Below are 225,235 nucleotides of genomic sequence, written 5' to 3'. Positions count from 1 at the left end.
GGGTCGTCGAGCGCCGCAACACGATCCCGATCCTGTCGAACGTTCTGCTGCGCTCGGAAGGCTCGAGCCTGCAGCTCCGCGCCACCGATCTCGACATCGAGGTTACCGAGGGGGTTCCGGCCGACGTCGCCGACGCGGGCGCCACCACGGTGCCGGCGCATGTGATCTACGACATCGTGCGCAAGCTCCCCGACGGCGCGCAGGTCTCCCTGGAGACCGGCGGCGAGGCTGGCCAGATGACGATCCGGTCCGGCCGCTCGCGCTTCGCGCTGGGCGCCCTGCCGGAAGGCGATTTCCCGGATCTCGCCGCCGGCGAGATGCCCCACGGCTTTGAGATCGCGAGCGGCGACCTCAAGCGCCTGATCGACAAGACCCAGTTCGCGATCTCCACCGAGGAGACGCGCTATTACCTCAACGGCATCTACCTGCACACGCTGGAGACCGAGGCCGGCCCGGTGATGCGGGCCGTAGCCACCGACGGCCATCGGCTCGCGCGGGTCGAGATCCCGGCGCCGCAGGGCAGCGTCGGAATGCCCGGCGTGATCGTGCCGCGCAAGGCGGTGGCCGAGATCCAGAAGCTCCTCGACGATGGCGGCGAGACCGTCGCGGTCGACCTGTCGCCCGCCAAGATCCGCCTGCGCTTCGCCGGCGGCCTGACCCTGATCTCCAAGCTGATCGACGGCACCTTCCCGGATTATCAGCGGGTAATCCCGGCCAACAACGACAAGCGGCTGACCGTGGAGCGCGACGCCTTCGCCAAGGCGGTCGACCGGGTCTCGACCATCTCGTCCGAGCGCGGGCGCGCCGTGAAGCTCGGGCTCGCCGAGGGGCGCCTCGCGCTGTCGGTGAACAACCCGGATTCGGGCAGCGCCACGGAGGAGCTCGACGTCGATTACGAGGCGGCTAACCTCGATATCGGATTCAATGCCCGCTATCTGCTCGACATCACGGCGCAGCTCGAGGGCGACACCGCCCTGTTCAAGCTCGCCGACCCGGGCTCGCCGACGTTGATTCAGGACCGCGAGGGTGCTGCTGCCCTCTACGTGCTGATGCCGATGCGGGTGTAGGGATCCGCTGATCCCTCCCGCTCCCGTCCTCGTCCTGAGGTGCCGGAGCATCGCGGAGGCCTTCACGGAGGCCTTCAGATGGCGACATGGATTCTGGAGCCCTCCTTCGAGGCCCGCCGATGCGGGCACCTCAGGACGAGGGGATTGTACGGGATGGCAGATGTGAGGGGAGCGTTGAGCGCCGTTCGGCTCAGCCCTCCGGGTCGACGATGAGCAATCCCCTCGATCCGGAGATCGAGACGAACGAGCCGGTCCAGCGCATCACCCGCCTGATCGCCCGCGACTTCCGCAACCACGCCGATCTCGAACTGAACCCCGCCGCGCGCTTCGTCGCGCTGGTCGGGGAGAACGGGGCGGGCAAGACCAACCTGCTCGAAGCCATCTCCCTGTTCGTGCCGGGCCGGGGCCTGCGTCGGGCGGATTTCGCCTCCATGGCGCGGACCGGGGGGCCGGGCGGCTTCGCCGTCTCGATCACCCTCGACCGGGACGGCGCCGAGCACCGACTCGGCACCGGGCTGGAGCCCCCCGGGCCGGACGGGCGGGCAGGCCGGCTCTGCCGCATCGACAGCGCGCCGGCCTCCTCGCCGGTGGCCTTCAGCGAGTTCCTCCGGGTCGTCTGGCTGACGCCCGACCTCGACGGGCTGTTCCGCGGCGCGGCCGGCGACCGGCGCCGGTTCCTCGACCGCCTCGTCCTGGCGGTCGATGCCGGGCATGGGTCGCGGGTCTCCGCGATGGAGCGGGCGCTGCGCTCGCGGAACCGGCTCCTGGAGGATCGGCCCGACGACGACCGCTGGCTCGATGCGGTGGAGCGGGAGGTGGCCGAGCTCGGCGTTGCCGTGGCTCTTGCCCGTCGCGAGACCGCCGAGCGGCTCGACCGGCTGATCGCCGAGACCCGGGACGATGCGCAGCCCTTCCCCTGGGCCTCCATCCGCCTGGAGGGGGACCTCGATGATCTCGTCGCGGTCTGGCCCGCCATCGAGGCGGAGGATCGCTTTCGTCTGGCCTTGCGCAACGGCCGCCACCGGGACAGGGCAGCCGGCCGCACCCTGATCGGGCCGCAGACCAGCGACCTCGTGGTCCGCCACGGTCCCAAGGACGTGCCGGCCGGGACGGCATCCACGGGGGAGCAGAAGGCGCTGCTGATCGGCCTCGTCCTGGCTCATGCCCGCCTGGTGCGGGCCATGAGCGGGATCGCTCCGGTGATTCTCCTCGACGAGGTGGCGGCCCACCTCGATCCGCGCCGGCGTGCCGGATTGTTCGAGGCTCTGGAAGCCCTGCCCGGCCAGGTCTGGATGACGGGCGCCGATCCGGCGGCCTTCGCGCAGACCGGCGACCGCACGGAGGTTGTGCGGATCGGCGCGTGAACAGGGCTCTGACAAAAGTCGGTTGAACGCGGCGACCGGCTTTACCCTGGCTGATCAAGAGCGAAACGACGTCATCCCGTCAGCGCCACGTCGAGCGGCGTGGCGCTGACGGGATTGCTTCGCGGTGCTCGCAAAGACACCCCGGCACGACCGAGCTCTCTCTGCGATGTCGGTCTCAGGCTGCCCGAACGGTCGCGAGGAAGCGGGAAACCTCCGCCCCGAGGTGCTCGGACTGGCGCGACAACTCGCCGGCGGCACCCAGAACCTGGGCGGCGGCCGCGCCGGTCTCCTCGGAGGCCCGCGCCACGCCGGTGATGTTGCTCGTCACCTCGTCGGTGCCGGTCGCCGCCTGCGAGACGTTGCGGACGATCTCCTGCGTGGCCGCGCCCTGCTGCTCCACCGCCGCGGCGATCGTGGTCGCGACCCCGTCGATCTCGCGGATCCGCGCCGCGATCATGTCGATGGCCGAGACCGCCTGGCCGGTCACACCCTGAATCTGCCCGATCTGCTGGCTGATCTCCTCGGTGGCCTTGGCGGTCTGCGCGGCCAGTTCCTTCACCTCGGTGGCGACCACCGCGAAGCCCCGGCCCGCCTCGCCGGCGCGGGCCGCCTCGATCGTGGCGTTCAGGGCCAGAAGGTTGGTCTGGCCCGCGATGTTCGAGATCAGCCCGACCATGTCGCCGATGCGCGTGGCCGCCTGGGTCAGCGCCTGGACGAGGTGCTGGGTCTGGTCGGCCTCACCCACGGCGGCCTGCGCCAGGCTGGCCGAGCCGAGCACCTGCCGGCCGATCTCCTGCACCGACGATCCGAGTTCCTCGGCGGCCGCCGCCACGGTCTGGACGTTGGCGGAGGCTTCCTCGGCGGCCGCCGCCACGGTGGTGGATTGCTTGGCCGTCTCGGTGGCGCTGGCCGTCATGGTCTGGGCGGTGGCCTGCAGTTCGGTCGCCGAGGACGAGACCATCCCGACGATGCTCCCGACCGCCCGCTCGAACCCGTCGGCCAGCTCCAGCATGGTGCGCTTGCGCGCGGCCTGGGCGGCCTCATCGGCGAGGCGCCGGACCTCGGCCTCCTCGGCGGCCTTGCGGGACACCATGGCCTTGATGCCTTCGACCGCCTTGCCGACCGCGCCGACCTCGTCCCGACGGTCGGCCTCCTTGATCTCGGCGTCGATCTCGCCCTGCGCCATGCGCTGCAGGACCGACACGAGGCGCGAGAGCGGGCGCGTGATCCCCGTCACCGCGATGAACACCGCCGCGGCGAGCCCGGCGAGCATGCCCAGAGCGCTGAACAGGACCAGGCTGTAGCGGGTCGCGTTCGTCCGATTGGTCAGCTCGTCCGACTTCGCCTTCACATAGGCCCCGAGTCCGTCAGCGATCGCGTTGCCGTTCTCGATCATGGCCGAGAAGGTCGGATCGATCGCCGAGTGGACCAGCGCAATGGCCTTGTCGTTCTGGTTGGCGGTCCCGAGACGCCGCACCTCGGTCACTTCCCGGACGAAGCTCCCGACGCGTTCAGCCTGCTCGTTTATCGCAGCGGCGAAGGTAGGCGCACGGGCACGCATCGCCTCGATCGTCCGCCCCACCTTGGGCAGCGCTGCCTCGAAGCCCTTGTTGGCGCTCTGCATCTGCGCCTCGTCGGTCTCCGCGATGATGCGGTAGACCCAGTAATTCAGCTCGAACATGAGGCGGTTGAGGCGCCGGGCCTCCGTCGCTGCCACCGCCTCGTTGTCGAGGAAGTCGCTATAGGATTGGTCGATCTCGCGCATCTGCCCTTGTGCGTACAAGACGCAGCCGCCAACCATCAGGCCGATCAGGGCGATGACGGCGGCCAACTTAGGCAACACCTTGATGTTCGACAAGCGTAACACGGTCTTCTTGCCCCGGCTTGAAAGGATAGACGGCTGATCTAGACCAGCATCCGAAGGATTGGCTGTGAGGAGTAAAAAACGCATTAATTGGTCTGCTTCGTCAAGGGCTGTCTATCTATGTAGGTAGGACTCGATTTATTTGGATCTGAGGCTTGATGAGATCCGTATTAGGAATTCAATATAAGAATATGACGGAGATATATAAGACTGGTTCCGAAAATACAGTCATTATTCGGTCTTCTATTGTCTCTAAACGCGAACGCCTGTCCGCAGGAAAGGCCGGTCGATCTAAGATTGTTGGGCGCGCTCGGCAGCGTCGATGTTGCGCAGGCCCTCGCGGCGCTTGGTCTTTTCAGATGGTGGTCGGAGCGCCACATGGGTCGGATCCTCAAACTGTCGCCTGCCCACACGGAACCGGAGACGCATGTCCAAGCCCGTCCACGCCATGATCCGGGTGCTCGATGAGCAGCGCGCGCGCGACTACTACGCCCGCGCCTTCGGCCTTGAGCTGTCCGACCGCTACGACTTCCCCGATTTCACGCTGATCTACCTGCGCGACCCGGCCTCGCCGTTCGAGCTGGAACTCACGGTCAACAAGGGGCGCGACACGCCCTATGATCTGGGCGACGGCTACGGGCATATCGCCTTCGTGGTCGATGACGTGGAGGCCGAGCATGCGCGGCACCGGCGCGAGGGCCTCACGGTCACGGATCTGAAGGCGCTCACGCACGGCGAGGACGTGCTGGCGCGGTTCTTCTTCGCAACGGATCCGGACGGCTACAAGATCGAGGTCATCCAGCGCGGCGGGCGCTTCGCCTGACGCGACCGGAGCCGATGCTGCCCGCCCCTCGAGAGACACATCCGAGATCCATGCAGGACAAGACCCGAATCGTCTGCCTCCGCCACGGCGAATCGACGTTCAACGCCGCGCACAGACTGGGGCGCGGCGATCCCGGGCTTCCCGACGCCCGGCTGACCCCGCGCGGCCAGTCCCAGGCCCGGGACGCGCGGGAGCGGCTGCGGTCGATCCCGTTCGATCTGGTGGTGGTGTCGCCGCTGACCCGGGCGATCCAGACCGCCGCGATCGCCTTCGGCGATCATCCGAGCGAGCCCCGCGTGCTGGTCGAGGTGCTGCATCGGGAATGCCAGGAGAGCAGCTGCGACGTCGGCCGCGCGGCCTCGGAGATCGCGGCCGAGTTCCCGCATCTCGATGTCGGCCATCTGCCCGAGATCTGGTGGCATGCGGAAGCCGGTTGCGAGATCGGCGGCTACCCGGTAGAGCCGCGCCCCCTGTTTGACGCCCGGGTCGCCGCATTCCGCACTTGGCTGCGTACCCGGCCGGAACGGACCATCGCGGTGGTCGGGCACGGCACGTTCTTCTATCACCTCACTGGCACGTTCCTGGAGAATTGCGGCACGATCGAGCTCGATCTCGACGCCGCGCCCGCGGCGGCCTGATTAGGCCGGGGCCAGCGCACGCGCCGCGTCGAGCCGCTCCCGGGCGCCGGCCAGGGCGATCTCCGGTGCTTGCCGGCCGAGTGTCAGGGTCGCCTTGAGGATCGCGCAGGCCTCGCTCCAGGTCCCGGCCACGAAGGGCGCGGCCCCTTCGGCGACCTCTGCGGCACAGCGCGCATCGTCGCCTGCGCGCTGCGCGGCCGTCGCCGTACGGGACACCGCCGCGGTCAGGGCGCCCTCGCGCCAGCGCCGCCCCCGGGCTGCCGCCTGGGCGAGCGCCCCGCCCCGCCAGGCCGCCGCCTTCGCGGCCGCCCGCGCGATGGGCCAGTCCGGGGCCCCGGCACAGGCCTCGGCATCCTCGGCCATGCCGGCGAGCGTGCAGAGCGGCGCCAGGATGCGCCGCACGCTCTCCAACGCAAGCCGCTCTGTGCGTGCGGCCTCGACCGCCGGGGCGTCGGCGCTGCCCGAGAGCCGCAGCACGAAGGCCATCAGCTGCGGCCGGACGTCGTCCGGCATGGCGTCGTTGAGGCCGAGGGCGTAGGCGGCGATCGGCCGCGAGAAGCAGGGCGGGCAATCCGCGCTGGAGCGGATCGCCCGGTAGGGCAGGCCGGCCGCCACGATCGCCGCCTCGTTGATGCAGGTACCGCCGTCGGGGCCAGGGAAGGGATGAGACCCGGCGAGCAGGCGCCAATTCAGGATCGTGTCGAAGTCGGGATGCATCGGCGCGCGCTCCGTCTCGGGTGCGCAGCGTGGCACGCCGCGTTCCGGAAGGCGAGAGGCCCCTTCAGCCTCCGAGCCCGGGCGCGAGGCCCGAGAGCATCGCGGTCCCGAGGACCAGCACGAAGGCGGCGGCGACGAGTTCCAGGCCGCCGAGCGCCAGGAGCCCCGCCTGGCCCCGCCCGCCGGCGAGGCGCAGGGCCGCGCGCTTGGCGAAGACCGCGAGACAGGCCAGCGCCGTCGTGGTGAGCGCGGTGCCCAAGGCCATCGCCAGGACAGCCAGCACCCCCGCCCCGGGCACGCCCTGCGACACCGCGAAGACCAGGACCAGCACCGCACCCGCACAGGGGCGCGTGCCCGCCGCCAGGACCACGCCGGCCCGCTCGCGCCACGTGTCATGGGTGTCGAGGGCCTGCGGTCCGGGCAGGTGGCTGCAGCCGGGGCCGCAGCCGGCGCCGAGATGCGTGAGGCGCCCGGCCTTGCGCCACGTCAGAAGCAGCCCGATCAGGGCGACGAGGGCGAAGCTCACGGCCTCGATCAGCGTGCCGGCCCGGGTGATGCTGGCCGCGGTGGCGTTGAGGACCAGCGTGCCGAGGCCGACGATCGCCCCGGCCATGCCGGCCTGGAGCAGCGCGGCGCAGAGGCTCAGCGTCGCGCCGCGCCGCAGCGCCTGCTCGCCCGCCAGGATATAGCCCGCGATCACCGCCTTGCCGTGACCGGGGCCGGCGGCGTGGAACACGCCGTACGCGAAGGCGAGCCCGACCAGCGGGCTCCAGCTGCCGCTGCCCCGGAGCGCGCTCACCGCGGCGTTGAGGCTGCGCGAGAAGCTCGCCTGCAGCGCCAGGATCACGCCGCCGATCCCCGTGGCGGCTGGAGCGGCTTCCCGGAAGCCGATCCCGAACGGCGAGCGCGGCGGCGGCGCGACGATGCCGGGCGCGACGAGCCACGCGATCGCGGCCGCCAGCAGGGCGGCCACTCCGATGGCCAGCGCCATGAGGCCGAGCCTCAACCCCAGCCGCCCAGACTGAGCGGGCGCGGCGACCCCGATGCCTACGGACATGCCACGAGAACCCGGCTGGCGAACTGCACCCCGTAGCTGGAGGCCGCGGTCAGCGCCTCGAAGAACGCCTCGGTCATTCCCGAGGAGCCGGCCTCCGCCGTCTTCGGCTGCTCGGTCTTCGGGCGGGTGACGGTGGCGGCGCAGCCCTGCGGCGCGCCCGCGAGCGTCGCGGCTTCGGGTCCGTCCGCGAACGAGAAGGCCACGAAGTAGGTCGGGTCGTAGACCTCCAGGGCGGCGACGCCCCGCCCCTGCAGGACCGGCGTCTTGAGCGGCAGCAGGAAGGTCATGACCAAAGCCTTGTCCTCCATGCGGGCCGCCGGCTCCCTGGGATCGGCGAAGGCCTGCTCCTTGCCGCCGACCTTCAGCTTCGTGAAGTAGCCGAATTCGGCGAGGTTGGCGGTGTTCTCGGCCGCGAGTCCGGCGAGCTCCTCCGGGCTGAACGTGCCGTCCTTGTTGGTGTCGAGGCCTTGCGTGACGTAGGCCGTGTATTCGGGGTCGAAGCTCCAAGTGTCGCGCACGCCGACGAGCTTGCCGCCCTCGTAGACGAGCTGCGCCTTCGCGGTCACCCAGACATGCGGGTGGGCGGATGCGACCGTGGCGACGCAGGCGAGGGCGGCGGCCAGCGCCAGGGCGTGCGGCTTCGGGCAGTGCGCGGCGATCAGCATGGGCGGAAGCACGCTCGCGGCGGGAGGGAAACGGTCAGGCCGGATCGTCCTCGCGTGCCGGTTGGGCGAAAGCGAGGCACCGGGGCGATCGAGCCTGGCCCTGAGCCGCGCCATTCCGCTCCGTCATTCCGGGACGCCGAAGGCGGGCCCGGCATCCGGAACCGCTGTCGGTGCCAGAGCCGGGCGTGTCGGGGGGGGTGGATCCCGGGCGCCGCTGCGCGGCCCCGGGATGACGCGGCGCATGTGGCGCGCGCCGCTCACTCGCCGGCGTCGAGGCCCATCAGCTGGAAGCTCACGCGCAGGTCATTCGACATCGGGATGTCGAGGCGCTCGCCGTTGGGCAGGCGCTTGAGGAACCAGCGCTCGTAGGTCCAGCGCAGGGCCCGCGACTCGGCGAGCCGCGTGAAGGTCTGCTGCACGAGGCTGGCGAGTTCGGGATCGTCCTTCCGGAACATGATCCCGTAGGGCTCGTAGGAGAGTTTGTCGGGCAGCACCGTGTAATTCGCCCCGTCCTGTGCGTCGGTGGCGATCAGTCCGTAGAGGAGCACGTCGTCGGTGGCGAAGGCGTCGGCCTTGCCGGCCTTGACCATCGCGTAGGAGGCGGCGTGGTCGGGGGCGGTGACCACCTGGGCGGCGATCTTCAGCCGGGCCAGCTGGTCGCGCACGGCCTTCTCGTTGGTGGTGCCGGCGGTGACCACCACGGTCTTGCCGCCGAGGTCGCGGTAGGACGCCACGCCCGATCCCCGCTTCACCAAGAGCTGGGTCGCGCTGATGTAGTCCACCGGCGAGAAGGCGACCTGCCTGCGGCGCTCGGCATTGGCTGTGGTCGAGCCGCATTCGAGGTCGACCTTGCCGGAGGTCACCGCCGCGATGCGGGTCTCGGCGGTGACCGGCGCGTAGCGGATCTTCACCGGCCGACCGATCGCCGCCTGGATGTCGTCGGCGATCTCGCCGCAGAGGTCGATGGCGTAGCCGATCGCCCGGGGGCTGCCGTCCGGGTGCTTGCCCTCCACGAAGGAGAACGGCACCGAGCTCTCCCGGTAGCCGAGCACGATCTCGCCGCGCTCGGCGACGCTCTTGAGCGTGCCGGTGAGCACCTCGACGGCGGAAGCCGGCGTCGCGCCGGCCAGCGCCAGGATCATCACCGCCACGAGCCGCATCGTCATCCTCTACCGTTCGAGGCGCATTTCAAGGTGGCAGCAGAATTTGAAACCGCGGTTGGGCGCAAACGCCCTGAGTGAATGGCGCTTTCCCCCTCCCCTTGTGGGAAGGGGCCAGGGGTGGGGGTGGTGCAGAAGGCACCGCCGATCTCCATTCAGCACAACCCCATCTCGAACTCCTCCCCACAAGGGGCAGGCGAGCGCGTCACCGCCGGTCTGCAACCATCGTAGGCTATGGATTAGGCTCCGCGATGCGACCCTGTCCCCTACTCCGCCGGCGAGGCCACGGTGCCGACATGGTCCAGGCGCTGGTCGGTCGCGGTGAGTTGGCCCTCCCACTTGGCGACCGCCACCGTGGCGACGCTGTTGCCCAGGACGTTTGTGGCCGAGCGGCCCATGTCGAGGAACTGGTCGATGCCGATGATCAGCAGCAGGCCGGCTTCCGGGATGTTGAACTGCGTCAGCGTCGCCGAGATCACCACCAGCGAGGCGCGCGGCACGCCGGCCATGCCCTTCGAGGTGACCATCAGCAGGAACAGCATCGTGAGCTGCTGACCCCAGGTCAGCGGGATGTTGTAGGCCTGGGCGATGAACATCACCGCAAAGGTGCAGTACATCATCGAGCCGTCGAGGTTGAATGAGTAGCCCATCGGCAGCACGAACGAGGTGATGCGGTTGGGCACGCCGAACTGCTCGAGGTTGGTCAGCATCTTCGGGTAGGCGGCCTCGCTCGACGCCGTCGAGAAGGCCAGCACGAACGGCTCCTTGATCAGGTTGATCAGCCTCATGATGCCGCTGCCCCCGAGCAGCAGGAAGCCGACGCCCATCAGCAGCGCCCACAGCACCGCGAGGCCGATGTAGAACTCGATCAGGAACTTGCCGTAGGTGATGAGCACGCCGATGCCCTGCGTGGTGATCGTCGCCGCGATGGCGGCAAACACCGCCACGGGGGCGAACAGCATCACGTAGCCCGTCACCTTCAGCATGACATCGGCCACGCCCTCGATGCCTTTTGCGAGGAAGTGGCCCTTCTCGCCGAGAGCCGCGAGCGCGACGCCGAAGAAGATCGAGAAGACCACGATCTGCAGGATCTCGTTGTTGGCCATGGCCTCGACGGCGCTCTTCGGCACCAAGTGGGTCACGAATTCCTTGAGCGAGAGCGAGGCGGTCTTCAGACCCGTGCCGGCGCCGACATCGGGCAGCGGCAGGTTCAGGTTCACGCCCGGCTGCATCAGGTTGACCAGGATCAGGCCGAGCATCAGCGAGCAGAACGAGGCGCCGACGAACCAGAGCAGGGCCTTGCCGCCGACGCGGCCGACCGCGGCGGTGTCGCCGAGATGCGCGATGCCGACGACCAGTGTCGAGAATACCAGCGGCGCGATGATCATCTTGATCAGCCGCAGGAATATGTCGGAGATCAGCGCGATGTAGCCGGCGATCTCCTTCGCGGTCTGCGGATCCGGCCAGGTGATACTGCAGGCGTAGCCCACCGCGATCCCGAGGAGCATGCCGACGAAGATCATCGTCGTGAGCCGTGAACCTGCCATCGGTACTGCTCCTCGCCAGCGCCCGGGATGAGCGAGCATTAAAGTTCGTTAACGTGAAGCACGAACTACGCCAGACGCAAGCCCATTCAGGCCCGGTTACTGGTGCGGTCGACTGTTTTCACGCGACGCTCGGGCGGCGATGAAACCGGTGGCCGGTTGGCTACGCTTGCGGTACGAGACTTGCGGCGACGAACCGCCCGCGCTCGGCGCGGACGGCACAAGAAAACGAACGCGCGCGGGAGTCCATGGACGTTTTCGTACAGCAGCTCATCAACGGGCTGACCCTCGGCTCGATCTACGGCTTGATCGCCATCGGCTACACGATGGTGTTCGGCATCATCGGCATGGTTAACTTCGCCCATGGCGACGTCTTCATGGTCTCCTGCTTCATCGCATTGATCACCTTCCTGCTGCTGACCGTCTGGCTCGGAATCAGCTCGATCGCGCTGGCCTTCCTCGTGGTGCTGGTGGTCGCCATGGCGCTGACCGCCCTGTGGGGCTGGGCGATCGAGCGTGTCGCCTACCGGCCCTTGCGCGGCTCGTTCCGGCTCGCGCCGCTGATCTCGGCGATCGGCGTCTCGATCTTCCTGTCGAACTTCGTGCAGGTCGTCCAGGGCGCGCGCAACAAGCCGACCCCGCCGATGTTCTCGGGCGGTATCACCCTGTTCGAGCGCGATGGCTACGCGGTGTTCCTGGCCTGGAAGCAGGTGCTGATCATGGCGGTGACTGCCGTGCTGCTCACCGGCTTTTGGTATCTCGTGCAGCGCACGCCGTTCGGCCGGGCGCAGCGCGCCTGCGAGCAGGACCGCAAGATGGCGGCGCTGCTCGGGATCGATGTCGACCGGACGATCTCGCTGACCTTCGTGCTCGGCGCCGCCTTGGCGGCCGTCGCGGGTGTCCTCTACCTCATGTATTACGGCGTCGTGTCGTTCTCTGACGGGTTCGTGCCCGGCGTGAAGGCCTTCACCGCCGCGGTGCTCGGCGGCATCGGCTCCCTGCCGGGCGCGGTGCTCGGCGGCCTGATCATCGGGCTGATCGAGACCTTCTGGTCCGCCTACTTCTCCATCGAGTACAAGGACGTCGCCGCCTTCTCGATCCTGGCGATCGTGCTGATCTTCATGCCGTCGGGCATCCTGGGCCGGCCCGAGGTCGAGAAAGTCTGATGGCGGGTTCCCAGACTGCGCTCCCGGGCTCCGCGATGGCCGGCATCCTTCGCGATGCCGCCCTTTACGCCCTCGTCACCTTCGGCCTCTGCGTGCCGATCATCGCCTACCGCACCGATCCCGGGCCGGGGAGCGAACTGGTGCTTGTGCCGCGCTGGGGGCTCGTGGCGGCGCTCTGCCTGACGATCTTCGTGGCCCGCATCGTCCAGCGGCTCGTGCTCCTGCGCCGCGACGCGCGGCGGGCACTGACCCCCTCCCCGGTCCAGGCCACCGAGGCGGTCCACGGCGAGCCCGACGCCGGCCAGAAGACATCGAAGGCCGGGCTCTACAGTTTCATCGCCATCGCCCTGACCCTGCCGATCCTCGCGGCGCTCGCCACGGGCGGCCTGTCCTCGGCCCGCTACTGGATCGACCTCGGGATCCTGATCCTCACCTACGTGATGCTCGGCTGGGGCCTGAACATCGTGGTCGGCCTCGCGGGCCTGCTCGACCTCGGCTACGTCGCCTTCTACGCGGTCGGCGCCTATTCCTACGCCCTGCTGTCGACCACCTTCGGCCTGTCGTTCTGGATCTGCCTGCCGCTGGCGGGCCTGTTCGCCGGCCTGTGGGGGATGATCCTGGGCTTCCCGGTCCTGCGCCTGCGCGGCGACTATCTCGCCATCGTGACGCTGGCCTTCGGCGAGATCATCCGCCTCGTCCTGATCAACTGGACCGACGTGACCGGCGGCGGTGCCGGCATCTCGTCGATCCCGCGGGCGACCTTCTTCGGGATCCCGTTCACCGCGGGCGATGACGGGTTCGCGGCCACCTTCGGCATCCCGTACGATTCGATGCACCGGCTGGTGTTCCTGTATTACCTGATCCTCGCGCTCGCGCTGATCACCAACTTCGTCACCCTGCGCCTCCGCCGCCTGCCGATCGGGCGGGCCTGGGAGGCGCTGCGCGAGGACGAGATCGCCTGCCGGTCGCTGGGCATCGACACCACCGCCACGAAGCTCACGGCCTTCGCGCTGGGCGCGGCGTTCGGGGGCATCGCCGGCTCGTTCTTCGCCGTGCGTCAGGGCTTCATCAGCCCGGAAAGCTTCAACTTCCTGGAGAGCGCGATCATCCTGGCGATCGTGGTGCTGGGCGGCATGGGCAGCCAGGTCGGCGTCGCCATCGCGGCGGTGGCGATGGTCGGCGGCCCGGAGATGCTGCGCAACCTCGGCTTCCTGAAGGCGGTGTTCGGCGAGGGCTTCGACCCGAGCGAGTACCGCCTGCTCCTGTTCGGGCTCGCCATGGTCGCCATGATGGTCTGGCGTCCGCGCGGCCTGATCTCGGTGCGGCTGCCCTCGGTGTCGCTCGGCGAGCGCCGCGCCGTCTCGGGCGCGCATGTCAGCGAGGGGCACGGCTGATGGCGACGTCGCCCCCCGCCCCGCCGGTGCTCGCGGTCGAGCACCTGACCATGCGGTTCGGCGGCCTGACCGCCGTTTCCGACCTGTCCTTCGAGGCGCGCCGCGGCGACATCACCGCGCTGATCGGCCCGAACGGGGCCGGCAAGACCACGGTGTTCAACTGCATCACCGGCTTCTACAAGCCCACCGAGGGCATGCTGACGCTGGCGCATGCCGACGGCACGGCGCACCTGCTTGAGCGACTGCCCAACCACAAGGTCAACCGCACCGCGCGGGTCGCCCGCACCTTTCAGAACATCCGCCTGTTCCAGGGCATGACCGTCCTGGAGAACCTCCTGGTCGCCCAGCACGCGCCGCTGATGCGGGCCTCGGGCTTCACCATCCTGGGGCTGCTCGGCCTCAAGACCTACCGGGACGCGCAAGAAGCCGCGATCGAGCGCGCCAAGGCATGGCTTGACCGGATCGACCTGATGAAGCGCGCCGACGACCCGGCCGGCGCCCTGCCCTACGGTGCGCAGCGGCGCCTGGAGATCGCCCGTGCGATGTGCACCGATCCGGTGCTGCTCTGCCTCGACGAGCCGGCCGCCGGCCTCAATCCGCGGGAATCGGCGGAGCTGAACGGGCTCCTGCGTCACATCCGCGACGCGCACGACACGTCGGTGCTGCTGATCGAGCACGACATGTCGGTGGTGATGGAGATCTCCGACCACGTGGTGGTGCTCGATTACGGCGTGAAGATCGCCGACGGCTCCCCCGCCGAGGTGCGGGCCGACCCGAAGGTGATCGCCGCCTATCTCGGCGTCGAGGACGAGGAGGTCGAGGCCGTGGAGGCCGAGGTCGGGATCACCGTGCCGCATGCGGACGCTCCTACGGGAGCCTCGGCATGAGCGTCGCCGGCATCAACGTCCTGGTCGAGGAGACGCGGGCGATCCAGGCGGGCAAGAAGCCGCCGCTCCTCGCGGTGCGGGACGTCTCGACCTATTACGGCAGCGTCGCCGCCCTGCGGGGCGTCGATCTCGACGTGGCCGAGGGCGAGATCGTCACGCTGATCGGCGCCAACGGCGCCGGCAAGTCGACCCTGATGATGACGATCTTCGGCAGCCCCCAGGCGCGCTCGGGGACGATCACCTACGACGGCCGCGACATCACCCGGATGCCGACCCACGCCATCGCCCGGCTCGGCATCGCCCAGTCGCCGGAGGGCCGCCGGGTCTTCCCGCGCATGAGCGTCTACGAGAACCTCCAGATGGGCGCCGCGCTCCATGACGGGCGCTTCTTCGCCGAGGATCTCGAGAAGGTCTGCACCCTGTTCCCGCGGGTAAAGGAGCGCCTGAACCAGCGCGCCGGCACCATGTCGGGCGGCGAGCAGCAGATGCTGGCCATCGCCCGGGCGCTGATGAGCCGCCCGCGCCTGCTGCTCCTCGACGAGCCGTCGCTCGGCCTCGCGCCGCTGGTGGTGAAGGGCATCTTCGACGCCATCCGGGAGCTCAACCGCACCGAGGGCATGACAATCTTCCTCGTGGAGCAGAACGCCTACCATGCCCTGAAGCTCGCCCATCGCGGCTATGTGCTGGTCAACGGGCGCGTCACCATGAGCGGCACCGGGCGGGCGCTGCTCGACGACCCGAACGTCAAGGCCGCCTATCTGGAAGGGGGCCATTCCGGCCCGGTCGGCGCATGAGCATGCTGCAGGGGATCCTGTACGAGGAGCCGTCGGCGTGGCTGTTCCTGCTCGTGACGGTGGTGATGGGCGGCTGGGCCGGCTGGATGGCGGCCCGCGGCATCGCCCGGGGCTGGCGGCCGTTCTGGCACTGCGCCCTGGCGCTGCTTCTGGTGGCCGCCGCCGTGCGCTTCATCCACTACGCCCTGTTTTCGGGCACCCTGCTGTCGCTGCATTACTATGCGGTCGACGCGGTCGTCGTCATGATCATCGGCGCGGCGGGCTTCCGCTACACGCGGACGCGCCAGATGACGAGCCAGTACCGCTGGCTCTACGAGAAGACCTCACCGCTGACATGGCGCGCACGCGCGCCCGCGGCCGGCGAGGTCCGATGAGTGCGGCCGGATCCGCACGTGCGGTCCTGACACTTAGGGGAACTACGCGATGAGATCGATTCTGCTGGCCGGGCTCGCCCTCGGCGCGATGGTGGCGGCCGCGCAGGCCGCCGAGGTCAAGCTCGGCGTCGCCGCGCCGATCACCGGCAACAGCGCCGCCATCGGCGCCCAGCTCAAGAACGGCGCCAGCCAGGCGGTCGAGGACCTCAACAAGGCCGGCACCCTGAAGGGCACAACGCTGACCGTCACGGTCGGCGACGACGCCTCGGACCCGAAGCAGGGCGTCTCGGTGGCCAACAAGTTCGCCAGCGACGGCGTGAAGATGGTCGTCGGCGACTACAATTCCGGCGTGTCGATCCCGGCCTCCGACGTCTATCTCGACGCCGGCATCATCCAGGTCACCCCCGCCTCCACGAACGTGAAGTTCACGGAGCGCGGCATGTGGAACACGTTCCGCACCTGCGGCCGCGACGACCAGCAGGGCGCGGTGGCCGGCACCTACCTGGCCGAGCACTTCAAGGGCAAGAAGATCGCGTTCGTCCACGACAAGACCCCCTATGGCAAGGGCCTCGCCGACGAGACCCTGAAGGCGCTCAAGGCCAAGGGCGGCAAGGACGTGATGTACGAGGGTATCAACCCAGGCGAGAAGGATTATTCCGCCCTTGTCTCCAAGCTGAAGTCGGCGAACGTCGACGTGGTCTATTTCGGCGGCTACTACACCGAGGCCGGGCTGATCCTGCGTCAGATGCGCGATCAGGGCCTGAAGGCGCCGATGATGGGCGGCGACGGCATGGTCGACCGCGAGCTGGTGGCGATCGCCGGTCCGGCTGCGGAGGGCACGCTCACCACCTTCCCGCCGGATGCCCGCAAGAACCCGAACGCCAAGGGCGCGCTCGCGGCCTTCAAGGCCAAGAATATCGATCCCGAGGGCTACACCCTGTACTCCTACGCGGCCGTGCAGGTGCTGGCGAAGGCGATGGCCGAGACCGGCTCGAGCGACGGCAAGAAGATCGCCGAGTGGCTGCACCAGGGCAAGCCGGTGGATACGGTGGTCGGCCCGATCGCCTACGACAAGAAGGGCGACATCACCCGGCCCGACTACGTCATGTATGAGTGGAAGAAGGGCGCCGACGGCAAGATCGACTACAGCGGCAACGAGCTGACCAAGTAAGTCGCCGGGGCTTCGAACCACGTCATTCCGGGCCCGCCTGCGGCGCCCCGGGATGACCGGGTGGTTGTTCCGCCGGATCGCTTTCCGATCAGACAATGAAGCGGCGTGATCGGTGAGTCACGGCACGCTGTCGTTCTGTAAGTATTCACCCGACGCCGACCCGAGAGACCGTCCGGGGCGGCGCCGTCGTATTCTATACCGGGGATTCGTCAGCCAAGTTGGCCGATCCGTCTTCCGCACCGCGTGCGTACGCCTAAGAAGTGTGCATGATGCCGCCGGCGCGAGCGTGAGGCCGGCTCAGCGCCCGGGAGGAGGCCATGACGACGGCAGGGATCGCGTCTGCGGGTGTATGCGCGAGCTTGGCCGCAAGGTGTCCGTATTCGGCCGCAGCCCTGCGCGGCCCCGAGACGCGTCTCCCGGCACCATCATTGCACAGGCGTCGCCCGAGCGGGCGGGCCCGCATACCCCGCCGCCAGCCGACGAAGTTCGGCCCGATCCAGGAGTTCCGTACCGATGCAGTCTGATTTCGCGCGCCGCGGCGTTGCCGCCGCGCTGGGCCTGACCCTCGCCCTCGCCCCCCTGAGCCTGCGGGCGCAGGAACTGACCGGCACCCTGAAGAAGGTGAAGGATTCCAACGCCATCGTCATCGGCTACCGCGACGCGTCCGTGCCATTCTCGTATCTCGGCGGTGACCAGAAGCCGGTCGGCTACGCGATGGACATCTGCTTCAAGATCGCCGACGCCGTGAAGGCCAAGCTCAACCTCCCGAACCTGGAGGTGAAGCTGAACCCCGTCACCTCCGCCACCCGCATCCCGCTGATGGCGAACGGCACGATCGACCTCGAATGCGGCTCGACGACCAACAATGCCGAGCGCGAGAAGCAGGTGTGGTTCACCAACTCGCACTTCCTGACCGCGACCCGCTACGTCTCGAAGAAGTCGGCCAACCTGCACACGATCGAGGACCTGAAGGGCAAGACGGTTGTGTCGACCTCGGGCACCACGAATATCAAGCAGATCAACGAGGCCAACACGGAGCGGAAGCTCGGCCTGACGATCCTGCCGGCCAAGGACCACGCCGAGGCGTTCCTGATGGTCGAGACCGGCCGCGCCGCCGCCTTCGTGATGGATGACGTGCTGCTCGCCTCGCTCGCCGCCTCCTCGAAGGACCCGTCGGCCTACGAGATCTCCACCGAGGCCCTTTCGAAGCCCGAGCCCTACGGCATCATGCTGCGCAAGGACGACACGGAGTTCAAGAAGGTCGCGGACGACGCCACCGCCAAGCTCTACACAAGTGCGGAGGGCAAGAAGCTCTACGACAAGTGGTTCACCCAGCCGATCCCGCCGCGCAACATCAACCTCAACCTGCCGATGAGCGCGGAGATGAAGAAGCAGTTCACGACCCCGATCTCGAGCCCCGATCCGGCGGCCTACTGAGATCCGCCCGGTACGCTTTCATGCGATGATGCGCACCGCGGGCTCCGGCCTGCGGTGCGTCTCTTTAAGTTCACATTAGAAGCGGCGCGATGAACTACAACTGGAACTGGCGGATCTTCTTCGACGCCTCGCCGGAGGGCAACGGCACGTATCTCGACATGCTGCTCTCGGGGCTCATGTGGACGATCACGACCGCGCTCTGCTCCTGGGTGATCGCCTTCTTCCTCGGGTCCCTGGTCGGCGTGCTCCGGACATTGCCGTCGAAGCCCGCGAACGCCATCGGCACGGCTTACGTGGAAGTGTTCCGCAACGTGCCGCTGCTGGTGCAGATGTTCCTCTGGTATTTCGTGCTGCCCGAAGTGGTCCCGACTCGGATCGGCGACGCGATCAAGCAACTGCCCGACGCGCCGTTCTACACGGCGGTGGTGTGCCTCGGCTTCTTCACCGCCTCGCGGGTCGCCGAGCAGGTCCGCGCCGGCATCCAGTCGCTGCCGCGGGGCCAGCGCATGGCCGGCACCGCCATGGGCTTCACGACCTATCAGACCTACCGCTACGTGCTGCTGCCCAACGCCTACCGGATCATCCTGCCGCCGATGACCTCGGAATTCCTCAACAACCTGAAGAACACGTCGGTGGCGCTGACCATCGGCCTCCTCGAGCTGACCGCCCGCGCGCGCTCGATGCAGGAATTCTCCTTCCAGGTGTTCGAGGCGTTCACGGCGGCGACGATCCTCTACGTGATCATCAACCTCGTGGTCGTCACGGCGGCGACCTTCCTGGAGAAGGCGGTCGCCATTCCCGGCCAGCGCTGAGGACAGCGCGCCGCCCGATCCTCCGCCGTCCGACGGCCACCGCGAACAGGCCCCGATGCTCTCGAATTTCGATTTCTCCGTCATCGTCTCGTCCCTGCCCTACCTGTTCGGTCAGGGCATGGTCTTCACCGTGACGCTCACCGCCATGGCGGCGGTGGGCGGCGTGATCATCGGCACGCTGCTGGCGATGGCGCGGCTCTCGGGCATTCCCGGCCTGTGGCACCTCGCGAAGGGCTACGTCGAGCTGTGCCGCTCGCTGCCCCTCGTGCTGGTCATCTTCTGGTTCTACTTCCTCGTGCCGTATATCGGCGCCTACCTGACCGGGGGCACGACCCCGATCCAGGTCGGTGCGTTCCCGTCGGCGCTGATCACCTTCATGGCCTTCGAGGCGGCTTACTTCTCGGAGATCATGCGGGCTGGCATCCAGTCGATCCCCAAGGGCCAGACCGCCGCCGCGCAGGCGCTGGGAATGAATTACTGGCAGACCATGGGCAACGTCGTCCTGCCCCAGGCCTTCCGCAACATGCTGCCGCTGCTGCTGACCCAGACGATCGTGCTGTTCCAGGACACCTCCCTGGTCTACGTGCTGTCGCTCACGGACTTCATGGGCGCCGCCTCGAAGGTGGCCCAGCGCGACGGCCGTCTCGTCGAGATGTATATCTTCGCGGCCGTGGTCTATTTTGCGATCTGCTTCTCGGCCTCGTTCCTGGTGCGCCGCCTGCAGCGCCGCGTGGCCATCATCCGCTGACCGACACTGGAGACCGTGTCATGACCTCGTCCCCGATGCCGGCCCCCACCGCCGCCGAACCCCTCGTCGATGCCAGCCACGCACCGAAGGATGCCGGCCTGCAGCCCGGCGGCCTGATCTCCGGCGCGCCCGTCGTGGCGCCTGGCGAGACGATGATCGCCATCGACAACATCAGCAAATGGTACGGTGACTTCCAGGTGCTGACGAACTGCACCACGAAGGTTGCCAAGGGCGAGGTCGTGGTCGTCTGCGGCCCGTCGGGCTCGGGCAAGTCGACCCTGATCAAATGCGTCAATGCGCTGGAGCCCTTCCAGAAGGGCCAGATCACGGTGGCGGGCACCAAGGTCGCCGACAAGGCGACCAACCTGCCGAAACTGCGCTCCCGGGTCGGCATGGTGTTCCAGCATTTCGAGCTGTTTCCGCACCTGTCGATCACCGAGAACCTGACCATCGCCCAGCGGAAGGTGCTGGGCCGTAGCGGCGAGGACGCGAAGAAGCGTGGTCTGGACCTGCTCGCCCGCGTCGGCCTCGGCGCCCACGCGAACAAGTTCCCGGGCCAGCTCTCGGGCGGCCAGCAGCAGCGCGTGGCGATCGCCCGGGCGCTCGCCATGAACCCGGTGGTGATGCTGTTCGACGAGCCGACCTCGGCGCTCGACCCCGAGATGGTCGGCGAGGTGCTCGACGTGATGGTGGAACTCGCCAAGGAGGGCATGACCATGATGGTCGTGACTCACGAGATGGGCTTCGCCCGCAAGGTCGCCGATCGGGTGATCTTCATGGATCGCGGCGAGATCGTGGAGGACGCCCGGAAGGAGGAGTTCTTCGGCAGCCCCCGCTCCGAGCGCGCCCAGACCTTCCTGTCGAAGATCCTGCAGCACTGAGGGCGCGGGCAAATTCGCGCGCGGGCAAAAGGGCCGATGACGGTCGGACGCTAGGCCAGCGCCTCCTGCGCGGCCCGGTATTCCCGGCCGTGCTGGCAGTAGCCCTCGACGATGCGGATCATCATCGCGCGCTTCTCGGCATCGAGCGGCGCTAGGATCCGTGCGGGCCGGCCGCCCCAGAGATAACCGGCCTCCAGAATCTGGCCGGGATCGGTGGTGGCGCCGGCCGCCAGCATGACGTCGTCGGCGATCAGGGTGCCGGACGTGATGCTGGCGCCGATGCCGATCAGGGAGCGCGCTCCGATCCGGCAATCGGCCATGCGGACATTGTGGGCGATCGTGGTGTCCCGCCCGATCACGACGCCCTCGCCCCGGGTGCGGATCACCGTATTATCCTGGATGTTGGTGTCGGCGCCGACCACGATCGGGCCGACCTCGGCATTGAGGTCGCAGCAGAACAGCACGCTCGTACCCGCCCCCAGGCTGACGCGCCCGCGCAGATGGGCGGTGCGCGCCACGAACACGCTGGCCTCGATCTCCGGCGCCTCTCCGGCCGGGAGCGCGGGACCGTCGCCCATCCGCTCGCGCAGCCGCTCGGCGCGCTCGGCGACCTCGTCCGGCCCCACCGGCCGGCTCTGTCGCGCGGGGCTGCCGGCATAGGCGTAGCCGCCGGCCAGGTTCGCCCGCGGGAAGACGGTCGATCCCGCCTCGATCACCGTCCCGTCGCCGATGATCGCGCCGTCGAGGATCACCACGTCGTCCTCGATCACCACGTCGGAGCCGACCGTGCAGGCATGCACGACGCTGTTGCGCCCGACCGTCACCCGGTCGCCGACCTGCGTCCCCTGCGCGAAGGTGGCGATGTGGACGGTCGAGCGGTGGCCGAGCCAGAAGCGGTCCCCCAGGACGACGCTCTGCCCGTCGGCCCGGATCACCGCCTCGTCGCCGATCCAGGCCTGCGCGCCGATCCGGGCCGCGCCGATCACCGTGCTGCCGCGGCCGCACCAGACGGGACGGCTGGCGAAATCGGGCTGGACGCCATCGTAGGGCAGGATCAGGTCGGGGGTCACACGGATTTCCTCCTCCACCGCCGGCCGGATCACGCGCGGTGATCCGGACAACCGCGCACGACGTGCCCGAAACGCGACGACCGCATGGGACGGCATCCTGCGGGGCGGCAGGACGCGGCAGACCGTGTCATATAGGGGCGCGGCCGGGCAGGACAGGCGCGGGGCTGGCCCGCAACGCCGCGAAAACCTATGGATCGCAGCATGAGCGCGACCGTTCCGAGCATCGACATCCAGGCCGAGCCCTTCGACACCGCGGCCGAGATCGCCCGGATCGGTGCCGAACTCGGCGGCCGCGCCGGCGCCGTCGTGACCTTCACGGGTCTGTGCCGGGACGAGGACGGGCGCCTGACGGCGCTCGAGCTGGAGCATTATCCCGGAATGGCCGAGGCGGAGATCCTTCGGGTCGCCGAGGAGGCCGTGGCGCGCTGGCCGCTCCAGGCGCTGCGGGTGATCCACCGGCACGGGCGGGTGCGCCCGGGGGACGGGATCGTGCTCGTGGTCACCGCCTCGAGCCACCGGGTCGCCGCCTTCGAGGCGGCGGACTTCCTGATGGATTACCTCAAGACCCGCGCCCCGTTCTGGAAGCGCGAGCACTTGGCCGACGGCACCACCGGCGGCTGGGTCGCGGCGACCGCCCAGGACGATGCTGCTGCCGGACGCTGGGGCTGAGGCGGCCTACACGATCAGGGCGTTCAGCAGCACGGCCACGGCCGCGCCGGCGACCGCGATACCCAGGATGATCACGCTGCTCAGCTGATCGCCGTTGTCGACCGTCCGGCCGGGGCCGAGGGATCGGATCGGGGTCTCGCCGTACGGGCTGCTCATGTCGGGCTCTCCTGGAGGGCCGACCCCCAGCGGGCCGGCCGTCACGCGGGCGGACAACGCGCGACGGGCCGTCCGGTCCCGCCGCCGCTGCGCACAGGCCGGGCGCCGACCGCACTTGACCCGGGCGGGTCCCCGGCGTTCGTGAGCCCGCGGTGCAGGAGCGATGATGTCAGACGGAAAGATTCAGGATCTCGAAGGCCCGGTCGGGTCCTGGCGCGGCGCGGCGCCGCTCGCCGTGTCGGGCATCGCGGTGGTCTGCTTCGTGGCGGCGCTGGCGCTCGCCTGGATGTCGGTGGGCACGCTCCTGCTGATCTTCGCCGGCGTGCTCCTCGCGGTCTTCCTCGACGGCCTGACGCGCGGGCTCGGCCATGTCCTGCCCCTGCCCAGGGCCGTGCGGCTGACGATCGCCAGCCTGGCTGTCGCGGTCGCGGTGATCGGGTTCGGCAGCTACGGCGGCGCCACGATCGTGCAGCAGGGGCGCGACCTCGGCACCACGATCAAGGATCAGGCCGGCACGGTGACCGGCTGGCTCGCCGAGCGCGGCATCGACGTCCCGAACCTGTCGCAGCAGGGCGGCGGCAAGGACGGCTCGGCCGAAGGCGGCCAGCGCGAGGGGGGCCTCGGCGGCCTCGCCAACGGCTTGCTCAAGGGCGGCAGTTCCATCGTCTCCGACGCGGGCAGCGTCCTGGGCCCGGCGGCCGCGGTGATCCTCGGGCTGTTCGACGCTTTGGGCAACGTCCTGGTGATCGCCTTCCTCGGGCTCGCCTTCGCGGCCGACCCGAAGGCCTACCGCGACGGCGCGGTCCGGTTCGTGCCGCCGCAGGGACGCTGGCGGGCGACCCAGGTCTTCGATGGGGCCGGCGAGACCCTGCGGCACTGGCTGTTCGGCCAGATCATCATCATGGCGGTCATCTTCGTGTGCACCTGGGCGGGGCTGGCCTTCCTGGGGATCGGCGGGGCTCTGATCCTGGGGCTGCAGGCGGGGCTGCTCGCCTTCGTGCCCACGGTCGGGCCGCTGGTGGCCGGCATCGTGATCGTGCTCGCCGCCCTTGCGTCGGGCACCAAGGCGGTGATCGGCGCCGTGGGCGTGTATCTCGCAGTGCAGTGCCTGGAGAGCTACGGCCTGACGCCGTTCATCCAGAAGCGGGCGCTCGACATCCCGCCGGCCACAATCTTTGCCGGGCAGCTGATCCTGGGCGTGATCTTCGGGCTGTGGGGCATCGCCCTCGCCCTGCCGCTGATGGCGGTGATCAAGGTCCTGCTGGAGCAGCTCTACGTGGAGGACACCCTCCACGAACAGCCGAGCAACTGAGCACCGTCATTCCGGGCTCCGCTCCCTGCGGCCCCGGAATGAAGCAGACGACCGGTCAGCCGCGCAGGGCGTCCTCGATCAGCCGGGCGACCGCCAGGGCCCGGCCGTCGTCGCCGAACCGGCCGATCACCTGCACGCCCACCGGCAGCCGATGGCCCGGCACCGGCACGTTCACGCACGGCACGCCCATCAGCGTCCAGAGCTGGTTGAAGCGGGGATCGCCCGTCGAGGCGAGCGTCGCGGGCGCCTGGCCGGGGGCCGAAAAGGTCAGGATCGCGTCGTAACCCGCGAACAGGTCCTTGAGTACCCGCCGGGCGCGATGGGCGTGGCGGCGGGCATCGTCGTACTCGGCGGGGCTGAACGCGTCGCCCGCGTCGAGATGCTCCCGGACCCGCGGCGGCAGCGCGTCGGCCTGGGTGTCGAACTCCCAGCCGAGCGCCAGCCTTCCTTCGTAGTTCTGGATGATCCGGTGGCGCTCCCAGGCCTGCGCCAGCTCCGCCGGCAGCGCGAGGTCGGTGACCCGTGCGCCCGCCCGCTCGGCCGCCTGCCGGGCGCGAGCCAGCGCGGCCTCGGCCTCGGGCTCCGGGGCCTCGGCGAAGTCCTGGCGCACGAAGCCGATGCGGGGTGCCGAGCCGGCCTCGGCGCCGTCGATCTCCGGCCGGCCGGTCACCAGAGCCAGGGCGTGGGCAACGTCCGCGACCCCGGCGGCGAACAGGCCGACCGTGTCGAGCGCCCAGGAATAGGTCTTCACCCCGACAGTCGGGATCAGCCGGAATGACGGCTTCACCGCCGCGCAGCCGCAATAGCTCGCCGGGCGGATCACCGATCCCGCCGTCTGCGTGCCCAGGGCCAGGGGCAGCATCCCGGCGCCGACGGCGGCAGCCGAACCCGCCGAGGAGCCGCCCGGCGTGTGGCCGGGATCGTGCGGATTGACCGTCTCGGTCGGGTCGCTGCTGGCGAAGGCCGTGGTGGTGGTCTTGGCGAGCGCCACAGCACCGAGCCGCTTCAGCCGGCTGACCACGGCGGCGTCGCCGCGCGGGTGCCAGCCCGCGTAGATCGACGAGCCCATCTGGCTCGGCAGGCCGGCGCTGTCGATGATGTCCTTCACGCCGACCGCGATGCCGGCAAGCGGCCCGGCCTCCGGGATCGTAGGTGCCGGGTCGAGGGTGACCAGCGCGCGCAATGCCGGCTCCCGCGCGGCGATCGCGGCGCGACAGAGGTCGATGGCGCCCGCGGGCGTCAGGGTGCCGGCGGCGATGCGGGCGCGGAGGTCGAGGAGTGAAAGCATAATGCATTCAGTCCGCGGTCTGCGGCGCTGTCAACCGAGGCGCCACAGGCCGCGCCATTCCGAAAACGCCGTTGACGAACGCTTTACGCGAAAGTGCGCATCGTCCGTGTCATGTGGCGTGGCGTATCCCTGTTCTCGGCCCTGGCGCTGTTCGGCGCGGGCCTCACCGCGTGCTCGGTCAACCATTTCGAGCGACGCGACCCGTGGCGCGATCAGGCGGAGCAGGTCTGCCTGGCCAAGAAGCTCGTCGAGCCGTCGGAATTCATCACGCCCATCGCGGCGATGGACGGCCCGGGACCCTGCGGCATGCAGCAGCCCTTCCGGGTGACGCGGCTCGCCGGCGGCTCCGTGGTGTTGAAGCAGCGGATGACGCTCGGCTGCCCGGCGCTGGCCGAGGCCGAGGCGTGGCTCGCCGATACGATCCAGCCGGCCGCCAGCCTCTATTTCGGCGTGCCCGTCGCCGAGATCAACGCCGGCTCCTATTCCTGTCGCGGCCGCAACAACCAGCCCGGCGCCAAGCTCTCCGAACACGGCTATGGCAATGCGATCGACGTGATGTCGATCAAGCTCGCCGACGGTCACGTGATCACCGTCAAGGGCGGCTGGCGCGGCACCGAGGCCGAGCAGGGCTTCCTGCGCGAGATCTTCCTGGGCGCCTGCCAGCGCTTCACCACGGTGCTGGCGCCCGGTTCGAACGTCTTCCACTACGATCACATCCACGTGGACCTCGCCCGGCACGACCCGCGCGGGCTGAAGCGGATCTGCCAGCCGCTGATCAAGTTCACGCCGCAGCTCGGCACCGGCGTCGAGCGGCCCCTGTCCCGCCCGGTCCCGCCGACGCGCCAGCCGGCCGCCCCGCAGGCGCCGGTGGATGTCGAGGAGGACGATCCGTACGGCGTCGCGCCGATGTCGAAGGCCGCGAGCCCGACCCAGGTTGCCCGTGCTCCGGCCCGCCTGCCGGCGGCTTCGGCCTACACCTCGGCGCCCCCGGCCCGGCCGGCGCCGCGGGTCGCGACCGTCGCCCCCGAGGAACCCGCGGAGGCGTATGACGAGCCGCTTCAGCTCGGCGCGCCGCCGAGCACCGGGCCGATCTACTGAGACCGGATGCGGTCGCCGGCTGGGGAACGCGGATCGGACCGGCCCGGGGACACTGACGCTCACCGGCCCCGCAATGCTACGCTCCGCGCATGCGGGCGGCGGTGAACAGCGCGGGACGGCGCGGCGGACTTGCCCGCTTCCTGCTCCTGTATGCGGCGCTTTACGGGGCCTATGGCGGCCTGTCACCGATCCTTCCGGCGTTCCTGGCAGCGCGCGGCCTGGATCCTGGCGCGATCGGCGTCCTGCTCGCCGCCGCGGGCGCGATCCGCCTCGTGATCGGCCCCCTGGCCGGCTCCGTCGCGGACCGGCGCGGCTCGGGCCGCCCGATCCTGGCGGCGAGCCTCGCGCTGGCGGGACTGGCCACCCTGGCCCATCTCCCGGGCATCGGCTTCGCCCAGCTGATCGGCCCGGCCCTCCTCTACGCGGCGGGCACGGCCGCCCCGGCGCCACTCGCCGACGCGCTCGCGCTCGCCGCCGCGCGGGGCGGGGCCGCGTTCCAGTACGGCTGGGTCCGTGCCGCCGGCTCGGCCGCCTTCATCGTCGGGACCGGCGCCGCGGGCTGGCTGATCGGGAGCGTGGATCTCGCTGCCGCCCTGGCGGCGAGCGGAATCCTGTTCCTGGCCGCCGCCACGGCGGCGCTGGCCCTGCCCGCGGCATCGGCCGGGCCGGCCGAGACGCGGCCGCCCCTGCGCGGCTTCGCCGATTTGGCCCAGCGCCCGCGATTCCGCCGGACCGTGCTGGCGGCCGCCCTGGTGATCGGCGCACATGCCCTGCATGACGGCTTCGCCATGATCTTGTGGCGCGCGTCCGGGATCGGGGCCGGCACCGCCGGCCTGCTCTGGTCGGTGTCTGTCGGGGCCGAGGTGCTGGTCTTCCTGCTGGTCGGGCCGCTCCTGCTGGCGCGGATCGGGCTTCCGGCCGGTGTCGCGGTGGCGGCCTGCGCCGGCGCGCTGCGCTGGGCGGTGCTGGGCTCGACCACCGACGTGCCGTGGCTGGCCGCCGCGGAGGCACTGCACGGGTTCAGCTTCGCGCTGCTGCACCTCGCCTGCCTCGGCCTGATCGAGGAATCGACGCCGTCCCACCTGCGTGCGACCGCGCTCGCCCTCTACGGGACGCTCGGCCTCGGCCTGTCGGGCGTGCTGGCGACCCTCGCCTCGGGGGCGCTCTACGGATCCTTCGGTGCCCGGGCCTTCTGGGCGATGGCCGCCCTGAGCCTCGCAGCTCTGCCGCTGGTCCCCGGGTTGCGGCGTCGCTGAGGCGGTGGGTTCTTTTCCCGGGCCTGTGGTACGGACCCGGAACGGAGCCGCCCGAAAAGCCCTGCATGCCCATCGTCGCCGAGATCCTGATCCCGCTGGCCCTCGATACGCCCTACAGCTACGTGGTCCCGGCCGGGCTTGAGCTTGCTTCCGGCGACGTGGTGCAGGTACCGCTGGGCCCGCGCGAGATCGTCGGGGTCGTCTGGGGTCTGGCCGGCACCGCCGGCGGCTCGAACCTGCGTCCGGTGACCGGCCGCCTGCCTTACCCGCCGCTCTCGGAGCCGCTGCGCAGCCTCGTCGACTGGATCGCCCGCTACACGCTGGCCCCGAAGGGCTCGGCGCTTGCCATGGTGCTGCGCCTGCCCGACGAGGCGGCCGCCGCCGAGACCGTCCGGGTCGCAGTGCGCATCACCGACAAGCCGCCGAGCCGACCCACGCCCGCTCGGACCAAGGTGCTGGCCGTCGCCGTGGATGGCAGCCTGCGCGGCAAGAGTGCGCTGGCCAAGGAGGCCGGCGTCTCGCTCTCGGTGGTCGACGGGCTCATCGATGACGGCGCCCTAGAGACCGTGGCGGTGGAGCCCGAGCCGGTCGCGCCGCCGCCCGACCCCGACTTCCCGCGGACGCCGCTCTCCCCCGCCCAGGCCGAGGCCGTGGCTGCCCTGGTCGAACCGTTCCCCTGGCGGCCGTCAGCGACCGAAGTTCGGGCCGAGCCTGCGGAGACCGACCTTCGGCCGGTCCTGTTGGAAGGCGTCACCGGCTCGGGCAAGACCGAGGTCTATTTCGAGGCGGTCGCCGGCTGCATCCGGGCGGGCCGGCAGGCGCTGATCCTGATGCCGGAGATCGCCCTGACGGCACAGTTCCTCGACCGGTTCGCGGCCCGGTTCGGGGTGCGGCCGGCGGCGTGGCATTCCGGGATCGGCGGCAAGCGGCGCGAACGCCTGCGGGCCGCGGTGGCCGAGGGCGACGCGCTCGTGGTGGTGGGTGCGCGCTCGGCCCTGTTCCTGCCCTTCGCCCGCCTCGGCCTGATCGTGGTCGATGAGGAGCACGAGACCGCCTACAAGCAGGAGGACGGCGTCCACTATCACGCCCGCGACATGGCGGTCGTGCGCGGGCGGCTGGAGGGCTGCCCGGTGGTGCTGACCTCGGCGACGCCCGCCATCGAGACGCGGGTCAACGCCGCCCGGGGGCGCTACCGGCACGTGCGGCTGCCGGAGCGCTTCGGCGGACGGAGCCTGCCCGACATCGCCGCCATCGACATGCGCCTCGATCAGCCCGAGCGCGGTCGCTTCCTGAGCCCGCCTCTGGTCAGCGCCGTGAAGCACACCCTGGAGCGCGGCGAGCAGGCGCTGCTGTTCCTCAACCGGCGGGGCTACGCGCCGCTGACCCTGTGCCGGGCCTGCGGGCACCGCTACCAGTGCAAGAACTGCTCGACCTGGCTGGTGGAGCACCGGTTCCGCCGGGCCCTCGTCTGCCACCAGTGCGGTTATACCGAGCGCCGGCCCGAGGCCTGCACCGAGTGCGGCACCTTCGACAATCTCACCGCCTGCGGCCCCGGCGTCGAGCGGATCGCCGAGGAGGCCGCCGCCCTGTTCCCCGAACGGCGCATCGTCGTGCTGTCGAGCGATTTCCCCGGCGGCGCCGAGCGCCTGCGTCAGGAACTCGACGCGGTGGCGGCCGGGGAATGCGACGTGGTGATCGGCACGCAGCTCGTGGCGAAGGGCCACAATTTCCCGTTCCTGACCCTCGTCGGCGTGCTCGACGCCGATATCGGCCTGACCTCGGGCGATCCGCGGGCGGCGGAGCGGACCTTCCAGCTGCTCCAGCAGGTGACCGGACGCGCCGGTCGCGGCGAGAAGCCCGGCCGGGCCCTCGTCCAGACCTACCAGCCGGACCATCCGGTGATCGCGGCCCTCCTGTCGGGCGACGCCGAGCGCTTCTACGCCGAGGAGATCGAGGCCCGCGAGGCGGCCGGCCTGCCGCCGTTCGGGCGGCTCGCGGCGCTGATCGTCTCGGCCAGCGAGCGCGCGGTGGCGGAGGCGCACGGGCAGGCGCTGGCCCGCGCCGCCGAGCCGCCCGAGGGCGTGATGGTCCTGGGGCCCGCCGAGGCGCCGCTGGCCCTGGTGCGCGGGCGATACCGGTTCCGGCTGCTGGTGAAGACCGAGCGCAACGTCGACCTGCAAGGCTACCTGCGCGCCTGGATCGCCCGCGGCCCCAAGGTGCGCGGCAACGTCCGGGTCGCCATCGATGTCGACCCGCAGAGCTTTTTGTAGGAGACTTCGCGGGCTTCCCGGCGAAGCCGAATCCGGATCGTCCGCGGGAAGCACCAGAGCAGGGGGGCAGAGCCGTGTCCGTTCGCGGCGCGATCGGGTATGGCTCTTGCCACGGGCGGCGGACCCTGGCCGGAGACCGGCGACGGGACGCGGGCGGTTCCCGGAGGAGCGATCAGTGCTGACCTACACCAAGACGCCGGATTCCAATGTCGCCGAAATCGTGGTCGACGGGAAGATCACCGACGAGGAGATGAACGCGGCGATGACCGCGATGAAGGCCGACCTCGACAAGGGCGGCAAGATCAAGCTGCTGGAGGATATCCGCGCCTTCGAGGGCATGGAGCCGGCGGCCTTCTTCAAGGACCCGCGCTTCGGCTTCTCGATGATGAAGAGCGTCAGCCACGTTGCCCTGGTGACGGACGCACCGTGGCTGAAGGCGCTCGCCGAGACATTCAACTTCGTCTCGCCGACCCAGATCAAGGTGTTCGAGCGCGCTCGCCTCGATGAGGCGCGCACCTGGCTCGCCGCGGCGGCCTGAACGCGGTCAATCGGCCTGCGCGGTGCGGGTGTCGCTGCGCCGCGCGGTCCAGTGGCCGGAGCAGAGGGACGAGACCTTCCAGGTGCCAGCGCCGCTGCCGGCCTGGAGCCGCCCGGTCCCGGTGCCGCTCGCCGTCCCGTTGCTGACGGTGAGTCCGACGCTGCCGTCGGCGCCGACATGCCCGTTCACCCGGGCGCCCGCGCCGCCGGATACGAGCTGCATCTGCCCCTCGCGAATGGCGAGCGCGTAGGTGTAGCGGGCGCTGCACAGGCCGCTCTCCGTCACCAGCTCCACCGACCAGCGCCCATTATGCGTGCCCGGCCCCGCGCTGGCGGGCGTGCATGTCGGAAGGGTCAGGCCGGCGGCGAGGGCCGCGACCGCGGTCAGCTTGATCATACGGGGAAACTCTCGGTGTTGCGCGCGCCGCCTCGTGCAGCGCGCCTGATCAGTCTCGTTGATGGAGTATGACCCGAGCGTGAACGAAAGAAACGGCGAGAGTATGACCGTGAGCAGATCGATGAAGATTGGCGGCGGCCGGCGCAAGGATGCGATGAATAGTCAAGCTCGCGCCGGCCGATGCTGTGTCTTGATCTCGGAAGCCGGACGTTCTTCCACTGCGCACCCGCTCCACATCTCGGGTGCGGTTGCGAGATCCGGTGTTTGAGGCGCGCTCGGCCTAGTCCGTTGGCGGCCGGCGCAGGTGCCAGTCGGTCGCGCGCTGGTAGGCCTGCCCGACCCGCAGGGCCATGGCCTCGTCGTAGCCCCGGCAGACGATCTGGAGCGAGAGCGGCAGGCCGGAGGCGGTGAAGCCGTCCGGCAGAGCCAGGGCGCAGAGATCGAGCAGGTTGCCGAACCGGGTGAAGCGGGACGGCAGATGCGCCTCGTCCACCTCGGACAGAGCGACGGCCGCGCATTCTGTCGTCGGCGTCAGGAGGGCGTCGATCCCGTCCAAGGCCGCCGCATATTGCAGCTTCATCGCGGCGCGGCGATGCAGCGTGCCGAGATATTCCTGCGCCGAGACCTTGGCGCCGGCCAGGATCCGCGCCCGCACGGCGTCGCCGAGCTGCGCGGCCGGATCCTCGGCCAGCGCGCCGTTCACCAAATAGGCCTCGGCATTGGTGATGCCGCTCATCGCCACGCAGTCGCTGAACCGGAACGGCAGCGCGACATCGACGATCTCGGCCCCCTGTGCGGCCAGGATATCCAGAGCCGCGTCGTAGGCGGCCAGCATGTCGGCGGCGACGCCCTCCCGCTCGGTCGCGGGCATGCGCCCGAGCCGCAGGCCGCGCACGCCGCGGTTGAGCGTCGCCCAGGGCGCGTCCGGCTGGATGCCGCGGGTGGTCGGATCGAGGGGATCGGGTCCGGAGATCGCCTCATAGAGGAGCGCTGCATCCTCCACGGTGCGGGCGAGGGGGCCGGGCGAATCCAGGGTGGTCGAGAGCGGCACGATCCCCCAGGTCGAGACGCGCCCGACCGTTACTTTGAGTCCCGTCAGCCCGCAAAAGGCGGAAGGCAGGCGCACCGAGCCGCCGGTATCGGTGCCGATGCCCCAGGGCGCCATCCGGGCCGCGACCGCGACGCCGGTGCCGCTGCTCGACCCGCCGGGCGTGCGCGGGGTCTCGAAATCCCAGGGGTTCCAGGGCGTTCCGAGATGCTGGTTCGTGCCCCAGCCGCCGTAGGCGAACTCCACCGTGTGCGTCTTGCCGAGCACGATCATGCCCTGGCCGATGAGGCGCCGGGCGATCGTGGCCGTGCGCTCGGCCCGGCGCGCCCGATGGGCCGCCGAGCCGCCCATGGTGATCCGGCCTTCCAGGTCGATCAGGTCCTTCAGCACCACCGGGACGCCGTGGAGCGGTCCCACCGCGTGGCCCGACCGGATCGCCCGGTCGGCGCCCTCGGCGGCGAGGCGCGCGTCGGAGTCGAAGACCTCCGTGAAGGCCCGGAGCTTGGGCTCCAGCTGGTCCACTCGCCCGAGCAATGCGTCGACCGCGTCGACGGGCGAGAGACTGCGCGACCGGATCGCCTGGCCAAGCTCGGCCGCGGAGGCGTGGATGGGATCGATATCGGGCATCGGACTTACTGCACGCTGACGAGGGTGAGGTCGACAAACCAGGATTGCGGCGAGACGAAGCCGTGGATCTTCTTCGACATCCCGCGGGGATTGAGGTCGTGGACGACGAACAGCCACGGCGGATTGTCCACGAGGCGCTCGTGGGCGATCTTGGTCTGCGCGTCGATCACCTTGGCGTCGGTGGTCTCGGCCAGCGCCTTGAGGGCAGCGTCGAACTGGTCGTCCTTCCAGGTCGGGAAGTTGAAGCCGTTCGGCGGAAACCGGTCGCCCGCGAAGTAGCGCGCCATGACGGCCGCGTCCGACGAGGGCGAGGACACGTTCAGCGCCATCGCGCCCTGGAGGCTCGGCGCGTCGGGCAGCGCCCGGCCGCCGTTCAGCAGCACCTGCCACTCGACCACGTTGAAGCTGACATCGACGTTGCAGGCCTGCTTCAGGTTCTCCTGAAGGTACTCGTTCATCGGCATCGGCAGCATCTGGCCCGAGCCGGACGAGGAGATCATCACCTTGAGGCTGAGCGGCTTCTTGTCGGTGTAGCCGGCCTCGGCCAGCAGCGCCTTCCCCTTGGCGGCGTCGAACGTGTAGTGATTTTTCGGGCTGCCGAAATTCGGGTCCTTGTCGTTGAGCCAGCCCGAGGCCGGCTCGGCCGTTCCGTTGAGCAGTTCGACGATGCCGGCTCGGTCGATGCAGTAGTTCAGGCCCTGCCGGACGCGCACGTCCTTCAGCGGGCTGTCCTTGGCGCCGATGTTGAAGAAATACGGCCAGACATGCGGGTAGGAGCCCGTGGTGATGGTGAAGCCCGCCTGCTTCAGCGACGGGATCGCGTCGGGCGCCGGGACCTCGATCCAGTCGACCTGACCGGCCCGCAGCGCCGCCACCCGGGCGTTGGCTTCCGGGATCGGCATCAGCCGGACCTTGTCGACCTTGGCCATCCGGTTCGGGTCCCAGTAGCCGTCGTTCCTGGCGAGATCGACCGCCTCCCGCGGAGCGACGCGGGTGATCTTGAACGGGCCCGTGCCGGCCGCCGGCAGCGCGGCCACCTTGCTCCAGTCGCGGCCGGCCTTCTCGAACGAGGCTGGCGAGGTGAACAGCAGGTAGACGACCATGTAGGGGAAGTACGACGCCACCTGCGTGGTGGTGATCTGGACCGTCGCGTCGTCGATCTTCTTGTACGATCCGACCAGCGGCGCCCGGGCGCGGGAGATGCCGGCGCCCTGCGCCTCGAATTGCGGGCTGTCGTTCTTGAAGTAGCGGTCGAGGTTCCAGATCACCGCATCGGCGTTGAACGGCGTGCCGTCATGGAACTTGACCCCCTGGCGCAGGTGGAAGGTCCACACCGTCTTGTCGGTGGAATCCTGCTCCCAGCGTTCGGCGAGCGCCGGGACGATGCCGGCAAGCTTGGTGGTGCTCGTCAGGTCCCACTGCACCAGCCCCTCGAAGATCGGGTAGCCGAGGAAGCGCATGCCCTCGAAGCCGTTGTTGGGCATGCCGGTCGTCGTGGGGATGTCGGACGCCGTCATGGCGATGCGCAGAACGCTCTCGGCGCTGGCCGGCGCGGTCAGAGCGACGGAACCGGCTAGGGCGGCAGCAATCAGGCGGCGAATTGTCATGTGTTTCCATTCGTCGAAGTTGCGGCGCGCCAACCGCAAATCCCGCGCCACGCTCAGGCTTAAGCCTTGCGTCCGGCGAACAGAAGATGCCGGACGTCGCCCCTTGCGCGTGGCGCCGGCTGCGCCACGGTAATACAAAATGCGAGTCACCGGCCGGTTTGGCCGGCGCACGAGGGAGCTGCCCGTGAGCGATGGAACGCCGAGCACCATGAATGGGGCCGAGAGTCTCGTTCGGACCCTCGTGGAGGGCGGGGTCGAGGTCTGCTTCACCAATCCCGGCACCTCGGAGATGCACTTCGTCGCCGCCCTCGATCGGGTCGAGGGGATGCGCTGCGTCCTGTTCCTGTTCGAGGGCGGGGCGACCGGCGCGGCGGACGGCTACGCCCGCATGGCCGACAAGCCGGCCTCGACGCTGCTCCATCTCGGGCCCGGCCTCGCCAACGGGCTGGCCAATCTTCACAACGCCAAGAAGGCGCGCACCCCCGTCGTCAACATCGTCGGCGAGCACGCGACCTATCACCGGGAGTACAACGCGCCGCTGACCTCGGACATCGAAGGCTTGGCCCACCCGATGTCGTCCTGGGTGCGGACCGGAATGAGTGCCGGCGAGATCGGCTCGGACGGCGCCGCCGCCATCGCGGCTGCCCGCACCGCGCCGGGGCAGGTCGCGACCCTGATCTTGCCGGCCAACACCGCCTGGGATCCCGGCACCGGGCCCGCGCCCGTGCCCGACATCCCGGCGCGGGCGAAGGCCGGCGACGACGCGATCACGGCCGCCGTGAAGGCGCTGCAAAGCGGCGAGACGGTGCTCCTGCATCTCGGCGACCGGGCGGTGCGGAACGAGGGTCGCGTCATCGCCGACCGGATCGCCCGTAAGACCGGCGCGCAGATCATGGCGATGACCTCCAATGCGCGGATCGACCGCGGCGCCGGCACCGTGCCGATCGAGCGCCTGCCCTACCCGATCGACCAGGGCATCGCGGCGCTGAAGGACTTCCGCCACATTATCCTGATCGGCGCGACGCCGCCGGTGGGCTTCTTCGCCTATCCGGGCAAGCCGAGCCTGCTGGCGCCGGAGGGCAGCACGACGATCACGCTGGCGACCCCCGAGGAAGACCAGATCGACGCCCTGGAGCGGCTCGCCGAGGCGGTCGCGGCCCCGCCCGCCGAGCCGATGGCCGTCGCGCCCCGCCCGAAGCTTCCGACCGCCGGTCCCCTCGACCAGGACACGATCGGGCAGGTGCTCGGCGCGCTGATCCCGGAGGGCGCGGTGATCTGCGACGAGTCGATCACCACGGGCCGCAACTTCTTCGCCCTCACCCGGGATGCCGCGGCCCACACCTGGCTCCAGCTCAGCGGTGGCTCGATCGGGCTCGGCATCCCGATGGCGACCGGCGCGGCCATCGCCTGCCCGGATCGCAAGGTGATCAACCTCCAGGCCGACGGCAGCGGCCTCTATACCGTGCAGGCGCTCTGGACCCAGGCCCGCGAGCACCTCGACGTGGTGACGCTGGTGTGGTCGAACCGGTCCTACGCGATCCTGCGGGCGGAGCTCGCCAATGTCGGTGCCCTCAATCCCGGCCCGAAGGCGCTCAGCATGCTGAGCCTCGACGAGCCGGCGGTGGATTGGGTGAGCCTCGCCAAGGGCTTCGGGGTCGAGGGGCGACGGGTCGAGACGCTCGCCGACTTCATCGCGGCGTTCCAGCACGCGCTGGCCAATCCGGGTCCGCACCTCATCGAAGTGGCTCTGTGAGCGAGACACGCTACCCGCTCCCCGGCCTCGATGGCCCGGTGGAGATCCGGGTCGATCGCTGGGGGCTCGCGCATATCCGGGCCGGTACCGCGCTCGACGCCTTTCGGGCGCAGGGGTTCAACGCCGCCCGGGACCGGCTCTGGCAGCTCGACCTCTGGCGCAAGCGCGGTCTCGGCCTGCTGGCGGCGGATTTCGGGCCTGGCTACCTTGCACAGGACCGCGCCGCCCGGCTGTTCCTCTACCGCGGCGACATGGCGGCCGAGTGGGCCGCCTACGGGCCGCAGGACACGAAGGCCATCGTCACGGCCTTCGTGGACGGGCTCAACGCCTACGTGGCGCTCACCGAGGCGCGGCCCGACCTGTTGCCGCCGGAATTCGCCCTGACCGGCACCCGTCCGAGCCGCTGGCAGCCCGCGGACGTCGTGCGCATCCGCAGCCACGGCCTGGTCCGCAACGTCCTCTCGGAGGTCGCCCGCGCCAAGGTGCTGGCGCGGGCCACATCCCGCGTGGAGGGACTCGCCGCCGACGATCTGCGCAAGCGGGTCAGCCCGCCGCACGATCCGGTCATCCCGGACGAACTCGACGCGGCGGACTGGCCTGACGATCTCCTCGATGCGTTCCGCCTCGCCACCGCGCCGGTCGGGTTTTCCCCGGAGCGCTCGGCGGCGTCCCGCGACGAAGCCTGGGCGTGGAGCAAGGTCGACGCGCACGGCGCCGTCACGCGGGGCAAGCGGGCGGCGCTGACGGAGCCGGTCGAGGGCTCGAACAACTGGGTGGTCGGCCCGTCGCGCACCGCGACGGGCCGGCCGATCCTGGCGAGCGACCCGCACCGGATCTACCTGCAGCCGTCGCTGCGCTACGCGGTCCACCTCACCGCCCCGGGGCTCGACGTGATCGGGGCCGGCGAGCCGGCGCTCCCGGGCATCTCGATCGGCCATAACGGGCACGCCGCCTTCAGCCTGACAATCGCGCCGATGGATCAGGAGGATCTTTTTGTCTGCGAGACCGACCCGGCCGATCCGGATCGCTACCGCTCCGATAACGACTGGGCGCCGATCGTGCGCATCACGGAAAACATCCCGGTGCGCGGCGGGCCGGACGAGACCGTGGTGCTGGGCTTCACCCGGCACGGGCCGATCATCCGCGAGGCCGGCGGCCGCGCCTTCGCGCTGCGGACCGTCTGGTCGGAGCCGGGCGCTGCCGCCTATCTCGACAGCCTCGCCTATCTGGGCGCCACCAGCCCCGAGGCTTTCGGCGAGGCCCTGCGCCACTGGTCGGCGCCTTCGGTCAACCAGCTCTATGCCGACGCGACCGGCCGGATCGCGTGGTTCATGGCCGGCAAGGCGCCCGTCCGTCCGGCCCATGACGGTCTGCTGCCGGTGCCGGGCGACGGCCGCTACGACTGGGCGGGGTTCCACGATCCGGCCGTGCTGCCCCGCAGCGTCGACCCGGACGCGGGCTGGCTCGCCACCGCCAACGAGATGAACCTGCCGCCGGGTTTCCCCGCGGAGGATTGCAAGGTCGGCTTCGAGTGGGCCGAGCCCTGGCGCGCGCGCCGCATCCGGGCGGTGCTCGGCGGGCAGACCCGGCACAGCCTCGCCGACTCGCAGGCGCTCCAGGGCGACGTCGTGTCCGAGCCGGCCCGGCGTCTCGCCGATCTGATCCGCGCGCTGCCGGCGCCCTCGGATCCCGATGTCGCCTCCGCCCGGGCCCTGCTGGCCGCGTTCGACGGGGCGCTGCATCATGATTCCCCTGCGGCCGCCCTTATCGAAATCCTGTGGGTCCATCACCTGCGCCCGGCGCTGCTCGGCGCGCTGATGCCGGATGCCGGAACCCGCCGCCTGCTGCCGCCGGGCGACACGCAGAGCCTGATCGAGCGCTTGGAGACCGGTCTCGACCCGGCGGCGCGCGATGCGCTGTTGGCGGAGGTCCTGGGGGCGGCGTTCCGGGACTGCCTGGAGCGGATGGGGCCGGACCCCATGGGCAGGCTCGCACCGGAGGCCGAAGCTCCACTCCCTCCCCCCTCTGCGGAGGAGGGTGGCCCCCAATGGGGGTCGGGAGAGGGGAGCGACGGTACGGAAGAAGGCGCTGTCCTTCGTGAAGGCCGCGAACTCCCCGGAAGCCGGGCTCCCCTCTCCCGGCCCCTGCTGACGCAGGGGCCGCCTTCCCCCGCAGAGGGGGGAGGGAGCGATACGGAAACGGTCGCGTCTCGCGAACCCCGCGTCGGCTGGTCCTGGGGCCGTCTGCACCACGCGCTGTTCGCCCATCCCCTGACCGGCCTGACTCCGGAATCCCGCTGGGATGTCGGGCCGCTGCCCGTGGGCGGGTCCGCGGCATCGGTCATGCACGCGGAGTACCGGATCGACACGTTCCGGCTCACGCACGGCGCCTCGTTCCGCATGGTTGTGGATGTGGGGGACTGGGACAGGTCGGTCTTCATCAACGTGCCGGGCCAGTCGGGAGACCCGCGAAGCCCGCACTATGCCGACCTCGCCCCGGTCTGGGGCGCCCAGGACCATGTGCCGATGCTCTACGGCCGCGCGGCCGTGGATGCAGTGACCGAGACGATCATCACCTTGAGCCCGTGCGCCGCCTGACCGGGCCGCCGATACGGATGGGGACAGACCCTTGAAAATCTTCATCGCGGGCCTCGCCACCGAGACCAACACCTTCGCGCCTCTGCCCACGGGCCGATCGGCGTTCCGGGCCGATTATGCCCGCCGCGACGGCACCCGGAACCCGCCGAGCCTCAGCAATATCGGACTCAAGGCTTGGCGCGCGATGGCGGAAGCGGACGGACACGCTGTCGTCGAGAGCCTCTCGACCTTCGCGCAGCCCGGCGGGATCACCCTGCGGGCCGTCTACGAGGAACTGCGCGACGCGCTGCTGGAGGATCTGAAGGCCGCGATGCCGGTCGACGCGGTGCTGCTGTTCATGCACGGCGCCATGGTCGCCGAGGGCTATGACGATTGCGAGGGCGACACGCTGGAGCGGGTCCGCGCCATCGTGGGGCCGGAGGCCACGATCGGCGTCGAGCTCGACCTGCACTGCCATCTCACCGAGACGATGCGGCGAGACGCCGACATCATCGTGATCTACAAGGAATACCCCCACACCGACATCGTCGACCGCGCCCGCGACCTCTACCCGCTGGTGGTGCGGACGGTGTCGAAGGACATCCGCCCGGTCATGGCCTATGCCGATTGCCGGATCATCAACATGTGGCGCACCAGCCGCGAGCCGGTCGCGGGCTTCGTGCGCAGGATGGAAGCGCTCGAGGGGCGCGACGGGATCCTGTCGGTCTCCTTCGGGCACGGCTTCCCGTGGGGTGACGTGGCCGATGTCGGCGCCCGGATGCTCGTCGTTGCCGACGGCGATGCCGGCAAGGCGCAGGCGCTGGCCGACGACCTCGCCGCTGCGGTCTGGGCCATGCGGGAGGAGGCGGCGAGCCGCTGCGACACGATCGACGCGGCGATCGATCTCGCCCTCGCCTCCGACGACCCGCGCCCGATGGTGCTCGCCGACTTCGCCGACAATGCCGGCGCAGGCGCGCCCTCGGACAACACCGCGATCCTCGCGCGCCTCGCCGAGCGGGGCGTGACGGGCGCGGCGCTGGGCTTGATCTGGGATCCCGGCGCGGTCGGCATCTGCCACGAGGCCGGGCTCGGCGCGACCTTCACGCTCCGGATCGGCGGCAAGTGCGGTGTGACCTCGGGTGACCCCGTGGACCTGCGCGTCACCGTGCGCGGCCTGTCGGAGGATCACAGCCAGACCGGGCTGAGCGGCGGCCGGGCCCATCTCGGTCCCGCGGCCTGGGTGGAGGCGGACGGGATCCACGTCGTGTTGACCCACAAGCGCCAGCAGGCCTTCGCGCCCGACGCCTTCACGGGTCTCGGCCTCAGCCTCGACGACAAGCGCATCGTCGTGGTGAAGTCGATGCAGCATTTCTATGCCGCCTTCGCGCCTGTCGCGAGCGAGGTCCGCTACGTCGCCGCGCCCGGGGCGGTGCCGCCGGATTACGGGGCCATCCCCTATACCAAGCGGTCGGACGCCTACTGGCCGCGGATCGCCGATCCCTTCGCCGAGGAGACCGCCCGATGATCCCGGACCTCCACTTCGACGCGCGCGAGATTCTTGCGACCCTGCGCCCCTGGGTCGAGTGCGAGAGCCCGACCCACGATGCGGCGGCGGTGAACCGGATGATGGGCGTGGCCGCCCGCGACCTCGCCCTTTTGGGAGCCACCGTCGAGACGATCCCGGGCCGGATGGGCCTGAGCGACTGCGTCCGCGCACGATTCCCGCACCCCCGGCGGGACGTGCCGGGCATCCTGGTGCTCGGCCATCTCGACACGGTACATCCGGTCGGCACGCTCGGAAGCCTGCCCTGGCGGATCGAGGGCGACCGTGCCTACGGGCCGGGCATCCTCGACATGAAGGGCGGCAACGTGATTGCGCTGGCGGCGCTCCGCGCCCTGGCGGCTTCCGGCGTCGCGACGCCCCTGCCGGTGACCGTCCTGTTCACCGGCGACGAGGAGGTCGGCAGCCCCTCGACCCGCGACCTGATCGAGGCCGAGGCCGCCCGGCACGCCTTCGTGCTGGTGCCGGAGCCAGGTCAGCCCGAGAACGGCGTCGTCACCGGCCGCTATGCCATCGCACGCTTCGATCTGGAGGCGCTCGGCCGGCCGAGCCACGCCGGATCCTCGCCCCACGAGGGCCGCTCGGCGATCCGCGCGATGGCCCGCATGATCCTCGCGATCGACGCCATGTCGGATTCCGACTGCACGTTCTCGACCGGCGTGGTCTCCGGCGGGCAGTGGGTCAATTGCGTCCCGACCGTCTGCCGCGGGCAGGCGCTCAGCATGGCCAAGCGCCAGGCCGACCTCGACCGCGGTGTCGCGCGGATGCTGGCCCTATCGGGCGAGGCGGACGGTGTCCGCTTCACCGTGGCCCGAGGCGTGACCCGGCCGGTCTGGGAACCGGATGCCGGCGGCATGGCCCTCTACGAGCGGGCGCGGACCTTGAGCGAGGGGCTCGGTCACCCCCTCCCCCACCGCAGCGCCGGCGGCGGCTCCGACGGCAACTTCACCGGCGCCAACGGCATCCCGACGCTGGACGGCCTCGGGCCCCTCGGCCAGGGCTACCACACCCTGGAGGAGCACCTGCTGATCGACACGCTGCCCCAGCGGGCTCGGCTGTTCGCGGCGCTGCTGGCGAGTCTGGGCGCAGAGGCTCAGGCCTGAGCCCGCTGCGGCCCGCTTCCGTCAGGCGGGATCCACCGGCATGTCCGGCACCCCGCCGGCCTCGATCGCCGCGCCTGCCGCGAGGCACAAATCCTCCCGGTAGCGCGCGGCGACGAGCTGCACGCCCACGGGTGTGCGCCCGACGAGCCCCGTGGTGACGGTGAGCGCCGGGATGCCGAGCGGCGCCAGGCCGACCTGCAGCAGGTTCGCTTCGAAGGCTCGAGCGATGCCGGCATCGCCGGTGCGGTCGAGCCCATCCGGGAACGGCAGCTCGCCGGAGACCGGCACCAGCAGCACCGGGTTCTCGGCGAGGAACAGGGACCAGTCCCGGGCGAGGGTCGCGCGCCGGGTAAGAGACCGGGCGATCGCGTCGGGCGTCATCGCCTCCGCCCGCGTCCGGAAGCTCTCCAGAAGGCCGATCGCCGCCGGGTCGCCCTCGCGCTCCGCGGCGGCGCGGACGGCCGCGTAGCCGTCGCCCAGCCAGAGCTGGAGCTGGACCTCGCTCGCCTCGCGGATCGGCGGCGTGTCGGCGATCTCCGTGACCGTCCAGCCGGCCTCGGTGAGGCGACGCGCGGCGCCCCGCAGCGCTGCCTCGACCTCTGGGACGACGACGAGACCGCCCGGCCGGACGCAGAGTGTGGCCCGCCGCGGGCATTCCGGACCCACGAGGGGCGCGGGCACCCACCAGGGGTCGCGCGGATCGGGAGCCGCCATGACCTCCAGGCCGAGGCGGATATCCGCGATGCTGCGGGCGAGCGGTCCCGAAACGGCCATGAGCTGCGGCCCGATCCCGCGCTCGGGCGAGGACGGGTTCCAGGCCGGAATGCGGCCGAGGCTCGGCCGAAGGCCATGGACCCCGCAGGCATAGGCAGGATAGCGCACCGAGCCGGCGATGTCGGTGCCGTGGGCGATCGCACCAATACCGGCCGCGACCGCGGCCCCCGCCCCGCCCGATGAGCCCCCGGGCGTCAGCGCCGGGTCGCGCGGGTTCCGGGTCTCGCCGTGCAATTGGTTGGTGGTGAACCAGCGCAACGAGAAGGCCGGCGTGTTGGTCCGCCCGAGCAGCACCGCGCCGGAACGCCGGAGATTGGCCACCACTGGGTTGTCGTCCGTGGCGACCAAGTCCTGCTGAAGGCGCAGCCCGTTCGTCGTCGCGAAGCCGCGCTGATCGACATTCACCTTGACGGTCACCGGCACGCCCGCGAGCGGTCCTGATTCCTCACCGCGCGCCCGCGCCGCGTCGACCGCATCCGCTTGCCTCAGCACGTCGTCGGGACGGTGCTCGACCACGGCGTTGATCCGACCGTTGACCGCGTCGAGCCGCGCGAGGGCATCCTGCGCGACTTCCCGGGCCGAGACCTGACCGGCGCGGATCAGGGCCGCGAGATCGGTCGCCGTCAGACGCCAGAGCTGCATGGGGTTTCCTTTCGCTTGGCCCGGACGGGCCGATCCATCCTGCGATTCGCGGCGCCTCGGGCGCTCGAAGAACCTAATTCAATATGCAAGCGGACGGCCGCTTTTTTATGCAGCCGGGGATCGTCAGGGGCCGCAAGGGTTTGCCGCACTGCAGCAGAATTACTTAAGCATTCGTCCGGATTGAGCCCTTGCCAGCCCGTAAACGACGGCTAACCTCGTCATTGTTCGCGCGTTCGACCCGCCAATCCAGCAAAAAGGACGATCTCCTCAGACGAAAGCAGGCAACCTCTAGAAAAGGCAGGCTTCCATGGCAGAGGTGATTCGTGTTAAGCCGACACATGACGGCACTTACACCGTGTATCGCGGCACACTCGCTCTGATCTGCGGTCTGACACGTCTTCAGGCCGAGCGCTACGAAGCGAGTCTCAGCCGGCAACAGCGCGCCGATCTCGCGGCGGTCGGCGTCTGATCGCGCAAGGATGACCATCGACGATTGTCAGGCCGGCGCGACCGAAGAAGGGGGCCGTGCCGGCCGATCGGCTCAAGCGAGGTCGATAGGCCCGAGGTCGCCCATCGCCCCCGCCGCATCGAGGCCCCGTCGCCGGGCGCTGACCGCGTAGCCGTTTCCGATGGGAGCGATCTCGTACAGCAGGTAGGAGGCCCGTCGCGAGGCGATCGCCCCGTGCCCGTCCGGGCGGGCCGAGGCCGAAGGCGCACCGACGACCGGCACGCCACGTCCGTCCGGACCCGGGATGATCGCGCTGCTGGTGACGTGGTTATGGCCGTGCAGGATCAGGTCCGCGCCCGCTCGCCCGATCATCGCCGTGAAGGCGGCCGCGTCCTTCAGCTCACGCCCCGGCGAGGCCCCCCCCGGTTGCGGCGGGTGATGGATCATCACGACGCGGAACGGGTGGCCCGGCTCCGTGGCCAGCGCCCGCAGCAGCACCTCGGCCGCGGCGAGTTGCGGTGCGCCGAGCCGTCCGGTGGCCACGAAGGGCTTGGTCGGGATCGCGCTGGAGAGCCCGACGAGGGCGAGCGGTCCGCGTCGCCGAAGATAGGGGAACCGTCCCGAAGACCCGGTGTCGTCGCCGGTGTAGCGGCCACAGGCGGCGAGCAGCCCCTCCAGGGAGCCGCGGACATAGGCGTCGTGGTTGCCCGGGACGAAGCTCACCGTTTCGGGAGGGCCCAGGGCTTCGAGGAAGGTCCGCGCCGTCTCCCACTCGCTCGGCAGGCCGATGTTGCACAGGTCGCCCGTGCAGGCGACGTGCCCCGCCCCTTGGCCTTTCAGGTCGGCAACCAAGGCCTCCAGGATGGTCATGTCGTGGCTGCGCGAGCGACCGCGCCGCCAGTTGGCGTAGCCAGTGGCGCGCTTGCCGATGAGCTGATGCAGGCGCACGCGACCGAGGGGGCCGACATGCGGGTCGCTGAGATGGGCAAGGCGGAAGGTCAACGCCGGAGGTCACCCTCGAGACGGCTACGGGACGCGCTCCGCATCGCGGGCGCGGGGCCCGTCGTCAAGCGCTCCCGATGAGGATCCCGGCGGCCAGCACCAGCGCGCCGCCAAGCATCACCTGCATCGCGGCCCGCCAGAACGGCGTCGCCATGAAGCGCGTGCGGATCGCCGCGATGACGATCAACTCGACGGCCACCACCAGCACGGCGAGCGTCGTGGCGAGGAGAAACGGGTTCGGCCAGCCCGCGGGAAGCGTGTCGGGGATCGCGTAGGGCAAGGTGTGGCCGAGGCCGCCGAGTGTCGTCATGACCCCGCAGACGAGACCGCGCATCAGCGGGTCGCCCCGCCCGGTGACGCTGCCGTCGTCCGACAGGGCTTCCGTGAACCCCATGCTGATTCCAGCGCCCACCGAGGCTGCCAGGCCGACTAGGAAGGTCGCGCCATTGTGACCCGTGGCGAAGGCCGCCGCGAAGATCGGCGCCAGGGTCGACACGGAGCCGTCGATCAAGCCGGCCAGGCCAGGCTGGACATAGCGCAGGACGAAGCTGCGATGGGCCTCGGCGGCGGTGCGACTGGTGCTCTCGAGAACGGCTGCCATGCGTCGAATCCCTGTTTAGATGAATTCCAATCTATAGTTTGGAATATCTCTAAACAAGTCGCTGCGCCGTGTTTTTGCCGTGCGACGGGAGCATGCGCGGTCCCGGAACGTCCGACGGAGCAGGCCGATCACATACCTCTGGTTGTGGAGAAGGCCGGTTGTCTCGGCTTCGGCGCGGAGGCTAGACCATGCGCGGACAATTTCGATCCGGACCCGATCGGGCGGCGGCTTTCCGGTCGTCCCAGGCGTGACATGAGCCTCGGCAAGCGTTTCATCCGACATCCCTTCGCGCAGCGCGTTCTCGGGCGCCTCGCGGCCTCCTATCTCAAGCTGGTGCGGCGGACGAACCGCTTCGAGATCCATGCCGGACATGCGCCTCCGGGAGGCGTGGATGCGTGGATGGACGCACACATCCCACTCATCGCCGGGATGTGGCACGGGCAGCACATCATGATGCCGTTCATGAGCCGGCCGAAAGACCGGGTGGCCACGATCATCTCGAAGAATCCGGACGGCAACATCAACACCATCGCGTTAGAGCACCTCGGCGTGCGGGTGATGCGGGCCTCCGGCGCCCGGGGCCGGAGCCGGGCGACGGACCTGCGCGCCAAAGGTGGGGCCGAAGGATTGCGGGGCATGCTCCGGGCCCTGAAGGCGGGGGAGTCGGTCGCCTTCAGCGCGGACGTGCCGAAGATCTCGCGTCGCTGCGACGCCGGGATCCTGACGCTGGCACGCCTTTCCGGGCGTCCCATTGTCCCGGCCGCCGTGGTCACGAGCCGGCACCTGCGATTCGGATCCTGGGACCGTGCCTGTCTCGGCCTGCCGTTCGGGCGCGGCGCGATCGTGCTCGGCGATCCCATCTACGTGCCGCGCGACAGCGAGGGCGACGCCTTCGAGACGCTGCGGCGCTTCGTCGAGGCCGAGATGAACCGCGTGCATGCGCGCGCCTACGCGCTGGTCGGGCGCGCCGACCGCGCGGCGCTCTACCGGGATCCGGCCCCGACCGCCGAGCCGGCTCCGGTGGGAGACGTCGCGTGAGGCGCCCCTCGGTGACCCTGCCGCTCCAGGCCTACCGGGCGGGCCTGCGGATCGGCGAGCCGGCGCTGACCGGGCTTCTTGCGTGGCGGGCGCAGCGCGGCAAGGAGGACCCGCTGCGCCTGCCCGAGCGGCGCGGTCTGCCGGGCCGGGCGCGCCCGGTCGGGCCGCTGGCCTGGATGCACGGGGCCAGTGTCGGCGAGGCGCTGTCGCTGATCGGCCTCGTCGAGGGCATGATTGCCCGCGGCTTCTCCGTGCTGGTGACCACGGGCACGCGTGCGGCCGCCGACTTGATCGGCTCCCGTCTTCCGTCCGGCGCGGTGCACCAATACATGCCCCTCGACGCCCCGCGCTGGATGGCGCGCTTCCTCGACCATTGGCAGCCGGACCTGGCGGTGATCGCCGAGTCGGAGATCTGGCCCAACACGATTCTCGCCCTGGATGAGCGCGAGATCCCGCTGATCCTGGTCAATGGGCGCATGTCGGAGCGCTCCTTCCATGGCTGGGAACGCTGCCCCCGCACCGCAAAGGCGCTTCTGTCGCGGATCGCGATCTGCCTGGCCCAGACGCAGGAGGATGGCGAGCGCTTCGCCAAGCTCGGTGCGCCGCGGGTGAGCATCGCGGGGAACCTGAAGTTCGACGCGCCGGTGCCGCCGGCCGACCCGCAACAGCTCGCCTATCTCGGCGCCATGCTCGCCGGCCGGCCGGTCTGGGTGGCGGCGAGTACGCATCCCGGCGAGGAGGCGATGGTCGCCTATGCGCACGCGGTGCTGAAGGCCCGGTTCCCGCAACTCCTGACCATCATCGCCCCGCGGCATCCGGCCCGGGGCGGCGAGGTGGTCGCGTGCGCGGACGCCCTCGGCCTGCGCAGCGCCCGGCGCTCCGCCGGGGGACGGCCGCACCCGTCCGTGGAGGTCTATGTCGCCGACACGATCGGCGAACTCGGCCTGTTCTACCGTCTCACCGCTCTGGTGTTCCTCGGCGGCTCCCTGGTGTCGCGGGGCGGCCAGAACCCTATCGAGCCGGTGCGTCTGGACACCGTCGTCCTGCACGGCCCGCATACCGAGAACTTCTCGGTGATCTACAGCGCCCTCGACCGCGCGGGCGGCGCCCTGCCGGTGCGCGACGGCGTCGAGCTGGCAACGGTCGCCGGCGAACTCCTGAGCGATCCGGGACGCTTCGCCGGCATGATGCAGGCCGGGCAGAGCGCCCTGCAGCCCTTCGAGGGCGCGGTCGCGCGCACGCTCGCGGTGCTCGATCCGTTCGTCGCGCAGATGAAGCTTCAGCGTCTCGACCGAGGCGGTCCCGTGCGCCCGCTCGCGCGGGTCTGATGCGGCCTCCGGCCTTCTGGGCGGCAGGGCCGGACCATCCGGCCGCCCGCTGCCTCGCGCCGCTGGGAGCTGCCTACGGGGCGCTCGTAGCCCGGCGCATGGATCGGCCCGGCGCACGGGCCGGCTGCCCGGTCCTGTGCCTGGGGAACTTCACCCTTGGCGGCGCCGGCAAGACGCCGGCTGCCCTGGCCCTGGCCGCCCTCCTCGCCGCGCTCGGCCGCAGGCCCGCCTTTCTATCCCGCGGCTATGGCGGCCGAACGGCAGGCCCGGTGCAGGTCGATCTCGACCGGCACGATGCGGTCGCGGTCGGCGACGAGCCGCTGCTCCTGGCCCGCCGGGCCGTGACGGTGGTCTCCCGGGATCGGCCGGCCGGAGCCGCCCTGTGCCGGTCGCTCGGTGCCGACACCATCGTGATGGATGACGGGCTGCAGAACCCGGCCCTCGCGAAGGATCTCGGGTTTGCCGTGATCGACGGTCCCGCCGGCCTCGGCAACGGTCTGCCGGTTCCCGCCGGCCCGCTGCGGGCGCCGCTCGACCGCCAATGGCGACACGTCGCCGGGCTGATCCTGATCGGCGACGGGGCGCCGGGCGAGGCAGTCGCTCGCGCGGCCGAGGGCCGGGGTCTGCCGGTCCACCGGGCGCGCCTTGTCCGGGAAACGGACGATCTGGCGGGCCGGCGCTGCCTCGCCTTCGCGGGGATCGGCCGACCGGACAAGTTCTTCGCGACGCTCGCCGACGCGGGGGCTGTGATCGCGGCGACGCGCCCGTTTCCCGATCACCATCCCTACCGGCGCGGAGACCTGGCCACCCTGGCGGCCGAGGCGCAGCGGCTCGGAGCCGATCTCATCACGACCGAGAAGGACGCCGCACGGCTGCCGCCCGACTTCGCGGCCGGGGTGCGCGTGCTGCGCGTGCGCCTCGCCTTCGACGACGGAGAGGCCGTGCGTCGGCAGGTTTTGGGCGCTCTCGCGGGCGCGCCGTGACGGTCAGGGACGGCCGGTTTCCTTGAGCCGCTTCAGGATCGCATCGGGGGAGACGTAGGCCTCCTGCCGGACCGCGCTCCAGTAGCGCAGGGCGTCGAGCGGGATCGGCTCCCCCGTCACCGCGCACCGCACGAAGCTGCCCGGCTTGACCACCCGCATGGTGCCGTCGCCGTACTCGACGACCGCCTCGCCATTGTTCGCGCGTTCGTAACGACCCAGCACATCCGCCTCCTGATCGACCTTCGCTTTCTACACGATCCGCGCCGGCCGCGCTGCTTCTGAAGAGTCAGGTCAGCATCGACCGGGTTTGATCGCGCCCCAGCACGGCGCGGGCGGCGGACGCATCGATGTGCATCCGCGCAACCAGGGCGTCGGCGCTGTCGAACCGTTCCTCGCCGCGGATGTAACCGACGAATTCGACGGCGATCTCCTGCCCGTAGAGATCGCCGGAGAAATCGAACAGGTAGATCTCCAGGAGCGGCGCGCCGTCGTCGAAGGTCGGGCGGCGCCCGTAGCTCGCCACGCCGTCGTAGAACCGACCGGACCCGAGGCGGACCCGGACCGCGTAGATCCCGTGGGCCAGTCCGCAATCCGGCAGCCTGACATTGGCGGTTGGAAAGCCGAGCTGACGGCCACGCTTGTCGCCGTGCTGGACCGGGCCGAGCACGAACCAGCGATAGCCGAGCAACGCGTTGGCGCGGGTCACGTCGCCGGCGGCAAGCGCCACGCGGATCGCGCTCGACGACACCGGCTCGGTCTCGCCACCGAGGGCGACGGGTTCGACGATCCGGCAACTCATCCCGGCCTCGCGGCAGAGTTCGGCCAGGATCGCGGGTGTGCCCTCGCGGCCACGGCCGAAATGGAAATCGTGACCGACGACCACGCCGGACAGGCCGAGCGATGCTTTGAGGAAATCGAGCACGAAAGCGCGCGCCCCCGTGGCCGCGAGGGCGCCGTCGAAGCGGCGGATGATCAATCCGTCGAGGCCGAGATGGGCGAACACGATCTCCTTGGCGGCGGGGCCGGTAAGGCGGAACATCGGCGCGTCGGGCGTAAAATAGGCTCGCGGATGCGGCTCGAAGGTGAGCACCGCCGCCGGGCGACCGGCCTCGGCCGCCGCCTGGCGCACGCTCTCGACGAGCACCCGGTGACCGAGATGGACGCCGTCGAAGTTGCCGATCGCCGCCACGGCCCCCGCCAGGGCCGGCGGCACCGGCGCATCGGCGCGGCAGATCGTGAAGGGCCGCGCGGCCGTTGCGTCGCCTGAGGCCATCGATGTGGAGTCGGGTGCTGGGAAGGGTCGGATGGGATCGCCTGACATGTCCGCAAGGGGCCCGACGCGGCCGGACCCTGCCCAAAGGCGTCCGGAGGGTCAAGCGAGAGGGCACCTGTCAGCGCGCCGCACGAAGCGAGCCCTCGGGATGGGGCCCTGGAACCGAGCCATGAAACTTGGCCGTGAGTCCGGGTCATGCGCGGGCCGCGCCGATTAACCGCTTCGCAATGCGCGTGCGCTATTTAAAATGTCGTGCCGCGCAGCTAAATTGCCGCGTTAGCGAAGCGTTAATCTATCCGGGAGCCGCCGCGGCTTCCCGCCGGGCAATACGGAGCAGTTGTTCGATGGCTCTCGATTTGAGCATGCCGATCCTCGTTGTCGACGATTACCAGACAATGGTCCGCATTATTCGTAATCTTCTGAAACAGCTCGGGTTCGAGGAGGTCGATGATGCTTCGGACGGTACCGAAGCTCTTGCGCGCCTCAAGGGCCGCAAGTACGGCCTCGTGATCTCCGACTGGAACATGGAGCCGATGACGGGGTACGAGCTGCTCCGGCACGTGCGTGCGGATGAGAATCTTCGGACGACGCCGTTCATCATGGTGACGGCCGAATCGAAGACCGAGAACGTCATCGCGGCCAAGAAGGCTGGCGTGAACAATTATATCGTCAAGCCCTTCAACGCCGCCACGCTGAAGTCGAAGATCGAGGCGGTCTGCGGGAGCTGATCGGCCCCATGCAGCGCTCCCCGCGCCGTCCAGCCGGATCGCCGACGCGCCGCAAGGCACGCGGGACCGGAACAGCCGGCCAGGACGGTCATCGATCCCAGGAGGACAGCATGTCGTTAGCCGTCGCGCGGCAGGTCGATTTGCGGATGCGGGAGCCGCAGGCCGTCATCGCCGAATTGATCGAGATCGCGGACTATATCGCCCACCTGCGCGAGGAGATCGGCGCGCTGCGGGCGAACGAGATGAGTCGCGACCGGATCCCCATGGCGCACGAGGAGCTCGGCAGCGTCGTCGCGGCGACCGCGGGCGCCACCAACACCATCATGGAAGCCGCAGAAGCGATGCTCGGGCTCCCGGACGGCCCGGGCTACCGCGACGCGGTCGAAGAGCGCATCAACACGATCTTCGAGGCCTGCGCGTTCCAGGACATTACCGGGCAGCGGATCGCCAAGGTGGTGGAATCACTCAGGCTGTTCGAGCAGCGCCTCGCCCGGTTCGTCGGGGCCGTGAAGGCCCGCGACACCGGTTCCCTGGACCCGGCCGAGCGCGCCCGCCGCGCCCGGGCGGAAGATCTGCTGCTCAACGGCCCCCAGGCGGTCGAGGCGACACCCTCTCAGGACGACATCGACGCGCTCTTCGCCTGATGCGCCGCGCCGGATCGCCGGTCCGGGCGTCGACTCGGCGGCCGCGCTCCGGTTAGATCGCTGCCCGTACCCGGTTGCCGCACGGCGCCGGCAGGAGGCCTGTGCAGGGAATGGCGGCGCGGCTCTGGTCCGACCTCACCACGCAAGACTTCGCCCATCGTGACATGCGGCGCGCCATCGCGGTGCTGCCGGTGGCCGCCATCGAGCAGCACGGTCCCCACTTGCCGCTCTCGACCGATTGCGACATTGCCGAGGGCTACATCGCCCGCGTGCGCCCGCTGGTGCCGGCACATCTCGACGTGCTGCTGCTGCCCGTGCAGGCCGTGGGCAAGTCCGACGAGCACGACGCCTTCCCGGGGACGCTGTCCCTGGAGATCGGGACGGCGCTCGCGGCCTGGACGGGGCTCGGCGCCGCGGTCAGCCGCGCCGGGTGCCGCAAGCTGGTGATCGTCACGAGCCATGGCGGCAACAGCCCGCTCATCGACCTCGTGGCGGGTGAGCTTCGGTCGCGCTTCGGCATGGTCGTGGTGACGACCTCCTGGGCGCGGTTCGGCTATCCGGAGGGCCTGTTCCCGTCCGAGGAGATCGCCCACGGCATCCACGCCGGCGGCATCGAGACCGCGCTGATGCTGGCCCTGCGCCCCGATCTCGTGCGGACCGACCGGATCGCCGACTTCCCGCCGCGGACCCGCGCGATGATCCGCGAGTTCACCCACCTGCGCGCCGGCCGTCCTGCCGCCTTCGCCTGGAAAGCCGAGGATCTCCATCCCTCCGGCGCCATCGGCGACGCGCGGCTCGGCACGGCCGAAGCCGGCCACGCGGCGCTCGAATACGGGGCGCAGGCCTTCGTGGCGCTCCTGCGCGACGTCGACGCGTTCGAGCTCGACGGGCCGGCACCGGCGTAACCGCCGCCGCCGTGCGGCCGAAAGAGCCGGTACGCCGGGCGTGAAGGCCGGCGCGGGAGCCCCGGCCATGCGTCCTATCCAGCGTCCCATCGTGCTGATCGCCGCCGCCCTGATCTGCGCGGCCGCCGGCCCGACCGCCGCGGCGGAGCGTCCCGTCGTCGTCGAGCTGTTCACCTCGCAGAGCTGCTCCTCCTGCCCGCCCGCCGAGGCGCTGCTCGGCCGACTCGCGCGGGAGCATGCCGATGTCCTGCCGCTCGCGTTCCACGTCACCTACTGGAACCACCTGAACTGGCGCGATCCCTACGCCCTGCCCGCCGCCACCGCGCGTCAGGAGGCTTACGCGGCCCGGCTCGGTGGTGGCGCCTACACACCGGAGGCGGTGATCGATGGCCGGACCGGCCTCGTCGGCTCCGACGAGGCCGGCCTGCGCGGCGCAATCGCGCAGGCCCGGGAGGCTGCGCCGGCAATCCCGGCGACGCTGTCCCGCGAGGGCGACCGCGTCGCCGCGCGAGTCGGGTCGGGCCATGGCGTCGGGCGGGTCCTGCTGATCGGCTTCGATCCGAGCCACACCACCCGGGTGCTGCGCGGCGAGAATGCCGGGCGCATCATCGAGCAGGCCAATATCGTCCGCTCGATCCACGAGCTCGGTCCCTGGTCCGGCGCCGCCGCGACCTTCACGGCCGCCCGGCCCGAGGGCGAGACCGCGGCCCTGCTCCTGCAGGCGGAGGACGGGGGCATCCTCGGGGCCGCCCGACTGGATCGGCCTGGCATCGGGGCGGCCCGGGAGGCGCTGCGATGATGCTGACCCTCCAAGGCAGCGCCGGTGGGGGCGGCTGGGTGCTGGCGCCCGGACCGGAACGCGGGCAAAAGACGGCCCGTGCCGGAGGACGGAACGGCGGAGCCCGGATGGCGCTCGAAGAGGATCTTGCGGCTCTGATGGCCGCGGCGCAGGGCGGCGACGCGGCCGCCTATCGCGCCCTGCTGAAGGCTTGCCTGCCGGTCGTGTCGGCGATCGCCAGGGCCCAGGGCGTGCGCGGCGAGGCGGTAGACGATGTCGTGCAGGATACGCTGATGACGGTCCACCGGGCGCGGGCGAGCTACGATCCGGCGCGCCCGTTCCTGCCCTGGCTGCGCGCGATCACCCAGCGGCGGGTGATCGATCGGCTGCGCCGTTCGGGTCGCCGACCGCGGGAGGTCAACGATCCCCTGGCCTACGAGGCCGAGGCCGACCCCGGCCCGGCCCCCGGGCACGGCCTAGAGGCGCGGGACCGCGCCGCCGCCCTGGCGCGCGCGGTGGCGTCGCTCCCGGAGGGGCAGCGGCAGGCAGTGGAGCATCTCGGCCTGCGCGAGCTCTCGCTCGACGAGACCGCGGCGCTGACCGGCCGGAGCAAGGGGGCACTCAAGGTCAACCTTCACCGCGCGCTGAAGGCGCTCCGGGCCAGCCTGACGCAGGAGAGGGAGTGATGGCCGAACGCACCGGCTGCAGCCTGTCCCGCCACGAGCGGCTCGTCGAGGACCTCGCGGGCAGCCTCGAGCCCGTGCGGCCGCTCCCGGCTCCCGGTGCGCGCGCCGCCCTGTGGCTCGGCTCGGCCCTGCTGATCGGGCTGGTCCTGGCGGCCTGGAGCGGCACCGGCGGCTTCATGCTGCGGATGCGCGTCCCCGATCTCGCCCTGGCGGCTCTGGGCGCCGTGCTGACCGCCGCGGCCGCCGCGTTCGCGGCTTTCTCCACCAGCGTGCCGGGTCGCTCGGCCGGCTGGGCGTTCCTGCCCGTGCCGCCGCTGGCCCTGTGGATCGGGGCGAGCGGTCTCGGCTGCCTGCGCGAGTGGGTCGCGCCGGGAGCCGACATTCCGGGCGCCCACACGGTGACGGGCTGCTTCAGCTTTCTGATCTGCGTGTCGGTGCCGCTCTCGGCGCTGATCGTCGTGATGCTGCGGCGCGCCTGCCCCCTTCGACCGAACCTCACGGCGGCCCTGGGCGGCCTCGCGGTGGCCGCCGCAGCGGCGGCCCTTCTGATGCCGGTTCATCCGCATGACGCGACGGCGACCGATCTCCTGATCCACGCGGCCGCGGTCGCCATCGTCATAGGCATCAACGGGCTGGCCGGGGGCCGGCTGATCGGCCGCGACGCCGGAACCGGCTGAGCGCCTGCCCCGGCCTCAATCCCCATAGGGGTCGCGGGCCGGCCAATCCACGATCCGGTCCGGCAACTCGTCCTCGGAGAATTCCTCCTCATTGCCGGAGAGCCGGCCGCGGACCGAGATCCCGGCCTCATGCACGCTCGCTGCCCGTCCCGAGATCAGGGGATGCCACGGGTAGAGCGGCTCGCCATCCCGGACGAGACGGTAGGCGCAGGTCGGCGGCAGCCACGGGATCGTGCGCACCGCCTCGGGTGTCAAACGGACGCAGTCGGGCACCCGCTTCTGACGGCGCGGATAGTCGCGGCAGCGGCAGGTGAGCCCGTCGAGGAGCGTGCAGCCGACATCCGTGTGGTGGACCTCGCCGGTATCCTCGTCCTCGAGCTTCATCAGGCAGCACCGGCCGCACCCGTCGCACAGGCTCTCCCATTCGGACGGGCTCATCGCTTCCAGGGTCTTGGTCCGCCAGAACGGCTCGACGTCCCCGCGGCGCGGCGCCTCGGGCTTGGGCATCTTTCAGGTCTCTCGATCGGGAGGTGCGTCTCTCTGCCCGAGCCGCGGGATCGCTGCAAGCGTAGCCGCCGGCCACGCCTGCCCCGAGAGTCGGGTCCCAAGAGCAGGCCGGTGCCATGGACAACGAACCCCGTCATTCCAACGCTGCGGAGCAGGGCCGGAGCCCAGAGCCTCCGCCGGAGCCATAGGAGGCGGGCGTCGGCGGTTTTGGGTTCCGCGCTCGCCTTCGGCGCCCCGGAACGACGGGGGGGCGGCTGCGCCCTGCCCAAACGCCGCGATTATCGGCTCACCAGGCGGTCTGCGAGCCCGATCGGCGCCTTCATGCGACCCGATCGCCTCCTGGCGCGTTATGCCCAAGCTCGTCCGCTTCGATACGCGAGACTGCGCAGAGCCTCGCCGACGGTTCCGGATCCTGCTATGGACGGGCGTGCCGCGCGGTGGCCCGGGCGCAGGCTTCGCGCCGGCGGCGCGGCCGCGCCACCATCCGCCGCAGAGGCGCTCGACAAGCCGGGTTCGACATCGTGCGCCTGCCGACGCTCACCGAGATCAAGGTTCGCTTCGAACGCGCCGCCCTCGCGTTCGATGCCTGGGTCAATGCCAGCCTTTACGACGGCGGCCAGTCCACCGGCGAGGCCTACGAGCGCTTCCAGCGCGTCATGAGCCGCTTCGCCGTGCGTGGCTGGAAGCGCGTCGCCCTCGACCTCACCAGCGAGGCCGTCACCCTCGGCACCGGCGGCGCCGTGCTGATGCTGGCGCTGGCGCAGCCCGCGTTCCAGCTCACCAGCGAGAACTGGCTGAAGCAGCAGGACCTCGCCGTCACCTTCCTCGATCGCTACGGCACCGAGGTCGGGCGCCGCGGCATCAAGCACGACGACTCGCTCAAGCTCGACGAGTTTCCCGACATCATGATCAAGGCGCTGGTCTCCACGGAGGACCGGCGCTTCTACGAGCATTGGGGCATCGACCCGATCGGCACCCTCCGGGCCCTCGTGAACAACTCGAAGGGCGGCGGCGGCACGCAGGGCGGCTCCTCGATCACCCAGCAGCTCGCCAAGAACCTTTTTCTGACGAATGAGCGCTCCCTCGAGCGCAAGGTCAACGAGGCGTTCCTGGCCCTGTGGCTGGAGAGCCACCTGACCAAGAACGAGATCCTGAAGCTCTACCTCGACCGGGCCTATATGGGCGGCGGCACCTTCGGCGCGGTGGCGGCGGCGGATTATTATTTCGGCAAGCCGCTCAAGGACATCAGCCTCGCCGAGGCCGCCATGCTGGCGGGGCTGTTCAAGGCGCCGACCAAGTACGCCCCGCACGTCAATCTGCCGGCGGCCCGCGCCCGGGCGGCCGACGTGCTGCACAACATGGTTGAGGCCGGCTTCGTCACCGAGGGCCAGATCCAGACGGCCCTGCGTAATCCGGCGACGCCGGTGACCCGCACCCGCGACATCACCGCCGACTACTACCTCGACTGGGCCTTCGGCGAGATCAAGGGCATGGCCGATGCCGGAAAGCTGCGCAGCGACCGCGTGCTGACGGTGAAGACGCCGCTGGACCTCGCGATTCAGAAGCGCGCCGACGAGGTGGTGGCCGACATTCTGCGCAAGTCGGGCGACGCCATGGATGTCGACGAGGCCGCCATGGTCATCCTCGACCCCGACGGGGCGCTGCGCGCCATGGTGGGCGGCGCCGATTACGGCGAGAGCCAGTTCAACCGGGCCACCGACGCGCTGCGCCAGCCCGGCTCGTCGTTCAAGCCCTACGTCTATTCCGCGGCCCTGGCCTCCGGCCTGTTCAAGCCCGACACGCCGGTCGTGGACAGCCCGGTCTGCATCGGCAATTGGTGCCCGCAGAATTACGGGCGCTCCTACGCCGGCCGGGTGCCGATGTGGCTCGCCGTGGCCAAGTCGATCAACACCATCCCGATCAAGATCTCGATCGCGCTGGGCAAGGCCATGGGCATCAGCCACGAGGCCCGGGCCGCCAAGGCCGGTCGCGCGAAGATCACCGAACTGGCCCACAAGATGGGCATCACCACGAACCTGATCGACACGGTCTCGATGCCGATCGGCTCGGACGAGGTGACGGTGATCGATCAGGCCGCGGGTTACGCGGTGTTCGCCAACGGCGGCTTCCGGGCCAAGCCCTACGCGGCCATGGAGGTGAAGAACTCCTCGGGCGAGGTGATCTACCGGCACGCCGACGAGGCGCCCGAGCGGGTGCTCGCGCCCCAGGTCGTGGCCGACATGAACTTCATGCTCAACAAGGTCGTCGAGGAAGGCACCGGCAAGCGGGCGCAGCTCGAAGGGGTCAAAGTGGCGGGGAAATCCGGCACCACGAACGCCTACCGGGACGCGTGGTTCGTCGGCTACACCGGCAATTACGTCGGCGCGGTCTGGTTCGGGAACGACGACCACACCTCGACCAACAAGCTCACCGGCGGCTCGCTCCCGGCCCAGACCTGGCACGACGTGATGGAGCCGGCGCACCAGGGCATCGAGATCAAGGGGCTGCCGGGCTTGAAGGACAGTTCGCGCGCCGCCCAGCAGCAGGCCTCCGGCGGCCCCACGGCCCCGACCGACCCCAATGCCAGCGCCTACGGCAAGCTCTCGCGCCGCTCCTTCGAGGTGATCAGCGGCCTCAACGGCCTGTTCCGCACGGTCGACCGCGCGCCCGCCGTGGATCCGGCCGCCCGGTCCGGCGCCGCCGATCCGAAGGCCGGAAAGAAACCCGACGACCGGGCATCGGCCGGGCCGGCGGGCCAACCGCGCGCGGTGGCCGACGGTGGCCGCTCGGCCGGCGGCTTCATCGAGGTGCGGTGAGCGCATGAAGCTCGCAATTCCCGAAGCCCTCGGCCGCCATTCGACGGTCGCGGGTGCCCGGCGCAGCGGCGCCGTGCGGTTCATTGCCCGTCTCTGGCGCAAGAGCTCCGTGGCCGGGCTTGCCGTCTACGCCCTCGCGCTCGGCGGCGCCCTGGGCCTCGCCACAGCCGATTGGGCGACGAGCGGGGGCTATCCGTTCGGTGGCGTGCAGGTCGGCGCCTGGACCGCTTGGCCCCGGGCCGGTGCGGCGAGCGCCGATCCCTACACGCGCGCGGTCAATGCCCGGCGGGGCGAAATCCCGCTCGCGGTCGGCGAGGGCCTGCTGATGACGGCGGCCGTGGACGACGCAGGCCGAGCCCTCGATGCCACCTGCACCTATCAGATCGGCGGCGCGACGCCCTCCGCGCGAGCCTGGACGCTCACGGTGGCCGGCCGTGGCCCGCGTGAGCCCGGTCGCGCGCCGGTGCGCGAGGGGTTCACTTCGACGGAGGTCCTGCGGACGCCCGACGGCCGGTTCACTGTGATGCTCGGACCCGATGTCCAGCCAGGGAACTGGCTCCCGTCTCCCCGTGCGAGCGGCCCGGTGCGGTTGGCGCTGCGCCTCTACGACACACCGGCCGCCGCGAGCGTCGGATCCCTCGACCGCACCTCGGTGCCGGCCATCACCCGCCTAGGGTGCGCCTCGTGAACCTGCGATTCGTTTACGCTACGCTGCTCGGCCTCGTGATCGCCGGCATCGTCCACATCGCGGCAGTGCTGGCCATCCCCCACCTGTCGGACAAGGATGCCGTCTCGCGCGCCCGCACCAGCGAGAACCTGGATCATCCGCAGCCGATCTATACGGTCGCCACCGGCGACGACCCCTCCCCGCCTGAGGCCTGGCTGCCGATTCCGGATCCGGCGGTGGCGGTGGGCGTCTGCGCCTACGACCTGACCGAGGGTCCCATGCGCGTTTCCGCCCGGACCGGTCCGCTGTCACTGTCGCTCGCCGCCCATGCACGGCGCGGCGCCTTCTACGCGGTGACCGATCAGGCTGCGGTCCGCGGCGCCCTCGACCTCGTGATCCTCACCCGCGCCCAGTACGACGAAGCGCTCGCCGACGACGACGAGAACGACCCGAGCCGCGACGTGCGCATCGTCGCGCCGGACAATCGCGGCTTCGTGGTGGTGCGGGTGATCGCCGGCCTGCCGAGCCAGCGCCCCGCCGCCAATGCCGCGGTCCAGGCTGTCTCCTGCTCGACCGATACGGCGACGGATGACACGGCGAAGGACACATCCGGCAAGGGCACCGGCCGTTAGAGCATTTCAGCGACGCTTGAATCGCTGAAATGCTCCAACCTATTGATGATTCTTCATCGTCTTGCGCAAAACCGGTGACGGCTTCGGCGGAAGACGCTCTTACGGCGGCTTCAGTCCTTCACGACGAGCGGCCCGGCCTGTGCGACCGGGACAGCTTCCAGGCCGCACCGCGCCGCCGCATCGGGCGGCAGGAGCGGATCGAGCAGGTTGCGACGGGCCGCCAGCATCGTCAGCGACCGCTCCGCCCCCACCGATTCGGGGACCGGCGCCTCGGCGAACAGGTGCTCCAGGGCGAACCGGTAGCGGGCGAGCCGAAGGCGGGCCTCGAGCCGCACCCAGGCGATCAGGCAGCGGTTCTCGGCGACGCGCTGCGCGGCCAGCCGGATGTCGGCATCGTTCAAGGTCTTGGCGAAGGGCAAGCTGCGCAGCCGGGCGGCATCCGCGTCGATCACTCGGGCCGCGAGCGCTGCCAAGATCGGGATCAGGCGGGCATCGGCGGTGGCGTCGTCGCCGAGCTGGCGGTAGCGGGAGACGGGCGAGCGGGACGGCGCGGCGGTCAGCGTCTCGTAGTAGGCGCCGATCTCCTCGACGCGCCACGTGGCCGGCGTCGCATGGGCACTCGCGAGGCCGAGCACGGCGTCCTGGAAGGCCGAGAAGGTGCTGGCGGGCTGTACGAACCGCCAGGCGCGGTCGCGCAACGCCTGCTCGTCGTCGGTCAGGCCCGAGTCCAGCAGGAGGCGCCCGCGGTCATGGGTGCTGAAGCTGCCTGTGGTGTCGATGAGGCCGTTCCAGACGCCAGTCCGCGGCCGCCCGAAATCGCCGCTCTGCGTGCAGGCCGCGAGCAGGGCCAGCGCTATGCCCGTGGGCAAGAGGCAGGCGGCGGTGCGGAGGCGGGTGATGCGCCTTCTGTCCGGGACTGGCATGAGAAAACCGTGGGAGACGTCGCGCGGCCGTCCGGGTATTCGCCCGCTCAGGAAGCGAGGCGCTCGTAGCGCACGCCGAGAAACAGCAGGATCTCCCCGCGCCGCTCGCCGGAGCGCGGGATGCGGCATGTCCGCCGTGCCTCCGGGCCGGGAAACGGGATGAGGACCGCTGATGCGGCTGCGGTCGATTCGCGCATCGTTGCGACCGCCTGTGCCAGCAGAGGGGGGCGGCCGATCTCCTGCGGTTTGAAAAGCGTCATGGTCTCCGGCTCCTGTCGGCGGTCCGAGCATCCGGCCCGGGCCCTGCGGAGGGCGTCGGCAAGGGCTACGGAAACAATCCAGCACGCCATGGTTAACGGAGTCTTTCCGGCCCATCACCGTCCGGGCCATGGCCTTTCAGGCCGCGAAAACGAATTGGCGCGCGACTTGCAGACGTGAATGTGCCCATGGCGGGCGTTTCCTCCCTTCGACTTCAAGGCCCTGCCCGATCCCGGGCGGGGCCTTTTTCTCACCGGCCTGAACGATCGTGCGGCCAGGAGGGCACACCCGGGCGAGCCCAGGCCGTGATGGCGTTGTGCGGAACCCCTGCGGACCTCCGGTGCTTGCCTAGCGCCTGTCGCGACCGATATGCCGGACGCGGGTGGAGGGGGGACCGCCACGTCGGTTCTCCGCCCGATCGAAATTTGAGGACACCGCTGGATGCGACTGGTTCCGGAACGATCCCTGCGCTTCTCCCGCCGCCGCGGGCTCGCCACGGCGGCGCTGGCGCTGCTCGCGCTCACCGCCGGCCCCGCCTACGCCCAACGCGAGGACCAGGGCTTGCAGCTTGGCTGTGCGAATGACTACTTCCGCCTCTGCGCCGGCGTCGACCCGAACAGCCAGGACGCGGACCGCTGCATGACGCGCAACCGGAAGCGCCTCTCGCCCGAGTGCCGCGCTGCGATCGGTGACTACGACAAGCGCACGGGCAGCAAGTCGCTGTCCGACGATTGAGGCGGCGCGCGGTCGAGGATCCCGCCGCCGGCAAGGGGCGTATTGGATGAGCCTGACCGTCGCCGTTCAGATGGACCCGATCCAGAATATACGGATCGCGGGTGACACCACCTTCGCCCTGCTGCTGGAAGCCCAGCGGCGGGGCCATTCCCTCGTCTATTACACGCCAGACCGGCTCTCGATGCAGGGTCGGCGCGTGACGGCACGGGTCGAGCGGCTGACCGTCCAGGACGTCGAGGGTGCGCATTTCACCCTGACGCCGCCGGAGCGGATCGACCTCGCGGAGACGGACGTGGTGCTGATGCGCCAGGATCCGCCCTTCGACATGGCCTACATCACGGCCACCCACATGCTGGAGCGGATCCATCCGGAGACGCTGGTCGTGAACGACCCCTTCGAGGTCCGCAACGCCCCCGAGAAGCTGTTCGTCCTCGATTTCCCCGAGCTGATGCCGCCGACCCTGATCAGCCGCGACAAGGCGGAGATCGAGGCCTTCCGGCTGGAGCACGGCACTGTGGCGATGAAGCCGCTCCACGGGCATGGCGGCGCAGCCGTGTTCAAGGTGACCGAGAAGGACCCGAACTTCGGCTCGATGTTCGACCTCTTCGCCACGACCTTCCGAGAGGCCTGGGTGGTGCAGCGCTACCTCGACCGGGTCACCGAGGGCGACAAGCGCATCATCCTCGTCGACGGCGTTCCCATGGGCGCGGTCAATCGCGTCCCGGCCGCCAACGACATTCGCTCGAACATGGTCCGGGGCGGCGCCGCATCGGCGTCGGACCTGACCGAGCGCGAGCGCGAGATCTGCGCGACGATCGGCCCGGAGCTAGCGCGCCGCGGCCTGATCCTGGTGGGGATCGACGTCATCGACGGCCACCTCACCGAGATCAACGTCACCTCCCCCACCGGCATCCGGGCGATTCAGCGGCTCGGTGGGCCGGACCTGTCGGCGGCGGTGTGGGATGCGATCGAGGCGCGGGTCGCGGCCCGAAAGGGCGTTTGATCGCCTTGCGCGGCGCGATCGATCCGTGCGGTCATCACCGCGGGGCGCCACCGGATTGCTTGCTCCCGGGCCAGGGCCGTCCTGGCATGGTGCCGCCCTCACGTCTCCGCGCGCGGCGTCGCGCTGAGCTCGGCCCAGTCGAACTCCTCTTCCAGCAGGAAATAGGCATCGTCGCCGATCCGGCCCTTCCGGCGTAGGGCCAGGACCGCGTCGCGGGCGGCCTCGACAGCCGTCCGCCGGGCGGCGTCCGCCGGCAGGCTTTCGGGCGCCACGCCCTCCTCGTGCTCCTCGGCCTCGGCAAGCGCCGCCCGGAACTCGGCGCGCAGCGCATCGATCGCCGGCTCGTCCTCGGCGTCCGCGAGACTGTCCAGGGCGGCCTTGTAGGCAGCGGCCCGGGCGCGGCCGGTCTCGCGGCCCACCGGATCGTCGTCCTCCAGCCGTAGATGGGCCAGCAGCGGCCGCAGGGTCAGGCCCTGGACGATCAGGGTGCCGAGCACGGTGGAGAAGGCGGTGAACACGACGAGGTCCCGGTGCGGGAACTCCGCGGGCAGCGCCAGCGCGGCCGCGACGGTGACGATGCCGCGCATGCCCGCCCAGGACATCGCGAGCCCGGGCCCGAGGCGCGGCGGAGCTCCCGCCTGGCGAATGCCGAGGCCGCGCATCCGGGTGGTCGGCAGCACCCAGGCGAGGCGCGTCACCACAACCGTGGCGAAGGTCGCGGCGGCGAGGATCACGGCCTGCCACGCATCGCCGCCGGCTAGTCGCTCCCGGATCGGGTCGATCTGGATGCCGATCAGCACGAAGGCCAGGACGTTGAGCACGAAGACCGCCGTGTCCCAGACCGCGTAGGAGATCACCCGGGCGCGCGGCGCCGTGGTGCCCGGCGCGCGGCGCGCGACCGTGACCGCGAAGCTGACCATGGTCAGCACCCCGGACAGTTCCAGCCGCTCCGCGGCGAGCCAGATCCCGAACGCGACCACGAACTGCAGCACGATCGCGCTCGCCGGGTCCGTGACGCGCCGTGTGACGGCCACGAACAGGAGGCCGAGACAGGGTCCGACGATGAGACTCGCCACCACGCCCAGCAAGAAGGTCGGCGCTACCTCGGCCGGGTGGAAGCTGCCGGCCATCGCCGCCGCGACGCCGAGCCGGTAGATCAGCAGGGAGGCCGCGTCGTTGAGCAGGCTTTCGCCCCGTAGGATCGTGGCGAGGCGGTGGGGCATCGGCGCATGCTTGAGCACGGCCAGGGCCGCCACCGCGTCGGGCGGGGCGACCACGGCCCCGAGCACGATGCAGGCGGAGAGCGGCATGTCCGGCACGATGAGCCGCGCCACGAGTGCCACGGCGAGTGTCGTCACCACCACGGCGCCGACCGCGAGCCCGAGCACCGCCCGCCAGTTTTCCTTCATGTCCCGTACGGAGGCGTCGAACCCGGCATCGAGCAGCACCGGCGCCAGGAACAGCGCCAGCGCCAGCTCAGGATCGAGCCTCAGATTGGGCACGCCGGGGACGAAGGCGAGGGCGACGCCCCCGAGCGCCAGGAAGGCCGGATAGGGCGCGCCCAGCCGCCGCGCCAGCCCGGCCAGCAGGACCGCGCCGAACAGCACGCCGACGACCCATTCGAAGATCAACATGCCTTTGAAAGAGGACGGGTCCAGCGAGCGTTCCCGATCGAGCCGTCGCAGGCCGGTTCAGTACTGAACGGTCGCGCGCAGGCCGAGCACCGCCGCGTTGCGCAGCCGCCGGCCGTCCGGACCGGCAATGCCGGCGCCCGGGCGGACGACGTATTGGGCATCCGGCTGCACCGTGAAGCCCGGGACCACGACGGCCTGATAGGTCGCTTCGATCACCGCTTCGGCGCGGCGCCGGGGCATCGGCAGGCCCGTGTAGAGGATCGTGTCCCGGTCGGCCCGCTGGGCCTCGTCGCCGATGCGGGCGTAGGCGACGCTGACGCCAAGGGTGTCGTCGTCGCGGCCGTCGAACAGGCCCTTGTAGGCGAGGCCGGTATCCAGGTAGGCGTCGATCAGGCTGGAGCGGGTCGGTGACCACGCGGCTCGCACGAAGAAGCCCAGGCCCTCGTCGTCCTTGCCCGATTCCCGATAGAGCGTCTGGTCGTAGATCGCATAGAGGCCGGCATTGCCGCGCACCGGCCGCCCGATCCCGGTGGCGTTCGGGTCAGCGAGCGGCACGCCGGTGACGTCGAAGCGCAGGCTGTCGAACCGGCCGAAATGCTGCCAGCCGCCCAGGGTGATGTCGCCCGGCAGGCCCTTGGACCCGGGGGCGATGTTGTACGCGTAGGTCGCCTCGGCGATCAGCAGGGCCGGGTCGTGGAGGCGGAAATTCGTGCCCGTCCGGTCGAGGCGCTGCGCCTCTGGATCATCGCCCGGCCGGTTGGCGCCCGCCGGATCGCCGTCGTAGAGCCCGACCTGCAGCGAGAAGCCGTTGCCGGGCGCGTACTTGGCGCGGATCGCCGGCGCCGCGAGCGGATAGGCCGGGCCGCCGCTCGGTAGGTTAAGCCCAGTGATGGCCGGCCAACCGAAGGTGGAGTTCACGAACAGGGTCGCGGTCTGGCTGACGAAGAACTCGGTATCGGCGGCCTGCTGGCCGATCCGGAGGCCGAGCTGGCCGTCCATCAGGCTCTGGTCGAGCCAGAGCACATAAAGCCGGCTCGACGGCAGCGCCTCGATGACGCTCGTGGTGAGCAGGTTGCCGACATAGTAGCGCGACAGGCCGGTGCCGTGGATGAAGTAGGCGTTGGCGTGGATCGTGGCGCCCTGCCAGCCCGCGAGCCGGTCGAGGTCGAGGTTGAGCCGCAGGTTGAGGCGATCCTCGACGATCGCACCCTGTCTCAGGCCGCCGACCGGGTTGCCGAGCACGTCGGCGATGTAGGTCAGGCTGTACTCGATGCCGCGCTCCTTCAGAACGGGGCGGATCCCCAGCGGATCGCCGAGCGGCCCGAGATAAGGCTCGATCGAGCGGACATAGCCGCCGGAGGCCTGGCTGGTGGTCTCCGGCTGGGAGACCGAGACGCGCGGATCGGCGCCCGCGCCCTCGAACGCGGTCCGGACCTGCTGCTGGGCCGTGGCCGGCGTGATCAGAAGGCCGAGGCCGACCGCGAGCCGAGCCGGCAGCCTGAAGCTTCTGTTCCGGTGCGCATCGCTGCGATCCGCGATGCGAGCTGCGCCGGTGATGGAACCGGCGGGTCCAGTCCACAGCCTCATCCTGAGGAGCCCCAGCGCATCGGAGGCCGCGAAGGAGGCGTCCAGAGGGCGGAGCGATCCCTGGAGCCCGCCTTCGAGGCCGCTGTGCGGCACCTCAGGGAGCGTGTTGGACGGATCGACACTTCACGCTCCGCCGCTTCGACAATCGGTCCCGATACGGGCACAGCATAACACGGTGCACAGTCGGGATACGTCCGGACTTTGCAGGATGCACAAGCTCGCCTAACCCTGCGGCCGGTACACCACAGGACCGCCGATGCCCGAGACCCCCGTCTTCTCCACCGCCGCCGTCGCCGCGCCGCACAGCCTTGCCGCCCAGGCCGGCCAGACGGTGCTGGCCCAGGGCGGCAACGCCATCGAGGCGATGGTGGCGATGGCCGCCTCGATCGCGGTGGTCTACCCGCACATGAACGGCATCGGCGGCGACGGCTTCTGGCTGGTGCGCGAGCGCGGCGGTCGGGTGCGCGGGATCGAGGCCTGCGGCCCGGCCGGGCGCCTCGCCACGATCCCGCGCTACCGCGAGAACGGCTACGACGCGATCCCGTCCCGGGGACCGGACGCCATGGTGACGGTTGCCGGCGCTATCGGCGGTTGGCGGCTGGCCCTGGAGCTCTCGCGGGCCCTGGGCGGCCGTTTGCCGCTGGAGACGCTGCTCGCCGACGCGATCAAGCAGGCACACAGCGGCGTGCCGGTCTCACCTTCTGAGGCGCGCTACGTGCCCCAGGAACTCGACACGCTCCACGAGGCCCCGAACTTTTCGAAGACCTTCCTGAAGGACGGCAAACCTTATCCGGCCGGTGAGACCCGGGCCCTGCCGCAGCTGGCCGCCACCCTGGAGCAGCTCGCCCATGCCGGCCTCGGCGACTTCTATCGCGGCGATCTTGGCCGCGAGATCGCCGCCGACCTCGAGCGCCTCGGCGCGCCGGTGACCCGGGCTGATCTCGAGGCCTTCGCGGCGGTCGAGCGGGCGCCGCTGTCGATCCGGCGGCGCGACGCGACCCTCTACAACTTCCCGCCGCCGACCCAGGGGCTCGCGGCGCTCCTGATCCTCGGGATCTTCGACCGGCTGAATGTGGCCGAGCCCGAGGGCACGGCCCATTACCACGGCCTGATCGAGGCGACGAAGCGGGCTTTCGCGATCCGCGACCGGGTGGTCACCGATTTCGGCCGCCTGCGGCATGACCCCGCCGCCTTCCTGACGCCGGAGCGGCTCGCCCGCGAGGCGGCGCTGATCGCGATGAACCGCGCCGCCCGGGTGCCCCTGCCCGACCCGGGCCATGGCGACACGGTCTGGATGGGGGCGATCGATCAGGACGGCCTCGCCGTCTCCTACATCCAGTCGGTCTACTGGGAGTACGGCTCCGGCACGGTGCTGCCGGCCACCGGCATCTGCTGGCAGAACCGCGGCATGTCGTTCTCCCTCGACCCGAAGGCCGTGAACCCGCTGGAGCCGGGCCGCCGGCCGTTCCACACCCTGATCCCGGCGCTGGCGGCGTTCGATGACGGCCGGGTGATGAGCTATGGCAGCATGGGCGGCGACGGGCAGCCGCAATTCCAGGCGCAGATCTTCACCCGCTATGCCGATTACGGGATGTCGGTGGCCGACGCCGTCGATGCCCCCCGCCTGCTCTATGGTCGGACCTGGGGCGCGCCCTCGCTCAGCGTGAAAGTGGAGGACCGGTTCGATCCGGCCTGCATCGCGGCGCTCGGCCGTCTCGGCCATGACATCGAGGAGCTGGGCGGATCCTATATCGACTCGCTCGGCCATGCGGGCATGCTGGTCCGCCACGCCCGCAACGGGCGGATCGAGGCGACCCACGACCCGCGCTCGGACGGCGGCGCCCTGGGGCTCTGATTCCGTTTCCGGTCGACGTCGTCGGCGGCTGTCACGCCTGCTTCATCACGAGCGAAGCGAAGTGACCCAGGGCAGCGGGACGTCCGGGATTGTCGCGTTGACTGGGCTGCTTCGCTCCGCTCGCAAAGACGGCGGGATCGAAGCAGCGGCCAGCGGCCGAGAGCGGTGCTCGCTGCAACAGCAGCGCAGTACCTATCCCGCCTGAACGAGCCAGCAGGCGGCGCGCAGGCGCACCGAACCGTGCTTCGCATGCCGGCCCAAGGCCTCGGTCACCGCCGCTTCGGCCCGCGCCCGCAGATCCGGCGCGGCCTCGCGGACAAGGTGCGAGTTCGGGCCGAGGTTCAGGGAGACATGGGTGGCGGCCGCAATCGCCGCCGCGTCGGTCTCGCCCTGTCCGAGGACGATGTCCCGATCGACCGCATCGCAGGTCACGTTGTCGAAACCGGTGCCGCGCAGCAGGGCGACCAGCGGTTCGGGATCGGCGAAGCGGAACGGGCCCGGAATGTCGGGCTGCGCCGGTGGTGGGATCTCCGCCAGGAGCGGAAGCACCGCGTCGCGCGGCACGCTCACCCACAGGTTCTCGGGCAAAGTGCGCCAGCACAGGAAGGTGAGCCGGCCACCCGGCTTGAGCATCCGGCGAACGTTCGCGAAGGCGCGGGCGGAATCCGGGAAGAACATGACGCCGAAGCGCGAAAGAATATGATCGAAGCGGCCGAGATCGACGGTCTCGACATCGGCCTCGATGAACTGGATCGAAGCGCCTCCGAGGGCCTCGTCTGCCGCGCGATCCCGCGCCACGGCCAGCAGGGGCGCCGAGATGTCGGCGCCGGTCGCACGGCCGCCGGGACCGACCCGGCGCGCGACTTCGAGGGTCGTCGCCCCCGCGCCGCAGCCGATGTCGAGGACGGCCTCGCCTTCGCGGAGCGCCAGCGGCGCGAACAGGGCCTCGGTGAGCGGGACGAACATCGCGTCGAGCACCGCCTGGTTGCGCGCCCAGCGGGTGCCGACCTCGCCGTTCCAGTACTCGGCCTGGGTGATGCCGCCCGCCATGATGCCCGCCTCCCTCAGACCGTGGTCGTGGCCACCGACAGCTCGGGCTTGTGGTTCAGGGTTTGGAACACCACGCAGTAGCGCTCGGTGAGCTTGAGGAGCTGCGCGAGCTTGTCCTGCGGTGCGTCCGTGTCGAGTTCGAAGAACAGGCGGATGCTGCGGAAGCCCACCGGCGCCTCCTTGTCGACCCCGAGGGTGCCGCGGAAATCGAGGTCGCCCTCGGCACTGACCGTGCCGGCGCGCAGCGGGATCTCCAGGGCGGTCGCCACCGCCTTGAGCGTCACGCCCGCGCAGGCGACCAGCGCCTCGAGCAGCATGTCGCCGGAGCACAGTTCCGCACCCGATCCGCCGGTGGCCGGGTGCAGGCCCGCCTCCGCGATGGCGCGGCCGGTCTCGACCTTGCAGGCGATCTTGGTGTCGTCGAGCGTGCCCTTGGCTTTCAGCGTGATGACCGCGGAATCCGGCGCGGTGCGGTACTGGTCCTTGATGGGAGCCTGAAGGGCCCGCAGCGCGCTGGCATCCATAGCGTCGTCCTCTCGATCCTGCTCGCCCGTTCGTCGGTGACGGGTGTTGCGGAACGCCGCGCGCTCCGTTCGGACCCGGTATAGGTGCCGGCGGGGCGGACGGGAAGCGGCCGTCAGGCGCGCCCGGTGAGGGCGGCCACCGCCGCCGCGAGGGCATCGACCTGCGTCTCGTCATGGGCCGCCGAGAAGGCGACCCGCAGCCGCGCAGTCCCCGCCGGCACGGTCGGCGGGCGGATCGCCACCACGAGGAAGCCGGCGGCCTCCAAAGCTGCCGAGATCTCGAGCGCGGCTTGGGCTTCGCCGATCAGGACCGGCACGACCGCGCTCTCGGCCTCGGGCAGGCCCAGCCGGGCGGTGAAGCGCCGGGCCAGCGTCAGGGGCCGGGCACGCCGCTCGGGCTCCGCCTCCAGGACCGTCAGCGCCTCCAGGGCGGCTGCGGCCGAGGCCGGCGGCAGGCCCGTGGTGTAGACGAAGCTGCGGGCGCGGCTCGTCAGGAGGTCGATCACCGGGCGCGAGGCGCAGAGGTAGCCGCCGTAGGAGCCCAGCGCCTTCGAGAGGGTCCCCATCTCGAGCGGCGCCCGCGGTCCGTCCTCGACCACGCCGATCCCGTGGGCGTCGTCGACCAGCGTCCAGGCATCGAAATCCTGCGCGACGCCCAGGATGTCGCCGAGCGGCGCCCGGTCACCGTCCATGCTGAACACCCGCTCGGTGAGCACGAGGGCGCGTCCATGCCGGGACCGGTGCTCCGCGAATTGCGCGGCGAGATCGCCAGGATCGTTATGGCGGAAGGTCAGCACCCGGGCGCCGGAGAGCCGTGCCCCGGCCCACATGCAGGCGTGGGAGAGTTCGTCCAGCAGGACGAGGTCGCCCCGGCCGGCGAGCGCCGGGGTGATGCCGAGATTGGCGAGGTAGCCGCTGCCGAAGACCAGGGCGGCCTCGGCGCCCTTGTGGCGCGCGAGCCCCGCCTCAAGCGCGCCGAGATACGGATGGTCGCCGGTCACGAGCCGTGACCCGCCGGCGCCCGCGCCGTGCGCCGCGACCGCCGCCTGGGCGGCGGCGATCACGCGGGGATGGTGCGAGAGGCCGAGATAGTCGTTGCAGGAGAACGACACGAGCGTGCGCCCGCCCCGTGCCGCCGCGGCGCCGGGGCCGCGCTCGGTCGGCGTCAGGCGACGCCGCAGGCTGCCGGCTTCAAGCGCGTCGAGTTTCCCGCGGGCGAAGGCGTCGAGACTGTCCATCACGCGGCGGTTGGGAGCCGCCCCGGCGGCAAAGTCAAGCGGCCGTCGCCCGACACTTGACCCCTGTCCGAGCCCCGACCATGCCGGACGCATGACCTCCGATACGCCCGCGCGTCACCTCTGGCGGCCCTACACGCAGATGCGTGTGGCCGCCCCGCCCCTGGAGGCGGTGGCCACGCACGGTACCCGCATCGTGCTCGCCGACGGCCGCGAACTCGTCGATGGCATCGCCTCCTGGTGGACCGCCGTTCACGGCTACAACCACCCGCACATAGCCCGCGCGGTGGCCGATCAACTCGCGCGCATGCCCCACGTGATGTTCGGCGGCCTGACCCATGCGCCGGCCGAGCGGCTGGCGGCGCGGCTGGCCGCGCTTCTGCCCGGTGACCTCGACCACGTCTTCCTCAGCGATTCGGGCTCGGTGGCCGTGGAGGTCGCCCTGAAGATGGCCGCGCAGATGTGGCTCAACCGCGGGGTGAGCGGCCGGACGAAAGTCCTCGGCTTCCGCGGGGGCTATCACGGCGACACGATGGGGGCGATGTCGGTCTGCGATCCCGAGGAGGGCATGCATCGCCGGTTCGGCACCTTCCTGCCGACGCAACTGTTCTGCGATCTGCCGCGGAGTCGGGCGGAGACCGAGGCGCTCGACGCGACGCTGGCGGCGCATCGCGAGACCCTGGCGGCTGTGATCATCGAGCCGCTGGTCCAGGGCGCGGGCGGGATGCGCACGCATCCGCCGGAGGTGCTCGCCACCGTGGCCCGGCTCGCGCGGCGCCACGGGCTGCCGCTCATCGCCGACGAGATCTTCACCGGCTTCGGGCGCACCGGCAGCCTGTTCGCCTGCGCGCAGGCCGGGATCGTGCCCGACATCCTGTGCCTGTCGAAGGCGCTTACCGGCGGCACGATGGCCCTCGCCGCGACGGTGGCCCGCACGGAGGTGTTCGAGGCATTCTGGTCCGACGATCCGGCGGCCGCGCTCATGCACGGGCCGACCTTCATGGCCAATCCCCTCGCCTGCGCGGCTGCCAATGCCAGCCTCGACCTGTTCGAGACCGAGCCGCGCCTGGATCAGGCCCGCGCCATCGAGGCCCGGCTGCGGGACGGGCTGTCGCCGTTGCGGCAGGTGCCCGGCGTGGCCGAGGTCCGGGTTCTGGGGGCGATCGCGGCGGTGCAGTTCGCGCGCGCGCCCGATCTCGCGGTCCTGAAGGCGAAGCTCATCGACAGGGGCGTCTGGGTGCGGCCGTTCGGTGATATCGTCTATCTCACGCCGGCGCTCACCATCGCGCGCGCCGACCTCGACCGGCTGATCGACGCAATCGCGGCCGTTGTGACCGAGCAGGGTTCCGCGACGGTGTGACGGCGGATTGTTCCATGGGTGGGGTGCGGGCGCCGCGCTCGGCTGCAACCCGGGACCGTTTCTGCCGTTGGGCCTACGCTGAAGACGCGTGCGGCGGCCCGCGCGGCCGGACGCTGCCAGAGGGAGTACACAGTGGCGAGCGAGCAGACGGGTTCAAGCGGCGATCGGCCGGTCATCCTCCTCGTCGAGGACGAGGCGCTGACCATCATGGACCTCGGGGACGTTTTGGAGGAAGGCGGCTACGACACCGTTCAGTGCGCCTCCGCCGAGCGGGCGCTCAGCATCCTGCAGGCGCGCCCGGATATCTGCGGGCTGGTCACCGACGTGCAGCTCTCGGGCAAGACGGATGGCTTCGACCTCGCCAGCTCGGTGGCGGAAGCGCGCCCGCAGCTGCCGATCCTGATTGTCTCGGGGCGGGCGGCGCCGGATCCGGCGCGCATGCCCGAGCATGCCGATTTCATCGCTCGGCCCTGCACGGGCGAGGATATCCTGGACCGGCTCCAGCGCCTCATGCACTGCTGAACGGCCGGCTGGTCCGGTCCCGTCATCGCAGCGTCACCGGTCGTCGCCACAGGGTCCGGGGCGGCCGGTGATGGGGGCGGACGGTGCAGATTCAGGATCATCCGGCGGCCGCCGGCACGAACTCGGGCGCACCGGTGGGCGACAAGCATAAACGCGATCGTCAGGATGGGGATGGGGCGACCCCGAATCTGTCCTCCAAGAGGATGCGGCCGCCGGGTGTCCGGTCCGTCGGCTGGGCGCTCGTGCAGGCGGCGCGCCTGCATCGGGCCCGCACCGGCGACCGTTTGGCCAAGCTCGGGCTGTTCGCCGGGCAGGAGCAGGTGGTTCAGGCCCTGGCCGCGGCCGACACGATGACCATGGGCGACCTCGCGGCGCTGCTTCGCGTGCGGCCCCCGACCGCCTCGAAAACCGTGACCCGGCTCGCGGCCCTCGGCATCGTTGAGCGCCGGGCCGAATCGGGCGACGGCCGCGTGGTGCGGGTCCAGCTCACCGAGGCGGGCTTGGCCAAGGCCGAGGCGATCGAGCAAATTCAGGAGGAGGTCGAGGCCGAGCTGCTCGACCACCTCGACAAGACCGACCGCCGCCGCCTGCGCAAGCTCCTGCGCAAGGCCGCCCGCGGTCTGGCCGAGGCGGCAGGTGCATCCGGTCAGGCGACCGAGGCCGACGCCGAGATCGAGGCCGAAGACGAGACGGAGGGTTTGCCGGTCTGACCGGTGGCCCTCCGGTGACGCGGCGGCACGCCGGACACGTGTCCGGCAGAAACCGGTCGAACGCAGGATCGAACGGTATCCGGACGGCTCGGTCACGATGAGGCCGGCACACGCCGCGGCGGAGAGCGCAGCTCGGGTCATGCCAGAACCGATATGTCCCGTGTGAGTCACGTCGGACTTGGTGTCAGACCGGGGCGGATGCGGGATCGGCGTTCCACGTCTTCATTCCGAGACCCCGCAGGATGGCTCCGGCCCGAATTGGCATGCCGGAGGCGGGCGATCCGGGCCCACCGTCGGGGCGGAGGCTTGCCACGTCGGTGGGTCTGTATCCAAGGCTCCGCTCTGCCGCCGAGGATGACGAGACGACGTCAAGCCGGATGATCCTCCGATCTGACGTCGCCTCTGTCTGGCTCACACGTCCCGCTGCCTGATCGCGCTCGTCGCCGGTCCAACTCACCGCGCATCGACCGCCTGTTGCAACGATGTAACGTTTCTCTCGGCTGTCGGTTTCCGGCTGGATTATCCCTTGCGTCGGACGGTAGCACCGCAACAATGAAACGATATAACAATATGTGAGTCTCGATGCCCCTCGCACGCCCCTTCGGCTTCCTGGCCGGGACGGTCCTGTCCTCGACCGTCGGCTTTGGCCTCATGGCGCCGTCCCATGCGCGCGCTCAGCAAGCCGTCGCGCTCGACGAGATCAGCGTCACCAGCCCGAGCCCGATCCAGGCACCACGCACCGCCTCGGTTCCGGATCTCTCGGTACCGATCGGGATCCTGCCGGTGGCGACCAACTCGTTCTCGCCGATCACAGTGGTGACGCAGGAGCAGATCGCGCGCGATCAGCCCCGGACACTGGGTGATGCCCTGTTCGACCGACCCGGCATCTCCGGCACGACTTACGCGCCGGGCGCGGCGTCCCGGCCGATCATTCGCGGCCTCGACAATGCCCGTGTGCGGATCCAGGAGAACGGCATCGTCAATGGCGGCGTGTCGGATCTCGGCGAGGACCACGCCGTCCCGATCAATCCGCTGGTCGCCGATCGGATCGAGGTGATCCGCGGTCCCGCGACCCTGCGCTACGGCTCGGGAGCCATCGGCGGCGTCGTCTCGGCCGACAACAACCGGGTGCCGACCTTCATCCCGGCGAACGGGGTGCAGGGCCAAGTCACCAGCGGCTTCTCCAGTGTGGATAATGGCCGGCTCGGCGCCGCCACGGTGGATGCCGGCGGCGACGGCATCGCGGTCCATGCCGACGGCTTCAAGACCGCCAACGACAGCTACGCGATTCCCGGTGGGATCCAGCGCAACTCGTACAACGAATCGCAGGGCGGCGCGGTCGGCATCTCGGCGATCGGCGACCGCGGCTTCGTGGGCATTTCCTTCAGCCACTACGACGCGGTCTACGCGATCCCCGGCGGCGTGGCCGAGCAGGACCGGACCCGTCTGACCCCCAACCAGGACCGTGTCCTGTCGCGGGGCGAGTACCGCCCGCTCGACGGACCCTTCGAGGTGATCCGCTACTGGGCGGGCTACTCGGTCTACCGCCACAACGAGGTCGGCATCGGGGAGGACGGGATCGAGGGCGTCCAGGCGATCTTCAAGAACCGCGAGGCGGAAGGCCGTCTGGAACTCCAGCACGTCCCGGTCTTCACGGAACTCGGAAAACTCTCCGGCGCGCTCGGCTTCCAGTCGGCCCGGCGCGTGATCAACACGCAGCTCGAATCGTTCCTGCCGAAGACCGAGTCCCGCGCCAACGCGGTCTACCTGTTCGAGGAGCTGGAGCTGCGCCCCGGCACGCGGCTGCAGGCCGCCGGGCGCTACGAGGTCGACCGGCTGTCGAGCACGGCCGCGCAGTTTCCGGCCGATTACGTGCCGGTCGACGGTCAGGAGCCGTTCCAGTACGCCCGGACCCGGCGCTTCGCCCCGAAGAGTGCCAGCATCGGCGCCCTGCAGGACCTGCCCTACGGCTTCGTGGCGAGCCTCACCGGCTCCTATGTCGAGCGCGGGCCGACCGGCTACGAGCTGTTCTCGCAGGGGCCCCACGACGCCACCGCGACCTTCGAGATCGGCAATCCGGATCTGAAAAAGGAGCGCGCCCGCACGGTGGAGGCCAGCATCCGGCGCGCGGAGGGACCGCTGCGCCTCGACGCCACCGGCTACTACACGCGCTACACCGGCTTCATCTACCGCAACTACACGGGACTGACCTGCGACGACGACTTCGCCTCCTGCGGCACCGGGACCGACAACCGCCAGATCGTCTACCAGCAGCAGAACGCCACCTTTTACGGCGCCGAGATCATCGGCCAGTACGATCTCATCCCGGTGGGCAACGGCTTCGCCGGCATCGAGGCGCAGTTCGACTTCGTCCGCGCCAAGTTCGACGACGGCACCAACGTGCCGCGGATCCCGCCCTACCGCCTCGGCGGCGGCCTCTACCTGCAGGCCGACGGGTGGTTCGCCCGCGTGAACCTGCTCCACGCCTTCAGCCACGACGCGACTGCGGTGTTCGAGACGCCGACACCCGGCTACAACGACCTACGCGCCGAGGTCAGCTACACCAAGGCCGTCGATCCGGCGGTCTACGGCGCGAGCGAGATCACCCTCGGGCTCCAGGGCCGCAACCTGCTGAACGACGACATCCGCAATTCGACCTCGTTCAAGAAGGACGAGATCCTGCTGCCCGGGCGGAACGTCCGGCTGTTCCTGACGGCGCGGTTCTGATGGGCCGCGCTCTACCACGCACCACCGTCCTGGCGAGCGCGGCGAAGCAATCGGGCATGGCGCCGTCCTCGGAGATGCCGCGCTGCCCTGGGTCACTTCGCTGCGCGCGTGATGACGACGAGGATGGGATCTGCCCCGTCGGCAAACGATATCCCTATGCCGGCCCCTAGGCCGACAGGGTCCGGCGTACTCTGCGCCAGCCCGCGACAATGCCCGTTCCCACGATCCCCGCCGCCAGAAGGTTCAGGATCCATTGGGCGGCGTCGTGCAGGGGGCGGCTGCTGCTCAGCCCCGGCAGGTCGAGACGGTGAGCGGCGTCGAACAGCCAGCGGTTGATCCGGCCGGACCGGTCCAGGCGTTGGAGGATGGCCCCGTCCCGCGGATCGATGTGGAGCCAGGTGGCGGCGGGGTCGTCGAACCGGACGCGCAGGACCGGCAGCGGGCGCGGATCGCTTCCGTGCGGGTACCAATAGGTGTCGAACGCCGTGAGGCGCCCCACGTCGCGCACGACACCGCCGGGCACGGCCCGGCCGGCGGCCGCTGCGATGGCGTCGGACGCCAGCGCAGCGCCATCGTCCGCGCGGCGGGTCCGCGCCCCGTCCGGCGCGTCGGCGACGATCCACCAGAACCCGCCGATGGCGGCAAAGCGCAGCGCCTGGGTCCCCGGGTCGGCGAAACCGCGCAAGGCTCCGGCGTCGAGGCCGAGGGCGGGCGGTGAGCCGGCATAGGCGGTGCGTATCTCGTCGGGTGCGGCGGTCGACGCGAACCAGCGGTTCGGGTTCATCGAGATCCAGCCGCTGAGGATGAAGGTGCTGAGCCCGATCCCGCCCGCGAGGCCGAACAGGTGGTGCCAGCGGGCGAGCCCCCGATAGGGCGTCACGGCTCCCCCCGCATAACGGCGCCGGAGTCGCAGGCGCCAGAGGCCGATCGCGAACCCGCTCACCGCCCCCAGGGCGGCGAAGCCCGACAGCCACAGCAGGAGTGTCCGCCACAGCTCCGCACGGGCGCGGAGCGGCGTGAGGTAGATCCAGTGCGCCACCGCGCCCACCCAGTTCCAGGCCCGCTCGAACCGGGTCGTATCGAGGGTGATCGCGCCGGTGACCTGCGACACGTAGAGTTCGGTCCCGGCCGTGTCGCCGAGGGCGACCTTCAGGAAGGGCCGCAGGGGGTTGTACCGGGCTGTGACGGTCCACTGGTCGCGCTCGACCAGTGCGACGCGGGCGTTCGGAAACCCCGAGGCCGCGAGGTTCAAGGCCGCGTCGGGGGTCACCGGGCCGAGCCGCGAACCGGTGCGCGCCGAGACCGTCACCTGCCGCCCATCGCGGCCGGCGATCCGGTAGACGGGCTCGACGCCCTGCATCTCAAGGTCGAAGGCTGCCGGGACGCCCACGAGGCCGCCGGCGCGGAGCGCCTCGTCCGGCGCGAACACGACCTGCTCCCAAGCGACAGGCGGAAGCCGCGCCAGACGCTCCGCCTCGGTGAGCGTCGGGAACGGCACGTAGAGCATCACCAGCCCGGAGCCGATCCATGAGGCAAAGAGCAACCCGGCGGTGATCCCGGACCAGCGATGGAACAGGAGCAGGAAGCGCCGGCCCGCCTTGCCGAGCCGCCGCGATCGCCTCACCACGTCACCGTGTAGGCGACCTCGACCGAGCGCGGCCGCCCGAGCAGCCAGTTGGTGCCGACCCCGTTCACGGCGTTGCCGGAGATCGCGTAGACCTTGTCAAACAGGTTGTAGACCCGCAGCGACAGCCGCGACTCCGCCGAGACCTGATGGTCGAGCACGAGGTTGACGAGGTTGTAGGCCGGGCGCCGCGCCATGTTGCCGAAGTCGCTGTAGACCTGCCCGACGTTCTGGAGCCCGACCCGCGCGGTCCAGTCGCGCGCAAAATCCCAGGTCAGCCAGAGATTGGCCACGCGCTCCGGCACGTCGATCGGCTGGTTGCCGGCATAAGAAACGGTGGCGCCCGCCACCGTCTGATCGAACCGGTCGTATTGCGCATGCAGGAGCGCGAGGTTGCCGTCGAGCCGCCAGCCCGGCGCGAAAAGCCAGCCGAGCGCCAGCTCGAAGCCCTGCGAGGATTGCCGTCCCACCTGCGTGGACAGCGTCGGCTGGCCCGGCACAGCCGAGATCAGGTTGTCCTTGACGATCCGGTAACCCGCGATTGTCCATTCCAGGGCGCCGTCGAAGGCCAGCCCCTTGGCGCCGATCTCGACCTGATCGCCGGTTGCGAGCTTGAATCCGGCCAGCGACTGATTTAGCGTGATCAGGCTGTTCACCGGATCGGTGGCGAAACTGTACTGGGCGTAGAGCGCGCTGTCCGGCGTCGGGTTGTAGACGAGGCCGAACCGGTAGCCGAGGGCGTGGTAGGTCTTCTCGAAGCGCGATCCCGACTGCAGATCCTCCCGGTTCAGCGTCGGCACGTCGAGGCGCACGCCCGTAAGGAAGGCCAGCCTGTCCGACAGGATCAGCCGGTCCTCGGCGAAGACCGAGGCCTGGCTCGTCTGGGTGGCGTAGGCCGGCCGCGCCCGTCCGTTCTGCGGGAAGTAGCCCAGATCGTAGCCGGTGAGCGGCACGCTGGTATTCTGGTCGAAGTAGAAGTTGTTGGTGTGCCGGAAATCGATGTGGTTCACGTCGAATCCGACCACGAACTGGTTGGCAAAGCCGAAGAGGCTGCCCCGGAACGTCGCGTCGAGCCGGTCCCCGACCTGTTCCTGGCTGTGATAGATCTCGAGGTAGTCGCCCCGGTCCACCAGCCCGGTGCCGCGGTTGTACGTGTACTGCTCGACATCGAGCCAGTGGCGCCGGCTGGTCAGCCGGTAGGCGGTGTTGCGGATCGTGATGTCGGCCGAGGGCGACCACTCGGTCTTGAGCTGGGTCCAGTTGTCGACCCAGGTGATCTTCGCGTCGCGGACGTTGTAGTTGTTGAACCGGATCAGGTCCGGGATCCGGCCTTCGACCAGCGGTGTGCCCCAGTAGCGGGCCGGCTCTTGGTAGCCGAGATCGTGACTCAGCGTGAACGCGAGATCCGGGCTCGGCTGGAACAGCAGGGCGGCCGAGACCGCGAGGTTACGAAAATCGCCCTCGGGGCGGATCCAGCCATCGGCGCGGTTGCCGCTGACGTTGAGGCGGTACGCGAAGGTGTTGCCGAACTCCGCTTGGCCGATCCCACCGCCGGAATCGAAGGCAAGCCGCGCGACGCCGTCGGTGCCGACCACCGCGCGGGCAGTGTTGATCGGCACGAAGACCGGCTTCTTGGGCACCACGTTGATGACGCCGCCGATGGCGCCGTCGCCATAGAGCACCGAGGACGGCCCGCGCAGCACCTCGATCCGCTCGACGTTCCAGGTATCGAACGGGAAGGTGACAGTGTTGGCGCCCACGTAGAAGCGCGTGCCGTCGTAGAGCTGCTGGATCGAGTTCGGGCCGGCGAAGCCGCGAGACGTGAACGCGCCGTTGCCGTTGCCGGGAGCGGCAATCGTTGTGATGCCGGTGGCGTCCTGGGTCACGGCTTCGGCGATCGTGTCCTGGCCGCGCATCCGCGCGGTCTCGCCCGACACGATGTCGAGACTGGCCGGCGTCTCCAAGGGCGTCAGGCCGATCCGGCTCGCGGTCCGGTCGCGGGTGCGCAGGTTGAGGCTGTTCGGGACGGCACGGTCCGTGCCGTCCTCGCCCTCAACCGAGAGCTGGTCGAGGGTGACGGTGTCCTGCGCGGCGGCCGGGCTCGCGAGGAGCGCGAGGAGCACGCCGCAGAGCGGTGCGGGCCTGCCGCCGGATCTCGGGCGGATGGTCGATGGTGACATGGCAGGAAAGGTCCATGCGCGGCGCGGGCCGGCCAACCCGTTCTAAAGGCAATGTAATAACATTACAATTGCTCGGCCGCATCAAAAGCTCGGCGGGCACAGGCGCGTGAGTGCGCGTGGCGGCCCCGGAAGCGATCGATACGGTGAGGACGGGCATCGGGATCGGTGTCGCGGGCGCGCTTGCTGTGGCACGTCACCGCGAACGAGGCCTCGCCGACCGCGCGGATGCACGGGCGTCTCGACACCCGCCAGGACAACCCCGCCCAGCGCGTTTCGCGTGTGACCACGGCTGACGGCAGGTCTCCTGGCTCGCGGGTCGCCGCCCTCGCACCGTCTTCCCGGGTCAGCGACCCAGTGACGTGGTGGTGAAGGGCTCGCCGCTTACAGTTGCGGGGACAGCCGCGGCCTCGAGGCGAGCCCCTCACCGCGTTCCCTTTTGATCCCCGAAGGGAACCGTCGACGATAAGCTTGGCCTTAAGGTTTGTCCGCGTCAAGCCGTACGACGCCGCAACGCGGTCCATGGACCCCGCTGGTTCTCGATGCAGTGGATTAGACGGCGGTGATCCGCATGGTGACGGCCATGCGCGCGCATTGACAGGTGCCGCGGAATTGTAAATTCGATGTTCTCATAGCAATTTTTGCCTATATACGTGTAATAACACGATATTTATTTATATTAAAGCCAAAAAGGATGACATCTATATCGATGAGTGTGTCGTGTAACCTTTAGTGCGTTGCTGCGTATGTAAGGTATGTCGTGAGACGATGGGATGATTACGATTTTACGGACAAAGGTTAAGTATCCGGACAGGACCATGATGTTTTGATTGGAGCAAAATACGGGAGAGCATCATAGTGATGAGCTACAAACTGGAAAATCCCGGCCATCCAGGCGGATATGTGCGGCGTAATATCATCGAACCGCGCAACTTGACCGTCATGGACGCGGCCGGCTTGCTCGATGTGCCGCGTCAAACACTGTTCGATGTCCTCAATGAGGAGGCTGCGCTGTCTCCGGAATTGGCCTTGCGGATCGAGACGGTGTTCGGGGTCGAGATGCAGACATTGATGGAGATGCAGACCCAGTTCGACATCGCCAACGTGCGCAAGCGCTGTCAGAACCTCCAGAGCGAGCTCGCCGCCAAGGCGAGGTTCCATCTGGCCGCTTCGGAGGCTCAGGACGCGAGCGCCCCGCCTCCGATGATCATCCGGCGCGGACGGACGTGACCGGTCCGCCCAGGCCGGCCCCGGTTCCTCCCTCCGCCTTTGCCGCTGCGCCGGGGCGATGCTACAGCCGGGCAACCCCATCGGTCCCGACGTCCGCGACGCCGCGGCCTATGCGTCCGGACGTCCCGTCCGAGGCGGTGACGGGTGCCGGCGGAATCATGAACACACGACCTCCCAGAAGCGGCGGACCGAAGGGGCGTAAGCCACAGGCCGGCAAGGTCCAATCGGGCGGCCGGGCGCGTACCGGCCCGCGCACCAGCGCCAGCGACGCTGCCGAGCGCGCCGCCCGCAACCGCGGCGACGATGCCGGCGCGCGCGATCCCTGGGGCGGCGCGGCGCCCGCCGCCGCGGCACCGGCCCGGGCACCGAAATCCCGTGCTGCCGCCGCGGGGCCGCAGGCCCGCCGCGCAGCGCCGGCCGGACGGGGAGCGCCGGGGCCGAAGCCCGCGGCAAAGCGGCCGGAGGCCCATGCCCCTGCCCCTGCCCCGGCTCCTGCCGCCGGGCCCACCCGCCGCGAGCAGCGCGCCGCCGCCTCCGCGACCCTTGCCTCGGGCGTCCAGACCCTGACGGTGGAGGCGGACGAGGCCGGCATGCGCATCGACCGGTTCCTCACCGCCCGGTTCCCGCTTCTGCCCTTCACCCGGGTGCAGAGCATCGTCCGCAAGGGCGAGCTGCGCGTCGACGGCAAGCGCGCCAAGCCCAATGACCGGCTGGAGCCCGGCATGAGCGTGCGCGTGCCGCCGCTGCGCCTCGACCAGCCCTCCGAGCGGCCACGCAATCCCGCGCGCGAGCAGGACGACGCCGAATTCATCCGGTCGCTGATCCTCTACGAGGATGCCGACATGATGATCCTCAACAAGCCCTTCGGCCTCGCGGTCCAGGGCGGCTCCGGCACGGTCCGCCACGTCGACGGCCTGCTCGCGGCGCTCACCGGACCGGACGGGCAGAAGCCCCGCCTCGTCCATCGGCTCGACAAGGACACGGCTGGCTGCCTGATCGTTGCCAAGACCCGGCTCGCCGCCGCGACCCTGGCCAAAAGCTTCCGCTCACGGGCCGCACGCAAGATCTACTGGGCGCTGACCGCCGGTGTACCCCGGGTCCGGCAGGGCCGCGTCTCGACCTACCTCGCCAAGGAGGAGGCGGCCGACGCCGATGCACGCATGCGCGTCGCCAAGCACGGCGACGAGGGCGCGAGCCACGCGCTGACCTACTATGCGATGGTCGATCAGGCGGCCCAGAAGCTGTCCTGGCTGTCGTTCAAGCCGGTCACCGGGCGCACCCACCAGCTGCGCGCCCACGCGGCCCATATCGGCCACCCGATCGTCGGCGACCCGAAATACTTTTCCGTGGAGAACTGGGAGCTGCCGGGCGGCATCCAGAACCGGCTCCACCTGCTGGCCCGGCGGATCGTGATCCCGCACCCGCGGACCGGCAGGCCCGTGGACGTGAGCGCGCCGCTGCCGCCCCACATGGCCCAGAGCTGGAACCTCCTCGGCTTCGATGCCGCCCGCTACGACCCGATCGTCGAGGCGCCGGAGGCCTGAGCCAGGAGCCACGGCACGATCGCGTCGGCGAGGGCGTCGGGGGCTTCCAGCGGCAGCATGTGCCCCGACCCGTCGATCACCGTCAGGCTTGCACCCGGGATGCCGTCCCGAAGCTCCCGCGCCTCGTCGAGGCCGCGCAGGGCGTCCCGGGCCGCCGCCACGACCAGGGTCGGGCAGCGGATCGCGCCGAGCCGGTCGAGGTCGCTCGCGCGGGCCTGTCCGGCCTGACGCAGGAAGACCGGGCCGCCGAGTCGGTCTCCCATCCGCCGGATACGCGCGATCAGGTCGATGTCGCCCGCCCGCTCCGGATGCACCGATCGGAGGATCGCCCCGCGGCTGAGGCCGGCAAAGCCCTGCTCGCGGACCTGCGCGACGGCGATCGCCTTCCGCGCCGCCTGGGCACGGGTATCGGCCCGCGCAGAAGTGGCGATCAGCACCAGCGCCCGCACCCGCTCCGGCGCGCGCCGCGCGATCGCCCGGGCCACGTAGCCGCCCATCGAGAAGCCGACCAGGGCGAAGCGTTCGGGCGCCTCCGCCGCCACCCGGGACGCCATGTCGGCGATGGCGGCGTCCCGGCTCAGATCGCCGTGGTGGACCGCGCCGACTCGCGCGAGCTGGGCCGCCATGTCGGTCCAGAGGTCGGAATCGGTCATGAAGCCAGGAAGCAGAACGAGATTCATCGCCGGATCACGACACCCTGCCCTTGGACAGCCGTTGCGCGACTGATCGACCGCGCTACGCTACCCGCGCTCGAGTTCGCGCCATCATCCGAGAGTCTCGCGCCGCGCATGCCTTGGCAACCGGTCGCCCCGCCTCATATGCTTTGCCATGCCCCGCCGATCCGTCGCGGGGCCGGTTCCCCGCGGTTCGAGACCCTGACGCATGAAGCTCGCGATGCTGGCCTGCCTCGCCGCCCTGTGCCTCACCGGGCCGATCGCGCACGCCGCGCCGGGCGAGCAGGCCAGACCCGCCCTGCCGGCGACCGCCCCTCACCCGACCGAGGCGGCGGCTCCGCATCCGCCCACGGGTCCCGGAGACGCCGCGGCACCGGCGCAGGCCGGGCCGCGCCCGGCTTCCGCTGGCCGGGCCGAGCGTCGGCGCCGCTCCTATGCGGCCTGCAATCGTGCCTCGCACCAGCGCGGTCTGCGCGGCGGCAAGCGTCGGCGCTTCCTGATCCGGTGCCGGCTCGGGTACGAGCGCACGCGCGCCCAGGCGGTGCAGCCCGCCCCGGCCGGCCAGCCGGTGCCGCCGGCCCGCAAGCCGTGATGGCGGGCGATCCGCGCGCGGCCTCCGGGCGACCGCGAATTCCCGGCCGCCGATGAAGCTCGTCGTCTTCGACGTCGACGGCACCCTCGTCGACAGCCAGCACCTGATCGTGGCGGCCCAGGGCCTCGCCTTCGCGGAGAACGGCCTGCCGGCCCCCGGCCGGCGGGAGGCCCTGTCGGTGGTCGGTCTCTCGCTGCCGCAGGCGTTCCGGCGCCTCGTCGGCGAGGACGGACCGGTCGACGCGCTCTCGGAGAGCTACAAGCAGGCCTACAACCGGCTGCGGATCGACCCCGCCTACGAGGAACCGCTGTTTCCCGGGATGGCCGAGCTGCTCGCCCTGCTGAAGGCCCGCGACAACGTGCTGCTCGGCCTCGCCACCGGCAAGTCGCGGCGCGGCGTCGACCGGCTGATCGCGCATCACGGCTGGGAGGACTGGTTTGTCACCACGCAGAGCGCCGACGATGCGCCCTCCAAGCCCGATCCGGCGATGCTGCGGCAGGCCATGCGCGAGGCCGGCTGCGAGCCCGAGGCGACCGTGATGGTCGGCGACACCACCTTCGACATCGCCATGGGGGTTGCGGCCGGCGCCGCCGCCGTGGGCGTGGCCTGGGGCTATCATCCGCCCGAAGCGCTCTACGGGGCCGGCGCCGTCACGGTGGTGCCGAGCGCCGACGCCCTCGAGGCGCAGCTCCTCGACGGTACGGATTCGATTCGCTGAGGCGGCACTACTCCCGCAGGCTCGCGAGCACTGGCCAAGGCTCGCGTGTGCGGCCGCGATCGCCTATCTCGTGTCCATGAGCGATGAGACGACAGACTGGCTCGGCGGACCGGGCGAGAATGAGCGGCCCGATCCGATGCGGGCAGCCCGCGGCCATGCCAAGCCCGCCCTGCCCCGGCGCTTCTACACCGAGACCGGCTTCTCCGAGGAGACGGGCGGGTTCCGCCTGACCCTGGACGGGCGTCCGGCGAACACGCCGGCCCGCAATCCGCTGCGCCTGCCCGACCGCGCGCTGGCCGAAAAGATCGCGGCCGAATGGGCGGCTCAGGACACGCAGATCGATCCGGCACGGATGCCGCTCACGCGGCTCGCGAACACGGCCATCGACGGCGTTGCGCCCCGGCACGCGGCCGTCGTCGACGATCTCTGCGCCTATGCCGCCACCGATCTCGTGGCCTATCGCGCCGGGGATCCGGAGCGGCTGGTGGCGGCGCAGGGGGCCGCCTGGGACCCGATTCTCGCCTGGGCCCGGGACGAGCTTGGCGTGCAGGTGATCCTGAGCGAGGGCATCCGGCATGTGGAGCAGCCGCCCGGCACCGTGCGGGCGCTCTCCGATGCGGTGGCGGCCGTGACCGATCCGTTCCAGCTTGCGGGCCTGCACACCCTGACGACGCTCACCGGATCCCTGCTGATCGGGCTGGCCGTGCTGCGCGGCCATTTGACCCCGGCGCAGGCCTGGGCGGCCGCCCATGTCGACGAGACCTACCAGGCGGAGGTCTGGGGCCGGGATGCCGAGGCCGAGGCGCGTCACGCGGCCCGGCGCTCGGAATTCGAGGCCGCGGCCGATTTCGTCGGTGCCCGCCGCTGACGAAATCCGGTCGCCCGGGGCCGATTGCGCAGGTGCAATTGCGCAACAATCCCGAACTCGCGGTGCGCGGCGTGCGCTGCCGGCTGACTCTGCGCGATGACTGATTTAGGGTCCGAATCTGTTGTGTTCAGGTCGCCCATGCGCAGAGATCAGTCCATCCAATGCAGATTCGAGCATGAGTTGGCGGCGCTGATCGCGCCTCAGCACATATCCCGAGACGAGCGTGCCCGCCATGCGCTGTTCGACGCGCTCACGGAACTCGAGGGCCGGGCGCGGACGGGAGGCGCCTCGGAACGGACCATCGGTAAGATCGCAGAGCTTCGATTCCTCAGCGGGATCCTGCGGGAGGCGGTGCGTCCCTACCGGGCGGTGTCCCTGCGGACGATCCTTCGCGTGCGCGAGCGCGTGAACGGCTGCACAATCGCCCGGGCCTCGGTGACGGCCGAGTTCGAGGGCCGCTGACGGACACGGGAGCCCTATCCGGACGCCGCGAGGGCGGCCTCGATTCGTGCCTCCAGGGCCGCAGGCTTGGTTCCAGGCGCGAAACGGGCCAGCACCCGGCCATCCCGACCGACCAGGAACTTGGTGAAGTTCCACTTCACCGCGCGCGTGCCGAGAAGGCCGGGTCGGGCCCGGGTGAGATGGGCATAGAGCGGATCGGCCCCGGGCCCGTTGACGGCAACTTTGGCGAGCACTGGGAAGGTGACATCGTAGGTGAGCGAGCAGAAGCGCTCGATCTCGGATGCATTGCCCGGTTCCTGGGCACCGAACTGGTTGCACGGAAAGCCCAGGACCGTGAGGCCCGCCGCCCTGTGGCGGCGCCAGAGCGCCTCCAACCCTTCGTATTGTGGGGTGAAGCCGCAGCGTGAGGCCGTGTTCACGATGAGCAGCACCTGGCCGCGATGCTGCGCGAGCGGATAGGGCTTGCCGTCGGCGGCGGCGACATTGAGATCGTAGATTGCTGTCATGCCCGATCCCTTGGCCAACGGGAGCGCGCATGCAAGGCTCAGGGCCCAGTTCGCTCCCGCGCGCCCGCACTGCCGACGAAGAGCGGCGGAGGGTCCAATCCGAATGACGCTTCAAAATGTCAACTGGATTATCGTCAAGGCGGCACGTTCGGCATTAAGCCTCGACAGCCGCGGCTACGATCCTCCGCACGGCCGCGAGCGAAGGTTGGCTGCATCCCCCTGTTGAGACCTGACCGGGGTGCGTGGATGCCGCGCTTTCATTTCCAGGTCCACGACGGTTGTTCCGCGCTGGATGTCGAGGGCACCGAACCCCCGGACTGACAGGCCGTCCGCCTCGCCGGCGATATCCTGAAGCCCGACGCGCACCGCATCACCCTGTCGCTGATCGCCGCCCTTCACCGGGGTGGGCCGGATCTGGATCGCGGGCGTCGATGCGCAGCTGCGGGATGGCGCGGTGACGCGAGACCGGCCGCACGTCGCGTTCAGGCAGGAACCTTCTCCACGTCGAAGCTCGGTCCCTGCGGAGTCATCCTGTCGCGGGATATGATGCGTTCGTCGGCCCCCACCACCCCGAGGCTGACGTCCCGGTCCGGGAGGATGACGGTGGTGCTTTTGTTGATGTGCACCAGCACGTGCCGCCGCAGCGGCACCGAAGCCGCGGCCCAGCGCTTGAGCTGCCCATAATACGGCTCACGCCGCCAGGCGTTGGCCTGCCCGGGATCGACCTGCACGTTCATGTTGCGGGTCACGGGATCAAGGCTCAGCACCATCTTGGCGCGGTCCGGCTTCCATTCCGGCCCGAGCCAGCTTTCCGTCATCCACAGGCAGTGGAACGCGCGGCAATGGTCGGGCCGAGTGGCGTGGATCGCGCAGCCCTGTCCGGCCTTGGTGTGGCGGCACCATTGCCCGGCGACGCTCTCGACCGCCGGAACGTCGTAGACCTTGCAGCAGAGCGTGCAGGCGCCGCAGGTGCGGCCGGGCGCGGGTTGTGCGACGAAGGCTTCGGGATTGAGCATGGTTCGTGCGTCGCGAGAGGCAGTCGCTTCCGGCATGCGTCCGGCAATGGCCGGCCGCGGATCCGCCGGACTACCTGCACGGGCATCGGGTCGCTAGTGTGGCGGCCGCTCTCCCCTCTTCAAGAGGACCGTGCGATCCATGCTGTCGAACCTCGCAACCCGCGACGTCGAAACCCTGCTCCACCCTTACACGAACCTGTCGGCGCATCGGCACACCGGTCCGCTGGTGCTGGAGCGTGGCGAAGGCGTTCACGTCTACGACACGGAGGGCCGCCCCTACATCGAGGGCATGTCCGGCCTGTGGTGCACGGCGCTCGGCTATTCGAATGCGGAGCTCGTCGAGGCGGCTCGGGCTCAGATGGGGCGGTTGCCCTTCACGCACCTGTTCTCGGGCCGCAGCCACGACCCGGGGATCGAACTCGCCGAGACGCTCAAGGAGCTGATGCCGGTCCCGACCTCGAAGATCTTCTTCACATCGTCGGGTTCAGAGGCTAACGACACGCAGGTCAAGCTCACTTGGTACTACAACAACGCATTGGGCCGGCCGAAGAAGAAGAAGATCATCGCCCGCCAGAAGGGCTACCATGGGGTCACGGTGGCGAGCGCCTCGATGACCGGGCTCGCGGCGAACCATGCCGACTGGGACCTGCCGTTGCCGGGCTTCCTGCACGTCGCCGCCGCACACCATTACCGGGGTGCCGGGCCTGGTGAGAGCGAGGAAGCCTATTCGGCTCGGCTCGCCGCCGAGCTGGAGGAGACGATCCTGCGCGAGGGGCCTGAGACCGTCGCGGCGTTCATCGCCGAGCCGGTGATGGGGGCGGGCGGCGCGATCGTGCCGCCGCGCGGCTATTTCGCAGCTATTCAGGCGGTGCTCGCCAAGTACGACGTCCGCCTGATCGCCGACGAGGTGATCTGCGGCTTCGGCCGGCTCGGCACGTGGTTCGGCAGCGAGGCTCTGGGCATCCGGCCGGACTCGATCTCCTTCGCCAAGGCGCTCACCTCCGCCTACATGCCGCTCGGCGGCTTGAGCATCGACGAGCCGCTCTACGAGGCGCTCATCGCCCAGAGCGAGAAGATCGGCACGTTCGGCCACGGCACGACCTATTCGGGCCATCCGGTTGCGGCCGCGGTGGCGTTGAAGGCGATCGAGATCTACCGGCGCGACCGGGTGATCGAGGGGGCCGCCGAGAAGGCGCCGCTCTTCCAGGGCCGCCTGTCGGCCCTCGCCGAGCACGCCATCGTGGGCGAGGCCAACGGCATCGGGTTGATCGGCGGCCTGGAGATCGTGGCCGACAAGGCCAGCAAGCGGCAATACGACCCGAAGGCGGGCGTCGCCGCCCGCTGCGTCGCCTTCGCACAGGGCGAGGGGCTGATCGTGCGGGCGCTCGCCGGCGACCGCGTCGCCGTCTGCCCGCCGCTGATCATCACGCCGGACGAGATCGACGCGCTGTTCGACCGGCTCGGTCGGGCGCTGGACCGCACCCGCGACTGGATCCGCGCCGAGGGGCTGGAGGCGATGCCGGGCTGAGGTCCGTCTCGCGCGCGCAGCGTGAAGACGGAAGAAAAACATCGTCATTCCGGGTTCCGCTGCGCGGCCCCGGGATGACAGCGTTCAGCACGACAGCTCCAGCATGACGCCGGCCTCTACGGACGCCGCTCTCACACGGCGTCGCGCTGTGCCTCGGGCTGACCCGCCGCCTGGATCCCCGCCGGGGTCAGCGGCGTGATGCGCAAGGTCGTGATCCGGTTCTTGGCCTTCCGCAGCACCTGGAACCGGAAGCCGTGGAAGTTGAAGGCCGTCCCCTGATCGGGGATCGTGCGGGCCTCGTGGATGACGAGGCCCGCGATGGTGGTGGCCTCCTCGTCGGGCAGGTTCCAATCCATGGCGCGGTTGAGGTCACGGATCGGCACGCCGCCGTCGACGTTCACCGAGCCGTCGCCCTGCGGACGCACGCCCGAGACGGTGACGTCGTGCTCGTCGGCAATGTCGCCGACGATCTCCTCCAGGATGTCTTCCAGGGTGACGAGCCCCATCACCTCGCCGTACTCGTCGACCACCAGGGCGAAGTGGGTCTTCTTGGTCAGGAAGGCCTTGAGCTGCGCGCGCAGCGACGTCGTCCCCGGCACGAACCAGGTCTCGAGCGCCAGCGCCTCGACCTTGAGACCTGAAGCGTCACCCCCGGCGGCGTCGAGCGCCCGCAGCAGGTCCTTGGCGTGGAGCACGCCCACGATGTTCTCCGGCGTGCCGCGCCACAGGGGCATCCGCGTGTAGGGCGAGGACAGGACCGCGCGGACGATGTCCTCGGACGGCTGGTCGGCGTCGATCGCCCGCATCTTGGTGCGGTGGACCATGACGTCGGAGACCGTCAGGTCCGACAGGTCGAGCAGGCCGCCCAGCATGTCGCGCTCGGCCTTGGCGACGCCGCCCTCGCGGTGCATCAGCGCCACCTGCCCGCGCAGCTCCTCGGCCGCGGTGAGGATCGACTGGTGCTCGCCGATGGTGACCCCGAAGGGCTTCAGCATCAGCCGCACCAGATGCTCGATCGCGATGGCGAGGGGGCCCATCAGCGCGACCGCGAAGGCCACCGGCCGGGCGGTGAGCAGCGCCGCCTTGTCGGGCTTGGAGATGGCGAGCGTCTTCGGCAGCACCTCGGCGAAGACGATGACCAGCACCGACATGCCGATTGTGGCGTAGATCACGCCGCTCTTGCCGAACAGGGCGGTGAGCACGCTGGTGGTGAAGGCCGAGGCGCCGATCGCCACGATGTTGTAGCCGATCAGCATCGCCCCGATGAACCGCTCGCGGATCGCCAGGATGCGGTTGACGATCGCGGCCCGTGGATCGCCCGCCTGTTCCAGGGCGTGCATCCGCGCCCGAGAGGCGGCCGTGAAGGCGGTCTCGGCCCCGGCGAAGAAGGCCGAGAGCAGCAGTGAGATCACCACGATGCTCGCGGCGAACCACAGGTCGATATGGGTTTCCATCGGGTCCGTCAGGGGGCGCCTCTCGTGCCGGGTCGGTCGCCCATATAGCGGGTCCCGCGACTTATTGCGCGTCGATCCGGCGCACCGTCCACGAAGCCCAATAGACCGGACGGCCGTAGAGGCTCGACGCGTCGCGGCCCGAGGCGGTCGGCGCCAGCCGGTCGAGCCAGGTCAGGAACCCGGCCGTGCCCGGGTAGATCAACGGCGTGTCGAGGTTGCCCTCCGCGTCCGTCATCCAGAAATGCGCGCTCCGGTCGTAGCGGCCGCTGCCGTCGCCACCCGAGCGCAGGCCGAGATAGGCCGGCGAGCGACCGGCCTCCACCGGGTCGGCGTAGAGCTTCAGGGCCCCGATCCCGTCGAGATTCATGTCGGCCGTGTATTGCAGGCAGATATCGGCGACCGGGCCGCCGGGAGCGTTGGCCGGGCGCTGGCACGTGTAGGAGATCGCCCAGCGCTGCATGCCCTTGCCCCGCGCCATTCGCACGAGGGTCCCGGGCGGCAGCGGACCGGCGAGCTTCCGCGCCGCGGACCAGACCTTTGGCCCCGCCAGGTCCTGGGCCGTGCGCAGGTAGAGCGCGGTCCGCCGTTTCTCGGGCGGGAGGCCGCAATCCTCAGGGAGCACGTCGGTATAGACGTAGTGGTAGATGCGCTCGACGATGCTGATCGAGCCTGCGAGGCCATGGGTCTCGAAGGCCGGCGCCGTACAGGCCGAGGCCACCGGCTTGCCGGTCTCGTCGATCACCGCCGCCGGGCTGGGCGGATCGCTCCGTCCGCGGCCCGAGCCGGCCTCGAACGGCGTCCAGGTGAGGCCGTATCCGTCGGGGGTGCGGGTGCGGATCTCGAAGGTCTGGAAGTCGAGGGTCCGGGCCTCGATCTGCACGCGGCGCCGGACATCGGCCGGGCCCGCGCCGGCACCGTCCGGCTCGGCCTGTCGGCGGCCGCGCCTCCGACGCCCCTCCGGCGCGTCGTTCCCCGGAGCCGCGGCACCCACCCGCTCCTGGCCGAGCAGGAAGACGTAACTGTAGGCTTCCCCGGCCCAGTCCCGGCCGGAGACCGCGATCGGATCGCGCGGGCCAATCCCTTCGGCCGAGGGGGTCGGCTCGGACCAGCCGCGGGTCGGTGCCCGCTCCTCCGGCAGGTCGACCCAGAACCGATCGGCGGAGGGCGGCAGCGTCGTGGCGAGTGCGTCCAGGTTGCGGCCGGTGCGCAGCGAGCCGCCATCGCGACTGTCGGTGGCACGCCGCTCCGGGCAGGGCTCGTCGCGCCGGCGGGACGCGATCGGGGTCTGGCCCTGGAAGACCGCCTGCAGCGGGCCCGGCGCCTCGGTCCGGCCGAGCCGCAGGATCTGGACGCCGCGGGCGAACGCGCAGGGGGCCGGCGAGATCAGGACTCCCTCGGCCTCCGAGCCTTCGCGGCAGATCTCGAGGCCGCCGCCGCCGGTGATGAAGCAGCTCGGCGCGCTGGCCTCGTAGGCGGCGGGGCGGGCCGCGGCGGGCTGCGGCGACATCGACGCGAGCGCGACCGAGGCGCAGAGCGCGGATCCGGCGGCCAGCAGCGCACGCGGCGCGCCGGCCCCGGACGGGAAGGCGCGTGGTCTGAGTTCGACGGTATCGGCAGGTGACGCTTCGGTACTCTTTGGGGAATTCACGTCTTTCGCCGATGGTGTCACGGTTGTCGGAAAGATCTCGCAGCCTCTAGCCGAAGGTCGGTGAACCGGGAAGAGGCGCGGACCACGCAGCCTGCCTTCGATGGGGAAGGCGGCGAACCCGTTGCCCCGCTCGTCCGTTGTCGCGGCTTGAGGGCCCGATCGGCCCGACCCAGTCAGCGTTCGGAGACCCGCGCATGGATATCGCCGTCGAAACCGTCACAGAAATCATCGTGCGGCTGCGGGCCGTCGAGGTGAAGGAAGGCAATACCGATCCGGATTCGGGCTCGAACCCGATCGACGACGGCGCCACGGATGTGCTGATTTCGGGCACCGACGATGCGACGGAATCGGAGGTCCGCAGCTTCATCGCCGGGCTCGACGACGATTCCCGCGCGGAGCTGCTGGCCCTGTTTTATGTCGGGCGCGGCGACATGGAGCCGGAAGAATGGGGTGAGGCGGTGCGCTTCGCCCGGGAACGCGAGGCTGCCGGAGAAGGCACGATGATGACGCTCCTGGGTTCGCCGATCGCGGGGGACATGCTGGAAGAGGGGCTCGACGCGTTGGGGCTCAGCCCCGAATTGCCGCAGGCCTGACCGGTCGCGAATGCGATGGCCTCACGCGTGCGCAGGGGCGCCATCAAGGCGCTGCGGGTTCTCATCCGGCCGGTCCGGCGTGCGCAGGGCTATGGCGGCAAGGGCCGCGGTGGGCTCGTGGTCGAGCCCTACCGCGGCTACGGCTCGCGCGACGAGATCTTCCTGATCGGCCGCGTCTTCCGGCAGTCGCCCGGCATACACGGGGAGGATCCCGAGTCCCTGCGGGCCCAGTGGCGCGACCTGCGCCGCCGCATCGCCCGGCGGAAGGTTGCGGGGGCCGCGGTCACCGCCCGGTTCGGCGGTGATGCCGCCCGGGTCGAGACGGACCGCGACGGCTATTTCCGCGTGCACCTGCATCCAAGTGGCCTCCCGACCGGCGCGGGCGCGTGGCACGGGGTCAGCCTGGTGCTCGAGGCGGACCCGCCGATCCCGGCCGAGGGCGCGGTGTTCATCCCGCCGAGTGGCTGCCGATACGTCGTGGTCAGCGACATCGACGACACGGTCATGCGCACCGGTGTCGCCAACAAGCTGAAGATGCTCTGGCGGCTGTTCGTCGAGGATGCCGAGAGCCGCGTGGCGTTTCCAGGAGTCGTCGCCCTCTACCGCGCATTGCATGCCGGCGCCGGCGGCAGCGAGGGCAACCCCATGCTCTACGTCTCCCGCGCGCCCTGGGGCCTCTACGAGATGCTGTCCGAGTTCTTTCAGCGCCATGGCATCCCGGCCGGGCCGGTGCTGTTCCTGCGGGAATGGGGCCTGTCGTGGACGCACCCGCTGCCGCGCCGGGCGACCGACCACAAGCAGGCGCTGATCCGGCACATGCTCGCCCTCTACCGCGACCTGCCCTTCGTGCTGATCGGCGACAGCGGCCAGCACGATCCGGAGGTCTACGCGCAGATCGTCGAGGAGAATCCGGGCCGGGTCCTGGCGGTGTATATCCGCAACGTGTCGCGGGATGCCGGCCGGATCGAGGAGATCGTCCGGCTCGCCGGGGCCGTGGCCCGGGCAGGCTCGAGCCTCGTTCTCGCGGCCGACAGCGTCGCGGTGGCCGAACACGCCGCGTCCCTCGGCCTGATCGCGGCCGACGCCGTGGCCGGCGTCGCCGACGAGCACGCCGCCGACGCCGAGACCGGGCCGCGTCGGGAGACCGCCCGGATCACCCCGGAGCCGCCGGGCTCTGACGGCGACGCGGCCAAAACCCCGATCGCACCGGAGGCGATCGCGGACGCGTTGGCCGGTGACGGCGCCGTGCCGGCGACCGTGGTGGTCGAGCCTGAGAAGCCCGCCGTTCTCTCGGGCCTCGGATCCTGAGCCCAGACCCTGGAAGGGCACCGGATCGTAAGCTGCGCCCTCATCGGCGCTGTCGCCATTCCGATCCTGCGCGGAAAGCCTGCAAGCTTGCGCCGAGCTTGTGCTCACGAAATGGTGCAATGCAGCATCGCTATGCCGAGGGTTCACATCCCGGTCCCGATGCCTACGTTCGGGCGCTCGCATGCTGGTCCATGCACTTCGAGACTGCTGGAGCCCATCCGTGCAAACCTACACCCTCGCCATCGCCGACGGCGTCCTCTTCGCTTGCCTGCCCGACGAGGCCGATATCACGGCCGCGATCACGGAGGCGGCCGCCACCAATTATGGGTTCGGCCTCAGCCTCGACATCGTCCGCGGTGCGACCCTGACCAATGCCGCGAGACCCGACGACGAGGTCGTCTGGCGGGAAGGATCCGACAGCGAGCTTCTGGACGCGCACGGTCGCCGCTATCGATACGCGGTCCGCCGCCCGAGCTGACAGCGCGCGGGCTGGGCTGGCGTCGGCATCGAATCCGGCGGTCCGGTGTAGCGGCCGCGCCGCACCTTTCGCCAAACGACAGCCGTCGGGCCGCCGACGCTTGACTGGCGGGTCCGCGGGGCCATCGTTCCGGGATGCTGGACCGCACACCCGCCGAGACCCGCGCCATGCGCCCGATCCTGAACGGCCTCGCCCTCGGGCTGGCCCTCCTCTCCCTCGCGCAGCCGGCCCTCGCCCGCTCGGCGCGGGAGGATATCGAGCCCGCCGAGGAGCGGGAATTTCCGTTCGACGCGCAGATTCCCGGCTGCCAGGACCCGTCGGTGCTGGAACGGGTCTCGACCAACTTCGCCGAGAAGGAGGCGAAGTTCTGGAACTCGTCGATGACGATTGTCTCCTTCGACACGATCGAGCGCACCGCTTGGCGGCCCTGGGGTCTCGACACCTATCCCCGGCGCTTCTGCACGGCGACCGTGACCACGTCGGATGGCTTGCGCCGGAAGGTCGATTATTCCGTGCGCGAGAGCCTCGGCATCATCGGGGCGACCTGGGGCGTGGAATTCTGCGTCCATGGTCTCGATCGCGATCTGGCTTACGCCTATGCGACGGCCTGCCGGATGGCGCGGCCCTGACCATGCGTGGCCTCGCCGCCTGCCTCGCCGGCCTGCTGCTCGCCGGCCCGGCCGCCGCGCAGGATTACGGCGGCTTCGCCCGCCGGGGCGCGCCCGGCGAATTCGATTTCTACGTGCTCGCCCTGTCGTGGTCGCCGACCTATTGCGCCGGGGCAGGCGAGCGCCGGGACGACGTGCAGTGCGCGCCGGGGCGAGGCCTCGGTTTCGTCCTGCACGGACTCTGGCCCCAATACGCGCGCGGATATCCCGAGAATTGCTCCGCGGTGGCGCGCCCGCCGACCCGGCAGGCGATCGAGGTGGCCGGGCAGGTCTATCCGAGCGAGGGCCTCGCCCGCTACGAATGGCGTAAGCACGGCACCTGCTCGGGACTCGACCCGGCCGCCTACTTCAACGCCGCCCGGGAGGCCCGGCTCGCGGTGACGATCCCGGAGAGCCTCAAGGGCGGCGGCTCGGCACAGACCCTGGCGCCCATCGAGATCGCCCGGCAATTCGTGGCCGCCAACCGCGGCCTCCGGCCCGACATGATGGCGGTCACCTGCACGCGGGGCCAGCTGCAGGAGGTGCGGGTCTGCTTCGGCAGGGACCTGCGCGGCTTCACCCCCTGCCCGGAGGTCGCCCGCACCAATTGCCGCGCGCCGGAGATCACCCTCGGCGCCGCGCGCTGAGATATTTCGGCCGTTTCGGCGCGCAGCGCTGGACCCGAGACGCGGGATCGGCTTGAGCCCGTCTCCATGAATTATCGGCACGCCTTCCACGCCGGCAACCACGCCGACGTCCTCAAGCATCTCGTGCTCGCGCGCGTGCTCGATCACCTGCGTCTCAAGGACAAGCCGTTCCGGGCACTGGACGCCTTCGCGGGGCTCGGCGTCTACGACCTTGAGGCCGACGAGGCGTCGCGCACCGGCGAGTGGCGGGACGGCTGGGGCCGGATGGCCACCCCCTTCGCGCCGGACGTCGAAGCGCTCCTTGCGCCCTACCGGGCAGCCGTGGCGGCAGTCCAGGCACGCGACGGGGCGACCGCGTATCCGGGATCGCCCGCGATCATCCGCGAGGCGCTCCGCCCCGGCGACAAGGGCGTGTTCGTCGAGCTGCACCCGGCAGATGCCGCCACCCTCGGGGCGCGCTACGAACGCGATCCGCGCACGAAGGTGTTGAACCTCGACGGCTGGATCGCGGTCAACGCGCAGATTCCACCGCCCGAGCGGCGCGGCTTCGTGCTGATCGACCCGCCCTACGAGGTGCCGGGCGAAATCGAGCGGCTCGGGGCCCACCTCGCCCGCGCGGTGGCGAAGTGGCCGACCGGCCTGTTCCTGGCCTGGTACCCGATCAAGGATGCCGCCGTCGTGGAACGCATGGTCCGGGATCTCGACGCCGCCCTCCCCCGCCCGGCGCTGCGCCTCGACCTGCTGATCGACCGTCCGGACGATCCGACACGGCTGACCGGCAGCGGCCTGATCGTTGTCAACCCGCCCTGGCGGCTCGCCGAGGAAGCGACGATCTTCCTTCCCGCTCTGGCCGAGCGGCTGGCGCGTCATGAGTTCGGAGGATTTCGCTGCGATCCGATCGGCGCTTCGGCCTGACGCGACAGCATTGCGCAGGTCGCACCAAGCTGTTCGAAACTCACCGCAATGAAAGCGAGCGGCCGAGAGGAGAAATGTGGCTGCAAAGTCACATTTCCTGTGCGAGTGTTGTGCGGGATCTCGATCTGCTCAAAAAATATGCAAATGCTCGATGTTTAGTTTTGTGTCAATCGCCCTGCGATGTCAGCTTGACCGTGAGCGAACCCGAACGAGCTGCGACATCATGCTGAAGCGATCCACCCTGGCCGGCCTGGCCACCGTGCTGCTGTCCTCGACCAGCATTCTCGCGGCCGATCTGGCCGCCCCGGCTCCGACGCCTGTTCCGCCCCCGGCCGAACCCTGCAAGGCCACACTCCTCGGCCCGGCTTATAGCGGTGTGATCAAGGCCAATCCGAACCCGACCTGCTTCTCCGCGGGCCCGCTCGGCGACCTCTACGTGGGCGGCGCCGTCACGGGCTACGGCTACACGCAGACAAACCCGTTCGCGTCGTTCTCGACCCCGGCGGCCCCCAACGACCGCGACCGGTCCGCACGATTCGATTTCTCGAACATCCAGGGCATCATCCAGAAGCCCGAGGGCGCGTTCCAGTTCTACATCCAGGCCGGTGGCTACTCGATCCCGCAGCTCGGCTTCCCGACCCTCGGAACCTTCACCCAGACCGACCTGCTGTTCGGCCCGGTGCCGGTCGCCTACGGCAAGATCCAGATCAACGATGAATGGTCGATTCAGGGCGGCCGCTTGTTCACCCTGATCGGCACCGAGCTGCTGTTCACCTACCAGAACCTGAACATCAACCGCGGCCTTCTGTTCGTGCAGGAGAACTTCATCAACCAGGGCGTTCAGGTCAATTACAGCAGCGGCCCGCTCTCGGTCTCGCTCGCCGGAACCGACGGGTTCTTCTCCAACGAGATCACGTGGTTCACCGGTAACGTCGCCTACAAGCTGGACGACTACAGCACGATCGGCGTCAACGGCGGCCTGAACGTCGGCCGGACCAACGCCCTCGACCGGAGCCCGCGCTACCAGTTCGCCACGCCGAACGCGCAGCAGAACAGCGGCATCTTCAACATCAACTACACCTACGCGAACGGCCCCTGGATCATCTCGCCGTACTTCCAGTTCACCAATGTCGAGCGCGACCTGCGCGTCGGGATCGGCAACACGGCCTCGACCTATGGCGGCGCCCTGCTGGCGGCCTACTCGTTCACCGACAATTTCGCGCTGGCCGGCCGCGTCGAGTACACCGAGCAGACGGGCGTCCGGGGTTCGGGCGGAACGAACCTGCTGGGCTTCGGCGCCGGCAGCAACGCGTTCTCGGTCACTGTCACGCCGACCTTCACCTTCGATCGCTACTTCTTCCGCGTGGAGTACGCCCATGTGGAGCTCGGCGGCATCACCCGCGGCAACCTCGCGGAGGGAACGCTCGGGACCGGCTTCGGGCGGACCGGCAATCGGACCTCCCAAGACCGTTACATGGTCGAGACCGGCATCACCTTCTGATCCGGTCTGACGGCCGGTCCTCGGGCCGGTTCCCGACAAGCCCTCGGCGCACTGCCGGGGGCTTTTCGTTTCCGGGCGGAAGAAGCCCCGTCCGCAGCGGCGCGGGCATGCGCCGCGGCCGGCAGGACGGTTCCGGCGATCACGCTCGCCGAAGCAGGCGGCGCCCCGGCCTGTGCCCCTCCTCCCCGGAATCTTGGAAGCCGAGTTTCTCCAGAAGACCCCAGGACGCGATATTGGCGGGGCGGCACTCCGCCACGACGCTCCGTGCCGGGAAGCGCCCGCCCAGGAATGCGATGACCGCCGAGACGGCTTCGAAGGCATAGCCGCGCCCGCGGGCGGCGCCGCCGATCCAGTAGCCGATCTCGATCACGCCGGCCCCGCGCAGATGGGTTCCGACCACCCCGACGAGGTCGCGCCCCGCCGAGGACTGCTGCGCACCGGTCCCGCCTGATTCCCGCGTCCAGGCGCCGAGGAAGCGGTCCTGGCCGCGGGTTCCGCTACGGATCAGATCCTCGGCATCCTGCAGGGTGAACGGGGCGGGCAGGAAGTCCACCGCCGCGGTGATTGCCGGATCGTCCGTAAGGCGACGGAGGGCTTGCGCATCCTCGAGCCGGAGGGCCGCAACCGACAGGCGCGCGGTCTCGATCGCAGGCAGATCGGCAAGGCTGTCGCGGGCGGCGCGGATGGTGAACATCCCCTCGATGTGGGGTGCCGGCCGGGACGGAAAAGGCACGAAGCCGGCCCCCCCGATCATCCCGCGTGATGCGCGAACCTCTCAAGAAGTCTTCGCGCCACGGTCGCAGACATGCTGAACGGGAACGGTTGCTTAACCTGAATCCGTCTTCATTGGCGCATCAGGTTGCGTTCAGGCAAACGGGTGCGTCGATGCGGGTGCGCGGTACGGGTCAGATGTTGCGGACGCTGTCGCGCGTCGCCCTCATCGGCATCATTGGCGGTGCAGCCGCTGCCTGTTCTTCGGACGCGTCGCGTCTGAGCAACCCCTTCTCGAACCCGTTCGATTCGGAGCCCGCCGCCACGGGAAGCCTGCCGGATGGCAGCCTTAAATCCGTGCCCCCGGTCCGGACCGGCCGCATCCAGTCGGAGGCGCTGAGCCCGCCCGGCGCCCCGCGCCCGGTCGCGGCCGCCGCGCCGGCTCAGACACATGCCGCCGCGCCCGCGACCCGCGTCGCCTCCACCGGCCCGGTCGGCTGGAGCGCTCAGGGTGGCACGCAGATCACCGTGTCGCAGAACGACAGCCTGAACCAGATGTCCACCCGCTTCGGCGTGCCCGCCTCGGCGATCCTGGCCGCCAACGGCCTGACCAGCGCGAGCCAGATCACCCCGGGTCGGCAGCTCGTGATCCCGGTCTACAACGCCTCCGGCATGAACCCGGCCGCGGCCCCGATGACCGCTCGCCCGGCCCGGGCGGCCGAGGAGAAGCGCGAGGACGCCAAGCAGGTCGACAGCAAGCTCGCCACGAAGCGCGAGGAGGCCAAGGAAGCCGCCAAGCGCGAGGAAACCAAGCAGGCCGCCAAGGAGACCGCGAAGGAGACGTCCAAGCGGGCCGCCGCCGAGAAGGAGGCGGAGCGCAAGGAGGCGCTCGCCCGCGACGCCGCGGCCCGGAAGGTCGCAGAGGCCAAGACCCGCAAGGACAACGCGGCGAAGGACGACGAGAAGCCGCGGCACGTGCGCCCCGGACAAGTCGCCAAGGCTGACGAGAAGAAGGCGGACCCCAAGGTCGAGGCGAAGGCCAAGGCTGAGGCGAAGGCGGAGGCTAAGGCGACGGAGGCCAAGGCCGAGGCGAAGGCCGCCGCGAAGGCCGAAGCCGCGCAGAAGCTTGCGGAAGCCAAGGCCGCCAAGGAGGCTGCCCAGAAGGCGGCCGCCGCGGAGAAGGTCGAGAAGGTCGCCGCCAAGGAGGTTCCGAAGCCGGTTGCGGCGGCGGCGCCTCCGGCCAAATCCGAGCCCGCCGCCACTGGTTCCGTCGCCGATGCGACGCCGTCGGAGAGCTTCCGCTGGCCCGCCAAGGGCCGGGTGATCGCCGGCTACGGCAGCTCCGGCAACGAGGGCATCAACATCGCCGTGCCGGAGGGCACGCCGGTCAAGGCGGCCGAGGAAGGCACGGTCGCGTATGCCGGCTCGGACGTGAAGGGCTACGGCAAGCTCGTGCTGGTGCGCCATGCCAACGGCTACGTCTCGGCCTACGCCCACAATGGCGAGATCGACGTGAAGCCCGGTGAGAAGGTCAAGCGCGGCCAGACCATCGCGAAGTCCGGCGCCTCCGGCAACGTCACCTCGCCGCAGCTGCACTTCGAGATCCGCAAGGGCGGCTCGCCCGTGGATCCGATGTCCCAGCTCGCCAGCAACTGAACGGTGCGGATCCGGCCGTGACCGGCGGCGGTCCCGAGAGGGGCCGCCGCTCGCGTTTGCGGCCCAGGAACGGGCGGCTGGGAACGTCTCCGTCGTCAGGACCGCAGCGAAGTGACCCAGGGCAGCGCGCCCTCAGCCGTCGTCGCGCCGACCGGATTGCTCCGCTCGCAGGGACGGTTCTGCCGGAGCGATCACCCTGGACTGGCAGCAGACCCGTCGATGCGCGAGATCCGCCCAGCCCACGCGTCGGGATTCCGGACTGCCCTGGGACGGCCCCGCCGAGGCGCGATCTCCGAAGCGGATCCGGCCGGCTGCGAAGACAGACGTGCCGCGCGGCGCGCTCAGACCTTCGGCGCCTGCAGAGTGCCGTCAGGGCTGTGGTGGTCCACCGCCTCCGGCAGCGCCTGCGCCAGGGTCGGAAACAGCTGATCCACCGGGATGCCGAGCTTCTGCGCGATCTGGCGGACCTGATCGTTGTCGAGGACCTTGCGCAGGTCATCCGCCGTGATCGGCTCGTTCGGTCCGCGGCCGAGCCAGGAATTGACCTGGCTTTCGTAGCCCGAACGGCGGAGCTGCTCGACGAGTGCGTTGAGCCCGCCGGGAAGCACCTGCTGGATGACGCCGGGCAACGCCTTGAGCGCCATCTGCCCGAGGGAGCCCCCGAGGGAATTGAACAGGCTCATGCGGGTCTCCTGTCGTGAATCGTTGACGGCGATAGTAGAGCACCGCGCCCGAAGAGCGAGAGACCTGCGGCGCGACCGGACGGCGTGAACCGCAATTTAGTCGACAGGAGTTCGGCCGTGGCCCGGAATGACGGCCCGCAATACGTCTTACGGTCGAGCGGTCATGAGATTTCCGGTCCGATCGCTGGTCCTGCCCCTGATTCTCTCGGTCTGGTGGGGCGCGGCCCTCGCGGCGCCTCCCGAAACGTCCCGGCTCGCGGAGGCGCGCGCCCTCACGGACGCGGTGTTTGTCCGGCCGCTCTTCGGCACGTACCGCCATTGTGGCGGGGCCTGCCTCAAGAGCGGTGAGCTCTCCTGGTTCTGCTTCGCGAAACAGACCTGCTACCTGAGCTGCGCGACCGCTCCGCCCCTGATGAAATGCGCGACCCCTTAGGGGACGCCGGGCGCTGATCGCACCTGGGTGCTGAAATTCGGCTGCGGTTTCAGCCGCCCGTTCTCGCTCTGCTCCGCCACGGCGGCCGGCAGGAACTCCGACAGGACGACGGCCACGCGGCCCTCCGGCACACCCAGGTCATAGGCGAGACGCTCCGCGACGCCCTCCGGCAGGCAGCGCGCGATGGCGGCCGCCGGCACCGATTGGCGCGCCTCCGGCCCCGTCCCTGTAGCCAGCCAGGACGCGACGGCGTCGCCGTGGCCGGCCCCTCGCAGGCGGTCGAGGAAGGCGGGGAGGCCGCCGGGATAGAATTTTGCCATCGTCAGGGCTAGCTTGCCGCTCCCGGTCCGCTCCAGAACCCGGTCGGTTGCAGCCGCAACGTCGCCGATCAAGTTCTTCGCACCGTCGAGCAGGCCCATCAAAGTCCTCCGTCGCGCTTGTCAACCGCGTGGGAAAGTCGGGCGCGGATCGGCGCCGGCAAGCGCGTGCGGCAATTGCGCGGGACGCGGTTAGGATCCCTGTCTCGGCCTTGCGGGAGCCATCCATGAAGCGTGTTCAGGCCGGTATCCTCGACGTCGCCTATCTGGAATTCGGGCCGCCCGACGGGCCGCCCACCGTGCTGCTCCACGGTTTCCCGTACGACGCCCGCGCCTGCACCGCAGCTGCCGAGCGGCTCGCCGCCACCGGAATCCGCTGCCTCGTGCCCTACCTGCGCGGCTACGGGCCGACGCGGTTCCTGGATGCGGCGACGCCACGCTCAGGCGAGCAGGCGGCGCTCGGAGCCGACCTGCTGGCCTTCCTGGACGCCCTCGGCATCGCGCGCGCCGTGCTGGCCGGCTACGATTGGGGCGGCCGGGCCGCCTGCGTGGTCTCGGCGCTCTGGCCGGACCGGGCCCAGGGGCTGGTGAGTTGCGGCGTCGGCTACAACATCCAGAATATCCCGGCCGCCTCGCGGCCTGTCGCGCCCGAGGCGGAGCATCGGCTCTGGTATCAGTACTACCTGCACGGCGAACGCGGTCGCGCTGGCCTCACGGGCGACCGGGAGGCGTTCTGCCGCCTGCTCTGGCAGCTCTGGTCGCCGAGCTGGGCCTTCGACGCGGCTACCTACGCGCAGACCGCCCTGTCCTTCGACAATCCCGATTTCGTCGACGTGGTGGTGCATTCCTACCGCCACCGCTTCGGACTGGTGCCCAGCGACCCGGCACTCGTCCAGATCGAGGCTCGGCTCGCCGCCCAGCCGGCGATCACCGTTCCGTCGATCGTGCTGCTCGGCGCCGACGACGGCGTTGCGCCGCCCTCGGCGGCCGACACCGATGCCCGCCACTTCACCGGCCCGTATCGGCGTGAGATCGTCGCGGGGGTGGGCCACAACTTTCCACAGGAGGCACCCGAAGCCTTCGCGGCGGCGGTGCGCGCCCTTCTCTGACGCCGCCGCCGATGCCCGTCGCTTCGACGTTGCTTTCGGGAAGCCCCTGGCTATAGTCCGCGCGCTTTTCGATAGGTCTGCCCACGCCGAAAACCGGCGGCAGGCCCGATCGCCATTTGCAGGAGACGCTCGTTGATCACCCCCGCCTTCGCGCAAGGGGCCGGTACGGCCGCTGGCGGAGCGGAGATCGCCTTTCAGGTGATCCCGTTCGTCCTGATCTTCGTGATCATGTACTTCTTGATCCTGCGGCCGCAGCAGAAGCGGGTCAAGGACCACCAGACCCTGCTCAAGTCCGTGCGCCGGGACGACACGATCGTCACCAATGGCGGCCTCGTCGGGCGGGTGACCAAGGCGGCGGACGATCAGCCGGAGATCGAGGTGGAGATCGCCCCGAACGTCCGCGTGCGGGTGGTCCGGACGATGATCTCCGAGGTCCGGGCCAAGGGCTCGGTCAAGGCCGCCTGAATCCCCGGTTGAACTGGCCGGCGTAACGCGCCGACCCACAAGAGAAAAAGACGGCCGATGCTGCGCTTCTCCCGTGCGAAGATCATCGCGACGCTGGGCTTGATCCTGGTGGGGCTGATGCTCGCCGTGCCGAGCTTCTTCTCGCCCGAGCAGCGCAAGGGCTTCGTCGCCAGCCTGCCCGCCTGGTTCCCCGCCTGGGTGGTGCCGACCCGCGCCATCGTGCTCGGGCTCGACCTGCAGGGCGGCTCGCAGCTCCTGCTCGAGGTCGATCAGAACGAGCTGATCGCCTCTCAGGCCAAGGCCCTGCGCGACGACGTTCGCCGCGTGCTCCAGCAGGAGAACGTCCGCGCCGATGGCGGCATCGGCCTGCTCCAGCGGGGCGTCCAGGTGAAGGTCGCGGACGACGCGGCCCGGGCCAAGGTCCTGCCGAAGCTCCAGGAACTGTCGCTGCCGATCACCACGTCGCTCGGCCAGACGGCGGCCCGGACCCTCGACGTCTCCGAGCAGCCCGGCGGCGTGATCCGCCTGACGCTGACCGATGCCGGCATCACCGACCGGACCCGCCGGGCGGTGAGCCAGGGCATCGAGGTCATCCGGCGCCGTCTCGATTCCACCGGCACCACCGAGCCGTCGATCCAGCAGCAGGGCGCCGACCGGATCCTGATCCAGGTGCCGGGCGAGCAAAATCCCGAGCGGCTCGAGAGGCTCCTCGGCTCCACCGCCAAGCTCGAGTTCCGCATGCTCGCCGACAGCCCGTCCGGCGACGTCGACATGCTGCCGTCGAAGGACGAGAAGGGCGCCAAGGTGCCGGTCGAGCGCCGGGTCATGGCCGATGGCGGCGAGCTGACCGACGCGCAGCCGTCCTTCGATCAGCAATCCCACGAGCCGATGGTGAGCTTCAAGTTCAACCTGCGGGGCGCCCAGCGCTTCGGGCAGGCGACCTCGGAGAATGTCGGCCGGCGCATGGCGATCGTGCTCGACAACGAGGTGGTCTCGGCTCCCGTGATCCGCTCTGCGATCACCGGCGGCTCGGGCCAGATCACCGGCAACTTCACAGTCCAGCAGGCCAACGACCTGTCGGTCCTGCTGCGCGCCGGCGCGCTGCCGGCGAAGTTCACCGTGGTCGAGCGCCGCGTCGTCGGGCCGGGCCTCGGCCGCGATTCGATCGAGGCCGGCAAGCTCGCGACCCTGGTGGCGGCGGCCCTGGTGGTCGCCTTCATGTTCGCGACCTACGGCACCTTCGGCTTCATCGCCAACATCGCCCTCATGGTCCACGTCGGGCTGATCCTGGGCCTGATGTCGGTACTGGAGGCGACCATGACGCTTCCGGGCATCGCCGGCATCGTGCTCACGATCGGCACGGCGGTGGATTCCAACGTGCTGATCTACGAGCGCATGCGCGAGGAGAGCCATGCCGGCCGCTCGCTGATCTCGGCGCTGCAGGCGGGCTTCGACCGGGCCTTCGCCACCATCATCGATTCGAACTCGACCATGGCGATCGCCGCCCTGATCCTGTTCTTCCTTGGCTCGGGCCCGGTGAAGGGCTTCGCCGTGGTGTTCATCCTCGGCATCCTGACCACGGTCATCACCGCGGTGACGCTGACGCGGATGATGATCGCTGTGTGGTATAAGGCCTTCCGACCGAAGGCCTTGCCGTTCTGACGACGGGCTCGTTGCACGCCCAAGAGCTTTTTCAGGAGGTTGGCGAAGCGTCTCTCGTCTGATTGCCCGATCGGGCGACCCACCCCGTCATCCCGGGGCTGCGCAGCAGGGCCCGGGATCCAGACACGCCGACGAAGCCCGCCCTGGCGCCGTCGCGGATCTGGTTTCCGGGTTCGCCCTGCGGGCGCCCCCGGGAGGACGGCGGTTCCGGACGAGTTCGCTCCGCGGCTCCGCCTATCGAGACCGACCATGCGCCTGCTCCGCCTCTGGCCCGATGAATCGCATTTCGACTTCATGCGATTCCGGCGTTTCACCTTCCCGCTCTCGGCGCTGCTCTCGCTCGCGACCGTGGTGCTGTTCCTGACCATCGGGCTGAACTTCGGCATCGACTTCAAGGGCGGCACCCTGGTCGAGTTGCAGGCGAAGTCCGGCACGGCCGACGTGGCGTCGATCCGGCACACCGCCGCCGGCTTCGGCTTCGGCGAGCCGGAGGTGCAGGAACTCGGCAACCAGGGCACCGTGCTGGTCCGCCTGCCGCTCCAGCCCGGCGAGCAGGGTCAGACCGCGGTGATGAACAAGGCGCACGCCGCCTTCGACAAGGATTACGACTTCCGCCGCACCGAGACGGTGGGTCCGCGCGTCTCCGGCGAGCTGGTCCAGTCCGGCACGCTCGGCGTCGTGCTCTCGGTCGTGGCGGTGTTGCTCTACCTGTGGTTCCGGTTCGAGCGGGAGCTGGCCCTCGGCGCCATCGTCGGCACCCTCCACGACATCGTGCTGACGGTCGGCGTGTTCATCATCACCCGCATCGAGTTCAACATGACCTCGATCGCCGCGATCCTGACGATCGTGGGCTACTCGCTCAACGAGACCGTCGTGGTGTTCGACCGGACCCGCGAGCTGATGCGCCGGTACAAGACCATCCCCACCGTCGACCTGCTCAACCTGTCGATCAACTCGACCATGTCGCGCACGGTGATGACGTCGATCTCGTCGTCCCTGTCGCTGCTGGCGCTGGTGCTGTTCGGCGGCGAGGCGATCAAGGGCTTCGCCGTGGTGATGCTCTGCGGCGTCGTGATCTGTACCTATTCGGCGATCTTCGTCTCGACGCCGGTGTTGATCTACCTGGGGCTGATGCTCTCGGGCGCCCGCGCGGCGGCCGAGCGGTCGAGCGTCCCGCAACCGGCGGAGTAGTCTTTTTTCCGATATGGCCGATCAGCCAAGCCCGAAAACTTTTGACTCCGGCTTCGTGCCGGGGCGGCACATCATTGACACCTACGGCAATGGCGGCTTCCGCTTCGCCGGCATGTCGCATCGCGGCTCGATCCTGATGCTGCCCTCGGGGGTGCGCGCCTGGGACGTGACGGAGCCCCGGGCCATTGACCGCACGGCGCTCCGCCCGGTCCAGGCAGAGGCCGCGGGAATCGAGCTGCTTCTCGTCGGCACCGGCCTCGACATCGCGGCGATCGACCCGGCGCTGCGCAGCTGGCTCAAGGATTTCGGAGTCGGGCTCGACGTGATGCAGACCGGCGCCGCCGCCCGCACCTACAACATCCTGGTGGCCGAGAACCGCAAGGTTGCGGCCGCGCTGATCGCGGTGACCTGATGCCGGAGGCCGACGGCAAGACGGCCGAGACCGGGCTCGCCTTCGCGCAGTCCCATTGCGAGGAACTCGTGCGGGCCGGCGATCCGGACCGCTACTACGCGACCCTGTTCGCCCCGGCCGCCGCCCGCCCGCACCTGTTCGCGCTCTACGCCTTCAGCCTGACCGTCGCCCGGGTGCGCGAGGCCGCCTCGAACCCGATGGCCGGTGAGATCCGCCTGCAATGGTGGCGCGACGCCCTTCAGGGCGAGGCGCGGGGCGACGTGCGCGCCAACCCGGTGGCGGCGGCGCTCGAAGAGGCGATCCGGGTCAACCGCCTCGGCCGCCAACCCTTCGTCGATCTGATCGATGCCCGGGTGTTCGACCTCTACGAAGACCCGATGCCCCGGGTGAACGACTTGGAGGGTTATTGCGGCGAGACCGCCTCGGCCCTGTTCCGGCTGGCGAGCCTCGTGATCGGCAACGGCACTGAGCCGGGCGGCGCGGGGGCGGCCGGCCATGCCGGCGTGGCCTACGGCATCACGGGGCTGCTGCGCGCCCTGCCCTGGCACGCCCGTTCGGGGCAGGTCTACCTGCCGACCGAGATCCTCGGCCGCTACGGCGTCACCCGCGAGGACATCGTCACGGGCCGCGGCGGGCCGGGCCTGCGGCGCGCCTGCGCCGACCTGCGCGCCCTTGCCCGGCAGCACCTGAAGGCCTTCGAGGCGGCGCGCCCGACCATCGCGCCCTCGGCGGGGGCGGCGTTCCTGCCTGTGGCCCTGGTGGAGCCCTACCTCGCCGTCATGGAGCGAGCATCCTACGATCCGCTCAACACGCTCGTCGAGATGCCGCGCTGGCGCCGGCTGTGGCGCCTGTGGCGGGCGTCGCGGCGGATCGGGTGAGCGGTGGCTTCGCCGTCTTTGCGAGCACAGCGAAGCAATCCGGCGCCGCCACGCGCACGCCTGTCGCGCTGCCCTGGATCGCTTCGCTACGCTCGCGATGACGGAGCGGTATCAGAGAACCCGCGCTAACCCCGGCACCAGCGCCGCGAGGCGCACCGGCGCGCCCCGCTCCGCTTCGGCCTCCGGCGACGCCAGCACGGCGGCCCGGCACAGCCCGTCGCCGCTGAGACCCGTGACCAGCCGTCCGCCGGGTTCGAGCGCCGCGCGCCAGTGCGGCGGGATCGCCTCTACGCTGCCGTGCACGAGGATCCTATCGAAGCCGCCGTCCGGCAGTTCCGGTGCCAGACCGTCCGCCCGGACGACGTGCGCCTCCGGGAGTGCCGCGAGCCGCCGCGTCGCCTCGACGGCGAGCGTCACCGAGCGTTCCAGGCTCAGCACCGCACTCGCTCCGAGCCGGGCAAGGAGCGCCGTCACGTAGCCCGAGCCGGTGCCGATCTCGAGCACGCGTTGGCCAGGTCCGACGCGCAGCAGCGCCAGCATGAGCGCCACGGTGGAGGGCGCCGTCATGGACGCGCCGCAGGCCAGGGGCAGGGCTATGTCCCGCCTGGCATGCTCCCGGTGCTGCGACGGCGCGAAGGCCTCACGCGGCACCTGCTCCATGGCCCGCAAAACCGCGGTGTCCCGAAGGCCCCGCCCCCGGAGCGCCATCACGAAGGCCGCATTGCCGGCAGCCGCCTCCAGGCTGCCCAGATCGATCACTCGGCGAAGGCCTGCGCGAATCGCGTCAGCGTCGGCTCGTCGGTGAGGTCGAGGCGCAGGGGCGTGACCGAGATCCGCTTCTCGGCGATGGCCTTCAGATCCGAGCCGTGGCCCGGCTCGAACCGGGCCTTGGCGAAGGCGAGCCAGAAATACGGGTTGCCGCGCCCGTCGACCCGCGCGTCGATCGACAGCAGCGCCTGATTGCGAAAGCCCTGCGCGGCCACCGCGATGCCCTGCACGTCGCCCGGCTCGCAGTCCGGGAAGTTCACGTTGACCAGGATGCCGGGCTCGATCCCGGTCTCCAGGATCTTGCGGACGACCTTCGCACCGTGCGTCCGGGCGCAGTCCCACTTGAGCGCGCCGCGCCCGCCGGCGCCGTAGGCCTGACTCATGGCGATGGAGCGGATGCCGAGGATCGTGCCCTCCATGGCGGCCGCGATCGTGCCCGAATAGGTCACGTCCTCGGCGACGTTCTGGCCGCGGTTCACCCCCGACAGAACGAGGTCCGGCCCGTGATCGCTCAGGATGTGGCGCACGCCCAGGATCACGCAGTCTGACGGCGTGCCCTTCACGGCGAAGCGCTGCTCAGAGACCTGCCGCAGCCGCAGCGGGTCGTTGAGCGAGAGCGAGTGCGACACGCCCGACTGGTCGCTCTCGGGCGCCACGACCCAGACATCGTCCGAGAGCTCCCGGGCGATCTCCTCCAGGGTACTGAGCCCCGGTGCATGGATGCCGTCGTCGTTGGTGACCAGGATGCGCATCAGCGGGTGCCCTCGATCCGGTTGAGCCCGCCCATGTAAGGGTGGAGCACCGACGGAATCGTGATGCTTCCGTCCGGGTTCTGGTAGTTCTCCATCACGGCGATCAGCGCGCGGCCGACCGCCACGCCCGAGCCGTTGAGGGTGTGGACATAGGCCGGTTTGCCGTCCTTGCCCCTGTAGCGGGCGTTCATCCGCCGCGCCTGGAAGTCGCCGCAGACCGAGCACGAGGAGATCTCGCGGTGGGTGCGCTGGCCCGGCACCCAGACCTCGATGTCGTAGGTCTTTTGGCTCGCGAAGCCCATGTCGCCGGTGCAGAGGGTCATCACCCGGTAGGGCAGATCCAGCTTCTTCAGGACCGCCTCGGCGCTGGTCAGCATCCGCTCGTGCTCGTTGGCGGATTCCTCCGGCGTCGTGATCGAAACCAGCTCGACCTTGCTGAACTGGTGCTGACGCAGCATGCCGCGGGTATCACGCCCCGCCGCGCCTGCCTCGGCCCGAAAGCAGGGGGTCAGCGCGGTGAAGCGCAGGGGAAGTTCTTCCTCGCGGAGGATCGCCTCGCGGACGAGGTTCGTCAGAGGCACCTCGGCGGTGGGCACGAGCCAGAAATGCTCGTCGCTGACGGGCGCGGAACCCGCGCCGGCCTGCCCCTGCAGCGACCTGACGTAATCGAGGCCCTTGAAGACCGAGAACTGGTCGTCCTCGAACTTCGGCAGCTGCGCCGTGCCGAACATGGCGGCGTCGCGCACCAGCACCGGTGGCGCCACCTCCAGGTAGCCGTGCTCCTGCGTGTGCAGGTCGAGCATGAACTGGCCGAGTGCCCGCTCCAGTCGCGCGAGCTGACCCTTCAGCACCACGAAGCGCGAGCCGGACAACTTGGCCGCTGCCTCGAAATCCATCAGGCCCGTGGCCTCGCCGAGCTCGAAATGCTCCTTCCCCTCGGCCAGCCGCTCGCGGGTCGCGGCGTGGCTGCGGTAGAGGACGTTGCCGTGCTCGTCGGCGCCCTCCGGCACGTCCGGCTTCGGCCGGTTCGGGATCGCGGCGAGCCGGTCGGCCAGGGTCTTGTCGGCCGCGTCCTGCGCGGTTTTCAGCTCCGGCTCGGCAGCCTTCAGCTCCGCGACCTCGGCCATCAGGGCCGCGGCGCGGTCCTCGTCCTTCGCCTTCTTGGCGCCGCCGATCTCCTTGGCCAGCGCGTTGCGCCGCTCCTGATTGGCCTGCGCGGCCGAGACGGACGATTTCCGCGCCTCGTCGAGGGCAATCAGCGCGGCCGAGAGCGGCGCGAGGCCCCGGCGGGCGAGGTCGCGGTCGAAGGCGTCCGGGTTCTCCCGGATGGCGCGGATGTCGTGCATCGAGTCGGCTCGGATCTTCTGCGCGGGGTTGAGCGCGCGGGCTCCGCTTTGCCGCATCGCGTCCGGCCGGACAAGCGCGGGAAACGGACCGGTCCGCCTCGGATCGGCATTCGCCCGAATTCCGTCGTTGCGGGGCGCCGCAGGCGAGCCCGGACCCGGAGGGGCACGCCGGAGGCGGGCAATCCAGGACCGCTACGCGCGCCAGCACCTGGCACGTTTGTGCGTCTGGATCCCGGCTCCCGCTGCGCGGCCCCGGGATGACACGGCGGTGACAAAGGGGCCGCCTGTCACGCCTTCGGCGGCGCGAGCTTGAGCTGGTCGATCGCCCAGAGCCACGTCCCGTCCGCCTGCTCGCGGGCGACCTCCACCGAGAACGCGCCGTTGGGCAGCCGCGCGAAAGTCATCGCCAGCACGCCGTTGCGCAGGGGCGGCGGCGTTTCCGGCTCGGGGAAGTCCGATTTGCGCGCCAGCAGGTCGGCGTAGAAGGTCCGGATCTCGGCATGGCCGGTGGCGACGACGCGGCCGGCCGCCAGCACCGCGTCGGGCTCGTAGAGGGCGACGAGGCCCTCGACATCGCCGGCATTGGCGCGTCGGTTGAACAGGGCGGCCAGCGCCTCGGGGTTGCGGGCGGGCTCACGTGTCTGGTCCGTCATGGCGTCTCCTCGGCCGGCGCCTGCGACTGGTTGGTGTTGCAGCAATGCGCCCGGCGGCCGATCTTTCCCCGTCGCGCCGGTCATTTCAGGCGCGTGCCGTCGCGGTCGGCCACCGAGACGGCGACCGGGATCCCAGCCTTCACGCTCTCCGAGACGGTGCAGAACCGCTCGAACTGCTCCAGCACCCGGTCGATCCGCGGCATGTCGGCGGCGGCCGCGCCGAGCTGGATGTGGACGCCGATCCCGGTGACGCGCAGCCGCCCCTCGGCGTTGCGCTCCACCCGGCAGGATGCCTCGGCCGCGACGCCCTGCGCCTCCTGGCGGAACTTGCCCAGGGCGAAGACGAGGCTGGCGCAGAGGCAGTTCGCGACCCCGGAGATCAGAAGCTGCTCGGGGAAAGGCCCAGTCCCGCCACCGATCGGCGGCGCCTCGTCGGTGATGAGCGCCGGCAGGGTCGAACCGAAATCCACCGTGAAGATGTAATCGGCGACCTGGGTGATCCGGATCGTCGGTTCCGTTTCCATCGATGCTCCCCGGCGGGCGTGTTGGTTCGACCTGCCGGGATATCCAACGCCCGATCCAGGTTCGCGTTCGGAAGACCTGCGTCATGCATCCAGATACGGATGATTTCCCTGGGTCTTCCCCGTAGAACCGACCGCCTGACCGACCTGCACGCGAACCCCCCGATCCGATGACGAGCCCTGCGACCCTCGACACGCTGATGCCGCTCCTGGAGCGCATCGCCACCGCGCTGGAGCGGGCCGCGCCCGCCGTCCCGCCGGCCTTCGACCCGGACGCCGCAGACGCCTTCCTGTGGGGGCCCGAGCGCCGGCTGACCCCGGTGCCGCAGGTGGCGCGAGTCGAGATGGGGCTCCTCACCGGTATCGACCGGGCGCGCGATACGCTGGTGGAGAACACCGAGCGGTTCGCCCGCGGGCTGCCGGCCAACAACGCCCTGCTGTGGGGCGCCCGCGGCATGGGCAAGTCCTCTCTGGTCAAGGCGGCCCACGCCGAGATCAACGCCCGCCGGCCCTCCGGCAGCCTGCCGATGAAGCTCGTCGAGATCCACCGCGAGGACATCGAGGCGCTGCCGGACCTGATGGGGCTGCTGCGGCCCGACCCGCATCGCTGGCTCGTCTACTGCGACGACCTTTCCTTCGACGCCGACGACACCTCGTACAAGTCGCTCAAGACGGCGCTCGACGGCGGCATCGAGGGGCGGCCGGGCAACGTGCTGTTCTACGCCACCTCCAACCGCCGGCATCTGCTGGCCCGCGACATGATGGAGAACGAGCGCTCGACCGCGATCAATCCCGGCGAGGCCGTGGAGGAGAAGGTCTCGCTCTCGGATCGGTTCGGCCTCTGGCTCGGCTTCCACAAGTGCAGCCAGGACGAGTACCTGGCGATGATCCGCGCCTATGCCGACCGCTACGGCCTCGCCGTGCCGCCGGAGCAGCTACGGGCCGAGTCCCTGGAATGGGCCACCACACGCGGCTCGCGCTCGGGCCGCACCGCCTTCCAGTTCATCCAGGATCTGGCGGGCCGGCTCGGCAAGACGCTGGACTGACGGGGGCCTAGCGCCCGCTCGACCCGAACCCGCCCGTGCCCCGTTCCGAGCCGGGGCCGGGCGCGTCCTCCAGCACGATCAGCGCCGGCCGCGTGATCCGCGTGAAGACGAGCTGCGCGATCCGCTCGCCCGGCTCGATGCGGACCGGCTCGGCCGCGCCGCGGTTCCACGCGGAGACCAGCAGCGGACCCTCGTAATCCGCGTCGATCACCCCGGTGCCATTGCCGAGAACCAAACCTTCCCGGTGGCCGCGCCCCGAGCGGGGGAAGATCAGTCCGCACCAGGCCGGATCGCGGATCAGCACGCAGAATCCCGCCGGGATCAGGACCGGGTTCGCCTGAGGCGGCAGCTCAAGCGGCGCGTCGAGGCAGGCATGCAGGTCGAGGCCGGCGGCGGCCGACGAACCCCAGCGCGGGAAGCCCCAGCCCGGCAGGCGCGGGTCGAGCAGCCGCAGGCCGACCTCGGGCAGGTCGCTCACGCGGACAGCCGCGCGATCGCCTCGGCCATGGCGAGCGTCCGCCGGGCCGCCTCGACATGGAGGCGCTCGACCATCTTGCCGTCCACCGCGATGACGCCGCGCTCGCGGTTCTCCGGGGTGTCGAAGACATCCATCATCCGGCGCGCCTGCGCGATCTCCTCGGCGTCCGGCCCGAATGCGGCGTTGGCCGGGCCGATCTGGCTCGGGTGGATCAGCATCTTGCCGTCGAAGCCAAGGTCGCGCCCTTGCGCGCATTCGGTCTCGAAGCCGCTCGAATCGGTGAGGTCGGTGAAGACGCCGTCGATCGCGTCGATCTCGTAGGTTCGGGCGGCGGCCAGGACGTTCATCAGCCAGGGGATCAGGGCGGCCCGTCCCGGAGGACGGATCCGCGAGGCCTTCAGCAGGTCGTTCGGGCCGATCACCAGGGCGCCGAGCCGGCCGTCCACGTCCCGGGCGGCGCCGGCGATCTCGGCGGCATTCACCACCGCCATCGGCGTCTCGATCATCGCCCAGACCCGTGTGGCGAGCGGCGCGCCGAGCCGGCGCAGGCGCGAGCCCACGGCGATCAGCGTGTCGGAGGCGCGCACCTTCGGCACCAGGATCGCGTCCGGGCCGGCCGGCGCGAGCGCGATCAGATCCGCCTCGCCGTCCTCGGTGTCGGGCGGGTTGATGCGGACCACGACCTCGCGCGGCCCGAAGCCGCGCGCCGCGACCGCGGCGGCGACCTGCGCGCGGGCCTGGGCCTTGACCGCGGGGGCGGTGCCGTCCTCAAGGTCGATCAGGATCACGTCGGCGGGCAACGTCCGCGCCTTGTCCAGCGCCCGGGCGTTGGAGCCGGGCATTGCCAGCACGCTGCGGCGGGGACGGATCTCGCTCATCACGCTTCTCCCGGGGCTGCGGCGCCCGCCGCGACGCGGATAGCTTTCCGCGCCCGGGCGGGCAAGGCAGACAAGACCATCGCGGGCGCTGGGTTCCGCGGCGCGGGGATCGGCAAAGGAGGCAGGATGGCGCGCTGGATCGCGGGGCTGGACGGGTGCCGGGGCGCCTGGGCGGGCGCGCTCATCGATCTCGACGATCCGGCCCGCCACCGCTGCGCCCTGTTCCCGGATGTTGCCGCCGTCTAGACGCGCCGGAGCAGCCCCTCGTCGTCGGGATCGACGTGCCGATCGGATTGCCCGACCGGATCCTCGGTGGCGGACGGTCCGCCGACCGCGCCGCCCGCGCGCGCTTGGGGCCGGCGCGATCCTCGGTCTTCTCGATGCCGCCCCGGGCCGCCGTGTACGCGCCGGACTACGAGTCCGCCAAGGCAGCCTCCCGCGCCGGCAGCGAACCGCCCTTCGCACCCTCGATCCAAGGCTTCAACATCTTCCGCTACGTCCGCGCGGTCGACACGCTGCTGCGGGAGCGCCCGGACGCGCGCGACCGGCTTTACGAGGTCCACCCGGAGGTCGCGTTTCATGCACTGAATGGCGACCGGCCGCTCGGCCTGCCCAAGAAGGGCCGGAACGCGCAGGCGGGTCTCGCCGTGCGGCGGACGCTCCTGGCTGCCGCCGGCCTGCCCGAGGCGCTGATCGCCGGCCGGGTCCGCGGTGTTCCGGAGGACGACCATCTCGACGCCCTCGCGGCGGTGATCGTCGCCCGCGACATCCTCGACGGATGCGCCGTGCCGCTGCCCGCGCTGCCGGAGCGCGACGCGCACGGGTTGCCCGTGGTGATCTGGGCGCCGGGCTCGCCGGCGAGGAACCGAACCCCGCCGGAACGGTGATCATTTGGTCCGAACCGGTGTTCATCGCGAACCGGGCGCTCTAGCTCAGCCGTCATGAGCGCAGCGACCCCTCTTCCGATTCGTCATATTGCCCGGGCGATCGTCCTCGATCCGCAGGACCGGATCCTGCTGATCGCCTATTCGTCGGTCCACGCCAAAGGGCCGGACGGGCAGCCGCTCCGGTTCTGGTTCATGCCCGGCGGCGGCCTGGAACCGGGCGAGGATCACGTCACCGCCTGCCGGCGCGAGCTCGAGGAGGAGATCGGCCGCGGCGACGCGATTATCGGCCCGCAGATCGCCGCATGCGACGGGCCGTTCCACCTGTTCCGCCAGTCGCGGGACGCGCGCGAACGCTACTTCCTGGTGCGCCTGCCCGACGACCGGGTCGATACCAGCCGTCTCGCCGAGACCGAGGACAATCCCGTGATCGGCACGCGCTGGTGGCCGCTCGATGAATTGCGCGCCAGCGGCGAGCGCGTCGAGCCCGCGGGACTTGCCGCGCTTGCAGCCGAAGTCGCCGCCGGGACTATTCCGGTCGAGCCGCGCGTTCTGACTTGGCAGGATCCTTGACTTCCACTCCGCGCGACGCGGAATCCTCTAACCGGAGACGATTTGATGTTCCCCATCTACCTGACCGAGGGGTACCGGTCCTTCCTGCAGGACCGCTTCCCGACGGAGCGCCGGCGCTTCGCGCAGCTCGCCTCCAGCCAGAATCCCGAAATCCTGATCATCAGCTGCTGCGACAGCCGGGTCTCGCCCAGCGCGATCTTCAATGCCGGTCCGGGCGAGCTGTTCACGATCCGCAACGTCGCCAACCTCGTGCCGGTCTATCAGCCCGACGGGCAGTATCACGGCACCTCGGCGGCACTGGAATTCGCCGTCCAGGCATTGGAGGTGAAGCACATCGTCGTGCTTGGCCATGCCACCTGCGGCGGCATCAAGGCCTACGCCAACAAGGCCAAGCCGCTTTCCCCGGGCGACTTCATCGGCAAGTGGGTCTCGCTCGTGGGTCAGGCCGAGTCCAAGGCGGGCGATCCCGAGGCGCCGGACTACCTGACCAAGCTGGAGCTCGCCGTCGTCAAGCAGAGCATCGAGAACCTGCTGACCTTCCCGTTCGTGAAGGAGCGGGTCGACGACGGCCGGATCGAACTCCACGGCGCTCATTTCGGGGTCGCCACCGGCTCGCTGCTGGTCTGTGATCCGAAGACCGGCGAGTTCAAGCCGCCGCTCGACACCGCCGGGCTTGCGGTCCGCTCGGTCGCCGCCATCGCGTGCGACTGACCGCGATGCGGACATGAAAAAGGCGGCGGGCTCGCACCCGCCGCCGGTCGGCCCGGCTCACAGCCGGGCCGCGTCCGAAATCGCGCGTTACATCGCGCCCGGCAGGCGCTGGGCCTCCTGGAGATGCATCTGCAGGGCCGGCAGGGCCTGCTGGGCGTAGTTGCGCAGGGCTGGGTTCGGGCCGCCCTGAGCGTAGGCCTGCGTCATCGCGATGCTCATCTGATGCGCCTGGATCTGCTGGGCCGTGTACAGGCGGTCGAAGCGCGCGCCGGCCGGGGCCGCCGACAGCTCGGACAGCATCGCCTGCTGCTCGGGGCTCGGCGGCACGATGGTCGAGGCGCCGGTCGCCGCGACGTCGCCGCGAGCGATGCGGCCGCCCGCAGCGGCGCCGTTCGCCGCACCGGCGCCCGCGCCCTCCAGGCCGCCGACCGGGCCACCCGACAGGGTGCCGCCGACCACACCGGTCGCCGCGCCGACGCCCGCGCCGACCGCGCTCCCCGCCACCGCGATCGGGGCGGTGACCAGACCGCCGAGGCCCGGATCGCCGGCCGCCATGGCGCCGGTCTGGCCGCCGGCCAGGGCGACGTTGGCGGCGCGGTGGTCACGCAGGACTTCCTGCGCATAGGAGCGGATCCGCGGGTTGCGCGACTTGGACAGCGCGATCTGCGAGGACTGGATCTCGAACGTATTGGCCTGCATCGCCTGCAGGCGGAAGTCGTTGGCGCTCTGCGCGAGAGCCGGGGTCGACAGCGCCATGACGAGCGCGGAAGCGGCAGCATAATTCTTGAGCATCGGAACCTCTTCTCGAAGTGGATGCGCGAACGGGCCTGGTAGGCTGCACGCGGAGATCGAAGACCTCACGCCAGCGCGTTCGCGAATTGGTGCGTCAACGAGGCCCTCGGCCTATGGTTCCTGCCGTTTTTGCTTTGCGCCAGTAGGACCTGCGATGGATTGGCGGCCTCGAAGACACGTGTCACCCTCCCCTCAGGACGATGAATTCAGGGCTCGCTCCCGGCGCGACGGGATCACGGCGCGACCGTCCGGCGTCGGGAGGGGGGGGCGTCGCGAGCGTGGCGCGGCCGCTCCATGAGCCTCGTCGCAGTCCAGATCCTGCGCGCCGCGGCGGCGCTGATGGTGGTGTGGCATCACGCACGGCACGAGGCCGGGTTGCTCGCCGGGCGCGGCACCGGCCCGGCGCTCGGCCCCGGCACGCTGATGCCCTGGTGGGGCGGGGTCGACCTGTTCTTCGTGATCTCCGGCCTCGTCATCGTCCTGGCGGCCGGGCGCCTGGTCGGACAGCCGGGCGGCCCGGGGCGCTTCCTGGCGCACCGGGTTGCACGGGTGGTGCCGCTCTACTGGCTGGTGAGCTTCGCGTATCTCGGCCTCGCCCTCGCGCGTCCGGAGCTTCTCGGCGAGGCCGCCGCCCTGGTTCGTGATCCCGGTGCGCTCGTCGCCGGGTTCCTGTTCTGGCCGGCGGCCCGGCCCGACGGCACCATCCAGCCGGTCTACGGGCTGGGCTGGACCCTGAACTACGAGGCCTTCTTCTACGTTCTCTTCGCAGCCGGATTTGGATTCGGCCGGCGTGGTGCGGTCGCCTGGCTGGTCCTGATCCTGGCGCTCCTCGTGGCCGCCGGGAGGTTCATACCCGACCTGCCGGTGCCGCTACGCTTCTGGGCGGACCCGATCGTACTGGAATTCGCCGTCGGTGCCGGCCTCGCTTCCGCCTATCGGGGCGGGTTCCGGCCGGGGCTGCCGGTCCGCGTCGTCCTCGCGATCCTCGGCACCCTTGGCCTTGTCCTGGCGGCCCGCTGGCTCGCCGGCCTGGACGGGGCCGACGGGTTTCTCCGCCCGCTGCTCGTCGGCGTGCCGGCGGCGCTGCTGGTGGCCGCTGCCCTCGGGCCGGAACGCGACGCCGCGCAGGTCTCACGGCTGCCGGCAGCGGTGCGCGGCCTCGTGATCCTGGGAGACGCCTCCTACGCCCTCTATCTCGTGCATCCCTTCGCGCTGCGCCTCGTCCGCGAGGCGCTGATCCGGCTCGGCCCCGCGCCGGCCCTGCACCCCTGGGGCGGCATGGTTCTGATGCTCGCCGGCAGTGTCGCGGCCGCCCTGTTGGTCCATCACCTCGTCGAGCGGCCGCTCACCCGGTGGGCGCGCGCCCGCCTTGATCCAAGCGACGCGCAAAACCGTGTGCGCGCCGCGCCGAGGCCGGTTCCACAGAGCGGCCGCCCGGATTAGCCTCGCTCCCCGAGGAGGACGCTGCCATGAAGACGCTGCTCGTACCCGTCGCGATGCACGACGCCCTGCCCTCGGTGTTCGAGACGACCCGGCTGGCGGCTTCGCGCTTCGGCAGCCTGATCGAGGGCGTGTCTCTACGTCCTGCGCTCGCCGAATATGTGCCCGTCGATATGGTCGGCGGCATGACGTGGCTGCGCGACGAGGAAGCCGACCGGGCGGAAGCCGAGGAGGCGGGCGGCCGCTTCGTCGCCTTCATGGACGCGGCCGGCATTCCCCGGCACGCGCGTGACGGGCTGTGCATCCCGGATCGCGTCGCCGATGCCGGCCCGCGCTTCCGTTGGCGGCAGGATGTGCCGACCGGCGACGCCTTCCTGGGTCAGTACGCGCGGCTGTTCTCGGCGACGGTGGTCGGCCGTCCGGGCACCACCGACAACGCGCCGCGCATGACCACCTTCGAGACCGCCCTGTTCGAGAGCGGCCGGCCGATCCTGCTCGCGCCGCCGACCCCGCCGTCGAGCCTCGGCGAGGCGATCCTGATCGCCTGGAACGGCTCCACCGAGACCGCCCGGGCCGTCGCCTTCGCGATGCCGTTCCTGCGCAAGGCGCAGCGGGTGCTGGTGCTCAGCGTCGAGGGCGGCATGGTCCCGGGCCCGACCGCGCAGGATCTCGCCCAGGCGCTGGCCTGCGAAGGCGTGGACGCGTCCCACCGGGCGCTGCCGGCCGGTCGGCGCGCCCCCGGCGAGACCTTCCTCACCGAGGCTCAGGCCTTCGGCTGCGACCTGCTGATCAAGGGCGCCTACACCCAGAGCCGCCTGCGCCAGATGATCTTCGGCGGCGTCACCAGCCACGTGCTCGCCCACGCCGACATGCCGGTGCTGATGGCGCATTGAGGGCGGGGCCTTGAGCGGCGGCGTGCGGGATGGCAGGCCTGCGGGCGGGAACCGGGCGTGGCGCCTGACGTTCGGCTCCCGGACCTGAGCGACAAGGAGCCCGTGAGCCCTGTGAGACGCCTTCTCCTTGCCGCCGTGCTGGCCCTGGCCGCCACAACCGCCGCCCGCGCGGAAGCAATCCTGCCCCGGTTTCGCGGTACGGTGATCCGCGCCGAGGCTGACCGCCTGGAGATCAGGCGGTCCAGCGGCAGCACCCTGAGCCTGCGGATGGGCCCGCGGACCCGGGTCTACGCGGTGAACCAGTCGTCCGTGTGGGCGATCAAGCCTGAGAGCTACGTCAGCGTGGTCGGTGCTCCCGGATCGGAGCCGCAGCGCGCCACGGCGGTGACGCTGTACTCGCCGTCCGAACGGGGCTTCGAGGCGGGAAGCCAACCCTGGGACACCGCGCCCGGCGCCACCCTGACGGCCGGCTGGGTCGCCGACCTGCAGGCCGGATCGCCCCTGCGGGTTGCGCTGAGCTACGGCGGCGGCCGATCCGCCTTCGAGGTCCCCCGCGACACGCCGGTGACCCAGATCTCGCCCGGCGAGAAGGCCCTGCTCGAACCGGGCGCAGCCGTGACCATCTTCGCCCGGTCGGCACCGGACGGATCGCTCGACGCCGTCACGATCGCGGTCGGACGCCAGGGTGTCGTGCCGGGCCTCTGACCGTGCCGGTCCGCCGCCGCGCGTGTGCTGCGTCACCGTTCCCACGAACCGGCCGCGCGCCGCGGCCGGAGCTGCGCTACATCGGTGAGCGATGAGCGACTCGGACTTCACCCTCGATCCGCGCCTGGCCGCCGACTCCGTCGAGATCGGCGACTTGGACCTGTGCCGCGTATTGCTGATGGATGATGCCCGGTTTCCCTGGCTGATCCTCGTGCCGCGCCGCACGGATCTCGTCGAGATCACCGATCTCGCAGAGCCGGACGCGCAGGCGCTCTGGCAGGAGGCCCGCATCGCCGTCGGCGTGATGCAGGCCCTGTCCCGGCCCGACAAGGTGAATGTCGGAGCCCTCGGCAACGTCGTCGCGCAGCTTCACGTCCATGTCGTCGGACGCTTCCGCTCGGACCCGGCCTGGCCCGGCCCGGTCTGGGGTGTCGGAACCCGCACGCCCTACCCGCTTCATGCCCGCGCGCAGCTCATCGAGCGCGCCGGCGCCCTGTTCTCCGCGGCCTGAACGCACGCATGACCGATCCCCGCGATACCCTCGGCTTCGTCCGGAACCGTCTCGATCGGCATTCGGCCGAGCAGCCAGAGGAAGCGGTACCTGCCCTCGACACGCCGGAGGCGCGGCTGGTCCTGCTCTGCGGCGACCGGCTCGTCCTGCGGGGCTCGACGGCCCTGATCGATCCCGCCGACGCAGCGGGCCTGACCGACGGGATGCGGATCTTCCTGGGGCATCGGGACGGGCAGCCGGTCTTCGCTGCCGCGGCGCCGGCCGAGGCCGCGGTGCGGTTCGCCGACGACGGGATCCGCACCCTCGACCTGCGCTCCATCGCCACCGAATCCGCCGTTGAGGCCGAGGAGCTCGGGCTCCTGGCCGTGGCCAAGTCGATGCTCGACTGGCATTCCCGTCACGGCTTCTGTGCCAATTGCGGCACCGCCACCGTGGTGAAGGCCGGCGGCTTCCGCCGCGAGTGCCCGAACTGCAGCGCCCACCACTTCCCGCGGGTCGACCCGGTGGTGATCATGCTGGTGCGCCGCGGCGACACCTGCCTGCTCGGCCGCGGTCCGCATTTCCGGCCGCACATGTATTCCTGCCTCGCGGGCTTCCTGGAGCCGGGCGAGACGATCGAGGACGCGGTCCGCCGCGAGGTCTTCGAGGAGACGCAGATCCGCGTCGGCGCGGTCACCTACCGCACTTCGCAGCCCTGGCCGTTCCCATCCTCGCTGATGCTCGGCTGCGCCGCCGAGGCCCTCGACGGCGCCATCGTCACCGATCCGAGCGAGCTTGAGGATGCCCGCTGGTTCGACCGCGCGGCCGTCGCCGCGATGCTCGACGGTACGCATCCCGAGGGCATCCAGGCGCCACCGCCCATGGCGATCGCCAATTACCTGATGCGCGCCTTCGTGGCCGGCGAGACCTGAGCCCGCCCTGGATCACGTCGCTACGCTCGTGATGGCGGAGCGGGTGGCCCTTGGCGCACTCAGCCTCGGACCGCCACCCGGTTCTGCTCCGCCTGAGCCGGAAGCGCGCCCCGCATCTCGGAAAAGGCTTCGCCCACCATCAGCAGCGCCGGCCCGTCGAGGCCCGCTGCCTCGACCCGATCGGCGAGATCGGCCGCCGTACCGCGCAGGGCCGTCTGGTTCGGGCGCGTGGCGTTGAAGACGAGGAGCGCCGGCGTCGCGGGCGCCAGCCCCTCCGCGACCGCCCGGGCGAGCAGCGCCCGCAAGGTGCGCTTGGGCATGTAGACCACGGTCGTCACGCTGGGATCGGCCAGCGCGCCCCAGTTCAGATCGTCGGGCAGCGCTCCGCGGCGGTCGTGGCCGGTGACGAACTGGAGGCGGCGCGCGGCATCGCGGTGGGTCAGCGACACGCCGAGGGCTGCCGCAGCGCCCTGCGCCGCCGAGACTCCGGGGACCACCGTGACCGGTATGCCGGCGGCGCGGCAGGCCTCGATCTCCTCGCCGGCCCGGCCGAAGACCAGCGGGTCGCCGGATTTCAGCCGCACCACCTGCTTGCCGGAGCGGGCGAGCTGCACCATCAGCGCGTTGATGTCGTCCTGCCGGCAGGACGGGCCGTGGCCGGTCTTGCCCACCAGCATGGTGCGGGCCTCGCGGCGGGCGTAGTCGAGGATCTCGGGGGCGACGAGGTCGTCGTAGAGGATCATGTCGGCGTTGCGCAGCGCCCGCAGCGCCTTGAGGGTCAGCAGTTCCGCATCGCCTGGGCCGGCACCGACCAGGGTCACCGCCCCGCCCTTCGGGGCAGCCTCGGTCTCGCCGAGCAGCTCGGCCAGATCCCGATCCGACGGCGCCCGGTCGGGCTCCGCGAAGGCCCGGTCGGTGAAGCGCTCCCAGAAGGCCCGGCGCTCGGCGAACCCGTGGAAGCGCGCCGTGACGCCGTCCCGCCAGTCGCGGGCCGCGCCCATCCAGCGGGCGAAGCCGCGGGGCAGCAACGCCTCGATCCGGGCGCGCACGGTCTGGCCGAAGACCGGGGCGGCGCCCTCCGTCGAGATGCCGACCACGAGCGGCGAGCGGTTGACGATGGCGCCGAACTTCACGTCGCAGAGATGCGGCCGGTCGACCGCGTTGACGATGGCACCGGCCCCGCGGGCCGCCGCCACGAAGGCGACGCACTCGATCTCGTCTTCCATGGCGCCGATGCAGAAAACCGCGCCCCAGAGATCGTCCGGGCTCCAGGCGCGTTCGTGCAGCACCACCTCTCCGTCCACGATCTCGCCCGGCACCGCGCGCAGCTCCTCGCTGGGCTCGGGTGCGTAGACGTCGACATGGGCGCCGGCGGCAGCCAGCACCTTCACCTTCCAGGGCGCGCCGCCGGAGGAGCCGGCGAGCACCACCCGCTTGCCGCGCAGCGGCACGAAGACGGGCAGCACCGCCAGCGGCTCGAGGCCGGCGGCCTTGGTCTCGCGGGGCGCGCGGGCCGCGCGCAGGGGGGTATCGGTCACGGGTCCGTCCTGAATCGTCCTGATCCGGCCGCCCCGGTTCGCCCCCTTATCCTGAGATGCTGCGCAGCAGCCTCGAAGGAGGGCTCCAGGGATCGCGCGGCCGGCTGGAGGGCTCCTTCAAGGCCCGCTGACGCGGGCACCTCAGAATGAGGGGATCGGATGGGAGAAGCCAGCCTATCCTCTTTCGCGAGTGTACCAGATAATCACGCGGCACGGGCGGTCTGACCTGCGAGCATCTTGCGGATCTCCGGTATGCAGGAGCCGCAATTCGTCCCGGCCTTGCAGGCGGCGCCCACCGCCTCCACCGAGCCGGCGCCCCCCGCGATGGTGGCGGCGATCGCATCGGCGCCGACGCCGTGGCAGGCGCAGACCACCGGGCCGGCCGAAGCCGTGGCAGCCCGCCCGGAGAGCAGCGCCAGTCGTTCAGGCGTCTCCGGCTCTTCGGCGGCGAACAGGGCCTTGGCGGCCTCCCAGTCCGGGCGCGCCGCGGCGGGTGCATAGGCGAGGCTGGTGACGAGGCGCGTGCCGTCATAGACGGCGCAGCGGTAGCGGTCCCGGGCGTGATCGGCGTACTCGGCCAGCTCGCAGCCCGGCAGCGCCTCGCTCTGGATCAGGCCGCGCACCATCAGTGCCACGGCTCGGGAGCTGTCCTGCGTGGCGAACTGCACGCCCCAGCCGCCGGTGATCGCCGCCCGCGCCCACCACCAGCCCTCCGGCAGCGCCACCTGCGCCCGGGACAGCAGGAAGCCGCGGGCCCGGTAGGCGACCGGCGCGATGGAGGCCGGGGTCGCTTTCAGCTCGGGTTGTCCAGACACCGGATCCGGCATGCCGCGCACCAGCGCGCCAACCCGGGCCTGCGATGCGAAGGCGCCGCCCCAGTGCATCGGCATGAACAGGCTCCCCGGCACCACCGTGTCGGTGACCGTCACCTCCAGCTCGGCCACGCCGTGCTCGGTCGTCAGTCGGGCGATGCCGCCCTCCGCGAGGCCGTAGGCCGCCGCGTCGTCCGGGTGGACCTCGACGAACGGGACGGCCCGGTGCGCCGACAGGCGTTGGCTCTTCCCGGTCCGCGTCATCGTGTGCCAGTGGTCGCGCACCCGACCGGTGTTGAGCACGAAGGGGAACGCCTCCGAGACCGCCTGGGCGAGGCCCGGCGGCTGCACCGCCACGAAGCGGGCACGTCGGTCGAAGGTGTAGAACCGACCGTCGCCGAACAGGCGCGCCTTGCCGTGCGGCGCGCCCCGGAAACCGGAGCGCCTGGGGATCGGCCATTGCACCGGCAGGGTCGCGTCATAGGCGGCATCGCTGAGATCGGTCAGCGCGCCAAGGTCGAAATCGCGGGTGCCGTTGTTCTCGTAGGCCGAGAGCCCGGCATGCTCGCGGAAGATCGCGGCGGCGGAGTCGAACGCGAAGGCCCGGCCATGCCCGAGCCGGCGGCCGACCTCCGACAGCACCGCCCAGTCGGGCCGCGCCTCTCCGGGGCTCTTGAGGAAGCGGCGCTGGCGCGAGATCCGCCGCTCGGAATTGGTGACGGTGCCGTCCTTCTCGCCCCAGGCCTGGGCGGGGAGCAGCACGGTGGTCCTGGCCCGGCCCCGGGCGGTGTCGGAATCCGCCACCGCCTCGGACACCACGTAGAGGTCGAGCCCGGCGAGCGAGTCGCGGATCGCGTCGGCGCGCGGCATCGAGACCAGCGGGTTCGTGCCCATCACCCAGAGCGCCTTGATCTTGCCCCGGCTGATCGCCTCGAACAGCGCCACCGCCTTCATGCCCTCGCCGGTGATGATCCTCGGGGCGCCCCAGTAGCGCCGTACCCGGTCCACCTCCTCGGGGGTGAAGTGCATGTGGGCGGCCAGCATGTTGGCCAAGCCCCCGACCTCGCGCCCGCCCATGGCATTGGGCTGTCCGGTGAGCGAGAACGGCCCCATCCCGGTCTCGCCGATGCGGCCGGTGATCAGGTGGCAGTTGATGATGCTGTTGCCCTTGTCGGTGCCCTGCGCCGACTGGTTCACCCCCTGCGAGAAGGCCGTGACCACCCGGCGGGTGCCGGCGAACAGGGCGTAGAAGGCCGCGATGTCGGCCTCCGGCACGCCCGTCTGGGCGGCCACCGCCGCCATGTCGGGTGCGATCTGGCGGGCGCGGTCGAGGGCGCCGTCGAGGCCGGCGGTATGGGCATCGACGAAGGCGCGATCGCGAAAACCGTTATCCGACAGGTGGACCAGCAGGCCGGAGAACAGGGCGGTGTCGGTGCCTGGCCGGATGCCGAGGAACAGGTCGGATTCCTGCGCGGTCTGGGTCCGGCGGGGGTCGATGACCACGAATTTGGTGCCGCGGCGTTCCTTCGCGTCGGCCATGCGGCGGAACAGGATCGGGTGGCACCAGGCCGTGTTGGAGCCGACCAGCACGATCAGGTCGGCCTCGTCGAGATCCTCGTAGCAGCCCGGGACCGTGTCGGAGCCGAAGGCCCGGCGGTGGGCCGCGACCGCGCTCGACATGCACAGCCGCGAATTGGTGTCCACGTGCGGCGTGCCGATGAAGCCCTTCGCGAGTTTGTTGGCGACGTAATAGTCCTCGGTGAGAAGTTGGCCCGAGAGGTAGAAGGCGATGGCGTCCGACCCGTGCTCCGCGGCGACCGCGCGCAGCTTATCCGTGACCGTGTCGAGGGCCGCGTCCCACGAGACCTGGGCGCCATCGACCTGCGGATGGAGCAGGCGGTTCTCCAGCGACAGGGTCTCGCCCAGCGCCGAGCCCTTCGAGCACAGGCGGCCGAAATTGGCCGGGTGCTCGGTATCGCCCGCGATGGTGGCGCCGCCCTGCTCGTCCGGGGTCGCGAGCACGCCGCATCCGACCCCGCAATAGGGGCAGGTGGTCCGCACCGTCGGCGCCGCCACTGGCTGGGTCATGGCTCAAGTCCTCGAAGGGTCGTGTCCCCGGCGGGAGCAAGCTTCGCGCCGCGTCTCCCTCTGCGGGAGGGTAGCCCCCGAAGGGGTCGGGAGAGGGGAGCGCCGGCGCAGGCTGGAGCGTGGCACCTCCGCAGAGCCTTGTTCGGAAGCCGGGCTCCCTTCTCCCGCCCCGCATCCGCGGGGCACCCTCCCCCGCATCGGGGGGAGGATTTGGGCCGCTCAGTACACGTCGGCCTGATAGCGCCCGGCCTTCTTCAGCGCGGCGAGATACGCCACCGCGTCCTCGGGGCTCTTGCCGCCAAACTGCGCCGCCACGTCGATGATCGCCCGCTCGACATCCTTGGCCATGCGCTTGGCGTCGCCGCAGACGTAGAAATGCGCGCCGCCTTCGAGCCACTTCCACAGATCGGCGCCGTTCTCGCGCATCCGGTCTTGAACGTAGGTCTTCTCTGTGCCGTCCCGGGACCAGGCCAGGGACAGGCGGGTGAGCACCTTGTCGTCCTTCAGCTTGGTCAGTTCGTCCTTGTAGAAGAAGTCGCTCGCCTGCCGCTGGTGGCCGTAGAACAGCCAGTTGCGGCCCGGCGCCTGCGTGGCGGCGCGCTCGCGCAGGAAGGCCCGGAACGGCGCGATCCCGGTGCCGGGGCCGCACATGATCACGTCCTTCGACAGGTCGGCCGGCAGCCCGAACCCGTGCGCCTTCTGAAGGTAGATCTTCACCTTGGTTTGCTCGGGCAGGCGCTCGCCCAGATGGGTCGAGGCGACGCCGAGCCGCAGCCGCGAGCGATGATTGTAGCGCACCGCGTCCACGGTCAGCGACACGCGGCCGACATCCATCTTGGGCGAAGACGAGATCGAGTAGAGCCGCGGCTGTAGCTCGTCCAAGGCCTCCAGAAAGACCTCGGCGTCGGGCCGCGCGCCCGGGAATTTGTGGAGCGCGCCGAGCACGTCGAGATAGGCCGCGTCCCCGTCCGGATCCTCGCCGGAGGCGAGCGCCTGGGCCTTCTTGCGGGCCGCGCCCGAGGTGAGCAGCGACAGGAGCTGGTAGAGGTTGTCGGGCGCCGCGCCGAGCGCGTAGTTGATCAGCAGGTGCTCGCGCAGGGTCCTGTCGCCGATCACCCGCTCGGGCCGGGCGCCGAGTTCCGCGATCACCGCGTCGACCAGCGCCGGGGCGTTGGCGGGGAACAGGCCAAGCGAATCACCGGCCTCGTACTCGATCGGCGTGCCGTCGAGGCCGATCTCGATGTGCCACGTCTCCTTCTCGCCGCCCGGATCGTTGAGGCGGCGGCGGAACAGGAACAGCGCCTCGACCGGGTTCTCGCGGCAGAAGCCGAGGGGACCGAGGTCGGCGGCGGCCTTCGGGGCGTCGTCGTCCGCCTTCGGCGCGGCCGGGGTGCCTCCGGCGGCGCCGAACTCCTCGTCCAGCTTCTTGAGCATGCGCAAAGTCTCTTTGCCGCCGGGCTGGCAAAGGTTCAGGCGCGCCTCGTTCTTCAGGAAGATCGCGTTGGCGTAGTCGGCGCAGTTGTAGCCGCACTGGCCGCAATCCTGCTGGGCCATGGCGGCCATCAGCTTCTGCGGCTCGGGCCGGTCCTTGGCCATCTCCATCCGGTCGCCGAGCGGCACCGACGGGTCGTGCCAGGGGGCGTCGTCGTTGTCGGCCAGTTTCGGCCCGGTCGCGGGGCCTTCGCCGGGCGCGAGCGCCGTGGCGCCCGCGACGGCGGGGCCGAGCAGGGCCGCGAAATAGCCGGAGAGCCAGGCGCGCTGGTCCTCGTTGAAGGGCGCGGTCTCGGGGATCAGGACGAGGGGGGGCGAGACGTGCTGGGTCATGCGGCGGCCTTCAGGGCGGGCTGGTCCTCGGCGGCGTCGCGGAGCGCCTCCGCGCCGGTGCGGCTGGTGAAGGCCAGGAAGCTTTCCTCGGGCCCCTGGCGGAGGGCGAGGTAGGCGCGCAGCAGCGCCTCGACGCGGGAGGGTGCGTCCTCGGCCTTCACGGCCTTCCAGATCTCGGTGCCGATCTTGGGGTTTTCGGCGAAGCCGCCGCCGACCACGATGTCGTAGCCCTCGACGGTGTCGCCCTCCTCCGAGACGACGACCTTGGCGCCGATCAGCCCGATATCGCCGATGTAGTGCTGGGCGCAGCTGTGGTGGCAGCCGGTGAGGTGGACGTTCACCGGCACGTCGAGGTTCGGCACGGCCTTCTCGACATGGTCGGCGATGATCAGCGCGTGGCCCTTGGTGTCGGAGGCCGCGAATTTGCAGCCCTTGGCGCCCGTGCAGGCTACGAGGCCGGAGCGGATGCCGGCCGCCTTGGTCGTGAGGCCGAGATCGAGCACCCGCTGCTCAACCTCGGCGACCTTCGCATCCGGTACGCCGGAAAAAATGAAGTTCTGCCAGACGGTGAGGCGGATCTGTCCGTCGCCGCACTCGGCCGCGATCTTGGCGAGCGCCCGCACCTGATCGCTGGTCATCTTGCCGACCGGCAGGACCACGCCGATCCAGTTGAGGCCGGGCTGCTTCTGGGCGTGGACCCCGACATGGGCGAAGCGGTCGGTGGCCTTGCGCGGCGCCACGCGCTCCGGCGCGACCCGGTCGAGCTTGCGGCCGAGCTTGTCTTCGACGGCGGCGAGGTACTTGTCGAAGCCCCAGGCGTCGAGGACGTATTTCATCCGGCTCTTGTTGCGGTTGGTCCGGTCGCCGTTCTCGATGAACACACGGATGATCGCGTCGGCGACCGCATTGCAATCCGCTGGCTTCAGCACGATGCCGGTATCGCGGGCGAGGTCCCGGTGGCCCGAGATGCCGCCGAGCACGAGGCGCATGTAGATCCCCGGAGGCACCGAGGCGCCCTCCAGAACCTCCACCGCCTGGAAGCCGATATCGTTGGTCTCCTCCAGGGTCGGCATGACGCCGCTGCCGTCGAAGGCGACGTTGAACTTGCGCGGCAGGCCGTAGAGCGAGCGGTCGTTCAGGATCCAGTTGTGCCAGGACTTGGCGAGCGGGCGCGTGTCCAGCAACTCCTGCGCGTCGATGCCGGCGGTGGACGAGCCGGTGACATTGCGGATGTTGTCGGCACCCGCGCCCTGGGCCGTGAGGCCGATATCGGTCAGGCCGTCGAGGAAGGGCTGGGCGTGCTCGGGGCTGATCTCGCGGACCTGCAGGTTGGCCCGGGTCGTCACGTGGACGTAGCCGCCGCCATGCTGGTCGGCGAGGTCGGCGACGCCCGCGAACTGCCAGTGGTGCAGGATCCCGTTCGGGATCCGCATCCGGCACATGTACGAGACCTGATTCGGCGCGACCCAGAACATCCCGTGATAGCGCCAGCGGAAATTGTCCTCGGGCTTCGGCTGCTTGCCGGCGGCGGCCTCCTGGATCAGGCGGTTGTGGCCGTCGAACGGGCTCTCGGCGCGCTTCCACTTCTCCTGCTCGCAGAGCTTGCCGCCGTCCTTGACGGTCCGGTCCTGCGCCTTGATGTGGATCGCGTCCGGGCCCGTGAGCTCGGCGGGCGGCGCGGCCGCCCCGGCCCCGCCCGCGGCGAGGCCGCCGGTCATGCGGACGGCGGCGATGCCGGATGCGAAGCCTTCGAGATAGCGCTTCTGCTCGGCCTCGAACGCGACCGCGGCGATCTGGGTGGTGGTCTCGGACATCCGCGCCTCCTCAAGCAGCCAGCGGCTCGGGCGCCGGGCGCCCGAACATCAAGTCGTCCACGCTCTCGATCGGATCGCCGGAGCGGATCAGCCCCTTGCAGGCGCCCTGCTCGGCGATGTCGCCGACGAACACCGCGCCGAGCAGCCGGCCGTCGCGCACAAGCAGCTTGCGATAGAGGCCGGCACCCGGATCGGAGAGCACGATCGCCTCGGCATCGTCGGGCGTGTCCACGATCCCCGCCGAGAAGACCGGCAGGCCCGACACCTTGAGGCTCGTGGACAGAGCCGTCCCGCGGTACTCGGCCGGATGACCGGCGAGGTGGCGGGCCAGCGTTTCGGCCTGCTCATAGGCGGGCTCGACCAGCCCGTAGACCTGGCCGCGGTGCTCGGCACACTCGCCCAGCGCGAAGATGCGCGAATCCGAGGTCGTCATCCGGTCGTCGACCGTGATGCCGCGGCCGATCGTCAGCCCGGCAGCCTGCGCCAGCGCCACCGAGGGGCGCACGCCCACCGACATCACCACCAGATCGGCCGGGAGAACGGTGCCGTCGGCCAGGACGAGGCGCTCGACGCGGCCGTCCCCCTCGATCCGGTCGGTGTCGGCCTTGAGGATGATCCGCACGCCACGCGCTTCCATGGCGCGCTTCACCAGTCCGGCGGCATGATGATCGAGCTGGCGCTCCATCAGCCGGTCCATGACGTGGAGCAGGCTCGTGTCGACCCCGAGGCGCGCGAGCCCGACCGCAGCCTCAAGGCCCAGCAATCCGCCGCCGATGACGATGGCGCGGGCATGCTGGACGGCGGCCTTCCGGATCGCCGCGACATCGGCAAGGTCGCGAAAGGTGATGACACCCGGAAGGTCCATGCCGGGCTTAGGCAGGCGGATGGGAAGGGATCCGACCGCGAGCACCAGCTTGTCGAAGGGCAGGATGTGGGTCTCGCCCACGATCACAATGCCGTTCTCCCGGTCGATCTGCGTCACCGGCGCGCCGGTGATCAGGCGGATGCCGTGGGCAGCGTACCAGTCGAGGTTGCGGAACGCGCAGGCCGCCTCGTCGACCTCGCCGCCGAGCAGCGAGGAGAGCAGGACCCGGTTGTAGGCGGCGGTCGGCTCCGCGCCGACGCAGGTCACGTCGTAGCGGCCGGGGGAGCCCTCGGTCAGGCGCTCCAGAAAGCGTAGGGACGCCATGCCGTTGCCGACGACGACGAGTCGCTCGCGCGGCGGCCCGGTTTCGGCGCGCGGATCGTGAACACGGGTGTGCGTAGGAGATGTCGCCATCGCTCGATCGCGTCTTGGAACCTCGGATGCAGGATCGTTGGCGGACCGCCACGAAAAAGCCGCTGCCGGTCGTCTCTCGGCAGGGGGCTGCCTCAGGAGAACCGGATCAGCGGCCTCGCTGACGGCGCTGTCCGTCGCCGTTGACGGACGCCAAGATCCAAGCAGGCTTCGTGCCAAGTTGGCGGCGGCGCGCTAAGCCATTCCGGCCGTTGAGGAAAGTTTGATCACCGCTGTGTTGGCGCGGGGCACGGCCCTGCACGATGCGCTGCACAAAAAACGGGCGCACGGCGGCTCAATCGGCAGGCGGCGGAGGTCGCGTTCGGCCGGAGACGCGCGGTGACGCCTCGCTTCGCCCGCGGGCGCCGCCGACCCGGGCGGCTGAACGCCGGCCCCGGCCGAGACAGGCCGCGACCGCCGCCACGTGGCAGCGCGTCGCCCGACCGGCCGAACCGATTCAGATCAACGAGGAGAGTATCGCCAGGAGGCCCAGCGTCGGCATCACGCCGGCTGCCAGGACCCAGTACCAGGCGTGGCCGATACCGGGACGGCGGTTGTCATTGGACGCCCTGGGCGGCTTCGCGCCCCGGCAGACGTAGCGTCGGAGTTCGACCCGCATCTGCGGATGCGACGACGACGATCCAGTATCGAGCTTGCGGCATCCGGGCATGGCGGAGACACAACGGGCAAGCCCGCTCGACGTTCCAGCATTTCCCGGCCTGACGTTGCACGAAAATGACGAACATGTCCGTCTGTCGCCGGCCTCAGAGATCCGCCGCCGCGGCCCGGTAGAGATCGGGCCTGTAGACCATCGCGGCGGAGCCTTCGAGGGCTCCGGACCTGATCTGCTGCGAGCTGCGCATCTGCGCCAACAGCCACTCGGCGTCCCTGAGGCGCGGCTCCTCGACGGAGGCGCCGAAGCGCAGGAGCAGGCCGGCCTCCGCCGCCGCCGCGGGGTCGCCCGCGAAAGTCCGTCCCAGCAGAGCCGTGTCGAGGTCGAGATAGCCGCGGCGGGCGATTCGGTGGATCAGCTCGGAGCGGTTCTCCGGATCGGCGCACCAGCGCCCGGCGCGCGCCACCGCCCGCACCAGCGGCAGGATCCCATCGCCGAGCCGCTCCGACACGGCCAGAACCTTCTCGGGGGCGTCGGGTGCCAGCGCGCCGCCCTGCACGGCGATGCGCCCGTGCCCGGCCGCCACCGCCACGTCGTTCCATGGCGCGCCGGCGCAGAACCCGTCGACGAGGCCGCGGGCCAGGGTCTCGACGCTGTACTGGGGCGGGACGACGACGGTGCGGAAGGTCGCCGGGTCGAGCCCGCCGGCCTCGGCGAACAGCCGCAGCTGGTAGCTGTGGCACGAGAACGGATGGACGGTGCCCAGCGTCAGGGGCCGGCCGGCCCGGGCCCGCTCCTCCGCGGCCCGCGCGAAGGCGCGGGCGACATCCGTCGGCTCCTCGCTTGCCGGATCCATCGCCGCCCAGAGGCCGCGCGACAGGGTGATGGCATTGCCGTTGACGCTGAGCTGCAGCGGCACGACCAAATCGGAGGGCGGTCCCGAAAGGGCGAGCCGGCTGGCGAGCGCCAGCGGTGCCAGCATGTGGGCGCCGTCGAGATGCCCGAGCGCCAGCCGGTCGCGCAGGGTCGCCCAGGACGGCTCGGCCGTAAGGTCGAGTTCGAGCCCCTCGGACCGGGCAAAGCCGAGCTCGTGCGCGGCGATGAGGGGCGCGGCGTCGCAGAGCGGGACGTAGCCGAGCTGGAGCCTCATCCGAGCAGGTCCGCCGTGGTGACGATCGCACGGGCGATATCGGCGATCTTGCGCTTCTCGTTCATGGCCTTGCGGCGCAGCTGCTTGTACGCCTCCTCCTCGCTGAGGCCCTTCAGATTCATCAGGATGCCCTTGGCCCGCTCGATCAGCTTGCGATCGGCGAGCTCGCCCCGCGCCTCCGAGAGTTCACGCTGAAGCCGCGCGAAGGCGTTGAAGCGCAGGATTGCGATGTCGAGGATCGATTTGATCCGCTCGGCGCGCAGCCCGTCCACGACGTAGGCCGAGATCCCTGCATCCACGGCGGCCTGCATCATGGTCGTGTCCGAGCGGTCGACGAACATCGCCACCGGCCGCTCGACCTGCCGTGAGACCCCCGACATCTGCTCCAGGATGTCCCGGCTCGGGCTCTCGAGATGGATCACCACCACGTCGGGCCGCAGCGCTGTGACGCGCTCCAGCAGGTCCGCGGTGTCGGGGATGACGACGACGCGGCCGACGCCGGCTGCTCGCAGCCCTTCCTCCAGGATCGCCGCGCGGGCTCGGCTCGGGTCGATCACGGCGACGGTGAGGTTGGTTTCGGTCATCGGAGCCCGGTTCGGGGCGGGTCGTCTTGGAGGGGCGGCCCGGTCCGGGCTGCCCAAGCTACGCAAGCTCTGTGCCCTCCGGATGCGGCGGCGGAAAGCCCTGCGGCCACGCATCCTGTCCTGAATCGGAAGGTTGGTTGAACCGACGACAGCCCCCTCATCCCGGGGTTGCGCCACGGAGCGCGTGAGCCAGACATGCCGGAGCGCCGCGGTTCTGTTCCGCCTTCGGTTCCGGTTGCCCGGCTCCGGCGTGCCCCTCCGGATCCGGGCTCGCCTGCGGCATCGCGGAACGACGGCGCGAGCGATCGGCCCGGGGGGGAAGCCCTGCCGGTTCGCAATGGCCTGCAACCGACGCGAAAACAAATGGTCCAGCTTCCGCCGCAATGCTGGCCGCTCTTGGAGTTCGGGAAGCGGTCATGGAGATCGGTGATTCGGATGCGCAGGCCAGATCAGCCCGCCCTGACGGAAACCGGCACCGGCCGTGTCTCGATGCCGTTCCTGCCGACACTGGCCGTCGTGGCCGTTCTGGGCGTGGCTTCGCTCTATTGCCCGTCGTCGAATCCGGCTCCGCCCGTCGCTCGGGCGGCACTTGCGGAACTCGATCCCCTCACGACCGAATCCATTGCCGCCCCCGCCGGGACTGCGCCCTCCCCAACGGATTTTGCACGGACGGCCGCCGTCGTCGCGGTGCCCGGTCGGCTGCCAGCCTCGATGGCCTTCGCGGAGGCTTACCCGCTCGACGGTTCGACCTCGAAGGCCGCGGCGCTTCCTGCGGGAACGCCGGCCCGGCCGGCTCCGCGTCTGGCCGCGAACCGCCGAACCTGTCCGGGCCGCCGATGCCCGGAGGTTCCGCAACGTGCCGCCGATCCGTTCGCCGCCGCCCACGCGGAGGCTGCGGAACCGGGCGGAGAGGGTTCGATCCCGGAGCCGGCCCTGCCCTTCGTCGCGACCGTAGCCGAGACCCTGGCGCCGGCCGCAAGGGTTGTCGGTGATGCCGCGGACCTCGTGCGCAGCGGTGCTGCCGCGGTGAAAGGCTCCGTCTCCCTGGCGGTGGCTGACTGCCTCCGCTGAGCGGCCGACGGATTTTGGGATCGGTCGAAGCGAGCAGCGGTGTCGGACGGTTCTGGCCCGCCATCGCGACGCGTCTCGAGCAGGCCCGGGACTGAGCCGAACCACCGCCCGGCCGCAGCGCCCAGCCGCCCACGGGTCCCCTGGATCTCCCGCTTCCCCGTCCTAGGTGCGTTGCAGCGGACGGTCCGGGCAGCCGTCCGCGGACCGGAGCCGGGGCCGGATGGCTGCACGCATCGAAGATTACGCGCTGATCGGGGATTGCCGGAGCGCCGCGCTGGTCAGCCGACAGGGCAGCATCGACTGGCTGTGCTGGCCGCGCTTCGACGCGGCGGCCTTGTTCACCAGCCTGCTCGGAACCGAGGCGCACGGCTTCTGGAAGATTTTCCCAGAAGCCGAGCAGGTCGAGACCCGCTGGACCTATCGCCCGGGAAGCCTCGTGCTGGAGACGCGGCATGCCACCCGCCAGGGCGAGGTTCTGGTCACCGACTTCATGCCGATCGGCGACGGATCGCACCTCGTGCGCCTCGTCGAGGGGGTCCACGGGCGCGTCGCCATGCGGATGGAGATGGCGGTCCGCTTCGATTACGGCTCGGCGGTGCCCTGGGTGTCCCGCTCGGAACTGGGCGACCTGCGGGCCGTCTCGGGCCCCCACAAGGTGGTGCTGCGCACCGACGTCCACCTGAAAGGGTCAGAGGCGCAGACGACGGTCGCCGAGTTCACCGTTCATGCCGGCGAGAAGCGCCGCTTCGTCCTGAGCTACGGCCCGTCCCACGAGAACGATCCCGTGGCGATCGAGCCGCGCCGGGCCCTCGACGCGACGGATCAGCACTGGCAGGCGTGGTCGAGCCGCTGTGCCGGGGGGACGGCCTGGGACCGGATGCTCCAGCGCTCCCTGCTGACTCTGAAGGCACTGATCTACGAGCCCACCGGCGGCATCGTGGCGGCGCCGACCGCCTCCCTGCCCGAAGGTCTCGGCGGCGAGCGCAACTGGGACTACCGGTTCTGCTGGCTGCGCGACTCGACGCTGACGCTGATCGCCCTGATGGACGGCGGCTACATCGATGAGGCCCGCAACTGGCTCGACTGGCTGCAGCGGGCGGTGGCCGGAAACCCCGAGCAGGCGCATATCCTGTACGGCATCGGCGGCGAGCGCCTGCTGCCCGAGATCGAGCTCGACTGGCTGCCCGGCTACGAGAATTCGAAGCCGGTGCGGATCGGAAACGCGGCCGCCAGCCAGTTTCAGCTCGACGTCTACGGCGAGCTGTTCGACGCGCTCTATCAGGCCCATGCCCGCGGCCTGCCGGTCAGCAAGGACGGGCTGCGGGTCGGGCTGGCGATCCTGGGCCATCTCGAGCAGGCTTGGCGCCGGCCCGACGAGGGGATCTGGGAAGTGCGCGGTGGCCCGCGCCATTTCACCCACTCGAAGGTGATGGCGTGGGTGGCCTTCGACCGGGCCCTGCGCATGCACGAGATGCACGAGTCCGGTGCCACCGAGGAACATGCCCGGCGCTGGCGCGCTGTCCGTGACGAGATCCACGCCGAGGTCTGCGCGAAGGGGTTCGATCCCGAGCTCAACAGTTTCGTCCAGTCCTACGGGTCGAAGGCGCTCGACGCGAGCCTGCTGCTGATCGCCCATACCGGGTTCCTGCCGCAGGACGATCCGCGGGTGATCGGCACCGTCGCGGCGATCGGCAGGGACCTGATGCGGGACGGCTTCATCCTCCGCTACGAGACCGAGGGACAGACCACCGACGGCCTGTCGGGCAACGAGGGGGCCTTCCTGCCCTGCACCTTCTGGTACGCCGACAACCTGATCGGTCTCGGCCGTCGGGACGAAGCGCGGACGATCATCGAGCGCCTTATCGGCATCTGCAACGAACTGGGTCTCGTCAGCGAGGAATATGACGTGCAAGCCAAACGCCTTGTGGGTAATTACCCCCAGGCGTTCACCCACGTCGCGCTCGTCAACACGCTCCTCAGCTATTCGCGCGGCGAAGGGCCGGCGGATCGGCAGGGTGGTAAGGCCAACGGAGCTCCTCCCGCCGTCCTGCGGCGGCGCGAAGCCGCGAAGCGGACCGCGCGAGGCGAACTGGAAGACGCAAAATCATGAGCGGTGCTGACACTCCCGCCAAGGCGGCCCTGGCTGAGATCGATACGCTCAGCATCAACACGATCCGCACGCTGGCGATCGACGCGGTGCAGAAGGCCAATTCCGGCCATGCGGGCGCGCCCATGGCGCTGGCGCCTGTCGCCTACACCCTGTGGAACCGCTACCTGCGCTACGACCCGGCGCATCCGCACTGGCCGAACCGCGACCGCTTCGTGCTGTCCTGCGGCCACGCCTCGATGCTGCTCTACGCCCTTCTGCACCTCGCGGGCGTCGCCGAGAGCGACGGCGGCAACGCCCCGGCTGTGTCGCTGGAGGACATCCGGAAGTTCCGCCAGCTCGACAGCCGCACGCCCGGCCACCCGGAATATCACTTCACCACCGGCGTCGAGACCACCACCGGCCCGCTCGGCCAGGGTGTCGCCAACTCGGTCGGCATGGCGATGGGCAGCCGCTTCCTCGGCCAGCACCTGAACCGGCCGAACCTGCCGCTGTTCGACTACAACGTCTACGCAATCTGCTCGGACGGCGACCTGATGGAGGGCGTCGCCTCGGAGGCCGCATCGCTGGCCGGCCACCTGCGGCTCGCCAACCTCTGCTGGATCTACGACGACAACACCGTCACCATCGAGGGCCACACCGAACTGGCCTTCGGCGAGGAGGTGGCGACCCGGTTCCTGGCCTATGGCTGGCAGGTGCTGCGCGTCGCCGACGCCAACGACGTGCATGCGCTCGCGGGTTCGATCGAGACGTTCCTCGCAACCAGCGACCGGCCGACCCTGATCATCGTCAAGTCGGTGATCGGCTACGGCGCGCCGAAGAAGCAGGGTACGTCGAAGGCGCATTCGGACGCGCTCGGCGAGGACGAGGTCAAGGGCGCCAAGCGCGCCTATGGCTGGCCGGAGGACGCCCAGTTTCTCGTGCCGAACGGCGTTCAGGAGAACTTCCGGGACGGGATCGGCAAGCGCGGCGCCGGCCTCTACGATTCGTGGCAGGACCTGCTGACGAAGGCCAAGGAGGCCGATGCCGATCACGCCGAGGATCTGAACGCCTTCTTGGAGGGCCGCCTCCCGGATGGCTGGGAGAAGGACATCCCGGTCTTCGAGCCGGACGCCAAGGGTCTCGCCACCCGCGAATCGTCCGGCAAGGTGCTCAACGCCATCGCCGAGCACGTACCGTTCCTCCTCGGCGGCTCGGCCGATCTGGCGCCGTCCAACAAGTCGAACCTGACCTTCGCGGGCGCGGGCTCGTTCGGCCCGTTCTCGCCGGGCGGCCGCAACCTGCATTTCGGCGTCCGCGAGCACGCCATGGGCTCGATCGTGAACGGCTTAGGCCTCTCCGGTTTGCGGGCCTACGGCGCGACCTTCCTGGTCTTCGCCGACTACATGCGGCCGCCGATCCGGCTCGCCTCCCTGATGGAGCTGCCGGTCTTCCACATCTTCACCCACGATTCGATCGGCGTGGGGGAGGACGGGCCGACTCACCAGCCGGTGGAACAGCTTCTGTCGCTGCGCTGCATCCCCGGGCTCATCACCCTGCGCCCGGCCGACGCCAACGAAGTGGCCGAGGCTTACCGGGTGATCTTCTCGTCGAAGAACCAGCCGGTGGTGCTCGCCCTCTCCCGCCAGCCGCTGCCGACGCTCGACCGTACGAAGTTCGGCGCGGCTTCGGGAACCGCCAAGGGGGGCTACGTGCTGGCCGACTGCGAGGGCACGCCGGAGGTGATCCTGCTGGGCGCCGGATCCGAGGTGCAGCTCTGCATCGGCGCCTACGAGGCGCTGAAGGCCGACGGCGTGAAGGCCCGGGTGGTGTCGCTGCCGTCCTGGGAGCTGTTCGAGCGGCAGGATCAGGCCTATCGCGACTCGGTGCTGCCGCCGGCCGTGAAGGCGCGGGTGGCGGTCGAGCAGGGCAGCGTGATCGGCTGGGATCGCTATGCCGGCACCGAGGGCGCGATCATCGGCATGCACACGTTCGGCGCCTCGGCGCCGATCAAGGATCTCCAGAGCAAGTTCGGCTTTACCCCCGAGAAGGTTCTGGAGGCCGCCAAGGCACAGGTGGCCAAGCACGGGAAGTAGCGGCTCAGGCGCGACGGTCTCCCTCCCCCCTCTGCGGGAGAGGGTGGCCCCGAAGGCGAGCGGGAGAGGGGAGCGACGGTGCAGAACGAGGCTGCGGCCTTCACATCTGCTCCGCCCTCTTCTGACCCCGGGTTCCCCTCTCCCGACCCTCGCTGACGCGAGGGCCACCCTCCCCCGCAGAGGGGGGAGTGAGAGCGCCCGGCAAGTAGCGGTACGCGAGACGAGGAACCGACATGAACGCGCTCAAGGCCCTGCACGACGAACAGGATCAAGCGGTCTGGCTCGATTTCGTGGCCCGGGGCTTCATCGAGAAAGGTGAACTCAAGCAACTCGTGGAACGCGATGGCCTGCGGGGCGTGACCTCCAACCCGTCGATCTTCGAGAAGGCGATCGGCCACTCGGACGAGTACGATGCGAGCATCAAGGCCGTCCAGGAGACCGGCGACAGCCGCGTCATCGACCTCTACGAGGGTTTGGCGATCGCCGACATCCAGGCCGCCGCCGACGTGCTCCGCCCGGTCTACGAGGCCAGCGACGGCGCCGACGGCTACGTCAGCCTGGAGGTCTCGCCCTACCTCGCCCTCGACACCGAGGAGACGCTGAACGAGGCGCGGCGCCTGCACAAGGCCGTCTCCCGCGACAACCTGATGGTCAAGGTGCCGGCGACGCCCCAGGGCATCCCGGCGATCCGGCAACTGACCAGCGAGGGCATCTCGATCAACGTCACCCTGCTGTTCTCGCAGGAGGCCTACGAGGCGGTGGCACGCGCCTTCATTGACGGTCTCGACGAACGCGCGAAGGCCGGCCACGACGTCTCGCGGATCGCCAGCGTGGCGAGCTTCTTCATCAGCCGCATCGACGTGCTGGTCGACAAGCTCCTCGACGAGAAGATCGCGCAGGCCAACGACCCGGACGAGAAGATCGCCCTGGAGCAGCTCAAGGGGAAGGTGGCGATCGCCAACGCCAAGCTCGCCTACCAGCGCTACAAGAGGATCTTCGCGGAATCGAAGTGGACGGCGCTCGCCGAGAAGGGCGCCAAGGCACAGAGGCTGCTCTGGGCCTCCACGGGCGTGAAGAACAAGGCCTATTCCGACGTCCTCTACGTCGAGGAGCTGATCGGCCCGAACACCGTCAACACCATGCCGCCCGCCACCATGGACGCGTTCCGCGACCACGGCGTGGTGCGGGCGACGATCGAGGAGGACGTGCCCGGCGCCGAGGCCGTGATGGCGCGCTTGGCCCGGACGGGCATCGACATCGAGACAATCGCCGAGCAGCTGGTGCGGGAGGGCGTTCAGCTCTTCATCGACGCGGCCGACAATCTGCTCGGCGCCGTGGCGGGCAAGCGCGCGGCGCTGCTCGGCCACCGGCTGGACGGGCAGAGCCTGGCGCTCGACGAGACGCTGGCGAACGAAGCGAAGAAGTCCGTCGAATCCTGGCGCGCGAGCGGCGCGATCCGCCGCCTCTGGGCGGGTGATGCCACCGTGTGGTCGGGCCACGACGAGGCGAACTGGCTCGGCTGGCTGCACATCGTCGAGGAGGAGCTTGAGAAGGCCGCCGATTACGCCGCCTTCTCCGAATGGGTGAAGGGCCAGGGCTTCACCGACGCGGTGGTACTGGGCATGGGCGGGTCGAGCCTCGGCCCGGAGGTGCTGACCCTGACCTACGGTCCCCGCGAGGGTTTTCCCAAGCTTCAGATCCTCGACTCGACGCATCCGGATCAGGTGCGCGCCCTCGAAGCGAGCATCGATCTGGCCAAGACCTTGTTCATCGTCGCGTCGAAGTCCGGCTCGACGCTGGAGCCCAACGTGTTTCGCGACTACTTCCTGGGCCGCGCCAAGGAGGTGCTCGGTGATCGGGCCGGCGACCATTTCGTCGCGGTCACGGATCCGGGCTCCGACATGGAGCGCGCCGCCAAGACGGACGGCTTCAAGAAGATCTTCTATGGGGTGAAGCAGATCGGCGGGCGCTACTCGGTGCTCTCGGCCTTCGGCCTCGTGCCGGCGGCCGCCATGGGCCTCGACGTGAAGGCGCTCCTCGAGACGGCACGGATCATGGTCCGCTCCTGCGGGCCGGTGGTCCCTCCGGCGGTGAACCCCGCCGTCCTGCTCGGCACCGCCATGGGCGCGGCGGCGCTCGCGGGGCGGGACAAGGTGACGGTCATCGCCTCCCCGGCGATCGACAGCTTCGGCGCTTGGGCCGAGCAGCTCATCGCGGAATCGACCGGCAAGCAGGGCAAGGGCCTGGTGCCGGTGGACGGCGAGCCGGTCGATGTTCCGGCAGTCTACGGCCGCGACCGGTTCTTCATCTACCTGCGCCTCGATGGCCAGGCCGAGGCGGCGCAGGACGAGGCCCTGCGCGCCCTGGAGCGGGACGGCCACCCGATCGCCCGCATCACCCTCGACCGGGTCGAGCAGCTGCCCCAGGAATTCTACCGCCTGGAGATGGCCACCGCGGTGGCGGGCGCGGTACTCGGCATCAACCCGTTCGATCAGCCGGATGTCGAGGCCAGCAAGGTCGAGACCAAGAAGCTGTTCGCGGAAGCCGAGGCGAGCGGCGCCCTCCCCCCGGAGACGCCACTCTTCTCCGACAACGCGATCGCCCTCTACGCCGACCCGCGCAACGCCGACGGGCTGAAGCAGGCCTCGGATGGCCTCGAGGCGGCGCTGAAGGCGCAGCTCGCCCGGCTGAAGGACGGCGACTATCTCGGGTTGCTTGCCTACGTGCCGCGCAATGCCACGACCGCCGGCATCCTGCAGGAGGCACGGATCGCCATTCGGGACGCCCGCAAGGTCGCGACCTGCCTGGAATTCGGGCCGCGGTTCCTGCATTCCACCGGTCAGGCCTACAAGGGTGGCCCGGATACCGGCGTGTTCCTCCAGATCACCGCGGACCCGACGCAGGACCTGCCGATTCCCGGCCGCAAGCTCGGGTTCGCCACTGTGGTGGCCGCGCAGGCGCGGGGCGATTTCGCGGTGCTCGCCGAGCGCGGCCGCCGGGCGCTGCGGGTGCACATCAAGGGCGATCTCGAGACCGGACTGAAGCGTGTCGCGGCGGCGCTGAAGGCGGCGGTTGCCTAGGCGCGCGTTACCGGCCGACTTGGTGTTGGATCCGCGCTGTCATTCCGGGGCACCGGAGGCGGGCCCGGAATCCGGAACCGCCGGTGGCGCGAGGTCGGAGCGCCTTGACGGCTCTGGATCCCAGGTTCCGCTGCGCGGCCCCGGGATGACCCGGAGGGTGTCCCAGGAGGCCCCGCGCCTCGCGATCCTGGGACACCCCCGTTCCTGATCCCTCCCCGCAGGGGGAAGGAAAATCTGAGGAGATCGAAGATGCAACTCGGCATGATCGGCCTCGGCCGGATGGGCGGCAACATCGTCCGGCGGCTCCTGCGGGACGGCCACACGGCCGTCGTGTTCGATCAGAACCCGGCCGCGGTCGCGGCCCTGGTGGAGGCCGGAGCGGTCGGCGCGTCGAGCCTGGAGGATCTGGTCTCCAAGCTGGAGGTGCCGCGCGCGGCCTGGGTGATGCTGCCGGCAGGGGCGATCACCGAGGAGGCCGTCCAAACCCTCTCGGGCCTGATGCAAACCGGCGACTGCATCATCGACGGCGGCAACTCGTTCTACGGCGACGATGTCCGCCGCGGCATCGCCCTGAAGGAGAAGGGCCTGCACTATGTCGATGTCGGCACCTCGGGCGGCGTCTGGGGGCTGGAGCGCGGCTATTGCATGATGATCGGCGGCGACACCGAGACGGTCGACCGCCTCGACCCGATCTTCAAGACCCTGGCGCCGGGCATCGGCGACATCCCCAAGACCCCGAACCGCGACGGCCGCGACCCGCGCGCCGAGCAGGGCTACATCCATGCCGGGCCGACCGGCGCCGGCCATTTCGTCAAGATGGTCCATAACGGCATCGAATACGGCCTGATGCAGGCCTACGCGGAGGGGTTCGACATCCTCCGCCACGCCAATTCCGAGGCGCTGCCGGCCGAGCGCCGCTTTGACCTCAACATGGGCGACATCGCCGAAGTCTGGCGGCGCGGCAGCGTCGTCTCCTCCTGGCTCCTCGACCTCACCGCCCAGGCGCTGGCCGGCGATGAGCAGCTCACGGATTTCTCCGGCTACGTCGAGGATTCCGGCGAAGGCCGCTGGACCATCAACGCCGCCATCGAGGAGAGCGTGCCGGCCACGGTGCTGTCAGCCGCCCTGTACCGCCGTTTCCGCTCCCGCGAGCACGAGAGCTACGCCGACAAGCTCCTGTCGGCGATGCGCAAGGGCTTCGGCGGCCATCAGGAGCCGAAGAAGTAGGGGCGTTCCATGAGCCTTCCGGCTTGCACCCACATCCTGAAGGATCCCGAGGCCGTCGCCCGCGAGGCGGCCGAGCGGCTGATCGCGGCCTGCGGCGAGAGCCGGTCCGATCGGATTGCGATCTGCCTGTCCGGCGGCTCGACGCCCAAGGTGCTCTACGGGCTGCTCGCCGGCCCGGACTACGCGACGCGGGTGCCGTGGGAGCGGGTCCATTGGTTCTTCGGCGACGACCGGGTCGTCCCGTGGGACGACGCCCGCAGCAACGTCCGGATGGTCCGCGAGGCGTTCGGCCACGGCGCTTCGATCCCGCCGACCCACCTGCACTTCATCCCGTCGGATTCAGGTGCGGAGGCCGGCGCCCGCGCCTACGAGCGCGCGTTGCTGGACTTCTACGGGGCCGACAGCCTCGACCCCGCCCGGCCGCTCTTCGACCTCGTGCTCCTCGGTCTCGGCGAGGACGGCCACACCGCCTCTCTGTTTCCCGGTAAGCCGGCCGTGGACGAGACTGCGCGGCTCGTCGCGCCCGTGCCGGAGGCCGGGCTGGCGCCGTTCGTGCCGCGGATCACCCTCACCGTCCCGGCGCTCGCCTCGTCCCGGCACGTGCTGTTCCTCGTGACCGGTGCGGGCAAGCGGGCGCCGCTGACCCGCCTTGCCGCGGGCGCGGAGCTTCCTGCGGGCCGCGTGATCAGCGCGGGCGAGGTGGCGTGGCTCCTCGACGCGGCGGCTGCCGGCTGACGCGGGGCGCCCGTAAAGCTCTGGCAAGATCTGTGTGCTATCACACGGAACCCGACGCCCCCGGCCGAACCTGGCGGTGTCCATCCTCGCCAAGGCCCAGATGCGCGCGGGCACGCTCATCCTCTACACCGACCAGCCGGACAGCCGCGCCGACCTGCGGCACGCGCTCGAGCAGATCGCCCCCTGCGCGGTGCTCGGCGCCTCCGAGGCGCCGCCACCCGGCCCGTGCGTGGCCGTGGTCGTCGACTTCGACCTGCTGCCCTCGCCGCTCACCGGTCTGCGCAGCCTCATCGCGGCAAATCCCGGGCTTCCCCGCGTCTTCCTGATGCGCAGCATGGGCCAGCGCAGCCTATCCGTGGCGCGCAACCTCGGCGGGCGGCTGTGCCTGCCGATGGATACGCCGATCACGACGGTGGTCGAGGCGCTGCAGACGCAGCTCCGGCCCGCGTCGCCGCAGACGCCGAGCCGGCCCGTAACGGGCAGCCCGGTCGTCGTGCAGGCCGCCGGCCGCGCGAGCGCCGCCATCGCCAACCTGCTCGACTCGGCGCGGGATCACGGCACGGTCGATGCGGCCGTCATCGACGCCACCCTTGAGCCGATCCTCGGGGCGATCGGCACCGGCGGCCTCAAAGCCTGGCTCGAGACCGTGCGCGCCTACGACGACGCGACCTACCAGCACTGCCTGCTGGTTGCGGGCCTCGCCGCCACGTTCGCGATCGACCTCGGATTCTCGTCGGCGGATCGCGAGCACCTCGTCCGCGCTGCCCTGGTCCACGACGTCGGTAAGGCCAAGATCCCCTTGTCGATCCTGAACAAGCCCGGGCCCCTCGATCCTGGGGAGCGGGCGGTGATGCGCGAGCACGCGGCCCTCGGCCACGAGATCCTGGTCAAGGCCGGCGGGTTCGACGACACCGTCCTCACGGTGGTGCGCCATCATCACGAGATGCTGGACGGCTCGGGCTACCCGGACGGGCTGAAGGGCGAGGCCATCCGCGACATCGTCCGCCTGATCACCGTCTGCGACGTCTACGCCGCCCTGGTGGAGAGCCGCCCCTACCGGCCGCCCATGCCGGCCGCGCAGGCCATGGAGATCCTCTACGGCATGGACGGCAAGCTCGACATCGCCCTGGTGCGCGCCTTCGAGCGGTCCGTCGCCGGCTCCTGAACGGAATCGGCAGCTCTGCTCCATCCGCGGCCGACAGCCGAAACTGTCATGTCTCCGTCGGCCAGACGATTGGCACCGCATTTCGCCTTTTGCCGCTATGGAGCAACCTGATTGCGCCAGAAGCTGGATTGGCGGCGGCTTTCGCAAACGCACGGCGGCGTCGATGCGCTACGCTCTGCGCAGCCTGAAAGCGCGTCCGGAGCCTGTCGATGCCGCAGCCAACCGTCCCGGCCGAAATGGAAGCGATGCTGGCCGATCTCGCCGTGTCGGCCCGCCGCGCACCGGACGCCTATCTCGCCTCCGCCCGCGCGACGCTGCTGCGCATCCTGGCACGCCCAGAGCTGCTCGACCCGTCGCGGTTGACGGCGCACGGCGAAGGCCTCTCCCGCAACCTGCTGTTTGGCACGGAGGCGGTGAGCGTCTGGGCCATGGTCTGGCCGCCGGGCGCCGTCACGCCGGTGCACGACCACCATTGCTCGTGCTGCTTCGGCCTGCTTCGCGGGACGCTCCGCGAGACCTGGTACCGCCCGATCAGCGACACGCACGCGGTGGCGACTCAGGACGTGGTCCGCGCGCCCGGCTTCGTGGCCTGCATGATGCCGTCCGGCCCGAACCTGCATCGAATCGCCAATGACGGGCCCGACGCGGCCGTGTCGATCCACGTCTACGGATACGACCACCGGGTGCAGGCCTCCTCGATCCACCGCACCTACGCGGTCGCGGCGGGGTGACGATCGTGGGTCGGACCATGCGATCGCGAGGCAGGGGCGCGCCCGTCTCGACCTACGCCACGTAGATCGTCGGAACGGCCGTCGTGTACTTCATCTCCTCCATGGCGATGGAGGAGGACAGGTTCGAGAATTCGAGCTTGGCGATCAGGCGCTGATAGACCGCGTCATAGGCCTCGATATCGGGCACGACGATGCGCAGCAGGTAATCGATCTCGCCGGTCAGGCGCCACGCCTCGACGATCTCGGGGAAGCCGGCGACGACCCGCCGGAAGGCATCGGACCAGTCGGCGGCGTGGCGGGGCGCCTTCACGGCCACGAACACCGTTGTCGGCACGTTGACCTTGCGGCGGTCGACCAGCGCCACCCGGCGGCGGATGACGCCGGACGCTTCCAGCTTCTTCACCCGGCGCCAGCACGGCGCCGCGCTGACGCCGACCCGCTCGGCGAGTTCCGCCACCGGGAGTGTCGCGTCCTGCTGGAGGATGTCCAGGATCTTCCGGTCCACCGCATCCATGCGATCGAAGCTCCCGTCCGTGGATCCGCGCCCCGCCTAAAGGACGAAATGCTTCGAGAGCTTGAGGCCCTGAGCCTGGTAGTTCGAGCCGGCCCCTGCCCCGTAGAGCGTTTCCGGCAGGTCGAGCATGCGCTCGTAGACGAGACGGCCGACGATCTGGCCGTCCTCCAGCAGGAACGGCACGTCGCGCGAGCGGACCTCCAGCACGGCACGGGCGCCCTCGCCGCCGGCCCCGGCATAGCCGAAGCCCGGATCGAAGAAGCCGGCGTAGTGAACCCGGAACTCGCCGACCAGGGGATCGAACGGCACCATCTCGGCGGCGTGGTCCGGCGGGACCTGCACCGATTCCTTCGAGGCCAGGATGTAGAACTGGCCGGGATCGAGGATCAGGCTGCCGGAGCCGTCGGCCGCGAGCGGCTCCCAGAAATCCGCAGCCCGGTGACGCCCGGGGGCGTCCACGTCGACGAGGCCGGTATGGCGCTTGGCCCGATACCCGACGAGGCCGTCGAACCCGGACAGGTCCACCGAGACCGCGACGCCGCCCTGGAAGGACGGGTTGCCCGCGTCGACCAGCGCCGAGCGGGCGTGGAGCAGGCCGAGCTCGGCCTCCGTCAGCCGCGGCGCGCCGCGGCGGAAGCGGATCTGCGACAGGCGCGAGCCGGTGCGGACCAGGACCGGGAAGGTGCGCGGCGAGATCTCCGCGTAGAGCGGGCCGGTATAGCCGGGCTCGACCTGGTCGAAGGCCTCACCCCGGTCGGTGATCACCCGGGTGAACACGTCGATGCGCCCGGTCGAGCTCTTCGGGTTCGCCGCGGCCGCGAGGTCGGCCGGGAGCGCGAGGCCCTCCTGCAACTCGGCGATATAGACGCAGCCCGTCTCCAGGACCGCGCCGGGGCGCAGGTCGATCGCATGCAGCGACAGCCGCTCGACGCAGGCCTGGACCGTGCGACTCGTCCCGGGCAGGAAGCTCGTGCGGACGCGGTAGGCCGTATCGCCGAGGCGCAGGTCGAGGCTGGCGGGCTGGATCTGGTCGGTCGCGAAGGCGCGCGCGGTGCGGATGCCGCCTGCCGCAGCGAGTTCGGCGATCGCCTGGGCCGGCAGGATCCCGGCGCGGCCTTTCACGCCCGAATCGGCGGCTCCCCTGCGTGCGCCCGCGTTCATCGCGCCTGACTCCTTCGCGCGCCCCGGCAGGTCCGCGTCCATCGTCCGTTTTCCGCCGCGACTGGCTAATGCCGGCTTAACCCGCGCGGCCCCCCGGCGCGCCGCACGCTGCATCCTCTGCGCGCCCGACCACCAATTAGCCAGATCCGGGCCCCGCGAGGTAGTCCACCGCGATTGACGGGGATTAGAGCGCCTACTACCACCCCCGGTGAAGCGCGTTTCGTTCGGCTTCAGCGAGTCGAACCGTTCGAAGAAGGGCCTGACAGGGCGATGTACAAGGCCGAGACGCGAGGAATTAGCGTGACGGTTCAGTCCCGTTTCGTCGAGGAAGAATCCTCGCCGAACGAGAGCCGGTATTTCTTCGCCTATACGGTCGAGATCGTGAATAACGGCAGCGAACAGGTGCAGCTGCGCTCCCGCCACTGGCGCATCATCGACGGGCACGGAGCCTGCCAGGAGGTCCGCGGCACCGGCGTCGTCGGCAAGCAGCCGGTGCTGGAGCCGGGCGAGACCTTCTGCTACACGAGCGGCTGCCCGCTCAACACGCCCGACGGGTTGATGGCCGGCAGCTACACCATGGCGACGGTGGCCGGTGAGAGCTTCGAGGCGGAGATTCCCGCCTTCTCCCTCGACAGCCCGCACGTCCGCCGCAGCCTGCATTGAGGCCCCGGCCCGGGGCCCCGCTCCGGAGGAATCCATGCCTGCGACCGGCGAGCGGCTGAGCACGCTCGATATGCTGGCCCGCCTCGTGTCTTTCGACACGGAGAGCGACAAATCCAATCTCGCGCTGATCGCGTTTGTCTGCGGTTACCTGGATGGCTGGGGCGTGCCGTACCTGCGCCTGCCGAACGCGGCAGGCGACAAGGCGGCCGTTCTCGCGACGATCGGCCCGATGATCGACGGCGGTGTCGTCCTCTCCGGCCATACCGACGTGGTGCCGGTGGCGGGGCAGGCCTGGAGCACCGACCCGTTCATCCTGCGCGTCGCCGACGGCCGGGCCTATGGGCGGGGCGCCGTCGACATGAAGGGCTTCGACGCCCTGGCGCTGGCGCTGGTGCCCGACATGCTGGCCGCCGACCTGAAGCGGCCGATTCATATACTGCTCTCCTACGACGAGGAGACGACCTGCCTGGGCTCCATGGACGGGATCGGGCGCTTCGGTGCCGACCTGCCGCGGCCCGGCGCCGTGATCGTCGGCGAGCCCACCGGCATGGAGGTGGCGGACGCGCACAAGAGCATCGTCACCTGCCTCACCACCGTGCACGGGCATGAGGCCCATTCGGCGCGGCCCGCCCTCGGGGCCAACGCCGTTACCGCGGCCTGCGAACTCGTGGCCGGTCTGAACCGGATCGCCGATCTGATGATCGAGCGCGGCGACCCGTCGGGGCGGTTCGACCCGGCCTCGACCACGGTCCATGTCGGGACGATCCACGGCGGCACGGCCCGGAACATCCTGGCCAAGGAATGCCGCTTCCATTGGGAGTATCGCGGCCTGCCGGACCTCGACCCGGCCGAGATTCCGCGGCTCTTCGCGGTAGAGGTCGAACGGGTGACGCGCGAGCGCCTCAACCGCTACGGCGCGTTCGGGCGGATCGAGACCCTGGAGGAGGTCGACATCCCCGGCCTCGCCCCGGAGCCCGGATCCGAGGCCGAGCGGCTCTGCCTGCGGCTCGCCGGACACAACCGCACCATCGCGGTCCCCTACGCGACCGAGGCCGGGCAATTCCAGGCAGCAGGGATCCCGACCGTCGTCTGCGGGCCGGGCGACATCGCGCAGGCCCACCAGCCCGACGAGTTCATCACCCTCGACGCCCTCGGCCAGGGCGAGCGGTTCCTGCGCAACCTGATCGAGGCGTATGCGTCATGAACGCGATGACCGGAATCACCATCAAGCTGCGACCGCTGGAACGGGAGGACCTCCGCTTCGTCCACCAGCTCAACAACAACGACAGCATCATGCGCTACTGGTTCGAGGAGGCCTACGAGTCCTTCGCCGAACTGCAGCAGCTCTACGAGCGCAACATCCACAACCAGACCGAGCGCCGCTTCATCGTGGCTGATCCCGGCGGCGAGCCGGCCGGGCTGATCGAGCTCGTCGAGATCAACCACCTGCACCGGCGCTGCGAGTTCCAGATCGCGATCCACCCGAGCTTCCAGGGACGGGGCTACGCCTGGCAGGCGACGCGGATCGCCATGGATTACGCGTTCAGCGTGCTCAACATCCACAAGCTCTACCTGCACGTCGACCGGGACAATGCCCGGGCGGTGCGGATCTACGAGCGTTGCGGCTTCCGGCCCGAAGGTGTGCTGAAGGACGAATTCTTCGTCAACGGGCGCTATCGCGACGCCGTGCGGATGTGCCTGTTCCAGCCGGATTACCTGAAGGCCCGCGGCGGCGGCGGCGACATCGCCGAACCCGTGCTGAAGGCGTGACCACGCGGAATCGCCGGATCAGCCGCCGTCACGGCGGGGCGAGTCCGGGTCCATTCTCGCCGTTCCGCGACCTCTGGGATCACCAGCGGTTCTGGATTGCCCACCACCGGGCGTGCGCCTCCGGGTCCGGGCTCGCCTGCGGCGCCCCGGAATGACGCCGGCGATGGTGTCGCCGCACGGAGCCGGAGCGGGTCAGGCCGGAACCAGCTCCGCGGCGCGGACCGGGGTCGGACCGGCCCGGTAGGCGGCCGCGGCCTCCTCTGTCCGCCAGCACGCGACCTGATGGCCGGGGGCGATGTCGCCGACCGGCGGCATCTCCCGGCGGCAGCGCTCTTCGGCCAGGAAGCAGCGCGGCGCGAAGGGACAGCCCGGCGGGCGGTTGGCAAGGTCCGGCGGGCTGCCGGGAATCGTCTGGAGCCGGGAGCCTTTGGCCAGCGCCCCCTCGGCCCGGCTGCGCAGCAGGCCGATCGTGTAGGGATGGTGCGGGTTCAGCACGACCTGATGGGCGGTGCCGGTTTCGACGATCTTGCCCGCGTACATCACGGCGATCCGGTCGGCGACCTCGACGGCCGCTCCGAGATCGTGGGTGACGATCACGATCGACAGGCCGAGGTCGCGCTGCAGCTCGCGCAGGAGCAGGAGAACCTGGATCTGCACGGTCGCGTCGAGCGCGGTGGTCGGCTCGTCGGCGAGCAAGACCTGTGGGTGGCAGGACAGCGCCAGCGCGATCATGGCCCGCTGGCGCATGCCGCCCGACATCTCGTGCGGATAATTGTCGAGGCGCCGCTCCGGGCTCGGGATCCGCACCCGCTCGAACAGGGCGAGCGCCCGCTTCCGGGCATCGCCCTTGGAAATCTTCTCGTGGCGGTGGATCGCCTCGGTGATCTGCTGGCCGACCGTGTAGACCGGGTCGAAGGCGAGCAGCGGCTCTTGGAAGATCATCGAGACGTCGCCGCCGCGGAAATCGGCGAGCTGGCGCTTGGTGAGGGCCTGCACGTCCTTGCCGGCGGCCAGGATCTTCCCCTCGATCCGGCTGCGCCCTTCCGGGAACAGGCGCAGGATCGCGCGGAGCGTCACGCTCTTGCCCGAGCCGGATTCGCCGATGAGCGCCAGCGCCTGCCCGCGTTCGACGGTCAGATCGACGCCGTCGACGACCTGCACCTTGCCGAAGGCGACCCGGAGGTCCTTGAGTGCGACGGCGGGTTCTGAAGGAGGCATCGGATTGCTCATGCCGCGAGCGCCTCGCCGGGCGCCGCGGAATGGCCGGAGCCGGGCTGGCGGGCGAGGCAGGCGACCCGGTGCAGGGGCCGGATCGCGTCGAGCGGCGGCTCCTTCTCGGCGCAGACTCCCTCGGCAAGCGCGCAGCGCGGATGGAAGCGGCACCCCGTGGGCGGATCGATCGGGTTGGGTGGGTCGCCCTGCAGCAGCGCGGCCTGGGTGCGGTTGTCGGGATCGAGCGACGGCATCGAGGCGAGCAGCGCCTCGGTATAGGGATGGGCCGGCGCGTCGAGCACCGTGTCGGACGGGCCGATCTCCGAGACCCGACCGAGATACATCACCATCACCCGGTCGGAGATGAAGCGCACGACGTTCAGGTCGTGGCTGATGAAGATGTAGGTCAGGCCGAACTCGGCTTTGAGGTCGAGGAGCAGGTTCAGCACCTGCGCCTCCACCGACTTGTCCAGCGCCGAGACCGCCTCGTCGAGGAGCACCAGCCGCGGCTCCAGGGCGAGGGAGCGGGCGATGTTGACCCGTTGGCGCTGGCCGCCGGAAATCTCGTGCGGGTAGCGGCCGGCGAAGCGCTTCGGCTCCAGGCCGACCCGGGCGAGCAGTGCGCGGGCGCGCTCCACGGCCTCGCGGCCGGGCACGCCGTTGACCTTCGGGCCGAAGGCGATCGACTGCTCCACGGTCATGCGCGGGTTGAGCGACGCGTAGCTGTCCTGAAACACCATCTGGACCTGGCGGCGGTAGGACCGCCACGGCATGGCGCGCTCGCCGATCGCCTGGCCGTCGTACAGCATGTGGCCCGAATCGCGCGCGATCAGGCCCATCAGCAGCTTGGCGGTTGTCGATTTCCCGCAGCCGGACTCGCCGACGATGCCGAGCGTCTCGCCCTTCAGGACGTCGAAGTCGATGCCGTCGACGGCGCGGACCACCTGCTTTTTGCCTCCGGTCTTGCGGACCGGGAAGTGCTTGATCAGCCCCGAGACCGACAGGAGCGGCTGGGCCGGTCCGCCGCGGTCGTGGGCGAACGGATCGGGGGCGTCCGGGATGACGCTCACTGGCGAATCTCCATGGCGGACCGGAGCCCGTCCGAGAACAGGTTGAAGGCGATCGAAACGATGAAGATGCAGACCCCTGGAAGGGCGGCCACGACCGGATTGACGTAGATCGCGGTGCGCAGGGTGTTGAGCATCAGGCCCCATTCGGGCTCCGGCGGTCGCACGCCGAGGCCGAGGAACGACAGGCCGGAGGCCAGGATCATCGAGACCGAGATCAGGCTGGTCGCGTAGACGAAGATCGGCCCGACGACATTGCCCAGCACCTGCACGCGCATGATCGTCAGCGCCGAGGCCCCCGAAAGCTTGGCGGCGTCGATGTAGTCGCGGCGGCGGATCCCGGTGGTGACGCTCTCGGCCACCCGGGCGATCTGGGGCACGAACACGCAGGTCAGCGAGACGATCGAGTTGAAGATGCCGGCGCCGAGCGCGCCCGACAGGGCGATGGCCAGCAGCACGGACGGGAAGGCGAAGAACACGTCGATGGTGCGCATCAGGATCGTGTTGGTCCAGCCGCCAACATAGCCCGCCAGGATGCCGATGGCGGAGCCGATCACGAAGGCGATCAGGACCGGCGTGACGCCGATGAACAGCGAGAGCCGGGCGCCGAGCATCAGCCGGCTGATCATGTCGCGGCCGAGCTCGTCGGAGCCGAGCCAGTAGGTGGCGTCGCCGACATGGCGGAGGCGGCGCAGCATGGAGCCCTTGTAGGGATCCATAGGGGTGATCCAGGGCGACAGGATCGCGACGATCACGACGAGCAGGATCAGGGCGCCGGCGCTCACGGCGACGGGGTCGCGCACCAGCCGGTGGCCGACATGGCCCCAGAAGCCGCGCGACGGGATGAAGGCGGCCTCGGGTGCCGCGTCCTCGGCGGCGAGCACGCCGCCGTCGAGGGCGATGGAGGCCGCGGTGATGGGAGCGGTCATCATCAGGCTCCGGCTCAGGCGCGCTCGATGCGCGGGTCGAGGGCGGTCTGCATCACGTCCACCAGGAGGTTGAGGGCCACGAAGAACATCGCCAGCACGAGGATCGAGCCCTGGAGCAGGGGCAAGTCGCGCTGGAAGATCGCGGCGTTGAGGAGGAAGCCGGTGCCCGGCCATGCGAATACGGTCTCGACCAGGATCGAGCCGCCCAGCAGGTAGCCGAGCTGCAGGCCCATGATGGCGAGTGCCGTCGGGGCGGCGTTGCGCACGACGTGCTTGAACACGCCGCGCTCATCCATGCCCTTGGCGCGCAGCGCCTCGACGAAATCCTGGGACAGGATGTCGGCGACCAGGGCCCGAACCGTTCGGGCGATGATGCCCATCGGGATCACCGACATCGTGACGGCCGGCAGGATCAGGTAGCGCAGATGGTCGAAATCGGGCCGCCAGTTGCCCGACCCATCGGGCCCGGCGCCGGTGGGGGGCAGCCAGCCGAGGGTGGCCGAGAACACGATCACCAGGACCATGCCGAGCCAGTAATGCGGCACGCTCACGCCGAACACCGAGAGCGCCGAGGCTGCCCGGTCGGCCAGCGAGTTCCGATGATAGCCCGCCACAAAGCCGAACAGCGTGCCGAAGGTGAAGCCGATCACGGTCGCCACCGAGGCGAGGATCAGGGAGTTCACCACGGCGCGGCTGACCTCGCCCAGCACCGGCCGTCCGGTGGCGATCGAGACGCCGAGATCGCCATGCAGCACGTGCCACAGCCAGATCAGGTACTGGACCGGCAGCGGCTTGTCGAAGCCGTAGGCAGCCCGCATCTCGTCGATGGTCGCCTGGGTGGCGTCGGCCGGCAGCACTGCGCTCAAGGGATCGCCCGGCGCGAGGTGGACGAGGAGAAAGCAGACGACACTGACCCCGAACGCCACAGGGGTCACGTAGACCAGTCGTTTGAGGATGTAGAGCAGCATGACTTGCCTTTTGGCCCATCGGTATCTTGTCGCCGTCCGGTCACCCCCGACGCGCAGAGGCTCCGAAGATCACGCTTCCGACCTTGCGAGGCGCAACGATCCCCCTCTTCTGCATGGGAGAGAGGACCGGCGCCTCTCAGGAAACCTGCTCCCTGCGTCTGATAGGTTGCAAGGGCGCCGGCGGCGCTACCGCCCCGCCGTCGCCATCGTAATCTTCGAGAAATCCTGGAACCAGTTCTGCGCCTGGACGAAGCCCTTCACCTTGGGGCTCATCGCGCGCGGATTGACGTCGTGCGTGATCATGACGAACAGCGCATCGTCAACGTACTTCTCGTGGATCTTTTCAAGCACCTTCGTCTGCTCGGCCTTGTCGAAGGTGTTGCGGACCTGCTCGAACAGTTTGTCCATCGCGGGATCGCAGTAATAGCCCCAGTTGGTGCCGTTCGGCGGGGCGAAGTTACACTGCAGGTGGCGGATGAAGCCGGTGAACGGGTCCTGGATGAAGTACGAGTAGTTGATCGCCGAAACGCCGCGGGAGATGTCGGCCTTGGCGCCGGCCCGCCAGATGTTGATCAGGGTGTTCCACTCGACCACCTCGTAATCGACCTGGATGCCCACGTCGGCGAGGTTCTGCTGGACGAACTCGTTCATCGGCAGCGGCTGCATCTGGCCCGAGCCCGACGCCGAGATCGCGACCTTCAGCTTCAGCGGCTTGGCCGGGCTGTAGCCGGCCTCGGCAAGCAGCTTCTTGGCGGCTTCGGGATCGTATTTCACGTCGAAGGTCGGGTGGCCGAACCATTGGTGGCCGGGCGGCATGAAGCCCTTGGCGGGAATGGCGAGGCCGCCGAGCAGCTCCTTCAGCCCGTCGCGGTCGATGGCGAGGTTTGCGGCCTTGCGCACCCGGACGTCGTTCCAGGGCGACCCCTCGACCCGCGACAGGTGCCACGTCCAGTTATGCGGATAGGCGTTGGTGACGATGGTGAAGCCGGCGCCTTTGAGCGAGGCCACGGAATCCGGCGCGGGCGCCTCGATCCAGTCGACCTGGCCGGAACGGAGCGCCGCGGTCCGGGCATTGGCCTCGGGCAGCGGGATCAGCACCAGCTTGTCGAGCTTCGGCACCCGGTCTTTGTCCCAGTACTCCTTGAAGGGGACCATCTCGGCGCGCTCGCGCGGAGCGAACAGGGTCAGCTTCCACGGGCCGGTGCCCGAGGGCTGCTTAGCAAAGGCGTCCCAGGACTTGCCAAGCTTCTCCCATTGGGCGGGCGAGGACATCATGATCCAGGCGATCTGGTAGGGCAGCGTCGCGTCGGGGGCCTTGGTGGTGATCTCCACCGTCAGCGGATCGACCACGCGGTAGCTCGCCACGGCCGGGATGCGGGTCTTGCCCTGCGCCGACTGGCGCGGGTCGTATTGCGGCGCGTCGGCCTTCAGCAGCTTGTCGAGGTTCCACACCACCGCGTCGGCGCTGAAGTCCGAGCCGTCGTGGAATTTCACGCCGGGCCTGAGCTTGAAGGTCCACTTGGTCTTGTCGTTCGGGTCGACGGCCCAGCTGGTGGCGAGGCCGGGCACGAGATCGGAGGCGAGTTCCGCGCTCGACAGGTCCCAATTGATCAGCCCGTCATAGACCGTATAGCCGAGGAAGCGCATGCCCTCGCCGCCATTGTCGGTCTGGCCGGTGGTCAGCGGGATGTCGGAGGCGGTCATGCCGATCCGCAGCGTCCCCTGCGCGAGGGTCGCGGTGCTCGCGGAGAGCGCCAGGGCGCCGGCCAGCGCCGCACGGGCACCGAGTTTTCTAAGGCGGGACAGCATCTTGGGTCGGGTACTCGCGTTGGTCCGGGCCTATCGGGCCCGTGATACGCTCGACCATATGCAAGCCCGCGGCCAGTCGGTCCGCAGACCTATCCCGCGTCGATGAGGCTTACATGGGCCGCGACCACCCGCCAGCCCTCTGGGAAGCGCACCCAGGTCTGACTCTGCCGGCCGATCTTTCCGGGCACGCCCGCGCGGGTGAACAACGTCATCGCGGTGGCGAAGTCGCACCCGTAGGTGGTGATCTGCGTCTGCGCCAGAACACGCTCCAGGCCCACCGGCGAGCGGGCGCGGCGGAAGGCGCGGATCGCGTCCATGCCATACAGGTTCTCGCCGATCCCGTAGCGGATGGTCAGCGGATCGTCCCGGAACAGCGCCTCGAGAGTCGGGACATCGTTGGTGGTGAGCGCGATCTCGTAGGACCGGAACGCGGCCGCGACTTCGGCTTTGACGGCGGGATCGTCGATGATCATCAGGCCAACTCCGCGATCGGCGCCGCGCAGATTCCGGTCCGTTCGAGATGGTGCGCGACGCGCAGGGCGAGATCCTCGCGCCAGGGGGCGGCAATGACCTGCACGCCGAGCGGCAAGCCATCGTCGAGCCAGACCGGTGCCGCCACCACGGGCAGGCCGATGAACGAGATCGGCTGCGTGAACACGCCGATATTGGCCCGCACGGGCAGCGTCACGCCGTCGAGGACGAAATGGGTCTGGCCGCCCCTCGGTGCCCGGCAGGGTGTGGTCGGGGCCAGGATCACGTCGACGGTGTCGAACAAGTCCAGCACGCGCGTCCGGTACCAGCGGCGGAACCGCTGCGCCCGCTCGACATGGGCGGCGGGAAGCATCGCCCCGGCGATCAGCCGGTCCCGCACGGCCGGGTCGAAATCCTGCGGCCGGGTGCGCAGGCGGTCGAGATGGAGGGTGGCGCCCTCGGCGGCGGTGATGAGGTAGGCGGCAGCGCGGGCGCGTGCCGCTTCGGGCAGTTCGACGGTGCCGCGCGCGCCGAGGGCCTCAGCGACGCGCGCCACCGCGGCGAAGGCCTCCGGATCGCCGCCGCGCGCGAAGTAGCCCCCCGCCACCGCGATCCGCAGGCCGTCGATTCCTGCATCGAGGGCAGGCAGGGCCGGCTCCGGCGGTCGGGTCGTCGCGACGGGGTCGTCCGGATCCGGACCCTGCATGGCGTCATAGGCGAGCGCGAGGTCGCTCACGCTCCGGGCCATGGGGCCGAGATGGTCGAGGCTGCCGACGAAGGGAAAGCTGCCCGCGCGGCTGAGCCGTCCATAGGTCGGCTTCAGCCCGAAGCAGCCGCAGAAGGCAGCGGGAACGCGAATCGAGCCGTTCGTGTCGGAGCCGAGCGTCAGCGGCACCATCCCGGCAGCGAGGGCCGCCCCGGAGCCTCCGGACGAGCCGCCGGTCATATGATCGAGGGCGTGCGGGTTGTGCGCGTCGCCGTCGTGGACGTTCTCGCCGGTGAAGTCGTAGGCGTATTCGCCCATGTTGAGGGCGCCGACCAGAATGGCCCCCGCAGCCTCCAGGCGCCGAACCAGGGCGCCGTCACGGCTGGCCGGCGGTCGCTCCCGGTTGATCTTCGAGCCCGCACGGGTTGGCAGACCCGCGATGTCGATCAGGTTCTTCACCGCGAAGGGTACGCCCGCGAGCGGTTTGGGCGGCCCGCCCCCATCCAGCTCGTCATCGAGCGCGTCCGCCCGCGCCAGCGCACGCCCGGTGAGTAGGTCGGTGAAGGCGTTGACGCGCGGATCGTGGCGCCCGATCCGATCCAGGGCCTCGGTCACGACGTCGCGCGCGCTCCGCTGCCGACGATTGACCAGGTCGGCGAGCGAACCGGCGCTCGGATGCTGTCGAGCGCTCATGCCTCGAAGCTCGGCGCAGCTTCGACCTCGTCGGCAAGCGGGAAGCCGCTCACCAACTCGGCGGCCTTTGCCAGGACGCGGAGATTGGCGGTGACGGAATCGAGCCAGCGGGGATCGAGGGAAAGCCCAAGCAGCGGTGCCGCGGCCGCGGCATACGCTTCGGGATCGAAGGAAGCGGATAGGTCGAGCATCAAGGTCCTCGCGCTGTCCTTGGTCTGGCTGCAGGGGTCGACCTTAGCAGGGCTCATGCCGCAGCGGGCATCCTGAGCAGATTCGCTGGGCTGCCTCATTTATGTGCATTTCGGCAATCCGGCTCGATGACCCTCGAGCACGCGGCAGCGTTGCCCATTTTGTGGGCGGCGTGGCGCGATCACGGATGGCCCGGCTTCCGCGCGTGCGGAAGCCATTTTGTGAGAGGACACCCGCAATGCAACGTGTCGCCATGTTGCCGAGCCCGCTGTTGTTGTTCTTGCCAGCCGAATAACCTGCGTTCAACGTCAGATCGGGCTTGGCTTTGACGTCCGAGCGACACCGGCTGGAGCATCGCTCTGAAGGGCGACGCCGATGGGGTTCAGCCGCGCGTTGCCCGGGAAGCGGATCCCGGATCAAAGTTGTGACGCGCGCAGCCCTCCCCGATCGCCCCATTTTAGGAGGATCTGAGTATCCGATGTAAAAATCGCATATGAGGATTGCTGTTTACGAATGCGCCGTGACTTAGGGGCGCCTCGCCTCTGAGCGGATCTCGCGACATGCTTGGCAGGCGCGCATCAATGCTGTGCGGACCAGACGGCGTTCGGGAAAGCCCGTCCTATCCTTGCCGGACTTCCTTGAGCCACTTATCTGTCGCGGGCAGCGAGCGAGTGGCATGATCGCGTACTCTGTTCCCGTCAGCGGCGCGTATGGCACGTTGCGGTGTTTCGGCATCGCCCGACGGATTTTTTATAGAGAGGGCCTGAATTGTCGCGTTGCCCGCGCCGGGCGGAGGTCATCGCGATTGCATCCGGGACGCCGCTCCGGTTAAGGGCTTTCCGTTTTCGGCACATGATCAGACCCGAGCGCTCCGGCGTGGCCCAGCGCTCGGGTCTGATCATCGGTGTATCCGATGGATCGGTGCGGTTCCAATGCCCGGGGACGGCATTGGGACTGGCAGAGACGGTGTTCCCGGCTGTGCCGGAAGTCCCTGAGACTCAACAAGCGTACCAACCGAGAAAGGTCAGATGAGCGCATTCGACTACAGGAACTTCGACGACCGTCGCCAGCACTCCCAGAGCGCCAAGGCGGCGCTGTTGGCCAAATTCAAGGCTCGCCCGCCGGCCGATGATCCGGAGGTGATTGCCAAAGCCAAGGCTCGGGCCGAAATCGCGCAGGCCCGTGAGGAGCGCGCCCGCGAGCGCGAGGCGGCCCGGATCGCCGCCGAGCGGAAGGCCGCTGAAGAGAAGCAGCAGCGCGAGGAAGCGGAACTCGCTGCCCAGCTGGCCCGTGAGGCTGCCGAGCTCGCCGCGGCGCAGGAGCGCAAGTCGGCCGAGCTCGTCGCCAAGAAGGCGCAGCGCGACGCCCGCTATGCAGCTCGGAAGGCGAAGGCCAAGATCAAGCACTGAGCGCTGATCGACCTCGATTCCAGCTTTCCTGAGTAAACGACGCCCGCCGCCCAAGCGGGCGTCGTCGCGTTTGTAGGGCCGCGCAATCCGCAACCAATGCGCCCGACCCTGCGTTGAGGGGCGCCGCGAGGTTGGCCGCAGCCGGTGCGGCGCGCGGGCGAGGAAAACATGGCTTCCCGATTGGCTCTGGTGCTTGCGCCCGTCCTGTTCTGGTCGGGCAACGTGCAGGCTCAGACTGCAGACGTGACGGCCTGCGACACGCTGCTGGCGGCACGCCGGATCGACGCCGCAGTGGGATCGGACCATCAGAACCTGCCGGAATCCGGGTGTCGCCGGATCGCGCGCCGCGACATCGGGACGGTGGAGCAGCGGGCGATGATCGGGGGCGCCCCCTATGAGTGCATCACCATTGCCGGCGCGGGACGATGTCTCTGGATCGTGCCATGAGCGCCGCTCCCGCGGACGGGCCGATCGAACCCAGCAGTCTGACGAAGCTTCACGGGTCGCGAAGATGCTCTATTTCTGCCTTTCGACCGAGTGAGGACAGCATTCCGTATGCCGAATATTTGGGGGAAAGGGGCGCTTCCCGCGTCGATCGCGTCCGGGATCCTCATGGGATCGATCCTGTTGGGCGGATCGGCGCGTGCCGAGCCGCCGATCCGTAGTCCGGAGGACGCGGCCTGCCGGTTGGAGGCGCGCGCCAAGGTTTTCTCCGCGCCCAATCCGGGCGGCCTGCAGATCGAGGACGTCGGCCGGCAGATCTACTTCGCCTGCATGAAGCGGATCAGCCCGGCCTCCGCCCAACCCGTGAGGCGCTCAGGCCGGCGGCATCGTCAGCGGCATCGGCGCCACTGACGCGCTCAGGCGTTGAGCGGCGCGCCGATCCGGGCGCGCAGCTGGAGGCGCAGGGCCTCGTTGCCACCCTCCGCCTCCAGCGCGGACATCAGGCGGAGCAATTGGCTCAGGGGCGTGGACCGGCTGTCGATCGCCTCCGCGATCTGCTCGGGCAGGGGCTTGGCGCACGGCACGAAGCGCCGGGCCGGGCTGGCCTGATGGGTCTGGGGCATACGAGGCGCTCGTCCTTCGAAAGAATCCAGATTGGCGGGCGGCTCGCTACGCCTTTCGGTCGGGCTGCACCAGCCCCTTTCGTTGGATTAGGTAGCCGGCATCGTGCTCCGTTACCGCAGCGCAACAGCAGGGCGGGAAACTGTGGATGACGCTACGTAAGACAGGAAGACGGCTTGCCAGAGCGACCGTTCAGCCGGTCGTCAGCACGGAATGCTCGAACCCGTCGAGCAGGTCCTGCGGATCGCGATAGATCGCAACGCAGCCCGCGGCGGACAGGTCGGCTTCCGGGAAACCGCCGCAGAGGACGCCGATCGTGCGCAGGCCCGCTTTCGCAGCGGCCTCCGCATCGTAGGGCGTGTCGCCGATGACGATGATCGCGTCGGGCGGAATACAGGCGAGTTTCTTCAGCGCCGCTTCGAAGATGTCCGGATGCGGCTTCGAGCGTTCCGCGTCGTCCGAGCTGGTGGCGACATCGACGAGGTCGCCGATCTTCAGAATATCCGTGTACCGCTCGACCTCGGTGCGCTTGCCCGAGGAGGCCAAGGCGATCTTCGATCCGGCCCCGCGGATCCGCTCGAACAGCGCGCGGACCCCGGGGAACGGTCGAACCTCGGGCAGGTACTTCTGCTTGAACAGGTCCGAGCGGTACGCTTCGATCACGTCCCCTTCACGGTCGATCCGCTCCTGCGGCAGGAAGACGGGCATCAATTCGTCGCCGCCCTTGCCGATCTGGCTGCGGACCTTCGCCGCGTCGGTCTTCACGCCGAAATGCGCGAACGCGTCCACCCAGGCGCGTGCGTGCAGATCGACGCTGTCGAGCAAGGTCCCGTCAATGTCGAAGATCACCGCGCGCATCGCAGCCTCATCGCGGTGCACGGCGCCCGCATCAGCGCAACCAACCGGGCGGAACCCGGCCTGTTCCGGCGATGACCGCCGGAACGACAGAAGCCCGCCCTTGTTGCGGGGCGGGCTTCCGTTGAATCCTCGGTGGCGCCGGAGCGCCGTCGCTTCAATGCATCGAGGCCGGAGCGCGTGCCGGCTTCGCCTTGGCGGCCAGGCCCGCCGTCACGGCGACCTTGGAGGCCCGGGCAGGCTTCGGCGCGGCCGGCTTGGCGGCTGCCTTGGTGGCGGGCTTCGGCGCGGCGACCTTCGCGGCGGCGTCCTTGGACGCGACGGCCTTCGCAGGGGCCTTGACGGCGCTCTTGGCCGCGGACTTGGCGGCCTTCGGGGCCGCAGCCTTCACGGTCGCCTCGTCGGCAGCGCCGGCCGCCAGCATGGCGTTGGCGCGCAGCGCGGCTTCGGCGCGCAGCCAATGCGCGGCAGCCTGCCCGTGAATCCGGCCCTCGTTCTCCCAGATGTAATAGGCGCATTCGCGCACGTGGTGCTCGCTGATCTGCATGCGGTGATCTCCTCTCCGTCCCGCATGCAACGATGGGAGGCGAGGGTTAAGCGTCGGTTAACCCTGCTACCCGCCGCGCGGCGCCGGGTACGTGAGCAGCACCGTGACGGCTTCCGGCGAAGGACATTGCTGCGGGGCCCGCGTACCGCAACACCCCAGCGTCCCGCGGCCTCAATGCGGGTTCCGATCCCCCGGTGGTGACGAAGGACTCGCCCGTCCCGCGCAAGCCACGGTGCGGATCTCAGGATCCCGGGCTGGGAATCCCCAGGACGCGGCGCGCCTCGGCCAGCAGCACGGCGTGACGTGCGGCACCGGGGCCATGATCCGGCGCCTCGCGGCCGGCGCGGGCGATGAGATCCTGAAACCGCCGGCGGTCGAGGGCGCGCGCGCCGATGCTGGCGAGAACGGCGCTCAGGACGGTGCGGACCGCCTCGGCGCGCTCGTCGGCTTCGGCCACAGCCCCCGCGGCGCGCGCGGCGGCCGCATCGCGCTCCGCGCTCAGCGCGGCGATCCGGGCCCCGGCGCCATCGCGTTCCGCCGCGAGGCGCTGCCTGGCCTGCCACGTCTGATCGTGCTGATGCGTGCGCACGGCGAGCAGAACCTTCAAGGACGCCGCCTCCGCCCGCGCGGCCTCGAGCCTGGCCTCAACCTCGCGCAGGTCTGTCGCCAGGTCCTGGGCGCGCTTCTCGTCCCCGGTCACGTCCAATGCCGGCTCCTCTGGCACCACGAATGGTCCCGTCCTGTCGTGGGATGGGCGGAATGTCCACTCTCCCGACCCCAAGCCCAGGTTGAGAAAATCCGGTTGCCGGCCCACATGAGAGGCGGTGCCTCGCGGCGCCTGTCCCGGCCGGCCTTGAACCGGCGCAGCGGAGTGAAGCCCATCATGTTTATCCAGACCGAAGCCACGCCGAACCCGGCGACCCTGAAATTCCTGCCCGGCCGCGTGGTTCTCGCTGAATCGACCTTCGAGGCCCGCGACGCCGAGGCTGCCGCCCGCTCGCCGCTCGCCGCGGCGTTGTTCGCCGTGCCGGGCGTGTCCGGCGTCTATTTCGGGCACGACTTCATCTCCGTCACCAAGGCGGAGGACGGCTCCGAATGGGCCCAGGTCAAACCCGCCGTGCTCGGCGCGATCATGGAGCATTTCCAGTCCGGCGCACCGGTGATGGCTGAGGGCGGCCATGGCGAGATCGAGGCCAGCGACGAATTCTACGACGAGGCCGACCACGACACGGTCGTCACCATCAAGGACCTGCTCGAGACCCGCGTGCGACCGGCAGTGGCGGGCGATGGCGGCGACATCACGTTCCGCGGCTACAAGGAGGGTGTGGTCTACCTCGAGATGAAGGGCGCATGCTCGGGCTGTCCGTCCTCGACGGCGACCCTGCGGCACGGCGTGCAGAACCTGTTCCGGCACTTCCTGCCGGAAATCCGCGAGGTCCAGGCTATCTGAGCGGACGCTTCTCGGCGGTTCGGCATCGGATCCGGTCTCGTCATGGCATCGGGGGGCCGCGATCGTTGGCCCCCTTGAGGGCGCGCCGTCCAGGGGTGCGCCGACCGGCGCAAGCCGGCAACACTCCACCGCAGATGCGGGTGCTTCCGCTCCCGCGACGCTGACGGGACGGCCGTTTTGCTCTAACGCTGGAGACTCTTCGCGCCCTTCGGGGCCGCAGGGAGGCGGCGGCCGGTCCGGACCGGCATGCGGGAGTGAGCGTGCGTATTCTTGCCATCGACACGGCGCTGGACCATTGCGCCGCCTGCGTGGCGGCGGACGATGCCGAGGCGCCGCTCTCGGCCGAGACGCTCGCGATGGCGCGGGGCCACGCCGAATCCCTGCTGCCGCTGATCGAGCGGGTCATCGCCCGCGTGGAAGGTGGTTTCGCGGCCATCGACCGTGTCGCCGTCACGGTCGGACCGGGTAGCTACACCGGTCTCCGTGTCGGCCTCTCGGCTGCCCGGGCTATCGGCCTCGCGACTGGCAAGCCCGTGGTGGGCGTCGGCACGCTCTCGGCGCTGCTCGCGCCGCTGCTGGCCGAGACTTTCGAGGGGACGATCGCGGCCGCGATCGACGCCCGGCACGGGGCCGTCTACGTCCAGGCACTGGGCCACGGCGAGGGCTTGGCCCCGGCTCATCTGGCGGTCGAAGAGGCCGCCGAGCGTCTCGGACGCGGACCGGTGGTGCTGGCCGGCTCCGGAGCGCCGATCCTCGCAACCGCGCTGGCCGAGCGCGGCGTCACCGCCCGCGTCGCCGGTGTCGGCGGGCCGGATATCGCTTCGGTGGCATCGCTCGGGCTCGTGGCCGATCCGGCCCAGGCGCTGGCGCGTCCCCTCTACCTGCGCGGCCCGGATGCGCGGCCCCAGGACCACGCGCGGATTGCCCGGCGATGACGCGTCCGATCCCGTTCTGGCCCTTCGATTGGTGGTTCGCGTGGTGGGACGCGCTCACGCCGGAGCCCTACGTGGCGCCGCTGACGGACGCCGCGCAGGCCCCTGCCCTCGCCCGCCTGCACGCCACCGCCTTCGCCCGCCCCTGGGATGCGCACGAATTCGAGCGGATGCTCTGCGAGCGCTCGACCCAGGCGCATGGTCTCTGGCGGGCGGGCACCCTCCAGGGTTTCGTGCTCTCGCGTCGGGCCGCCGACGAGGCGGAGATCCTGACGGTCGTGCTGTCCCCGGCGCTCCGCGGCGGCGGACACAGCCGCAAGCTCCTGCGCGAGCACCTGTCGAGCCTCGCGCTCGCCGGCGTCGCGCGGGTCCATCTGGAGGTTGACGAGGGCAACGCCCCGGCGCTGCGGCTCTACGCCCGCAACGGCTTCCGGCAGGTGGGCGCGCGCACCGGCTATTATCTGAAGGCCGACGGCAGCCGGGCGACCGCGCTGACGATGAGCGCCGATCTGTGACGCCGTGAGCCGCTTCGGCATCGCCTGGCGCGTTGCGGCCCTCGCCTTCGCCTTCGCGGTATTGGGGCCGCCGCACTGGCTGGCCCTGCGGCTCCTGGGCCGCCGCGCGACCCTGGCGCCGATCCTGTTCCACCGGATTTTCCTGCGCCTGTTCTCGGTTCGGGTGATGCAGAGCGGGTCGCCGCCCGCCCCCGGCGAAGCGGCTCTGGTGCTCGCCAACCACGTGTCCTGGCTCGACATCGCCGCGATCGGCTCGCTGCGCCCCCTCTCCTTCGTGGCGAAGTCGGAGATCGCCGGCTGGCCGGTGATCAGCGCGCTCGCGGCGCTGCAGCGCACGATCTACATCGACCGGCAGCGCCGCGGGGCGACGGCCGCGGTCAGTGCCGCGATGGGACATCGCCTGGCCGAGGGCGAGCTGGTGGTGCTGTTCGCCGAGGGCACGACCAGCGACGGCACCCGGCTCCTGCCGTTCCGCTCCGCCCTGGTCGGCGCCGCCCGGGCCGCCCTGCAGGCCGAGGCCGGGTGCGGTCGGGTCCGCCTTCAGCCCCTGGCGATCACCTATCCCCGGCGCAACGGCCTTCCGGTGACGCGCGCCGAGCGCGCCGAGATCGCCTGGTACGGCGACATGGAGCTGGCGCCGCACCTCGCCGCCTTCGTGCAGGGCGGCCCCATCGACGTGCATGTGGTGTGGGGGGCGCCGATCGCCTTCGAAGCCAAGACCGACCGGAAGGCGGCCACGGCCGCCGCCGAGGCCGAGGTGCGGGCCGCCCTGCGGGGCGTCGGTGCGGCGGCCGACGACACCGCGCCCGCGCCGGGCGTCCGGCCGGCGCCCTCCGACCTCGGCCTGCGCGGCGCTGAGGTCGCGCCGGTCTGACCGGGGCCGGCCCCGCGCCGAGGCTGAGCGCGGGCGTCCCCGCCCGACGCTGCAGATCGAGACGCGCCGCAGGCTCCGCCGAAAGCAGCCTGCTTCCGCCGCGCCCCTGCGCGGCCCTACTTCTTCGACGCGTCACCCCCGACCCATGGCATTCTTGTCCATGGCGTCGGTCTTCCCCATCGCGTCCGGCTTCCCCATCCCGCCCTTATGCATCGAATCCTTGGACATACTGTCCTTGGCCATGCTGTCCTTGGCCATGGCGTTCTTGCTCGGCGTATCCCTGCTCATGGAGTCTTTGCCCAAGCCTTCCGCGGCCATGGCCGGCGCGGCGGCTGTCGCGGCTGCGAGAAGGGCGGCGGAGGAGAGACGGATCCAGCTGTGCATGTCGTAACCCTCGAAAAGTCGTGCCGATCGTGCAGCACACCCGGGCTTTCGACACCTTCCGATCCAAGGTTACAGCGATGCCGACAGCTCTCGTTCGGCCAATACGTGCGTACCCGAGCCGGTCCGCGCTCGCGGTGATCAGGGGCAGAGATCCTGCTCTATGCGAGGTCTAGATCGGGTTAGACCTGCGAAGCGCCGCGGGAATGGCCTCGGAATACAAGATGCAACGCATTGAGCGGGCGGAATCCGTCTGCTAGCTAGGCCGCAACCCGGAACAGTCGGGACTTTTTGGAGGACGCCCGTTGCAAACCTGGAATCAGGTTTACGATCCGTTCGGGAGCGCTTGGCTCTCGACGCTCGCCGCCTCAGTGCCGGTCATCGCACTGCTCGCCATGATCGCCAGCGGGCGCGTGAAAGCCCACATCGCGGCCGTCATCGCCCTCGGCCTCGCCATGCTGGTCGCCATCGTCGGCTTCGGCATGCCGACCGAACTCGCCACCCGGGCGGCCATCCTCGGGATGGTCACGGGCTTCTTCCCGATCGGCTGGATCATCCTCAACGTCATCTTCCTCTACCGGTTGACGGTGGAGAAGGGCTGGTTCGCGATCCTGCAGCAATCGGTCGCCGGCATCACGGCTGACCGGCGCCTGCAGCTGCTGCTGGTCGCCTTCGCGTTCGGCGCCTTCTTCGAGGGCGCGGGCGGCTTCGGCACGCCGGTGGCCGTCACCGGTGCGATCCTGATCGGCCTGGGCTTCTCGCCGCTCGCCGCCTCGGGCCTTTCGCTGATCGCCAACACCGCGCCGGTCGCCTTCGGTGCGCTCGGCGCGCCGATCCAGGGCCTCGCCTCGGTGACCGGATACCCGCCCGAGATCCTCGGCGCGATGATCGGGCGGCAGCTGCCGCTGTTCTCGCTGATCGTGCCGTTCTGGCTGATCTGGGTATTCGCGGGCTTCCGCGGCATGATCCGGGTGTGGCCGCCGATCCTGGTCTGCGGCGCCACCTTCGCGGTCGCGCAGTTCCTGATCTCGAACTACGTGAACCCGTGGATCGTCGACATCGGCGCCTCGCTCGCCTCGATGCTGGCCCTGGTCCTGTTCCTGAAGGTCTGGCAGCCCCGCGAGATCTGGACCTCGCCGGCTCTGCGCGGCCACGATCCGTCGCTGGCCGTGGCCGGACCCCGGCCGGTTGCCCTCGGCGCCGGCGTGCCCGGCACACCCCCGGTCCATACCGGTGCCCGCACCGCGTCGCAGGGCGAGATCCTGCTGGCCTGGGTGCCGTGGATCATCCTCTCGATCATCGTGGCGATCTGGGGAACCGGCTGGTTCAAGGGCATCGTCAACCCGCTCTTCACCTGGAAATACGAGGTGCCGGGCCTGCACAACGCGATCATGAAGGTGCCGCCGGTGGTGGCCAAGCCGGTCCCCGAGGGCGCCGTCTTCCTGTTCACCTACATGTCCTATACCGGCACGGGCGTGCTGATCGCCGCGATCATCTCCGGCCTGATCATGCGCTTCTCGCCGCTGCGCCTGGTCACGGCCTATGTCGAGACGATCTGGGCCCTGCGCTACTCGCTGATCACCATCGCGGCGATGCTCGCACTCGGCGTCCTCACCCGCTACGCGGGCGTCGATGCCACGCTCGGCCTCGCGTTTGCCGGCACCGGCATCCTGTACCCGTTCTTCGGGACGCTGCTCGGCTGGCTCGGCGTGGCGCTCACCGGGTCGGATACGGCTTCGAACGTGCTGTTCGGCGGCCTGCAGCGGATCACCTCCGAGCAGCTCGGCTTGCCCGGCGTGCTGATGGCGGCGGCGAACTCGTCGGGCGGGGTGATGGGCAAGATGGTCGACGCCCAGTCGATCGTCGTCGCCTCCACGGCCACCGGCTATTTCGGCCAGGAGGGCAAGATCCTGCGCTTCGTGTTCTGGCACTCGATCGCGCTGGCCTGCCTCGTCGGCCTGTTCGTGATGCTGCAGGCCTACGTGCCGTTCTTCCAGCAGATGGTGATCGACGTGCCTGCTGCGGCGCCGGCCGCGCATTGAAGCAAGACAGGTTGCGCCGGTCGCTCACGGGCGGCCGGCGTCGAGGCCCGGCACCATGAAATAGCGCGCGACGGGGTTCAATCCTGTCTGCGCTGCCGCGTCATCCCGGGCCCTGCTTCACAGTCCCGGAATGACGCGGTGACTCGGTTCCGCGCAGGGCCAAACTCGAAGCTCCCGAGTTTCCATCCGCCGCGACGGCCCGCATGATCCGTGCTACAGGCCACGCGCCGGCCTGCGCTCGTGGGGCGGCCATGAGGATCGAAGCGGACTGGTTCGGGACGGCGCGCGTTGAAGAAGGCTTTCGTCAAATCCTACGGTTGCCAGATGAACGCCTACGACGCGGCCCGCATGGCCGACGTCCTGGGCGCTGAGGGCTACACGGCGACCGACTCGGTCGAGGACGCGGATGTCGTGGTCCTCAACACCTGCCACATCCGCGAGAAGGCCGCCGAGAAGGTCTATTCCGAGCTCGGCCGCCTGCGCGTTCTGAAGGGCGAGCGGACGGCGAGAGGACTCGATACGCGCATCGTCGTGGCCGGCTGCGTCGCCCAGGCCGAGGGCGCCGAGATCCAGGCGCGCCAGCCCGCCGTCGACGTCGTGGTCGGTCCGCAGAGCTATCACCGCCTTCCAGACCTCCTGGCCCGGTCCCGGGAACGCCGCGTCGTCGACACCGAGTTCCCGGTCGAGGACAAGTTCAGCCACCTGCCCCGGCGGCGGACCCTCGGGACGTCGGCCTTCCTCACCGTGCAGGAGGGCTGCGACAAGTTCTGCGCCTTCTGCGTCGTCCCCTACACCCGCGGCGCCGAGGTCTCGCGGCCCGTATCGGCCGTGCTGGCCGAGGCCGAGAAACTCGCCGACGAAGGCGTTCGCGAGATCACGCTGATCGGCCAGAACGTCAACGCCTACCACGGGGACGGCCCCGACGGCGCATCCGTCGGGCTCGCCGAGCTGGTGCGCGCGGTGGCTCGGATCCCCGGCATCGCGCGGATCCGCTACACGACGAGCCACCCGAACGACTTCGACGACGCGCTGATCCGGGCCCATGCCGAGGTGCCCGCCCTGATGCCCTATCTGCACCTGCCGGTGCAGTCGGGTTCGGACCGGATCCTCGCCGCCATGAACCGGAAGCACACCGGCGACCAGTACCGGCGCCTGATGGACCGGATCCGCGCGGCCCGGCCGGACATCGCCCTGTCCTCAGACTTCATCGTCGGCTTCCCCGGCGAGACCGCCGCCGATTTCGCCGCGACCCTGCGGCTCGTGCGCGATGTCGGGTTCGAGAGCGCGTTCTCGTTCAAGTACAGCCCCCGCCCCGGCACGCCGGCCGCCGACCGCACCGATCAGGTGCCTGAGGCGGTCATGGCGGCGCGGCTCGCCGAGCTGCAGGCGCTCCTCGACAGCCAGCGCCACGCCTACCAGCGCGCGGCCGAGGGCCGGGTGTTCGACGTGCTGGTGGAGAAGCCGGGGCGTCATCCGGGGCAGGTTGCGGGCAAGACGCCGCACCTGCTGGCCGTGCAGTTCGACGCCGCGCCTCACCATATCGGACAGGTGGTGCCGGTGCGGATCACCGAGGCGGGCTCCAACAGCCTGTTCGGTCAGCTCGTCCCAGAGGCTGCGGCCGCGTGACGGATCGGATGATGGCGAGGATGAGGGCTTGAGCGCATCGGACGGTGGAGGGGTGCGCGGCGCGCTCCGGGGTCGCGGCCCGGCGGCGCGGCCGCCCGGATCGGACGAGGCGGTCGAGGTGCCGCTGACCTTCGACGACAACCGCCTCGCGAGCCTCGTCTTCGGCCAGTACGACCAGAACGTCGCCCATATCGAGCGCCGGCTGGAGGTCACCGCCACGGCGCTCGGCAATCACCTCGTCCTCAAGGGGCCGGCCGACGCCGTCGAAACCGCGCGGCGCGTGTTCCAGAAGCTTTACGCCCGGGTCCGGACCGGCGGCAGCACGCTGACGCTCGGAGACGTGGACGGCGCGATCCGCGAGGCCACCGCCCAGGCGACCCTGTTCCCGGCCGCCGAGGTCGCTGCCGAGGCGGACAAGCCGCATTTCGATCAGATCGCCACCCGCAAGCGCGGCGCCGTGCGGGCGCGCAACCCGGCGCAGGACGAATACATCAAGCTCCTGCGCACCAACGAGCTGGTCTTCGCCGAGGGGCCGGCCGGGACCGGCAAGACCTGGCTCGCCGTCGGCCATGCCGTGTCGCTGCTCGAGCAGGGTCATGCCGAGCGGCTGATCCTGTCGCGTCCCGCGGTCGAGGCCGGCGAGCGCCTGGGCTTCCTGCCGGGCGACATGCGCGAGAAGGTCGATCCCTACCTGCGGCCGATCTACGACGCCCTCTACGACTTCATGGAGGCGCGCCACGTCGACCGGGGTCTGCAGACCGGCACGATCGAGATCGCGCCGCTGGCCTTCATGCGCGGGCGCACGCTGACCAATGCGGTGGTGCTCCTCGACGAGGCGCAGAACACGACCTCGATGCAGATGAAGATGTTCCTCACCCGCCTCGGCGAGGGATCCCGCATGATCATCACGGGCGATCCCAGCCAGATCGACCTGCCGCCGGGCCAGAAGTCGGGCCTTGTCGAGGCCGTGAGCGTGCTTGACGGTGTCGAGGGCATCGGGCGCGTACGGTTCAAGGATGTCGACGTCGTGCGCCACGACCTCGTCCGCCGGATTGTCACCGCCTACGAACGTTCCGCCCACGGCGCGGACGAGGCCGACCGCAATCCGAATCCCCGGCGCCGGCCGCTGGCGTGACCATGCCGCACGAGATCGATCTCGCCGTCGAGGACGCGCGGTGGGAAACCGCGATTCCCGGCCTCGAAGCCCTCGTCGCGCGCGCCGTGGAAGCCGGCCTCGCCATCGCCCCCGAGAAGCCGGACGGCCCCGTGGCGGTCAGCGTCCTGCTGACCGACGACGCCGCCGTCCAGGAGCTCAACCGGACCTGGCGCGGCAAGGACAAGCCCACCAATGTCCTGTCCTTCCCGGCGGCCCCGCAGCCCCGGCATGACGAAGCCGCGACGCCGCTGGGCGACGTGGTCCTTGCGTACGAGACCCTGGTGCGCGAGAGTGCGGCGCAGTCGAAGCCGCTCCAGAATCACCTCGCTCACCTCCTCGTCCATGGCACCCTGCATTGTCTCGGTCAGGACCACGAGAACGGCGAGGCCGAGGCCGACGCCATGGAAGCCCTCGAGGTCGCGGCGCTCGCGACCCTCGGCATCCCGGACCCTTACGCCTGAGCGCTTGACGCCCGAACGCTCCCAGATCCGAGAGACATGACCAACGATCGAAGTCGCGGCGCGGCCCTGGCCGCGCCCAGTTCCGCCGAGGGCGAATCCCAGAACCGGGAGCCCTGGTACGATCGCCTGCTCCAGGCGCTGCACCTCAAGCCGCGCGATTCCCTGCGCGAAGGACTTGAGGAGGCGCTCGCGGAGCCGGATGCCGGCGAGAGCGGCCTGACCCCGCTCGAGCGCGTGATGCTCAAGAACGTCCTCGGCCTGCACAAGGTGCGCGTCGACGACGTGATGGTCCCCCGGGCCGACATCGTCGCGGTGTCCAACGACACCAGCCTCGGTGATCTACTCAAGCTGTTCCGCACCGCGGGCCATTCGCGGCTTCCGGTCTACGGCGAGACCCTCGACGACCCGCGCGGCATGGTCCACATCCGCGATCTCGTCGACCACATCGCCGCCAAAGCCGAACCGTCCCGGCGCAGCCCGCCAATCGCGGCGAAACCCGCGGAGCCGGTCCTGGACGGCGCCGCGGACGCATCCGCCGCGCGCGTGCGCCGGCCGCCGGCGCGCCTGCCGCGCGGCCTGGATCTCGGCAAGGTCGACCTGACCACGACCCTGGCGGCGGCGCGCATCCAGCGGCCGGTGCTGTTCGTGCCGCCCTCCATGCCGGCGATCGACCTGCTGGTGCGGATGCAGGCGACCCGCACCCACATGGCGCTGGTCATCGACGAGTATGGTGGCACCGACGGGCTGATCTCCATCGAGGATCTGATCGAGGTGGTGGTCGGCGACATCGAGGACGAGCACGACGTCGCCGAGGACAAGCAGGTCCAGCGCGTCGAGGGCGAGGACGACGTCTTCGTGGCCGACGCGCGTACGCCGCTGGCCGAAATCTCGGAGGCGACCGGCGTCGATCTCGCGGCCGCGGTCGGCGAGATGGCCGAGGAGATCGACACGCTGGGCGGCATGATCGTGACCCTGGTCGGCCGCGTGCCGTCCCGCGGCGAGCTGATCGCCGGCCCCGGGAACCTGGAATTCGAGGTGCTCGACGCCGATCCCCGCCGCCTCAAGCGGCTGCGCTTCCAAAAGGGCGCGGCGCGGATCGGCAACGTGGTGCCCCTCGCCCTCCCCCCGCCTTCGAACCCGCCGGCCGCCGAGACGCCGCATCCGTGACGGTCCCGGCGTGACGCGGGTGGTGGACGGCTACGCACGGTCCGTTGCGGTTCCGGGCGCGCCGATGCGGGACCCTGAGCCCGGCCGCGCGGCCGGGCCGGGCCCCGTCCTGGCGATCGCGCGCCTGACCGGCTGGCGCCGGCTCGGCCTCGCGTGGCTCGCCGGCGCGCTCGGCGCGCTGGCGATGCCGCCCTACGGCATCGTGCCGGCCCTTGCCGTGTCGCTGACGGTCGCGGTCTGGCTGCAGGACGGCGCCGCGCCGGGCCGAACCCCGCTGCGGCGGGTCTGGCCCTGCTTCCTGATCGGCTGGGCCTGGGGCTTCGGCTATCTGACCGCCGGCCTGTGGTGGCTGGGTCAAGCTTTCCTGGTTGAGGCCGACGAGTTCCTCTGGGCCCTGCCGCTGGGCGTGATCGGCCTCCCCTTCGCCCTGGGCCTGTTCTACGGCGCGGGCTTCGGCGCTGCGGGCCTTCTGTGGAGCCGTCGGGCGGCGCGGATCGCCGCCCTCGCCTTCGGGATCGGTGCCGCCGAGTGGCTGCGCGGCCACCTGTTCACGGGCTTCCCCTGGAACACCCTCGGGATGGCTCTGGCCCAGAACCTCTGGCTGATGCAGGGGGCCGCGTTGATCGGGCTCTACGGCCTGACCGTTCTCGCGGTGCTCGTCTGCGCCGCGCCCGCGACGCTCGCCACCGGCTTGCGTCCCCTCGGCCGGTTCGGTCCGCCTGCCGCCGCGGCCGCCCTCCTCGCCGGCCTAGCCTTCTACGGTGCCGAGCGCCTCGGGCCGCCCGATCCGGTCGTGGCCGGGGTTCGGCTGCGCCTCGTCCAGCCCAACCTGCCGCAGGACGCCAAGTTCAGGCCCGAGAACCGGGCCGACATCGTCGACCGCTACATCGAGCTGAGTCAGCGGCCCGTGGAGGCCGGCACGCCCGAGCCGACCCACATCGTCTGGCCCGAATCGGCCTTTCCGTTCCTGATCCAGCGCGATCCCGACGCCCTGGCCAAGGTGGCGGCCGGGTTGAAGCCCGGGCAGCACCTGATCACCGGCGCGGCCCGCGCCGAGGAGCCCCTGCCCGGCGAACGCCTGCGCTACTTCAACGCCGTAATGGTGATCGGGCCGGACGGCCGGATCTCGGACAGCTACGACAAGGTCCACCTCGTCCCGTTCGGCGAGTACCTGCCGGCGCCCCTCGACGCCGCCCTGCGGGCGCTCGGCCTGCGCCAGTTCGTGGCGATCCCGGGCGGCTTCTCCGCGGGCTCCCTCGCCGCGCAACGGATCCTGTCGGTACCCGGCCTGCCGCCGGTGGCGGCGACGATCTGCTACGAGGCGATCTTCCCGCACGCGATCCTGCCGGCCGGCCACGTGGCCCCGGCGCCGGAGCCGGCGGGACTGATCCTCAACGTGACCAACGACGCGTGGTTCGGCGACACGCCGGGCCCGCGCCAGCACCTCGCCCAGGCCCGCCTGCGCGCGGTCGAGGAGGGATTACCGCTTGTCCGTGACGCCAATACCGGGATCTCCGCGGTGATCGACCCCCACGGCCGCATTCTCGCCCGCACGCCGCTCAACACGGAGACCTGGCTCGACGCGGACCTGCCCGCCCGGCTCCCCGGCAATACGCTGTACGGCCGGTTCGGCGACGCGGCCTTCACGCTGATGCTCGCCGCCTGCCTCGGCGGCGCCCTCGTCGCCCGGCGGCGTCCTTGACCCCGAATCGAGCCGCTCCGAGCCGGCTGCTGCTCGGCGTCGCGCTGATGCTCGTCGCCTTTAATCTGCGGCCGGCGCTCAGCACGGTCGGCCCCCTGCTGGCGACCATCCGGGACGGCACCGGCCTGAGCGCGGGCGGGGCCGCGATTCTCACCACATTGCCGGTCCTGTGCCTGGGCATCGCCTGCGCGCTGGCGGCGCCGCTGATCCGGAGAATCGGTCCCGACCTCGCGGTCCTCGCCGGCTCGACGATCCTGGCGGCCGGGCTCACGCTCCGCGGACTAGGCGGGCTGGTGCCGCTCTTCGCCGGAACGGCCCTGGCCGCCATCGGCATCGGGCTCGACAACGTTCTCCTGCCCGCGCTGGTGAAGCGCGACTTCGCCGCCAGCGGCGGCCTGATGACCGGCCTCTACACCATGACCCTCTGCCTCGGGGCGGCCGCCGGGGCCGGGGCGGCGGTGCCGGTGGAGCACGCGCTCGCGGGCGGCTGGCCCTCGGCGCTCGCCATCTGGTCGCTGCCGGCGCTCGCCGCCGCCTGCCTGTGGATTCCCTTCGCCCGCCGGACGACGTCGACCGCGGCCCCCTCCACCGGGCGGCTGCTGCGCAGTCCGCTGGCCTGGTGGGTGACGGGCTTCATGGGCCTGCAATCGTCGCTCGCCTACATCCTGTTCGGTTGGCTGCCGCTGCTTCTGCAGGGTCGCGGCCTGACTCCGCTGGATGCCGGGCTCTACGCGTCGCTCACGACCCTGGTTCAGGCGCCCGGGGCGCTGCTGACCGCCATGCTGGCTGCCCGGACCCGGGATCAGCGGGCCTGGATCGTCGCCGTTCCGGGGCTGACGGCGATCGCGTTCCTGGTGCTCGCCTTCGGGGCGGATTGGCTGCGCGTCCCGGCCGCGGGCGTGCTGGGCTTCGGGATCGGCGGCTGCTTCGGTCTCGGGTTGACCCTGATCGTGCTCCGCGCCGCGGACGCGGCCAGTGCCGCCGGCCTCTCGGCCATGGCGCAGGGCATCGGCTATACCGGCGCCTGCCTGGGTCCGCTGGTCTTCGGCCTCGCCCATGAGGCCACAGGCGGTTGGGCTGTGCCGGGGGCCTTGTTCGTCGGCATCGCCGTCGCGGCGATCCTGATCGGGCAGGCCGCCGGACGCGACCGCAAGGTCAACGCGGTCGAGCCGGCGCCGCACGGCGTGCCGGCTCAGCCGCTGACCGCGCTCCAGCCGGCGAACCCGGCCAGCGGTTCCTGATCGTAGCGCGTCATCAGGTCGGTCATGGCCGCCTGATCGGCGCGGCGGCCTTCCGCGGCAAGCGCGCCAAGCCCGCGAAGAAGCCCTCACAGCCCAGCGCCGGCGCGAAGCTCAGGGTGAAGCGCACCGGCCGGTCGCCGCGATTGGCGAAGGCATGCGCGACGCCGGGCGGGATCAGCGCGAAATCGCCGGGGCCGAGGTCGTGATCCGCATCGTCGACGCGGAGCGCGAGCCGGCCTGCCTCGACCGAGAAGGTCTCGGTCAGCCGGGCGTGGCGGTGAAGCCCGGCGCCCGGCGCATGCGGATTCATGTCGACCCGATAGATGCCGAGGCCGTCGGTCGTCTCGTCGCTGCGCGCCAGATAGGTGATCCGCATCCCGCCGATGATCGCGTCCGGGCCCGGATCGTGGTGCACGAGACTCGCCATCGCCATCCTCGCCCGATCTCCAAACAAGAACCCCGCGCGGCCGGGTGACCGCGCGGGGCTTCCTTCAATCGCGGTCGAGATCGCGAGGCTTACTCCGCGGCGACCTTATGAGCCTGCGATCCGTCCGTGTAGGTCTCGGATTCCAGACGCTTGCCCGGGGCTGCGCGACCCGGCAGCGGCGGCAGGGCCTTCGCCTTCTCCAGATCGATGCCGGCGCCCTCGGCAACGCGGCGGCCGTAATCCTCGTCGGCGTGCCAGAAGTGCCAGACCATTCGCAGCTGGATCGCTTCCGGGCACTGCTTCATGTCGCCGACCAGGTTGGCGATCAGGTCGTCACGCTCCCAATCCGCGAAGGAGCGGTAGCGCACGCCCGCCTGGGTGTAATCGTCCTCGGTGCGCGAGGTCTGGTAGCGGCCGAGATTGCCCTGAACCGGCTGGTGGTAATCCTTGGCGGGCTTGGGCGCCTCGCGCAGGCCCTCGGCGAGCGTCGACGGCTCGTAGTTGATGTGCTTGTTCGGGCCGGTACCGTCGACCCCGTAGGTCATCTGGCCGTCCCGCTGGTTGGAATAGACCTTCACGCCGGGCTGCGGCGCGTTGATCGGCAGCTGCAGGTAGTTGGCGCCGACGCGGTAGCGCTGTGTGTCCGAGTAGGACAGCGTCCGGCCCTGCAGCATCTTGTCGTCCGAGAAATCGATGCCGTCGACCAGCACGCCGGTGCCGAAGGCCGACTGCTCGACCTCAGCAAAGAAGTTGTCGGGCACGCGGTCCAGCACCATCCGGCCGCAGGGCAGAAGCGGGAACTGGTCCACCGGCCACAGCTTCGTATCGTCCAGCGGATCGAAGGACAGGTGGTCGTTCGGGCCGTCCGGCATGATCTGCACGGCGAACTCCCACTCGGGGAAATTGCCGGCCTTGATGTTGTCGTACAGGTCGCGGGTCGCGTGACCGACATCCTTGGCCTGGATCTCGGAAGCTTGCTGCGAGGTCAGGTTCCGGACGCCCTGCTTGGGGATCCAGTGGAACTTGCACAGCACCGCCTCGCCCTGGTCGTTGACCAGCTTGTAGGTGTTGACGCCCGAGCCTTCCATCTCGCGGTAATTGGCCGGGATGCCCCAGGGCGACTTGAGGTGCGTCACCATGTGGATCGACTCGGGGTGCTGCGACACGAAGTCGAAGAAGCGCCACGCCTCCTGGCGGTTCGTCACCGGATCCGGCTTGAACGCGTGGATCATGTCGGGGAACTTGATCGCGTCGCGGATGAAGAAGACCTTGAGGTTGTTGCCCACGAGGTCCCAGTTGCCGTCGACGGTCTTGAACTTGACCGCGAAACCGCGCGGGTCGCGTTCGGTCTCAGGGCTCTCCTTGGCGCCGGCCACGGTCGAGAAGCGCACGAACATCGGCGTCTTGACGCCCGTCTCGTTCAGCACGCGGGCGCGGGTGTACTTGGAGGCCGGCTCGTTGCCGATCTTGCCGTAGGCCTCGAAGTAGCCGTGGGCGCCGGCGCCGCGGGCGTGGACGACGCGCTCCGGGATACGCTCACGATCGAAGTGGGTGATCTTCTCGATGAACTGGTAGTTCTCGAGCGTTGCGGGGCCGCGCTCGCCGACCGTGCGGGTGCTCTGGTTGTCCCGGACCGGATGGCCCTGGCGGGTGGTCAGGATCGGGCGTTGATCGCTCATGCGTACCGTCTCTCCATTTCGAAGGCGCTCGGCAGACGCCGAGGCCAACCTGGAACCGTTCTGTTGAATGGTTATGACCCCGGCGTGACCCCGAGGCAAATGCATCGTCGCAAAGGTTATGATAGGCGCAGCCTATGAATCTCGCCGGCCTGTCGCTCCGCGACCTTGAATACGTCGTCGCCGTGGCGGACGAGGGGCATTTCGGCCGGGCCGCCGAGCGCTGCAACGTGAGCCAGCCGACGCTCAGCGTGCAGGTCCGTAAACTGGAAACCGCGCTGGGCCTGACTTTGTTCGAGCGCTCCAATCGGCGGGTGCTGCTGACGGAGGCCGGGCAGGCGATCATCCGGCAGGCGCGGGTGGTCCTGTCGGATGCGCAGCGTCTGCTGGCGCTCGCCAGCGAGGGGCGCGGGTCGCCGCTGACGGGGCGTCTGGTTCTGGCGGCGATCCAGACGCTGGGACCCTACTTCTTCCCGCTGGTTCTGCGTCCGCTGCGCGAACAGTACCCGCTGCTGATGCTGTCGCTGTCGGAGTCGCGCACAGCCGAGATCGTCGAAGGCCTGCGCGACGGGCGAATCGATGCGGCGCTGATCTCGCTGCCCTTGCCGCTGCATGGGCTTGCCGTCGCGCCGCTCTTCGTCGAGCCGTTCTGGCTCGCCTGCCCGGCCGAGCATGCCCTGGCGCGCGGCGGTGCGCTCTCGGCGAGCGAGATCGCCGGGCCGGACCTGCTGCTCCTCGACGAGGGCAATTGCCTGCGCGACCAGGCGATCGCGGCCTGCGGCGCCGGCTCATCGGTCGGGCGGCACGCCACGAGCCTGGAGACCCTGCGCTCGATGGTGGCGGCGGGCGCCGGCTACACGCTGCTCCCGGCCCTGGCCGTGCCCTCCAGCCCCGATCCGACCGGCCTGACGGTGACTCGGGCCTTCGACGTCGACGGGCCGGGGCGGACCATCGCGCTGGTCTGGCGGGCGAGCGATCCGCGCGCCGCCGGGCTAGCGAACCTCGCGGCCTTCTTCCGGGCGCATGCGCCGCCGGGCACGGCGGCCTGCCGCGACGGGAATGCGGGGGCGTGAGCCGTCGCGTCCCGGCCCGGGGGCACCGGCCCTGCAGGAGGAGGTCGGGAATAGGAAAGATTTGATCGAACGGGCTATCAGGGCCTCACGGAAGACGCGGAGCGGACCGATGCGGCGCACGATGATCTGGGCGGTTCTGGCGCTGATCGCCCCCGGTGCCCGCGCCGAGCCCCGGGACACTTTCGCCCGCATCGACGCGATCGACCGGGCCTCGCTGGTGATGACGGTGGAGACCGGAATCGTCCCGCGCAGCCTCGGGGCGACCATCGCCCGCGCGCTCGATCGGGTCGCCGCCGATGCCGCCAAGCCGGGGGCGGAGCGTCCGGACGACTACCTCCGGATCGAGCCGCTGATCACCGCCATCGCGGGTCCGGACGCCACGCGGATGCATTCCGGCCGCAGCCGCCAGGACATCATCCCGACGGTTCTGAAGCTGGATCAGCGCGACCGCCTCCTCGCCCTGGCGGAGACCCTGGATACGACCCGGGCGGCCCTTCTGGCGGTGGCGGAGCGCGAGGCGGACACGATCATCCCGGCCTATACCAACGGCGTGCAGGCCCAGCCGACGACCCTTGGCCACTATCTCCTCGGCTACGCGGCGGCTCTGACGCGCGACGCGGACCGCCTGCGCGAGACCTGGGCGCGCCTGAACCTGTCGCCCCTCGGCGCGGCGGCGCTCGGTACGTCGAGCTTCCCGGTGGACCGGAAGCGCTTGGCCGACCTACTCGGCTTCGACGCGCCCGTGGAGAACAGCTACGACGCGGGCCAGCTCGCGCCGCTGGATCTGGGCCTAGAGCTGACCGGGCTCGCCGCGAACCTCGCCACCACCGCCGGGAGCTTCGCGCAGGATCTCTACGCCCAGTATCACCAGACCCGACCGTGGATCCTGTTGCGCGAGGGCGCACTCACGGGCCCGAGCAGCATCATGCCGCAGAAGCGCAATCCGGTGGCGCTCTACGGGCTGCGGATGAAGGCGAGCGACGTGGTCGGTGCCCTGCAGGCCTTCGTGATCATGGCGCACAACGTCGATTCGGGCATGCCGGACTACAAGCGCAATCAGGACGTGCCGCCGGGCCGGACCCTTGCCGAGGCTGCCGAGCTGTGCCGGCGCTGGACCCGCGTGCTCGACGGGCTGGTCGTGGACCGGGCGCGGGCCGCCGACGAGGTCGCGGCGGATTACGCGACGACCACCGAACTCGCCGACACGCTCCAGCGCGAGGCCGACGTGCCGTTCCGGCTCGGCCACCATTTCGCGTCCGAACTGGTGAGCTACGGCCGCAGCCACGACCTGCGCCCGGCCGACCTGCCCTTCCCCGAGGTGCAGCGGATCTACGCCGAGGCCGCCGCCGGATCCGGGCTGAAGCCGGATCTGCCCCTCGACGAGGCCCGGTTCCGGGCGGCGCTGTCGGCGCGCGGCATGATCGACGCCGCCAGGGGCCTCGGCGGACCGCAGCCCACCGAGATCCGGCGCATGCTCGGCGTCGCCCAGGCGCGGCTGGAGGCGGATCGGAACTGGCTTGAGAGCCGGCGCAAGAGCCTGACCGATGCCAGGGCGCGCCTCGATCAGGCTTTCGCGGCCGTGACGCAGGAGCCCTGACGGTCGCGCACGGCCGCCGTGCCGAAACTCTGCCGCGACAGGGCCAAGATTGCGCTATAGCGCGCCAGACGCCCGACGGTCCTTGCGGGCACCTCCTTGTCGGTCGCCTTGCCCTCTCCCCGCACACTCGGCCTCTGGGCCGCCCTCATCGCTGCGTCCGCGCTCATCTCCTACGGCTTGGTGCGCGCGCAGTTTCCGGCCGCATTGCTGCTCGGGCCGATGATCGGCGCCATCGCGTTCGGGGTCGGCGGCTCACGCCTGCGCGTGCCGCGCGCCGCGTTCCAGGCCTCGCAGGCGGCCATCGGCTGCCTCGTCGCCCACGCCGTCACGGGACAGATCGCCCAGACCCTCTTGGAGGACGGACCGCTCATCGTCGCGGTCGTGTTGGTGACTGTCGCGGTCAGCGGCCTCGTCGGATGGATCCTCACCCGGCTGCGGGTCCTGCCCGGGACCACGGCCGCCTGGGGATCCTCACCGGGCGGCGCCTCCGCGATGGTGGCGATGGCCGAGGATTTCGGTGCGGATCCGCGTCTGGTCGCGTTCATGCAGTACGTGCGCGTGGCCGCCGTGGTGTTCTCGGCCTCCCTGGCGGCGCGCTTCCTGATGGAGGCCCCGGTTCCGGGCGCCGCCGCGGGGGCCGGCGAGGTGACCGGGCCGCTCTCCCTCCTGGCGACGCTCGCCGTCGCTGTCGTGGGCGCCGGGGCGGCGCTCGCCCTGCGGGTCCCGGCCGGCGCGCAGGTCGGCCCGATGGTGCTCGGCAGCCTGCTCCACGCCACCGGGCTCGTGCGCATGGCGCTGCCCGTTCCGCTTCTTGAGCTCGCCTATGCCTGCATCGGCGTCTATGTGGGCCTGCGCTTCACCCGCGAGACCCTGCGGCTGACCGTCACGGCCCTGCCGGGCATCCTGGCGGCGACGTTCTCGGTGATCGCCCTGTGCGCCGCCTGGGGCTGGGGGCTGACCCTGCTGCTGCCGATCGACCTGCTCACCGCGGTTCTGGCGACGAGCCCCGGCGGCCTCGATTCGGTGGCGATCATCGCGGTCGGCTCGAAGGCCGACGTGTCCTTCGTGCTGGCGGTGCAGACGCTGCGCCTGTTCGTGGTGCTGCTCACCGGCCCGCTGCTCGCCAAGTGGATCAGCCGCTCCGTGCCGGAGGCGGCCCGATGAACGCGCTGGTCCTCGCCTTCCTCAATTCCTGGCGCGGCCTGCGCCACGGGGCGCGCACCGAACGCGCCGTGCGGCAGGAACTGGTCCTGCTGGCGCTCGGCGTGCCGGTCGCCCTGTTCCTGGGCGCGACGCTCTGGGTGCGCGTCGCCCTGATGGTCAGCCTGCTGCTGATGCTGGCCGCCGAGTTCCTCAACACCGCCGTCGAGAAGCTCTGCGACCACGTCCATCCGGGCCACCACCCGATGATCGGCACCGTGAAGGACCTCGCCTCCGCCGGCACCTTCATGGCGCAGATGGCGGCGCTGCTGGTCTGGGTGACGGCGCTGGTCGAGCGGCTGGGCTGATCTGCGCCAGGGGGGCGCGCTCGCATCTGCGGGCCGGAGGGTCTATGTGGCCGGCATAGCCCCGCAGATCGGCCGAGACCCCAAACCGTGACGGACTACATCCGCAAGATCCTCACCGCCCGCGTCTACGACGTGGCGATCGAGAGCCCCCTCGACCCGATGCCGCGCCTCACGCAGCGGCTCGGCCGGCGGGTGCTGCTTAAACGCGAGGATCTGCAGCCGGTCTTCTCCTTCAAGCTGCGGGGCGCCTATAACAAGATGTCGGGCCTGAGCGCGGACCAGATCGCGCGCGGCGTGGTCTGCGCGTCGGCGGGCAACCACGCGCAGGGCGTGGCCCTGGCCGCCGCCAAGCTCGGCGCCCGGGCGGTGATCGTGATGCCGCGGACCACGCCCTCCATCAAGGTCGATGCTTGCCGGGCTCGCGGTGCCGAGGTGGTGCTGCACGGCGACGCCTTCGACGAGGCGCTGGCCCAGGCCAAGATCCTCGAGGCCGAGCAGGGCCTGACCTTCCTGCACCCGTTCGACGATCCGGATGTGATCGCCGGCCAGGGCACGATCGGCAAGGAGATCCTGGAGCAGCATACCGGGCCGATCGAGGCGATCTTCGTGCCGGTGGGCGGCGGCGGCCTCGCCGCGGGCATCGCGACCTTCGTGAAGTACCTGCGGCCCGGCACGAAAGTGATCGGCGTCGAGCCCGAGGATGCCGCCTGCATGGCCGCGGCGCTCGCCGCCGGCACGCGGGTGAGCCTGCCCTCCGTCGGCCTGTTCGCCGACGGCGTCGCCGTGCGTCAGGCCGGCGAGGAGACCTTCCGGCTCTGCCGCGAGCATCTCGACGAGGTCATCACCGTCGACACCGATGCCATGTGCGCGGCCATCAAGGACATCTTCGACGATACCCGCGCCGTGTCCGAGCCGTCCGGCGCGCTCAGTCTGGCCGGCGCCAAGCTCTATGCCGAGCGCGAGGGCGGCGACGGCACGCTGATCGCCATCTCGTCGGGAGCCAACCTCAACTTCGACCGCCTGCGCCACATCGCCGAGCGGGCGGAGATCGGCGAGCAGCGGGAAGTCCTGATCGGCGTGACGATCCCCGAACGGCCCGGCGCCTACCGGGCCTTCATCCAGGCGCTGGGTCCGCGCGCCGTCACCGAGTTCAACTACCGCCACGCACCCGGCGCCGAGGCGCAGATCTTCGTGGGCATCAACGTCAGCGGGGGCAAGCGCGAGAAGCAGGCGCTGATCGGCTCGCTGCGCGAGGCCGGCTACCGGGTCCTCGACATGAGCGACAACGAGATGGCCAAGGTCCATGTCCGCTACATGGTCGGCGGCCGGGCCGTCGGGGTGGCGCACGAGCGCCTGTTCCGCTTCCAGTTCCCGGAGCGGCCGGGGGCGCTGATGAAGTTCCTCGAGGCGCTGGGCCCGGACTTCGACATCACGCTGTTCCACTACCGCAACCACGGCGCGGATTACGGCCGGGTGCTCGCCGGCATCGCGGTGCCGCCGGGCGAACGGGCGCGATTCGACGCGGTCGTCGAGGCGCTCGGCTACCCGGCCACGGACGAGACCGAGAACCCGGCCTACCGTCTGTTCCTCGACGGCGAGGGTGCCGGGGTGGCGTGAGCCGCCACCCCGGTCATTCGTCCGCCTCCTCCGCCGCCGTCACGTCAGGCAGGGCCCGCAGCTTCGCGGCGATCGCCTCGAAGCTCGTGCGGGACAGGCGGACGAAGGTCACGCTGACCTCGTCGAAGTCCGGGTCGGCGCTCGGGCGGACCGTGAAGGTCCGCACCCGCGAGGCGCGCTCGCCGGTCGCCGCCTGCAGGGTGTCGATCGACAACGTCCCCTTGCGCGCGGTGAGCCGCAGGGTCTGGGCCCGCATCCGGTCGCGCCACCGCTCCTCGAAGGGCTTCACGCCGGCCAGGATGCCGACGATCAGCGCCGTGGCGGCGAGCGCCGGAACGTAGAGCCCGCTGCCGATGGCGAGCCCGATCGCCGCCACGCCCCAGAGGCTGGCGGCCGTGGTCAGGCCCTTCACGACCTCGCCGCGCAGCAGGATCGTGCCGGCCCCGAGAAAGCCGATGCCGGACACCACCTGCGCGGCGATGCGGGACGGGTCGAGCACGACGTGGTCGGTCCCGAGCACGTCGGCGAAGCCGAAGGCCGAGACCAGCATGATCAGGCACGAGCCGACGCAGACCAGCATGTGGGTCCGAAGACCCGCCGCCCAGAGCAGGCGCTCGCGTTCCAGGCCGATCACACTGCCGAACAGCGCCGCCAGCGCCAGCCGGGCCACCATTTCCGCGTTGCCGATCAGGATCGCCTCCCGTCATCCGCCATGTGCGGAAGCGGACGATCCTTGCGGATTTTAAGCCGGCTTATCAAGCGATGCCGAGGGCGGCTTTCTCGACCTCGTAGGCAGCCCGGACGGCGGCGGCCCCGTAGGTCCGCTCGAGGCGCCGGACGGTAAAATGCGCCCGCGCGGTCCCCTGGAAGTGGTTCATGAAGGCGGTGTTGACCGCCGCGCCGCCAAATGCGCCGAGGATCGGCACAGCCTGCGCGGCGACCTTCTGTGAGACCACGAGGCCGAACCGCGCCGCGATCTGCGCGGTGAAGCGGATCAGCGCGGGCGCAGACTGATCGAGCAGGGTCTTGCTGCCGGCGTAGCGGGCCGCTTCCGACAGCGTCTTGGCCAGAGCCGCCCGGACCGCGAAGTAGCCGCTCTCGGTCAGCGCCGAGCCCGCCTCCGGATCGGCAGCGGTGCGGCCGCCCAGCGCGAAGACCTGAACGCAGGCGAGCGCGCCTTCGGGCGTCTCCAGATCCTCGCCCTCCTCGCGGGCGATCTCCGCGATGGAGCGGAGCATCAGGGTGGTGGAAACCGGTAGCTCGACGGCCAGCGTCGTGAGCCCGAAGGCCCCGCCGACCGCGCCCGAGAGAGCCGCCATCGCCTTGTGCCGGGTTTCGCTCGAACCGAGCAGCCGCGCGAGCCGGCCCTCGATCTTCCCGGCGGTCGAACCGAGAATCTCGCCTTCGGACGGAACGAGTTCCTTGCGCGGGAGGGTGGCCAGGGCGACGCGCATCGCGCCCCGCATGGCGGCCTCGGTGCTGCGGCCGACCGCCTCGGTGACCGGAGCGGGGAGCGAGCGGCCGATGATGTCTAGCGGGGCGCCCGCCGCCGCGGAGAGGCGGGCCGCGAGGCTCGGGCGCTCCAAGACCTGAACGGCCCGGCGCAGGGCCGCCAGATCCGCGTCGCTCAGGACCGTCTCTGGGGTCGCTGCCGGCAGCGTCTCGCCGGCGAGGGTGAGGTCGCTCGTGCTCATCCGCAAATTCCTGGATCTGTCCCGCTCACGCTGCCCCCGGGGCGCGCGCCGTGGAAGGAAGCTCGGGCCCCGGGATGCGGTTCCCCGCCTCCTCGGTCCCCCGCGACGCCAGCTCGGCGGCCGGACGGCCGCTGCGACGCCCGACCGCAAGACAGAGGACCAGCACCGGGATCCCCACCAGGGAGGTCATCACGAAGAAGGCCGGGTAGCCGATCGCCGCCACGACGAAGCCCGATGAGCCCGCGACGAGCTTGCCGGGCAGCGCGTAGAGCGAGGAGAACAGCGCATACTGCGTTGCCGCGTAGGCTGCGCTGGTCAGGCTCGACATGTAGGCGATCAGCACGATCCCCGCGAAGGAGCCGCAGAAATTCTCGATGGAGATGGCCACGGTCAGCCGCCACAGGTCGGCCGGTCCGGCCGAGAGCCACGCGAAGGCGAGGTGCGAGGATGCAGCCAGGAAGGCGCCCAGAAGCAAAGTCGGGAACAGTCCGAGCCGGGCGAGCGCCCAGCCGCCGGCAAAGCCGCCCGCGATTCCGATCCAGATCCCGTAGAGCTTGGTGACGGTGGCGATCTCCTTCAGGTCGAAGCCCAGGGTCCGATAGAGCGGGCTCGCCATGACGCCGGACAGGAAGTCCGGCAGGCGGTAGAGTGCCACCAGCAGCAAGATACCCCAGAGGGCGCCGCCGAAACGCCCGTGCAGCTCGGTCAGCGGCTCCAGGACGGCGCGGCGCATCGACCAGAGCCGGGAACGGCCGGGTGTCTCCGTCAGGGGCGCGCGGCGGGTGTCGAAGGACGGGGCCAGCAGGGCGGCAATCATCCCGACCAGCATCAGCGCCGCCATGATCAGATAGGCCAGGGTCCAGCCGCCGGCCGAGGCGATGAACAGCGCCCCTGCTCCGGCGGTGATGAGGCCCAGGCGGTAGCCGAGGTTCGATGTCGCCGCCAGGATGCCCTGGAAATCGCTGCCGGCCGCGTCGATGCGCCAGCCGTCGATCACCACGTCCTGGCTGGCGGCGCAGAACGCCACCAGGAACGCCCCGAGGCCGAGGAGCGCGAGGCTGGTCTTCGGGTCGGAGAACGCCATCAGGATGAGGCACAGGGCGACGGACGCCTGCGTCGTCACCATCCAGGCGCGGCGGCGACCCAGACGCGCGCCGAGGATTGGCACGGTGAGGCGGTCGATCGCGGGCGCCCAGAGGAATTTCAGCGAGTACGGCAGCGCCACGTAGCTGAACAACCCGATGGCGCGCACGTCGATATCCGAGAAGGCGAGCCGGAGCGTGAACGTCCCGAGGACGAGCAGCAGCGGCAGGCCCGAGGAGAACCCGAGCGCGAGCATCAGTGCGATGCGCCGGTCCTCGACGATGTCGCGGAACCGGAAACGACGAATCGCCTGTGGCTGGTTGGCCATGGCATGGAACTCCTGCGCCTGCGTGGCCTTGATCCCGCGAAATCGTGGCAGCCTTACGCCGCAGGAAATTCCGCTGGATTCCGATGTCTTTTGCCTCAATCTTGATCGAAGCTTGCCTAACGCGGTGCCCATGTCCCGCGCAGCGCGGCGCGATCGGGGTGCCGTGGGACGAACGGGTTACACCGCCTGAGTGTGGAATACCGAGTTGAGTGCCCAAGTCGAACCCAGTCCGCCGCCCGCGACCTTGGTCGACGCGTTCGCGCGCAGCCCATCACCCATGGTGATCACCGACGCCCGCGCGCCCGACAACCCGATCGCCTGGGCGAATGACGCGTTTCTCCAGGCGACAGGCTACGCCGCAGACGAGATTGTCGGACGCAACTGCCGCATGCTTCAGGGGCCGGCCACGGACCGGACCACAGTCGATCGAATCCGCGAGGCCGTTCGGGCCGCAGAGCCGATCTCGGTGGAGCTGCTCAACTATCGGAAGGACGGCACGGCGTTCTGGAATGCGATGACTATCACCCCGGTCTCCGACGCGGAGGGTGTGGCCTTCTACTACGCCGCCCAGGCGGACATGACCCATGTCCACCAGATGGAAGTCACCATGCGCGGCACCAACGACGAGTTGGAGCGCCTCGTCGACGCGCGCACCCAAGACCTCACCGCGGCGCTGGAGCAGAAGACAGCCCTGCTCCACGAGGTCGATCACCGGGTGAAGAACAACCTTCAGGTGATCTCCTCGCTGATGCTGCTGAAGGCGCGCCGGACCCCGGAGGGCGAGGCGCGCGACGCGCTCCAGAGCATGGCGGAACGCATCGGTGCGCTGTCGACAGCCCATCGGATGCTCTATTCCGAAGGCGACATCACGCATTTCAATCTCGGGGATTTCACGGCCGAGTTCCTGGCCGACATGAATGCCGGGCTGGACCCGGATCAGCGGCGGGTCGAGGCCGATGTCGAGCCGATCGCGGTGGCGGCCGCGATGGCGGCGCCGCTCGCCCTGCTCATCCACGAGCTGACCGCGAACGCCCTGCGCCACGCCTTCCCGGACGCGCGGGAGGGCCGCGTCTCGATCGTGGCCCGTCGCAACGAAGCCGGCATGCACCTGACTATCCGGGACGACGGGGTCGGCCTCGCGGCGACCCCTGCCAATCCGGCGGGCTTCGGCCGCAATCTGGTCGAGATGGTCGTCCGGCAGATGCGCGGAACCATCGCGTGGTCGGATGCCGCTCCGGGCACCACCGTGGAGATCGACATCCCGCTGCAGCCCGTATCTTGAGAAATCTGCGCGGACGCTTCAAGCTCAGCGGCTGCGAAGCCGGGAATCGGAGAGCGCATGGGGACCGGGAACGCCGCCGCGGAAACCGCGCTCCGCGTCCTCGTGGTCGAGGATGAGGCCCTGATCGCGCTGGAACTCGAAAGCCTTCTGGATGAACTCGGGCACGTGACGGTCGGCGTCGCCGGGAATGCCGCCGAGGCGATCGCGATGGGCCGGTCCACGGCGCCCGATGTCGCCCTGGTGGATATTTATCTTGTGGACGGCCCGACGGGTATCGAGGTCGCTCGGGCGCTCTCGGCCGACCAGCGCACCACCGTGGTGTTCATGACCGCAAACGCCAAGCGCATTCCGACCGATTTCGCGGGGGCGATCGGCGTGATCGCGAAACCCTATTCCGAACGCGTCGTAGCCAGCACCCTCGACTACGTGGCGGACCGCCGGTCCGGCCGCCCTGAGCCGGCCTGCCCGGACGGCTTCTCGCCCGCCCCGGTCTGAGTAGCTCGGCCTTTGGCTCCGTGCCTCCTCGAAATGCGGGTCAGACGGCTTCGGAAGCGGCTGTCACCCTTCCTCCTGAAGGAGAGGCACACCGCAACGCGCCGCTCCGGGATCCTCGTTCGTCCGCAACGGGACGTCGTCCCGTCATTCCGGGTTCCGCTGCGCGGCCCGGGGGATGACGGCGCCGGGGCTGGCCATCGCGGGAGTGCCCAGACCCCGTCCCAAGTCGGACACACCGTGAAAGGCCGTTTCAGGCCCGTCTTCTAGGACAGCGCCTGAACGAGTTCCCGGAAGCGGTTCCCGCGAATCTCGAAGTTCCGGAACTGATCGTAGGAGGCGCAGGCCGGCGAGAGCAGCACCACGGGCTCCGGGGCGCCCGAGGCGGCGGCGTTCGCGGCGGCCTTCGGAACAGCCACCTCCAGGGTCTCGCAGCGGGTGTAGGGGACGGCGCCCTCCAGCGTCGCCGCGAAGGCGTCGGAGGCGGCGCCGATCAGGTAGGCGTGGGCGACCCGCTCGAAATACGGCACCAACGGGAAGATCCCGCCGTCCTTCGGCTTGCCACCCAGGATCCAGTGGATGTCCCGGAAGGCCATGAGCGCCTTCTCGGTCGAATCCGCGTTCGTCGCCTTCGAATCGTTGACGAACAGCACGGACCCGCGCCGTCCGACCTCTTCCATCCGATGCGGCAGGCCGGGGAACGAGGTCAGTCCGGCCTGGATCTCCGCGGGTGAAAGGCCGAGCGCCCGGGCCACCGCCACGGCAACCGCCGCGTTCTGCCAGTTATGAGCGCCTCGGAGCGAGCCGATCCCGTTCACGTCGGCGAGCGCCGTGCCGTCCGGATCGCGGACGATCCCGTCGCGCACGGTCAGCGCGTCGGTGCAGAGCGTCTCGCCATGGGGCACGTGCACGCGCACGAGGTCGGCGCCGCGCCGGTCGGCGATGGCTCGGCTGGGCGCATCGTCGACGCCGACCACCGCGAGGCTCGAACCGCGGATCAGGCGCTCCTTGATGGCCGCGTACTGCTCCATCGTGCCGTGGCGGTCGAGATGGTCGGGGGTGATGTTCATCAGGACGCCGACGCTCGGATCGAGACCCGGCGTCAGGTCGATCTGGAAGGACGACAGCTCGATCACGTGGACGCGGCCGGCGGCGGGCGGCTCCAGCGACAGGATGGCGGTCCCGATATTGCCGCCCATCTGTACGTCACGGCCTCCTTGCGCGAGCACGTGGGCGATCAGCGCCGTGGTGGTCGACTTGCCGTTGGTACCGGTGATCGCCACGAACGGCGCCCCGGCGGCGTGCGCCCGGCGCTCGCGGCAGAACAGCTCGATATCGCCGATGATCTCAACATCCGCGTCGCGGGCGAGCCGGACGCTCCAGTGCGGCTCCGGATGGGTCAGGGGCACGCCGGGGCTGAGCACGAGCGCGGCGAAGCCCGACCAGTCGGCCTCGCGCAGGTCCTGCGTCTCGATCCCGGCCTCCCGGGCTCGGGCGAGGCTGTCGGCATTGTCGTCCCAGGCCCGCACGCCCGCACCGCCCGCCTTCAGCGCCAGCGCAGTGGCGAGCCCTGAGCCGCCGAGCCCGAACAGGGCGACGGTGCGGTCGGCGAAGGTGGTGATGGGCGTCATGCGGAACTCTGGATGCGGCAGCCGGACCGGGACGATCCGACCCGGACCCTCATCCTGAGCTGCCCGCGTCGTCGGGCCTCGAAGGAAGCCTCCAGGGATCGCTGAGCCGGCTGGAAGCCGCCTTCGAGGCACTTGCTCGACGGGTGCACCTCAGGATGAGGGCGAGGGTGTGATCGTCCTCTCGGATCGCCCTCTATCACATTTTCTCAGCGCAGCTTCAGCGTCGCCAGACCGGCCATCGCCAGGATCACCGCGATGATCCAGAACCGGATGACGACCTGTGGCTCCTTCCAGCCCTTCTGCTCGAAATGGTGGTGGATCGGCGCCATGCGGAACACCCGCTTGCCGGTCAGCTTGAATGAGGCGACCTGGATGATCACCGACATCATTTCCAGTACGAACAGGCCGCCGACGATCGCCAGGACGATCTCGTGCTTCGTCGCGACCGCGATCGTGCCGAGCAGGCCGCCGAGCGCCAGTGAGCCGGTGTCGCCCATGAAGATCTGGGCCGGCGGTGCGTTGAACCACAGGAAGCCGAGCCCGGCGCCGATCACGGCGCCGCAGACCACCGCGAGTTCGCCGGAATCGCGCACGTAATTCACCTGCAGGTAGCTTGCGGTGAACGAGTTGCCGACCAGGTAGGCGATGAACCCGAAGGTGCCGCAGGCGATCATCACCGGCACGATGGCAAGCCCGTCAAGCCCGTCGGTCATGTTGACGGCATTTCCCGCCCCGACGATCACGAAGGCACCGAACAGGGCGTAGAACCAGCCGAGATTGAGGAGCGCGTCCTTGAAGACCGGGAAGGCGAGCTGGTTCTGCAAAGCGGCGGGCGAGTAGACCGAGATGATTGTGCAGGCCGCGATGGCGATCATCGCCTCCAGCGACAGCCGGAACTTGCCCGAGAACCCCTTGTGCGACTGCTTCGTGACCTTGAGGTAATCGTCGTAGAAGCCGATCGCCCCGAAGCCGAGGGTGACCGTCAGCGTCACCCAGACATAGTGGTTGCGCGGGTTGGCCCAGAGCAGGATCGCCACGATGGCGCCCGCCAGGATCATCAGCCCGCCCATTGTCGGCGTGCCGCGCTTGGTCAGCAGGTGGGTCTGGGGGCCGTCCTCGCGGATCGGCTGGCCCTTGCCCTGGCGGAGGCGCAGCAGGGAGATGATCCAGGGTCCGAACCAGAACACGAACAGGCCCGCCGTAAACAGCGCGCCGCCGGTGCGGAAGGTGATGTAGCGGAACACGTTGAGCGGCGTGAAGCTGCTGCTCAGGTCCGAGAGAAGGTACAGCATTCGGGCGCTCGGCCCCTTTATTCAGGCGCAGGTTTCGGGGGGCTGCACCGCGCGCTTCGAACGCGCGGGCCTGCCAGTCAGGGGGCCGTCGCCAGGGCGCGCCGCGCCTCGTCGACGGCGTAGCGGGCTTTCAGGGCCTCGACAATCCGGCCCATGCGGCTGCCGTTCGATCCTTTGACCATCACGGCATCGCCGGACCGGAGCGACCGGGCGAGCGGCTCCAGCAGGTCCGCGGACGTATCCGCCACGGCGCCGCGGCGGCTCACCGGCAGGGCCTCGAACAGGTGGCGCATCAGCGGGCCGGCCGCGAAGACGAGGTCGATCCGGGCCGCCTCGATGTCGTCGGCGAGATTGCGATGCAGGTCGGGGGCGGAGGCGCCCAGCTCCAGCATGTCGCCCAGAACCGCGATACGGCGGCCGCGGGGCCCGGTCTCGATCCCCGCGAGCGTCGCGAGCGCCGCCCGGACCGCCACGGGATTGGCGTTGTAGCTCTCGTCCACCAAGTAGGCGGTGCCGCCGCCGATCTCGAGGGCGGTGCGCTCGCCGCGCCCCGCCGGCGGCGTCAGGCCGCCCATCGACAGGGCGGCGCGGGCGAGGTCGGCCCCGAGGCTGTGGACCACCGCCATGACGCCCAGCGAATTCAGCGCCGCGTGCCGGCCGGCCGTGCCGAGCTTGTAGGTGACGGGCTGGCCCATCACGAGCGCATCGACGACCGACAGATCGGGGCGGAGCACGATCTTCAGGGCGCGCACGTCGGCTTCCGGGTGCTCGCCGAAGGTGACAACCCGTCCCGCCCGGGAGGCCTGCGCGTGGGCGGCGAGCCGGTCGAAATGCTGGACGTCGCGGTTGATGATCGCCACGCCGCCGGGCCGGAGCCCGGAGAAGATCTCGCCCTTGGCGTCGGCGATCGCCGCGAGCGAGGCGAAATGCTCGATATGGGCGGGCGCGATCCTGGTGATCAGCGCGATGTCGGGCCGGACCTGGGCGGTGAGCGGCACGATCTCGGCCGCGTGATTCATGCCGATCTCGAACACGCCGTAGCGCGTGGCTCGCGGCATCCGCGCCAGCGTCAGGGGCACGCCCCAGTGGTTGTTGTAGGAGGCCGCCGAGGCGTGGGTCTCGCCCTGCCCGGAGAGCACGTGCCGGAGCGCCTCCTTGGTCCCGGTCTTGCCGACCGAGCCGGTCACAGCCACGACCTGGGCCTCCGTGCGGGTGCGGGCCGCCGCCCCGAGCCGGGTCATCGCCGTCAGCACCGGGTCCGGACCCATCTCCGGCACCGCCAGAACGGGGCCATGCGGCGCGAGGCCGTCGGCGCGGGCCTCGGCCACCACTGCGGCGCCGGCGCCGCGGCCGAGGGCGTCGGCGACGAAGTCGTGGCCATCGCGGGCATCGCCTTGGATGGCGAAGAACAGGTCGCCGGGCTGAAGCGTGCGGGTGTCGATCGAGGCGCCGCCGATCGGGCGCTCGGCGCCGATCAGGCGCCCGCCCGTCGCGGCTTCGAGTTCCTCCCGCGTCCAGAGTGCGGTCATGGTCAGCCCCCGGTCACCCTCAGGTCGCCTCGGTGATCGCCGCGCGCAGGACCTCGTGGTCCGAGAACGGCAGCGTCCGATCCCCCACGATCTGGCCGGTTTCATGACCCTTGCCGGCCACGACCAGCACGTCGCCGGACTGGAGGCGCCGCACGGCGCTGCGGATCGCCTCGGCGCGGTCGCCGATCTCCTCCGCGCCCGGCGCGGCGTCGAGGATCGCCCGGCGGATCGCGGCGGCCTCCTCGGTGCGCGGATTGTCGTCCGTCACGATCACGGTGTCGGCGAGGCGCTGCGCGATCGCGCCCATCAGCGGCCGCTTGCCCCGGTCACGGTCGCCGCCGCAGCCGAACACCACGATCAGGCGGCCGGAGGCGAACGGGCGGAGCGCGGTCAGCACGCTCTCCAGCGCCTCGGGTTTGTGGGCGTAGTCGACGAGGCAGAGCCCGCCACGGGCCTCGCCGATCCGCTCCATGCGGCCGGGCACGCCGGTGAGATGGTCGAGAGCCGCGAAGACGCCGTCGGGATCGGCGGCGCCCGCTGGGGTCGCGAGGGCGAGGCCGGCCGCCACCAGGGCGTTCTCGACCTGGAATTCCCCGACGAGCGGCAGGCGGAGCTCCCGGGCCCGACCCTGAAAGACGAGGCGTACGGCCTGCGCGAATCCCTCCGTCCGGACCGACTCGACGTGCAGATCCCGGCCGCCGCGACCGACGGTCCGGACCGGCCGCCCGGAGTTCTCTGCCGCGGCGATCGCCCGGTCAGCATAGGCGCCGTCGGCATTCACGATCGCCGGGCAGCCGGGCGGCAGCAAATCAGTGAACAGGCGCAGCTTGGCCGCGAGGTAATCCTCGATGGTGGGGTGGTAGTCGAGGTGGTCCCGCCCGAGGTTGGTGAAGCCCGCGGCGTCGAGCCGCACGCCGTCGAGACGGCGCTGCTCGATCCCGTGCGACGACGCTTCCATGGCGAGGTCGGTGATGCCGTCCGCGGCGAGCTGCGCCAGCGTCCGGTGCAGCGTCACCGGATCCGGGGTGGTGAGCGAGCCATATTGCGCGCCGCGGTTCGTGACGATCCCGACAGTGCCGAGGCTCGCGGCCTCGCGGCCGAGGCGTGCCAGGATCTGGCGGACGAAGTCGGCCACCGAACTCTTGCCGGCAGTGCCGGTCACGGCCACCACGGTGTCGGGCTGCCGGCCGGCAAGCCGCGCCGCCGCGAGGGCCAGGGACCGGCGCGCGTCCGCCACCGCGATCCAGGCGACTGCACCGGGCAGATCGGTGGGGCGCGTCCCCTCCCCCGCCACCGCCACCGCGCCGCGGTTGGCGGCCTGCGCGGCGAAGCGGCGACCGTCGGCCTTGGTGCCCGGCACGGCTACGAACACCGTGCCGGTGGCGACCTGCCGGCTGTCGGCGGTCAGGTCCGAGACCGTCAGGTCGGCGGCCGTTCCGGCGGCCTCCGGGAACAGATCGGCGAGCCGCGCGCTCATGATGCCACCATCACGGGCCGCCGAGCTGGTTGATGTGGTAGGCGTTGAGCTTGACCATCTGCGGGAACGGCCTCACCGGCGGCTCGAATTGCGGCGGCAGGCCCAGGATCGGCGCCACCCGCTCGATCACCTTGCCGGTGACCACGCCGGAGTTCCAGGCCGCCGTCGCGTAGCCGCCAGATTCGGGCAGGCCCTGCGGCTCGTCCATGATCGTGACGAACAAGTACTTCGGGTCGTTCATCGGCGCCGCCGCCATGAACGTCGTGAACAGGCGGTTGTGGATGTAGCGGCCGCCGATCACCTTCTCGGCCGTGCCGGTCTTGCCGCCGACGAAGTAGTACGGGATTGCCGCCTTCTTGGCCGAGCCCTCGGCGGCGTTAAGGCGCATGATGTAGCGCATCGCCTCGGAGGTCTGGGACGAGAGCACGTGCGTGGCGCGCGCCTTGTCGTCGGGGTTCGCCTTCAGGAAGGTCGGGGTGATCAGGTCGCCGCCGTTGGCGATGGCCGCCACCGCGGCCGCCGCCTGGATCGGCGCCACCGCGATGCCGTGACCGAACGCGATGGTGATCGTGTTGATCTCGGTCCAGCGCGACGGGACGATCGGCGCCGCGCTCTCCGGCAGCTCGGTGCGCAGCCGGTCGAGCAGGCCCATCTTCTTCAGGAAGGCCTTGTGGCCGGGCACGCCCACGCCGAGCGCCATCTTGGCCGAGCCGATGTTCGACGAGTGGGTGAACACCTCCGGCATGGTGATGACGCGGTTGGTGCCGTGGTACTCGTGGATCTTCTGCCGGCCCCAGTTCAGCACGCCGCCGCGTGTGTCGAAGGTCGAGTTGACGTTGTACTTGCCGGAATCGAGCGCCATGGCGAGCGTCATCGCCTTGAAGGTCGAACCCATCTCGTAGACGCCGACATTCATCCGGTTGATCCGGTCGGGCGAGAGCGCGTCCTTCGGATCGTTCGGGTCGAAATCCGGCATGGACACGAGCGCGATGACCTCGCCGGTCTTGACGTCGAGGATCATCGAGGCGCCGGCCTTGGCCTTGAAGTGGTCGATGCCCCAGGCCAGCTCGTCGCGTACGGCGAACTGCGCGCGCAGGTCGAGCGAGAGCTGCACCGGCTTCAGGTCGGCCTGCTTGCTGACCAGCCCGAAGCTGTTGAGCGCCTGGAGGCCGGTGGAATCGATGTATTTCTCCATCCCGGCGATGCCGATGCCGTCGAGATTGGTCGCTCCCAGGATGTGGGCGGCGGCGACGCCGTTCGGATAGACCCGCTTGTGGTCGGGCAGGAAGCCGATGCCGGGGATGCCGAGCCTGTGGACCTCGGCCTGCTGCTTCGGCGTCAGCTCGCGCTTGACCCAGACGAAGCCGGCGCCGCTCCGGCCCTTGCGCGACGCCAGCTTGGCCCGCAGCTCGGTGGCGTTGAGTTCCGGCAGGACCGCGGTGAGCAACTCCACCGCCTCGTCCTTGTCGTAGATGTTCCCGGGCTCGGCGAAGACCGAGACCGTGCGGATGTCGGTGGCCAGGATCTCGCCGTTGCGGTCGACGATGTCCGGCCGGAACGCCGTCGAGGACGCGGCCGCGACCCTGTGCTCCTGGCTGGGCGGCTCACCGAAGATCGCCATCATCAGGAGCTTGGCCGAGATCGTCCCGAAGACGCCGACGAAGACCAAGCCGACCAGGGCGACGCGCATGTGCGACCGCTCGATGGCCAGCCGGAACATGCTGCGCAGGAACGCCTTGGCCCGCTCGGCCCGATCCACGGGGACGACCGCGTCCTCTTCGAGGAGGCGCGGCGCGTTCGCGGCATGCGCCAGCGCCGCCGCTTCCAGCAGGGCGGCTTCGTGTTCCGGAACATGCGCTTCGGCCGCCTGCGTCTCGGCTGCCGCGTATGCGATCTGGTCGGCGTCTTCGGACACGGGAGACTACCTCGAAGCCGTCGTCGGGGTGCGGGTCGTGGTGACGGTGCGGGTGATCGAGCCGGTGGTGCGCGGCTCGATCGCACCCTTGTCCTTGGGCGTCGCGGTCGCCGCGAGCAGCCGGCCGATCTCGTCGCCGCGCTCCGGACGGGCGGGCAGGTCCGAGAGGCGCGCCAGGTGGCTCGTACCGATCGGCTCCAGGGCCAGGTGCTTGTCGACCGCCGCCTGCAGACGATCGGGCCGGGTCAGAAGCTGCCATTCGGCGCGGAGCACCGCGATCGCCTGCCGCTCCGCGTGCAGGGCGGTCTGCAGCTTCGACACCTGTCCGCCCTGGTAGAGCGTGTCGTACTTGATCGAGTAGGCGTAGATCGCCGAGGCCACGAGGCCGGCCACGGCCAGAAGGTTCAGGAGGCGGATCATCGGCGATGGCCCCCGCGGGCAGCTTCGGGAAGGCTCGCCAGGGCGGTCAGCGCCGCCAACGGCTCGGGCACGTCGGACTCCGTCCGCTCCGCCGCGCGCAGCTTGGCCGAGCGGGCGCGCGGGTTGCGCGCGGTCTCGGCCTCGCCCGGCAGCAGAGGACCCTTGGTCACGAGGTTGAAGCTGCGGACCACCTCGGCCGGAGCGCCTGGCAGGTGACGCGATCCCTGCGCGGAGCGGCCGCTGCGGGCCGCGAAGAACTGCTTGACGATCCGATCCTCGAGCGAGTGGAACGTCACGACGGCGAGACGGCCGCCGGGCCTGAGCACCCGCTCGGCCGCGTGCAGGGCGCGCACCAGCTCGCCGAGCTCGTCGTTCACCGCGATGCGCAGGCCCTGGAAGGTCCGGGTCGCCGGATGAATGTGGCTGCCAGGTTCAGCCCGGACCACGCCGGCCACCAGTTCGGCGAGCTGCGCGGTGGTCGCGATCCGGCTGCGGCGGCGCGCCTCATGGATCGCCCGCGCCACGGCGCGCGAGCGCCGCTCCTCGCCGTAATGGTAGATGATGTCGGCAAGCGCCGTCTCGTCAGATTCGTTAACGAGGTCCGCCGCGCTCGGGCCGTCGCCGCCCATGCGCATGTCGAGGGGGCCGTCGTTGCGGAACGAGAACCCGCGCTCCGGCACGTCGAGCTGCATCGACGAGACGCCGATGTCGAGCACCACCTGATCGGCCTGCGTCGCGCCGGCCTCGGCGAGGAGCGTGTCGAGGTTGCCGAAGCGGCCCGCGAGCAGGCGGAGGCGCCCTCGCGACTCAGCGACCAAGCTCTGACCGGCGGAGATCGCCGTGGGATCGCGGTCGATCGCCACGACCTGCAGGGCCGGATCGCGATCCAGCAGGGCGCGCGTGTAACCGCCCGCTCCGAACGTGCCGTCGACGGCCAGTCCACCGTCGGTGCTGAGCGTCGTGACCACCTCGTCGAGCAGCACCGGCACGTGCGGCTGAGCCGATGGGGGCGCTGCCTCGGGATCGGTGCCACCGCGCCGCGCGGATGCCGGAAGCTCGGCCGAAGGGCGTCGGCGGATCATGGGCGCCTCCGCCGTGGGCCACAATCCGGGGCGGGATGTCGACGCGCACCGGGGTGCCGGTCGCGGATGCGGCTCGTGCGTCTCATGATGCCCTGGGCCGGGCCGCGCGAACGCGGCGCGCGTGACGGGAACGGCATCGGTTTCGGAGCGCGCAAGACGCCGCCCACGGACGGGACCTGCACTGAGGCAGGGTGCGCCCGGCGATCCGATACACGCCGATGACGGGAGGATGCCGGGTATCATGGGCCTCGGAGGATCGTCAACGCACAAGCCTGGCGCTGCGGCGCGATCCGATCTGAACCCGGCAAGGTTAACCGAAGGTTTTCGCCGGGCCGGAAATTTGGCCTGAATCGACCTCCGGACACTTCACTCGCACCGCCTGTAAGACACTGGCGGTACACTTGTTTTAAGAGCTGGTGGATCAGCCGGCCTGTAAGCCGGGTTCTGTAGGGCCGGAGCGCTCGCGCACCCCGACGTGGCAGCCATTCCTCTGGGACGGCCGTTGCCGACCGCCTCGAGCAACCAACCCGGGCGACTGGCCTGGAGAGCGGGCCTGCCCTTCTCGCGAAGGGCGCGCCGCCCCTATTCGGTCTTGCTCCCGGTGGGGTTTGCCGTGCCGTCCGCGTTGCCGCGTCCGCGGTGCGCTCTTACCGCACCCTTTCACCCTGACCCCGGACGGATCCGGGGCGGTCTGCTCTCTGTGGCACTGTCCCTGGGGTCGCCCCCGCCGGACGTTATCCGGCACCGTCTCTCCATGGAGCCCGGACTTTCCTCCCCGGACGCTTGCGCGTCCGGAGCGGCTGCCCGGCCGGCTGATCCGCGGGCAGATGCGCCCGCGCTGCCGTCCGGGTCAAGGCCGGTTACCAGGTCCCTGTATTCTCCATCGACACCCACGGCTCCTGCGGCGCCTTCGCGCCGCCCTTCTGGAGGATCTCAATCGAGATGCCGTCGGGTGACTTCACGAAGGCCATGTAGCCGTCGCGTGGCGGGCGGTTGATGGTGACGCCCTTCTCCTGCAACCGGCTGCAGAAGGCGTAGATGTCGTCGACCTGATAGGCGAGATGACCGAAGTTGCGGCCGCCTGTGTAGGTTTCCGAATCCCAGTTGTAGGTCAGCTCGACGAGGGGCGACCTCGTCTCCTTCGCCCGCTCGGCGTCCCCGGGGGCGGCCAGGAAGACGAGGGTGAAGCGGCCCTTCTCGTTCTCGACGCGGCGCACCTCCTGAAGGCCGAACGTGTCGACGTAGAAGGCGAGCGCACGGTCGAGATCGGCGACCCGGACCATGGTGTGCAGAAATTCCATCGGGCGACGATCCCTCTGTCGGTGAGGGCTTCCACGGCGCCCTCAGCGGATACGGACATGACCGGCCGTCCCTGGACGGCATCGGGAGGCGACCAACGTGGCCGGCCGATCGCTGCGCTAGCTAGGGCCACGCCGCCGGTCGAGTAGCCCGCGCCGGCTGCAAACGGCCTCTCCGCTCAAGCAAAGCCGGATCCGTGAGGCGTCCGTCAGGGCTTCGCAAGACCGATATCGGCGGCCAGTTCCTTCATCCGTCCGTCGTCGTCGAATTCGCGATAGGCCATCGGCACGCAGGATTGGTTGCGGATGGTGATCATCCGCATCCAGCGTCCGAGCAGGCGCAAAGAATTCACCGCCTCGAAGCCCTGCGATCCGCGCGAGGAATTCGCCTTTCTGAGATGGGGCGTTCCGTCGGTGAGAAGAAGCGCGCACTCGGTCGTCTCGGGCTTGTCCACGGTGAGGCGATCTCGCATCATCGAACGATTGTTTGAATGTTGAAGCGAGAATGAAGGAACGGCAAGCCGTCGCGGCCTTCGTGGCGCTGGGTCAGGAGCATCGACGAAGGGTGTTGCGCGCGCTGGTCACGGCCGGGCCGGACGGCATGGCATCCGGGTCTCTGGCCAGTGCGATCGGCGTGTCGCCGTCCACGATCTCCTTCCACCTGAAGGCGCTGCGGCAGGCCGGGCGGATCCGGTCCCGACGCGCAGGACGCTCGTTCCTCTACAGCGCGGCCTGCCCGGCTCTTTCCGGGCTGATCGGATTGCTCATGACCGATTGCTGCCAGGGCCATCCGGAGGTCTGCGCTCCAGCTGTGGCGGCCTTCTCTGATCCCGGCCCTGCGGCCCATGAGGTGAGCCATGCCTGGCCGTGTCTTCGACGTCGTGATCTATCACAACCCATCCTGCGGCACCTCGCGGAACGGGCTGGCGATGATCCACTATGCCGGGATCGAGCCGCACGTCGTCGAGTACCTGAAGACGCCGCCGAGCCGGGCCCTGCGCGTGCAGATGTTGGCGCGTGCTGGCCTCTCGGTGCGCGATATCCTGCGCGAGACGGGCACGCCGTTCGCGGAACTGGGCTCGGCGATCCGGCCATCCCTGACGACCAGCTCCTGGATGCCATCGCGGCGCATCCGGTTCTGCTGAACCGGCCCCTGGTGGTCTGCCCCCTCGGCGTAAGCCTGTGCCGGCCGTCCGAGGCCGTACTCGACCTCCTTCCCGCGCAGCAGGGAGCGTTCATCAAGGAAGAGGGAGAGCCGGTGGTGGACGAGCACGGCCGCCGCGTCGGACTCGCGTGAGGCGCTCCTCCTCGGCAAGAATAACGACGCTCGGTCGATCGTCGCGCGTCGGCGTGGTGCAGATCCTCGCCTGGGGCTCGTCCTACTACCTGTCCGCCGTGCTGGCCGAGCCGATCGCCCGGGAGACCGGCTGGCCACTGGCCTGGATCGTCGGCGGTCTGTCGGTCGGCCTTCTGGTCGCAGCCGCGGTCTCGCCGCGGGTCGGGACGGCCATCCAGGGGCGCGGGGGCCGCCCGGTGCTGGCACTGGCGGCCCTGCTCCTGGCCTCCGGCCTGACGATCCTCGGCCTTGCCCCTACCCTGCCGGTCTTCCTGACCGGGTGGTTCGTGATCGGGTTCGGCATGGACTGCGGCCTGTACGATCCCGCCTACGCCACGCTCGTCCTCAATCGCGGCGGGAACGGATTCTACTCCATCGCCCGCGGCACCGGTCCCCTCGCGCTGTTCGGCCCGGAGCACTACGCCGGCCTGATCGGCCGCCTGGCACGGCCGGGGCTCGTCGCGCAGGCGCTCAGCCCGCCGCTGGGGGCTTACCTGCTGACCCGCATCGGGCCCGACGCCGTCTGGGGCGTGCTTGCCCTGTTGGCGAGGGCCGATCGCGGCCTGATCGGTGGCCTCTGGCACCAGACGACGCGGGCCGACCGCGTTGCGCCCGGCGGCGCGAAGGACCAGAACGAGCCCGAACCGCACCCGGAAAGAGAGCCGCATGCGCACCGAGACGCCGCCGCTGATCCGCCTCGAGGAATATCGGCCGAGTGACTACCTGATCGACCGCGTCGACTTGGATATCCGCCTCGACCCGCACGCGACCCGAATCGACGCGACCCTGGCGCTCCGCCCGAACCCGGCGGGTGAGGCTGGGGCACCGCTCAACCTCGACGGCGATGACCTGCGGCTGGTCTCGGTCGACCTCGACGGCACGGCCCTCGCGGCTGGGTCCTACACGGCGACGCCAACCGGCCTGAGCCTTCTCGCGCCGCCCCGAAAGCCCTTCACCCTGCGGCTCGTCACCGAGGTCGATCCGACGGCCAACACCAAGCTGATGGGCCTCTATCGCTCGAGCGGGGTCTACTGCACCCAGTGCGAGGCCGACGGCTTCCGGCGCATCACCTATTTCCTCGACCGGCCCGACGTGATGGCGATCTACACGACGCGCATCGAGGCGGATCGAGCCGAGGCGCCGGTTCTCCTCGGCAACGGCAATCTCGTCGAGACAGGACTCGTCGGCGCGGATCGGCATTTCGCCGTCTGGCACGATCCGCACCCGAAGCCGGCCTACCTGTTCGCCCTGGTGGGCGGCCGTCTCGGCAAGGTCGAGACGCGGTTCACCACCCTGGAGGGGCGTCCCGTCACCTGCGCGGTCTATGTCGAGCCGGGCAAGGAACCGCGGGCGGATTACGCCCTCGACGCGGTGATCCGCTCCATGGCCTGGGATGAGACCGCCTTCGGCCGCGCCTACGACCTCGACATGTTCAACGTCGTCGCCGTGTCCGACTTCAACATGGGCGCCATGGAGAACAAGGGCCTCAATATCTTCAACGACAAGTATGTGCTGGCCAGTCCCGAGACGGCGACCGACGGGGACTACGCCGCGATCGAGGCGATCATCGCCCACGAGTACTTCCACAATTGGTCAGGCAATCGCGTCACCTGCCGGGACTGGTTCCAGCTGTGCCTGAAGGAGGGCCTGACAGTCTTCCGGGACCAGGAATTCTCGTCCGACATGCGCTCGCGGCCGGTGCACCGGATCGGCGAGGTGCGTTCGCTCCGGGCGCGCCAATTCCCGGAGGATGCCGGGCCGCTGCGTCACCCGGTGCGGCCCCGAGCCTACGCGGAGATCAACAACTTCTACACCGCGACAGTCTACGACAAGGGCGCCGAAATCGTCCGGATGCTGCGCACGCTGCTGGGTGCCGAGACCTTCCGGGCCGGCATGGACCGCTACTTCGCCGACAATGACGGGCGCGCCGCGACGGTGGAGGATTTCCTGGCGGCGTTTGCGGCCGTCTCGGGGCGCGACCTGTCCGACTTCGCTCGCTGGTACGAGCGCCCCGGCACGCCCCGCCTTGCCGTGACGACCGTCTACGACCCGGCGGCTGCCAGCTACACGCTTCGGTTCGCCCAGAGCCTGCCCGGAGAGGCGGGGCAGGACGGACCGCCGCTGGTTATCCCGATCGCACTCGGCCTCGTCGGCGCGTCCGGCCCGCTCATCGACGCGACCTGTCCGGACGTGCGCGACGGCGTCTATGTCCTGGATCGTGCCGAAGCCGAGATCGTGTTCGAAGCCGTCACCGAAGAGCCGGTCCCATCGATCCTGCGCGATTTCTCCGCGCCGGTGCGGCTCGATCTCGCTCTCTCCGATACGCAGCGCATGCGGCTGCTTGCGCAGGACAGCGACCCGTTCAACCGATGGCAGGCCGCGCAGGACGTGAGCCTCCGCCTGATCCTCGATCCCGATTCAGGGCGCGCCGAGGCTTTCGCGGCCGCGCTTGGACGATTCCTCGATGGCGAGGCCCTGTCCGATCCGGCCTTCGCCGCCCTTGTCCTGGCATTGCCGAGCGAGGGCGAGGCGGCGGATGCCGTGCCGTCCGACGTCGATCCCGACGCGATCCACCGGGCGCGGCATGGCCTGCGGGCACATCTCGGGACGGCGCTGCGCTCACGGCTCGAGCGCCTGGACGAGGCCCTCGCCCCCGCCGCAGCTGATGCCTACCGGCCGGATGCGGCATCCGCCGGCCGCCGGTCGCTGCGTAACGCCGCCCTCGATCTCATCGCGGCGGGCGATCCGGAAGCCGGCGCGGCGCGGGCCGCCGAGCGCCTGGCCGAGGCCACCAATATGACGGACCGGCTCGCCGCCCTCAGCACCCTCGCGCTGATCCCCGGAGAGACCCGGGAGACGGCCCTGGCGGCCTTCGCCGAGCGCTATGCCGACGAGCCCCTGGTGCTCGACAAATGGTTCGCCATCCAGGCGCAGATCCCGGAGGCCGGGACACTGGAGCGGATCACCCGGCTGCAGAGACACCCGGCTTTCACCATGTCCAACCCGAATCGGGTTCGCGCCCTGATCGGGAGCTTTGCGTTCGGCAATCCGACTCAGTTCACACGGCCCGATGGGGGTGGGTTTTCACGCGTCGCCGAGACGGTTGCGGCGCTCGATTCGGCCAACCCACAGGTTGCCGCCCGGCTGTTGACGGCCTTCGGATCATGGCGGCGTCTGGAAAAATCACGCGCCGCTAAGGCAGCCGAAATGCTGAATTGGATCAAGGCGATCCCGGGCCTTTCGCGGGACACCGCCGACATTCTCGCGCGGACTCTCGGAGACGGCTAAGTAGCTGAACTTACGGTAGAAAACGATTCTCGGGCGACCCTGCAACACCCGGTGACAGTCAATCCCTCAGGGCAAAAAACCCGTGGACAAACTGCCCCATGAGGTGATTGTATTCACACAGATTCGGGGGGCAGGTCGCCTCGCCCGGTTCGCAGTTTCCACGGGCGAGGTTCGGCCATGCCGGAGGCGGGTTCCGCTTCCTTCTCCGCGCGTGCGGATTCGAGTCTCACCGTCTCGTGGCCGATGCGGGCGCGGGATCCACGACTCGGGCAAGCGGAGCGCTGGTTGCGCTATGCCGTGCCGGCCACGCTCGCCCTGTTTCTGACCTGCCTTGTCGGGCTGGCGGCGCTTCACATCCAGGGGCAGCGTGCCGAGATCCTGGCTGGCGCGCGCGCCGAGGTCGAAGCCTTCGCGCGGCTCGCCGCGCGGGCGGTCGCGCCCGCCGGGACCCTCGCGTCAGACCTCCAGACACTCATGCCGGAAAGCGGCCGCCACCCGGGCCGGCGCCTGCTGCTGGTCCGGCCCGACACGCACATCGCCGCCGCCCATCCGCCGCTTCCGGCCAGCCAGACGACGCTCGGGCAGGTGCTCGGCGCCAGCGAGCCGCTCTCGGCACTCGGCGAGCGCGCCGGCGCCATGGCTCTCGAGCTTCCGGGCGGCGAGCACGTGCTGGCCGCGGTGCACAGCCTGCCCGGTGGCGCCGGACAGGTGGCGGTGCTGCAGCCCGTCGCGCCGCTGCTGCGCGGTTGGAGCGCGCGGACTCGTGATCAGATCGTCCTGATTGCGGCCGCAGCCCTGGTCATCGTCGGCGTCGGCCTCGCTTACGGCCTTCAGACCCGGCAGGCGGCACGGGCCGACCGAGCCCGCGAGCAGATCCGCGGGCGCCTCGAGACGGCCCTGCGTCGCGGCGCCTGCGGCCTCTGGGACTGGGACGTGGCCCGGGGGCGGATCTACTGGTCCGACTCGATGTACAGCCTGCTCGGCTACCGGCGGCAGCACGAGTATCTGTCCTTCGGCGACGTCAACGGCCTGGTTCACCCCGATGACGGGGATCTCTACAGCCTCGCCCGCGGGCTTGCCGCGAACCAGACCTTCATCGACCACGCCTTCCGCATGCGCGGCGCCGACGGCGCCTACGTCTGGCTCCGCGCCCGGGCCGAGGTCGTCGCGGACGCGGCCGACGGCGGCCGCCACCTCGTCGGCATCGCCACCGACATCAGCGAGCAGCGGGCCCTCGAAGAGACCAACGCGGCGGCCGACATGCGCCTGCGCGATGCCGTCGAGGCGATCTCGGAGGCCTTCGTCCTCTGGGACACCGGCAACCGGCTGGTCCTGTGCAATTCGAAATTCCGGCATCTGCACGCCCTCAGCCCGGAGGATGCCCAGTCCGGCCGCAGCTACATGGACGTGATGGGCCGGGGCGTGCTGCCGCAGGTTCGCCGCGAGTCGCCCGATGCCGGGCGGTCGCTGGAAGAGATGACCGCGCGCACCTTCGAGGCTGAACTCGCGGACGGTCGCTGGCTCCAGATCAGCGAGCGGCGCACCAAGGATGGCGGCTATGTCTCGGTCGGGACCGACATCACGAGCCTGAAGCGCAATCAGGAACAGCTCCTGGCGTCGGAACGGGAACTGATCGAGACGGTCAAGGACCTGAAGCGCTCCCGACGGACCCTGGAGCTTCAGACGCAGCAGCTCGCCGACCTTGCCGAGCGATACCTCGACCAGAAGGCCGCCGCCGAGGGCGCGAGCCAGGCCAAGTCCGAGTTCCTCGCCAACATGAGCCACGAGCTGCGCACGCCGCTCAACGCGATCATCGGCTTCGCCGACGTGATGGAGAACGCGGTGCTCGGTCCGCTCGGGACGCCGCGCTACACCGAATATTGCCGCGACATCCGTGAGAGCGGCTCGCACCTGCTCTCCATGATCGATGACATCCTCGACATGGCGCGGCTCGAGGCTCGCCGGGTGCGGCTGGAACCCCGCGCGATCTCCGCCGAAACGGCCATCGCGGCCGCGCTCGCTCCCGTCGAGGCCGCGGCCCGCAAGAAGGCGATCACCGTCAGCGTCGACGTCCCGCCGGGGCTCGTCTTGCTGGCCGACCCGAACGCGATGCAGCAGATCCTGGCGAATCTCGTTCAGAACGCCCTGAAGTTCACGCCGGCGGGCGGCAAGGTCGTGGTGCGCGCGCGGCGCGCCGGGACACGCACCCACCTGTTCGTCGAGGATAACGGCATCGGAATTCCGCGCTCCGATCTTGCACGCCTCGGCCGCCCCTTCACGCAGGTGGAGACCCAGATGACCCGCAGCCACAAGGGTTCGGGCCTCGGTCTCGCCATCACGCGGTCGATGGTCGAGCTGCATGGCGGCTCGCTGCGCATCCGCTCCGAGGTCTCGGTCGGCACCATCGTCCTTGTGCGCCTTCCGGGCCCGAGCGCAGACCGTTCGGACCAGACCCTTCCGGCCGCTCGCCCGGTCACGGCAGCGCGGACCGGTCGGCGCGCCGCTCGCTCGGTTGCCGCCTGACGTGCGCTAAGGGCGCGGATTCAGGCCGCCGAAGCGGGCGACCCGGCCTTGCTCAGCGTGCCACCGCGCATCCGCGACGGCCCGGGCAAGACGGCGGATGCGCCAGCGCCGATACATGGCAAGCATCGGATTGCCGCCGAGGCCCGCCTGATGCCGTTGCAAACGCCGGAGCAGGGCCGGCAATTGCGCTGCGGCCGCATCGCCGGTGGCGATCTCGATGGCGCGCAGTTCGGCGCGGAACCCCGCCTTCCAATCTTCCATGACGGGTATGCCTCCGCACTGGTATCCCGGCCGAGGCCGCTCGGCCTGTCCGGGCTTTGGGATCGCTCGCGTGAAGCCACGTCCGCGGCGTGGCGGCACGCCGCGCAAACCCGGAGCACGAACGGCGTTTACTCTCCAGAGGATCCGTCGTGCGGATCGGACATGGAGGATACGGATGATGTCACCGCGAACAAGCCTGCGCTTCACCCTGGCGGCCCTGATCGGTCTCAGCGCGGGTCCGGCGCTCGCGCAGAGCACCGGATACGTGACCGGATTTCCGGGCAAGGATCCTGCGGGCGACGAGGAGATCGGCTGGGGTCCGGCCTATCGTCCGGAGACGAGCTTCGCTCAGCCCGGCACGCCGCCGACCCCCGGTGAGATCGCCGGTCGCGCCTACCGGGCGCGCACCGGGCGCGGCGTCTATGACCGGGTCGAGGGCGACGGCCCGTACCGGAGCCGGTGAGGCCGGCGGCTAAGCCGATCTGCGTTGGCAGGTCTGATTCTGAAACCAAGGGGCCGCGAAGCGGGTGTGTTTCCCCTCCCGAAGAGGTCTACGGGAACCCCGCCTCAGAACGTTCAGCTCTCCCTGACGAGAAGGTCTCAGCCTTGCATCGGGAGGAGGGATTCCAAGACGATCCCGCCCCGTCATTCCGGGGCCGCGCAGCGGAGCCCGGACTGACGGCGGGGATCACCACCATGCGCAAAGGTCGATCGCTGTCGGTGAACACCGGGCAAGGCCGAGCGACGCCCGCAGATCCCTCGGCCGCGTCGATGAAACCCGCCTAGCGCCGCCCGAGGGCGCGCTTGGCCGTGCTGCGCGCCTGCGTCTCGAACCGGGCGAGCCGCAGACGCCGCTCTAGGGAGAGGGCGTGGGTGCCCGGTGGCACGGCGATGAGCTCGGCGATCTGCGTTCGGTCGCGATAGAGGCTTTCCAGGGCCGATCCCTCGAGCGTCGCCGAGTCGAGCCGATCTGCGAAGCCGGTCTCGTGGCAGGCGCGCACGATCTCGGCCTCGAGCAGGAGGCCCGGTGCGTGGCTGCGGGCGGTCTCGTCGTAAGCCGTCTTGAGCAGGGTTGCGGTGCCGGCACCGACCAGGGCGAGGCTGATCGCAATGGGTCGTCCGTCGATGGTCAGCGCGTCCGCACGGATGCCGACTGGGCCGGGTCCTTCCGAGAACAGATGATGGGCGAGCGCCGCGGTCTCCGGCCGGCACGCCATGGCGGTGCCGGCCTGTCCTTTCCAGCCCGCGCGCTCCAGGTCGAGAAACGCCCCGACCAGACGGTCGAGATCCACGCCGCAGGCGGCGCTCTCGTACGCGACGATGCCCACCTCCGCGAGCCGGCGGGCGCGGCGGCGCAGGTCTTTGAATCGCGCCCGGTTCGGATGGCCCGCCAGGAACGCGTCGTGATCGGCCCGCCGATTCACGATGGGGCGATCGAAGGCCGACACCGTACCGATCGCCCAGCCGCAGGCGCGCATGGCCGCCAGCATGTCCGATCCGGCCCCGTCCTCAGTCGGCAGCAAAGGCCACCGCCAGGCCCGCCCGCCGGACGCCGCCGCGAGACCGTCGACCAGGGCCCGCGTGTGCGCGTCTCGGTTCGGCCCGTCGGCGATCAGCGGCGCTGAGGCCGTCATGAAGGGGGACAGGAACGGCCGTGCGACGCGGCCGCCGAGCCCGGTGATGTCGCGGGACAACCTGTAGGGCAGGAGCGCGACGAGCCGCGCCCCGTCTCGAACGGTGACGAATTTCAGGCCGTTCGGCAGAAGGCCGGCGCTCTTGTGCGCCTCGATCACGTGCCGCGAGACGTGCGGGTGCGGCGCTATTCCGGAGGCAAACAGGGTGTCCCAGTCGGCCGCCTCCGGAGGTCCGTCACACGTGAACGACAGACCGAAGGTGCCCTGGGTGGCGGCCGTGACCGGGCTCATCCGACTGCTCCCGCCGACCAGACGGGCGTCGGGAGCCCGTGAAGCCGCCCGGCGGCGCGGGCGAGAAGCGAGGCCCGCGCGACGGTGGCCAGGGCGACCGCCAGGGCGGCCCCGAGCGGTCCGAAGGGCGGAACGAGCGCGAGGCACAGGCCCGCGGCCGCAATGAGCGACCCCGCGGTAAGGCCGGCGCAGAGGCGTTCGCCGCCCAGCATGGTCAGAAGGTCCTCGCCTGGCCCAAACAGGCTCGCCGCGACGCTCCCAGCCAGGAGAACGCACAGGATCGGCACGCTCGCGCCAAGGTCCGCGCCGAACATCGCCAGGAGCAGCGGACTCGCGGCCAGGATCGCGCCCCCGACGACAAAGGTTGCGGCCGCCGTGGTTCGTCCCTGGCGCCGGACCAGTTCGGCGAGAAGGAAGCGGTTGGCCTGTGCCTGGGCGGCGCTGTAGCGCTGCAGCGTCGCGGCGCTGATCGCGAAATGCACGAACACAACGAATTGCTGGATGCGCGTCGCCGCGAAATAGAGGCCGACCTCGGCCGGGCTGACCAAAGCTCCCAGCACGATCACATCGACAAAGGTGAAGCCCGCATTGGCGAGGTCGATCGCGGCAATCGGCAGGCTGACGCCAAGCCAGTTCCGCCACCGGTAGCGGCGCGGCCCGGATGGGAGGGCCTTCCGGAGGCGCGCGGTGAGGAGGCCGGCCTGCAGCGCCGTCGCGGCGGCAGCGGCGGCCAGCATGCAGGCCATCGCGACTTCCGCACGCGGCGGCGCACCGACGAGGACGGCGCCCACCATGCAGGCCATCATCAGGGTCTGCCGAAGGAGGTAGGGCGGCGCGATGGCGAGACCGACCCAGTTCTGACTGCGTGCCACACCCTCCAGATAATCCTGAAGGGCGAAGAGCGGCATCACGCAAAGGGCGACCGCGACTGGTGCCCGGTAGGCCGGGGCGAACAGGTTCGGCTCCAGGACGAGCAGCGCCGCGCCGAGGCCCGCGACGGCGAGGGCCGCACCGCCGGTCATCAGCGCGCCGGCTCGGAGGTAGCCGCGCGCCAAGTCGAGATCGTCCTGCGCCTGATGACCCGGCACGAACCGGCAGGCGCCCTGGGACAGGCCGAGTGTCAGGGTATGGCCGAGCATCGCGGTCCAGACCCAAACGGACGCGAAGATGCCGTAGGCTTCCCAGCCCATCAGCCGCGCCGCCAGGACCTGGGAGCCATACGCGAAGCCGGCCGAGCCGACCCGGATCGCGAACACCGTGAGGGCTGCCCGCTGCGGGCCGCTGCGCAATGCGCGGAGGCGTCTCATCGCGCGGGCGGGGAGAGCAGTGGCTGACACTACGCGCTCCGCGCCGGACCTTGGTCCGGCGGGACGCCGACCTCTGGTTGTCCGGTCTAGCCCGGGGCGCGTTGCAGCTCGGTTAAGGGCGGCGTCGACGGATTGGCCTTCGGCTCCGTCGGCACGTCCGTTCGCATCAGCGAGGTGGCGATCGTCAGGGCTACGTGCTCGGCCATGCAGCGGAGGCCGAGATCGTTGAGCCGGAACTGGCGCCCGAGCATATGGCCTTCGCCCTTGTCGGTGCGCCGCGACAGGTATCGGAGGGCCTCGTAGCGCCGCACCAGCGGCACCTGCTGCTGTGTCGCGACGGTGCGCACCGCCTCGACGATCCGGTTGTAATCCGCGTCGGCCGCCATGCTGGCGGTGTAGAGCGGATCGACCAGCACCACGTCGATCCCGTGCGACCGGATCCAGGCGACGGCCTCGCCGAGCGCGCCCGCGAAGGCATCCGCATCGACGCGGGCGATGGCGTCGTGCGTTCCGACCTGCCAGACGACCAGATCGGGCTCGGCCTCGGCCACCATGGTGCGGACCCGCTCGGCGGCGCCGGAGGCGATCTCGCCCGGAAGGCCGCGGTGATCGATCACGATGTCGACCTTCGGAAGCGCCAGTTCCAGCGCCGCTTCCAGCTTTGCCGGGTAGGAGGCCGACGCGCCCGGCGCCGCGCTGCCGCCGATCGCCAGGATCTTGATCGGACGGTTCTCCGTCAGGGCCGCCTTGACGCTCCCGAGCTTGGCCGCCGTGTAGAGCTGCGCGCCCGGGACGCGGCATTCCAGGGACAGGCCCGGCTCGCCGGACCCGGCGTCGGCCGGCTGCTGGGCATAAGCCGGTGCGCCCAGGGTCGCCAGCAGGATGGCTGCGGCGCCGAAAAGGCCGGTGCGGGGCGGCAACATGGGACGACGCGCCTGAATCACAGGCGCGGTCTTGAAGACTTGCTGCGGCTGCGCCATTCGACGAACCATGCCGTAAACCCCAGCCCCACGAGGCCCGAGCCGGCGACCAGCATATCGATCAGAACGCCGCCGCCGGTCTGGAAACGCACGAGCTGCCCGACCAGGCTCAGGATCGAGCCCATCGAGAACACAGCCAGGGAGTTCCGGCCCATCTGTGAGAGATAACCGGCGGCGCGGCCGATTCGCGGGGCCAGTACTGCGTAAAGCGGTGCAAACGCTAACAATACCCCCAAAAAATGAACCAGTCGGGCCGGTGTCAGATAGGTTTTCTCGAAGGTGAACAGCAGGCGCGGCTCCGGCACCACCATCGGGTCCGGACGGATCTCGGTCACGGCGAGCACGATTCCGAGGAGCACGACGACGATGCCGGCGGGAAAGAGCCGGCGGGACCAGCGGCGCAGCGTGTCGGAGCGCAGGTTCCAGCCCTGGAGCACGAAGCCCAGCACCAGCAGCAGCTGCCAGCAGAGCGGGTCGAAGAACCAGTCTCCCTCGCCGGGCCAGGACGGCACGTTCCACTCGAACACGAGGCTCGCGAGGTAGATGCTCCCGGACAGCGCCAGGGCCGCGATCAGGCTGAAGCGGCCCACCAGCACGAAGACCGGTGCGATGCCGATGAGCAGAACGTAGAGCGGCAGGATGTTGAAATAGCCGAGCTGATAGGTCAGCAGGGCCATGCCGCAGACGGACTGGATCGGGTCCGCGAAGAACCCGCCCGCATTGTGCCATTCGAGGATCAGCGGGTTGTCGAGCAGCAGGGCCGCGCCGGCGATGATCGCGAGCGCCAGCAGCATCACGGTGAGCTGGGCGCGGTAGACCTCGACAGTGCGCGCCAGGAGCCGCACCACGCTGCGTCCCGGCGGCTCGGGCACGCCGTCCCGCCCCCGTGTGGCGATGCCGATCGACCAGCCGGCCAGGAACACAAAGAGCTCGGCCGCGTCCGAGATCCCATACTGCGAGAAGGTGTACCGCTCGAAGGTGTTGCCCGGGATGTGATTGATGAAGATCGTGACCAGAGCGAAGCCGCGCCAGAAATCGATCGCGTTGGGGTCCCGCATCGTTGCGGCGGCTCCGAGGTTCCGGCTCTTCAGAGCGTCGACGGGCGGCTGTCGGCCCCTGATAAGGGGCCGGGCGGGGTCTGCAAAGCCGGACGAAGGTTGAGGACGCGCGCTGCGTCGAACCCGGAGGTCACGGTCGCGTTACGCTCCGGCGCACGGAGCCCTTCGCACGATGACCCGCCCGATCACGATCCTCGCTCTGATGCTGATGTCGGCGTCGGTCGCGGCCGAGTCTCAGACCGGCATGGGCGACGATCCCGCCTCGACCGCGACGGCGTTGAACACGTCTTGGGTCGGACGCGCGATGCCGCTGCGCCACGGCGCGGGTACGGCCACGCCGAACGACAGGCGCAACCGGACGAACCGGGCGGTGCAGAACGACCGGCTCATGCGCGGGATCTGCATCGGCTGCAGCGCCCGATAACCCGGCGGATCGATCGCCGGTCGGACCGCTACTTGCCCCGGCGCAGGCGCAGGTCGTCCTCGCTCTCGCGGGCGAGGCGCAGCAGGTTCTGGCCGTAGGCGGTCTTGGCGAACATCTCGCCGCGGGCCACGAGCTGGTCGCGCGTGATGAACTTCTGCAGGTAGGCGATCTCTTCCAGGCAGGCCACCTGAAGGCCCTGGCGGTGCTGCAGGGTGCGGACGAACTCGCTCGCCTCCAGCAGGCTGTCGTGGGTCCCGGTATCGAGCCACGCGTAGCCGCGCGACATCCGCTCCACATGCAGCTGGCCGCGCTGGAGATAGGCCTCGTTGACGCTGGTGATCTCCAGCTCGCCGCGGGCCGAGGGCTTCACGTCGGCGGCGATGTCGAGCACTTGGTTGTCGTAGAAGTACAGGCCCGTGACCGCCCAGGTCGATTCCGGGTTCTGCGGCTTCTCGACGATCTTGGTCGGGCGGCCGGACTTGTCGAGGTTGACCACGCCGTAGGCCTGTGGGTTGTCGACGTGGTAGGCGAACACCGTCGCGCCCTGCCGGCGGCCTGCGGCGCGCTCCAGCAGCTCGCCCATCCCGGCGCCGAAGAACAGGTTGTCGCCCAGGATCAGCGCCACGTCGTCGTCGCCGACGAAGTCGCGCCCGATCACGAAGGCCTGCGCCAGGCCCTCCGGACGCGGCTGCAGCGCGTAGGAGAACCGGAGGCCGAACTGCTCGCCGGTGCCGAACAGCCGCTTGTAATTGTCGAGATGCTCGGGCGACGAGATGATCAGGATCTCGCGGATGCCGGCGAGCATCAGCACCGAGATTGGATAGTAGATCATCGGCTTGTCGTAGACCGGCAGCAGCTGCTTGTTGATCGACAGCGTGGCCGGATGGAGCCGCGTGCCGGATCCGCCGGCCAGAACGATGCCCTTCATGGCTTGGAAACTCCCTCTGAGACCGGCCCGACGAGCCGGTCCAGGATGCCGTCGAGCGCCGCCTGCCAGGGCCGCGGCGCGACGCCGTAGGCGTCCGTGAGGCTGTGGGTGGACAGGCGCGAATTGGCCGGCCGTCGGGCCGGCGTCGGATAGGCGGAGGTCGGGATGCCCCGAACCGGCACCGAGCGGCCGCCGCGGCGGGCGGAGCCCGCCACGATCGCCTCGGCGAAGCCGCGCCACGTGGTGTCGCCCGCGTTCACGCAGTGGAACGTGCCGGTGGGCGCCGCCGCGTCGGTGGCCAGGCGCCGCGCGATCACCGCGAGGGCGGACGCGAGGTCGGCGGCCGAGGTCGGGCAGCCGTGCTGGTCGTCGACCACGGTCAGGGCGTCACGCTCGGCCGCGAGCCGCAGCATCGTCTTGACGAAGTTGCCCCGGTGCGGGCTGACCACCCAGGCGGTCCGGACGATCGCGTGGCGCGCGTTGCCGGTCCGCACGGCCAGCTCGCCGGCGGCCTTGCTGGCCCCGTAGACGCTCTGCGGGTCGATGGGCTCGTCCGGGGCGTAGGCCCCATCGGTCTTGGTGCCGGCGAAGACGTAATCGGTCGAGACGTGGACCAGCGGGATCTGCCGCGCCGCCGTGGCGGCCGACAGGATCGCCGGCGCGAGCGCATTGAGGCGCCACGCCGCGACCACGTCGGATTCGGCCTTGTCGACGGCCGTATAGGCGGCGGTGTTGATCACGACCCGATAGTCCCGGGCCGCCAGCGCCGCCGCGACGGCGTCCGGATCGGTGATGTCGAGATCCGCGCGGCCGGGCGCGTGCACGGCCACGTCGCCGGGCCAGGACAGCGCCTGCAACTCGGTGCCGACTTGGCCGGCGCCGCCGAGGACGAGGATGTCCATCAGCCGTTGAGCCCCAGGCGCTCGCCCTTGTACCGGCCCTCACGGATCGGGCGCCACCAGCTCTCGTTGTCGAGATACCAGGCGACGGTCGCCTCCAGCGCCTGCTCGAAGGTCTTCTGCGGTTGCCAGCCGATCTCGGTCTCGGCCTTGGTGCAGTCGATGGCGTAGCGCCGGTCGTGGCCCGGACGATCGGCCACGAAGCTGATCAGCTGCTCGTGCGGAGCGCTCTCGGGGCGCAGCCGGTCGAAGGCCGCGCACAGCGCTTTCACCACCGCGAGGTTGTTGCGCACCGCACGGCCGCCGAGCAGGTAGGTCTCGCCGATCCGGCCGCGCTCCAGCACGGCCACGAGGCCCTTGGCGTGGTCCTCCACGTGGATCCAGTCGCGCTCGTTCAGGCCGTCGCCGTAGACCGGCAGCTTCTTCCCCTCGAGGGCATTGAGGATCATCAGCGGGATCAGCTTCTCGGGGAAGTGCCGCGGCCCGTAATTGTTCGAGCAGTTGGTCACCAGCACCGGCAGGCCGTAGGTCTCGTGCCAGGCGCGGGCGAGGTGGTCGGAGGCCGCCTTCGAGGCCGAGTAGGGCGAGCGCGGATCGTAGCGGCTCTCCTCCGTGAAGAACGCGCCCGGCGGCAGCGAGCCGTAGACCTCGTCGGTCGAGACGTGGAGGAACCGGAAGGTCTTCTTCTCGGCCTCCGGCAGGGCCTCGTAATGGCCGCGGGCGCCGTCGAGCATCGTCTGGGTGCCGATGACGTTGGTGCGCACGAAGGCACCCGGATCGGTGATCGAGCGGTCGACGTGGCTCTCGGCGGCCAGGTGCATCACCGCCTGCGGCTTGAAGTCGGCATAGGCCTTCTGCACGGCGTCGCGGTCGCAGATGTCGGCCTCGACCAGGCGGTGACGGGGGTTGTCGGCGAGCGTGGCCAGGGAGACCGGATTGGCCGCGTAGGTCATCGCGTCGAGGGTGCAGACCTCGTGGCCGAGGTCGTTGACGAGGTACAGCACCAGCGCCGAGCCGATGAAGCCGCAGCCTCCGGTCACCAGGATGCGCATGGCGAAAAACCCTCTTAAGAATCGTCTTGAACGGAATGACGGGGCAGAAGACCGGCCGGCGTGACCAAATTACGGCCGCGTCCCGTGAAGATCAGAACACGCGCCCGAGATCGGCGAGCTTCGGGGCGCGGCGGTCCTTGTCGGAGAGGATCGCCGCCTCGGCCGAGACCGGCCACGGGATCCCGACCTCCGGATCGTTCCAGGCGAGGGCCCGGTCGTGCTCGGGGCTGTAGTAATCGTCGACCTTGTAGGCGACCATGACGTCGGGGGTCAGGGTGCAGAACCCGTGCGCGAAGCCGTGCGGGATGAAGAGCTGCTCGCCCGTGTAGGCATCCAGCGTCACGGCCACGAACTTGCCGAAGGTCGGCGAGTCGCTGCGGATGTCCACCGCCACGTCGAGGATCGCGCCCTGCAGGACGCGGATCAGCTTGGCCTGGGCGCGGGGGCCGATCTGGAAGTGCAGGCCGCGGATCGTCCCCTGCGGCGCCGAGAAGGACTGATTGTCCTGGACGAAGGCGGTGGTGATGCCGGCCCGTGCCAGGGCGTCGGCCCGGAACGTCTCGGAGAACCAGCCGCGTGCGTCGCCGAAGCGCTTGAGCACGATGCGCTTCACGTCCGGAATCTCGGTCTCGATGACGTCCATGCCAGCGCCCTTCCCGCGGATCCTGTCGCGAGGCTCGGCGGACGCCGCAGCCTCGGCGGCTCCGAGCCATGCAGCCGCCTCGCCGAACGCAACCGCGATGATCGGCCCGCGACTTCCGGTCATTCGCCGGCCGTGTCAAGGCGTGGTCATGCGGTGCCGTTCGCGAGGAGAACCGATGATGGGCGGATCGGGACATTCCGTGTCCGCTCTGCTGCTCGAGCAACTCGCCGATCCGGCCTGCGCCTGGAGCTTGGGCAGCTACGGAGCCGTCGCGACCTTCTGCCGGAATCTCGGAGAAGCGGTTCAGACTCTCGCGGATGGCCGGCTCGGCCTCATCACCGGCCGCGGAGCCGTCGCACTGACCGCCTCTCCCGATCTCAGGCCATTCGCCTACGAGACCGGCTTCTCGGACGGCTGGAGCCACGCGGTCGCGCTGTGCCTGCCGCAGAACGCCTGTGCGATGGGCCGGCGCACCGTGCTGACCGAACTCGGACCCGACAGGGCGGCCGCGCGGCCGCAGGACCGCGCGGCCATCCTGTTCGATCTCGGGCTGGGCCTCGAGGCCGTGGATGCCTGCGTGCGCGTGGCCGAACCGGCGGCCGTCGCGGGCCTCCGGGCCAGGATCGGCCGCCCGATCCTCGCGGCGGGAAACACGCTCGGCCCTGCCCTGGCGGCCCTGAGCCCGCATCGGGTGTTCGTCGCCCGGTTCGGACGGATCGAGGTCTACACGCCGATCCCGCCGGCCGGCGGGACGACGCCCCCGGGGCCGCACAGCCATGTCCTGCCTCAGCTCCTACGGCTCCGGCGGACGCACGCGGCGACCGCGCCGATCCCACTCGGCTGGGTGCCGTGCGGCAGCCTCCATCCGCGCCATCCCTGCCGGGACGAAACGGGCCGGCCCGTCGCCTTCGACGCCGCGCGTCACGTCGCGTTCGGCTACCTGCTCGAGGCTTGGGGCGATCCCGGGCTCGCCGCTCTGCGCCGGGCGGTGCTGGCTGGCCACGAGCCCGATCCGCGATCGGTCACCACACGGGCGGCGCGCTCCGCGATCCGAGCCGCACAGGCGCAGCGCCGGGTCATGCCCGGGTGAGCGCGGCTCTAGGGGATGCCGATAAGTTTGTGGGTTTGCAGCGACAGGCGCCAGCGGGCGTCCCGGCGGCAATAGGCGATCGCGGCCTCCGTGCTGGCGACCCGGTCCGGCCCGTCCATCGGCTGAAGGAAGCGGTGGCGGAAGCCGAGGCCGACGAAATCGGCAGGGTCGGCATCCGTCTGCGGGTAGACCAGCTTCAACTCGTGGCCCGTGGTCTGCGCGAGGGCGTTGCCGCCCTTGGGACTGACGCAGATCCAGTCGATGCCGGGCGGCGCCGGTATCGTGCCGTTGGTTTCGATCGCGATCTCGAACCCGCGGGCATGGACCGCCGCGATCAGAGCGTCGTCGAGCTGCAGCAGCGGTTCGCCGCCCGTGAACACCACGTAGTGGTTCTCCGACCCGCCGGCCCAGGTCTGGGCGATCGCGTCGGCCAGCGCGCCCGCGTCGGCGAAGCGCCCGCCGCCCTCCCCGTCCAGGCCGATGAAATCGGTGTCGCAGAAGCGGCACGCCGCCGCCGCGCGGTCGGCCTCGCGACCAGACCAGAGATTGCAGCCGGCGAACCGGCAGAACACCGCCGCGCGCCCCGCCTGGGCGCCCTCGCCCTGAAGGGTGTGGAAAATCTCCTTGACCGCGTAAGCCACTGTCGTCCCAGCCATCGTCTCGCGCGACGCGCTGCCTGCACATAGGCGGTGGGCGGCTTGTGGACCACCGACAACCACGCCGCGCAGACCCGCCGTACGGTCTCGCCTTGCTCTTGCCACGGTAGACCCGTTCATGCCGTGATGCAGCGCGGCGACCGAACGCGGCCGTCCGGGTTGTGCCTGTATCCGGCCGGGGGCCGGAAGACCGACGCCTCGGCGTCGACCCTGGCGATTCTCTGACGAGTCGGGCTCGAATGTCCTCTTCTCTCCTCCGGCGAATGTCCGTCGGTTTTGCGGCGCTGACGGGTCTCCTCGGCACCAGCCTGATCGGGATCCGCGCCGCGGACGCCGTCACGGTACCGATCCTCGTGGCCGACGTGGATTCCGGCAAGGTGATCTACGCGCAGGCGCCGACCGATCCCTGGTACCCGGCCTCCATCACCAAGCTGATGACGACCTACGTCGCCCTCGACCTTGTGCGGCAGGGGAAGGTCTCGCTCGATTCGCTGATCACCATCTCGGCGGCCGCCGCTGCGGAGCCGCCCTCGAAGATGGGCTTCAAGCCGGGGACACAGCTCACGCTCGACAACGCCCTCAAGATCATCATGGTGAAGTCGGCCAACGACATCGCCTACGCGATCGGGGAGAATCTCGGCGGCTCGGTCGACACCTTCGCCGCCATGATGAACGAGACCGCGGTGCGGATCGGCATGCGCGACAGCCACTGGTACAATCCCAATGGCCTGCCGGACCCGCGCCAGTGGACCTCGGCCCGCGACATGGCGGTACTCGCCCGGGCGCTGATCCGCGACTTCCCGGATTCCCACGACCTGTTCTCGATCTCGGCGATCCAATTCGGTCGCGCCGTCATGCCGAACCACAACGGCCTGCTCGGCCGCTATCCCGGCACGGACGGGATGAAGACCGGCTTCATCTGCTCGGGCGGCTTCAACGTGGTCGCGACCGCGACCCGCAACGGCCGCCGGATCGTCACCATCGTGATGGGCCAGCCAACCCCGCGCGAGCGCGACGTAAAGACCGCCGACCTGTTCGACTACGCCTTCGCCCAGAGCGCCGGCTGGACCAGCCCCACCCTCGAGGCGCTGCCGGCCTCCGCGCTGCCCGCACCGCCGGACATGCGGCCCTTCGTGTGTGGCGGCAAGAAGCCCCCGCCCATAGAGGACGGGCCCGGCGCGCTGAGCGCCCCCGGCTCGGCGGCGCAGCTCATTGGCGGCTCGGCGGCCAACTCGCCGGCTCTCGCGCTCGCCGCCTTCTCGAACCCGGCGCTGCGCGCCCGGAGCCTGCCGCCCCGGGCGCCCCTCCAGCCGATCGCCGTCTGGATCGGCCGCAATCCGGCTGAGGGTCAGCAGATCCTCGACAGCCAGGAGGCCGAGCAGAAAGCCGCAGCCGCCAGCACCCGCGCGGCGAAGCTCGAAGCCGCCAAGGCCAAGCGTCTCGCCGTCCTTGAGGCGGCCAAGCAGGCCCGGGAGGCGCGTGCGGAACGGGCCCAGGCTGCCAAGGAGGCTGCCAAGGAGGCTGCCAAGACGACGCCCAAGCCGGCTTCGAAGGTGGCCGCGAAGGCCGGCCACCCGCTGCCCCGGGCGGCGAGCGCCTACACGTCTGCTGAGACGCCGACGATGCCGGAGGCCAAGCCCGGCAAGGGCCTGTCGAAGCCGGCCGCGAAGGCCGCCGTGCACAAGCCCGCGCCCGCCAAGGCGGCACCCGCGAAGTCGGCTGCCAAAAAGCCGGCTGCCAAGAAGGCCGCGGCCGACGAATAGGATTGGCCGCGCGGCGCCGGCGCGTTGCCGCGGGCGCCGGCAGACCCCACTTCGACGCTCATGTCACTCAGTCCCGCGCCTGCCCCGGATCCGCGACGCCCGGAGCCGATCCCGCTCACCGTGCTCACCGGTTTCCTGGGCGCCGGCAAGACCACGCTGCTGAACCGGCTCCTGCGTGATCCCGCGCTCGCCGACACGGTGGTGATCGTCAACGAGTTCGGCGAGATCGGTCTCGACCACCTCCTGATCGAGACGGTCGACGAGGACATGATCCTTCTGGGCGCCGGCTGCCTGTGCTGCACGGTGCGGGGCGACCTGATCGCGACGCTGGAGGATCTGCTGCGCAAGCGCGACAACGGCCGGATCCGCCCGTTCCGCCGTGTGGTGATCGAGACCACCGGCCTCGCCGACCCGGCGCCGATCCTCCACGCGCTGATCTACCACCCGTATCTCGTGCTCCGGTATCGCCTCCAGGCCGTCGTGACCGTGGTGGATGCCGTCACGGGGGCGGCGACGCTCGATGCCCATCCGGAGGCCGTGCGGCAGGCCGCGATCGCCGACCGCATTGTCCTCACGAAGACGGATCTGGCGGGCAATACGTCCGGGATCCGCGCGCGGCTTGCCGCGCTCAATCCGGCGGCCCCGATCGTCCTGCCGGAGGAACCCGCGGACACGCTGCTCGGCGGGTTGTTCGGCCTCGACGGCAAGGCGGCCGACGTCCGGACCTGGCTCGGCGACGCGACGCTGGCGCAGGCGGATCACCACCATCACGACGTCAACCGGCACGACGCATCGATCCGGGCCCTCTGCCTGACCAGCGTTGCCCCTGTGCCCCGCCCCGCCTTCGAGATGTTCATGGACCTGCTGCGGTCGGGCCATGGGCCGAAGCTTCTGCGGCTCAAGGGCATCGTCGCGCTCGCCGACGATCCCGACCACCCCATCGTGGTGCATGGGGTGCAGCACGTGTTCCACGCGCCTCTGACTTTGCCGGCCTGGCCGGATCCCGACCACACGTCCCGGCTCGTGCTGATCCTGCGCGACCTGGATCCGGCCTTCGTGCATCAACTGTGGGACGCGTTCCTGGGCCGCCCGCGCGTGGACGCCCCGGATGCCGCCGCCCTTACCGACAATCCGCTCGCGCTGTCGGGTTTCTGAGAGCCGGCGTGCGGCATCGTCCTTGAAACCTCCGACCCGAATGGCGCTTCGGCAGCGCCGGATCGTCCCGAAATGGGACGACGCGTCGACAGGCAGGACAGGCGATGGCGCCACGCTTCACCGTGATACAGGGCGGCTTGCTCGAGAGGCCGGCACCCGTAACGCAGACGGTTTCCGGATTCGGGGAGAGCCACGCAGCTTGGCGCGTCGATCTTCGCAGGCCCGGCGCCGTGGATGCGGCGTCCGTCTCCGCGTGGCGGGCCCTCCTGGTCCGGAACGCCGTGACCGATCCGCTGCGCGACCCCGATCATCTGCTGCCGCTCGCCCATCACCGTCCGGCCGGGCGTCGGATTGCGCTTGCCCTCGTCTGGGATCGAGATGCCGAGACTGGTCGCGAGGCGCTGCGCGGCGTGGTGCCGCTGGCGATGCCGCACCCTGTCCTCGGTGGCCGGGCCAAGCCCTGGCAGCCGGCCGAAGCCGAGATCACCGGCCTGATCGAGACGGCGGCCGCCGAGGCGGTGGATCGCGCCCTGCGGGCGCGGCTCGGTGCGCTGCGCCGTCCGATACGCCTCGCGGGAGCGGTCGAGCCCGCGCGCAATCCGGTACCGGTCCGCCCCGTCTTCACGGCGCGCCGTTCAGCGCAGCCGAGGCGGATCCCGGCCGCCAGCCTCGTCGGCGTCCGGCCTGAGGGCTGGGAGCTGCCCGGATCCGAGACCCTCGCGCTGGCCGGGCCGGACGCCGTGCGCGACGCGGTCGAGACCTTTCTCACCCTCGACGCCCGGACCGCCAAACGTCCGATCATCGCCGATCCGGCCGAGGCCTCGTTCGTGCGGGTAGTGACCCGCCTGTTCGCCCGCCGCGACGCGCTGCGGGTCGAGTTCCTGCGCCGGGCCGGGGAGGTCGTGGCCGGAACCCTTCATCTCGGTGCCGGGTCAGACGCGGTGCCTTGGCGCCGCGCGAAGGCCTGACCGGTCAATCCGCCGCGCGCGTTGCGGCTGTCGGAGCGCTCGCCGGGGCACTAGCTCGCCTCGATGACGCGCGACCCAACCCGCGGTCTCCCGACCGCCCCACGCCGGGCGTCCTCCGGCCGGGCGAACCCGCCCCGTGAGACCGGAGACGCGGATCGTGTCGCGGCCGTGCTCGCACGTCTGGCCGAAGCCGACCCGAATCCGAAGGCGGGGTTCGACCGGACCGATCCGTTTCGCCTCCTTGTGACAGTGCTGCTCTCGGCCCAATCCACCGGACCGACCGTCTCCCGCATCGCCGAGAAGCTGTTCTCAGAAGTTCAGGATCCGGCCGGCATGCTGGATCTGGGCGAGGCGCGCATCACCGAGATCATCCGGCCGGTCGGGCTCGGGCCGTCCAAGGCGCGCAATATCGTCAAACTCTCAGCAGCCCTGATGACGGAATTCGGCGGCACCGTTCCGCGCAGCGCCGCGGAGATGCGCCGCCTGCCGGGCATCGGCCGCAAGAGCGCGGAATTCACGGCGAACTTCGCATTCCATGAGCCAGTGATCGCGGTCGACACGCACGTCTTCCGGGTATCGAACAGGATCCCGCTCGCGCCGGGAGTCGACGTCGACGCCGTCGCCGACGGGCTCGCCCGGATCACGCCGGAGCGGTTCAAGGACGGCGCGCATGTCTGGCTGTTCCGCCACGGACGGGACACCTGCACGGCCCGCAAGCCGGCCTGCCCGCGCTGCCCCGTCGCGGATCTGTGCACCTGGCCGGGGAAGGCGACCTGAGAGCCGCTACTCGTCCTCGCCGAAGCGGTTGGCGAGCAATGCCTCGATGGCGTCGAGGCATTGCTCGGCATCCTGACCGACGGCCGTCACGGCGATGCGGGTGCCCATGGCGGCGCCCAGGGTGAGCAGGCCCATGATCGACCGGCCGCCGACCGTCTCGCCGGCCCGTGTCACCGTGACCGCGGCATGGTAGCGCTCGACGGTCTGCACGAACTTGGCGGAGGCGCGGGCATGCAGGCCGCGGCGGTTGATGATCGGCAGCATCCGTAGAAGCCCGCCCGCCGGCACCGGGACATCGTCGTCCGTCTCGAAAAGCTCGTCCATCGCCCTGGATGTGTCCCGCCCGATCCGCAGCTGCCAGCGCCGCTTGCGCCGAACCTAAACCATTGACCGGGCGTGTCGATCCCGAAGCGGTGCGCCCGTTACCGGCTACCACTCGTATTCGGCGCCGACCCCGAGGCTGGTGCGGCCGTCGCTGCCCGCCTCGCCCTTCAGTTTGATCCGCCGGGTCACGTCGAAATCGACGCCGACGGCCGTGTCGGCGGGCTTGGCACCGGCCTTCACGCCGACGCTCACCCGGTCCGAAATGTAGCGCGAGGCACCCAGCGCCGGCCCGCCGCTGGCTCCGGTCGAGACGTCGAGGCTGTCGAGCCCGAGGCCCTTGCGAGCCTGCTCGAACAGGTCGGGTCCGGCGGCGCCGCCCGAGAGCTGCGCGACCGCTTGCGCGAGCTGCAGGGCCTGGAACGGCGACAGGCCGCCGGCCGCCTTCTTGAACAGCAGGCGAGATAGGATCTCGTCCTGCGGCAGGATCGGATCCGAGGTCAGGGCAAATTGCGGCGCGTCCGCCGGCCCCGAGACTGCAACGCGCGCGGTCACATCGCCGGCCTTGGTCTCGGCGGCGAAATCAAGTTCGGGCGTGGTCAGGCTGCCCGCGAAGGTCAGCTTGCCGCGGCTGAAATCGAGGCGCTGTCCGACCAGTTCGAGGCGGCCGCGGCGCATCGCGAAGGCGCCGACGGCGTTGGGCGCCGCGGAGGTTCCGGTGACCCGGAGCGAGCCTCCGAGCTCCGCGTCGATCCCGCGGCCGCGCACGAAGATGCGGCTCGGCGCATCCACCGTCACGTCGAGGGTGGCGTCGAACGGTACGGCGGGCTTCTTCGGACGGCGCCCCGGGCTGACCGAGGCCTTCCGGTCCGCCCGCTGCGCCAGGCGCGCCCGAACCTCCGGCGGGGTGTTGACGTGGCGCACGCCCGGCAGGGGCCGAACGGTCGCGGGGAGTCGGTCCGGCACGGCGACGTCAATCGATACGACGTTCACCCGGCCAGCAATGCGCGGCGTCCGCACCAGCGGGCCGGCTAGCATGAGATCGGCGCTCGAGACGGCCGTCATCAGCGGACTCGAGACCAGCTCAGCCCTGTCGGCCACGACATGGAAGCTGCCGGGAAAGTCCGGCTGCAGGGCAACACGCCCGGTGACCGAGACCCGGCCGCCGTTGCGAGTCATGGCGTTGAGCTGCTCGACCACGAGGCTGTCGCCCTTGCCGGTGACCCGCCCCTCGATTCCGGTGAGCCGGATGCCGTTGAGCGGGTCGGTGAAGCTGCCGCCGGTCAGCACCGCAGCGCCCTGCGCCCGAGGCGCCGCCAGTGTGCCTGTGACGCCGCCGTCGATGGCGACCCGGCCGGTGACGCTCTGGCCGCCGACGCTCAGCAGGGAATTGGCCAGCGCCGCCTCAAGCGTCCCGCGGGCGCGCAGGTCGAGGGGGCCGCCGGGCTCGACCGGCAGCGTCCCGGCCACCGTCAGGGCGACACCGCGCCCGGCCGTCACGCGCCCGTCGAGGCTGGCCTTCCCGTCCGACAGGGACCCCTTGGCACTGGCATCGATGGGCGGCAGACCGGCCTGCCGGGTCTGGGGAGCCACCAGTTTGGCAATCGTGAACGCGTAGCGCCCCTCGGGCCGGTCGGCCGGCCCGCTCAGCTCCGCCTCGCCGTCCAGCGTCCCCGACAGCGCGAGATCGGGGGCGGCGATCCGGGCGAGCGACAGCGGCAGCGCGCGGAGCGCCACCCGCAGGTCGAGGTCGCGCCCGGCCCTGCCCGTGACCGTGACCCGCCCGGAGCCCGCCGCGATCGAGACGCCGTCGATCACCGCGCCTCCGTCGCGCAGGGTGATCGTGGCAGGTCCGCTCAGGGCAAAGTGATCGCCGCCGCGGGCAGCCGCGAACCGCTGGACCTCGATGCGCGTCTCCTCGGCCGGAACGAGCCGGGCGGCGGCGTCGAGGCCGAAGCCGCGGGCCTTGGCGGTCAGCGTCACGTCGCTGCCGTTCGGGTTGGCGACGGCGGCGAACCGGACCGCATCGATCTGCTGTCCGGCTGCAAGCAGACGGTCGGCGTCCAGACGCCCGTCCAGGACCGGATGGGCCCGGAGGTCGCGGCCTTTCAGGTCGGCCTCCAGCCGGGTCAGGCCGTAGGTCCCGTAGCGCAGGGCATTTCCGGTTGCCCGGATGACCGCATCCTGGCGTCCGTCGTCCCGGGTTAGGGCCACGCTGACATCGAGCCGTCCCGCCATCGGCTCCGGCGCCAGCGGTGAGAGATCCTCCAGATTGCCGGCCCGCACCGCCAGCGAACCGGCCGACAGCCAGGACTCGGCCGCGACCCTGGCGTTCCCGTCCACTGTGACGGAGCCGAGATTCAGCGCGAGCCGGTCGAGAACCCAGTCGGCCCCGGCGCGGGCGACATGGGCCTCCCCGGTGAGCGGCTTGCCGGCGACGTCGCCGCCGAGGCGCAGGCTACCGTCCGGCGCCAGGAGCGCGTCCCTCAGGATCGCCTCGACCCGCAGGTTCCGGATCGGCTTGCCGTCGGCCGTGGCCGCGGGCGCCGTCAGGATCGCCGCGAGGTCCGGGTGCTCGAGGGAGCCGGTAAGTCGTGCATCGATGCCGGCGCGCCCCGTCAGGCGTCCGTCGAGATCGGCGAGGCTCTTCAGATCGAGCCGGCCGGCCACATCGGCCTTGGCCGAAGTCGCCTCACCCTGGAGAGTCGCGGTCAGGCCGGTGCCTTCCAGGCGCAGGTGCTCGAATCCGTAGCCGTCATAGGATTGCGCGATCCGTCCCTGGAGGCTCGGCGCACGTCCCAGGGCGCGGTCCGCGGCCGCGAGGCCGGTGGCGAGGTTCGCCGTGGTCATGTCGAGATCGGCCGCCAGGGCCTTTCGGGCCGGATCGCCGCTGAGCCGCGCCTTGGCGTCCAGGCTGCCCGCAAGGCCGCGTCCGACGACGCCGGAGAAGACTGCGAGATCCGGCAGGGCGGCGGTGACGGTTCCGGTCAGCGTGTTCTGGCCGATGCGCCCGGCATAGGCGGCCCGCGCCGTGTCGGTGTCGAGCCGAAGCGCGGCGACCTCCACCACCCCGTCCGGCCCGGAGGTCGCCCGAAGCGTGAGCTGCGCGCGGCTTCCGAGGGCACGGCGCAGGGCCGGATCGGCGAGCCGCAGACCGTCGACGGTGCCGTCCGCGCTGATCGCGAAACGCTGCGCCGCGGGCTCGCCCTGCGGCTCGACGCCAAGGCGCGCCGCGATGTGCTCCAGGGCCGAGTCTCGGCTTCGCAGCCCCGCTGCATCGAGGCTGCCGTGGATCGTCGGCGCCGTGATCGACCCTTTCAGGCTGCCGTCGAACACGAGCTTGCCGATCTCAGCATCCCCGGCCCGGGTGACCGCCCCCTCGGTCGGCAAGGCACGGGCCTGGAGCGTCAGGTCGGCGATCCGGTCCTTGGACAGGCTGCCACCTGCCGCGAGACGGGCGGTGCGCGAGGTCAATTCAAGCCGGTCGATCCGGAAGGCGCCGCTGTCGGCGAAGGCCAGCCCACCTTCGAGCTTGGTCGTGCCCGCGAAAACCGAGGCGGCCGGCCCCGGCACGAGGCCCTCGATCTGCGCCGCGAGATCGAGGGCGAGCCGGCGCTCGGCACCGATCCGGGAGATTTTCGCGCCGCCCTTGGCGCCGATCTCCGGCCCGGCGGCGAAGTCGAGCTTGGCGGACCACGCGTCCAGCGTTCCCGTCCCGTCGAGATCGAAGTCGATGGGCGGCGCCCCCGGAATATTGGCCGCCCGCGAGAGCAGGCCTCCCGACGGCTCGATGAGGTTCGCCTTCACATCAAGACGATCGCCTGTCGGCACGTAGACCAAGCTGAGCAGGAACCGCCCGGCCGCATCGAGGCGCTGCGCCCGGGCCTGCAGGTCGAGTCCTTCGCTCGCTGCGCCGAGACGTGCGCGCCCCTCGGCCGAGAGTCGGGCCGGCTGCCCGGCGACTGCCTCGCCGAGCACCAGCTCGGCCAGCTTGAACCCCTTGATCTCGACCTTCACGGGCAAGTCCGGCAGCAGCTTGCCGTCGGGCTTGGCCTCGGGTGGGGTCGGACCGGGAACCGGGCGGCGCAGTATTTCGAGACGCCCGACCTCGAGGCTGTCCACCTCCAGCCGCCCCGACAGCAGAGCGAGCCGGCGCCAGATGATCCGCGCCTTGTCGAGCCGCAGCCAGACCCCGTCGCGGTCGCTCACCGCGACGTCGCGGATCGTGGCGTCGGACGACAGAGCGCCATCCACGGCGCCGATCGCCACCCGCGACGACGGTGTCGAGAGCGCCCGGGAGAGCAGCCCGCCGAGCACGGACTTGTCGCCCTCGTCGGCACGCGTCGGCGTGACGGCCGGCGCCAGAAGGAGGGCCAGGCCGATCAGGATGCAGGCCAGACCCTGCCTTGCCCTGCCGAAGGCCCGCCGCGCGTCCGTCAGCCCATGAACAACAGCCATTCAGAACGCCTGCCCCAGGCTGAGATACAGGACCGCCGGTCGCACGTGGCCGCCCTTGTAGGGGTCGAGCGGAAAGGCGAGATCCGCGCGGATCGGGCCGATCCCGGTGTAGTAGCGGAGGCCGATTCCGACCGATTTCCGGATCTTCTCGTCGAAATCCGGCACCGCGGAGGCGAAGGCCGTGCCTGCGTCGAAGAACGGCACCACTCCGATCGTGTCGGTGACCTTGATGCGGGCTTCCAGCGAGGCGTCCAGCACGCTGCGGCCGCCGATCGGCAGGTTGTAGGGCCCGATGGGACCGAGGGTCCGGTAGGGGTAGCCGCGTACCGAGCCGCCGCCACCCGCGAAGAAGCGGAAATTGTCCGGGATGTCGGCCAGTGGTGCGCCAGAGACCGAGCCGAACCCGATTCGGCCCGCCAGGATGTACCGGGCTTCCTCGTCGAGGGCATAGTAGGTCGAGCCCTGCGCTTTCGCGACCACAATGCCCGGCGACGAGACCGCGCCGGGATAGACGGCGAGCGACGCGATCGCCCGGACCCCGCGGGTCGGATCGAGGAGGTTGTCGGTGGAATCGTAGGTCACTGAGGCCGGCACGCCGATCAACCGGTAATGGACCGTGCCGAGGGCGTCCTTCGAGCGGCCGGCCTGGGCGTCGAGCCCGACCTGCGCCGAGAACGTGTCGGAGAAGCGGTGCCGGATCGCCGCCGACGCGCCGCCGCCATCCACCAGATAGCTCTGCTGCACCTCGCGGGTGACGAAGGCGTTGGCGAGGAGGTCGTTCCGGCTGCCCCAGAGCGCCGGCTGGACGTAGGTCGCCGACAGGCGCCCGCCGAGCCCGTTGGTGCCGATCCCGGCGATCTTGCGCTGGGTTGCGAACGGATCGTT

207 protein-coding genes, 1 other RNA gene, 5 pseudogenes and 1 riboswitch (2 of these 214 only partly in view) are annotated in these 225,235 nt (G+C 70.3%); of the genes and pseudogenes, 119 read left to right on the top strand and 94 right to left on the bottom strand.

Features of this window, described 5'->3' with window-relative positions:
* Positions 1-1,067 carry the 3' portion of a DNA polymerase III subunit beta gene (gene dnaN / locus JOE48_RS25960; protein ID WP_210034060.1) on the top strand. Its footprint begins 55 nt before the window's first position, so the window shows 1,067 of its 1,122 coding nt (coding positions 56-1,122); its start codon lies beyond the left edge, outside the window; it ends in the stop codon at positions 1,065-1,067.
* Between the two features lie 209 nt (positions 1,068-1,276).
* Positions 1,277-2,431 (top strand): DNA replication/repair protein RecF, encoded by a 1,155-nt coding sequence (gene recF / locus JOE48_RS25955; protein ID WP_210034058.1) that lies wholly within the window; start codon positions 1,277-1,279, stop codon positions 2,429-2,431.
* 175 nt (positions 2,432-2,606) lie between these two features.
* Here the strand turns inward: recF and JOE48_RS25950 are convergent, their stop codons facing one another.
* Positions 2,607-4,298, bottom strand: a complete 1,692-nt coding sequence (locus tag JOE48_RS25950; RefSeq protein WP_210034057.1) for a methyl-accepting chemotaxis protein — start codon at positions 4,296-4,298, stop codon at positions 2,607-2,609.
* Between the two features lie 424 nt (positions 4,299-4,722).
* Between JOE48_RS25950 and JOE48_RS25945 the strand changes: the two genes are divergently transcribed.
* Positions 4,723-5,118 carry a VOC family protein gene (locus JOE48_RS25945; protein WP_210034056.1) on the top strand — a complete coding sequence of 132 codons (396 nt, stop codon included), beginning with the start codon at positions 4,723-4,725 and terminating at the stop codon, positions 5,116-5,118.
* Between the two features lie 50 nt (positions 5,119-5,168).
* A complete protein-coding gene (locus JOE48_RS25940) occupies positions 5,169-5,756 on the top strand; it encodes a histidine phosphatase family protein (protein ID WP_210034055.1) in 588 nt (195 codons plus the stop codon).
* Here the strand turns inward: JOE48_RS25940 and JOE48_RS25935 are convergent, their stop codons facing one another.
* From JOE48_RS25935 to JOE48_RS25915, 5 genes are all read right to left on the bottom strand, one after another.
* The gene (locus JOE48_RS25935) at positions 5,757-6,473 is read right to left on the bottom strand and encodes a hypothetical protein (RefSeq protein WP_210034054.1); all 717 of its coding nucleotides are present in this window, start codon (positions 6,471-6,473) and stop codon (positions 5,757-5,759) included.
* A 64-nt stretch (positions 6,474-6,537) separates the two neighbouring features.
* Positions 6,538-7,530 carry a nickel/cobalt transporter gene (locus JOE48_RS25930; protein WP_210034052.1) on the bottom strand — a complete coding sequence of 331 codons (993 nt, stop codon included), beginning with the start codon at positions 7,528-7,530 and terminating at the stop codon, positions 6,538-6,540.
* Positions 7,521-8,195 (bottom strand): DUF1007 family protein, encoded by a 675-nt coding sequence (locus tag JOE48_RS25925; RefSeq protein ID WP_210034050.1) that lies wholly within the window; start codon positions 8,193-8,195, stop codon positions 7,521-7,523. Before JOE48_RS25925 ends, JOE48_RS25930 begins: the two co-directional genes overlap by 10 nt.
* Positions 8,196-8,452: 257 nt before the next feature.
* Entirely contained in the window at positions 8,453-9,361 is a 909-nt protein-coding gene (locus JOE48_RS25920; protein WP_210034048.1) for an amino acid ABC transporter substrate-binding protein, read from the bottom strand.
* Between the two features lie 260 nt (positions 9,362-9,621).
* Positions 9,622-10,902, bottom strand: coding sequence for a dicarboxylate/amino acid:cation symporter (locus JOE48_RS25915; protein WP_210034046.1), 1,281 nt, complete (start codon positions 10,900-10,902; stop codon positions 9,622-9,624).
* 245 nt (positions 10,903-11,147) lie between these two features.
* Between JOE48_RS25915 and JOE48_RS25910 the strand changes: the two genes are divergently transcribed.
* The 10 genes from JOE48_RS25910 (at position 11,148) to JOE48_RS25865 (ending at position 20,563) form a co-directional block, all read left to right on the top strand.
* Entirely contained in the window at positions 11,148-12,065 is a 918-nt protein-coding gene (locus tag JOE48_RS25910) for a branched-chain amino acid ABC transporter permease (protein ID WP_160536234.1), read from the top strand.
* Positions 12,065-13,459 (top strand): high-affinity branched-chain amino acid ABC transporter permease LivM, encoded by a 1,395-nt coding sequence (gene livM, locus JOE48_RS25905; protein ID WP_210034045.1) that lies wholly within the window; start codon positions 12,065-12,067, stop codon positions 13,457-13,459. The genes JOE48_RS25910 and livM overlap by 1 nt, the downstream gene beginning before the upstream one ends.
* A complete protein-coding gene (locus JOE48_RS25900) occupies positions 13,459-14,346 on the top strand; it encodes an ABC transporter ATP-binding protein (RefSeq protein ID WP_210034044.1) in 888 nt (295 codons plus the stop codon). The genes livM and JOE48_RS25900 overlap by 1 nt, the downstream gene beginning before the upstream one ends.
* On the top strand, positions 14,343-15,140 hold the full coding sequence (locus tag JOE48_RS25895; RefSeq protein WP_210034043.1) for an ABC transporter ATP-binding protein: 798 nt from the start codon (positions 14,343-14,345) through the stop codon (positions 15,138-15,140). Before JOE48_RS25900 ends, JOE48_RS25895 begins: the two co-directional genes overlap by 4 nt.
* 5 nt (positions 15,141-15,145) lie before the next feature.
* On the top strand, positions 15,146-15,514 hold the full coding sequence (locus JOE48_RS25890; protein ID WP_029360016.1) for a DUF6867 family protein: 369 nt from the start codon (positions 15,146-15,148) through the stop codon (positions 15,512-15,514).
* Positions 15,515-15,563: 49 nt separating this feature from the next.
* Positions 15,564-16,685 (top strand): branched-chain amino acid ABC transporter substrate-binding protein, encoded by a 1,122-nt coding sequence (locus JOE48_RS25885; RefSeq protein WP_210034042.1) that lies wholly within the window; start codon positions 15,564-15,566, stop codon positions 16,683-16,685.
* A gap of 513 nt (positions 16,686-17,198) precedes the next feature.
* Positions 17,199-18,122, top strand: a complete 924-nt coding sequence (locus JOE48_RS25880) for an amino acid ABC transporter substrate-binding protein (RefSeq protein ID WP_210034041.1) — start codon at positions 17,199-17,201, stop codon at positions 18,120-18,122.
* 89 nt (positions 18,123-18,211) lie between these two features.
* Entirely contained in the window at positions 18,212-18,934 is a 723-nt protein-coding gene (locus tag JOE48_RS25875; protein WP_210034040.1) for an amino acid ABC transporter permease, read from the top strand.
* Positions 18,935-18,989: 55 nt separating this feature from the next.
* Positions 18,990-19,682 carry an amino acid ABC transporter permease gene (locus JOE48_RS25870; RefSeq protein ID WP_210034036.1) on the top strand — a complete coding sequence of 231 codons (693 nt, stop codon included), beginning with the start codon at positions 18,990-18,992 and terminating at the stop codon, positions 19,680-19,682.
* 152 nt (positions 19,683-19,834) lie between these two features.
* Positions 19,835-20,563 (top strand): amino acid ABC transporter ATP-binding protein, encoded by a 729-nt coding sequence (locus JOE48_RS25865; protein WP_210036058.1) that lies wholly within the window; start codon positions 19,835-19,837, stop codon positions 20,561-20,563.
* Positions 20,564-20,613: 50 nt separating this feature from the next.
* Here JOE48_RS25865 and JOE48_RS25860 read toward each other — a convergent pair whose 3' ends face one another.
* Positions 20,614-21,633 (bottom strand): gamma carbonic anhydrase family protein, encoded by a 1,020-nt coding sequence (locus JOE48_RS25860; RefSeq protein ID WP_210036057.1) that lies wholly within the window; start codon positions 21,631-21,633, stop codon positions 20,614-20,616.
* 201 nt (positions 21,634-21,834) lie between these two features.
* Here JOE48_RS25860 and JOE48_RS25855 point away from each other — a divergent pair, with 201 nt between their 5' ends.
* The gene (locus tag JOE48_RS25855; protein ID WP_245252962.1) at positions 21,835-22,302 is read left to right on the top strand and encodes a molybdenum cofactor biosynthesis protein MoaE; all 468 of its coding nucleotides are present in this window, start codon (positions 21,835-21,837) and stop codon (positions 22,300-22,302) included.
* Between the two features lie 6 nt (positions 22,303-22,308).
* Here JOE48_RS25855 and JOE48_RS25850 read toward each other — a convergent pair whose 3' ends face one another.
* Complete coding sequence (locus JOE48_RS25850; protein WP_210034034.1) at positions 22,309-22,458, bottom strand: hypothetical protein; 150 nt, start codon at positions 22,456-22,458, stop codon at positions 22,309-22,311.
* A gap of 166 nt (positions 22,459-22,624) precedes the next feature.
* On the opposite strand from JOE48_RS25850, the gene JOE48_RS25845 reads away from it, so the two are divergent.
* Positions 22,625-23,770 carry an AI-2E family transporter gene (locus tag JOE48_RS25845; RefSeq protein WP_210036056.1) on the top strand — a complete coding sequence of 382 codons (1,146 nt, stop codon included), beginning with the start codon at positions 22,625-22,627 and terminating at the stop codon, positions 23,768-23,770.
* A gap of 55 nt (positions 23,771-23,825) precedes the next feature.
* Here JOE48_RS25845 and JOE48_RS25840 read toward each other — a convergent pair whose 3' ends face one another.
* Entirely contained in the window at positions 23,826-25,058 is a 1,233-nt protein-coding gene (locus JOE48_RS25840) for an amidase (protein WP_210034032.1), read from the bottom strand.
* A gap of 111 nt (positions 25,059-25,169) precedes the next feature.
* Between JOE48_RS25840 and JOE48_RS25835 the strand changes: the two genes are divergently transcribed.
* From JOE48_RS25835 to JOE48_RS25820, 4 genes are all read left to right on the top strand, one after another.
* Positions 25,170-26,156, top strand: a complete 987-nt coding sequence (locus tag JOE48_RS25835) for an extensin family protein (RefSeq protein ID WP_210034031.1) — start codon at positions 25,170-25,172, stop codon at positions 26,154-26,156.
* An 89-nt stretch (positions 26,157-26,245) separates the two neighbouring features.
* A complete protein-coding gene (locus JOE48_RS25830) occupies positions 26,246-27,412 on the top strand; it encodes an MFS transporter (RefSeq protein WP_210034030.1) in 1,167 nt (388 codons plus the stop codon).
* Positions 27,413-27,477: 65 nt separating this feature from the next.
* Positions 27,478-29,682, top strand: a complete 2,205-nt coding sequence (locus JOE48_RS25825) for a primosomal protein N' (protein WP_210034029.1) — start codon at positions 27,478-27,480, stop codon at positions 29,680-29,682.
* A gap of 175 nt (positions 29,683-29,857) precedes the next feature.
* Positions 29,858-30,220, top strand: a complete 363-nt coding sequence (locus JOE48_RS25820; RefSeq protein ID WP_210034028.1) for an STAS/SEC14 domain-containing protein — start codon at positions 29,858-29,860, stop codon at positions 30,218-30,220.
* A gap of 6 nt (positions 30,221-30,226) precedes the next feature.
* Here the strand turns inward: JOE48_RS25820 and JOE48_RS25815 are convergent, their stop codons facing one another.
* The 3 genes from JOE48_RS25815 to JOE48_RS25805 all read right to left on the bottom strand — a co-directional run bounded on the left by JOE48_RS25815 (position 30,227) and on the right by JOE48_RS25805 (position 33,898).
* Complete coding sequence (locus tag JOE48_RS25815; protein WP_210034027.1) at positions 30,227-30,616, bottom strand: hypothetical protein; 390 nt, start codon at positions 30,614-30,616, stop codon at positions 30,227-30,229.
* 280 nt (positions 30,617-30,896) lie between these two features.
* Complete coding sequence (locus JOE48_RS25810) at positions 30,897-32,291, bottom strand: amidase (protein ID WP_210034026.1); 1,395 nt, start codon at positions 32,289-32,291, stop codon at positions 30,897-30,899.
* Between the two features lie 5 nt (positions 32,292-32,296).
* Positions 32,297-33,898 carry an ABC transporter substrate-binding protein gene (locus tag JOE48_RS25805; RefSeq protein ID WP_210034024.1) on the bottom strand — a complete coding sequence of 534 codons (1,602 nt, stop codon included), beginning with the start codon at positions 33,896-33,898 and terminating at the stop codon, positions 32,297-32,299.
* Between the two features lie 208 nt (positions 33,899-34,106).
* Between JOE48_RS25805 and JOE48_RS25800 the strand changes: the two genes are divergently transcribed.
* Genes JOE48_RS25800 through JOE48_RS25785 form a run of 4 tightly spaced genes read left to right on the top strand, consistent with a single transcriptional unit; the run spans position 34,107 to position 40,891 of the window.
* A complete protein-coding gene (locus JOE48_RS25800; RefSeq protein ID WP_210036055.1) occupies positions 34,107-35,651 on the top strand; it encodes an acetolactate synthase large subunit in 1,545 nt (514 codons plus the stop codon).
* Positions 35,648-38,248: a penicillin acylase family protein gene (locus tag JOE48_RS25795; RefSeq protein ID WP_210034021.1), complete on the top strand. Its 2,601-nt coding sequence runs from the start codon at positions 35,648-35,650 to the stop codon at positions 38,246-38,248. The genes JOE48_RS25800 and JOE48_RS25795 overlap by 4 nt, the downstream gene beginning before the upstream one ends.
* Positions 38,249-38,279: 31 nt before the next feature.
* Positions 38,280-39,752, top strand: a complete 1,473-nt coding sequence (locus JOE48_RS25790; RefSeq protein ID WP_210034019.1) for a M81 family metallopeptidase — start codon at positions 38,280-38,282, stop codon at positions 39,750-39,752.
* Entirely contained in the window at positions 39,749-40,891 is a 1,143-nt protein-coding gene (locus tag JOE48_RS25785) for a M20/M25/M40 family metallo-hydrolase (protein WP_210034017.1), read from the top strand. The genes JOE48_RS25790 and JOE48_RS25785 overlap by 4 nt, the downstream gene beginning before the upstream one ends.
* Before the next feature lie 21 nt (positions 40,892-40,912).
* Here the strand turns inward: JOE48_RS25785 and JOE48_RS25780 are convergent, their stop codons facing one another.
* The gene (locus JOE48_RS25780) at positions 40,913-42,307 is read right to left on the bottom strand and encodes an amidase family protein (RefSeq protein WP_210034015.1); all 1,395 of its coding nucleotides are present in this window, start codon (positions 42,305-42,307) and stop codon (positions 40,913-40,915) included.
* Positions 42,308-42,614: 307 nt separating this feature from the next.
* On the opposite strand from JOE48_RS25780, the gene JOE48_RS25775 reads away from it, so the two are divergent.
* Positions 42,615-42,776 (top strand): hypothetical protein, encoded by a 162-nt coding sequence (locus JOE48_RS25775; RefSeq protein ID WP_210034013.1) that lies wholly within the window; start codon positions 42,615-42,617, stop codon positions 42,774-42,776.
* A 72-nt stretch (positions 42,777-42,848) separates the two neighbouring features.
* Here the strand turns inward: JOE48_RS25775 and JOE48_RS25770 are convergent, their stop codons facing one another.
* Positions 42,849-43,757 (bottom strand): metallophosphoesterase, encoded by a 909-nt coding sequence (locus JOE48_RS25770; RefSeq protein ID WP_210034011.1) that lies wholly within the window; start codon positions 43,755-43,757, stop codon positions 42,849-42,851.
* A 64-nt stretch (positions 43,758-43,821) separates the two neighbouring features.
* Positions 43,822-44,316 (bottom strand): annotated as a pseudogene (locus JOE48_RS25765) (VIT family protein); the annotation flags it as partial.
* Between the two features lie 294 nt (positions 44,317-44,610).
* Between JOE48_RS25765 and JOE48_RS25760 the strand changes: the two are divergent.
* The 3 genes from JOE48_RS25760 to lpxK are packed head-to-tail and all read left to right on the top strand — an operon-like array spanning position 44,611 to position 47,707.
* Positions 44,611-45,396: a lysophospholipid acyltransferase family protein gene (locus JOE48_RS25760; protein ID WP_210034009.1), complete on the top strand. Its 786-nt coding sequence runs from the start codon at positions 44,611-44,613 to the stop codon at positions 45,394-45,396.
* Positions 45,393-46,724, top strand: coding sequence for a 3-deoxy-D-manno-octulosonic acid transferase (locus tag JOE48_RS25755; protein ID WP_210034008.1), 1,332 nt, complete (start codon positions 45,393-45,395; stop codon positions 46,722-46,724). Before JOE48_RS25760 ends, JOE48_RS25755 begins: the two co-directional genes overlap by 4 nt.
* Positions 46,724-47,707: a tetraacyldisaccharide 4'-kinase gene (gene lpxK / locus JOE48_RS25750; protein WP_210034007.1), complete on the top strand. Its 984-nt coding sequence runs from the start codon at positions 46,724-46,726 to the stop codon at positions 47,705-47,707. Before JOE48_RS25755 ends, lpxK begins: the two co-directional genes overlap by 1 nt.
* 3 nt (positions 47,708-47,710) lie before the next feature.
* Here lpxK and JOE48_RS25745 read toward each other — a convergent pair whose 3' ends face one another.
* Both JOE48_RS25745 and JOE48_RS25740 read right to left on the bottom strand, forming a co-directional pair.
* On the bottom strand, positions 47,711-47,929 hold the full coding sequence (locus JOE48_RS25745) for a DUF2093 domain-containing protein (protein WP_210034006.1): 219 nt from the start codon (positions 47,927-47,929) through the stop codon (positions 47,711-47,713).
* A gap of 64 nt (positions 47,930-47,993) precedes the next feature.
* Positions 47,994-48,980 carry a bifunctional riboflavin kinase/FAD synthetase gene (locus JOE48_RS25740; protein WP_210034004.1) on the bottom strand — a complete coding sequence of 329 codons (987 nt, stop codon included), beginning with the start codon at positions 48,978-48,980 and terminating at the stop codon, positions 47,994-47,996.
* 344 nt (positions 48,981-49,324) lie between these two features.
* Between JOE48_RS25740 and JOE48_RS25735 the strand changes: the two genes are divergently transcribed.
* The 6 genes from JOE48_RS25735 (at position 49,325) to JOE48_RS25710 (ending at position 53,398) form a co-directional block, all read left to right on the top strand.
* Complete coding sequence (locus JOE48_RS25735; protein WP_012317888.1) at positions 49,325-49,708, top strand: response regulator; 384 nt, start codon at positions 49,325-49,327, stop codon at positions 49,706-49,708.
* A gap of 110 nt (positions 49,709-49,818) precedes the next feature.
* The gene (locus JOE48_RS25730) at positions 49,819-50,352 is read left to right on the top strand and encodes a protein phosphatase CheZ (RefSeq protein ID WP_210034002.1); all 534 of its coding nucleotides are present in this window, start codon (positions 49,819-49,821) and stop codon (positions 50,350-50,352) included.
* Between the two features lie 110 nt (positions 50,353-50,462).
* Positions 50,463-51,257 (top strand): creatininase family protein, encoded by a 795-nt coding sequence (locus tag JOE48_RS25725; RefSeq protein WP_210034000.1) that lies wholly within the window; start codon positions 50,463-50,465, stop codon positions 51,255-51,257.
* A gap of 67 nt (positions 51,258-51,324) precedes the next feature.
* Positions 51,325-52,056: a thioredoxin family protein gene (locus JOE48_RS25720; protein ID WP_210033998.1), complete on the top strand. Its 732-nt coding sequence runs from the start codon at positions 51,325-51,327 to the stop codon at positions 52,054-52,056.
* A gap of 107 nt (positions 52,057-52,163) precedes the next feature.
* The gene (locus JOE48_RS25715; protein WP_210033996.1) at positions 52,164-52,721 is read left to right on the top strand and encodes an RNA polymerase sigma factor; all 558 of its coding nucleotides are present in this window, start codon (positions 52,164-52,166) and stop codon (positions 52,719-52,721) included.
* Positions 52,721-53,398 (top strand): NrsF family protein, encoded by a 678-nt coding sequence (locus tag JOE48_RS25710; protein WP_210033994.1) that lies wholly within the window; start codon positions 52,721-52,723, stop codon positions 53,396-53,398. Before JOE48_RS25715 ends, JOE48_RS25710 begins: the two co-directional genes overlap by 1 nt.
* Before the next feature lie 15 nt (positions 53,399-53,413).
* On the opposite strand, the gene JOE48_RS25705 is transcribed toward JOE48_RS25710, so the two are convergent.
* Positions 53,414-53,905, bottom strand: a complete 492-nt coding sequence (locus tag JOE48_RS25705; RefSeq protein WP_210033990.1) for a YcgN family cysteine cluster protein — start codon at positions 53,903-53,905, stop codon at positions 53,414-53,416.
* Positions 53,906-54,426: 521 nt separating this feature from the next.
* Here JOE48_RS25705 and JOE48_RS25700 point away from each other — a divergent pair.
* The 3 genes from JOE48_RS25700 to JOE48_RS25690 are packed head-to-tail and all read left to right on the top strand — an operon-like array spanning position 54,427 to position 58,020.
* The gene (locus tag JOE48_RS25700; protein WP_210033987.1) at positions 54,427-56,721 is read left to right on the top strand and encodes a transglycosylase domain-containing protein; all 2,295 of its coding nucleotides are present in this window, start codon (positions 54,427-54,429) and stop codon (positions 56,719-56,721) included.
* A gap of 4 nt (positions 56,722-56,725) precedes the next feature.
* Complete coding sequence (locus JOE48_RS25695; RefSeq protein ID WP_210033986.1) at positions 56,726-57,409, top strand: DUF1214 domain-containing protein; 684 nt, start codon at positions 56,726-56,728, stop codon at positions 57,407-57,409.
* Complete coding sequence (locus tag JOE48_RS25690) at positions 57,397-58,020, top strand: hypothetical protein (RefSeq protein ID WP_210033985.1); 624 nt, start codon at positions 57,397-57,399, stop codon at positions 58,018-58,020. The genes JOE48_RS25695 and JOE48_RS25690 overlap by 13 nt, the downstream gene beginning before the upstream one ends.
* Before the next feature lie 110 nt (positions 58,021-58,130).
* Here the strand turns inward: JOE48_RS25690 and JOE48_RS25685 are convergent, their stop codons facing one another.
* Entirely contained in the window at positions 58,131-58,943 is an 813-nt protein-coding gene (locus JOE48_RS25685; protein WP_210033984.1) for a hypothetical protein, read from the bottom strand.
* A 47-nt stretch (positions 58,944-58,990) separates the two neighbouring features.
* On the bottom strand, positions 58,991-59,203 hold the full coding sequence (locus JOE48_RS25680; protein ID WP_210033979.1) for a hypothetical protein: 213 nt from the start codon (positions 59,201-59,203) through the stop codon (positions 58,991-58,993).
* A 439-nt stretch (positions 59,204-59,642) separates the two neighbouring features.
* On the opposite strand from JOE48_RS25680, the gene JOE48_RS25675 reads away from it, so the two are divergent.
* A complete protein-coding gene (locus JOE48_RS25675) occupies positions 59,643-59,936 on the top strand; it encodes a hypothetical protein (RefSeq protein WP_210033978.1) in 294 nt (97 codons plus the stop codon).
* Between the two features lie 46 nt (positions 59,937-59,982).
* The gene (gene gshB, locus JOE48_RS25670) at positions 59,983-60,939 is read left to right on the top strand and encodes a glutathione synthase (protein WP_210033976.1); all 957 of its coding nucleotides are present in this window, start codon (positions 59,983-59,985) and stop codon (positions 60,937-60,939) included.
* A 98-nt stretch (positions 60,940-61,037) separates the two neighbouring features.
* Here gshB and JOE48_RS25665 read toward each other — a convergent pair whose 3' ends face one another.
* Both JOE48_RS25665 and JOE48_RS25660 read right to left on the bottom strand, forming a co-directional pair.
* On the bottom strand, positions 61,038-62,573 hold the full coding sequence (locus tag JOE48_RS25665; protein ID WP_210033974.1) for a cation:proton antiporter: 1,536 nt from the start codon (positions 62,571-62,573) through the stop codon (positions 61,038-61,040).
* Between the two features lie 57 nt (positions 62,574-62,630).
* On the bottom strand, positions 62,631-64,160 hold the full coding sequence (locus JOE48_RS25660) for a carbohydrate porin (RefSeq protein ID WP_245252961.1): 1,530 nt from the start codon (positions 64,158-64,160) through the stop codon (positions 62,631-62,633).
* A gap of 256 nt (positions 64,161-64,416) precedes the next feature.
* On the opposite strand from JOE48_RS25660, the gene JOE48_RS25655 reads away from it, so the two are divergent.
* Complete coding sequence (locus JOE48_RS25655; RefSeq protein WP_210033972.1) at positions 64,417-66,015, top strand: gamma-glutamyltransferase family protein; 1,599 nt, start codon at positions 64,417-64,419, stop codon at positions 66,013-66,015.
* Positions 66,016-66,207: 192 nt separating this feature from the next.
* On the opposite strand, the gene JOE48_RS25650 is transcribed toward JOE48_RS25655, so the two are convergent.
* From JOE48_RS25650 to JOE48_RS25640, 3 genes are all read right to left on the bottom strand, one after another.
* Positions 66,208-67,065, bottom strand: a complete 858-nt coding sequence (locus tag JOE48_RS25650; RefSeq protein ID WP_210033970.1) for a class I SAM-dependent methyltransferase — start codon at positions 67,063-67,065, stop codon at positions 66,208-66,210.
* 14 nt (positions 67,066-67,079) lie between these two features.
* The gene (locus JOE48_RS25645; protein ID WP_210033967.1) at positions 67,080-67,589 is read right to left on the bottom strand and encodes an OsmC family protein; all 510 of its coding nucleotides are present in this window, start codon (positions 67,587-67,589) and stop codon (positions 67,080-67,082) included.
* Positions 67,590-67,702: 113 nt separating this feature from the next.
* Positions 67,703-68,827, bottom strand: a complete 1,125-nt coding sequence (locus tag JOE48_RS25640) for an 8-amino-7-oxononanoate synthase (protein ID WP_210036053.1) — start codon at positions 68,825-68,827, stop codon at positions 67,703-67,705.
* A 91-nt stretch (positions 68,828-68,918) separates the two neighbouring features.
* Here JOE48_RS25640 and JOE48_RS25635 point away from each other — a divergent pair, with 91 nt between their 5' ends.
* The 4 genes from JOE48_RS25635 (at position 68,919) to JOE48_RS25620 (ending at position 74,143) form a co-directional block, all read left to right on the top strand.
* Positions 68,919-70,184 (top strand): adenosylmethionine--8-amino-7-oxononanoate transaminase, encoded by a 1,266-nt coding sequence (locus tag JOE48_RS25635; protein WP_210033965.1) that lies wholly within the window; start codon positions 68,919-68,921, stop codon positions 70,182-70,184.
* Between the two features lie 132 nt (positions 70,185-70,316).
* Positions 70,317-70,706, top strand: coding sequence for a response regulator (locus JOE48_RS25630; RefSeq protein WP_192708877.1), 390 nt, complete (start codon positions 70,317-70,319; stop codon positions 70,704-70,706).
* An 83-nt stretch (positions 70,707-70,789) separates the two neighbouring features.
* Entirely contained in the window at positions 70,790-71,416 is a 627-nt protein-coding gene (locus tag JOE48_RS25625; RefSeq protein ID WP_210033963.1) for a MarR family winged helix-turn-helix transcriptional regulator, read from the top strand.
* Positions 71,417-71,998: 582 nt separating this feature from the next.
* Entirely contained in the window at positions 71,999-74,143 is a 2,145-nt protein-coding gene (locus tag JOE48_RS25620) for a TonB-dependent receptor (protein ID WP_210033961.1), read from the top strand.
* Positions 74,144-74,309: 166 nt separating this feature from the next.
* Here JOE48_RS25620 and JOE48_RS25615 read toward each other — a convergent pair whose 3' ends face one another.
* The gene (locus tag JOE48_RS25615; RefSeq protein WP_210033959.1) at positions 74,310-75,770 is read right to left on the bottom strand and encodes a PepSY domain-containing protein; all 1,461 of its coding nucleotides are present in this window, start codon (positions 75,768-75,770) and stop codon (positions 74,310-74,312) included.
* Complete coding sequence (locus JOE48_RS25610) at positions 75,764-77,947, bottom strand: TonB-dependent receptor (RefSeq protein ID WP_210033957.1); 2,184 nt, start codon at positions 77,945-77,947, stop codon at positions 75,764-75,766. Before JOE48_RS25610 ends, JOE48_RS25615 begins: the two co-directional genes overlap by 7 nt.
* Before the next feature lie 276 nt (positions 77,948-78,223).
* Positions 78,224-78,420: riboswitch (cobalamin riboswitch) on the bottom strand.
* Positions 78,421-78,805: 385 nt separating this feature from the next.
* Here JOE48_RS25610 and JOE48_RS25605 point away from each other — a divergent pair.
* Positions 78,806-79,174, top strand: a complete 369-nt coding sequence (locus JOE48_RS25605; protein WP_210033955.1) for a HigA family addiction module antitoxin — start codon at positions 78,806-78,808, stop codon at positions 79,172-79,174.
* A gap of 158 nt (positions 79,175-79,332) precedes the next feature.
* Entirely contained in the window at positions 79,333-80,718 is a 1,386-nt protein-coding gene (locus JOE48_RS25600; protein ID WP_210033953.1) for an RluA family pseudouridine synthase, read from the top strand.
* Here JOE48_RS25600 and JOE48_RS25595 read toward each other — a convergent pair.
* Entirely contained in the window at positions 80,685-81,398 is a 714-nt protein-coding gene (locus tag JOE48_RS25595) for an alpha/beta fold hydrolase (protein WP_210033951.1), read from the bottom strand. The genes JOE48_RS25600 and JOE48_RS25595 overlap by 34 nt on opposite strands.
* Positions 81,399-81,600: 202 nt before the next feature.
* Between JOE48_RS25595 and JOE48_RS25590 the strand changes: the two genes are divergently transcribed.
* The 4 genes from JOE48_RS25590 to JOE48_RS25575 all read left to right on the top strand — a co-directional run bounded on the left by JOE48_RS25590 (position 81,601) and on the right by JOE48_RS25575 (position 84,032).
* Positions 81,601-81,984 (top strand): hypothetical protein, encoded by a 384-nt coding sequence (locus JOE48_RS25590; RefSeq protein ID WP_210033949.1) that lies wholly within the window; start codon positions 81,601-81,603, stop codon positions 81,982-81,984.
* 52 nt (positions 81,985-82,036) lie between these two features.
* The gene (locus JOE48_RS25585; protein ID WP_210033947.1) at positions 82,037-82,702 is read left to right on the top strand and encodes an HAD-IA family hydrolase; all 666 of its coding nucleotides are present in this window, start codon (positions 82,037-82,039) and stop codon (positions 82,700-82,702) included.
* Positions 82,703-82,778: 76 nt separating this feature from the next.
* Positions 82,779-83,570 carry an ATP12 family chaperone protein gene (locus JOE48_RS25580; RefSeq protein WP_210036052.1) on the top strand — a complete coding sequence of 264 codons (792 nt, stop codon included), beginning with the start codon at positions 82,779-82,781 and terminating at the stop codon, positions 83,568-83,570.
* 180 nt (positions 83,571-83,750) lie between these two features.
* Positions 83,751-84,032, top strand: a complete 282-nt coding sequence (locus JOE48_RS25575) for a hypothetical protein (protein WP_210036144.1) — start codon at positions 83,751-83,753, stop codon at positions 84,030-84,032.
* Between the two features lie 14 nt (positions 84,033-84,046).
* Here the strand turns inward: JOE48_RS25575 and JOE48_RS25570 are convergent, their stop codons facing one another.
* Both JOE48_RS25570 and JOE48_RS25565 read right to left on the bottom strand, forming a co-directional pair.
* Positions 84,047-84,538 (bottom strand): glutathione peroxidase, encoded by a 492-nt coding sequence (locus tag JOE48_RS25570; RefSeq protein WP_210033945.1) that lies wholly within the window; start codon positions 84,536-84,538, stop codon positions 84,047-84,049.
* A gap of 482 nt (positions 84,539-85,020) precedes the next feature.
* Positions 85,021-85,554 (bottom strand): hypothetical protein, encoded by a 534-nt coding sequence (locus JOE48_RS25565; protein WP_210033943.1) that lies wholly within the window; start codon positions 85,552-85,554, stop codon positions 85,021-85,023.
* 139 nt (positions 85,555-85,693) lie between these two features.
* On the opposite strand from JOE48_RS25565, the gene JOE48_RS25560 reads away from it, so the two are divergent.
* Positions 85,694-87,082, top strand: a complete 1,389-nt coding sequence (locus JOE48_RS25560; protein WP_210033941.1) for an aminotransferase — start codon at positions 85,694-85,696, stop codon at positions 87,080-87,082.
* Between the two features lie 131 nt (positions 87,083-87,213).
* Here JOE48_RS25560 and JOE48_RS25555 read toward each other — a convergent pair whose 3' ends face one another.
* Both JOE48_RS25555 and JOE48_RS25550 read right to left on the bottom strand, forming a co-directional pair.
* Entirely contained in the window at positions 87,214-88,536 is a 1,323-nt protein-coding gene (locus JOE48_RS25555) for an HlyC/CorC family transporter (protein ID WP_210033939.1), read from the bottom strand.
* A gap of 61 nt (positions 88,537-88,597) precedes the next feature.
* Positions 88,598-90,043 carry a hypothetical protein gene (locus JOE48_RS25550; RefSeq protein WP_210036051.1) on the bottom strand — a complete coding sequence of 482 codons (1,446 nt, stop codon included), beginning with the start codon at positions 90,041-90,043 and terminating at the stop codon, positions 88,598-88,600.
* A 335-nt stretch (positions 90,044-90,378) separates the two neighbouring features.
* Between JOE48_RS25550 and JOE48_RS25545 the strand changes: the two genes are divergently transcribed.
* The 7 genes from JOE48_RS25545 (at position 90,379) to JOE48_RS25515 (ending at position 96,273) form a co-directional block, all read left to right on the top strand.
* The gene (locus JOE48_RS25545) at positions 90,379-90,777 is read left to right on the top strand and encodes a DUF3775 domain-containing protein (protein WP_210033937.1); all 399 of its coding nucleotides are present in this window, start codon (positions 90,379-90,381) and stop codon (positions 90,775-90,777) included.
* Positions 90,778-90,792: 15 nt separating this feature from the next.
* Positions 90,793-92,085 carry an App1 family protein gene (locus JOE48_RS25540; protein WP_210033936.1) on the top strand — a complete coding sequence of 431 codons (1,293 nt, stop codon included), beginning with the start codon at positions 90,793-90,795 and terminating at the stop codon, positions 92,083-92,085.
* A gap of 220 nt (positions 92,086-92,305) precedes the next feature.
* Positions 92,306-92,563: a hypothetical protein gene (locus tag JOE48_RS25535; RefSeq protein WP_210033935.1), complete on the top strand. Its 258-nt coding sequence runs from the start codon at positions 92,306-92,308 to the stop codon at positions 92,561-92,563.
* Between the two features lie 167 nt (positions 92,564-92,730).
* Positions 92,731-93,192, top strand: a complete 462-nt coding sequence (locus JOE48_RS25530; protein WP_210036050.1) for a hypothetical protein — start codon at positions 92,731-92,733, stop codon at positions 93,190-93,192.
* 2 nt (positions 93,193-93,194) lie between these two features.
* Complete coding sequence (locus JOE48_RS25525; protein WP_210033934.1) at positions 93,195-93,857, top strand: ribonuclease T2 family protein; 663 nt, start codon at positions 93,195-93,197, stop codon at positions 93,855-93,857.
* A 66-nt stretch (positions 93,858-93,923) separates the two neighbouring features.
* Positions 93,924-94,772, top strand: a complete 849-nt coding sequence (locus tag JOE48_RS25520; RefSeq protein WP_210033933.1) for a 23S rRNA (adenine(2030)-N(6))-methyltransferase RlmJ — start codon at positions 93,924-93,926, stop codon at positions 94,770-94,772.
* 223 nt (positions 94,773-94,995) lie between these two features.
* A complete protein-coding gene (locus JOE48_RS25515) occupies positions 94,996-96,273 on the top strand; it encodes a porin (RefSeq protein ID WP_210033932.1) in 1,278 nt (425 codons plus the stop codon).
* Positions 96,274-96,412: 139 nt separating this feature from the next.
* On the opposite strand, the gene JOE48_RS25510 is transcribed toward JOE48_RS25515, so the two are convergent.
* Complete coding sequence (locus JOE48_RS25510) at positions 96,413-96,967, bottom strand: GNAT family N-acetyltransferase (protein ID WP_210033931.1); 555 nt, start codon at positions 96,965-96,967, stop codon at positions 96,413-96,415.
* Positions 96,968-97,158: 191 nt separating this feature from the next.
* Here JOE48_RS25510 and JOE48_RS25505 point away from each other — a divergent pair, with 191 nt between their 5' ends.
* On the top strand, positions 97,159-98,640 hold the full coding sequence (locus tag JOE48_RS25505; RefSeq protein ID WP_210033930.1) for a peptidoglycan DD-metalloendopeptidase family protein: 1,482 nt from the start codon (positions 97,159-97,161) through the stop codon (positions 98,638-98,640).
* A gap of 341 nt (positions 98,641-98,981) precedes the next feature.
* Here the strand turns inward: JOE48_RS25505 and JOE48_RS25500 are convergent, their stop codons facing one another.
* Positions 98,982-99,323, bottom strand: coding sequence for a YidB family protein (locus JOE48_RS25500; RefSeq protein ID WP_210033929.1), 342 nt, complete (start codon positions 99,321-99,323; stop codon positions 98,982-98,984).
* Between the two features lie 163 nt (positions 99,324-99,486).
* Here JOE48_RS25500 and JOE48_RS25495 point away from each other — a divergent pair, with 163 nt between their 5' ends.
* Positions 99,487-99,756, top strand: a complete 270-nt coding sequence (locus JOE48_RS25495; RefSeq protein WP_210033928.1) for a hypothetical protein — start codon at positions 99,487-99,489, stop codon at positions 99,754-99,756.
* Here JOE48_RS25495 and JOE48_RS25490 read toward each other — a convergent pair.
* Positions 99,753-100,175, bottom strand: coding sequence for a YidB family protein (locus JOE48_RS25490; RefSeq protein WP_210033927.1), 423 nt, complete (start codon positions 100,173-100,175; stop codon positions 99,753-99,755). The two genes, JOE48_RS25495 and JOE48_RS25490, sit on opposite strands and share 4 nt — an antisense overlap.
* 125 nt (positions 100,176-100,300) lie before the next feature.
* Between JOE48_RS25490 and JOE48_RS25485 the strand changes: the two genes are divergently transcribed.
* From JOE48_RS25485 to JOE48_RS25460, 6 genes are all read left to right on the top strand, one after another.
* Positions 100,301-101,182, top strand: coding sequence for an alpha/beta fold hydrolase (locus JOE48_RS25485; protein WP_210033925.1), 882 nt, complete (start codon positions 100,301-100,303; stop codon positions 101,180-101,182).
* A 132-nt stretch (positions 101,183-101,314) separates the two neighbouring features.
* Positions 101,315-101,647, top strand: a complete 333-nt coding sequence (gene yajC / locus JOE48_RS25480; RefSeq protein WP_210033924.1) for a preprotein translocase subunit YajC — start codon at positions 101,315-101,317, stop codon at positions 101,645-101,647.
* 57 nt (positions 101,648-101,704) lie between these two features.
* Positions 101,705-103,309, top strand: coding sequence for a protein translocase subunit SecD (gene secD / locus JOE48_RS25475; RefSeq protein ID WP_210033921.1), 1,605 nt, complete (start codon positions 101,705-101,707; stop codon positions 103,307-103,309).
* A gap of 249 nt (positions 103,310-103,558) precedes the next feature.
* The gene (gene secF, locus JOE48_RS25470; RefSeq protein WP_210033919.1) at positions 103,559-104,500 is read left to right on the top strand and encodes a protein translocase subunit SecF; all 942 of its coding nucleotides are present in this window, start codon (positions 103,559-103,561) and stop codon (positions 104,498-104,500) included.
* A 13-nt stretch (positions 104,501-104,513) separates the two neighbouring features.
* Positions 104,514-104,912, top strand: coding sequence for an Mth938-like domain-containing protein (locus JOE48_RS25465; RefSeq protein ID WP_210033918.1), 399 nt, complete (start codon positions 104,514-104,516; stop codon positions 104,910-104,912).
* Positions 104,912-105,790 carry a phytoene/squalene synthase family protein gene (locus JOE48_RS25460; RefSeq protein WP_210033917.1) on the top strand — a complete coding sequence of 293 codons (879 nt, stop codon included), beginning with the start codon at positions 104,912-104,914 and terminating at the stop codon, positions 105,788-105,790. The genes JOE48_RS25465 and JOE48_RS25460 overlap by 1 nt, the downstream gene beginning before the upstream one ends.
* Positions 105,791-105,901: 111 nt before the next feature.
* Here the strand turns inward: JOE48_RS25460 and JOE48_RS25455 are convergent, their stop codons facing one another.
* The 5 genes from JOE48_RS25455 to JOE48_RS25435 form a co-directional block, all read right to left on the bottom strand.
* Entirely contained in the window at positions 105,902-106,549 is a 648-nt protein-coding gene (locus JOE48_RS25455) for a methyltransferase domain-containing protein (protein ID WP_210033916.1), read from the bottom strand.
* Positions 106,546-107,310 carry a 5'/3'-nucleotidase SurE gene (gene surE, locus JOE48_RS25450; RefSeq protein WP_210033915.1) on the bottom strand — a complete coding sequence of 255 codons (765 nt, stop codon included), beginning with the start codon at positions 107,308-107,310 and terminating at the stop codon, positions 106,546-106,548. Before surE ends, JOE48_RS25455 begins: the two co-directional genes overlap by 4 nt.
* Entirely contained in the window at positions 107,310-108,656 is a 1,347-nt protein-coding gene (gene serS, locus JOE48_RS25445; protein ID WP_210033913.1) for a serine--tRNA ligase, read from the bottom strand. Before serS ends, surE begins: the two co-directional genes overlap by 1 nt.
* A gap of 287 nt (positions 108,657-108,943) precedes the next feature.
* Positions 108,944-109,309, bottom strand: a complete 366-nt coding sequence (locus JOE48_RS25440; protein WP_210033912.1) for a nuclear transport factor 2 family protein — start codon at positions 109,307-109,309, stop codon at positions 108,944-108,946.
* An 80-nt stretch (positions 109,310-109,389) separates the two neighbouring features.
* Positions 109,390-109,833 carry an OsmC family protein gene (locus tag JOE48_RS25435; RefSeq protein WP_210033910.1) on the bottom strand — a complete coding sequence of 148 codons (444 nt, stop codon included), beginning with the start codon at positions 109,831-109,833 and terminating at the stop codon, positions 109,390-109,392.
* A 167-nt stretch (positions 109,834-110,000) separates the two neighbouring features.
* On the opposite strand from JOE48_RS25435, the gene JOE48_RS25430 reads away from it, so the two are divergent.
* Complete coding sequence (locus JOE48_RS25430; protein WP_210033908.1) at positions 110,001-110,876, top strand: ATP-binding protein; 876 nt, start codon at positions 110,001-110,003, stop codon at positions 110,874-110,876.
* A 7-nt stretch (positions 110,877-110,883) separates the two neighbouring features.
* Here the strand turns inward: JOE48_RS25430 and dut are convergent, their stop codons facing one another.
* Together dut and JOE48_RS25420 are read right to left on the bottom strand one after the other, a co-directional pair.
* Complete coding sequence (gene dut, locus JOE48_RS25425) at positions 110,884-111,354, bottom strand: dUTP diphosphatase (protein WP_210033906.1); 471 nt, start codon at positions 111,352-111,354, stop codon at positions 110,884-110,886.
* Positions 111,351-112,232, bottom strand: coding sequence for an HpcH/HpaI aldolase/citrate lyase family protein (locus JOE48_RS25420; RefSeq protein ID WP_210033904.1), 882 nt, complete (start codon positions 112,230-112,232; stop codon positions 111,351-111,353). The genes dut and JOE48_RS25420 overlap by 4 nt, the downstream gene beginning before the upstream one ends.
* A gap of 126 nt (positions 112,233-112,358) precedes the next feature.
* Between JOE48_RS25420 and JOE48_RS30550 the strand changes: the two are divergent.
* The 3 genes and pseudogenes from JOE48_RS30550 (at position 112,359) to JOE48_RS25410 (ending at position 114,400) form a co-directional block, all read left to right on the top strand.
* Positions 112,359-113,119 (top strand): annotated as a pseudogene (locus tag JOE48_RS30550) (DUF429 domain-containing protein).
* A 54-nt stretch (positions 113,120-113,173) separates the two neighbouring features.
* On the top strand, positions 113,174-113,689 hold the full coding sequence (locus JOE48_RS30545) for an NUDIX hydrolase (protein WP_245252960.1): 516 nt from the start codon (positions 113,174-113,176) through the stop codon (positions 113,687-113,689).
* A gap of 45 nt (positions 113,690-113,734) precedes the next feature.
* On the top strand, positions 113,735-114,400 hold the full coding sequence (locus JOE48_RS25410; protein WP_210033902.1) for a carbonic anhydrase: 666 nt from the start codon (positions 113,735-113,737) through the stop codon (positions 114,398-114,400).
* Positions 114,401-114,487: 87 nt separating this feature from the next.
* Here JOE48_RS25410 and JOE48_RS25405 read toward each other — a convergent pair whose 3' ends face one another.
* Positions 114,488-115,192 (bottom strand): DUF4142 domain-containing protein, encoded by a 705-nt coding sequence (locus JOE48_RS25405; protein ID WP_210033900.1) that lies wholly within the window; start codon positions 115,190-115,192, stop codon positions 114,488-114,490.
* A 294-nt stretch (positions 115,193-115,486) separates the two neighbouring features.
* On the opposite strand from JOE48_RS25405, the gene JOE48_RS25400 reads away from it, so the two are divergent.
* The 5 genes from JOE48_RS25400 (at position 115,487) to nudC (ending at position 119,652) form a co-directional block, all read left to right on the top strand.
* Positions 115,487-116,635: an acyltransferase gene (locus tag JOE48_RS25400; protein ID WP_210033897.1), complete on the top strand. Its 1,149-nt coding sequence runs from the start codon at positions 115,487-115,489 to the stop codon at positions 116,633-116,635.
* A gap of 26 nt (positions 116,636-116,661) precedes the next feature.
* Complete coding sequence (locus JOE48_RS25395; RefSeq protein WP_210033895.1) at positions 116,662-117,525, top strand: universal stress protein; 864 nt, start codon at positions 116,662-116,664, stop codon at positions 117,523-117,525.
* A 111-nt stretch (positions 117,526-117,636) separates the two neighbouring features.
* A complete protein-coding gene (locus JOE48_RS25390) occupies positions 117,637-118,230 on the top strand; it encodes a hypothetical protein (protein WP_210033893.1) in 594 nt (197 codons plus the stop codon).
* Between the two features lie 91 nt (positions 118,231-118,321).
* Positions 118,322-118,741, top strand: a complete 420-nt coding sequence (locus JOE48_RS25385) for an HIT domain-containing protein (protein ID WP_210033892.1) — start codon at positions 118,322-118,324, stop codon at positions 118,739-118,741.
* Between the two features lie 8 nt (positions 118,742-118,749).
* A complete protein-coding gene (gene nudC, locus JOE48_RS25380) occupies positions 118,750-119,652 on the top strand; it encodes an NAD(+) diphosphatase (protein WP_210033891.1) in 903 nt (300 codons plus the stop codon).
* A 59-nt stretch (positions 119,653-119,711) separates the two neighbouring features.
* Here the strand turns inward: nudC and cysG are convergent, their stop codons facing one another.
* From cysG to JOE48_RS25340, 8 genes are all read right to left on the bottom strand, one after another.
* A complete protein-coding gene (cysG, locus tag JOE48_RS25375; protein WP_210033890.1) occupies positions 119,712-121,190 on the bottom strand; it encodes a siroheme synthase CysG in 1,479 nt (492 codons plus the stop codon).
* Between the two features lie 203 nt (positions 121,191-121,393).
* The gene (locus JOE48_RS25370) at positions 121,394-124,090 is read right to left on the bottom strand and encodes a nitrate reductase (RefSeq protein ID WP_210033885.1); all 2,697 of its coding nucleotides are present in this window, start codon (positions 124,088-124,090) and stop codon (positions 121,394-121,396) included.
* A gap of 219 nt (positions 124,091-124,309) precedes the next feature.
* On the bottom strand, positions 124,310-125,914 hold the full coding sequence (locus JOE48_RS25365) for a sulfite reductase subunit alpha (RefSeq protein ID WP_210033883.1): 1,605 nt from the start codon (positions 125,912-125,914) through the stop codon (positions 124,310-124,312).
* Positions 125,911-127,728 (bottom strand): NirA family protein, encoded by a 1,818-nt coding sequence (locus tag JOE48_RS25360; RefSeq protein WP_210033882.1) that lies wholly within the window; start codon positions 127,726-127,728, stop codon positions 125,911-125,913. Before JOE48_RS25360 ends, JOE48_RS25365 begins: the two co-directional genes overlap by 4 nt.
* 10 nt (positions 127,729-127,738) lie before the next feature.
* A complete protein-coding gene (locus tag JOE48_RS25355) occupies positions 127,739-129,007 on the bottom strand; it encodes an NAD(P)/FAD-dependent oxidoreductase (protein ID WP_210033880.1) in 1,269 nt (422 codons plus the stop codon).
* 454 nt (positions 129,008-129,461) lie between these two features.
* Positions 129,462-129,623 (bottom strand): hypothetical protein, encoded by a 162-nt coding sequence (locus JOE48_RS25350; protein ID WP_210033878.1) that lies wholly within the window; start codon positions 129,621-129,623, stop codon positions 129,462-129,464.
* 145 nt (positions 129,624-129,768) lie between these two features.
* A complete protein-coding gene (locus tag JOE48_RS25345) occupies positions 129,769-130,767 on the bottom strand; it encodes a CmpA/NrtA family ABC transporter substrate-binding protein (protein WP_210033876.1) in 999 nt (332 codons plus the stop codon).
* Positions 130,764-131,351: an ANTAR domain-containing response regulator gene (locus JOE48_RS25340; protein WP_210033874.1), complete on the bottom strand. Its 588-nt coding sequence runs from the start codon at positions 131,349-131,351 to the stop codon at positions 130,764-130,766. The genes JOE48_RS25345 and JOE48_RS25340 overlap by 4 nt, the downstream gene beginning before the upstream one ends.
* Before the next feature lie 435 nt (positions 131,352-131,786).
* Between JOE48_RS25340 and JOE48_RS25335 the strand changes: the two genes are divergently transcribed.
* The 8 genes from JOE48_RS25335 to JOE48_RS25300 all read left to right on the top strand — a co-directional run bounded on the left by JOE48_RS25335 (position 131,787) and on the right by JOE48_RS25300 (position 143,542).
* Entirely contained in the window at positions 131,787-132,422 is a 636-nt protein-coding gene (locus tag JOE48_RS25335; protein WP_210033872.1) for a hypothetical protein, read from the top strand.
* Between the two features lie 220 nt (positions 132,423-132,642).
* Positions 132,643-134,532 (top strand): glycoside hydrolase family 15 protein, encoded by a 1,890-nt coding sequence (locus tag JOE48_RS25330; protein ID WP_210033871.1) that lies wholly within the window; start codon positions 132,643-132,645, stop codon positions 134,530-134,532.
* Positions 134,529-136,604: a transketolase gene (tkt, locus tag JOE48_RS25325; RefSeq protein WP_210033868.1), complete on the top strand. Its 2,076-nt coding sequence runs from the start codon at positions 134,529-134,531 to the stop codon at positions 136,602-136,604. Before JOE48_RS25330 ends, tkt begins: the two co-directional genes overlap by 4 nt.
* Before the next feature lie 233 nt (positions 136,605-136,837).
* Complete coding sequence (locus JOE48_RS25320; RefSeq protein WP_210033866.1) at positions 136,838-139,684, top strand: bifunctional transaldolase/phosoglucose isomerase; 2,847 nt, start codon at positions 136,838-136,840, stop codon at positions 139,682-139,684.
* A gap of 249 nt (positions 139,685-139,933) precedes the next feature.
* Entirely contained in the window at positions 139,934-140,911 is a 978-nt protein-coding gene (gene gnd / locus JOE48_RS25315; RefSeq protein ID WP_210033864.1) for a phosphogluconate dehydrogenase (NAD(+)-dependent, decarboxylating), read from the top strand.
* A 9-nt stretch (positions 140,912-140,920) separates the two neighbouring features.
* Complete coding sequence (pgl, locus tag JOE48_RS25310; protein ID WP_210033862.1) at positions 140,921-141,646, top strand: 6-phosphogluconolactonase; 726 nt, start codon at positions 140,921-140,923, stop codon at positions 141,644-141,646.
* Between the two features lie 76 nt (positions 141,647-141,722).
* Entirely contained in the window at positions 141,723-142,811 is a 1,089-nt protein-coding gene (locus JOE48_RS25305; protein ID WP_312893370.1) for an HD-GYP domain-containing protein, read from the top strand.
* Positions 142,812-143,020: 209 nt separating this feature from the next.
* Positions 143,021-143,542 carry a cysteine dioxygenase family protein gene (locus JOE48_RS25300; RefSeq protein WP_210033859.1) on the top strand — a complete coding sequence of 174 codons (522 nt, stop codon included), beginning with the start codon at positions 143,021-143,023 and terminating at the stop codon, positions 143,540-143,542.
* A 52-nt stretch (positions 143,543-143,594) separates the two neighbouring features.
* Here the strand turns inward: JOE48_RS25300 and JOE48_RS25295 are convergent, their stop codons facing one another.
* Positions 143,595-144,056 (bottom strand): Lrp/AsnC family transcriptional regulator, encoded by a 462-nt coding sequence (locus tag JOE48_RS25295; protein ID WP_192708940.1) that lies wholly within the window; start codon positions 144,054-144,056, stop codon positions 143,595-143,597.
* A 36-nt stretch (positions 144,057-144,092) separates the two neighbouring features.
* The gene (locus JOE48_RS25290; RefSeq protein ID WP_210033857.1) at positions 144,093-145,217 is read right to left on the bottom strand and encodes a 2'-deoxycytidine 5'-triphosphate deaminase; all 1,125 of its coding nucleotides are present in this window, start codon (positions 145,215-145,217) and stop codon (positions 144,093-144,095) included.
* Positions 145,218-145,487: 270 nt separating this feature from the next.
* On the opposite strand from JOE48_RS25290, the gene apaG reads away from it, so the two are divergent.
* Genes apaG through speG form a run of 3 tightly spaced genes read left to right on the top strand, consistent with a single transcriptional unit; the run spans position 145,488 to position 147,650 of the window.
* Positions 145,488-145,880, top strand: coding sequence for a Co2+/Mg2+ efflux protein ApaG (gene apaG / locus JOE48_RS25285; protein WP_192708942.1), 393 nt, complete (start codon positions 145,488-145,490; stop codon positions 145,878-145,880).
* Between the two features lie 34 nt (positions 145,881-145,914).
* On the top strand, positions 145,915-147,084 hold the full coding sequence (gene argE, locus JOE48_RS25280) for an acetylornithine deacetylase (RefSeq protein ID WP_210033854.1): 1,170 nt from the start codon (positions 145,915-145,917) through the stop codon (positions 147,082-147,084).
* 14 nt (positions 147,085-147,098) lie between these two features.
* On the top strand, positions 147,099-147,650 hold the full coding sequence (speG, locus tag JOE48_RS25275) for a spermidine N1-acetyltransferase (RefSeq protein WP_312893429.1): 552 nt from the start codon (positions 147,099-147,101) through the stop codon (positions 147,648-147,650).
* Between the two features lie 192 nt (positions 147,651-147,842).
* Here speG and JOE48_RS25270 read toward each other — a convergent pair whose 3' ends face one another.
* The 8 genes from JOE48_RS25270 to JOE48_RS25235 all read right to left on the bottom strand — a co-directional run bounded on the left by JOE48_RS25270 (position 147,843) and on the right by JOE48_RS25235 (position 155,753).
* A complete protein-coding gene (locus JOE48_RS25270) occupies positions 147,843-148,868 on the bottom strand; it encodes an ABC transporter ATP-binding protein (RefSeq protein ID WP_210033852.1) in 1,026 nt (341 codons plus the stop codon).
* A gap of 8 nt (positions 148,869-148,876) precedes the next feature.
* Complete coding sequence (locus JOE48_RS25265; protein WP_210033850.1) at positions 148,877-149,932, bottom strand: ABC transporter ATP-binding protein; 1,056 nt, start codon at positions 149,930-149,932, stop codon at positions 148,877-148,879.
* On the bottom strand, positions 149,929-150,858 hold the full coding sequence (locus JOE48_RS25260) for an ABC transporter permease (protein ID WP_210036045.1): 930 nt from the start codon (positions 150,856-150,858) through the stop codon (positions 149,929-149,931). The genes JOE48_RS25265 and JOE48_RS25260 overlap by 4 nt, the downstream gene beginning before the upstream one ends.
* A gap of 14 nt (positions 150,859-150,872) precedes the next feature.
* The gene (locus JOE48_RS25255) at positions 150,873-151,826 is read right to left on the bottom strand and encodes an ABC transporter permease (RefSeq protein ID WP_210033849.1); all 954 of its coding nucleotides are present in this window, start codon (positions 151,824-151,826) and stop codon (positions 150,873-150,875) included.
* Between the two features lie 186 nt (positions 151,827-152,012).
* The gene (locus tag JOE48_RS25250; RefSeq protein WP_210033847.1) at positions 152,013-153,635 is read right to left on the bottom strand and encodes an ABC transporter substrate-binding protein; all 1,623 of its coding nucleotides are present in this window, start codon (positions 153,633-153,635) and stop codon (positions 152,013-152,015) included.
* 89 nt (positions 153,636-153,724) lie between these two features.
* Positions 153,725-154,108 (bottom strand): oxalurate catabolism protein HpxZ, encoded by a 384-nt coding sequence (gene hpxZ / locus JOE48_RS25245; protein WP_210033845.1) that lies wholly within the window; start codon positions 154,106-154,108, stop codon positions 153,725-153,727.
* Positions 154,108-155,505, bottom strand: a complete 1,398-nt coding sequence (locus JOE48_RS25240; protein ID WP_210033843.1) for an AtzE family amidohydrolase — start codon at positions 155,503-155,505, stop codon at positions 154,108-154,110. Before JOE48_RS25240 ends, hpxZ begins: the two co-directional genes overlap by 1 nt.
* Complete coding sequence (locus tag JOE48_RS25235) at positions 155,502-155,753, bottom strand: DUF4089 domain-containing protein (protein WP_409518611.1); 252 nt, start codon at positions 155,751-155,753, stop codon at positions 155,502-155,504. Before JOE48_RS25235 ends, JOE48_RS25240 begins: the two co-directional genes overlap by 4 nt.
* Positions 155,754-156,722: 969 nt before the next feature.
* Between JOE48_RS25235 and JOE48_RS25230 the strand changes: the two genes are divergently transcribed.
* The 3 genes from JOE48_RS25230 to JOE48_RS25220 all read left to right on the top strand — a co-directional run bounded on the left by JOE48_RS25230 (position 156,723) and on the right by JOE48_RS25220 (position 157,958).
* Positions 156,723-157,103 (top strand): DUF6481 family protein, encoded by a 381-nt coding sequence (locus JOE48_RS25230; protein WP_210033842.1) that lies wholly within the window; start codon positions 156,723-156,725, stop codon positions 157,101-157,103.
* 168 nt (positions 157,104-157,271) lie between these two features.
* Positions 157,272-157,550, top strand: a complete 279-nt coding sequence (locus JOE48_RS25225) for a hypothetical protein (RefSeq protein ID WP_210033841.1) — start codon at positions 157,272-157,274, stop codon at positions 157,548-157,550.
* A 165-nt stretch (positions 157,551-157,715) separates the two neighbouring features.
* Positions 157,716-157,958, top strand: coding sequence for a hypothetical protein (locus JOE48_RS25220; protein WP_245252959.1), 243 nt, complete (start codon positions 157,716-157,718; stop codon positions 157,956-157,958).
* A gap of 5 nt (positions 157,959-157,963) precedes the next feature.
* Here JOE48_RS25220 and JOE48_RS25215 read toward each other — a convergent pair whose 3' ends face one another.
* From JOE48_RS25215 to JOE48_RS25200, 4 genes are all read right to left on the bottom strand, one after another.
* On the bottom strand, positions 157,964-158,170 hold the full coding sequence (locus JOE48_RS25215; RefSeq protein WP_210033839.1) for a hypothetical protein: 207 nt from the start codon (positions 158,168-158,170) through the stop codon (positions 157,964-157,966).
* Positions 158,171-158,360: 190 nt separating this feature from the next.
* On the bottom strand, positions 158,361-159,026 hold the full coding sequence (locus JOE48_RS25210) for an HAD family hydrolase (protein WP_210033838.1): 666 nt from the start codon (positions 159,024-159,026) through the stop codon (positions 158,361-158,363).
* 154 nt (positions 159,027-159,180) lie between these two features.
* Positions 159,181-159,570: a DUF2934 domain-containing protein gene (locus JOE48_RS25205; RefSeq protein WP_210033836.1), complete on the bottom strand. Its 390-nt coding sequence runs from the start codon at positions 159,568-159,570 to the stop codon at positions 159,181-159,183.
* Between the two features lie 241 nt (positions 159,571-159,811).
* Complete coding sequence (locus JOE48_RS25200) at positions 159,812-160,270, bottom strand: atp-dependent helicase (RefSeq protein WP_312893369.1); 459 nt, start codon at positions 160,268-160,270, stop codon at positions 159,812-159,814.
* A gap of 183 nt (positions 160,271-160,453) precedes the next feature.
* On the opposite strand from JOE48_RS25200, the gene JOE48_RS25195 reads away from it, so the two are divergent.
* The 4 genes from JOE48_RS25195 (at position 160,454) to JOE48_RS25180 (ending at position 163,341) form a co-directional block, all read left to right on the top strand.
* The gene (locus JOE48_RS25195) at positions 160,454-161,020 is read left to right on the top strand and encodes a NifU family protein (protein ID WP_210033832.1); all 567 of its coding nucleotides are present in this window, start codon (positions 160,454-160,456) and stop codon (positions 161,018-161,020) included.
* 260 nt (positions 161,021-161,280) lie between these two features.
* On the top strand, positions 161,281-161,955 hold the full coding sequence (gene tsaB / locus JOE48_RS25190; RefSeq protein ID WP_210033830.1) for a tRNA (adenosine(37)-N6)-threonylcarbamoyltransferase complex dimerization subunit type 1 TsaB: 675 nt from the start codon (positions 161,281-161,283) through the stop codon (positions 161,953-161,955).
* Positions 161,952-162,467 (top strand): GNAT family N-acetyltransferase, encoded by a 516-nt coding sequence (locus tag JOE48_RS25185; protein ID WP_210033828.1) that lies wholly within the window; start codon positions 161,952-161,954, stop codon positions 162,465-162,467. Before tsaB ends, JOE48_RS25185 begins: the two co-directional genes overlap by 4 nt.
* A 4-nt stretch (positions 162,468-162,471) precedes the next feature.
* Complete coding sequence (locus JOE48_RS25180; protein ID WP_210033826.1) at positions 162,472-163,341, top strand: lysophospholipid acyltransferase family protein; 870 nt, start codon at positions 162,472-162,474, stop codon at positions 163,339-163,341.
* A gap of 132 nt (positions 163,342-163,473) precedes the next feature.
* Here the strand turns inward: JOE48_RS25180 and JOE48_RS25175 are convergent, their stop codons facing one another.
* Positions 163,474-163,725 carry a pentapeptide MXKDX repeat protein gene (locus JOE48_RS25175; RefSeq protein WP_210033825.1) on the bottom strand — a complete coding sequence of 84 codons (252 nt, stop codon included), beginning with the start codon at positions 163,723-163,725 and terminating at the stop codon, positions 163,474-163,476.
* Positions 163,726-164,027: 302 nt separating this feature from the next.
* Here JOE48_RS25175 and JOE48_RS25170 point away from each other — a divergent pair, with 302 nt between their 5' ends.
* The 7 genes from JOE48_RS25170 (at position 164,028) to JOE48_RS25140 (ending at position 173,117) form a co-directional block, all read left to right on the top strand.
* Positions 164,028-165,764, top strand: a complete 1,737-nt coding sequence (locus JOE48_RS25170) for an L-lactate permease (RefSeq protein ID WP_210033824.1) — start codon at positions 164,028-164,030, stop codon at positions 165,762-165,764.
* 288 nt (positions 165,765-166,052) lie between these two features.
* Positions 166,053-167,390, top strand: coding sequence for a tRNA (N6-isopentenyl adenosine(37)-C2)-methylthiotransferase MiaB (miaB, locus tag JOE48_RS25165; RefSeq protein WP_210033823.1), 1,338 nt, complete (start codon positions 166,053-166,055; stop codon positions 167,388-167,390).
* 28 nt (positions 167,391-167,418) lie between these two features.
* Entirely contained in the window at positions 167,419-168,525 is a 1,107-nt protein-coding gene (locus tag JOE48_RS25160) for a PhoH family protein (RefSeq protein WP_210033822.1), read from the top strand.
* 2 nt (positions 168,526-168,527) lie between these two features.
* Positions 168,528-169,007 carry an rRNA maturation RNase YbeY gene (gene ybeY, locus JOE48_RS25155; protein ID WP_210036041.1) on the top strand — a complete coding sequence of 160 codons (480 nt, stop codon included), beginning with the start codon at positions 168,528-168,530 and terminating at the stop codon, positions 169,005-169,007.
* 36 nt (positions 169,008-169,043) lie between these two features.
* Positions 169,044-170,174 (top strand): hemolysin family protein, encoded by a 1,131-nt coding sequence (locus tag JOE48_RS25150; RefSeq protein WP_210033821.1) that lies wholly within the window; start codon positions 169,044-169,046, stop codon positions 170,172-170,174.
* Between the two features lie 64 nt (positions 170,175-170,238).
* On the top strand, positions 170,239-171,876 hold the full coding sequence (gene lnt, locus JOE48_RS25145) for an apolipoprotein N-acyltransferase (protein ID WP_210036040.1): 1,638 nt from the start codon (positions 170,239-170,241) through the stop codon (positions 171,874-171,876).
* The gene (locus tag JOE48_RS25140) at positions 171,873-173,117 is read left to right on the top strand and encodes an MFS transporter (RefSeq protein ID WP_210033820.1); all 1,245 of its coding nucleotides are present in this window, start codon (positions 171,873-171,875) and stop codon (positions 173,115-173,117) included. Before lnt ends, JOE48_RS25140 begins: the two co-directional genes overlap by 4 nt.
* A 22-nt stretch (positions 173,118-173,139) precedes the next feature.
* Here JOE48_RS25140 and JOE48_RS25135 read toward each other — a convergent pair whose 3' ends face one another.
* Both JOE48_RS25135 and JOE48_RS25130 read right to left on the bottom strand, forming a co-directional pair.
* A complete protein-coding gene (locus tag JOE48_RS25135) occupies positions 173,140-173,544 on the bottom strand; it encodes a cupin domain-containing protein (RefSeq protein ID WP_245252957.1) in 405 nt (134 codons plus the stop codon).
* 89 nt (positions 173,545-173,633) lie between these two features.
* On the bottom strand, positions 173,634-175,223 hold the full coding sequence (locus JOE48_RS25130; protein ID WP_210033818.1) for a catalase: 1,590 nt from the start codon (positions 175,221-175,223) through the stop codon (positions 173,634-173,636).
* Between the two features lie 134 nt (positions 175,224-175,357).
* Between JOE48_RS25130 and JOE48_RS25125 the strand changes: the two genes are divergently transcribed.
* The 5 genes from JOE48_RS25125 to ilvA all read left to right on the top strand — a co-directional run bounded on the left by JOE48_RS25125 (position 175,358) and on the right by ilvA (position 181,015).
* On the top strand, positions 175,358-176,293 hold the full coding sequence (locus tag JOE48_RS25125; protein WP_210033816.1) for a LysR substrate-binding domain-containing protein: 936 nt from the start codon (positions 175,358-175,360) through the stop codon (positions 176,291-176,293).
* A 109-nt stretch (positions 176,294-176,402) separates the two neighbouring features.
* Positions 176,403-177,890 (top strand): argininosuccinate lyase, encoded by a 1,488-nt coding sequence (locus JOE48_RS25120; RefSeq protein WP_210033808.1) that lies wholly within the window; start codon positions 176,403-176,405, stop codon positions 177,888-177,890.
* 108 nt (positions 177,891-177,998) lie between these two features.
* Positions 177,999-179,054 (top strand): AbrB family transcriptional regulator, encoded by a 1,056-nt coding sequence (locus JOE48_RS25115; protein WP_210033806.1) that lies wholly within the window; start codon positions 177,999-178,001, stop codon positions 179,052-179,054.
* The gene (locus tag JOE48_RS25110) at positions 179,051-179,398 is read left to right on the top strand and encodes a diacylglycerol kinase (protein ID WP_210033804.1); all 348 of its coding nucleotides are present in this window, start codon (positions 179,051-179,053) and stop codon (positions 179,396-179,398) included. The genes JOE48_RS25115 and JOE48_RS25110 overlap by 4 nt, the downstream gene beginning before the upstream one ends.
* Positions 179,399-179,422: 24 nt before the next feature.
* Entirely contained in the window at positions 179,423-181,015 is a 1,593-nt protein-coding gene (gene ilvA, locus JOE48_RS25105) for a threonine ammonia-lyase, biosynthetic (RefSeq protein ID WP_312893427.1), read from the top strand.
* A gap of 13 nt (positions 181,016-181,028) precedes the next feature.
* Here ilvA and JOE48_RS25100 read toward each other — a convergent pair whose 3' ends face one another.
* The 3 genes from JOE48_RS25100 to JOE48_RS25090 all read right to left on the bottom strand — a co-directional run bounded on the left by JOE48_RS25100 (position 181,029) and on the right by JOE48_RS25090 (position 184,120).
* Positions 181,029-181,688, bottom strand: coding sequence for an MgtC/SapB family protein (locus JOE48_RS25100; protein ID WP_210033797.1), 660 nt, complete (start codon positions 181,686-181,688; stop codon positions 181,029-181,031).
* Between the two features lie 82 nt (positions 181,689-181,770).
* Positions 181,771-182,709: an EcsC family protein gene (locus JOE48_RS25095; RefSeq protein ID WP_210033795.1), complete on the bottom strand. Its 939-nt coding sequence runs from the start codon at positions 182,707-182,709 to the stop codon at positions 181,771-181,773.
* A 25-nt stretch (positions 182,710-182,734) separates the two neighbouring features.
* Positions 182,735-184,120: an AmpG family muropeptide MFS transporter gene (locus JOE48_RS25090; protein ID WP_210033793.1), complete on the bottom strand. Its 1,386-nt coding sequence runs from the start codon at positions 184,118-184,120 to the stop codon at positions 182,735-182,737.
* Between the two features lie 205 nt (positions 184,121-184,325).
* On the opposite strand from JOE48_RS25090, the gene JOE48_RS25085 reads away from it, so the two are divergent.
* Together JOE48_RS25085 and JOE48_RS25080 are read left to right on the top strand one after the other, a co-directional pair.
* Positions 184,326-185,402 carry a histidine kinase dimerization/phosphoacceptor domain -containing protein gene (locus tag JOE48_RS25085; protein ID WP_210033791.1) on the top strand — a complete coding sequence of 359 codons (1,077 nt, stop codon included), beginning with the start codon at positions 184,326-184,328 and terminating at the stop codon, positions 185,400-185,402.
* Positions 185,403-185,459: 57 nt separating this feature from the next.
* Positions 185,460-185,897 (top strand): response regulator, encoded by a 438-nt coding sequence (locus JOE48_RS25080; RefSeq protein ID WP_210033788.1) that lies wholly within the window; start codon positions 185,460-185,462, stop codon positions 185,895-185,897.
* Positions 185,898-186,160: 263 nt separating this feature from the next.
* Here the strand turns inward: JOE48_RS25080 and murD are convergent, their stop codons facing one another.
* The 10 genes and pseudogenes from murD to JOE48_RS25030 form a co-directional block, all read right to left on the bottom strand.
* Positions 186,161-187,525: a UDP-N-acetylmuramoyl-L-alanine--D-glutamate ligase gene (gene murD, locus JOE48_RS25075; RefSeq protein WP_210033786.1), complete on the bottom strand. Its 1,365-nt coding sequence runs from the start codon at positions 187,523-187,525 to the stop codon at positions 186,161-186,163.
* A 206-nt stretch (positions 187,526-187,731) separates the two neighbouring features.
* Positions 187,732-188,817, bottom strand: a complete 1,086-nt coding sequence (gene mraY, locus JOE48_RS25070; protein ID WP_210033785.1) for a phospho-N-acetylmuramoyl-pentapeptide-transferase — start codon at positions 188,815-188,817, stop codon at positions 187,732-187,734.
* 77 nt (positions 188,818-188,894) lie between these two features.
* On the bottom strand, positions 188,895-190,346 hold the full coding sequence (locus tag JOE48_RS25065; RefSeq protein WP_210033784.1) for a UDP-N-acetylmuramoylalanyl-D-glutamyl-2,6-diaminopimelate--D-alanyl-D-alanine ligase: 1,452 nt from the start codon (positions 190,344-190,346) through the stop codon (positions 188,895-188,897).
* A 19-nt stretch (positions 190,347-190,365) separates the two neighbouring features.
* A complete protein-coding gene (locus JOE48_RS25060; RefSeq protein ID WP_210033783.1) occupies positions 190,366-191,823 on the bottom strand; it encodes a UDP-N-acetylmuramoyl-L-alanyl-D-glutamate--2,6-diaminopimelate ligase in 1,458 nt (485 codons plus the stop codon).
* Between the two features lie 10 nt (positions 191,824-191,833).
* Positions 191,834-193,654 carry a peptidoglycan D,D-transpeptidase FtsI family protein gene (locus tag JOE48_RS25055; protein WP_245253500.1) on the bottom strand — a complete coding sequence of 607 codons (1,821 nt, stop codon included), beginning with the start codon at positions 193,652-193,654 and terminating at the stop codon, positions 191,834-191,836.
* A gap of 90 nt (positions 193,655-193,744) precedes the next feature.
* Positions 193,745-194,158: a hypothetical protein gene (locus JOE48_RS25050; RefSeq protein ID WP_192708515.1), complete on the bottom strand. Its 414-nt coding sequence runs from the start codon at positions 194,156-194,158 to the stop codon at positions 193,745-193,747.
* Complete coding sequence (gene rsmH, locus JOE48_RS25045) at positions 194,155-195,240, bottom strand: 16S rRNA (cytosine(1402)-N(4))-methyltransferase RsmH (protein WP_210033781.1); 1,086 nt, start codon at positions 195,238-195,240, stop codon at positions 194,155-194,157. Before rsmH ends, JOE48_RS25050 begins: the two co-directional genes overlap by 4 nt.
* Positions 195,241-195,657: 417 nt before the next feature.
* An RNA gene (gene rnpB / locus JOE48_RS25040) (RNase P RNA component class A) lies at positions 195,658-196,056 on the bottom strand.
* Between the two features lie 44 nt (positions 196,057-196,100).
* Positions 196,101-196,541, bottom strand: a complete 441-nt coding sequence (locus JOE48_RS25035; RefSeq protein WP_210033779.1) for a VOC family protein — start codon at positions 196,539-196,541, stop codon at positions 196,101-196,103.
* 242 nt (positions 196,542-196,783) lie between these two features.
* Positions 196,784-196,918 (bottom strand): annotated as a pseudogene (locus JOE48_RS25030) (arsenical resistance protein ArsH); the annotation flags it as partial.
* A gap of 125 nt (positions 196,919-197,043) precedes the next feature.
* Between JOE48_RS25030 and JOE48_RS30540 the strand changes: the two are divergent.
* From JOE48_RS30540 to JOE48_RS25010, 5 genes and pseudogenes are all read left to right on the top strand, one after another.
* Positions 197,044-197,400: pseudogene (locus JOE48_RS30540) on the top strand (ArsR/SmtB family transcription factor); the annotation flags it as partial.
* Positions 197,396-197,835: pseudogene (gene arsC, locus JOE48_RS30535) on the top strand (arsenate reductase (glutaredoxin)). The pseudogenes JOE48_RS30540 and arsC, both read left to right, overlap by 5 nt.
* 20 nt (positions 197,836-197,855) lie before the next feature.
* Complete coding sequence (locus JOE48_RS25020; protein ID WP_312893425.1) at positions 197,856-198,593, top strand: hypothetical protein; 738 nt, start codon at positions 197,856-197,858, stop codon at positions 198,591-198,593.
* The gene (gene pepN / locus JOE48_RS25015; RefSeq protein ID WP_210033768.1) at positions 198,541-201,162 is read left to right on the top strand and encodes an aminopeptidase N; all 2,622 of its coding nucleotides are present in this window, start codon (positions 198,541-198,543) and stop codon (positions 201,160-201,162) included. Before JOE48_RS25020 ends, pepN begins: the two co-directional genes overlap by 53 nt.
* Positions 201,163-201,339: 177 nt before the next feature.
* Complete coding sequence (locus JOE48_RS25010) at positions 201,340-203,685, top strand: PAS domain-containing sensor histidine kinase (protein ID WP_210033766.1); 2,346 nt, start codon at positions 201,340-201,342, stop codon at positions 203,683-203,685.
* Positions 203,686-203,691: 6 nt separating this feature from the next.
* Here the strand turns inward: JOE48_RS25010 and JOE48_RS25005 are convergent, their stop codons facing one another.
* Entirely contained in the window at positions 203,692-203,946 is a 255-nt protein-coding gene (locus tag JOE48_RS25005) for a hypothetical protein (protein WP_210033764.1), read from the bottom strand.
* 175 nt (positions 203,947-204,121) lie between these two features.
* Between JOE48_RS25005 and JOE48_RS25000 the strand changes: the two genes are divergently transcribed.
* Entirely contained in the window at positions 204,122-204,409 is a 288-nt protein-coding gene (locus JOE48_RS25000; RefSeq protein ID WP_245252956.1) for a hypothetical protein, read from the top strand.
* Positions 204,410-204,728: 319 nt separating this feature from the next.
* Here the strand turns inward: JOE48_RS25000 and JOE48_RS24995 are convergent, their stop codons facing one another.
* The 4 genes from JOE48_RS24995 to JOE48_RS24980 all read right to left on the bottom strand — a co-directional run bounded on the left by JOE48_RS24995 (position 204,729) and on the right by JOE48_RS24980 (position 209,216).
* Entirely contained in the window at positions 204,729-205,871 is a 1,143-nt protein-coding gene (locus JOE48_RS24995) for a GNAT family N-acetyltransferase (protein ID WP_210033762.1), read from the bottom strand.
* Positions 205,868-207,178: a lipopolysaccharide biosynthesis protein gene (locus tag JOE48_RS24990; RefSeq protein WP_245252955.1), complete on the bottom strand. Its 1,311-nt coding sequence runs from the start codon at positions 207,176-207,178 to the stop codon at positions 205,868-205,870. The genes JOE48_RS24995 and JOE48_RS24990 overlap by 4 nt, the downstream gene beginning before the upstream one ends.
* 86 nt (positions 207,179-207,264) lie before the next feature.
* Entirely contained in the window at positions 207,265-208,101 is an 837-nt protein-coding gene (locus JOE48_RS24985) for an SGNH/GDSL hydrolase family protein (protein ID WP_245252954.1), read from the bottom strand.
* Positions 208,102-208,118: 17 nt separating this feature from the next.
* On the bottom strand, positions 208,119-209,216 hold the full coding sequence (locus JOE48_RS24980) for an OpgC family protein (protein ID WP_210033755.1): 1,098 nt from the start codon (positions 209,214-209,216) through the stop codon (positions 208,119-208,121).
* A gap of 172 nt (positions 209,217-209,388) precedes the next feature.
* Here JOE48_RS24980 and JOE48_RS24975 point away from each other — a divergent pair, with 172 nt between their 5' ends.
* Positions 209,389-209,640 (top strand): hypothetical protein, encoded by a 252-nt coding sequence (locus JOE48_RS24975; protein WP_210033754.1) that lies wholly within the window; start codon positions 209,389-209,391, stop codon positions 209,638-209,640.
* A 28-nt stretch (positions 209,641-209,668) separates the two neighbouring features.
* Here the strand turns inward: JOE48_RS24975 and rfbA are convergent, their stop codons facing one another.
* The 4 genes from rfbA to rfbC form a co-directional block, all read right to left on the bottom strand.
* Complete coding sequence (rfbA, locus tag JOE48_RS24970) at positions 209,669-210,568, bottom strand: glucose-1-phosphate thymidylyltransferase RfbA (RefSeq protein WP_210033752.1); 900 nt, start codon at positions 210,566-210,568, stop codon at positions 209,669-209,671.
* The gene (gene rfbD / locus JOE48_RS24965) at positions 210,565-211,470 is read right to left on the bottom strand and encodes a dTDP-4-dehydrorhamnose reductase (protein WP_210033750.1); all 906 of its coding nucleotides are present in this window, start codon (positions 211,468-211,470) and stop codon (positions 210,565-210,567) included. The genes rfbA and rfbD overlap by 4 nt, the downstream gene beginning before the upstream one ends.
* Positions 211,470-212,519 carry a dTDP-glucose 4,6-dehydratase gene (gene rfbB / locus JOE48_RS24960; RefSeq protein WP_210033748.1) on the bottom strand — a complete coding sequence of 350 codons (1,050 nt, stop codon included), beginning with the start codon at positions 212,517-212,519 and terminating at the stop codon, positions 211,470-211,472. The genes rfbD and rfbB overlap by 1 nt, the downstream gene beginning before the upstream one ends.
* Positions 212,520-212,610: 91 nt before the next feature.
* Positions 212,611-213,162: a dTDP-4-dehydrorhamnose 3,5-epimerase gene (gene rfbC / locus JOE48_RS24955; RefSeq protein WP_210033745.1), complete on the bottom strand. Its 552-nt coding sequence runs from the start codon at positions 213,160-213,162 to the stop codon at positions 212,611-212,613.
* A 175-nt stretch (positions 213,163-213,337) separates the two neighbouring features.
* Between rfbC and JOE48_RS24950 the strand changes: the two genes are divergently transcribed.
* Entirely contained in the window at positions 213,338-214,252 is a 915-nt protein-coding gene (locus tag JOE48_RS24950) for a DUF6925 family protein (protein ID WP_210033743.1), read from the top strand.
* An 8-nt stretch (positions 214,253-214,260) separates the two neighbouring features.
* Here JOE48_RS24950 and queE read toward each other — a convergent pair whose 3' ends face one another.
* Positions 214,261-214,893 (bottom strand): 7-carboxy-7-deazaguanine synthase, encoded by a 633-nt coding sequence (queE, locus tag JOE48_RS24945; RefSeq protein WP_210036037.1) that lies wholly within the window; start codon positions 214,891-214,893, stop codon positions 214,261-214,263.
* A gap of 254 nt (positions 214,894-215,147) precedes the next feature.
* Here queE and JOE48_RS24940 point away from each other — a divergent pair, with 254 nt between their 5' ends.
* The 4 genes from JOE48_RS24940 to nth all read left to right on the top strand — a co-directional run bounded on the left by JOE48_RS24940 (position 215,148) and on the right by nth (position 219,571).
* The gene (locus JOE48_RS24940) at positions 215,148-216,671 is read left to right on the top strand and encodes a D-alanyl-D-alanine carboxypeptidase family protein (RefSeq protein ID WP_210033741.1); all 1,524 of its coding nucleotides are present in this window, start codon (positions 215,148-215,150) and stop codon (positions 216,669-216,671) included.
* 60 nt (positions 216,672-216,731) lie between these two features.
* Complete coding sequence (locus tag JOE48_RS24935) at positions 216,732-217,826, top strand: GTP-binding protein (RefSeq protein ID WP_210033739.1); 1,095 nt, start codon at positions 216,732-216,734, stop codon at positions 217,824-217,826.
* 230 nt (positions 217,827-218,056) lie between these two features.
* Positions 218,057-218,794 (top strand): GNAT family N-acetyltransferase, encoded by a 738-nt coding sequence (locus JOE48_RS24930; RefSeq protein WP_312893368.1) that lies wholly within the window; start codon positions 218,057-218,059, stop codon positions 218,792-218,794.
* 168 nt (positions 218,795-218,962) lie between these two features.
* Positions 218,963-219,571, top strand: a complete 609-nt coding sequence (gene nth, locus JOE48_RS24925; RefSeq protein ID WP_312893367.1) for an endonuclease III — start codon at positions 218,963-218,965, stop codon at positions 219,569-219,571.
* Positions 219,572-219,577: 6 nt separating this feature from the next.
* Here the strand turns inward: nth and JOE48_RS24920 are convergent, their stop codons facing one another.
* The 3 genes from JOE48_RS24920 to JOE48_RS24910 form a co-directional block, all read right to left on the bottom strand.
* Positions 219,578-219,895 carry an HPr family phosphocarrier protein gene (locus tag JOE48_RS24920; RefSeq protein ID WP_210033734.1) on the bottom strand — a complete coding sequence of 106 codons (318 nt, stop codon included), beginning with the start codon at positions 219,893-219,895 and terminating at the stop codon, positions 219,578-219,580.
* Positions 219,896-220,000: 105 nt separating this feature from the next.
* Positions 220,001-224,350, bottom strand: a complete 4,350-nt coding sequence (locus JOE48_RS24915) for a translocation/assembly module TamB domain-containing protein (RefSeq protein WP_210033733.1) — start codon at positions 224,348-224,350, stop codon at positions 220,001-220,003.
* Positions 224,351-225,235: the 3' portion of an autotransporter assembly complex protein TamA gene (locus tag JOE48_RS24910; protein WP_245252951.1), read on the bottom strand. Its footprint extends 1,011 nt past the window's final position; 885 of the gene's 1,896 nt are visible here — the last part of the coding sequence; the start codon falls outside the window, past its right edge; the stop codon is at positions 224,351-224,353.

It is taken from the genome of Methylobacterium sp. PvR107 (assembly GCF_017833295.1).
GTDB lineage: Bacteria > Pseudomonadota > Alphaproteobacteria > Rhizobiales > Beijerinckiaceae > Methylobacterium.
The sequence above is the reverse complement of the archived record's forward strand: the minus strand, read 5'-3'. Positions and strand labels throughout refer to the sequence as shown.

Coding starts and splice junctions, on each gene's coding strand:
- JOE48_RS25570 (WP_210033945.1), bottom strand. CDS start 84,538: ATGACAGCAATCTACGATCTCAATGTCGCCGCCGCCGACGGCAAGCCC.
- JOE48_RS25935 (WP_210034054.1), bottom strand. CDS start 6,473: ATGCATCCCGACTTCGACACGATCCTGAATTGGCGCCTGCTCGCCGGG.
- JOE48_RS25840 (WP_210034032.1), bottom strand. CDS start 25,058: ATGCTTTCACTCCTCGACCTCCGCGCCCGCATCGCCGCCGGCACCCTG.
- JOE48_RS25735 (WP_012317888.1), top strand. CDS start 49,325: ATGGCTCTCGATTTGAGCATGCCGATCCTCGTTGTCGACGATTACCAG.
- JOE48_RS25000 (WP_245252956.1), top strand. CDS start 204,122: ATGATGTCACCGCGAACAAGCCTGCGCTTCACCCTGGCGGCCCTGATC.
- JOE48_RS25785 (WP_210034017.1), top strand. CDS start 39,749: ATGATCCCGGACCTCCACTTCGACGCGCGCGAGATTCTTGCGACCCTG.
- JOE48_RS25665 (WP_210033974.1), bottom strand. CDS start 62,573: ATGTTGATCTTCGAATGGGTCGTCGGCGTGCTGTTCGGCGCGGTCCTG.
- JOE48_RS25855 (WP_245252962.1), top strand. CDS start 21,835: ATGAGCGCGACCGTTCCGAGCATCGACATCCAGGCCGAGCCCTTCGAC.
- JOE48_RS25870 (WP_210034036.1), top strand. CDS start 18,990: ATGCTCTCGAATTTCGATTTCTCCGTCATCGTCTCGTCCCTGCCCTAC.
- JOE48_RS25600 (WP_210033953.1), top strand. CDS start 79,333: ATGAACACACGACCTCCCAGAAGCGGCGGACCGAAGGGGCGTAAGCCA.
- JOE48_RS25215 (WP_210033839.1), bottom strand. CDS start 158,170: ATGCCCCAGACCCATCAGGCCAGCCCGGCCCGGCGCTTCGTGCCGTGC.
- JOE48_RS25605 (WP_210033955.1), top strand. CDS start 78,806: ATGAGCTACAAACTGGAAAATCCCGGCCATCCAGGCGGATATGTGCGG.
- JOE48_RS25090 (WP_210033793.1), bottom strand. CDS start 184,120: ATGGCCAACCAGCCACAGGCGATTCGTCGTTTCCGGTTCCGCGACATC.
- JOE48_RS25680 (WP_210033979.1), bottom strand. CDS start 59,203: ATGACGCTTTTCAAACCGCAGGAGATCGGCCGCCCCCCTCTGCTGGCA.
- JOE48_RS25355 (WP_210033880.1), bottom strand. CDS start 129,007: ATGGCGACATCTCCTACGCACACCCGTGTTCACGATCCGCGCGCCGAA.
- JOE48_RS24940 (WP_210033741.1), top strand. CDS start 215,148: ATGTCCTCTTCTCTCCTCCGGCGAATGTCCGTCGGTTTTGCGGCGCTG.
- JOE48_RS25065 (WP_210033784.1), bottom strand. CDS start 190,346: ATGACCGCACTCTGGACGCGGGAGGAACTCGAAGCCGCGACGGGCGGG.
- JOE48_RS25610 (WP_210033957.1), bottom strand. CDS start 77,947: ATGTCACCATCGACCATCCGCCCGAGATCCGGCGGCAGGCCCGCACCG.
- JOE48_RS25240 (WP_210033843.1), bottom strand. CDS start 155,505: ATGAGCGCTCGACAGCATCCGAGCGCCGGTTCGCTCGCCGACCTGGTC.
- JOE48_RS25525 (WP_210033934.1), top strand. CDS start 93,195: ATGCGTGGCCTCGCCGCCTGCCTCGCCGGCCTGCTGCTCGCCGGCCCG.
- mraY (WP_210033785.1), bottom strand. CDS start 188,817: ATGCTGTACCTTCTCTCGGACCTGAGCAGCAGCTTCACGCCGCTCAAC.
- JOE48_RS25550 (WP_210036051.1), bottom strand. CDS start 90,043: ATGTCGCCGCAGCCCGCCGCGGCCCGCCCCGCCGCCTACGAGGCCAGC.
- JOE48_RS25440 (WP_210033912.1), bottom strand. CDS start 109,309: ATGACGGACCAGACACGTGAGCCCGCCCGCAACCCCGAGGCGCTGGCC.
- JOE48_RS25185 (WP_210033828.1), top strand. CDS start 161,952: ATGACGCGTCCGATCCCGTTCTGGCCCTTCGATTGGTGGTTCGCGTGG.
- JOE48_RS25360 (WP_210033882.1), bottom strand. CDS start 127,728: ATGTCCGAGACCACCACCCAGATCGCCGCGGTCGCGTTCGAGGCCGAG.
- JOE48_RS25595 (WP_210033951.1), bottom strand. CDS start 81,398: ATGAATCTCGTTCTGCTTCCTGGCTTCATGACCGATTCCGACCTCTGG.
- gnd (WP_210033864.1), top strand. CDS start 139,934: ATGCAACTCGGCATGATCGGCCTCGGCCGGATGGGCGGCAACATCGTC.
- JOE48_RS25645 (WP_210033967.1), bottom strand. CDS start 67,589: ATGGATGCCAGCGCGCTGCGGGCCCTTCAGGCTCCCATCAAGGACCAG.
- JOE48_RS25635 (WP_210033965.1), top strand. CDS start 68,919: ATGACCTCCGATACGCCCGCGCGTCACCTCTGGCGGCCCTACACGCAG.
- JOE48_RS25050 (WP_192708515.1), bottom strand. CDS start 194,158: ATGATCCGCCTCCTGAACCTTCTGGCCGTGGCCGGCCTCGTGGCCTCG.
- JOE48_RS24975 (WP_210033754.1), top strand. CDS start 209,389: ATGACCCGCCCGATCACGATCCTCGCTCTGATGCTGATGTCGGCGTCG.
- JOE48_RS25675 (WP_210033978.1), top strand. CDS start 59,643: ATGCGACTGGTTCCGGAACGATCCCTGCGCTTCTCCCGCCGCCGCGGG.
- surE (WP_210033915.1), bottom strand. CDS start 107,310: ATGCGCATCCTGGTCACCAACGACGACGGCATCCATGCACCGGGGCTC.
- JOE48_RS25940 (WP_210034055.1), top strand. CDS start 5,169: ATGCAGGACAAGACCCGAATCGTCTGCCTCCGCCACGGCGAATCGACG.
- JOE48_RS25210 (WP_210033838.1), bottom strand. CDS start 159,026: ATGCGCGCGGTGATCTTCGACATTGACGGGACCTTGCTCGACAGCGTC.
- JOE48_RS25730 (WP_210034002.1), top strand. CDS start 49,819: ATGTCGTTAGCCGTCGCGCGGCAGGTCGATTTGCGGATGCGGGAGCCG.
- JOE48_RS25270 (WP_210033852.1), bottom strand. CDS start 148,868: ATGCCTCCTTCAGAACCCGCCGTCGCACTCAAGGACCTCCGGGTCGCC.
- rfbC (WP_210033745.1), bottom strand. CDS start 213,162: ATGGACGTCATCGAGACCGAGATTCCGGACGTGAAGCGCATCGTGCTC.
- JOE48_RS25410 (WP_210033902.1), top strand. CDS start 113,735: ATGTTCCCCATCTACCTGACCGAGGGGTACCGGTCCTTCCTGCAGGAC.
- JOE48_RS25500 (WP_210033929.1), bottom strand. CDS start 99,323: ATGAGCCTGTTCAATTCCCTCGGGGGCTCCCTCGGGCAGATGGCGCTC.
- JOE48_RS25655 (WP_210033972.1), top strand. CDS start 64,417: ATGCCCGAGACCCCCGTCTTCTCCACCGCCGCCGTCGCCGCGCCGCAC.
- JOE48_RS25175 (WP_210033825.1), bottom strand. CDS start 163,725: ATGCACAGCTGGATCCGTCTCTCCTCCGCCGCCCTTCTCGCAGCCGCG.
- ybeY (WP_210036041.1), top strand. CDS start 168,528: ATGCCGCACGAGATCGATCTCGCCGTCGAGGACGCGCGGTGGGAAACC.
- JOE48_RS25660 (WP_245252961.1), bottom strand. CDS start 64,160: ATGAGGCTGTGGACTGGACCCGCCGGTTCCATCACCGGCGCAGCTCGC.
- JOE48_RS25800 (WP_210036055.1), top strand. CDS start 34,107: ATGAATGGGGCCGAGAGTCTCGTTCGGACCCTCGTGGAGGGCGGGGTC.
- JOE48_RS25825 (WP_210034029.1), top strand. CDS start 27,478: ATGCCCATCGTCGCCGAGATCCTGATCCCGCTGGCCCTCGATACGCCC.
- JOE48_RS25220 (WP_245252959.1), top strand. CDS start 157,716: ATGGGATCGATCCTGTTGGGCGGATCGGCGCGTGCCGAGCCGCCGATC.
- JOE48_RS25205 (WP_210033836.1), bottom strand. CDS start 159,570: ATGCAGATCAGCGAGCACCACGTGCGCGAATGCGCCTATTACATCTGG.
- JOE48_RS25695 (WP_210033986.1), top strand. CDS start 56,726: ATGAAGCTCGCAATTCCCGAAGCCCTCGGCCGCCATTCGACGGTCGCG.
- JOE48_RS25195 (WP_210033832.1), top strand. CDS start 160,454: ATGTTTATCCAGACCGAAGCCACGCCGAACCCGGCGACCCTGAAATTC.
- JOE48_RS25110 (WP_210033804.1), top strand. CDS start 179,051: ATGAACGCGCTGGTCCTCGCCTTCCTCAATTCCTGGCGCGGCCTGCGC.
- JOE48_RS25135 (WP_245252957.1), bottom strand. CDS start 173,544: ATGGCGAGTCTCGTGCACCACGATCCGGGCCCGGACGCGATCATCGGC.
- JOE48_RS25875 (WP_210034040.1), top strand. CDS start 18,212: ATGAACTACAACTGGAACTGGCGGATCTTCTTCGACGCCTCGCCGGAG.
- JOE48_RS30545 (WP_245252960.1), top strand. CDS start 113,174: ATGAGCGCAGCGACCCCTCTTCCGATTCGTCATATTGCCCGGGCGATC.
- JOE48_RS25640 (WP_210036053.1), bottom strand. CDS start 68,827: ATGGACAGTCTCGACGCCTTCGCCCGCGGGAAACTCGACGCGCTTGAA.
- JOE48_RS25035 (WP_210033779.1), bottom strand. CDS start 196,541: ATGGAATTTCTGCACACCATGGTCCGGGTCGCCGATCTCGACCGTGCG.
- JOE48_RS25060 (WP_210033783.1), bottom strand. CDS start 191,823: ATGAGCGCGCGGCTCGCCGATCTGTTCCCGGAGGCCGCCGGAACGGCC.
- JOE48_RS25880 (WP_210034041.1), top strand. CDS start 17,199: ATGCAGTCTGATTTCGCGCGCCGCGGCGTTGCCGCCGCGCTGGGCCTG.
- JOE48_RS24950 (WP_210033743.1), top strand. CDS start 213,338: ATGATGGGCGGATCGGGACATTCCGTGTCCGCTCTGCTGCTCGAGCAA.
- JOE48_RS25345 (WP_210033876.1), bottom strand. CDS start 130,767: ATGAGGCTCCAGCTCGGCTACGTCCCGCTCTGCGACGCCGCGCCCCTC.
- argE (WP_210033854.1), top strand. CDS start 145,915: ATGCCTGCGACCGGCGAGCGGCTGAGCACGCTCGATATGCTGGCCCGC.
- JOE48_RS25515 (WP_210033932.1), top strand. CDS start 94,996: ATGCTGAAGCGATCCACCCTGGCCGGCCTGGCCACCGTGCTGCTGTCC.
- JOE48_RS25005 (WP_210033764.1), bottom strand. CDS start 203,946: ATGGAAGATTGGAAGGCGGGGTTCCGCGCCGAACTGCGCGCCATCGAG.
- JOE48_RS25830 (WP_210034030.1), top strand. CDS start 26,246: ATGCGGGCGGCGGTGAACAGCGCGGGACGGCGCGGCGGACTTGCCCGC.
- JOE48_RS25545 (WP_210033937.1), top strand. CDS start 90,379: ATGGATATCGCCGTCGAAACCGTCACAGAAATCATCGTGCGGCTGCGG.
- JOE48_RS25235 (WP_409518611.1), bottom strand. CDS start 155,753: ATGAGCCCTGCTAAGGTCGACCCCTGCAGCCAGACCAAGGACAGCGCG.
- JOE48_RS25565 (WP_210033943.1), bottom strand. CDS start 85,554: ATGCTCAATCCCGAAGCCTTCGTCGCACAACCCGCGCCCGGCCGCACC.
- JOE48_RS25465 (WP_210033918.1), top strand. CDS start 104,514: ATGGCCGATCAGCCAAGCCCGAAAACTTTTGACTCCGGCTTCGTGCCG.
- JOE48_RS25485 (WP_210033925.1), top strand. CDS start 100,301: ATGAAGCGTGTTCAGGCCGGTATCCTCGACGTCGCCTATCTGGAATTC.
- JOE48_RS25900 (WP_210034044.1), top strand. CDS start 13,459: ATGGCGACGTCGCCCCCCGCCCCGCCGGTGCTCGCGGTCGAGCACCTG.
- JOE48_RS25740 (WP_210034004.1), bottom strand. CDS start 48,980: ATGGCCTCAGGCGACGCAACGGCCGCGCGGCCCTTCACGATCTGCCGC.
- JOE48_RS25080 (WP_210033788.1), top strand. CDS start 185,460: ATGGGGACCGGGAACGCCGCCGCGGAAACCGCGCTCCGCGTCCTCGTG.
- rfbB (WP_210033748.1), bottom strand. CDS start 212,519: ATGCGCATCCTGGTGACCGGAGGCTGCGGCTTCATCGGCTCGGCGCTG.
- JOE48_RS25810 (WP_210034026.1), bottom strand. CDS start 32,291: ATGCCCGATATCGATCCCATCCACGCCTCCGCGGCCGAGCTTGGCCAG.
- hpxZ (WP_210033845.1), bottom strand. CDS start 154,108: ATGATCATCGACGATCCCGCCGTCAAAGCCGAAGTCGCGGCCGCGTTC.
- JOE48_RS25330 (WP_210033871.1), top strand. CDS start 132,643: ATGGCTGCACGCATCGAAGATTACGCGCTGATCGGGGATTGCCGGAGC.
- JOE48_RS25590 (WP_210033949.1), top strand. CDS start 81,601: ATGAAGCTCGCGATGCTGGCCTGCCTCGCCGCCCTGTGCCTCACCGGG.
- livM (WP_210034045.1), top strand. CDS start 12,065: ATGGCGGGTTCCCAGACTGCGCTCCCGGGCTCCGCGATGGCCGGCATC.
- JOE48_RS25095 (WP_210033795.1), bottom strand. CDS start 182,709: ATGAGCACGAGCGACCTCACCCTCGCCGGCGAGACGCTGCCGGCAGCG.
- rsmH (WP_210033781.1), bottom strand. CDS start 195,240: ATGATCCGCCGACGCCCTTCGGCCGAGCTTCCGGCATCCGCGCGGCGC.
- rfbD (WP_210033750.1), bottom strand. CDS start 211,470: ATGGACATCCTCGTCCTCGGCGGCGCCGGCCAAGTCGGCACCGAGTTG.
- JOE48_RS25225 (WP_210033841.1), top strand. CDS start 157,272: ATGGCTTCCCGATTGGCTCTGGTGCTTGCGCCCGTCCTGTTCTGGTCG.
- JOE48_RS25715 (WP_210033996.1), top strand. CDS start 52,164: ATGGCGCTCGAAGAGGATCTTGCGGCTCTGATGGCCGCGGCGCAGGGC.
- serS (WP_210033913.1), bottom strand. CDS start 108,656: ATGCACGACATCCGCGCCATCCGGGAGAACCCGGACGCCTTCGACCGC.
- JOE48_RS24915 (WP_210033733.1), bottom strand. CDS start 224,350: ATGGCTGTTGTTCATGGGCTGACGGACGCGCGGCGGGCCTTCGGCAGG.
- JOE48_RS25815 (WP_210034027.1), bottom strand. CDS start 30,616: ATGATCAAGCTGACCGCGGTCGCGGCCCTCGCCGCCGGCCTGACCCTT.
- secD (WP_210033921.1), top strand. CDS start 101,705: ATGCTGCGCTTCTCCCGTGCGAAGATCATCGCGACGCTGGGCTTGATC.
- JOE48_RS25930 (WP_210034052.1), bottom strand. CDS start 7,530: ATGTCCGTAGGCATCGGGGTCGCCGCGCCCGCTCAGTCTGGGCGGCTG.
- JOE48_RS25290 (WP_210033857.1), bottom strand. CDS start 145,217: ATGAACGCGGGCGCACGCAGGGGAGCCGCCGATTCGGGCGTGAAAGGC.
- JOE48_RS25250 (WP_210033847.1), bottom strand. CDS start 153,635: ATGCTGTCCCGCCTTAGAAAACTCGGTGCCCGTGCGGCGCTGGCCGGC.
- gshB (WP_210033976.1), top strand. CDS start 59,983: ATGAGCCTGACCGTCGCCGTTCAGATGGACCCGATCCAGAATATACGG.
- JOE48_RS25580 (WP_210036052.1), top strand. CDS start 82,779: ATGAGCGATGAGACGACAGACTGGCTCGGCGGACCGGGCGAGAATGAG.
- JOE48_RS25010 (WP_210033766.1), top strand. CDS start 201,340: ATGCCGGAGGCGGGTTCCGCTTCCTTCTCCGCGCGTGCGGATTCGAGT.
- JOE48_RS25865 (WP_210036058.1), top strand. CDS start 19,835: ATGATCGCCATCGACAACATCAGCAAATGGTACGGTGACTTCCAGGTG.
- JOE48_RS25710 (WP_210033994.1), top strand. CDS start 52,721: ATGGCCGAACGCACCGGCTGCAGCCTGTCCCGCCACGAGCGGCTCGTC.
- JOE48_RS25805 (WP_210034024.1), bottom strand. CDS start 33,898: ATGACAATTCGCCGCCTGATTGCTGCCGCCCTAGCCGGTTCCGTCGCT.
- JOE48_RS25685 (WP_210033984.1), bottom strand. CDS start 58,943: ATGCCAGTCCCGGACAGAAGGCGCATCACCCGCCTCCGCACCGCCGCC.
- JOE48_RS25620 (WP_210033961.1), top strand. CDS start 71,999: ATGCCCCTCGCACGCCCCTTCGGCTTCCTGGCCGGGACGGTCCTGTCC.
- JOE48_RS25230 (WP_210033842.1), top strand. CDS start 156,723: ATGAGCGCATTCGACTACAGGAACTTCGACGACCGTCGCCAGCACTCC.
- JOE48_RS25720 (WP_210033998.1), top strand. CDS start 51,325: ATGCGTCCTATCCAGCGTCCCATCGTGCTGATCGCCGCCGCCCTGATC.
- JOE48_RS25335 (WP_210033872.1), top strand. CDS start 131,787: ATGCGCAGGCCAGATCAGCCCGCCCTGACGGAAACCGGCACCGGCCGT.
- JOE48_RS25460 (WP_210033917.1), top strand. CDS start 104,912: ATGCCGGAGGCCGACGGCAAGACGGCCGAGACCGGGCTCGCCTTCGCG.
- JOE48_RS25835 (WP_210034031.1), top strand. CDS start 25,170: ATGTGGCGTGGCGTATCCCTGTTCTCGGCCCTGGCGCTGTTCGGCGCG.
- pgl (WP_210033862.1), top strand. CDS start 140,921: ATGAGCCTTCCGGCTTGCACCCACATCCTGAAGGATCCCGAGGCCGTC.
- tkt (WP_210033868.1), top strand. CDS start 134,529: ATGAGCGGTGCTGACACTCCCGCCAAGGCGGCCCTGGCTGAGATCGAT.
- JOE48_RS25420 (WP_210033904.1), bottom strand. CDS start 112,232: ATGAGCGAGATCCGTCCCCGCCGCAGCGTGCTGGCAATGCCCGGCTCC.
- JOE48_RS25850 (WP_210034034.1), bottom strand. CDS start 22,458: ATGAGCAGCCCGTACGGCGAGACCCCGATCCGATCCCTCGGCCCCGGC.
- JOE48_RS25915 (WP_210034046.1), bottom strand. CDS start 10,902: ATGGCAGGTTCACGGCTCACGACGATGATCTTCGTCGGCATGCTCCTC.
- JOE48_RS25650 (WP_210033970.1), bottom strand. CDS start 67,065: ATGGCGGGCGGCATCACCCAGGCCGAGTACTGGAACGGCGAGGTCGGC.
- JOE48_RS25405 (WP_210033900.1), bottom strand. CDS start 115,192: ATGCTCAAGAATTATGCTGCCGCTTCCGCGCTCGTCATGGCGCTGTCG.
- JOE48_RS24985 (WP_245252954.1), bottom strand. CDS start 208,101: ATGTTGCCGCCCCGCACCGGCCTTTTCGGCGCCGCAGCCATCCTGCTG.
- JOE48_RS25400 (WP_210033897.1), top strand. CDS start 115,487: ATGAGCCTCGTCGCAGTCCAGATCCTGCGCGCCGCGGCGGCGCTGATG.
- JOE48_RS25385 (WP_210033892.1), top strand. CDS start 118,322: ATGAGCGACTCGGACTTCACCCTCGATCCGCGCCTGGCCGCCGACTCC.
- murD (WP_210033786.1), bottom strand. CDS start 187,525: ATGACGCCCATCACCACCTTCGCCGACCGCACCGTCGCCCTGTTCGGG.
- nudC (WP_210033891.1), top strand. CDS start 118,750: ATGACCGATCCCCGCGATACCCTCGGCTTCGTCCGGAACCGTCTCGAT.
- JOE48_RS25910 (WP_160536234.1), top strand. CDS start 11,148: ATGGACGTTTTCGTACAGCAGCTCATCAACGGGCTGACCCTCGGCTCG.
- recF (WP_210034058.1), top strand. CDS start 1,277: ATGAGCAATCCCCTCGATCCGGAGATCGAGACGAACGAGCCGGTCCAG.
- pepN (WP_210033768.1), top strand. CDS start 198,541: ATGCGCACCGAGACGCCGCCGCTGATCCGCCTCGAGGAATATCGGCCG.
- JOE48_RS25760 (WP_210034009.1), top strand. CDS start 44,611: ATGAGCCTCGGCAAGCGTTTCATCCGACATCCCTTCGCGCAGCGCGTT.
- JOE48_RS25395 (WP_210033895.1), top strand. CDS start 116,662: ATGAAGACGCTGCTCGTACCCGTCGCGATGCACGACGCCCTGCCCTCG.
- JOE48_RS24990 (WP_245252955.1), bottom strand. CDS start 207,178: ATGAGACGCCTCCGCGCATTGCGCAGCGGCCCGCAGCGGGCAGCCCTC.
- lpxK (WP_210034007.1), top strand. CDS start 46,724: ATGCGGCCTCCGGCCTTCTGGGCGGCAGGGCCGGACCATCCGGCCGCC.
- JOE48_RS25945 (WP_210034056.1), top strand. CDS start 4,723: ATGTCCAAGCCCGTCCACGCCATGATCCGGGTGCTCGATGAGCAGCGC.
- JOE48_RS24920 (WP_210033734.1), bottom strand. CDS start 219,895: ATGGACGAGCTTTTCGAGACGGACGACGATGTCCCGGTGCCGGCGGGC.
- JOE48_RS25320 (WP_210033866.1), top strand. CDS start 136,838: ATGAACGCGCTCAAGGCCCTGCACGACGAACAGGATCAAGCGGTCTGG.
- JOE48_RS25775 (WP_210034013.1), top strand. CDS start 42,615: ATGGCAGAGGTGATTCGTGTTAAGCCGACACATGACGGCACTTACACC.
- JOE48_RS25300 (WP_210033859.1), top strand. CDS start 143,021: ATGCCGCAGCCAACCGTCCCGGCCGAAATGGAAGCGATGCTGGCCGAT.
- JOE48_RS25100 (WP_210033797.1), bottom strand. CDS start 181,688: ATGGTGGCCCGGCTGGCGCTGGCGGCGCTGTTCGGCAGTGTGATCGGC.
- JOE48_RS25520 (WP_210033933.1), top strand. CDS start 93,924: ATGAATTATCGGCACGCCTTCCACGCCGGCAACCACGCCGACGTCCTC.
- JOE48_RS25255 (WP_210033849.1), bottom strand. CDS start 151,826: ATGCTGCTCTACATCCTCAAACGACTGGTCTACGTGACCCCTGTGGCG.
- JOE48_RS25495 (WP_210033928.1), top strand. CDS start 99,487: ATGAGATTTCCGGTCCGATCGCTGGTCCTGCCCCTGATTCTCTCGGTC.
- JOE48_RS25725 (WP_210034000.1), top strand. CDS start 50,463: ATGGCGGCGCGGCTCTGGTCCGACCTCACCACGCAAGACTTCGCCCAT.
- JOE48_RS25925 (WP_210034050.1), bottom strand. CDS start 8,195: ATGCTGATCGCCGCGCACTGCCCGAAGCCGCACGCCCTGGCGCTGGCC.
- JOE48_RS24935 (WP_210033739.1), top strand. CDS start 216,732: ATGTCACTCAGTCCCGCGCCTGCCCCGGATCCGCGACGCCCGGAGCCG.
- JOE48_RS25340 (WP_210033874.1), bottom strand. CDS start 131,351: ATGACCGAAACCAACCTCACCGTCGCCGTGATCGACCCGAGCCGAGCC.
- JOE48_RS25560 (WP_210033941.1), top strand. CDS start 85,694: ATGCTGTCGAACCTCGCAACCCGCGACGTCGAAACCCTGCTCCACCCT.
- JOE48_RS24995 (WP_210033762.1), bottom strand. CDS start 205,871: ATGAGCCCGGTCACGGCCGCCACCCAGGGCACCTTCGGTCTGTCGTTC.
- JOE48_RS25895 (WP_210034043.1), top strand. CDS start 14,343: ATGAGCGTCGCCGGCATCAACGTCCTGGTCGAGGAGACGCGGGCGATC.
- secF (WP_210033919.1), top strand. CDS start 103,559: ATGCGCCTGCTCCGCCTCTGGCCCGATGAATCGCATTTCGACTTCATG.
- JOE48_RS25430 (WP_210033908.1), top strand. CDS start 110,001: ATGACGAGCCCTGCGACCCTCGACACGCTGATGCCGCTCCTGGAGCGC.
- JOE48_RS25705 (WP_210033990.1), bottom strand. CDS start 53,905: ATGCCCAAGCCCGAGGCGCCGCGCCGCGGGGACGTCGAGCCGTTCTGG.
- JOE48_RS24980 (WP_210033755.1), bottom strand. CDS start 209,216: ATGCGGGACCCCAACGCGATCGATTTCTGGCGCGGCTTCGCTCTGGTC.
- JOE48_RS25370 (WP_210033885.1), bottom strand. CDS start 124,090: ATGACCCAGCCAGTGGCGGCGCCGACGGTGCGGACCACCTGCCCCTAT.
- JOE48_RS25120 (WP_210033808.1), top strand. CDS start 176,403: ATGCGGCGCACGATGATCTGGGCGGTTCTGGCGCTGATCGCCCCCGGT.
- JOE48_RS25530 (WP_210036050.1), top strand. CDS start 92,731: ATGCGCCCGATCCTGAACGGCCTCGCCCTCGGGCTGGCCCTCCTCTCC.
- JOE48_RS25365 (WP_210033883.1), bottom strand. CDS start 125,914: ATGACCCAGCACGTCTCGCCCCCCCTCGTCCTGATCCCCGAGACCGCG.
- JOE48_RS25435 (WP_210033910.1), bottom strand. CDS start 109,833: ATGGAAACGGAACCGACGATCCGGATCACCCAGGTCGCCGATTACATC.
- JOE48_RS25505 (WP_210033930.1), top strand. CDS start 97,159: ATGCGGGTGCGCGGTACGGGTCAGATGTTGCGGACGCTGTCGCGCGTC.
- JOE48_RS25130 (WP_210033818.1), bottom strand. CDS start 175,223: ATGAGCGATCAACGCCCGATCCTGACCACCCGCCAGGGCCATCCGGTC.
- JOE48_RS25295 (WP_192708940.1), bottom strand. CDS start 144,056: ATGGATGCGGTGGACCGGAAGATCCTGGACATCCTCCAGCAGGACGCG.
- JOE48_RS25555 (WP_210033939.1), bottom strand. CDS start 88,536: ATGGAAACCCATATCGACCTGTGGTTCGCCGCGAGCATCGTGGTGATC.
- JOE48_RS25125 (WP_210033816.1), top strand. CDS start 175,358: ATGAATCTCGCCGGCCTGTCGCTCCGCGACCTTGAATACGTCGTCGCC.
- JOE48_RS25350 (WP_210033878.1), bottom strand. CDS start 129,623: ATGCGGGTCGAACTCCGACGCTACGTCTGCCGGGGCGCGAAGCCGCCC.
- JOE48_RS25845 (WP_210036056.1), top strand. CDS start 22,625: ATGTCAGACGGAAAGATTCAGGATCTCGAAGGCCCGGTCGGGTCCTGG.
- rfbA (WP_210033752.1), bottom strand. CDS start 210,568: ATGAAGGGCATCGTTCTGGCCGGCGGATCCGGCACGCGGCTCCATCCG.
- JOE48_RS25510 (WP_210033931.1), bottom strand. CDS start 96,967: ATGTTCACCATCCGCGCCGCCCGCGACAGCCTTGCCGATCTGCCTGCG.
- JOE48_RS25260 (WP_210036045.1), bottom strand. CDS start 150,858: ATGACCGCTCCCATCACCGCGGCCTCCATCGCCCTCGACGGCGGCGTG.
- apaG (WP_192708942.1), top strand. CDS start 145,488: ATGTACAAGGCCGAGACGCGAGGAATTAGCGTGACGGTTCAGTCCCGT.
- JOE48_RS25150 (WP_210033821.1), top strand. CDS start 169,044: ATGACCAACGATCGAAGTCGCGGCGCGGCCCTGGCCGCGCCCAGTTCC.
- JOE48_RS25540 (WP_210033936.1), top strand. CDS start 90,793: ATGGCCTCACGCGTGCGCAGGGGCGCCATCAAGGCGCTGCGGGTTCTC.
- JOE48_RS25490 (WP_210033927.1), bottom strand. CDS start 100,175: ATGGGCCTGCTCGACGGTGCGAAGAACTTGATCGGCGACGTTGCGGCT.
- JOE48_RS25780 (WP_210034015.1), bottom strand. CDS start 42,307: ATGCAGCTCTGGCGTCTGACGGCGACCGATCTCGCGGCCCTGATCCGC.
- JOE48_RS25585 (WP_210033947.1), top strand. CDS start 82,037: ATGAAGCTCGTCGTCTTCGACGTCGACGGCACCCTCGTCGACAGCCAG.
- lnt (WP_210036040.1), top strand. CDS start 170,239: ATGCGGGACCCTGAGCCCGGCCGCGCGGCCGGGCCGGGCCCCGTCCTG.
- JOE48_RS25920 (WP_210034048.1), bottom strand. CDS start 9,361: ATGACGATGCGGCTCGTGGCGGTGATGATCCTGGCGCTGGCCGGCGCG.
- JOE48_RS25885 (WP_210034042.1), top strand. CDS start 15,564: ATGAGATCGATTCTGCTGGCCGGGCTCGCCCTCGGCGCGATGGTGGCG.